This window comes from Psychrobacter okhotskensis, assembly GCF_965638355.1.
GTDB classification, from domain to species: domain Bacteria; phylum Pseudomonadota; class Gammaproteobacteria; order Pseudomonadales; family Moraxellaceae; genus Psychrobacter; species Psychrobacter okhotskensis.
In genome coordinates this window covers 2,076,173-2,306,858 of record NZ_OZ281822.1, presented here as the reverse complement: position 1 = coordinate 2,306,858, position 230,686 = coordinate 2,076,173, and the positions used below count along the sequence as shown (strand labels likewise).

Genomic DNA, 230,686 nt, shown 5'->3' with positions numbered 1-230,686 from the left:
CCAAAAAATAGACGGCTCCGGAGTGGTAGTCACCAATAAATGTAAAGCTGAAGACGGTTCAGATATTACCGCTGAGGGATTGGCAAAACCTGCCGACGATACGGGTAGCAAGCTAAAAGTGACGTTCTTGCCTTCATGGATTCGCTGGTTACCAGTCGGTCGTGCCGATTATTGGGTACTGGCGCGCGATGCTGATTATCAGACAGCGCTAGTTGGTACGCCAGACAAAGACTATTTATGGTTACTAGCACGTTCGCCCAATGTCAGTCAGGAAACCTATGCGAAATATCGCCAAATTGCCCAGCAACAAGGCTACGACTTGAAAGAATTTAAACTGACCGCACAAAGCAATCAAACAGTTACTTTAGTACCCTAATTGTTTAGTGACTTAATTGTTTAGTGCGCTAGTTGTTTATCGATTTAGTTGTTTAACAGCATCGTTGTTTAAGGCGTTCGAATTTAACAAAGGTAGCGTAATAGGCTGCCTTTATTTTTATAATCAAGTCAATATAGCCCCAAAATAGGTTATAAGTGCGCGCTGATATGTTATCACTGGCAAAATTGACCGTTTTAGGCTAAAATCTAGGCGATCTAAATACACTGATGAAAATGAAAAATGATTGGCATGGATGTTTTGCCCTCATCGTATTTGACCTCACCGTATTTGAATAGTCACTTAGACTAAATACAATCTCTCTGTTTGATACTTCTTCATACTTTACTGATCATACATTACTGACCATAAGGATGTTTCTCGTGAGCAACGCTGATACCTTACGCCACCTACATCAAGAGCACTTGAGCAATTATAACAACCAAGAGCAACAAGCGATTGAGCTCATGGGGTTTTTGAACAAGCTCTATAATGAGCAAGACGTCCAAGTGACTTTGTTCGGCGAAACGCTAGATACGACCTCAGTCGGTCGCATATTGGCACTACATCAAAAAGTAGCGATGCGTGATCAAGATGCAAAAGCCATCGCTATCGCTGATACGCTAGCAATGGTTAAAGTGCTAGCAGACAATAAGACTATCCAAGCTGCGCGTATCGATGTCGGTCAATTGATTGCTAATGACAGTGATGTACAAGCGGCTCTGCAATCTATTAGCAGTGACAACAATGCTATCAATGGTGCGACTGATGTCGTGCTATACGGTTTTGGTCGTATTGGTCGTATCTTAACGCGTCTATTGTTATCGCAAGCGTCAAGCGCGAAAGGCGTACAACTCAAAGCCATCGTCGTACGTCCGGCTGCTGCTGGTGATTTGGCCAAGCGTGCATCATTACTAGAGCGTGATTCGATTCATGGTAGCTTCGCTGGTGGCGTGGTGGTTGATGATGAAAATAACGGTCTGATTATCAATGGTCGCTTTGTGCAAGTTATTTATGCTAAAGACCCAAGCGAAATTGATTATACGGCTTATGGTATCAACGATGCATTGGTTATTGATAACACGGGCATTTGGAAAGACGAAGCCGGTCTTGGTAAGCATCTACAGTCTCAAGGCGTTAAAAAAGTATTGCTAACGGCTCCTGCTGGTGGCGAGATTAAAAACGTCGTTTATGGTGTGAACAATGATACGGTCGGTGATGATACGATTGTCAGCGCGGCGAGCTGTACGACCAACGCGATTACACCAACGCTAAAAGTACTGAACGATGAGTACGGTATCGAAAATGGTCACGTGGAAACGATTCATTCGTTCACCAACGATCAAAACCTAATCGATAACTATCATAAAGCTGATCGCCGTGGCCGCAGTGCAGTGTTGAACATGGTTATCACTAGTACTGGTGCGGCAAAAGCAGTTGGTAAAGCACTACCAGAGCTTAGCGGCAAATTAACCGGTAATGCTATTCGTGTCCCAACGCCGAATGTCAGCTTAGCAATTTTAAACTTAAACCTCAAAACTGCACCTGCCAGTGCTGATGCGTTAAATGAGTTTATGCGTAAAGTTTCTAATAGCAGCCAGTGGCAAACACAGATTGCTTATACGGACTCTACCGAAGCGGTCTCGACTGATTTCGTCGGTGATACGCACGTCGGTATCGTTGATGCACAAGCGACGATTCTCACGGACAATCATGCCATCGTTTATATCTGGTATGACAACGAAGTGGGCTACAGTACGCAAGTATTACGTTTGGCGACACAAATGGCCGGCATCAGCTATACTCAGATTCCAGCGTAAAAATTCTAAGTCTATAGCAGTGATACGCTAATGCATTAAGTTTCGTATAGAAGCCATGTTTTTTAGATGTGATACTCAAGCACCCGATAGTCCGATTGGTTATCGGGTGTTGTTGTCATACTTGTTGCTAAGTATTTTGGCACACTAGGGTCATAATTATTTTTAAACCAGTTTTTTACAAGCACTAATTTTTTATAAGCATTAAGTTTTTACAACTACACAAACACATAGCTATACCCTAAAATACAGTCGTTGGCTGTAACCAGTTTATAAACTGGATGGTAAATTAAGGAACGTAAGATGCGATTTATTGATGAAGCCGTCGTAACGGTAAAAGCAGGTGACGGTGGTAACGGAATCGCCAGTTTTCGCCGAGAAAAGTATGTCCCACGTGGTGGACCTGATGGTGGCGATGGTGGCAAGGGCGGAGATGTTTATGCCATTGCAGAAGATAATACCAACACTCTAGTTGACTATCGTTATACGCGTCGCTATGACGCCATGAGAGCTGAGAATGGTCACAGTAGAAACTGTTCGGGTAAGGGCTCTGACGATCTATTTTTGCCAGTGCCTATTGGTACTACGATAGTCGATACCGAAACCGATGAAGTATTGGGTGATTTGATTGAAATTGGTCAGACCTTGCTCATTGCCAAAGGCGGTGATGGTGGTTTGGGCAATACTCACTTCAAAAGCTCGACCAATCAAGCACCGCGCAAGGCTACTTCAGGCTTTGAAGGTGAGCTAAAAGTTCTTAAGTTTGAGCTAAAAGTTGTGGCTGATGTTGGCTTGATTGGTTTACCTAATGCGGGTAAATCGACCTTTATCCGCCAAGTCTCTGCTGCTAGACCAAAAGTTGCTGATTATCCGTTTACCACGTTGGTTCCAAATCTGGGCGTGGTCGATATTGGTCGTCATCGCTCGTTCGTCATGGCGGATATTCCGGGTTTAATCGAAGGTGCCTCAGAAGGTGCAGGACTTGGCATTCGCTTTTTAAAGCATGTTGCTCGTACGCGCCGTCTGTTACATGTGGTTGATGTAAAGCCAATTGATGGCAGCGATCCGGTAAAAAATGCTCGTGTTATCTTGAATGAGCTTGAACGTTTTTCGCCTGAATTATCCAACCTACCCCAAATTTTGGTATTAAACAAAATTGATCAGGTGCCTGAAGAAGAGTTAAATGAGCTCTGTACCCATATTGTCGCTGAGCTTGGTTGGACAGGAGATGTATTTCGCACGTCAACTCTAATGGGTGAAGGGACTGATGCTGTTAAATATCATTTGATGAATGAGATTGAACGTGAGCGCGAACGCGAAATAGAGGACCCCATCTTCGCTGAAGCACAAAGAACACGTTTTGAGCGCTTAGAAGTAGAAGTACGTCTGAATACTGAAGCCCAGCGTGAGGCTTATCGTGCGGCTCGAAAAGCGGCACGTGAAGGGTTGGACTTAAACGACGATGATGATTTAGATGATGACGATGAAGATGGCGTTGAAGTCGTTTATGTTCCTTAAATGATGGTGCTTAAACTGATATACTTGAATTTTTTAGATCAATCCCCGTAATTAATTGACATAAGACACAGGAGTTTATATGGCAGGTGACATAGAAAACACGACCGAAGAAGCAAGGTTTATTAAGCAAACTCGCAACTTTGATATTCAGCGCGTTATTGTCAAGATTGGCTCATCGTTATTAACCAATAACGGTCGAGGGCTAGATCGAACTGCCATTTACGAATGGGCAAAGCAAATTGCTAAGCTGCACAAGCAAGGCGTGGAAGTACTGCTCGTGTCGTCAGGGGCAGTTGCTGAAGGCGTGGTACGCATGAACCTAGAGGAGCGTCCCAAAAAATTAGCGGCGCTGCAAGCTTGTGCTTCTATTGGTCAAATGGGCTTGATTGAAACCTGGTGGTCAGCGTTGATTCAGCACGGTATTCAAAGCTCTCAGCTACTACTAACCCATGATGACTTGTCCAACCGTAGTCGTTATCTGAATACCACAGGCGCACTGACACAGTTATTAGAATGGAACGTGCTACCGGTCATTAATGAAAACGACACCATCACCATTGATGAGATCAAATTTGGCGACAACGATACGTTAGGTGCGATGGCAGCAGCGATGGTCAATGCTGATTTGTACATTATCTTAACGGATCAAGACGGCGTGTTCACTGATAATCCGCGTGATAACCCTGATGCCAAAATGATTCGTCAAGAGCGTGCCATGGCTGATTACTTGTTTGATATTGCAGGTGATGGTGGCAAACTCGGACGTGGTGGAATGCTAACCAAGATTCGTGCTGGTCGCCTTGCCGCCATGGGTGGTTGTCCTACCGTAATTGTGAGCGGCGCTATCGATGACGTTATTACCCGTGTGGTATCTGGTGAAGCGGTTGGTACGTTGCTAACGACTAATGACGAAGATAAAATCATTGCTCGTAAACAATGGCTAGCAGCGCATCTACGTATGTCAGGCTCTTTGATTGTTGATGCTGGTGCCGCAAAAGCCGTCGTTGAACATCATAAGAGCTTGCTACCAGTCGGCGTAGCAGAAGTACGCGGTGATTTTGATGAAGGTGATGTGGTCGAAATTGTGCACCAAGATACAGGCGAGCGTCTCGCCGTTGGCCAAGTCAACTTCTCCTCTCGTGACGCGCGCCGTGTGGCTCGTGAGCGTACTGAGCAATTCGATAGAATTCTTGGTAATAATGAAGAGCGCGTGGTCATGGTACATCGTGACAACCTAGCATTGACGATGTAGTAGTATCGATTTCCTATGCGCTTGATTCTCTATGTACAGGTATAAAGATGCCTTATTTATAAGTATAAATAAGGCATCAAATGACTTTTGTCAGTAGACTATTTTGGTCATGCCATTACTTATACTCATCAAGGTTGGAAATTTATCCGCGACTAAAAGCTTATCAACACGCCCTAATATTTAAAAGTAATTAGCACTCAAAAACTCGAAAACCAGTATTATTTTGTGATACTAGACGTTTTTGGCTTAAAACGCGATTTTGATCAAAACCCGTCTTTGTACAAAAACCTGATGGTTTAATGTGTGCCGCGTTCTATGTTCTTTATATTTAACTTATTTTATCCAGCACGGTATTCATTGTTATCATTATCAATGAATACCGTGCTGTTTTGGAGATTTGTACATGAGTGCTTCAGACAATAACAACTCGCTTCAGCATGAGTTTGCCCCTCTAAAAAACGACAGATTACTACGTGCCTTTCGTTTTGAGACGATCGACACCACACCCGTGTGGATGATGCGCCAAGCTGGTCGTTATTTACCAGAGTATAAAGCCACCCGTGCTGAAGCAGGTGATTTTATGAGCTTGTGCCGCGATACCGATCGCGCGACAGAAGTCACTTTACAGCCACTACGTCGTTATGATTTGGACGCAGCTATCCTATTTAGTGATATTTTGACCATTCCTGATGCCATGGGCTTGGGTTTGTATTTCGAGACGGGAGAAGGGCCGAAGTTCAAACACCCTATTCGTACGCAAGCTGATTTAGATAGACTGCCTGTGCTTGATGTCAATGACTCTCTGGATTACGTCATGCGTGCGGTGACCAGCATTCGTAAAGCATTAAATGGGCAAGTGCCCTTATTCGGTTTTTCTGGTAGTCCGTGGACACTAGCGACCTATATGATTGAAGGCGGCAGCTCAAAAGATTATCGTTATACCAAAGGCTTTTTATATAGTAACCCAGCTTTTTTACATCAATTATTAGATAAGCTTGCCACGTCTGTTATTGACTATTTAGATGCACAAGTCGTTGCTGGTGCTCAAGTATTGCAGATATTTGACAGCTGGGGCGGCGCGCTGGGTCATCGTCAGTTTATCGATTTTTCACACGCTTATAATAAGCGCATCGTCGCTGAGCTAAAAGTGCGTCACCCTGATATACCAGTGGTACTATTTACCAAGGGCGGCGGACTATGGCTAGATATCCAAGCGGATAGTGAGGCGGATGCCTTAGGTCTAGATTGGACGATGCCGCTTGATCGCGCGCGTCAAGCATTGACTGAGAGTCAGCGTCAGTTGACCAAACAGCATAAGAAGTTACAGAGCAGCAAAGCGCTTCAAGGTAATTTGGATCCAGCAACCCTTTACGGTTCTCCTGAAACCATCCGCTCAGAAGTAAAACTAATGCTAGATAGCGCGTATGCTAATGGCGAAAAAACTGGCTACGTGGCGAATTTGGGTCATGGTATTACGCAGTGGGTCAACCCTGACAATGCCAAAGTGTTTATCGATGCCGTGCATGATTACAAAATCTAGCCATTGTTTTATTTAATCACTGTGCTATTTAATCATTGTGGTATTTAGCCACTGAGATATTTAAATGCTATGATAAATTGGACTTATAAATTTAAAATCCAGTGGTAGCGATAGCTAGCAATTACATTACTGAGTAAAAGGGGATATCTTATGATTTCAGCAGCAATCGTCGGTGGCACAGGATATACAGGTATTGAGCTGATTCGCTTACTATCCGCTCATCCTGAGGTTTCTATTGATTTGCTAACGTCACGTAGTGAAGCGGGTACACGTGCTGATGAGATATTCCCAAGCTTACGCGGTATCTCGGATATTGTCTTTAGTGACTTGGGTGATGATACGCTTGCCACCTTACAAAAATGTGATGTGGTGTTTTTTGCCACGCCACATGGTGTCGCGATGAAACAAGCACAAGCGTTGACTCAAGCAGGTGTACGAGTCATCGATTTGGCGGCTGATTTTCGTCTCCAGTCATTGACGGAGTTTGAGCATTGGTATAAACAGTCGCATGCCTGTCCTGAGCTGCTGAAAACGGCTGTTTATGGCTTACCTGAAGTCAATCGCGATAAACTTGCAAACGCTTTGGTCGTAGGAAATCCTGGCTGTTATCCAACCACCGCTATTTTGGGTTTAAAACCCATTATTGACGCGCAAAATCAGCAAGCCACTCGATTGATCGATGCTCGTATTGTTATTGATGCGAAGTCTGGCGTTTCAGGGGCGGGACGTCAGGCGAGTCTGGCGCTTAATTATGCGGAAACAACGGACAATTTTAAAGCTTATAGCGTTACAGGTCATCGTCATCTGCCAGAGATTGAGCAGGGGGTGGCGCAGTTATTAGACAGTCAGTTTAGCCATCGTATTCGCTTTTTACCGCATCTAGTGCCAATGATTCGTGGCATGTTAAGCTCTATCCATATGGAGTTGACCGAAGAAGGCGCTGCCATCGATTGGCAACAAGCATTTGAACAATGCTATGCGTCAGAGTTGTTTATTGATGTCATGCCAAAAGGTATTTATCCTGATACGCGCAGTGTGCGAGCCAGCAACCGTCTGCGGATTTCGGTACATCAGGACAATGAGCGTGCCGAACTGACGGTTATTGTGGTACAAGACAATTTAGTAAAAGGCGCGGCTGGGCAGGCGGTACAGAATATGAATGTGATGTTTGGGTTTGATGAGTCACAGGGGTTGAATTTTGCGCCGATTGTCCCTTAATCTTACTATCCAACATTGTATTTTTACTGTTAAATCATTCATATTGATGGTGCTAGGTATTGATTATAAATTCCGCTATAATAACCTGCCCTTACTGTTAAGAGATACTGTCTAAATGCGTGTTAAGATTGTACTACGCTTTTGCTCACAGCCAGCACGTTTATCGTGCCAAGACTCTGTTCCATATCAAGTGGAGCGTAGACCGCATTCTTTACAAAGCAGTGACCGCTTTATCGACAACCATCACAATCTCATTGCTGGTCAAAAAGGGGCATCGACACTGGTGCTGGCACTCTTTGTTGTGGCCATATTAGTGACCGCTACTGTTGGATTGTTATTTGGTCATAAGCTTGGCTATCAGCGCGGCTTTCATTCGATGCAAACCGAGACCAAGCAAGCAATTATCAATAGCAATGAGGCAACCAAAGAGCTAAAAGACTTGCGGATTAGCAACAAAATAGCCACCAGTGAGGCTGCGACTGCCAAGCAAGAGCTGGCGATTAGTTTGGCAAACTTGAAAGAGTTACGCGAAACGCAAAAATCACTAACTGTTGAAAACAAACAAGTTGCCCAGCTTAATGAGCTCTATACTGAGGTGATTGCTGATAATGGTGGCATGCCACTACAGATAATTGGTGCTAATATTAAGCCGCTACCTGAGAATGCTTTTGAGTATGGTTTTGACATCGGTATGCTCAGTGAAGATGGTAATGCCAAGCGTTTAACACCAACGTTGACATTGCTTGATGATGATGACTTCGTGGAAGTGCCGCTAGATCCTGCCAGTTATTCGATTAAGGGTATTGTGCGTATTCGTGGCCGCTTTATGATGCCATCAGGCTTTAAGCCATTGCAGGCAAAACTGACTTTGAGAGCCGGTGGTCAGCAAAAAGAACAGCTTTATGACTGGAAGCTTGGCGATAGGGTCGACAATATGCCGCTATCGCTTTTAGATTTGCCAGAAGTAGATGAAAGTCCTATTGAGCCTTAATTAGCATTTAAAATCTAATAAGTACTTGAAATTTAGTGGTATGAACCAAAGTTAGTTAAGCACAATGGCTATTTATAACCACTAGCTTATAGCAACGATACTTTGTTATAACCATGGTACTTTATGCTATTTCTGACAGCCTCTCTGTATAATCTCTTTTTATTCTAAACTTACCCTTATACTTTGATTATGATAAAACCTATGACTCTACAAGCTAGGCCGACCGTTTTTGATTGGCACTTTCCTAATATACCTGCGCAACGCGCTCAAGATAGTGAGCCAGACGGTGAGACATCGCCGCAAGCAGACGTGCTCGTGGCCGAGCCAGAAGTGGCGAAGCCACCGATGTATGCGGTCGTGATGTATAATGATAATTATACGCCGATGGAGTTTGTCGTTTACGTTTTGCAGTCGGAGTTTCGCCACAGTGTTGATTCTGCTGTTGAAGTTATGTTGACGATTCACAACAGTAGTAAAGGTATTGCGGGTATTTATCCTAAAGATATCGCTGAAACCAAAGCCAAAAAGGTAAATAGTCTGGCTCATCGCGAAGGCTATCCTCTATTGACTCAAATAGAACCGCATCAAGGTGAGTAGATGTCATAACTGCTTCATTTTCTTGTGACTTTTCACTTTGTTGGATGCTTTTTAATCGGCAATATAATACTGCCACTTTTGAGCTTATATATTAGTAACACTTTTAAAAGCCTTTTATCAGGCAGCTCTACTATTACTCTCACAGTAAATTCGTTCTAACATCTCTCCTCATCTTAAGAACGCTCCTAAGTAGTCAGTCTTCTTTCTGTTTTGATCTTGATTTTTATCTTAAATAGCCTTATATAACAAATATAGCGTTGTATAGTAAATTGACGTTTTACGCTCAGTTTTTTAGTATTTCGCTATGTTTCTGAGACTATTGCGTAGACAACTATTACTCAATATCCTGATTATTTACGCCCTCACTTTTATATAATCTTTTTTATTCCCAACTTGTCATTCATATAATTCGTTATTTTGGTTTTTTTCTGACTTTCTTATCTCTAATATCACCTCATAGAGCGTACTTAGATACATTTTAGTATGCGTTAATAGATTGACTATGATTGAGTATCATGTTGAGATAAAGAAAAGCGAATATGAATTATCACAATCATTGCTAGATAGGTCGAAACATCGGCTAAATGATACGCGATACGCATCAATCATCATTTAGGCAGGTTTCTTAATAATACTAACATTGCCCTTGAACAATCCATCTATCGCCCTGATTTACTACCTAACTCATTCATAAAGCTATCAATTTATAAGATAGGTACAACCGTAGGAAGTCCTTATGTTAAGTCGTCATCTTGAAGTTTCTTTGCGTTTAGCAATGACACTTGCGCGTCAAAAATCGCATGAGTATCTCACTGTTGAACATTTATTGTTGGCACTGTTAGAAAACACTCATGCTGCCAATACATTAACGGCGTGTAATGCGAATGTTTCTACGCTGCGTACCGAGCTCGAGGCTTATATCAATAAGCATACGCCAACGGTAGACGCAGAAACGGAGCAATCACCACAGCCGACTCAAAGCTTTGATCGCATTCTACAACGCGCCATTTTTCATGTGCAGTCTATCGGTGGCGGTCGTTTGGTCGAAGGCTCAGATATTTTGGTATCTATGTTTTCTGAGCACGATACTTACGCGGTTTATTTGCTTAAAAAACAAGGCATCAGTCGCCTTGAGCTGACCCAGTATCTATCACACGGTCAGGACAAAGACGAGCCATCTGAGCCACGTGCTTCGATGACTGGTGAGCGCCGTAGTGCTTCTGAAAAGACCAGTAAAGATCCCTTGGTTGAGTTCGCTACTAACCTCAATCAGCGTGCCGCAGAAGGCAAAACGGATCCATTAATTGGCCGTGCTTCTGAGATTGAACGAGCGGCACAAGTACTTTGCCGTCGCCGCAAAAACAACCCATTGTTGGTTGGTGAGCCAGGGGTTGGTAAAACCTCTATTGCCGAAGGGCTAGCATGGTTAATTATCAATGATAAAGCACCTAAGCCACTCAATGGCTGTGTGATTTATAGCTTAGATATCGGCTCGCTCATCGCAGGCACTAAGTATCGTGGTGACTTTGAAAAACGTATGAAGTCACTGCTTGATGCCCTAAAGAATAAGCCCAACGCGATCTTGTTTATCGATGAGATTCACATGATTATTGGTGCAGGCTCTTCAATGAGTAGCAATATGGACGTGTCGAATTTAATCAAGCCAGCACTTGCTAACGGTGAGCTGCGTTGCATTGGTTCAACGACCTTTACTGAGTATCGTCAGGTCTTTGAAAAAGACCATGCGCTGTCACGTCGTTTCCAAAAGATCGATGTTAAAGAGCCAAGTGTCGATGACAGTATCGATATCTTACGCGGTCTAAAGCCGCGCTATGAAGAGTTTCATAACGTTGAATATACTGATGAAGCGTTGGTTACCGCTGTACAGTTATCTGCCAAGCACATTCACGAGCGCTTTTTACCTGATAAGGCAATCGACGTCATTGATGAAGCCGGTGCGTATAAGCGCCTAGGTGTGATTCCAGATGCCGACGACATTGAAGCAGAAGAGAGCTTCATTGCGGATTTAGAGCAGGACTTTGATGCTCAGATCGATGCCGATACTGAGGGTTTAGATGGCGACCTGAGCAGTGACGATGATAACGAGATGCAGGATGAAGCCAATACGGCAAAAGCCAATGATCGTGCTAAATCATCTGACGATTCAAAAGCGGTGAAAGCCAAGAAAAAACCACCGATGAAAATCGATGTGGCAGACATTGAAGCTATCGTGGCCAAGCTTGCGCGCATTCCGCCCAAGTCAGTATCAAGCGATGATAAGAGTATTCTTGAGCATTTAGATCGTGATCTTAAGCATTTAGTATTTGGGCAAGACGAAGCGATCGAGACGTTAGCAGATGCGATTAAACTGTCTCGTGCGGGTTTAAAAGCACCAGATAAGCCAATTGGTTCGTTTATGTTCGCCGGTCCTACAGGGGTTGGTAAAACAGAAGTATCGCATCAGTTGGCAAAATTATTAGGCGTAGAGTTGGTGCGCTTCGATATGTCAGAGTATATGGAAGCCCATACGGCCTCACGTCTGATAGGTGCGCCTCCAGGCTACGTCGGTTTTGATCAGGGTGGATTATTGACTGAAAAGATCAATCAGCATCCGCACTGCGTCTTATTGCTTGATGAGATTGAAAAAGCGCATCCTGATGTCTTTAACTTGCTGTTGCAAGTCATGGATCATGGTACTTTGACAGATAATAATGGTCGTGTTGCTATCTTTAAGCAGGTGATTGTTATTATGACGACCAACGTCGGTGCTGATAGTATTAGCCGCTCTTCGATGGGCTTTACTCAGCAAGATCATAGCCGTGATAATACAGAATCGCTCAAGCGCGTCTTTACCCCAGAGTTCCGCAACCGCTTGGATGCTATCATCCAGTTCAACCCATTAGATACCTCAGTGGTGGTTTCAGTGGTCGATAAGTTCTTGGTTGAGCTACAAGTGCAGCTTGATGATAAGCAAGTCACGCTAGAGATCGATGATGAAGTACGTGATTACTTGGCCAATAAAGGCTATGATCGTTTGATGGGTGCACGTCCGATGCAGCGTTTGATTCAGGACGAGATCAAAAAGCTATTGGCCAGTATGATCTTGTTTGGAGACTTGGTTAACGGTGGGGTTGTCCATCTAACCTTAGAGCCTGAAGCAGGTGATGAGAAAGATGACGCTACTGTGAAACTAGACAAAAATAGTAACAAGACTAGCAACAAGTCTTCTGATAAAGGCTCATCCGATAGTCGTATTATATTGACGGTCGTTGAGACCCATGAGCCGCATCCTGACTCTGAGTCACTAGCCAGCTAAGCGGTTTTACATTAGCTTTATAAAAACGGCTACCATATTTCTGTGGTAGCCGTTTTTTTTATTGCTATAATTTATTAACAAACCTCACAGCATTTTTTGTTACCATCAATCTTTAAACCGCGCTATAGTCAGTGAAAAGTAATATCGAACCATCACGCCCTGCTGATATCCATTTTTCTTGCTTGCTGTACCTGCGCAGACAGAGATTAAAAAAATTGATATTAGCAATACCATCGCGTTTCTAGGATATTGTAACTGTAGTTGCGAAGTAATTATTCATAACAAATATAATAAGGATGTATCATGGAATTGTTCGACGAGCAAGCGACGAAAACCCCAGAGCAAAGGCAGGCAATTTTAGATAATGTCCGTCTACCAGCAGATTGGAAAGCGGCCCTAGCAGAGGAATTAACCTCTGACAATATGGACAATCTACGAGCGTTTTTAAAGGAAGCGTATCAATCAGATGAGAGCATTTATCCACCGGCTCCTTTGATGTTTAATGCATTTAACCTAACCCCTTTATCAAAGGTTAAAGTCGTTATCTTAGGACAAGACCCTTATCATCGTCCAGGGCAGGCAATGGGCTTATCGTTTTCGGTGCCCAAAGCGATTCCCAAGCCACCATCACTCAATAATTTACTCAAAGAGATGGCCGATGACATTGGTAGCAGCTATTCTGCACATGGGGATTTGACCTATTGGGCGCAGCAAGGGGTTTTATTATTAAATAGCTCATTAACCGTGCGAGAAGGTGAGCCGAACAGTCATCAAAACAAAGGCTGGGAGCAGTTTACCGATGCAGTGATTGATGTGGTCAATGAACAAACGGAGCACACCGTATTTATATTGTGGGGCAGTAAGGCACAAAAGAAAGGCAAGTATATCGATACAGAAAAACATCTGATTTTAACGGCGGTGCATCCATCACCACTTGCTGCCAATCGTGGTGGGTTTTTTGGTTCCAAGCCATTTTCTAAAACCAATGATTACTTGGTACAGTATGGACAGACGCCCATTGACTGGCAATTACCACAATAAATGCCAAATAATTCGATGATAAATTTACAACTTCATCCGTTAACAGCTAACCAACTCGCCACTATTGAAGTAGACGCTTCATTCGCAAGCAGTACGTTTTGGTCGCTAGAAGACGTGAAATGGATGCAAGAAGCACTGCTGCTGGCTAAACAAGGGGCTGCGCTTGGAGAGGTGCCAGTAGGCGCTATATTGGTTCACAATCAGCAGATTATTGGCCAAGGGTTCAATCAGCCAATTGGGCGCCATGACGCAACTGCTCATGCTGAAATTGTTGCACTAAGGGATGCGTGCGCGCGTTTAGAGAACTACCGTCTGCCATTACAGACAACGCTATACGTGACTTTAGAGCCCTGTACGATGTGTATTGGCGCACTCATTCATGGGCGTGTGGAAAGACTGATCTATGCGGCGAGTGAGCCTAGAGCGGGGATGGTAGGCAGTCAAATGAACTTAGCTGCACAATCTTTTTATAATCATATTATCGAAGTACATAAAGGCTTATGCTGCGAGCATAGCAGTCAAATGTTAAAGCATTTTTTTCGTGAGCGTCGCCAAGCTGCGAAAAAGAACAAGCTCAGCGACCATACCATCATCAGTAACAAATAAAATAGACATTCAACAAGATATCAGTCTTGTGGCTAGTGATAGCGTGGTTTTTTTGCTATAATATCGCCCTATTTGGTTGCTAATAAGTTAGTAGTCTAACAAGCAGTTGATAATTAAGTAAATATTGCGTAGTTACTGTTGCATCAAGTCGCTTTTGTTTGATGAGGTTTTTAGTATAAAAGCCGCCACATACGCAGTGCCTACTATAAAGTGATAAGTGAATCCTATGACCGTCTCTACACCTGCTAATGATAATAGCCAAGCGCAGCCAATGCGTTATCCTGTTATCTGTATTGATGGGCCAAGTGGCGCAGGCAAGGGCACGGTAACTTGGCGTCTGGCACAAGCATTGAATTATCAGCTGTTAGATTCAGGCGCTTTATATCGTATCGTTGGTTTAAAGGCATTTGAAGCAGGATTGATTACTGCCGATGCCAGTCAGTCGATTGATGAGACGGCTGTATTACAGTTAACGCAAAGTTTAGAGATTGCCTTTGTACCTAACAATGAGTCAGGGCGTGTCGATATCATCGTGAATGGTGAGGCAGTGGGTGAGCAGGTGCGTAACGAAACGATTGGTGGTTATGCCTCACAAGTGGCTGTCTATCCGACAGTTCGTCACGCTTTACTAAAGCTACAACAAGATATGGCAACCCGCTCAGGACTGGTAGCTGATGGTCGTGATATGGGAACAGTTGTATTTCCAAATGCTGACGTTAAAGTGTTTTTGACTGCTAGCGCGGCAGCCCGTGCCAAGCGCCGTGTTACACAGCTAACAGAAGCAGGTCAAGCGGCAGATTTTGAGGCAATATTAACGACGATTAAAGCCCGTGATGATCGTGATGAAAATCGTACGACAGCACCGTCAAAGCCCGCAGAAGATGCTTTAGTATTAGACAGCTCAACGCTTGATGCTGATGCGGTTTATGAGCAGATAAAAAAACATTGCCAGAATCAGGGTATTTGCTTTAATAGTTAATAGAAACAACATATTAAGCACTAAAAAGTTTCCTATATCTTTGATTTTAGTATAAAATTATAGTGTGTAAGATAAGGAATGACTAAAACGACATTGCAGTTTTAGTATGAAAAGACAATTGTTGTTAATGAGTTTAGTAAACATTGAGTTTACCAATAATGGGCTTGTTAACAACAACCGTTTTTTATATGACTATATAGGATATAAAACCAGTATTCCGTTTTATATAGTCATAAATTTGATCCGTACTGTGCTGGACAGGATACGGCTATACAAAGGTAGACATAATGGAATCATTTGCTGAACTATTTGAAGCGAGCATCGAAGAAACAGGTCTGGATATCGAGCGTGGCTCGGTTATTACAGGTACTGTTGTAGCCATCGATAATGATTGGATTACAGTAGATACTGGTCTTAAATCTGAAGGTATCGTCGCTCGTGAAGAGTTTTTAAGCGAAGAAGGCGAACTTGAAGTTGAAGTTGGCGATAGTGTCGATGTTGTGGTTGAAGCGGTTGATAATGGTATGGGTCAAACCTTACTGTCACGTGAAAAAGCCAAACGCGTTGAGACTTGGAATTTCCTTGAGAAAATCTCTGACAACGATGAGATCGTTAAAGGTATTATTTCTAGCAAAGTTAAAGGCGGCTTTACCGTAGATATCGGTTCAGTACGCGCGTTTTTGCCAGGTTCATTGGTTGACGTTCGCCCTATCCGTGATACCACGCATCTTGAAGGCAAAGAGCTAGAATTCAAAGTCATCAAACTTGATCAAAAACGCAACAACGTTGTGGTTAGCCGTCGTGCAGTTATGGAAGCTGAAAACTCAGCTGAGCGCGAAGAGCTATTGAACAAGCTTGAAGAAGGTATCGAGATCGAAGGTATCGTTAAGAACCTTACTGATTACGGTGCATTCGTTGACCTAGGTGGTATCGATGGTCTATTGCACATCACTGACATGGCGTGGCGCCGTATCAAGCATCCATCTGAAGTCGTTGAAGTTGGTCAAGACCTAAAAGTTAAAGTATTGAAGTTTGACCGTGAGCGCAATCGCGTTAGCCTAGGTCTAAAACAACTTGGTACTGATCCTTGGGATAACGTTGGCGGCACTTACCCAGTGGGTAGTGTAGTAAAAGCACGTGTAACCAACTTGACTGATTATGGTTGTTTTGCTGAGATTTCTGAAGGTATTGAAGGTCTAGTACACGTATCAGAGATGGATCATACCAACAAAAACATCCACCCATCAAAAGTAGTTCAAGTGGGCGATGAAGTTGAAGTAATGATTCTTGATATCGATGAAGAGCGTCGCCGTATCAGCCTAGGTATCAAACAGACTCTAGCCAATCCATGGGATGAGTTTGATAAGAAACACGAGCGCGGTGATAAAATCACTGGTACGATCAAATCAATCACTGACTTCGGTATCTTTATCGGTCTAGATGGTGGTATTGATGGTTTAGTTCATCTATCTGATATCTCTTGGAACGAAACTGGTGAAGATGCTATCCGTAACTACAACAAAGGCGACACCGTTGAAGCAATGGTATTGTCTGTAGATGCAGAAGCCAATCGTATCAGCCTAGGCGTGAAGCAGTTAAGCTCTGATCCATTCAACGAATACCTAGTCAACAATGACCGCGGTGCTATCGTTAATGGTAAAGTAAAAGAAGTAGACGCTAAAGGTGCTACTATCGAGCTTGCTGACGAAGTTGAAGCGTACCTACGTGCCTCTGAGATCCAACGTGACCGCGTTGAAGATGCGACTAAGCATCTAACGGTTGGTGATGACGTTGAAGCGAAAATCATTAGTGTAGATCGTAAAACACGCAACATCAACTTGTCTATCAAAGCGAAAGACGAAGCTGAAGAGCGTCAAGCGATTAAAGATCTTGGTAGCACTAGCACGACTGCTGCTCCAGGTTCTGATGCACAGCCAAAAACCATTGGTGACTTGATTAAAGAACAAATGCAGTAAGCGACAAGCTATTAATATAGTAGTAACAAAAAAAAGCGACTCCGGTCGCTTTTTTTTATGATCAAATTTACCTAAGTAGTATGAATGATTGAGGTTTTTGCTAAAACAGGCAAACTCTTATTTCCATTTATCCCAATATCCGCTATCATTTGCAACATTGAGTAACAAGACACCAGTCAAATCAAGATTCAAGCGACATTACGGCTTTATGGCAACAGCGGTAAGTTTAAGTGTTTATGAGTTAACTCATTAGTTAGCCAAAAAATAAGCCATCGTAAAAACAGATTTTGACAGACAGTCATTTTATCCATTAATCAACAGGGCAAGCGTCATAATGCAGCAAGCGATTAACAAATCCGAATTTATTAGTAATTTGAGTGCGAATTGTGAAAATATAACTGATACAGTTGTAGATGATGCAGTACGTGAAATATTAAATTTGATGACCCATACTTTAGCCAATGACGGTCGGGTAGAGGTTCGTGGGTTTGGTAGTTTTTGTCTCCATCATCGCCGCGCCCGTATGGGGCGCAACCCAAAAACAGGTGAGAGCGTACCGGTACCCGCCAAAGCGATACCGCATTTTAAGCCTGGTAAAGCACTACGTGAAGCCGTCAATGATAAAGTAGCCAATAAATAGTACAGTAGCAGCTATGCTATAGATGTGTTTATTAATGACACACTTTAGACTGCTATCATTAAACTATGAACTCTATTCAAAACCGAGGTATACGTCTCATGCGCATCTTACTGCTGATATTACTGTTCTTAAGCTTTGCTTATTCGCTAGGTTTAGTATTAGCCAATAATACTGAGGTCGGTGTCAATTTATTGTTCTCACAAGCACCGACGATGAATTTAGGACTGCTACTGATACTTTGTTTGATACTCGGTATTATCATTGGTATTTTGTTAGCGTTGCTTATCTTCCGTGTGCTGCAAAATAAGTGGGAAATCTCACGCTTGCAAAAGGCCAATATACATCTACAAGAGCAATTGACGCAAGCCAATATCGCTATCGATCGTCAAGCGAATGCGCCTACGGTAGAAGCTGCAGTTTACGGGACAACTGAGACCCATGTACAAGACACAGCGGTTAATATAGATGAAGCCTCTACTTTGGCTAAGCATAGGCGAGATTAAATCGCTGAATGAGATGAATGATTAAGCTGCACCTATAGTGCTTTGAATACTCTGATATAAATATGGCAAAACCATGAATAATGTAATTAAGTCTCCCGTCATCGTCGCCTTAGATAATATGACCATGGTGGCATCTTTAGCGCTGGCTGATCAATTAGATCCAGCGTTATGTCGCTTAAAGGTAGGCAAAGAGTTATTTACCCGCTGCGGGCCTGATATCGTCAAGAACTTGCAGCAGCGCCAGTTTGATGTGTTTCTAGACTTAAAATTCCATGATATTCCTAATACCACAGCGCAAGCCGTACTGGCTGCCGCTGAGCTTGGTGTATGGATGGTCAACGTCCATGCCAGCGCTGGCCTCGAGGCGATGTCATTAGCAAAACAGCGCTTATTGGATAATAACCTTAATACCCTGCTAATCGCCGTCACCGTACTGACCTCTATGGATAATCAAGCATTGACGCAAACGGGTATTACTGATGGCCTGGATGTGCAAGTGAGTCGATTAGCACAGTTGACCAAACAAGCGGGGCTTGATGGTGTCGTTTGTTCAGCACAGGAGGCAAAAGTACTTAAAGCATTATGCGGTCAAGACTTTAAGCTAGTAACCCCTGGTATTCGCTTGTTAGATGATAATGCGGATGATCAAAAACGCATCTGTACCCCGAAACAAGCATTGAATGAGGGCTCTGATTATCTGGTCATAGGGCGCTCGATTACTCAAGCTAAAGATCCTGCTACTAAGCTACAGACGATACTTCAAAGTATTTGATCTTTTTATGGTAACAGAATAATAAAAAAAGGCGGCCTAAATGGCTGTCTTTTTTACTTTTTGCTGGTCAATGAAAAGGTGCTACACTAGTTAAATTTATACTGATACCTACTTAAACCTATGATTGGCAATTGCAAATTTGCATAGTCTATTAAGAGACAGCACGTGGCCTCTAGTTTTGCTTGCTGCTCAATTTTGAGAAATGGTATTATCAAATAATATTGGATAGTATGAAATTACAGATTTTAAGCGACTTACATATTGACAGCTATGCGCGTCAATCGCATCCCATGGGACATATTCCCAAAACCGACGCAGATGTGTTGTTAGTAGCGGGAGACACCGCTAACAGCGATAACGGCATGCCATGGTTGCAGGAGCAAGCAGCGCGTCTACAAATACCGCTACTTACTATTGCAGGCAACCACGAGTACTTTGATGAAGATGTGTTGCATTTTGATAAGAAGCTTGCCACTTGGGACAATTATAATGCCCACTTGCAGCAAGGCGTTCGGGTTTTACAATGCCAACATTTTGATATCGGCGAGGTACGAATCTTAGGCTGTACATTGTGGACGGATTATCAATATCAGGCCAATGAAGACACGATGGCCGCTGCCAGACGTTTTATGCGTGACTATAAGCAAATCTATGCTGGCAACGATCTTTTCTCTCCTGAGGTATCGATGCAAATCCATGCTGAGCAGCGGCAATGGCTAAAAAAAGCCTTAATAACCTCTAAAGGGTTGGGCAAAACAACTGTTGTCATGAGTCATCATAGTGTCAGCGCCTTATCGGTGTCTGAAAAGTACGCTAGCCTACCGAGTAATGCGGCATTCGTGAGTGATTTTTCTGGCTGGATGCATGAAGACTGGGCGCCGACGCTGTGGGTGCATGGGCATACGCATGAGGCATTTGATTATCGTATTGGTAATACTCGCGTGATCGTCAATCCGCGTGCTTATCCTAATGAAGTCAGTAGTACTGAGATAGCATTCGCATGGAATAAGGTCATTGATATTGGGTGAGTAGCGTGTCTCATAACAACCTTATGTCGCAAACAGCAGCAGGTTTGATTTTGCAATCATGATAATAATCTGTCTTAAACTCTAATCATTATTACTGCTTATATTGCAACTGGATTTATATTTTGTTCATTCCTGATAAAAAATCTGCTACGCTTGCTGGCATGAGTAAATATCCTATTGATACCCCGTCAAAACTATCCGCTGATAAGCTTGCGAGCCACACGCCGAGTGCCCCAGCACCGTCACACTTACCGGATAGCATGATCTCGTCGGTCCGCCTTTTGCCCGAAGATAAACGACTGATTTTATTTACCAGACACTCCTTGCGCGAGCGTTCTGATGGTAATGGTTTTGCCAGCTACCAGTTGCCACTGACACCAAAAGGCCGTGTACTGGCCAAATCTTGGGGGCGTTGGTTGGCAGGACATTTGCCATACTCGCTCGATGTCGATAGCATCTCAAGCCCGATTGGTCGCTGTATTGATACTGCGCAGCTGATGCAAGAAGGCGCGGGACTACAGCGCAATATCGCTCATCAGTCTTTGCTAGTAGAGCCTGGCAGCCTAGTCACTGAGCCTGAGATTGCCAACGTGGTATTTAAAGAGATTGGGGTGCTTAACTTTATCAATCGTTTCCTCCAAGGCAACCTCGAAGGCACTAAAAATGCCTATCAGGGTGGTCTCGATATCTTGTCGCTTTTTTATCAACATCAACCGCAGCACGGGCATTTAATGCTCGCTGTTAGTCACGATACTTTATTGTCTGCTTTTTTAGCGGTCATGCTTGATGTGACCGAAATCGATTGGAATGATTGGCCTAAGATGATGGAAGGGGTGTTTTTGTGGTTTGATGATAAGCCCTTTGAGCAAGCCAATGCTTATTTTGTTTGGCGCGGTGAGGTTTATATCCGCCCGATTAGCGCTTTATTAGAGGGCTACCGTGCTGCTGGTTTTCATCCGAATAAATTGCTATTGCCACCTGAAGTAAAGTGGACTTAATTGTTTTTTTTGCCAAATGATGAATAATTTCTCAACAGGCATAAAAAAACCTTGCTCCAGTATTAGAACTGGTAACAAGGTTTTAGTCATCACGCTATAAAGGCGAGATGCGGTCTAAACGCTAGCAATCTTAAGCTTGTAGACCTTTGATTGTTTTGTTTAGGCGGCTCTTACGACGAGCAGCTTTATTCTTATGAATAATACCTTTGTCAGCCATACGATCAAGAACCGGTACCGCTTTTTTGTAAGCTTCGGTAGCCGCGTCATAATCTTTAGCAGCGATTGCCGCATCAACACGTTTTAAGTAAGTACGAACCATAGAGCGTTGTGACGCAGAGTTCTGACGACGTTTGGTGTTTTGACGGGCGCGTTTACGAGCTTGTGCAGTATTAGCCACGCGTATCTCCTTGATAAAGACAGATAAAAATATGAATGTTGATTGCAATAATGGGTTTAACAATCATCGGTGACGAGCAGCCTCTCGCCAAACATGATGTCGATGTCTGATATTAAGACCTCTAATATCGATAGAACATCGCAAGCGCCAGAACTGTTTGGAATAATTAAACAGCGTTGACGTGTAAAGCCGGTTATCTTAGCAAATTATTGCGCTTAGGACAATATATTTGATAGTTAATGCACAAAGTAGTTAAACTATCTGCTAATATTTTGCTGTATTTGGCTATTAAGAGCAAAGTTGGTCGCCAAGCGATGCCTATTACTGACAAAATCTCTTACAATAAACTGTGTCTAACTGTGCCTAATAACCCTCAGTGATGCGTTAATTTAGGTATGATACATGAGCGATCTTTCTTTACGGATATGTCTTCTCATCATCATGGATTTTCTAACATTATACAAAATACAAATGGATAGGGTATGCAGCGAAAAGCAATTATGATTGGCGCGACAGGATTGGTAGGTCAACATCTTGTAAAGCAGCTTAGTGAGATTTATGATACGTTGATCGTGATTGCTCGGCGTCCACCACGCTATATCAATGCCAGTATGCGTTTTTATCAGGTCAATGATTTTGATAATTTAAGCGAAATCTTTGCCAGTGTTGGGGTTGATCGAACAACGGATGCCTTTAGTTGCCTTGGTACTACTAAGAAACAAGCGGGTAGTGATGAAGCTTTTCACAAAGTCGATCATGATTATAATGTCAATTTCGCTAAATTATGCCGCGATAAAGGTGTTGAAAACTTCTTTTTGCTGTCATCGATGAACGCTGATATCGGCAGTCGCTTTTTATACAATCGGGTCAAAGCGGAAACTGAGCAGTCGATTGTGGCCTTGGATTTTGCCCAGCTAGTGATTTTTCGCCCGTCTTTGTTACTTGGCAAACATAAAGGTCGTCCACTTGAAAGTATTGGCCAAAAAGCCTTTCAGCTTATATCACCGTTGGTGTCTGAATCGTTATCATTGCATCCTATTTCGGCCAAGCGTGTTGCTAGCGCTATGGCTATGAGCGCCCATGACATTTATCAGCGTAGCAAATACCGGACCGAACCGTTATTGGAGCACACGGATATCATTGAAAATAAGCAGATGCTGGCAATGACTAGAGTGAAAAAATAGCCTAAGCAGTACATAAAAAAATAGTTAAAATCAATTATAAGTAATTAAGGAGCCTCATCATGTCAAACACGATGCCAGAAGCAACCGCAATGAATAAAGAAAACTTTGTGACTTGCGATTTATTGGATGCCAACCCAGAGTCACAGGTGTGCTTGCCTAATATCGAAGGTAAGTCCTTTTATAGCTTTGGTGGTAAAGATAGGTTTTGCGGTGAAATCGTAACGGTCAAATGTTTTGAGGATAATAGCCGCGTAAAATCGTTATTAAATAGTGATGGCAAAGATAAAGACGGTAATGGCAAGGTATTGGTCGTCGATGGTGGTGGTTCTATGCGTTGCGCGCTGCTAGGCGATATGATTGCGCAGTCGGCGATTGATAATGGCTGGGCAGGGGTTGTGGTGTACGGCTGTGTGCGCGATGTTGATGATATGGCAGCAATGGATATCGGGGTCATGGCGCTCGGTTGTATCCCGCGTAAATCAACCCGCCGTGATGAAGGCCAAACTGACATCGAGATTAGCTTTGGTGATTTAACCCTAAATTCTGGTATGTTTGTTTATGCAGACAATAACGGCATTATCGCGAGCGACAAGCCATTAATTTAAAAACCGCTTATAATTTAAAAGCAGCTTAATGCATACAACTAAAAAACCTCAGCTTTGAACTGACCCCCATAAGTTGGACACAACTTCTGGGGGTTATTTTATGAAATACGACATAGACTTTAAGATCAAAGTCATAGCATACTATCGTCAAGGACATAGTAGCGGTGCGACAGGTGAGAAGTTTGGACTTGATAACAAAATGGTATCTAAGTGGGTTCAGCAGTATCAGCATAGTGGTATAGACGCCATCAAACCTAAGACTAATAAAACTAAATACAGTAGCGACTTTAAGTATAAAGTGATCGCTGTGATGTTAGCAGAAGGATTAAGCCAATCTGAAACTGCCCTTAGGTTTAATATCAGCTCACCTGCGCTTATTAGCCACTGGCATAAAGCTTACAGGCTCCATGGTATGTCTGGACTCACATCCAAATATAAAGGTAGTCATCCCATGACCTCTCCTATCACAGACAAACCCGATAATGAAAAGACACTAGCAGAGCTCAAACGTGAAAACGCATATCTACGAGCGGAGAATGCCTATCTAAAAAAGCTCGATGCCTTGCTTCGGGAAAGGGAACAAGCCGCGACAAAGCAAGGCTCATCGAAGGATTGAGACTAAAGCACACGTTATCTGACTTACTCAGCATAGCAAAGCTTGCGCGGAGTAGTTTCTACTACCGTAGGGCGAGTCTTAGTAGTCAAGATAAATACGCCGATCTTAAACAGCGTATTAGTGACATCTATCATCAGCATAAAGGTCGGTATGGCTACCGTCGAATCACCCAAACCCTTAAGAATGAGGGTCTCATTCATAACCACAAACTGATTGCACGGCTGATGGGACAGCTTAAGCTGACAGCGAGAATCAGACGACAAAGGTACCGATCCTATAAAGGAGCGTGCGGCGTCATTGCTAAGAATAGAGTCAAGCGCAAGTTTCGGGCGGGTGCGCCCAATCGCAGATGGCTGACAGACATTACTGAATTTAAAGTCGGCGATGACAAGCTGTACCTGTCACCGATACTTGACTGCTTTAATAATGAGATTGTCAGCTACCAGCTATCAAAACGACCGGTATATGACTTGGTCAAACAGATGCTTGATCGTGCGCTTAAGGGCATACCAACAAAGCGCACCGAGCAGCTCACGCTGCATTCAGATCAAGGATGGCATTATCAGATGAAAGCGTTTGCGAATACGCTTAAAGAGAATAACATTAAGCAAAGTATGAGCCGAAAAGGGAACTGTTTAGATAATGCATTGATGGAAAGCTTCTTTGGGTCTTTAAAGTGTGAGACGATTTATATTAAGAAGCCGAAAACCATTGAAGATTTAGAGAAACAGATTCATGAGTATATGCATTATTATAATCATGAGAGAATTCAGCTTAAACTAAAAGGACTGAGCCCTGTACAATACAGAGCTCAGTACTATCTTTAATTAAACCGTCCAAGTTTCGGGGGTCAGTTCACTTAACCGTTGAGGTTTTTACATTTACTCTGTCTTTATATACGAATATAATTTTTATCAACTATTTAGCTATTGGTTTTTTATTAAAAATGCTAAGTGACAAACCGTTACGGCATAAATTTTGGTAATTGCTGAAATATTCGTATAATAGCTTTCTGACTCTTAACGTTGATCCTATTCTTTATGCCTATCACTGCTTTGACTGACGCCTTTGACCCGATTAACCAGCAGTTATTCCCTATCCAGAATGCCCAGCGCCGTTGGCTGGCACCTGTGCATGGGGCAGTCAGTAGTTTGTGGCTGGCAAGTCTGGTGCAAACGCCGCTATGGAATGTTGCCGACCGTTTGAAAGTCGTGGTAACTCGTGACCAAAACCAGCTTAACCAGATAGAGACAGAGTTGGCATTCTGCGGCGTCGATGCTTATGTATTCCCTGATTGGGAGACATTGACCTATGATGAGCTGTCACCGCATCAAGATATCGTCAGCGAACGTATCAATCTATTAACCGATATGCCAGCGTCAGGCGTGCTGCTCATCTCGGTACAGGCGTTGATGCATCGGGTCGCACCGCCAAGCTGGCTGATAGGGCAGCATTTTGATTTGAGTGTGGGTGATAGATTCGACATCAACACCCAACGTGGCTTGTTGGCAAAGGCCGGTTATCGTGCGGTTGAGAACGTCTTTGAGCCGGGCGAATTTGCCGTACGCGGTAGTATTATTGATATCTTTGCCATGGGTCAGCCGTTTCCGCTACGTCTAGATTTATTCGACGATGAAATTGAAACCATTCGCTTCTTTAATCCGCAGACCCAGCGCACATTGACCGTTGATGACCTAAAAACGATGATGAGCGGCAACGATAGTAGCATGGGCAAAGAGTCGCTGTCGCTACTGCATAAACTGCCAGATATCTCAAAGCCTATTGAGCAATTTCAAATCTTACCCGCCAAAGAGTTTCCGCTTGATGAGGGGCGCGAGACCTTTCGCACTAACTTTGCTGCGATGTTTCCTAATACCAGTAGCCGTAAGTTTGAGCTGCATAAAGACGTCATGGCGGGTATCGCCAGTAGCGGACTTGAATACTATCAGCCACTATTTTTTGACTTAAAGGATTGGGAGGCTGAGAGTAGCTTATTTGCTTACCTACCAAGTGATGCGCTATTTATAACAGATGAGTTGATTAACGAAAAACAGGCAGATTATTGGTCACAGATTCAGCGCCGCTATGAAGAGCGCCGTCATGATATCGATAAGCCTATCGTCGCGCCTGAGTTGTTGTATTTATTATCAAATACTCTAAACGAGCACCTCAATCATTATCCACGCGTGATTCTCAGTGCCCGTAATGAACTCGCTACTATGACCGATGTCGCTGCGATTGATAGCAGTGATTCATTATTAAAAGATGCGTCATTGTTAGCAGACAAATCATTGCTGCAAGTTGAAGGGCAGTCAGATTCACAGTCACAACTGTCGCTTGTGCCGAGTAAGCAACAAGGTTTGGTGACGTTAAGCGCACAAGAGCCACCTCAATTGGCCGTGAACCATCAAAAAGCTGAGCCTCTTACCGAGCTGTTAGAGTTTTTAGCGCTGCAAGAACAAACGGCAACCCCAGTATTAGTAGTAGCAGAAACGGCTGGTCGTCGTGAGATTCTCATTGAGCTATTTAAAGGTAAAATTGATATCAAGGCTTATGATAGCTTTGAGGCATTTTTAGCAGCAGACAAATCAAAGAGCAATGGTAATAAGCTGCCGCAGGTTGGACTCACGGTTGCACCCATTGAGCGCGGGGTTTATGTTCCTGAACGTTTAGTGCTGATTAGTGAGACACAGTTATTTGGTCGGCAAGTACTACAAACGCGCCGCCGTCGTCAAAGCGGTGTGTCAGAAGAGTTTTTGGTTAAAAGTGTTACCGAGATAACCGAAGGTAGCCCAGTGGTGCATATCGAGCATGGTATCGGGCGTTACAATGGACTGATTACGCTAGATGTCGGCGATGGTGAACAAGAATTTATTCATTTGAAATATGCCGATGATGCCAGTATCTATGTACCGGTTGCCAATTTACAAATGATTAACCGTTATAGCGGCGGTGATCCTGCACTGGCGCCATTGCATAAAATTGGCAGCGGCAAATGGGATAAAGCCAAGCAAAAAGCGCTCGAGCAAATCCATGACGTGGCGGCTGAACTGCTTAATATGCAAGCACGGCGCGAAGCCAAAGTTGGTATTCATTTTAAAATAGATCCATCACAGTACGAGCTGTTTGCCAGTCAATTTGCTTTTGAAGAAACGCCCGATCAAGCCAATGCTATCCATGCGGTGATGGAAGACATGAGGCAAAACCAACCAATGGATCGCCTTATCTGCGGTGACGTAGGTTTTGGTAAGACTGAAGTGGCCATGCGCGCGGCGTTTATCGCGGTCAGCGCCGGTTATCAAGTGGCAGTATTGGTGCCGACAACCTTGCTAGCAGGCCAGCATGAAGACAATTTCCGCGACCGTTTTGCTGATTGGCCAGTGCGTATCGAAACGCTATCGCGCTTCGGTGGCAAAAAGCATCAAGAAACAGTGCTAACAGACCTTGCAGCTGGCAAGGTTGATATCGTTATCGGCACGCATAAACTATTACAACCCGATGTGAAATTCTCTAATTTAGGCTTGATGATTGTTGATGAAGAGCATCGCTTTGGCGTGCGTCATAAAGAGCGTATCAAGGCGATTCAGACTGATGTGGATAGTATGTCGATGACTGCGACTCCCATCCCTAGAACGCTTAATATGGCGCTCTCAGGTATGCGTGACATGTCGATTATTGCGACACCACCGGCACGTCGTTTGGCTATCAAAACCTTTGTCATGCAAAAAACTGATGCTCTAATGAAAGAGGCTATCTTGCGTGAGCTACTGCGTGGCGGGCAAGTTTATTTATTGCATAATGACGTGGCGAGTATTGAGCGTATGGCAGAAACCATACGTGAGCTGGTTCCTGAGGCGCGAGTAGGGGTCGCTCATGGACAAATGCAAGAGCGCCAACTTGAACAAGTCATGCAGCAGTTTTATCATAAAAAATTCAATGTGCTGATATGCTCGACCATTATCGAAACCGGCATTGATGTACCCAATGCCAATACGATTATCATTGAGCGCGCCGACAAGTTTGGTTTGGCGCAACTGCATCAGCTACGTGGTCGCGTTGGTCGTAGTCATCACCAAGCCTATTGTTATCTGCTAGTGCCTTCTATCAAAGGTCTTAAAGGTGATGCCAAGCGACGCTTACATGCGATTGAACGCGCCAATACCTTAGGTGCAGGCTTTATGCTGGCAAGCGAAGATCTAGAGATTCGCGGCGCGGGTGAGATACTTGGTAAACAGCAAAGCGGTAATATGCAAGCGATTGGTTTTAGCTTATATATGGACATGCTAGAGCGAGCGACGAAGGCGATTAAAGCAGGTAAAGAGCCTGATTTAAGCACACCATTGTCGCTGACCAGCGAGATTAACTTGCATAGCTCGGCGTTGATACCAGAAGAATATCTACACGATGTTCATCAACGTTTATTATTTTATAAGCGCATCAGTAATGCTGATGATAAAGAAGCTCTGACTGATATTCGTACTGAAATGATTGACCGTTTTGGCATATTACCTGAGCAAACCAAGCAGTTATTTGCCATTCACGGACTGCGTATACAAGCTGAGCCGCTAAAGATTAATAAGATTGATGCCAATAGTAATAGCATGACGTTAGAATTTGCACCTGATACACCGGTCGATGCCTTAGCGATTATTAAGTTGATTCAGAGCAATGGGCAGCGCTATCGTATGAATGGTGCCTCTGGCATTCGTTATCAGGATGCCGATAAACTGGCAACACCGCAGCAGCGCGTCAGTGCAATTCAAGAGCTATTACGCTATTTTAGTGAGCATATGGTGGCAGAGTCAGCTTAGCTTCATTGATTTATATTTTTAAACTGAACAGATTCGCTAAATAATTTAAATAAGGTGAATGTTGCATCCTAAGACAATCAGTCATAGCGCTATTTTATCGGTTGGATAACTGATAAAATAGCGACATCCTATATTTAGCTTATTATCCTTATAGCTTATTAATTTTTGAATTAATTCTAATTCCTTTTATTCAAGCGTCATAACAAGAGAACCGTCATTATGTTCCAACTTCATCATAAACTTGCTGCTGATAGTTTTTTAGTGGGTGATTTCCCATTATCGACCTGTCGTTTAATCAATGATTGCCAGTTTCCTTGGTTGATATTGGTGCCGCGGGTATCAGTTATCAAAGAGTTATATGAGCTGTCTGAGGCTGACCAAGCGCAGTTTTTGCGTGAATCGAGCTGGTTATCAAGCCAATTGGCCAAGACCTTCCAAGCTGATAAAATGAACGTGGCAGCACTCGGCAATCAAGTACCGCAGCTACATTTCCATCATATCGTTCGCTATCAAAACGACATGCAGTGGCCAAATCCAGTATGGGGTGTACCTGCTATACCGTATACCAACGAAGTATTGGCGCAGATGCAGCAGACATTAATGATGGCATTACGTGGTCATCATCAAATGCCGTTTGATTGGCAAATGTAATCAGGCATTAAATGATGAGTTGTCAGTTTTGCCTCAATGTTTTTATTAAAGTAGTTTTTATTTAAAAAAAGTCATAGTAAAGTTAGATTTAATGATAATTTCAGCTGAGTTAACATAAATCGTTTTACATTTGTCTGTTATTCATTATATTAGAGAGTGAGTTGGTTAAATGGATATAGCCAACTTATCTGCTCGTAGCCGTTTTTTGCGTATTAATCAGTATGATTTTTTTGCCGCATTGCAAACGCTTCGAGGTACTTAATCTTAGATTGGAAGCTTTCAGTCTAAGATTTCACTCTGTGTTAAGGATAACAGATGGCTACTTCCTCTATCGCACCTCCACTATTACGACCTTCTATGTTACTTATCTCTATTTGTACCGCGGCTCTCGGTTTGACTGCCTGTGAGACGGATTCAACTGAAGACTCCCCAGTAGATAGCTCTGTCACATTAAATTATAGTGCTTCTACGGCAGCGACATCTACAAGAGCAATGCCGACAACACAATATCTCGTTGGTAGCGGTAAGGCAGATATCACCGGTGCTGCTGCCGAGACGGGCATGTTTGGTTATGCTTCTGGACAGGTTGTGCAAGGTATTAATGACCGCTTATATTCTCATGCTTTTATTATCGGAGAGGATACGAATAGTCAAAATCAAGGTAAACGCGTCGTTTATGTCTCAGCAGATATGGGGGCGATGTTTACCGCGGTAAAGCTTGAGGTCATCAGGCGCTTAAAAGCAGATTATGGCGAATTATATAATGATGATAATGTCATGCTCACTGCTACTCACACCCATGTCGGCAATGCTGGCTACTCGCATCAACAGCTGTATCAAATTGCCAGTACTGATGATACCTTATCAGGCTATAGCAGCCAAAACTTCAATGCTATCGTTAATGGTATTGTCACCTCGATTAAGCGTGCTCACGATACCTTGGCTCCCGGGACGCTATCTTTGGCGCAAGGCGAGCTAAAAGGTGCAACGCTCAATCGCTCAGAATTTGCTTATGACAATAATGCCGATGCAAAAGACTTTGACAGTAATGTTAACGAGACCATGACTCAGCTGCGCCTGAATGCTGCCGATGGCACGCCAGTAGGTCTGATTAATTGGTTTGCACTGCATCCAACCAGTTTTAGTAATCAGTTTATGCATCTAAGCGCTGACAATAAAGGTTTTGCTCAGCGCGGCGCTGAAAAGATTTTTGGTAAAAATTCAGACAAGCCGTTTGTCGCCGCTTTTGCCAATGCTGATGAGGGTGATGTGCTGGCGGCAGGCGGCAATGCCAACTCAAAGCCAGGCTATCAAGGCAGTGATAATGAATGGGAAAATGTCAGGCGTGATGGGCAACTGCAGCTTGATAAGGCGGTTGAGCTTTGGAATCAAGGTGTGCCGGTTGCTGGACCAGTAGACGTACGTGCCCGTTGGGTCAATTTGAAGGGCTATCAAGTCGATGGTAAATTCACCAATGGCGCAGGCAATAAAGTCTTATGTATGCCAGCCCGCGGTTACTCGTTTGCTGCTGGCAGCGAGAATGGTCCATCGAACATACCGGGTATGTATGAGGGCATGACGCGAGAAAATTTCCGCATTAATGATGATATTAATAAAGTCGACCAGTCTTTCCTAGGTAGTTTGACGCGCGGCGCCTTTGGTATTGTTTCAACCGTCAGCCAAGATGATTGTCAGGCTGAAAAACAGGTGTTATTACCGACTGGCAGCTGGGGCTGGATTAATACTGAACAACCTGTTCAGCTGATGCGTATCGGTAATATCGCTCTCGTTGCTATTCCTGGTGAGCCGACCACCATGGTCGGACGACGGATGCGCGCGGCAGTACTTGCACAGCTAAAAGACTCAGGAGTTGATACCGTTATTATTAATGGCTTGGCCAATAACTATAGCGGCTATTTAAGTACGCGAGAAGAGTTTGCCACCCAGCATTATGAAGGGGCGTCTACTGAGTATGGCCCTTATCAAGCTGCTGCTTATGTCCAAGAATATACGCAACTGGCCGAAGCGCTACGGGATGGCATAGAGGTTTATGACAGCGCCACGCCGCCTGATCGCTCAGGCAAATCGTTTAATGAGCGTCCGGGGGTGGTGTTTGATGACAAGCCTTTAAGACAAAGTTGGGGACAAACCCTCACTCAGCCCAAAGCCAGTTATCAAAAAGGTCAGGTTGCCACTGCGGTATTCCGCGGCGCTCATCCTAAAAACAATCTACGTACCGAAGACAGTTTCTTAAAAGTACAGCGTTTTGAGAATGGTCAGTGGGTCGATTATTTGAGTGATAGCGACTTTGATACCACTTATACTTGGCAGCGTGAAGGCGCGGCTTATAGTAAGGCTATCGTTGATTGGCGAATCAGTAACGATACCCCAGCGGGTACTTATCGATTGACCCATCAAGGCGACTGGAAAAATGGTTGGACACGTAAAATTAAGCCTTATTCAGGCATTTCTAATACTTTTACTGTTCAACAGACCCTAGTATTTTCCATCTTTTGAATGCTAAAAAGCCAGATATTTAATATCTGGCTTTTTGATAATTGTTTTAAGTGATAACTGCCGTAAATTATTTTTATTTTGAGAGTCTTAAAAGTATTTGAAAGAAAAAGGAACGACCAAGGGTATTCTTTTGGTTACCAATGACATAGGTTGTATAAGCTTATTGTCGTATAATAAGCAATCACTATTATTATCCTCTTTTTTGTCATTGTCATCATGGCTACTATAGACATGCGCTGATGTATTTGTCATTGACTCTCATTAGTTTGTCTTGCTTAAGCGAACATTCCTTATGACCCTTTTAGATAAGTTAAGACCGAAAATCCTGTTGCAGGACGATAGGATTTATCGATTTGACTATCCAGAAGTCTTCGTTTTAATCCTGACCGTTGTACTGATGGCTGTGCATTTTGAGTTTAGCCCAATGTCAATGGCTTTGCTCGTTATCATCTCTCTGCCAAGCCTCATGATTCTTATTTACAACTATCGTCGCCAAACCAGCTTTTGGACGTCTAATATTGTCATTATTTTGTTGTCTGCAGTGATAGGTTCGCTACAGTTCTGCACCGTGATGTCCATTAGCTTAGCGGCGTTGATAGCTATTCGTATTATCATAAGTAGTCCTGAAAATCATTTAAAGCTGATAGCGGTATCGGTAGTAACCATCATTATTTTTTATTATGTCAGCGTTACTTTACATGGTACTGGGATGGACTGTTATGAAGGTTGGCTACCGGCCATCGTGCTGATTACGAGTATGACCGTCATTATTTTTCATTTTCGCTACATTTATCATCAATACATTGGCTACGAAGCCAGCGCGTTACAAGCAGGTGGGCGTTTAAATACTATGGTGTCTGTCATTAGTAAACTGACACGCTTTGTTCCTCCTCAAATCTGGGAGCCCATTGTAAAAGCAGATAGCCCTATTAGTGTCTCGAATAAACGGGCCAAGCTCACCATTATGTTCTCAGATATCGTTGGCTTTACTGAATTGTCTGATAGTCTAAGTGCTGATAATTTGGCCGATATTCTGAATACCTATATGCACTGTATGACCTTGATTGCGCATAAACACGGCGCAGTACTTGATAAGTTCATTGGTGATGGTATGGTGTGTTTTTTTGGTGAACCGGACAGTCGTGGCGCTCGGCAAGATGCCTTGGACTGTGTTGCCATGGCTATAGATATGCGCCGTGAAATGCGCACGTTACGACAAAAATGGCGACTCATGGGTTTTGATGGTTTATACATACGTATTGGTATTACCACCGGTTACTGCCATGTCGGTAATTTTGGTAGTAACAATCGCCTGAGTTATACGCTGATTGGCAAAGAAGCCAATCTAGCATCAAGGCTTGAAGCCAGTGCTGGGAAGGGTGAAATACTCGTTAGCGAAAGTACGCATGATTATATTTGTCACGATTATGAGTGTGATTATTCAGGTGCTTATCAATTAAAAGGCTTCGATGATAAGATTAAAGTATGGCAAGTACTTGATCCTGATGCCAATAAAGGTCGTTTATCAAAGTGGGTCGACCACACACTCCCTGGCTTTAATTTGCACCTCAACTTCAAAGATATGAAAGACAGTGATTATCAAGATGTGAGAAACCGCCTAAATCTTGCACTTGAACGTATTGAGCAAGAAGAGGCGGTGGCGCTTGAGGCTAATATAGTCGATACTAAATAAAATGGATACGTTATTTAATAACGCGAAACTGGTATAAGTTTTTCTGGCTTGCTGTGCCTACGCCGACAGAGGCTGCAAAACTCATATTAAAAACTAAGCATCCCAGTCCCGCTGTATCTTTTTCATATTGGACTGAATATAGCTTGAATAAGAGTAATAACAGTCGTCATTAGAAAAGCTTTAGATACGCTCTTTCTTTAAGTTTTTCCAAAAAAAAGGTCAGTTCATTGTTTTAACAATGAACTGACCTTTTTTACAATACCTAGATATTATAGGGAGCAAGAAGCTAATGCTGCGAGTGCTTAATGATTTTCTTTTGCATGGTTAAGCGTATATTTAGGAATCTCAATAGTTAAGTCATCATCATCAAGCATGACCTGACAAGACAGGCGTGAATCAGGCTCCAAGCCCCAAGCACGATCTAGTAAATCGGCTTCGATATCATCCATCTCATCTAAACTATTAAAGCCTTTGCGCACGACCACATGGCAGGTAGTACAGGCTTTTGACATCTCACAAGCGTGCTCAATCTTGATGCCTTTTTCTAATAGCGCCTTGCATAAATTGCTGCCAGCTTCTAGCTCGACTTCGGTGCCTTCAGGGCAAATTTCATGATGCGGTAGTACGGTAATCTTTGGCATAAATTGTCTGTCCGATGCTAATCAATTAAAAAAATAAAAATATAAGAGGTCAGCTTAGTAAAATTGCTAAGCTGTATTGGTTCGATATTTTTGCTACCAGTCTTTAGCACTCGTACCTGCCATGCTGGCTTTGACGCTTTGATTCATAATTCGAGCAGCAAAGGCATCGCTATGAGGCTTGAGTTTTGCTTGCTTTGCCTCGATAAGCGCCAAATCATCAGTACTGAGCGTGGTTTGTAATGCTTGTATTTGCTCAGCCAATAATTGCTGTTCATCAGATGTCAGTAAGGCAGCAAATTCGTTAAGTGCTGATTGCAGTGCTAAAACTTCACGTTCCGCTTCTACTTTGGTCTCAATTAAAGAGCGTGCATTTTTATCTTCTTCAGCATATTTAAAGCCCGCTACCAATAGTTGTTCTTTTTGTTCATCAGATAGCCCATAAGACGGCACGATTTCAATCTTGCTTTCTGTCTTAGTCGTGGTTTCTTGCGCACTGACGGTCAGCTGACCATTGGCATCAATACTAAAGGTCACTTCAATACGGGCAAAGCCAGCTTTCATTGGCGGGATACCGTATAGCTCGAAGCGGCCCAGTGAGCGGCAGTTATCTACTGTCTCACGCTCGCCTTGTACCACATGAATCACCATACCTGTTTGACCATCTTGATAGGTAGTGAATACTTGGCGTTTTTTGACAGGAATAGGTGTATTGCGTGGAATCAGTACCTCAACCAGACCACCCATGGTCTCAAGACCGAGCGATAGCGGCGTTACGTCTAATAGCAATAGATTGTTATCACTATCACCGTTGACCAATTGATGCGCCGTTTGGGCAGCGCCTAAAGCCACAACTTCATCTGGATTTAGACGGCAAAGCGGCTCTTTAGCAAAAAACTCAGTCACTACCTGCTGTACAGCTGGCATACGGGTAGAGCCACCGACTAAGATAACTTCATCTAAGTCTGAGGTAGATAGCTTGGCATCACGCAGTACTTGTTCACAGACACTTATCGTGCGGCGGCTAACGGGCTCTGCAATAGTTAGCAAGTCTTCACGGCGTAGCACACCTTGATAAGACTGCTCATTGACAGTGATATCGATATCGACCTGTTCAGCATCAGTTAGTGCTTGCTTATAAACTTTGGCTTGTTGCGCAAGTATTGACTTGTCATGCAAGCTTACGTCTTTGGGGTCGATATTTAATTGCTTAATCAGCCAATTGGTCAGTAAGCGGTCAATATCATCACCGCCAAGCGCACTATTGCCGCCTGTGGCCAATACTTCAAAAACGCCGTCATTTAGTTTTAAGATAGAAACGTCAAAAGTACCACCACCCAAATCATAAATTAAGTAATAACTTTCTTTATCACCTTCTTGATTAGGCTGATCGAGACCATAGGCAACGGCTGCGGCGGTCGGCTCATTTAATAGACGCAGTACATTGATACCAGCCGCTTGCGCCGCATCTTTGGTCGCTTGACGCTGCGCTTCATCAAAATAAGCAGGTACGGTAATGACAGCACCTGCAATACTATCTTCAGGTAATGCGCTTGCTGCACGTTGCTCAAGAGCGGCTAATATACGAGCTGACACCTCAACAGGAGATACTTCACCCTGAGCGGTGACAAAAGCTGGCATGTCATCTTTATTGCCACTTAATTCGTAAGGATGAGAGAATTTTATATCCGCTTGGCTGCGACCCATAAAGCGCTTAGCCGAGACGATCGTATTTTTTGGATCATCCGCTAAGTGGGCTAGGGCATCATACCCAACCAATGGCTTGCCAGTACTTGGATAATAGACCACAGAAGGTAGTAAAGTGTCGTTAGCTGCGCCTGCTTCTAATACTTGCGCCTTGCCTGAGCGCACCACAGCGACCAATGAGCGCGTGGTACCAAGGTCTATCCCTAGGCCAAAACGATGCTGATGGGGTTGGGCACTTTGATTGGGTTCGGCAATTTGCAATAAAGACATAAGATAACTCAAAGATAAAATGAATAAGTGAAATGGGGCAAATACAACATAGGCGCTATGACAGTTAACGGCTGCGATTCTTCTCTAACATAGAAGAGAGTAGCGTTTAATAGCGCTTAAAATATGGGATTATACGGTATCGTTGAGACTATTTTAACCACCGCTTTAGAATATTGCTTTAAATAAGAGCGATAAATTAGAAAAGCTTGCACATACTATCAATGATACAAGCTTTTGAGTATTCATTGTCTAAACGTATAAATCATCATCATCTGAATGCTCAGACGTTGCGACCTCATCAAGACCCGTTGTCACATCAGCATTTAACTTGACCAAGAATTTTAATTTTTGCGTCGCATCAATCGCGGTTTGCCAGTCTTTGCTTTGGTAAGCATTATTAAAACGCTGAGACTGTTTGGTCAAACGTTCTGTAATCTGCGGATGTAGCTGTTGTAACGTTGAGAGATTTTTATCTTCAATCGCCTCATCCAATTCGATACGCATCTGCATCGCATCTTCTAAAAAGTCTAAATCAGCGATTGAGTGTTCTAGGTTTTGTGCTTGTCCTGCCACATCTAACAGATAGCTTGCACGGCTATCAGGCGCACTCAGCGCTTGATAGGCTTGGTTAATCAATGCTGATGCTTGCTCAGACTGCTGTTGCGCTTGGGCGGCGTCTGTCAAGTTCTTGGCGACATTATCAGGATGATAGCGTTTTTGTAGCAGACGTAGATGCTGATCGAGACTTTCTTGATTGACGTCAAACTGTACCGGCTGCTCAAATAGGGCAAAGAAGTTATCAAACTGGGCTTCTTGAGTAATGTCTGTCATATCATACGCCTTGCTTTTTTTATTTATTTTTAAGGTTTTATCTAGCCAGTGGCTACTTTACTATTTGGTTGGCTGCACTGCTTACTGATTTAAGATTGGCTATTGCAGCACTTATTTACCATCGCCCGAATGTTAGGTCAAAAACCCTAAACTCAGAAAAATCAAATTATTTTATCATTAAACCGTAAAGGATTCGCCGCAACCACATTCGCCTTTCTGATTGGGGTTAGTGAACTTAAAGCCTTCGTTTAATCCTTCTTTTTCGTAGTCCATCAACAAGCCATCTAAATATACCAAGCTCTTAGGATCAATAAAAATACTGACGTCACGGCTTTCATAGCGCGTGTCATTTTCGTCAGGGGTATCTACGAACTCTAAAACGTAAGCTAAACCTGAGCAACCCGCTGTGCGGATACCCACTCGAATACCTTCGCCTTTACCGCGATTGTCCAAAAAGTCTCGAACATGCTGAGCGGCGCGTTCTGTCATTTCAATCATGCCAACTCCCATTGACTATCAATAATAGAGATAATAATTTAAGAAAACTGTAGATGATCTGACAACCAAAACAACGGGCTTGCCAAAATAACATCTGGATAACGATGAGTTAATAACTAAATTAATAATTAATAACTGCTAGAAAATAAAAGGTGACAATTACATAAGCGTCATTGTCACCTCTATAGCGTTAGTAGCGATGCTAAACACAACTACTAAAGTATTGCTATTATAATACTCAAAATACAATGCTTACGCTAATAGGCTTAGCTAGTCGCTTCTTCTGCCATAACAGCAGCTGCTGCGCCATGCTTACCTTTATAGTCGCTAATAGCGGCTTTAATGGCGTCTTCTGCAAGAACAGAGCAATGCACTTTTACGGGTGGTAATGCCAATTCTTCAGCAATGTGACTGTTCTTAATCTCACCAGCTTGATCCAAGCTTTTGCCTTTTAACCACTCAGTGACGAGCGAGCTTGAGGCAATTGCTGAACCGCAGCCGTAAGTCTTGAAGCGTGCATCTTCGATGATACCGTTATCATCGACTTGGATTTGTAGACGCATCACATCGCCACAAGCTGGGGCACCAACCATACCAGTACCAACGTTTTTGGCATTTTTATCAAGATTGCCGACGTTGCGTGGGTTTTCGTAATGATCAATAACTTGGTCACTATAGGCCATGGGGTTTTCTCCTAGTTAGATGATGAGCAGTGGCTTCTGAAAGTTGAAACACTACCCACTCATCGATAATTGGGGTCAAACATTTAGGTAATAAAAACGGTATTTATAAAATAAAATTCATAAAAACTATGTTTATAATTGTCTGATTCATCATTTAATAGCTATATCTAATAAGTACTTCATTGTTTCAGGTTTTAGTGTTCAGCCCACTCGACTGAATCTAAATCAACACCTTCTTGATACATATCCCAAAGTGGTGATAGGGCACGTAATTTATCAACCGCTTCGTGCATCTGCTTGATAATCGTATCGATGTTTTCTTCAGTAGTATAACGACCGAAACTAAAGCGAATTGAGCTGTGTGCCAATTCGTCTGGACGACCAATAGCGCGCAGTACATATGATGGCTCAAGGGTCGCTGATGTACAGGCTGATCCTGACGATACGGCTAAGTCTTTTAGCGACATCATCAACGACTCACCTTCAACGAAGTTAAAGCTGATGTTTACAATGTTAGGAACGCTGTGCTCTAAATCACCGTTTAGGTAGATCTCTTCGATATCTTGTAAACCATCCCACAGTTTTTGGCGCAGTTTTGCAGCATGGGCATGGTCTTCTTCGTAACGCTCATTGGCAAGGGCAAATGCCGCGCCAAGACCAACGATTTGATGCGTTGGCAACGTTCCTGAACGCATACCGCGCTCATGACCACCGCCATGTTGTTCTGCTTTTAGACGAATACGTGGCTTACGACTGACAAATAGCGCACCGATGCCTTTAGGACCATAAGCTTTGTGGCCTGAAAAGCTCATCAAATCGATTTTCATCTCTTCAAGATTAATGAGTATTTTACCGACTGACTGAGCACCATCCACATGGAAGACCACACCAGCTTCGCGAGTAATTTCGCCAATAGCAGCGACATCAGTAATCGTTCCAAGCTCGTTATTTACCATCATAAGTGATACTAAAATCGTATCGTCACGTAGCGCTTCTTTCACTTGCTCAGGTAAGATAAGACCGGTGCTTGGCTGTGGCTCAAGATATGTAATTTCAAAGCCTTCTTGCTCAAGCTCGCGGCAAGTATCTAATACAGCTTTATGTTCGATTTTACTGGTGATGATGTGCTTACCGCGAGACTGATAGAAATGTGCCGCCCCTTTGATCGCTAAGTTGTCAGACTCAGTCGCACCAGAGGTAAAGACGATTTCGCGTGGATCGGCGTTGATGACTTCTGCCACTTGTTGACGCGCCACTTCGACCGCTTCTTCTGCCTGCCAGCCGTAGCCATGCGAGCGCGAGGCGGGATTACCAAAGATGCCATCTACCGTCAGATATTCGCTCATCTTAGCTGCAACTGACTTAGCAACTGGGGTGGTGGCGGCATAATCTAAGTATATAAGGTTGTTATGTTGGCTCATGCTGGGTTTGCCTCGCTGGTCGATAGGGTAATAGTATTGATGTCTTTTATGGAAATATCTTTGGTAACGGTCTGCTGACGGTCTGAGACTGACTGCACGTTTTCCATGTCTAATAATTGCGCTAAAGTTATATTTTTCAAGTACTGTTCGATATGATTGGACAGTGCACACCATAAGTCATGGGTTAAACACATTGTACCACCTTGGCAGTCACCGCGTCCTTCGCACTGCATCGCGTTCACAGACTCATCGACAGCAGAAATAATGCTCATCACATCGATTTCGTGCAATGGCTTGGCTAAATGATAGCCACCTGCCGCACCGCGGATACTCGTGACTAAGCCACGTTTACGAAGTTTAGAAAATAACTGTTCGAGATAAGAGATAGATATGGATTGCCGCTTGGCAATATCGGATAACGATACCGCTGTCTCTTGTTGGCTGGTCTGTAACGCCAGATCTAGTAACGCAGTAACGGCATATCTGCCTCGAGTAGTCAAACGCATGTGTTATCTCCCAACTTCTCAGTTATAAGTGTATTTAACAACGATCTTAGTCAAGTAGTTTTGGTAAAAGCGAACTTTTGCCTCTGTTAATTGTCTATCAACTAAGTATGTCTTATCGCTATTAAACAACAGATGATGAACCCGATGTGTGCAACGATAGAGTAATTATACTTAATCCCGAGTAATTTAGTCAAGATTAAAGTGTGGTTGAATGGTTAATCCAATTGATTACTACGATTGATAAAAACAATGGTGGCTAAGGTAGGGTAAAAGCTGGCTTGTATAATAAAAGTTTTGTACCGATTTAAGCTTTTATATTTGTTTCAAGTTCACGGTTAGCAAATTAAAGCGATAAAAAAAGCGTTTGGTAGCTTATTGCAGCTATCAAACGCTTAATGGTCATTAAAGCAATCACCTAACAGGTGCATTATTATTTATCAATAAATATCACCATCATTAACGAAAACTAGTTCATCAATAGTGCTATGACTGAGCCAATCATAATTACAAGCGCCATAATAGTCACAATTATCAATGTCTTCTGTTTACTCTGCAATTCCTTTACGGTGGTTTCAAGCTCACGATTCTTAGTCGTTAATGTACTGATTTGCGTCTGCTGCTCTTTGATACGGAGCTTATAGCCATCTTTCTTTTCGGCCATTTCCGCGTCAGTCGGCTTAGATTTGCCTTTGCCGCCTTTGATTTTTTTGATCAAACCCTGAATCAAGCCACCAAGACCAAGCTGCATAATAAATTGCTTAACCAATTGTACTTGTACGGACTCACCGCGCATCTGTAGTTTTTCAGTCGTTTCGCTATCGTGGGTCGTGATGGCATTGATGACTTGGATACTATAAGCGTTGATGACCACGTCAGGCTCACTACGATCAATGGGTAACTGCGCATCTAATAACACGCCCTTGGTGCTAAAAGTGGCAAAAATCTCGACATGAGGCAAATACAAACGCAGCGCAACGACAGTGCCTTGCTTGGCAAGTGGATAAGCGGCTTTACGTAGCTCGGGATCTAAACGTAACAGTAGGGTCAGAGCCGACTCGACGAACACGAGAATAATATTAAGAAGAGAGGTGGACAACGTAGTACGCTTCATGTAAATAATCCGTTTTTTATTTGGCAAGTTAGAGGCAAAAAGACAAACAAGAGTCAAAGCCGACTCAAAACATATAGCAAGATTTTGCTTATAGTAACGTCTTTATAATAAAAAGTAACGTTGGTTTCTGTCACTTAGCAAATAATTGTCTTAAAATCATCTCACTAATGCTTAGCGTTATGTCACTAATCCCTAGAACTATATTGCTAATAATATATCGTTAACGAAACTGTTAGGATTTGCGCGTAGTAATGTCTATAGTGCTGTCATCAAAAGCTGAATAACTCGTAAAAGTAATAACTCGTAAAGGTATTGTTTAATGTATGAGTTAAAAAACAGTCAGATGTTCAGTTGCATATATTTTGCGTAACATTGGGTGTCAAATACGTAGTACAGTGCACAAAAATATGTAAAATTGCTTGCGCTCCTTATGCTGCCTTGATATAAAGACGTTAACAAAGCGAAACCTGTTTATGCGTGAGTCAGGTGGTTTTTATTGCTTAAGTGCTATGAGAGCGATACAATACCTGGCGTGAGCGTTTATTATCCCCCTTAAACTTGAAGGAAATTTTATGAATAAGTCAGAATTAATTGATAGCATCGCCGATAAAAGTGGTCTAAATAAAACTCAAGCTGGCGATGCATTGAATGCTGTTATGGAAAGCGTTGGCGAAGCTCTAGAAGCTGGCGAAAGCATTTCACTAGTTGGTTTTGGTACTTTTAGCGTAAAAGACCGTAAGGCTCGTACTGGCCGTAACCCTAAGACTGGTGAAGAGCTTAGCATTCCAGCAAGCAAAGTACCAAGCTTCAAAGCTGGTAAAAACTTAAAAGAGCGCTTGAACTAAGCCGATATAGTTAAGTCACTCTATTACAGACAAACCCTACATAATGACGTGTCATACGAATAAAAATAGCGTTTGTTGATAGTAAAATGATAGAGAATCGCTTATTGATTGGCTACAGCCTAAGTAATAAGTGAAACCGCAAAAAAAGCACCTAAATATTAGGTGCTTTTTTTACAGCCATCGTTTGTATCATATAACGTGAATATTTTGAGTCTAGCGTAAAAATCACGTATCATAGGCGCGCGATAGTGGGGTTGTTTAGACAAGCCTTATTTTGCCCTTATAACTTGCCCAGGTTTTTACCCTTGCCATTGCCTGCTTAGATAGCATTAAATGGTCTTTCATCAATATAGGTTAATAAAGCAGAGATAACTATGGATAAATTGCGCGATTTCTTAAAAAGCTGGCCAGGTCGCATTTTATTGATTTTATGCCTATCGCCGCTCGCTCTATTGGGTGTCGAAAGCTACTTTGGTGGCGGTGTCGATCCCAACCAAATTGCGCAAGTAGGTGAGGCAAGTGTTGGATTATCAGAATATCAGACTGCTGTTAATAATCGCCGTACTGAGACCTTAGAGCAAATTGATGATGCCAGTTTATTGAATGAAGATGTGCTGCATGAGCAAGTACTAAAAGGTCTGATTGATCGAACTTTGCTAGAGCAGCAAGCGGGTAAGCTGGGTATGACGGTCTCTGACGACACCATCAATCGTCTACTGCGTCAAGAAGAGATCTTTAAAGATGCGGATGGCAATTTTTCAAACGATCAGTTTTCAAACTTTTTGCGTCAGCGCGGTATGACCAAAGATCAGCTGTTTGCTGAGTTTCGTAACCAGTTAAGCCTCGATCAGCTGAATGCCAGTATCGTTGGTACGGCAGTGTATCCGATGCAAGCGGTTAGTCAGCTAATAGATCTACAGCTAGAGTCGCGTAATATTTGGTTGCATCGCTTTAATTGGCAGGATTACCAAGAACAAGTGAAGCTGAGTAAAAACGATATACAAGCCTACTATGATGCCAATAAAGACACGCTAAAAAGTGCGGCAATGGTCGACTTGGCTTACCTGCAATTGAGCCCGCAGACGGTCCAAATCACTGATGTCACGACAGAAGATTTGCAGCAGCAGTACGCCGCCTATAAGCAAGGACTGGCTGTAGTCGATGAGCGCAAAATCAGTCAAATATTGATAACGGGTAAGGATGCCAAGGCTCGAGCAGATAAAGTAAAAGCCCGTTTGGATAAAGGTGAGGCTTTTAGCAAGCTTGCTAAGACAGAATCTGACGATCCATCAGGAGAGACGGGTGGTGACATCGGTCGCTTCAATCCTTCTGTATTTGGCAATGACGCAGCAGCAGTTGAAAAAGCCTTGGAAGGCTTGAGCGTTGGCGATGTGAGTGCACCAGTTAAGACCAGCTTTGGTTATCAGATATTTACTGTAACCGAAGACAATGGTAGTAAAGTACCTAGCCTCGAGAGTATGCGTGAAGAGCTAACGGTTAAGGCCAAAGAGTATAAGCGTCAGGAAATGTATGCCGATAAAGTCACGGCAATTAACGATTTGGCAGCAGATGGTTTTAGTATCGAAGATATTGCTCAGCAAGAGGGCGTGACACTAAAGCGTATCAAAGATTATCGTAAAAAAGGCAACCAGTCAGCATTGTCGCAACCAGCAGTGATTAAGCAAGCTTTTGATGAGTTTACGATTCAAGACCAAGCGGTGACGGCAGGTATTGAAGTTGGTAATGGCACGGTATGGGTACAGCCAAGCAATTATCGTCCTACCAAGACGCTTACTCTGGCAGCGGCTACGCCAAGAATCACACAGATATTACGTCAGCAAAAAGCCACAGCATTGGCGTTAAAAGACGCTAAAAAACTGGCGGCTGGTATTAAAACAACGGCCGATATCGGTAAGCAACCGGTCAGATTTCAAGCCTTAGGCGAAGTCAATCGTCAAACCACACGATTGACAGAAAAAGAGCGCGGCTTGGCATTTAGTCAGCAAGCGGCCAATAATGGCGTTGTTGCCATTGCGAGTAAAACAGAGATGGGTGCGACGTTATTGGTTGGTGATCGTATCAAGACCGAACAACAATCACCACTGTCTGATATGCAACGTGCGCAAACGGCATCTATTATCCGTGATAATTTGGGTCAAGATCAGCTACAAGACTATCTAGAGTATCTACGTTTAGTGTATAAGGTTGAAATTAATGAGACTAATATGGCCAATGCGCAAGGACGTTAAGCCACTTATAAGGCATTTGTTAAACCCTTTGTCTGAATAAGCTTTATCAAATCTTAAGTATAAAAAAGCCACTATTGATAGTGGCTTTTTTTATGCAATACGATTTTGATTTATTCTTAAAAAATTTGTCTGAACAGCATTATCTTGACAGCAGATTAATGACGGAAATGACGCATACCAGTGAATACCATGGCGATACCATGCTCATTAGCCGCAGCAATCGTTTCGTTATCACGCATAGAACCACCCGGCTGGATAATCGCCGAGATGCCGACTTCAGCAGCGTTATCAATGCCATCACGGAACGGGAAGAAGGCATCTGAAGCCATAACAGCGCCTTCTGTCGCCAAGCCAGCATGTTCAGCTTTGATAGCAGCGATACGTGCTGAGTTGACGCGGCTCATTTGACCGGCGCCAACACCAATAGTGCGCTGACCTTTGGCATAAACGATGGCGTTAGATTTGACGTATTTTGCGACGTTCCAGCTGAACAGTAAATCAGCAATCTGCGCTTCCGTTGGTTGCACATCCGTGACGATTTTTAGGTCATTGGCAGTAATCAAACCCAGATCCTGCTCTTGTACGAGCAGCCCGCCGTTAACGCGCTTATAGTCGAGCTGGCTTTCGCGCTGCTCAGGGGTTGGTAGCTCACCGCATACCAAGACGCGCACGTTTTTCTTAGCAGCAGTCGCCTCAAGCACCCCATCTTCGATACTAGGTGCAATAATCACTTCTACAAATTGATTGTCGATAATTGCTTTTGCTGCCGCAACGGTCAATGGGCGGTTAAAGGCAATAATACCACCAAAAGAAGACTCAGGATCGGTGCTAAAAGCGGTGTTATAAGCAGCGACTTGGTCGGTATCGACCGCGACACCGCAAGGGTTGGCATGCTTAACGATGACGCAAGCAGGGGCGCTGAACGCTTTTACGCACTCAAGTGCTGCATCAGTATCAGCGATGTTGTTATAAGACAGTGCCTTACCTTGTAATTGCTTCGCCGTGGCAATAGAGGCTTGCTGGCTTTTTAGTGGATTATTTTCTGTATAAAATGCCGCGTTTTGATGTGGGTTTTCACCGTAACGTAGATCTTGTGCTTTTTCTAGCTGCACATTAAAGGTACGTGAAAAATTCTCTGGCTCTTGAGTCTCATTGACTCGGCTACCTAAGAAGTTGGCAATCATACCGTCGTATTGTGCAGTATGTTCAAAGGCTTTCACCGCTAAGTCGTAGCGTAGGGACGTGGTCAGTTTAGTGCCATCACCCAAGGCTTCAAGTACGCGCGTATAATCAGCAGGATCGGTTACGATACCAACGTGGGCATGATTTTTCGCCGCAGAACGTACCATCGTAGGACCACCGATATCGATGTTTTCGATGGCATCGTTCATGGTGACATCCGCACGAGCAATCGTCTCGGCAAATGGATAAAGATTTACCACGACCAAATCAATACGCTCAATTTGATGATCGCTCATAACAGTATCGTCAGTGCCACGGCGTCCTAAGATGCCACCATGAATTTTAGGGTGTAGCGTCTTTACACGACCGTCCATCATTTCAGGAAAACCGGTATAGTCTGACACTTCGGTCACCGCAACATTATGCTCTGTCAGCAGTCGATAAGTACCGCCAGTAGATAACAAAGCAAAGCCTGCTTTAATAAGGCCTTGAGCAAATTCGACGATATTGGATTTATCGGAGACCGACAGTAGGGCAAGTGGGGCTGTACTCATAAGAAATTTCCATAAAAAAAGCCTGACGTAAACGTCTGGCAAGGTGATAATGACAATCGCTGCCGACAGTATCACAGTGGATAAGGTCATAAACGATAAATTGCCATACATAATGAGGGTTAATGACGATCGGTAAGCTCATCTGGCCGAGGTTACATTAAGTTATAGGTTTTAAGTTTTTTGCGTAACGTACCACGATTGAGACCCAAGATTTGCGCGCATTTGGTCTGATTGCCGCGCGTTTGCTCAAGGACGACAGACAATAGCGGCTCTTCGATTTGTTTTAAGATAAGCTCATACAAATCGGTGGGTATCTCATCGCCTAACATCGCAAAATACTGACGCACCACTCGCTCTACGTTCACACGCAAAGGTTCAGGAGTATGCCCATTGTTCATAAGGCTATCTAGAGAAGGCTCTAAATCACGGATAGAATGCTGATAATCGTCTTTATTATAATCGGCAAGATGCTCAGAGCTTTGGGCAAAACGATTGGCATTATGCTGTGCATGAGTTGCCATAAGATAATGTCCTTGAGATTAAAAAGAGTCAAACCATAGGGGTTTAGACGGGTATTATAACAAATTAATATCGGTTAGCATTGACAGATTGGACGTTATCTCAGCGGCAATGCCATTCAACGAAGACTTTTCAATTCCAAACTATTTCGTTACTGCTATCTATTAAGGTCTCGCTTATTACTTCTATTTATTAAGGTCTGCTTCAATAAATAGGATTAATACGGACTTCACGGATTTGAGCATTGGCAACCGGTATCGTAAATAGCAGTTGTCTGCGACTGGCAGCCGCTATTTGGTTTTGGGTACTCAATAGATAATCATCTGGTGCTGCAATAAACTCTCCGAGTAGGGCATCTGTCCCGTAAACACTGACCTTAACATTAGGGTAAAGCTGGGCTTGTGGGCTTTGGTTGTTTAACGTTGCACTTACCTCACTAAAAGTCCCCGTTTTTTTAATTTGGCTAGGCTTGTGATTGAGCTCAGTGATCGTCAAGGCAGATAAGTCAGCGCTAGGAAGGCTGCAAGCCGCGATTGTGCAGATTGTCTGTAGGCGTTCTGCATGAGCGGGATTTTTTACCAAGGTTTCTAAATTAAAAATAACATACTGGGCAAAAAGTAGCAGCGCCAGTACCAAACAGCCTAGCGTCCACAGTAGAGAGGCAATTGAATGCCGCGCTGGTGTCGGCGCGAATTTCGCTTGCGCTTGCATTTTTTTGACCCGCTCTTCATGTGTTCGGTCTTCGTCTCTAAAGGGTACACCCATGCTAAGCAATAGCTGCGATAAATCCGTATCCTCTTGGATGCTATTGTCATTTTTATTTTGCTCTTTGAGCAGATCTTCGAGCCAAGCGTTGTCAGTCGTATCATCAATATTGGCATGGATGTTATTGGCCGCCGCTGAACTAAGTGCAACCTGAGCAGGTGAGGTAGACTGCGTTGCTGCCGACGCTGATTGCGCTGCTGACTTGGGCGTTTTATCAAGCTTATTACTGGCTATAGAATTAGTATGACTACTGTCGGTTGCATGGGTCAGCCAAGCGTCCATATTTTCTAACGAGTCATATTCCAAACTGCTTTCATCTGCTTCGTCGATATCCATGTCATCATAAATTAAACCATCATGAATTAAGCTGTCAGAAGATAAGACGGCTGAAGATTGCTTATTAGAAAGTTGTTTATGAATAGGCGGTTTGACATTACTTGTGTTATTTGGGTCGGTGGTGGTGCTATCTGCCATTTTTGGTGGCGTATCGGTGGTGACGATAAGGTGCTTATTGACCAAAAAACTCTGCTGACACTGATCACAGCAAACGGCGGTGTTTACTTTATTTAACTGGGTTTGTTGTAATTTAAAGCAAGCTTGGCAATGAGGGCACTGAGTTTTTATTGGCGTGGTCATAGGGTCGAATCCAAAAAAGTATGGTTATCAATACCGCGTAGCCACTCACCAATAGCTGCCTCTAATACTCAGGCTTCTACTTAGATACTCATCGTTAAATGCTTGATACATTTATGAGTGATAGACAAGGACAGAGTGGCGTCAAATACATAACATTTGACTGCCCCTCTATCGTAACAGATGTAATTAAATGTTGCTAGCCTGTAAATGTACCAGATAAACGCTGCCAATGTTGGTCCTCTTGCGCCGTAAAGGCGTGCTTCGGATCGAGCGCAAAATAAGGCTGATACGCAGCAGTCACTTCTTCAGTTTGTGACTCGATTAAGCCGGCTAACACGATACGACTTTTTGGTGCCATTAAGGTGACAAAGTAAGGTGCTAAGCCGATAAGGGGCTTCGCTAAAATGTTGGCGACCATCACTTCTACGGGTTTGACGTCGTTTTGTTTCCAGTAATCAGTAAAGTCTTCGGGTAAAAATGCTTGCAACCGATCATCGACATGATTGCGTACGGCATTTTGGTTGGTCGCCAGCACAGCTTGTGGATCGATATCAACGGCATAGACGTGACGTGCCCCTAACAATAATGCCGCAATACCTAAAATTCCTGAGCCACAACCATAATCAATCACCACTTTATCACTCAGATCTTGCTCTGTTAGCCAGTCGAGGCACAGGCGCGTGGTGGCATGATAACCAGTACCAAAGGCTAAGCCGGGGTCCATAATGATATTGGTCGCCTCAGGATTGGGCGGCGTTATCCAGTTAGGCACAATCCATAAGTTATTGGCGCATTCTATAGGATGATAATTGCTCATCCATTCACGTTCCCAATCTTTATCATCCACAGCACTTAGCCAAATACGACTGGCGTGTACCTGTGCGCCAATTTCGTGACTTAACTGTTCAACCGCATGACGGCTACCAGTGTCTGTGCTGGCATCGAACAATCCTGTCAGGATCACTTCATCCCATAAGGGTGACTCACCAGGCAATGGCTCAAACAAGGGTTGATCCCCTGCGTCATCTAAAGCGATTGATAGTGCACCTGCTTCTAGTAACAGCGCCTCAGCCAGATCGACGTTTGCTTTTTCACACTGTAAGTGCAGTTGTTGCCATGCCATAACGATAACCTTAATCTAAAATAAAAATGAGTGTTTTGGATAAATGATGCGTATGCACAATATAAAAAGTGAGTAGATAGCAAGTTATAGACTTAGTATTTACTCACTTCGGTATGTCTTGATACTAACGCAGTGCTTGCTTTGCTTCATTGATGACGCGTGAGTTACCCTGCGCTTGCCCTGATTGCAAAATAATTTGCCAGAGCGCGCGTCTGCGATTGGCATCTTGCGAGACGCTAAGACCACGGCGAGCCATGGCTTCTGCCTTGCGCGGTTGGTTCTTTTTGAGAGCGACTTGTGCCAGATAAAAATACACCGCTGAGGATTTGGGCGCGAGGCGCTGGGCGCGGGTAAAGCTGCTCTCAGCATTGGTCAGCTTGCCTGATTTTAACTGACCAATCCCTGTTTGCATAAGATTGCGAAATGCTGGCAGGTCACTGTTGTTAGTAGCCGCTTGTTGACTGCGTTGTTGCGAGTTTTGGCGCGCGCGCTCTAATAGGTCATTGTGCGACGGTATTGAAGGTTCAGAAATTATATAGTCATCACGGGACGGCGTAATGATTACGGCATCGGGCTGTGAAAACACAGGACTGGATGGGGAGTTAGGCGCTGTGTACACTGGAGTTTGTTGCGTTAATGGGTTTGTCGCTGAAGATGGGCCAGACGGCGCATCAGACTGGATAGGGTAGTCATTTTTTTCATCATTATCGTCGCCTTCTCCATAGCCCCTGTGATCAATAATCGGCGCTTGAGTCGCAGGTTTTACGTTGGTAACCGATGAAGGCGCTGCTGTCTCTTGACGTTGTGTTGCTGGCATCGTTTGAGCAGGTGTTGTTCTCGTCGCAGTAATGGGCGCCGTTTGACAGGCACTCAAGCTCATTATGCCAACGAGCGCACCAGCAGCAAGGACCGTATTCGCTAGGGTATTCTTTTTAGCCGTGCTAATAATGTCCTGCTTAACGGATACGCTTTGCTGTATAGATGACACCATGTTAAGCCCCTTTTTAAGTTTTTAAAAACAATGTTAGAACCATTCAACCGCACGGTCGTACCAAGTATCGGCACCGCCCTGCGCATCATTATCATCTTGGCTCTCGGTCTCAACCGCTTCGCCATTTGGAATGTCTAAGCCTTCGCGGCGGCGTTGCTGATTGATAGCGCCTTGCTCACTCTGTTCTTGAGCGCGATCTTGTTGATACAATCCGATGGCACAACTACTGGCTTCTTCGGGCAAATGTGCTGACATTACTGGCAAATAGCGCGCATCAGTACAGCGCTCATTTGATAGCTTACCAGAATTGTTTTCAAGCCATAACCACTCAATACCTTCCGGCTCAGGTAGTGATACTGGCGTCAATTTTAAGCGACTCATATAGTCGACCCAAACTGGTAATGCACCTGTGCCACCACTCAGACCGATTGGCTTATTATCATCACGACCGACCCAAACCACGCTGACATAGTTACCACTATAACCAGCAAACCAAGCGTCGCGATAGTCATTTGTGGTCCCTGTTTTACCAGCGAGATTCAGGTTGCTACCAAGCGACTGTGCTCGTTTAGCCGTTCCGCTGGCGACCACTTGCTGTAGCGCGTAATTGGTCAAAAAGTTGGTCTCAGGCGGGATACTACGCTGTGTATTGAGTCCAGTGCGCTGCAAGATACGACCGCGATCATCAATGACGCTACGAATACTATGAATGGGCGTGCGAAAGCCACCAGTAGCAAACACTTGATAGACGCCAAGCATATCCATTGGGCTAAGATTGACCGATCCTAATAATGCAGAAGGATAAGGCGATATTTTCTCTTTAATACCCATACGCTGTAGCTGCTTGGCAAAAGTATCGATCCCAAATTCCATGCCTAAGCGTACCGCTGCTTGGTTATAAGACTGAGACAGTGCAGTGGTAAAGGGGACATAACCATGATCACGCTTGTCATAGTTTTGTGGATTCCACTTCGTACCGTCATTTAGGTTGACGGTAACTGGTGAATCATCGACCGAACTTGCCAAATTATAGCGACCGCTTTCGAGCGCTGTCATATAAATGATCGGTTTTAATAAAGAGCCCACTTGACGCTTGGCATCGACGGCGCGGTTAAAGCCCGTAAATTCACTGCCGCTACCGACCACAGAGACCAGCTCACCAGTCTCTGGATTGGCACTGACCAAGGCACCTTGTAAATCTTTGGTTTTGCTGCTGCTACGACGGAGCTCGCCCAGTTTTTTATCGACTGCTTTATCGGCGGCTAATTGGGCAATAGGGTCGAGCGTACTAATAATCGTCAGACCTTCATTTTTTAAGTCATCAGAATAATAGACGGTATTCAATTCACGCTTGACGATATCGAGAAAGTCAGGAAATTGGCTTTTGCCTTCGACAGGCTTGTCAGCGATACCCAGTGATCTCTCTATGGCTTTATCATAGTCTGCTTGACTGAGCGTGCCCATCGCTAGCATGTTGCTAAGAACGACATTACGACGTGCTTTTGAATCGTTTGGATGGCGACGTGGATTATAGACACTCGGGCCTTTTGCCATACCAACGAGCAAGGCTTGCTGGTCTAAGCGCAGCTCGTTCAGCGGTTGATTAAAATAGAACTGCGCTGCCAAACCAAAGCCATTAATAGAGCGGTTGCCGTTTTGTCCTAGGTAAATCTCGTTCAGATACGTTTGTAGAATTTCATCTTTACTATAATGGAGCTCAAGTAACACAGCCATTAGGGCTTCATTGGCTTTGCGTTTTAGGGTGCGATCTGAATTCAGATAAAAGTTTTTAATCAGCTGCTGGGTGATGGTCGAACCACCTTGTCTAGAGCCGCCAGAGAAATTATTAATGACTGCACGGGCGATACCGCGTATCGATACGCCTTTATGCTCATAAAAGCCGCGATCTTCCGTGGCTATTAATGCATCAATCAATGGCTGTGGCACCTCATCTAAAGAGACGACCATACGATCTTCATTGCTGTCTGGGTAAATACCGCCAATACTAACCGGCTCAAGGCGAATAATGCCGCTCTTAGCCGGTAAAGTGCTTTGAATCGACTCAATCTTATTACCAGCAATCGTCATTTTGATGACTTGCTCAGTGTCTATATCGTTGGAGCTATAAGTAAAACCGCGCGTATGGATATAATAGGTATTGCCAGACTTACGATAGGTACCGGTGCGATCATAGGCTTTGTTGCTTTGATAATTAAGCAGCTCGAGCCATGTCTTAATCGTGCTGTTATCGACGCTGGCACCTTGGTAAAGCTCAAGTGGCTGCGAGTATACCTTGGCAGGAATATCCCAGCGCTTACCTTCGAACTTGTGGGTAATGGTGCGATCAAGCTTGATCAAATACAGCGCCAATAGCACCATGCCAGCGATAATGACAATTAATAAAATACTACTAAAGACCAAGCCGCGCTGCTGTGAGGGTAGCGTGCTGATAGCAGACGTAGATGACGAAGGAAGCTTGGAGATTGGTCGCTTAGAATTAGATTTTTGCACGGATGATGCACCATTTAGGGATAAAAAACTGCCTCATAATGACGCAAATTGACAAATTTTTCAATCTATCATCATCAACTCAGGCATTCAGTGGGATGACTCTGTGAGGGGTTATGCTGTTCACAGCACCGGCTTATAGTATAATCGATCTATTGACAGCGATGTTTATACGAAAACACAGCGCGCTTTTAATTTGCTTTATCAGTGCCATATAAGATAACAATTTACGATTATTCTAACGATGTTTTTTGTATGAATTAGCGGTTGATTCTCTATCTGTGCTAGCCGTGTCGAGCTTATTTAAAATAGCTGTTTTAAATAACATTAGGCATATTTGATGATAGCAAGTTTTCTCAAAGTGAATTGGGTTCGAGCAAACCTGTCTAAAGGAAGTAAGCGCGATTATGTCTAGTGCCCCCTCACCAATACCAACCTCCAGCCATTATTATGAAGACAACTCTATCACCGAAGGGTTGGTACTGCCCCTTGCTGGTCATTGCTTCCACTGTGGCGATCCAGTACCGCAGCCGCCGTTTTATGCCGATATATTGGGTAAATCCCGTGAGATGTGCTGCATGGGTTGTCAGTTGGCCTCGCAAAGTATCGTCGAGGCAGGGCTTGAGCAATATTATCTTGATCGTTCGGAAATCAACCGTACGGCAAGTTTGCCTACCCAACTGACGCGCCTCGAAGCCTATGATCATGATGAGATAAAATCACAGTTCGTCTACGCTCAAGATGGTCTGTCGGTGGCAGAATTGTCCGTTAACAACTTGCGCTGTGCTGCCTGTACGTGGCTTATCGAATCGCGTCTTTATGAGATTGATGGTATCAATAAGTGTCAGGTCAATTTGACCAATCAGCGTATGCGCGTCATTTGGGACGAGAGTAAGCTGCCTATCAGCCGTATTCTAGCTATTATCAATGAAATAGGCTACGAAGCTAAGCCTTACCGTCAAGATACCCATGAGGCAATGCTGGCTAAGCACAATAACAAGATGCTGCTACGCCTAGGAATCGCTGCACTTGGTGCGATGCAAGCAATGATGTATGCGGTCGCGCTATATTTTGGTGAATATAGTGGGATGTTGATATTACAGCGCGATTTTTTGCGTTGGGTGTCGTTATTCGTCAGTATTCCCGTGTTCTTTTATGCGGGCATACCGTTCTTTACGTCTGCATGGTCGGCAGTTCGCGCGCGCCAAGTCAATATGGATGTACCGGTCAGTATCGCCTTGATTGTTACATTTTTCGCCAGTTTGTACGCCACCATTACTGGAAACGGTCAGACCTATTATGATTCGGTCAGCATGTTTATTTTCTTCTTATTGGCAGGGCGTTATATCGAGTATAATGCTCGTCTAAAAGCGGCGACGATGGCCAATGACTTAGTAGTGGTAGAGCCAGTTTTAGTACAAAAAATTGCTGAAAACAAAGGAGACGCTGCGCTCATTTTGCAGCAGTTACAACAAAATGCCTTTGATAAAGTAGATACGAGTGCTATTAATCAGGCAGTTCATGAGACAGGTGCTGATAGTGCAATAAGTGCCGCAGTCAGCGCTCCAACGAAGTATACACCCAATTTTATGCAGAGTATGGATGCCAATGTTCATCAAATAACCAATCGTATAGCTCAAGACTGGCAACAAACCAGCCGTCAACCAGACCTATTAAAGCCAGATTTGTTAAAGCCAGTGTATGGTGCAGAACAAAAACAGATGGTGACCGCTCAAAGCTTGCAAGTGGGTGACATCATCATGGTTGAGGCTGGCTCTGAGATTATCAGCGATGGTATTTTGCTTAGTCCAACTGCGACCGTCTCCCAAAGTCTGCTGACGGGTGAGGGTGATTTAATCATCAAGTCTCAAGGCGACTATATCGTCGGCGGCGCACAAAACGACAGTCAGCCGTTTGAGATGCTGGTCACGGCACTGCCAGAAGACAGTCAGATTGGATTAATTGATCGGCTGATGAACCGTGCCATGAGTGAAAAGCCCAAACTGGCACAGCAAGCGGACAAGCTGGCTCGTTGGTTTGTGGCGCGGATTTTAGTATTGTCAGCATTGGTATTTATCGGCTGGTATTTTGTCGATCCAAGCCAAGCTATTTGGGCAACGGTTGCAGTCTTAGTGGCGACTTGTCCTTGCGCGCTGTCACTAGCCACACCGATTGCTTTGACTGTCTCTACCAATCGATTGGCCAGCTATGGCTTTTTGACCACGCGTGGTCATACGCTGCAAACCTTAGCAGAGATTACGCATGTGGCTTTTGATAAAACAGGGACATTGACTTATGGCAAGCCAAACTTACTGAACATTGAGCTAATAAAATCGTTCAGCCAAGATGAAAACGATGACTCAAGCGCGTTGCCTTTGCAAAAAGACCGTTTCTTAGCCATTGCTGCGGCCTTAGAAGTAGGCAGTCGTCACCCGATTGCTCATGCGCTACTGACCGCCGCTTATCAATTACATCTGCCGCCCACTCAAGCCTTGCTGCATTATCCAGCAGGCGGGGTAGAAGCCATGATTGATGGCGTTCTATATCGTATTGGTCATGTAGACTTTGCTTTGGATAAAGGTGCTACTGGTGCAAAGGCAGACAATGATTTAACGATCGATTTACTGAGCCAGCGTGCCAGCTCAGCGGTTGTGTTGTCTTGTCAAACAAGCTCCTCAACCACATGGCAAGCGCTGGCGTGCTTTTACTTTAGCGATAAAGTACGTGATAATGCCCGCTCAATGCTGGATACGCTCAAAGGCTTAGGTATTGAGTCTGTGATGCTGACGGGCGACCCCAGTCCGCAGGCGCTGGTCATGGCGGAGACTTTGGGCATGCAGGCGGCATATAATGGTCTGTCACCAACAGATAAGGTCAATCATATCCAGCAGCTGCAAGCACAAGGGTCAGTCGTGCTGATGGTTGGTGACGGTATTAATGATGCGCCCGTGTTGGCAGCAGCAGATGTGTCGACTTCGATTGCTGGCGCGGCAGATTTGGCGCAGGTGTCAAGCGATAGCATCATCCTTAATGGACAGATTGAAGCCATCACGGCCGCCAAGCGTATCGCGGATAAAACGGAACGCATTATCAAACAAAACTTCCGCTGGGCACTGGCTTATAACAGTATCGTATTATTACCTGCCGCGTTTGGTTATGTCCCACCTTGGCTTGCCGCCATTGGAATGTCGCTTAGCTCATTATTTGTGGTATTAAATGCGCTGCGTCTAAAACGTGCTTAGTTTCTTATACGTGGTATTTATCTGCATATAATACCTACTTTGGTTCAAATATAAAAAAACCGCCTTTAGCAAAAGACGGTTTTTATTTTAGGTATCATTATTATTAGCCAGTTATAGATTAGTCTTGTAGGTAGCTAAGCAGACGCATAAATTCGATATACATCCATACTAGCGTCGCAAGAATACCGATACTAAATAACCATTCGTAGTCTTCAGAAACACCAGCTGCTACGCCGCGATCAATGTTATCAAAATCAAGTAATAGCGTAAAAGAAGCGATAACAATCACAAATAAACTGAAGCCAATAGCGATAACGCCACCTTCAAATAAGAAAGGTAAGCTCGAACCGAACGCTAAAGAAAGAACCCACTGGGCGACATAAACGAGCATGATGGCTATAAGCGCTGAGGTGACGATAGAGCGGAATTTTTGCGTTACCTTAACGAGACCAGAGCGATATAGCCCTAGCATAACGGCTGCTGTCACAAAGGTCGCACACATTGCAGTCACTGGCACGCTTGGATACATTCTCATAAAAAACAGCGAGATGCCGCCTAAGAAGATACCTTCTAAGAGCGCATAAGGGACCGCGAAAGTTTTGGCTTTTTGTGGCTTAAAAGTGATAAAGATCGCGAGACCAAAAGCGGCAAACATACTACCAAAGGCCGCCATGGTAATAAAACCTTGCGATAAACCTGCCATCAGCGCATAAAAGAAAAAGCCGACACCAGTGATAGCAGATAAACCAAGCAACAAGCTGGTCTTTTGGATGACACCTTTGACGGTCATCGGCTGACCGCCGATCGCAAGCTCTGCGCGACTGACAATAGGATTGGCCATACATATGTCCTTAATTAAAAATGATATAAATTACTGCTACTTTAGCAAAAGCTTGGTTATTGTCAACTGTGTTTGCGTGACGGCTGTCAAGGATTGACGCAACCATCATCTGACTTATTATTTGGACTAGCTAGGGATGCTCAGTAGCGCGGTAAGCAGGCCATAAATGGGCGTGCAATGGTTGTTATATGGGGTTGATTACGACAGTTAACAACGATAATTGATAAAACATGCTAGTTTAAGCGCTCATTTATCGCTATCATTGCCCTGTATTTTACCGTTATTCCGAGTCGTTTTATGGAAAACTCCGCGCAGTCCGAAAGATTGCCACACTTACATGCATCAGAGCTGTTCCACGCCATCAAAAATCCAGCGTTTCGGCGTATTGGATTAATGGGGCGCGCAGGCAAGCGCAGCGTCACCCAAAGTCTGGTGCAGATTGCCCAAACGATCAATGAGATGAATCTCACCCTGATAATGGACATGCAAACTGCCCATCTACCAACCTTGGATCTTACTGAGATCGAAAAAGTCAAAATCGTTAAGCGTAGCTTAATTGGTGAGATTTGTGATTTGGTTATCGTCGTCGGTGGTGATGGCTCTATATTGCATGCTGCTGAAGCACTGGCTCGTTATCGCGTGCCAGTCTTGGGTGTCAACCGTGGTCGCCTTGGTTTTTTAGCTGATGTCAAACCTGATGAAGCTGCTTTTAAATTGCGTCAAGTATTGATGGGCGATTATCAGTTGGATCATCGGTTTCTCTTGACGATGGAAATACGAGAAGGGCGAAATATTATCCATGAAGATATGGCGCTCAATGACATCGTATTGCATGCTGGTAAGTCAGTACATATGATTGATTTTCAGATGAAAATTGATGGTCACGATGTCTATAGACAGCACAGCGATGGCTTGATTGTGGCGACGCCTACTGGTTCCACAGCCTATGCACTATCTGGTGGTGGCCCTATTATCCATCCGAGTATGGATGCAATATGTCTGGTGCCCATGCATCCGCATACCTTGTCCAGTCGTCCGATTGTAGTCAGTGGCAATAGCGAAGTTTGTATTCGCATCCATGAGGACAATCGCACGCAGCCGATGGTTAGTGCAGATGGCAAGCCCAGCATACCGCTCGACCAAGAGCAGCGGCTTTATATTCGTAAGCACCCTGATAAGCTAACGCTGCTACATCCTCCAGGATTTGATTTTTATGAGGCGTGCCGTACCAAACTACACTGGAACGTCCATGCCGAAGAATTCAGTCTTGATATCGATGATGATATTATGGATGATGAATAAAAGCAGTTGTCGTATAAAAAATAGTCGTGGAGAGTGAGATGGATAAGCAAACAATATTAGCAACGCTAACACCAGACGTGGTCGATAAATTCCGTATGGCCATTGAGCTTGGCAAATGGCCAGATGGCCGTAAATTAACCCCTGAGCAGCGCGACACTTGTATGCAAGCGGTAATGGTTTGGGAGCATGAGCATCTACCTGCGGCCGAGCGTACCGGTTATATTCATAAACCTGTAAAGGACGATGGCTCAATCGTCGGTGCTGAATGTGATGTCGAGCACGAACATCATTATCCCAATATGCCCAATACTAAGGGCGCTATCCAGCCAGTTAAGTTTCGTGATAAATAAGCAGAATGGTCGTGAATTAGAGTAGCCGTAGTTAACTACAATAAAAGCAGCTATAGTCAAAATACCCTAAAAACGCGACGGTATTGCTGATATCACTTTTTTGTCGCCTCTGTCTGCACAGGCATAGCAAGCAAGAAAATGGATATCAGCAGTGCGTCATGTATCGACAGTGCTTTTCACTTATATTAAAGATAAGATTGAAAGGCTCAATAAAAAAGCCACGCTATATTATATAGCGTGGCTTTTTTTTGTGCTTAAAAATGATTAAAGCGCAGTCGTATCAACACTTGGACGGACCGTCAATGGATTCTTTTGCATCAAAAACCCTTGCCAACCCCAATGCAAAAAATTGCGGATATTGGCATGATCAGTGCCTTTAGGCGTCTCTAGCACTTTGGTATAATGTTCACCAAATAGCTTTAGCGTGTCTAATTGATTGAGACCATGGTGTTTGGCAAAACCAAAAATTTTCGCACTGCCTTCGTTTTCGCCAGCGGCATTGTGCTGCATGCCATTAACGAAAGGGGCGGGCGCATAACGATAAAAATCATCAATAAAACTGATGACATCATTGAATCCAATGGCTTTTTTATTCAAACCATTAAGTAGAGCCGATACATCTGATTGGCGAATACTCATAAATAAATGACCTCAGAGCAGATTAAAAAGCAAAGTACGGTGCTTGGTGTGTGCTCAATGATTATTAGTGGTTAGGTGTTAAGACTCAGCTTAGCGATTAAAATAGTCTTCATCATCAAAGGAAGGCGCAAAACTGCCTTGCTCAAGATGCTGCATTTGTGATTGTACCGAACGCTCATGCTGTATGCGTTGGTAAATCTCTTCGCGGTGTACAGCAATGTCTTTTGGCGCATTAACACCGATACGCACTTGATTGCCTTTAACGCCTAGGACAGTCACACTGACCTCGTCACCAATCATTAATGTTTCGCCCACGCGGCGTGTCAAAATTAACATGCGTCACACTCCTTATGTCGCATCAACAGATTATTACTCATCAGATTACTTCTCAATTACAGGACATTACCGCCGCACTAAACACACCTTGTATTTAGCTTACAAGCTACTATGTCTAACGTTAGGCGAATAGCGGTAATGATAGGTAGATTCATTTAGCCCAAATGAAAGCCCCATTATAGGGGGCATAACAGATACTGTCACGGGTTTTCACAAAACTATTAGGTATATACCAATCAGAACAATAATAAAAATAAAAATAGGATCTAAAAAGACCCTATTTGGATAAACACATTATTGAAAGTAATTGATGCTGATGTAATCGATAACTGTTAATGCTATGTCTATATTTTTAATGGTTTTAATATAAATTATAGCCCAGCGATTTTGCTGTCGCCATCTTCACGATCAAGACCAAATGCCGTGTGCAGTGATTTAACTGCTTTTTCTAGATACTGCTCTTGGATAAGCACAGATACTTTGATTTCACTGGTCGATATCATTTGAATATTGATGTTGTTTTCTGCGAGGGTTTGGAACATGAGGCTAGCAACCCCAGCATGCGAGCGCATACCAACACCAACCAAAGAAACTTTGACGACTTCGCTGTTACCCAAGATTTCTTTGGCACCAATCTCGTCTTTGACTTCATCGTTTAACACTTTCATGGTTTTGTCCATGTCAGTACGATTGACCGTAAAGGTAAAGTCAGTGGTGCCATTGGTTGATAGGTTTTGCACGATCATGTCAATTTCGATATTGGCGCGACCAATAGGGCTCAAGATAGCAGAGGCGATGCCAGGGTGATCGGGCACACCGCGCACGACTATTTTTGCTTCGTCTCGATTAAAAGCGATACCTGAGATGATTGCCTGTTCCATATTGTCTCCTTCGTCTATCGTAATTAGGGTGCCGACATTGTTCTTAAAGTCGTCGTCAAAGCTACCATCGGTATTTTCATCAAAGCTAGAGAGGACGCGTAGCGGTACGCCATATTTACCCGCAAATTCTACTGAGCGAATTTGTAAGATTTTTGAGCCTAGGCTCGCCATCTCCAGCATTTCTTCAAAAGTAATTTTTTCAAGCTTTTTGGCTTTTGAGGTGACGCGTGGATCAGTGGTATAGACACCATCGACGTCGGTATAGATTTGGCATTCATCTGCGCCCAAGGCTGCGGCAATCGCAACACCTGTCGTATCAGAGCCGCCGCGACCTAACGTCGTTGCATTACCATCCTCATCGATACCTTGAAAACCAGCCACAATCACGATATTACCAGCATCTAATTGCTCACGAATGTTTTTATCATCGATGCTTTCGATACGGGCTTTATTATATGAGCTATCAGTTTTAATAGCGACCTGACGACCAGTGAATGAACGAGCACCAATACCAAGATCTTTGATGGCCATTGCAAGTAACGAGATAGAGACCTGCTCACCCGTTGAGACCATTTGATCGTATTCGCGAGGATCAGGCTGGGTGCTAATTTGGCGTGCCAGATCAATCAAACGGTTGGTTTCGCCGCTCATGGCAGAGACAACGACCACCACTTGATGACCATTATCATGCCAGCGCTTAACTCGTTTGGCGACGTTTTTGATGCGGTCGATACTGCCCATCGAGGTGCCGCCGTATTTCTGTACTATTAACGCCATAAAAATCTACCTATTATTCATTAATGGCCTTTTATTATCATCGATAAGCAGCAATGTATCTGTCAATCAATGCTTGCGTAGATAAAGCCGTATTATAAGAGTTGCGCCCTATGCCTTTTGTTTATCCAATGGTGCCTGCGTTAAACTGAATGAGCGATATGAATGGAATTAAGGATATGCCCAAACGTCGACCTTTATACCATACTCGGCTTGTAAGGTTAAGTGTCAGTACGGATTAGATATATGGCGATTGGTTATAAAGCGTATAACCAATCGTATCATTCCTGCTGCTCGCCCATACTAATGGCGTTTAACGCACTGAATGGCAGTCAGCTAAATGGCTTATTCACCAAGCTGGGTAGTTATCCAAGCGGGTAGCGCGTCAATGACTGCTTTACTGTTGCCAGACTTCGGTGCGCCGCCTTGGGCGTAATCGGGCTTGCCGCCGCCTTTACCGCCAAGCTCACTTGCCAAATGACGAATGATATCACCGGCTTTTACTTTAGCAGTGACAGACTTTGCGACACTTGCGGCTAAGGCTAGCTGATCGTCTTTATCACCAACCAATACAATCACGCTATCAGGCAGTTTGGATTTGATATCATCCATCAGCGTACGGATTGATTTGCCATCCACACCGCCTAAGGTGCTGATAAGAACTGGCGTACCGGCGATAGTCTGCACATCATCAAGCAAGTTAGCGGCTTGCGCACTGGCCATTTTCTGTTCTAAACGCTCTAACTGCTTCTCTAGGTCGCGCTGCTTATCCGCCATAGTACGGACACGCTGTGCCACTTCAGGGCGTTTTACTTTTAGCTGACTGGCAAGCTCGCTGAGTTGTTGCTCACTTTGCTGAATGTTTTTTATGGCATTCATACCTGTGACGGCTTCAATACGGCGGATACCTGCGGCAATACCTGATTCGCTAGTAATTTTAAAGACACCAATGTCGCCCGTACGCTGCACGTGAAGACCACCACACAGCTCAATAGAGAAGGGCTGACGCTGACCATCGACAATGCTGTCGGTGCCCATAGTAAGCACGCGAACGTCATTGCCATACTTCTCACCAAACAGTGCCATGGCACCTTGCTTCATCGCTTCATCGATAGACATATGCTCGATACGGGCTGGGGTATTGGCTTGGATTTGCTCATTAACGAGACGTTCTACACGTGTAATCTCGGCAGCAGTGACGGGCTTATCATAGGAGAAGTCAAAACGTAGCACGTCGCTTGAGACCAGCGAGCCTTTTTGTGTGACTTCATCACCCAATACCTCTCTTAATGCGGCATGCAATAAGTGAGTGGCCGAATGGTTTTTGGCACTAGCAGCACGGATACTAGATAAAACTTGGGCGTCAGCTGTTTGCTTAGTGCTGATATCACCCATGGTCACGACGCCATGATGAATAATGGCTTGCCCGGATTTTTTGGTATCTTGCACTTCAAAAACACCAGATGCGCTACGAATTTCACCCAACTCACCGACTTGACCACCACCTTCAGCATAAAACGGCGTACGGTCAAGGACGATAACGCCTTCCATACCTTCGCTTAAGCTATCGACAGGATTGCCATCTTGATAAAGGGCATTAACAGTCACGCCATTTTCTTCAAGTTGCTCATAGCCGATGAATGTCGTTGGGTTGTCTACTTGAATGACACTGCTATAATCAACATCGAATTTGCCAGCATCACGGGCGCGTTCACGTTGTGCTTGCATGTGCTCATCAAACTCCGCTTCGTCGATTACAATACCGCGTTCACGAGTGATATCGGCGGTCAAATCAAGCGGAAAGCCATAAGTATCATAAAGTTTAAAGGCGGCTTCGCCAGAGAGGGTATCGCCGTCTTGTAAGCCTTCAAGTTCGCTGGCAAGCAAGCGTAAACCCTGTGCCAATGTCTTGGCAAACTGCGCTTCTTCTTTTTGAATGGCGTTTTCGATGACGCTTTGTTTGTCTTTTAGCTCTGGATAGGCAGTGCCCATTTCAGCGACCAGTGGCGCGACCATCTTATAAAAGAAATCACTATCAGCGCCCAACTTATTACCATGACGTACGGCACGGCGAATGACGCGGCGCAGCACATAGCCACGACCCTCATTACTTGGCGTGACACCATCAGCAATCAAAAATGAAACAGCGCGAATATGATCAGCGATGACTTTTAGCGACGACTGCTGCTGATTTTCAATGTCTAAAATCTCAGCAGCGGCATCCATCAAGTGCACAAATAAATCGATTTCGTAGTTGCCATGCACACCTTGCATGATAGCGCTGATACGCTCAAGCCCCATGCCAGTATCGACACTAGGAGCAGGTAGTGGCAACATGGTGCCGTCTTTTTGACGGTTAAACTGCATAAAGACGCAGTTCCAAATCTCGATATAGCGGTCGCCATCTTCTTCGGGTGTACCGGGCAAACCGCCTTCAATGTCTGCGCCATGGTCATAAAACACTTCGGTACAAGGGCCACAAGGGCCAGTATCGCCCATCGTCCAAAAGTTATCTGATGCGTAAGGCGCGCCTTTATTATCACCAATACGGATAATACGCTCGCTAGGAATACCGATGTCTTTATGCCAAATATCAAAGGCTTCGTCGTCAGTCTCATAAATGGTCACATATAGACGATCTTTATCGATAGCCAACCATTCATCGGATGTCAAAAATTCCCAAATGTACTCGATACCCGCTTGCTTAAAATAATCGCCAAAGGAGAAGTTGCCCAGCATCTCAAAGAAGGTGTGATGACGCGCCGTATAGCCAACATTGTCCAAATCATTATGCTTGCCGCCCGCTCTTACGCATTTTTGCGAGGTTACTGCACGGGTATAATCACGCGGCTCCATGCCCAAAAACGTTTCTTTAAACTGATTCATACCGGCATTGGTAAATAGCAATGTCGGGTCATTGTGCGGAATTAGGCTAGATGAAGAAACAGGGGTATGCTGCTTGCTTATAAAAAAATCGATAAAAGCTTGACGAATATCGGCTGAGCGAAATGGCTGGCTCACAGCGGCTCCTTACTGACGGATAGAATTGAATAGATAAAGTAAAATAATTTTGCAAGCGATTTTAGCACAAACGCCCAAGCTCTTGGTACAAGAGTTACAACTGCTAGGTTATTCTGCGTCTCTAAATAGTCGATGGTTTTGGTAGCGCATAAAAGCTAATTGGTCAAAATCGCCGCATCGGTCTTGTCGAGTTTGTCTTGTATCAATGGATTGGACTCAATGACTTGTACTGGCAAGTAGCGCAGCTGTAGCTTAATGGGTAAATACTCAGGGAAATTCTCTGCCATATCTTGGGTAATGACAGTTTCGATTTGTCGTACATCGTATGAGGTAGGCGTCGTCTCTCCGCGAATGACCGCACGTACGACTTTATTTTCTTTCGAGGTATCAAACTGAGTATTGGTCAGTACGTTACCCTTATCAATAAAGTAGCTGTTGATGGCTTCTTTGACGCTGCTTTCAAAGACTTGCTGCTTGGCGTTGGTTTGTAGATTAATAGTTAAATAAGTGCCCAACCCTGCTAACAACAATAGGGTCACTGCATTACGTTGCAAAAAAGTCAGGTAGGTGTTTGATTTGTAGTCGTCCTTGACCAAACGACGAAAGCCTAAAAGCCATAATACAAGCGCATTGGTAAATTGGATGGCAATAATGTTGGTAACAGCTAACAGTAAGGCGCCAAAGCCTAGCTGAATCTCGCCATTGGCAAATAAAATACCACTGGCAGCCAGTGGTGGCACCAAAGCGGTTGCTACTGCTACGCCGACCACTGCCACTGATAGGTGCGGTGATACCATCGCATAAGCACCAGCAGTACCACCTGCTAAGGCAATCATCAAATCCATCGAGGTCGGCTGAGTGCGCGATAGTATCTCTGTCGTTAATGGCTGATCTTTGTGCAGCCAACCGACGACGAAGCCGACCAGTACGACCAATGATACGCCGACGATAACCGTAATCAGTGATTTACGTAGCAATGGCATACGATGATCAATAATCGCTAATGCTATGCCAGTAATGGGACCTAACATCATGGCAACCAACATGGCGCCAATGACCACGGCAGCTGAATTGGTTACCAACCCATAACTGGCGATGATGGCAGAAAGTATATTCATAATGAAATACATTTTGCTAGGCAGAGCGTTGGCCTCGATTCTGACTCGTACTTCTGGATAGTCTACCTTTTGGTTGCTGAATTGCTCGGCAACAAACTGCTTATAAGACTCCAGTTTGGCTTCTTTTTGTTCTTTGACTTCGTCCTCTTTCTCTTTCTCTTCTTCTTTGTCGTTATTCTCTGCCTCGTCGTTAGGCATTTTTTCTAGTGCATCATCTTTGCTTGACTCATTTTTAGATTCATTTTCAGTAGCAGTCAACGCTTTGGCATTGGGCTGCGTTTTTCCTTTGGAGGCTGGCGTGACTAGTGTTTCAGGTTCTACTGTATTTTCTGCACTTGTACCTTGTATGGACATACTTTCGTCTGTTTTGGGATCCGTCGCATCCGCCGTGGATTCATGGTCAATTGTTTTGCTAGCGTCGGTTAGCACCCTAGAATCGTCAGTAGCTTCTGCTTCAACGGTGGCTTCATCAACTAGGGTTTCCTGACTATCTTCAGTACCTTGCTTTTCTACATCATCAGCATTTGACGCGCCAACTTCTGTTTTTTCCATGTCGCCAGATGCTTGGGTTTCTGGCTCCGATGTTTCAACACTCGCCACTACCACATCGGGTCCAAGCGACTCCATCTTTACTTTAGCTTCAGGATGTTGAGCACCTAGATCATTTTCCTCAATGCCGTCTTGCTCAATGTCATTTTGCTCAATGTCGCTTTCAGTATTGCTTGGATTTTCATTGTTTAAGGTTTCATTATCCAAGGTTTTATGAGTCTGGATTTTATCATTTGGACACGACATTTCATCGACATTAGCTTCATCAGTTGCATTATTATTAGCAATAGACTCTGACACCTGCTGAGCATCAATCTGGTCTAAGGCATCTTTTGTCGTTGCTGACTCAACAGCTGACTGTTTATTAGATAAGGTCATAGTGAAAAACTTTCTTAGCGAATGACAGAAAGTCGCTATTGTAATGATAAATGTAGAAAACCGTAGGAGTTTTTTGCGACTAGGCAGGCGAGAAGTAAGCGGATGGAAAATCAACTAATACTGATAAAAGCATCATACTTTACGATTTTTTACGATAAATAATATTGCAGATAATTCCCTTATTATAACAAGGCTTTTATGCTGAGTCACCCGTTATAACTGGCTTAAAGGTTTGGATTAAATACTTACTTTCCTTGTGGATTTAGTGTATAAAGGGAGTATACCCACAACAAAAATGAGGAATAAATTATGAACTGGCCATTATTTTCTGTCATCTACTCCATAGCAGCAACCGTCACCATTGGCGTATTCATGATTGGCGCCTTGGTTACAGGGTTTAATCAGATTCCACATATCCAAATGGCAGTAGCCGCAGGTATCTTGATCTCTATTCCTGCAGGATTGTACTTTACCAAAAAAGTAGGCAGCATCACTGGTAATGAGGAAGGCTATAAAGTATAAGTCATAGGGCAGTGGGCAATTTTTACTTTACGGGTTATATTTTAAATTGATGTTCTAAGCGAGTGCTTTACATCGTTATTTTATACCGTTACTTTACATTGGCACGTTAAATACGGAAAGCTTACTTTGTAGAGTAAGCGTGGATGTATCATAAGAAAAGCGCCAATAAGACGCTGCTTTAGGAAGCTGTTTTGCTGCTCTCTGATAGTAAGTATCTAAAAATTGAGTGAAACTCAGTCATAAAAAAAGACCCTCTTAACAGGGTCTTTTTTTCATTGAGCATTTTGTTAAACTAAACTATTTTAGGACAACGGTTGCGCCATTCTCAATGTTGGCATACACCTCTAGTACATCCCAGTTAGTCAAACGTACACAACCTGCTGATGCTTGACGGCTGATACCTTCAGGTTTTGGCGAGCCATGCAAACCATAAGACGGTTTAGACAAGCCCATCCATACAACACCGACAGGGTTGTTCGGTCCTGGTGGCAGCATATGAACCTTTTTCTGAGCACCGTCACCGACAGTCGCTTTATACCAAGGCATTTTTACCTTGTTGATAATTTTGAAAGTACCCTGTGGAGACGGTGTGGCATCGCTACCAATAGTCGTTGGGTAGGTGGCGACCAATTTGTCATCATTGTAGGCGTACAATGTTTTGTCTGCTTTATTGGCGACAACGCGGTTGATGCGCTGATTCAGCGGTCCACGGGTGTTAAGGACTGTAATGGTTTCGCCAGCTTGGTAAGCTTTATTTTTATTTAGCTTATCTAAGTAGCGTACGTCCATGTGGAAGCGTTCGCCCAGCATCTCTTTGATATCTTGATAATACAAACCTTTCATTTTCGACTTCGCTTCTGAGCCAGCAGGGGTAGGCGCGAAGTTGGTTTTGAGATCATCTTCAGTCAGTGTGTAAGTCACTAACACGGGCTTATTGGCAGGAATGTTTTTGATTAAGGCATTCCATGTTTTTTGATCCATTTTGCCGGTTGCTGGCAAACCTTTCATGGTTTGAAAGTTGATCAAGGCTTTTTTACTGTTCATACCCCAGCCGCCATCGATAGGACCCGGTGAAGCATGGTTCCAATCGAGTAATGCCTGCATTTTAATAGTCATCGCTGAGTTGACCTTCATGCTTGGTGACCAGACGGCATCATTGACTTGTTTGGCATAGTTGGACAAGTTTAGCGTGGTGTATCTTTTACCATCTTTGTCTTCGATGTTTTTGATGGTAGGGTCATCGCTAAAATCTTGACGCTTTTCGCTTTCAGGTAACTCAAAAGACAAAGGGTCAGAGGAGTCAATAGATGAGACATCGCTAGGGGCGGCAACGGCTTGACCTTCACTAATATCATCAGTGCTGTCAGATTGCTCATCTTTACGAGTCAGCTCTTCTGCGCTCATATTATCAGCAGTGCTCGATTGAGCGGCTGCCATCGGCTTTTGGCCTTGCTTTGAATCAATCAATTGCGTCATGCGGTCAGCTGGCTTAGCAGTAGTGGCGGGAGCGCGACCATCGACTGAGCGGCTACGATTCTCTTGCACATCAAGGCTCACTTTCTTAGCGAGGCTAGGCATGGAGTCGGATGTGCGTACTGGCAATGAGCGAGTATTATCAGCGGTGGCGGCAAGCGCACTCACGCTGGCACTAACGACTACGATAGATATGGCGGTAATAAGAGGCTTTATTTTCATCATATTTAAGTTACTTGTGGTTGCTACTAATGCGGCTATTATGCGCATAATTGAGACGCTTCGCAAACTTTTGACACATATTTTTATACCTATATAGTACTAAACGTCAACTGCTGACGTATTCACTACAGTTGGGCAATAATTTAGCCATGGTGTGTATGGATTTTTGCTAGATTCTAGGGCGTGTTTTCAATCCAAGCGCTTGTGTTTAAATGGGCTAAAAATGGCTAAACTTTGCCAAACGTCGTCAAACAGCTGATTAATATCTCGATATTATTTGTGCTATTTTCCTCGTTTGACGGCAATTTATCTCATTTTTATGACCATTTTTAACATGAGAACATGGCCTAACTCAATACACTCAGTGTTTTTCTGTTTTTAGTAAACTAAAAAACACAGTGATTGGCGCAACCTAGTGTTTGCGTCTATAATGTAGGGCTAGATTATTATTTAATAAGTCGGCTTTTTATAGAGAGCGATTTAACCCATCCGCATGTAGTCAGTGAACATGTAATCAGCAAGGTGCGATATGTCAGAAGACCAAACAATGAGCGCAGAAGAGTTTCAAAACCAATACTTCAATGAGACTGAGCCTAAGGGCTTGGACGGTGAGATGGAGTACGATTTGAAGACAGGCCTTCTCGGTGAGCACGATGAATTTGCCAACTTGCATGCAGAGCTCGAAGAAGCGCGCGAGCAACTGGTTAGTATTCGTGATTTTATACGTTTTTCGGTCACTCAACTTCGTAACTATGATGTGGTCGTGGCTCAAGGCACGACAGATGAGTTTGCTGAAGCATCAGCGATTGTATTGCACTCGTTGTCGTTAGATTGGTCCGCGAATGAGCAGATTCTAGACTGCCGGCTGACCACGTCAGAGAAGCAATTGGTATTGAGCCTGTTAGAAGAGCGTATCGCTGAGCGTAAGCCTTTAAGCTACTTGATCAATTTATCCTACTTCTGTGATTTGCCTTTTTATGTTGATGAGCGCGTGCTCATTCCGCGCTCGCCTGTAGCAGAATTAATACGTCAACAGTTCCATCCGTATTTTGATGTCAATGAGCTGGCGAAGCCACTGGGTATGACGGTCAATGATAAGGCTACTGCCTTCTATGATCATGGTTTGGATGTCAAGCAGCTATCACAGCCTGAGCGTGTTTTAGACTTATGCACCGGCTCTGGCTGTATTGCTATTGCCTTGGCGACGCGCTTCGTCGATGCCTTGGTCGATGCTGTAGATATTGATAAAGGCGCGCTTGAAGTGGCGATGGTCAATGTCGATCATCATGATCTTGGCCATCAAGTGAATGTGATTGAGTCGGATCTGTTTGCCAAGATTCCTGCTGAAAATCAATACGAGCTGATCGTTACCAATCCGCCGTATGTCGATGCTGCTATCATGGCAGACTTGCCACCAGAGTTTTTATACGAGCCTGAGCATGCGCTAGCAGCTGGTCAAGATGGACTGGACTTGGTACACCGCATTCTTTTTGAAGCGCCAGACTATCTCAGTCCAGAAGGCTTACTGGTCTGTGAAGTGGGTGATAGTGAGTGGGCGTTAAAGCAAGCCTATCCTGAGATTCAGTTTGACTGGTTAAAGTTCGCTCATGGTGGTCATGGGGTGTTTGCGATTACTTATGATGAGCTAATGGCACATCGTCAGCTGTTCGCTCCTTTTGTGCAGATGTTAGACAGTCATAAATAAGTATAAATTAGCAGTCAAAAATTACAAACGATTGATCAAATAAGCATAAGTTACGTTTACTTGTTTAAGGATAAATATGGCAGGCAATAGTATCGGGCAAGTTTTTACGGTCACCACCTGCGGTGAGTCGCATGGTGCCGGTCTCATGGCAATCGTTGATGGCGTGCCACCGGGTTTAGCATTATCCGCAGAAGATTTGCAGATTGATTTGGATCGCCGAAAGCCGGGCACGTCTAAGTACTCGACCCAGCGCCGCGAGTCTGACGAAGTTGAGATCATCTCTGGTGTATTTGAAGGCAAAACCACAGGTACTTCTATTGGTCTGCTGATTCGTAATACCAATCAAAAATCCAAAGACTATAGCGAAATCAAAGACACCTTCCGTCCCGGTCATGCCGATTATACTTATAGTATGAAGTATGGTTTTCGTGATTATCGCGGTGGCGGTCGCTCTTCGGCGCGTGAGACTGCAATGCGCGTGGCGGCGGGCGCTATCGCTAAGAAGTATCTGCAAGATCGCTTGGGCGTACAAATTCATGGCCATGTGACGCAGATTGGTAATGAATATAGTCAGGTCACCAACCCCGAGCAAATCGATTGGGACTTTGTCAATAGCAACCCGTTCTTTTGTGCGGATGCTGATGCCGTCAGTCGTTTTGAAACCTTGATAGATAGCTTGCGCCGAGAAGGCACCAGCTGCGGCGCCCGTCTAGAGATTATTGCTAGCGGTGTTCCAGTCGGTTTAGGTGAGCCAGTATTTGATCGCCTCGATGCGGACATTGCTCATGCAATGATGAGTATTAATGCTGTCAAAGGCGTTGAGGTTGGTGATGGTATGGCGGTCGCAGGGCAGTTTGGTCATCGCTCTCGTGATGAGCTGACGCCGGACGGCTTTACTGCCAATCATGCTGGTGGTATTTTGGGCGGTATCTCATCGGGTCAAAATATTCGGGTCAGTATCGCGCTCAAGCCAACCTCTAGTATTACTACCGCTGGCAAGAGCATCAATACAGAGGGTGAAGCAATTGAGATGCTAACCAAAGGTCGCCACGACCCTTGCGTGGGTGTCCGTGCCACGCCGATTGCAGAAGCCATGTTAGCCATTGTCTTGCTAGATCACTATCTGCGCCATCGCGGTCAAAATGCGGATGTAAAGCCACCAGTAGAATCGATTACTTAGTGGTTTGATTTCGCTAATTATTCAAGAAAAGTCTTTTCCCTGTTGATGGATTTCATTGATAAGGTAAAAGACTTTTCTATTTTAGAACTTATAAGCTATTTAGTGATCTAACCGTAATGCACTTTACCACTCAGCTTTTATATCTTGAAGCTATTTACCCTTCTGTGACAATGATATTTTTAGCGGAATGTAAGAGTATTCTTCTATAACAAAAATTCTTGTTAGATCCTTTAGCTTCGGCGTATTGCTCATGAATAATGATGTCGTAGTCGCAAAAGCCATCTTCTGAAAATATGAAGGAGCTACCTTGACTGTCTATCATTGAGATACGGTCGCCATTATTATCATATACGCGCGTATCCCAACCTATTGAGATGTCTATTGGGTGATTTGCTGTTTGCGCGCTAAAACGAATTGAATACTGCTCCTCACTTTTAGGTGTGATAACTAACCTTTGTTGTTTATCTATCTCTTCTGAGCTTACGTCTGTGCTTTTAGAAAGATACTCGCCTTTTACTGAGTAAATATCATAGTTTGTTTTATTGATTAATTTAATATGAGTAGCAAAAAATTCGCTGTAAATAAACCATACTACAAGAAATAGTAGTAATACTTTTAGTGGTTTGTTTAGTGATGACATGTTAACCATATTGGGCACTTAGTGATTTAAGCAAGCAATGGATAATCATTAACCGCCACACATTGCTGATGACGAAACACCAGAAGTAATTGCTGACTAGGAATGGCTAGCCAATGCCCAAAATCAATACTATCAATACCTTCGCATGACAGCGCTTGTAGGCAAAAATGACGACTACCGCCTAAACAGTTTTCTAGAACTTGGGTTTGATTAATAAGGTTTTTCATAGTGTTTCTACTTTTACTGTTGATGACGAATTTGAATAACAGCATCATAAAATAAAGAGATAGAAAACCTGTGTAGGAATGATGGAAGTTTAATGAATTGTCATAAATTTTTATTCTTGAGCCAAGGGTAGGGTAATGCTGACCATAACCCCAGAACGTTGCTTGATACCCGCAAATTCTCCCTCACTATGCGTATGAATATTATTAATAGCGACCTGACCACCGTGATGCTCGATGACTTGTTTGACCAATGTTAACCCCAGTCCTGTGCCCTTTTTGGGTGTAGGCGCGGATGCGGTAGAGGAATCTGCTTCATTAGCGTTTTGGCCAACGCCATAAGTAGCATCGCTGTTATGTGGGTGGCTGTTATGTGAGTGATCGTGATGCACATGACCGTGATGAGACAAGCTAAAATAGCGGTCAAACGCTTTAGTCACCGCGTAATCTGGCAATAACTGACCATCGTTAAATATATCGATCTTGACGCTTTGTGCTGAGCGGTGAATATAAATGTTGATTGTGCTTTCAGCAAAATGAATGGCGTTGTCCAAGACGTTTTGCAGCACTTGTACCAACCAAAATTGATCGGCAAAAACGTTAATATGAGCGGATATATTTGCGTTTAAAGGTGATGATTCACTAACTACTTTATCATCTACATAGATATGAATAGGTGCTAGGTGCTGCTGTTGCAACTTCGCGGTATTGTCTTTTGCAAGGCTCTGCATCAACGGTAATAAGGGAGTAAGTTGTTGATTCAGTTTAAAGGTCGGTTGTTCAATCTTAGCGAGTAACAGTAGCCTATCGATTAATTGCTGCATTTTTATACTTTGTTCACCAACGGTTTGGATAAGTATCTGCCGATCGTCTTCATCCAAGCCGTCGTCTTCTAGCAGCTCGCTACTGGCACGAATGGCCGTCAACGGGCTTTTTAGCTCGTGGGTCAACGTATGCACATAGTCGTTGACATAGCCTCTATTCTCTAAGCGATGCTTCATGGTTTCAATGGTATCGGTCAAGCTATTGAGCTCATGACCTAAGTAAAAATAGGGCTTTTTGGTGTCTTCTGCCAGCGCCTTGGTATATTGGGTCACAAGGCTGATGCTTTGTTTAAGCCACCATGCCACGAGCCCAGCTAAAATAAGAGCGACAATACTAATGAGCAAGGCAGTAATCAGCATACGCCGACGAGTATTGTCCAAGTAAGGCAGCACGCTCGCGACTGGCTTACCGACGCTAACGACGCCAATTATATTGCTTGCCTCATCCTTGATTGGCTGCGCCACATACATGACCGTACCATCGCGCTGATTGTGATCTCGTGTCGTACTTCTCGCGCCGTATTGGCCTTTTAAGGTGAGATAGACATCATTCCAGCGGCTATAGTCCTGTCCTTCAGCATTGTCAGGCGTGCGGAATGAATCATAGATGACCGTGCCTTGCTTGTCTGTGACATAGACTCGAAAGCTACTATAGTTTTTTTCATCATACTTGATGTCTGGGCGGGTTATATTGTTGTTTGCTAAGGTATTAATAAATGCAGTATCAAGTTGGCTTTGATAATCCTCATCGTACAGCTCTTTTGATTGCAGTGGTTGCTGTAGGCTGGCTGCTAGTAGTTTACTGGTGTCTAAGAGCGTGTCCTCAATCACTTGCTGCACGGTCGGCTTGACGTAGCTAAAAAGCTGAGTAAACACGACGATGCCGCAAATAATCAGCACTAAAGCCACTGCCAACCAGATCCTAAAAAAGATACTTAAATTCAGCAGTTTTTTTGGGTCAGCCGTTTGTTGTGCCGTGCCAATGGGATGCAGTTTTGCATACCAATTACTTTGGCTGGTATTAGCACTATTATTGGTTTGATGAGTCATAGGTTTGATACTGCTATTAGTACTCGGTAAGGTCGCTTTGAGCGTATAAATATACTATTTAGCAGCGAATGAACATCAAAGCCTAAGCTGGACATAACGCATAGCCAAGACCACGATGGGTATGAATGACTTCAATGCTAGAATCGACGCTTGCCAGCTGCTTACGAATGGATTTGACATGACTGTCAATCGTCCGTGCCAAGCGATGGTCAGGATAATCACTGACAGCATTGAGTAGCTGTTCACGGCTAAATACTTGATTGGGCGCTTTTAATAAGGTCAATAAGATTTTGCGTTCAGTGTTACTCAGTTCAAGCTTTTGCTCTTGCCACAGTAGCGAGTAATTGAGCGGTTGATAATGCCAGATACCAGACTGACAATCAAACGTCAGCGCTTGCCCCGACATGTTATTAGAAGAGCCATTGCTTAGTGAAGTATTGTTAGATAAAGCGTGGTCGGCGCTATTATTTGCTGTTACTGTATGGTTGTTGGCAGCCTGCTCATAAAGTAATTGCTCACGTCGCCAAATCGCTTTTAGGCGGGCGACCAACTCTCTAGGGCTAAAGGGTTTGGCACAATAGTCATCACCGCCCATCTCTAAACCTAAGATACGATCGACCTCATCACTACGTGCAGTCAAAAATACCACAGGCACATCCTTGAGCGTTCCTACATCAGGCGCATGACGTATCTGCTGGCATAGGCTTAAACCATCACCGTCTGGCAACCCTACGTCTAAGATAATCGCTGATAAATCTTGCGCTTTTTCGCTACGTAGCAACGGTAGTACGCTGCTGGCATTATCTAACCAAGTGATTTGCCAGCCTTCACGCTTGCAAGTCACTTTAAGCGACATAGCAATAGCGGGATCATCTTCTACCAATAAAATATGAGTCATAAGCGTTATATCGTTTTATAAAAAAATTAAGCTAAAGTAGCGTCAATCACAGCTATATTTACAAAGATTGGAAAATGTTAATAAGGTGTCATACAGTAAGTATCAATCCATTAAATTATCGTAGCATAAAAGTAGTGCTACATTTTGCTAGCACTCATCAATCGCTGTGAAAAATTGATGGAAAAGCTGAAGTATGATAGTTAAATAGTACCGATACTATCAAAAAAAACTTCAAATATTTTAAATTATTCATTAAAAGCATTAATAAAAAAGACCAACTCAATCGATGCTAAGTTGATCTTTTAAATGCTAAGTTGGTCTTTTAAACGGGTAGTTTCTAACGACGTTTTTTGATTCAACGCATACTATTTTAAGCCTTTACAGTTGGCATAGTAGGTGACGGTTGCAGGCCAGTCCGAAAAAATACCTTTCACGCCAACCTCTTGCGCCAGCACATCAATATAGCTCATCATATCGCCATCATTATTAATGGCTTTGCCTAAGTCGCTGTAATACCAGTCGCCGCCTGCCGCTAACGGCCCTGAGCGTTCAATTGACCAAGTAATGATATTTAAGTTAAGCGCTTTGGCTTGTTTGGCATAGGCTGATGGTATCATTTTATCGTTAGCATCAGTAGTAACCAATATCCAAGGCGGTGGTGCGATGGTTTTTATACCACGTGCTTTTATGTTGGCCAGTGGATGCTTCCAAGTGGCGGGGTCGTTTTTATCAAAGGTTTTACCAATTGCTGTCTCATTGCTATCATCAATTAAATAAATAGCGTTAGCACCAAAAGCAGGGTCATTTTTGATCCAATAATCTATATCCTCAATATTAAATGACTGTGGATACACGTCACTGGCTACCACACCTGCACTTTTATAAGTGTCGATAAGTTGCTGACGATAAGCGTCTAAGCTATAGCCGTTGAACGGCATATTGACCACTGGAGACTTCAGCTCAGGCGTGTGCTTCACACCTAGTCTTTGTGCCAGTTTAATATGTTCTTTTAGCGTTAACACTTGACCATTTTGTGAGTATAAATCGGTTCGCCATGCAGCAGTTGCATTCATATAGCCACTGAGGGTGGTGGCTTCTTTATTGACTGCGTCCATTTTTCCCGTCAGGGTTTTAAAGTCGCTGCCACTAATGTCTGACGTTCGACATTCAATGCTGTCTGCATTGGTTAGTACACCGTTGGCATCTATGATGGGCGGCACAGTACATTGCTTGGCTAGCGGGGTGGTAAGAATATTGGTGGTGGTGTGCAAATCGTTTTGCGCGTGGCGGCATACCAGCTCACCGTCGTTAGTAAAAGCAACATCACACTCTAATATGCCTGCGCCCATTTGTGCTGAGGCAATATAGCTGTCATAAGTATGTTCTGGCAGTTGCAATGGCGCACCGCGATGCGCAATCGAGAAATCTGTCTTGCTAGGGGTTTGCGCACTGCAAGCCATGAGCTCATCTTTCAATGGTCCTGCATCCATATCATTGACCAAATATAATGGACGCACGCCATAAGTATAAGACTGAGGCTTAGTAGGCAAGTTTTTTGATGCCTGTTTTAGTGAGGGCTTAATAGTTTGAGTGGATGTTTGAGCCAATATGCCACTATGCATATCGTATGCGGCCGTCGATGGGGTGCAAATGATAGCCAGTGCCGTCGCTATACTGATCTGCTTGATTGTTTTAAATGGCGATTTTTTAAGTTGATTGAGCCTAGCCACTGAATTATCCGAAATTGTCATGTAAACTGTCTCCATAAAAAGTGCAAAATAATAAGAATAACTTTTATTGTCATTTAACTAGCACTCAAAGTACCGAGTTATGTTTAAGGAATGATGACAACCGAACCTATTTTGTAACTTTAACCCTATTTAAATTTTTGAATATTATTAAGGATAAATGATGAGTGAATATCTAGAGTGCGTTATCGTTGAGCATAACCCTGCCAAAAAAACGATAGATCGAGCCGTTATTTGGCTACATGGTTTGGGCGCGAGTGGTCATGATTTTGAGCCAGTGGTACCACAGCTCGGTTTAGCGGATGATATGGCAGTGCGTTTTATTTTTCCACATGCACCAAAGCGCCCAGTGACGGTGAATGGTGGTATGGTCATGCCAGCATGGTACGACATCTTAGAGATGAGCCTAGAGCGTAAAGTCGATGTCGCTCAGATTGAAGAGTCTGCGCAGCAAATCCGTGATTTGATCAGCCGTGAGATAGAGCGTGGTGTTAAGCCTGAACACATTGTAATCGCAGGATTTTCGCAAGGTGGAGCAGTGGCATATCATGTGGCACTTGGCTACCCGCAGCGTTTAGCTGGCTTGATGACACTCTCTACTTATCTAGCGACTAATGATAATATTAGCTATAGCGCTGCTAATAAAGATATGCCAGTATTGATTGAGCATGGCACACAAGACCCGGTCGTTCCTGTGGTTTTAGGCGAGCAAGCACAGCAATTATTATCCGCAAAAGGCTATAATGTTCAGTACAATACTTATCCGATGGCACATCAGGTCTGCATGCCGCAGATTCAAAATATCGGTAAATGGTTGAATACTGTTTTGGCCTAAAAATCTAAGCTGTAACATAATGTAATGCCAACTGTATATAGGTTGAAACAACAGGGGTAGTTACTATATAATGCACAGTCTTATTGGGGATGTTCTGGCTTCGACGCTGGTGATGAAACTCAATGATGCATGTCGAGAGTATATGTCCTCTCGTTAATCAAACATATATTGTTATAGTCGCAAACGACGAAAATTACGCTCTAGCAGCTTAAACCCTGTTTACATGGTTTAAACCTGTTTACTTAGTTGCTGATCACCTACAGTTGGTCAACTAAGTTGAAGCGTCCGCATGTAGGCTCGCCACAAGTGATTGTCTCAATCGCTTGGGTTCAAAAGTAGAGAATCGTCCAATCCATCCTGACTGTCGGATCGGTGCGGATTAAAACTAAAGACAGAAACTAAACATGTAGATTCATGAGCGTAATGCTGGCGGACGCGGGTTCAACTCCCGCCATCTCCACCAAATATTAAAAATCCGACCACTTAATGTGGTCGGATTTTTTTTGGTTTAATTTTAAATGTAGATAGTTGAAATAAAAGTTAAAAGGGACAATCAACTGATTCTTCATTAGCAAAAAAAGTTATTTCGTAATTATAAGTATTATTGACGCAAATCTGTGCATCATTAACAGCATCAAATTGCTCGGCTGTTAAAGTGATAGCCATTATAAAATCGATCACTTGCTGTGGCGATCTCAAATCTTTAGTTAAGTCATTAGCAGTAAAATGAATCTTAGCGATGTGGTTCTCAATTTTCACTGTAAAATTTTCATTGCCGAAATTACTAGACTCAAACCCTAGTTTTTTCTCTTCTGGTGTTAAACCGTTCAAGTATTCTTGAATAGTGTTTTTTAGTGGTGAATCTTTATCTACATGTCGAATAACATAGACATAGTCGTCTATATAGTCAATCCAGAATAAAATTAGTACAACCCATATCATGAAACAGCTTAGGTAAATTATTCTCCATCCACCCTTGTCGTAGAAACTTAGCCTGTGCCCATTTTTTTTCAATAGGGTTTAAATCAGGGCTGTAAGGCGGTAGAAATAACAAGCGATGACCATGCCTGTTGAGTAATCTCTGAACGCGTTTATGAAAGCTGGCGTTATCCATGACGATTACGCATTTTATTTTAAGACTTGGTATTAGCGTGTTTTTGCACCAGTTGTAGAATATGTCGCCATTGATATTCTTTTCGAAGTAATCAAGTGCAAATAACGCTTTTTCATATAAGGCACCAATAACATTGGTGCGTTTTTTACCTTGCCAGTTATAGCTATCGATGCAAGGGGTACCAATAGGTGCATAGCCATGAGAGCGGATGGTCCCAGCCTCGAAGCCACTCTCATCCATGTATACAATTGCATAGCCTTGAGCGATGTAGTCGCCCAGTTTACTTAGATATTTAGCTCTGTTTAATGGGCAAGCTTTTGGATGCTCTAAGGTCTTTTTTTTGACTGATACCAAGACGTTTTAAAGCGGCCTCGATGCCCGACTTACTACAGCCAAAACGCTGTGCTCTCTCGTACATGTAATCGTCTGGATGCTGTTCAACATCTTTTAATAAAGCTTCGTTAGGTATTTTACTGGGTGGTTTATTGCGAGTGAGTTTAATACTAGGATCTTTGAGCCAATTCTGTAGCGTGGCCTTACTAATGTCATAAAATGCACAAGCTTGTCTGATACTCATATCTTGTTGTTCGACACTTTTAATCACTTGAGCACGGAAGTCTGCTGAATAAGTCATAATCTTTTTACTTTTCATTTATTTTAAAACTACTGTACCACTTTTATAAAGGCTCTACTATATTTGGGTTTATAAAGTATACTTTGACCGCTAGTTTATCTTTAATTGACTGCTTGCTCATTTTATTAAGATAGCTTTTATAGTTTTTGGTATATATTTTTTCGATGAGAGTATCAGGTTCATTAGCAAGATGAGGTTCTGTAGCAGCTATATATTCATCCACGAACGGCCATAGAAAATAGGATGAACAAGCATCACTTTGACATATCAAGTTTAAATTATTATGATTTTTATCAATTAATTCAATTCTAGAATTAGGATAAATATTCGCTTCATATACCTTATCTTTGTATGTAATTTTAGTGGAAGCTGTAAATGCAAAATCAATAGGAGAAAAATCACGAATATTATTAATAGTGCCGTTATATTCTTTAAGGTTTTTTAAGTTTATGATACTGTCAAACTCATTAAAATTCTTCCAGTAGTCACATAATAAGAGTTGATCATTATTAAGTTCGAAATCATCACAGTTTAAGGTAATATTATATTGAACACTATTGGATTCTCGATTGATAGATGCTTCTGAATTTGCTGGATTTCTGCAGCCAGTTATTAATAATATGACTGTTGTGATAAATATTTTTTTATATAGAGAAACATCATTGTTCCTTAGGAAAGGCTCATTTATTCTGATTACTTACATTATCAACCCTTTGTAAATTGATTCTGATTCGTGAATTGAAGTATAATGTACTGTAGAGTCAATTGATATTTTCCCAGTTTTGGGATTGATATTATATTTTTCCCAAGATACGACATATAAGACACCTTCAAACATAATTGAATTAAGAATCCATAATTCAAAATCCTGATTCATATAAAAAATACGTTCATTATACGAATATTCATTAAATTCATATTCATAAATATTTATAGAGTCAATTTCTAACCCGTCAATATTTGTACTTAATTTAAGTGTCTTAGTAGTGTAATCACCATCATCATTCTTTGACCCTAAGAGCAGTCTAGTATCCAATATGACTTTACTTTTAGTATCTGAGAACCTATCAAGGTTTATACTATCAAAACTATAATTACTAACTTTGTCGTAGTATAAGCATTTTTCGGGGTAAGAAAGATTTTCAGCCGAACATGATTTTTCTAGTAGATGTATAAATTCTTTATCAGAAATTTGTTTGATACCTATACCTGTAGAGTGTAAATCTGTAGAACTAAGTTCTTTAGATAATGTTTCATTTAAAGGAGCCGAAGTTTTTGTTTCACTTGTATCTACACTACAGGAGCAAAGTATGACCATTACAAATATTAAGCTATATTTAAACATATTATTCTCTGATTATTTTTACGCGCTTTTCATCGAACATTGAATGCAAATGGCTATCATGATAGGCTGCTGGTGTAGTCCATTCATATTTAGGCTTGCTACGCCCCCTATACTGTGTATGGCAACCAAAATTTTTCATTGCTGTAATATATTTTTGTTCATTGTTTTGATTCGTTAAATAAATGGTATCTACACTTCTACCGTTATTATGTGAAGTACTTGGAAAACCAGTTCCTTCTTCAAAACAACTACCTGTAGATTGTATCGCTAAACCAGTAGTAGCTAATGCACCGATAAAACATGCTAAATGACCTGGACTAGTATATCTTCTCTGAGTATTTGAAAATGTGTATGATATTTTTACATTACTATTATTATACTTCAATGAGTCAGGCATCCTAACTAAAGTAATATCTCCAGATAAAGCCTTGAATAGCCTCCAAAAATATTCACCATTGTTAATTCCGTACTCTGCGATATCGCCATTTTCATATTTAACTCGTCTAGACGTCTGACCTTGATTAACTTTTTTATCATACAAAATAGATGCATGAGTTGGTTTACTACTACGTTTTTCTCCTTTACTCTTTTCTTTGGTAGTATTCCAATTAACAGTACAAATATTATGTTTTTTACCATTTTTTTCGTAATATATATACTTATATTTTTGTTTATTACTTGAAGATATGTTTTTAGGAATGTACTTAATAATTTGATGATCTTCATAGATATTGTAAGTAATTATACCTTTTTCGAATTCAGGCTTCTTAGCCTTATAAATGTAGACCTTATCTCTATCATTATTTACAATGAAGCTACCTTTTTTAACCTCTTTACCGTCCTCACTGACTATCACCGTTATCTCAACGCCAACCAATGATTCGTGTGGTCTACCTCTAGTACCGTCACTACCTGTTATCGAAGAATTCTTACCATATTTAGTAGATTTAGTTATATAGCTCAATCCAGATAGAGGTTTGTTATTTTTTTCATCAATGAACTTTATTGTTATTTCTGTTTGGTCAGATTCCACTTCAAGAGTTGGACCATCTTTAGTCTTTTTCTCAACTTCTTTGACCTTTGGCTTTTCAATCTTAGTCTGAGTTGCGTTTTCTTTTTCTGTTGATTTACTCTCTTGAACAACTGAAGAGGTTTCAGGAATTGTCTTTTCTTTACTCTTTGATACTTTGCTGACGTCTTCTTTCGAAATATTCTTATCAATTGTTATAGTCCATGATTTTGAACCATATGTAACTATAGCTGTTGTTGTTGCTCTTTCTTCCCCGTCGATAAGTTTTAAATGCTGCCCAGCAAGTGCTTTTATAATGGCTATACCTCTAACATTTGCTTTTTTAGTTTCAGAGGTCTGACCACGATAAACAGTTTTAAATTGATAATTAGGGATAGGTTTTTTACTCTTATCAACAAATTTCAATTGCAGCGTAACGACAGGAACTTTTAAAACTTTGGTTTGTCCATTTAAGTCTCCAGTAACAGGAAATGCCATGCTGTAAATAGATTGTTTCTTTTCATCGTCGTCATCAAGATAGACGCCAATAGATTGGCTGACATCTGCTTTTATACCTGAGTCGATACCTGAGTTATTCGTTTTATGGGGTTTGATATTGTTTTTGTAGTCAAGGTAATAGGTTGTGTTTGGTAAAGGCTTGCCTGTGTCTGCTTCTACCAGTTGTATGTTGAAAGTGACTTCATCAATTTTCTCATTATTATCGCTACCTTCACTGTGTTGATTTGATCCAATTGGTTCAACGCTATTGGTACTGCTATCGGTATCTTTACTTTCTTTAGTAGTTTGTAATTTTTCATGTTTTGATAGTTTGGAAGAATACTTGCTTTCACCTAGATATAATATCTCATAACCTTGTAGCTGATCTGCTTTTTGAATTATTGTTTCAACAAGATTGGCATCTATTTTTAACTGAATTTTTGCTTCTGGATGTCTGACTATTATGGGTAAATTACCATCTTTGTCTGTTTTATGAGTAACTACTATTTTACCCAAATTAAATGTACCCTTAAATTCAGAGCTGATTTCAACTTCTTTGTTAGGAATGCCAACTTTTTTAGCATCTACAATTTTCACGTATACTTTTCGTTTACAACAAGTTTGAAGGTTATAATGAGCAAATAGACTCATATACTTACCAACACTAGTGCCGTTGCCATCTACATCATTAATTTTTCCATTCGATTTTAAAAAATCTATTACTGCATCATCACCTTTTAAATGTCTAGCTGCAATGACTCCCGATTCTGTCACTTCAAAAGAAGCAAGATTTTTGGCTTCTGTAATAGTCTTACCATAAAATTCATTTGCATTTATATTCCTCATATAGCCACATAAGCGATCAATCCAATATTGGATTGCTTTCATCTGGATAGTACCGCTGCTTTTAAAGACGTTAAGTGAAGTAGCACCAAATTTACCAGTCCAATAGTTCCCAGTCCCTCCCCAATCTTGAGTTTTTAAATTTTTAGTTCCATCAAAGCGATAACAACCTACATCCTGTAATGCTACTTCAGAAAACTGAAACAGCCCCACATAATTCCAAGGATTTAATATGCTAACAGCGGTTGGATTATCAACTTTAATGCCTTCTTTGTTATCTCCAGTATAGGTATAAGAATAACGTAAATCAGATGTTGACTCCTGTCTAGAAACAGCTCCAATATATCCTATCCTATTAGGAGTATAAGTAACTCCTTTAACTGGCTTTATTAGTGAGCCCATATTATTTTTCCTTTACTATCGACGAGCGTTTTTACAAGCATTAGGAGCATAGCTATAATCTAGAGGGTTTTGTGCATCGACATATTTTTGTAATAGCTCTTTAGTACGTTGATCATTACCTGTCATATTATTTTTAACAAACAAACAACCGTCATAGAGCATACCTGTCATTTCATAGTTTTCGGGGTCAAAAATATAGAACACTTGACCTATAGCACATTTACTATCAAAGCAGATCTTGTTGAACACATACTTTTTATTAGTATTTATATCTTGTATGTACAGACCTTCTCGTTGTGTTCCCATTGCATAAAGCTCTTTGTAAGCCAAATCAATAGGACTAACAAGTTCAAAAATCATTTTTTGAAAGGCTTTATCGTATCTTTTATCATAATCAGGGTTACTACCCTCTATCGTTGGTAATACTTCATTAACTAGCTCAAATGGATAGGTGGTAAATTTTCCACTGCCGTATTCGTAGGTTAAATATCGAAAAGGAACATTATCCAATGCCAGCTTGATATTAAGCTTATCTGTATAGCTTAAAGAATCTGAGATATATGCTTGCTCTGAAGGTTCGTTCTCTTCATCTTGTGAAGGAGCGATTATTTTGAGCTGAACGCGTGGTATGCTATCTATATAGCTTTGATAATCTTCTTCGTTTGTGGTTTGAGCTACACTGACGAATGGTGTCGTGAAGAGGGGTATGAAAAACAAGTATAGATTTTTATTATTAAATAAGTACATAGGTTATCCTATCAATTTGCTCTATTAAGAGGTTTAACAGCCACAGCTATCGACATTGTCATCATCTAAAAACAAATCTTCTAAAGAAGTGTTACTGCACTTTATTTGATCTGATATGTCAGTCGCTTTAATTTCTCCTTTATGGTTCACGTTACCAATAAGCTCTAACTCAACCTTCTCAGCTTTATTTCCAAACATTCTTAAAGTCTGACCCTCTTCATCAAGCTTCCCTTCGATTTCTGTACCTCTTGTATGATTAATAAGCTTATAGCTAATACCTTGGTCAATTAAATCTTGAGGAATAAGTTTTTTTAAATCAAAAGCTTTACTGAATAACCCAGACTTAACTAAGGAAATCACTGGCGCGTTAACTTTACCTCCGCCTACCAAACTCTTCTTCACCGCCTGCACTTTAATCACCCCCGGACACACCAGCTTAATGCCGCTATCATCGATAGTAATTGACGCTCCTGCACTGGTTTGCAGCTTAATACGTTTGGGACTTGAGATATTCACCTGACCCGACTCACTACCGATGGTCATGCTAAGTTGGCTATGCAATTGCAGCTCACCGCCTTGGGCTTGTATCGCTACAGGTTTAGTGTTGGCACTGATATGTAGCCCTGACTGATCCGCTTGACCACCAACCCCAGAGAGCGAGTCAATCGTATTTGCCGTCAGCGTATAATTGCCTGCCACCACATCCGACTGGGTAGCGCCTGACTGTATGACTATTGTTTTCGCCGTCCATAGCGTATTATTTGCAGAGGCCAGAATGCTGTCTTTGCTGACCAGCATCACATCGGCTGCGCCTAACACTTCCGTATTCAAGGTTTCATCTATAATTTGTGCGCTGGTTTTAAAGGCTTCTATTGTTTGGTTGGCATTACTAAGTGCCTCGGTTGATTGCAAATGTGCCTGCTTTGCCTCTTTAAAGGTTTCGCTCAGCTCAGTGCCCATTTTTAACTGACGTTGTCCTGCATCATTGACCCAAGCTGACTCGTGCTCGCTTTGACTATGTCTGATATCAAAGGTGGAGAGTAGCACCCCCGTATCACCAGTGATTTGCAAGCCATGGTCGCTTGCCAGATTAATGCCTTGACCGCTATCGCTTGATTGATGATTGCTAAAGCGATGACGCAGTATGCCAAGCTCAAGCACGTGCTCATCAGGGGCAAAGGTGGCGCTAGAAGTGATGGTTGGTGTCTCAGCATTGACACGTGATCCTGTATTCACCGTCCATTGAAGACCGATTTTATTAGGCGTGTCATCAAAGCTCATGGTCACCTCAGAATCAGAAGTCAGCCCATATTGAGCAATACCAGAGATCCAACCACTGTGCCCATCATCTTCACTAATTTGCGAATGTCCGAGGCCACCACCATGCCATCTAGGGGACGCGCCGCCTTGTAAGTTATGTCTATTAGATAATCCAGCGTCACGAGTGGTAATGTCTTTCTCATTCACATCACCCATACCGATACCGTCGAACAGTGATCTGCTAATCACCGGACTGTCGATATCGCCATACCAATGGTTAAGCAGCACCGATTGTCCAAGCCGTGGGGCGAATTGCCAGCTATGGGTTGCGCCTGAGGAGAGTTGCAATGCGCGCAGGGGCGGGGTAGTGCCATCATCATGAGGGCTGATACCTGAGTAGACGGGAGTGGTGATGGTTTGCTGTAGGTTGTCATCGGTGACACTAGAGTCATAGCTGGGCGAGGCTAATAAACTGGTGTCACCAGTACGTGCTTGGGTGAGACCCGTGTAAGTGCTACTGGCAAAGGATAAAAAACTGGGATAAGGGCAATAAGGAATAGCTGCGTCAAGTAACGTGGCCGATACCCAAACCCCAGTATTGCGGGCGATGTCAAAGCCATGATCGGGGAGGAATATCCCGCTCTGTTGCGTCGTACGTTGTAACCACGCTTTGATAAATACTTGATGATGATAAGACACGCTGTCGCTGTCCGGCTCAATCCCAACCATCTGCGTACTGATACAGTAGCTAGTCAAACGACCGATAGTAGGTAAATTATGAATACTCACAGGACTACCGACCACCATGCCTCGCATCGCACCAGTCGCTTGGTAATGTTCACGCTGACAGCGATTGGCATTCACCCATTGCTGTGCCAACACCGTCGCTGCACTATCGCTATCGACGCGTGAGGGCGCGCCTAAAAGCACAGTCGTGTCATCTATTGCTAGTGCTGACTCATCAGCGGCTTGGCCTTCATAAATAGTATCCGCGCTTAAGCCATCTGCTTTTACTATTACCGTCTGACTACCCAGTTGCTGCGTGCTCATTTGTAGCTCATTAACCGTATCTTGTCCTGACTGGATAGAAGACTGGGCATAACGATAGTCTAATGGTAGTAACTCTGTCTCATCAAAACTGCTTAGTAGCATCAGATACCCTAAATTATCTAATGAATCACCCGATATCCATAGGGTACTGACACCACTATCAGCAAGTAGCCCGGTTATAAACTCCCAATCACTGACATCCGACTGGGTGCGCATAGGAAGCTGAGAAGACAAGCGCTCTGATGCCTGCAAAGTCTCAGATAACTGCCAATCAAATTCATAGTCGGCAAAGAGGGTAGTGACGATATCGAGCGTAGATTGATTGATGAAACTGCGAGTATGAATGCACTGGGTTAATTGCCAATCGGGGCTGACGATGTCTAACGTGTAAAAATGCAGTGCGCCATCTGACTGCTGGTAGTTGACGGCTTTAATAAGCCCAGTGCGATGACTGGGTTCACGGGAAACTGAAAGGGTATTTAAGCAGACAAATGTATTTATCAAAGATAAACAAGAGTTTGAATCTATAAAAGCATGTGAGTAGAACAACAGCTGACTAGTAGCTACTTTATCAATGGCGCTTGACCAAGAGAACGCAGCAGGATATAAGGTGGTAATGGGTGTATTATTGGTATCAACGGTAATTTGGTGTAGACGAGCGGTTTGCGAAGGCATAAGGGAGGTTCCCGTGACTGCAGATTTAAGGGTACAGTCGGTCGCTTAAAAGTAAGCACTGCTAAAATATATACTAAGAAAAGTATAGAGTTTATTGAAATATTGTCAAGTATCTGTATAATCGATTTGCAACAAGTTTTTCATTAAAGAACTTTAGTTCTAAATATATTCTATTATAACGTCATACTTTCTCTTATTCTTTTTGTTTTAATGATGATGATTTGCTTATGAACTCTATTGATTGTACTAAGCTGAAAGGGGTAGGTCTGCTATCTGTGATTTTCAGTGCCAGTGTGTTACTGACAGCGTGCGGTGGCGCCGCGAAGAAAAACACACAGCCCTTAACGGTTTCTAAGCCAACAGTGGCTAAGCAGTTGGATGAGCCTTCACCCTCTTATCTTTCTGATGCTATGAAAGTCGATGATGGGCGTGCAGTGACAGCCCAGCAATGGCTGACCATTGCTCAAAGCAACTATCAATCAAAAAAGTACGCCCGTTCATTAAGAGCGGCAACCGAAGCATTGAGTCTCGATGATCAGCTGGTAGGAGCGCGTCAACTTGCTATGCTCTCTGCGGTCAAAGTAACGGAGAGTAATATTGACGCTTATAGTGACAATGCGGTGATGAACGATAATGATAAAGCGAGATTCAAAGACACTTTAACCAATATGACGACCTTGGTTAGTACGGCTGATTAACCATTATCGAGTCAACAGATGCATACATCTCATATTAATAATAGCGAGCACCGATTTACGATGATAAGTATTAAAAACGCTATCAAAGTCACTAATAAAATACCTAAGACGATCTTGACCGGTCTACTTATTATGGGATCGGTTATGGGTACAGCTCATAGTGAGCTTTCGATACAAGAGCAAGATCCAGGGTCAAGCATCATCAACCAATATGCTGCCCTTAAAAATGCGGATGCAAAATCACCGCAGTTGCATCAATTGATTGCCGACTTAAATCAGAGGCTAACTCGTAATCCGAAGGATTCTTTGGCTTGGGAGCTGTTGGCTCAGATTTACGCCAACAATGGCTATCATGCTTATGCTGTCTACGCAGCGAGCGAAGCAATTGATTTAGGTCAAAGCACCACCACGCTCAAAAGCATCCTTATAAATAGCAGTGCTCTTGTCTCACAGAGCCAATTACAGTCAGATTACTTGACGGATGATATGGATACGGCATTTTTAACTGAGTATCAGCACGCGCTTAGCAAGATATATGGTGAAGTCTACGGTTTTAACTATGATGAGTCTTTGCCAAAACCACCTGCGCCTGTGGTGAAGGCTCGATCGACTAGAAGCAAAAGCGTGTCCAACGCGAAGCGCCGCGCAGCCGTCAAAAGACCAGCCGCCCCTGTTAAAAGAAAAGCAGCAGTGAAACAAAAGTCACGTCCAGTGCCAAAAGCGAAGCCTGTTCAGAGACCGGCTAAACCATCATCCCCTAGAAGTAGCAACACCAAATCTACTGATCCATTCAGTATATTACGTTGAAACCAGAAACTGCTGAGGTAACTTATTATGGCAAAGCAAGACAGTGTACAAAAGAAACTGGCAAAAGTACGTGCGCCTCGGGTGCATTTGACTTATGACGTTGAAGTGGGCGATGCGATCGAAACGAAAGAAATTCCGTTTGTCGTTGGGGTGTTGGGAGAGTTTTCAGGAGATTCTACTCTTGAGCAACCGCGCTTTAAAGACAAAAAGTTTGTCGAAGTAGATTTGGATACCTTTGATGAGGTGATGTCAGGTCTAGCACCGCGTGCGACGTTCCGAGTAAGCAATGACTTGAGTGATAAAGGCGGCGAGTTCGCAGTTGATTTGGCATTCAATAGTATCAACGATTTTCGTCCTGAAGCGGTTGCTGATCAAATTGAGCCATTAAAGCAACTGGTACAAGCACGAGATCGCTTGGCAGATTTACGCAACAAAATATCGGCCAACGAAAAACTTGAAGACCTATTAGATGACGTGCTTAAGAACACTGAGCAAGTCAAAAAAATGGCAGAACAAAATCAAACCGACGGTGAGGATTAAACGATGAATGCTCAAGCCCAGCAGCAGATAGCAACGGATCCATTGAATAGCGAGAGCTATGACTTACTCGAAGAAATCGTCAATAAAAGTAATGTTGCCAAGTCCGATGACGAAAAAAATCGCGCGAAGTCGCAAATTGCAGAGCTGGCCAATGAAGTCATGCAAGGCACGGTGACATTATCAGACAATTTAGCCGCATCGATTGACGCGCGTATTGCCCAAATTGACGCGTTGATCTCCAAGCAGCTGACCACCGTCATGCACGCGCCCGAGTTTCAAAAGCTAGAGTCTAGCTGGCGTGGGTTGCATTATTTATGTAGCCAGACTCCGTCGGAATCCATGCTAAAGATTCGTATGATGAATACTACGAAGCGCGAGCTTACCAAAGATTTTCAATCGTCAATTGATTTTGATCAAAGCACGCTGTTTAAGAAAATATACGAAGAAGAGTTCGGTAGCTTCGGTGGTGAACCTTATGCCGCTATCGTTGGCGATTTTGAATTTACTCGCCAAAACTCTGATATGTATCTGCTTGAGCAGTTGTCTCATGTTGCTGCTGCTTCCCATGCACCGTTTGTGTCGGCGGCTTCTGCTGAGATGTTCGGACTCGATTCCTTTACTGATATTGGCCGCCCACGCGATTTATCAAAGATATTCGAAACGGCTGAATACATACGCTGGCGCGCCTTTAGACAGTCAGAGGATGCTCGCTATGTGGCGCTGACAGTACCTAGTTTTTTAGGTCGTCTGCCTTATGATCCTAAAGATGGCACAGTGGTAGAGGGCTTTAACTTCACTGAAGAAGTCTCTGGTAATGATCACAATGATTATCTATGGGTGAATGCCGCTTATGCTTTTGCTTCGCGATTGACTTCTGCCTTTTCTGATTATCGTTGGTGTGCGGCTATTCGCGGTGTGGAAGGTGGCGGCTTGGTTGAGGGTTTACCTGTCCATACCTTTAAGACTGATGAAGGGGACTTGGCGCTTAAATGCCCAACTGAGATATCTATTACCGATCGCCGTGAGAAAGAGTTAAGTGACTTGGGTTTCATTCCATTAGTGCATTGCAAAAATACCAACTATGCCGCCTTTTTTGGGGCGCAGTCGGTACAAAAAGCCAAAACGTATCAAAACGATGATGCCAATGCCAATGCGGTGCTATCCACTCAGCTGCAATACATCATGGCAGTATCACGCATTGCTCATTACCTAAAAGCAATGATGCGCGACAAGGTTGGTAGTTTTTTAGCGCCTGGCAATGTCGAATCATTTTTGAATGACTGGATTTCGCGTTATGTTTTGCTAGACGACGGAGCCTCACAAGAAGCCAAAGCCCAGTACCCACTGCGCGAAGCTTCTGTACAAGTTGTAGAAGTGCCAGGCAAACCTGGTGTCTACAAGTCCGTGGTCTTTTTGAGACCACATTTTCAGCTTGACGAATTGTCTGTTTCTTTGCGTCTGGTCACTCAACTGCCGCAGTCTAGCAACAGCTGATCGTTTATTAAAACCCAACGTTAAACTTTAATTTTTTAAAAGGTGTGTGATATGAAAGATATTTATATTCAGTTCCGTGGTAAATACAAAATTGACGGTGAGTCTCGTGATAGCGAGCATAAAGGTTGGCTTGAAGTAAATACATGGGATCACCTGATCCGTCAGCCAAAATCAGCGACAGCAAGTAGCGTTGGTGGTCACACCTCTGAGCGCTGTGAACATGCCGATATGACCTTTATGAAAGATTTGGACTCGACCAGTCCCAAGCTATGGGAAGCGTGTTCAGCTGGCTATACTTTTGATGAAATTCAAATCGATTTTTATCGTGCCAATGGTGACAAACGTGTTAAATATCTTGAAGTGAAACTTAAGCATGCGCTCATTGCTAGCGTTGAACCAACGGTACGCTCAGAAGGCGTGCCAATTGAAAAAGTTGGTATCAAGTATGCGGCAGTTGAGTGGACTTACACCCAGCAAGATATCGATGGTACTGCCAAAGGTGCTGTGACGAAGAAATGGTCACTAGCCAACAACACTGCTACTTATACCGCTTAAGTCTGGGTAGTATAAAAAATAATGAGTACGTTACGATAAAAGAGAAAGGTTTACATTTGGACCTTTCTCTTTTCCGTTTTATAAGACAGGAATGCGATCAACAATGAACTATGCTGCCAAAGCTTCAAATAAGGAAGTCGGATTTCGACCAAATTTATTTGAGCAATTATTTGATGATGCCCCTCGTCATCTAGCACATGAGCTTGTGGTTCGCAGGCTTAATATCGATGAGTTAAAGTCTTCAGTAGCGCAAGATTTAGAGGCGCTATTAAACACACGTTGCGTGATATCAGAGCGCTTAGAAAGTTACCAGCATGTACGTTCATCGATACTGAATTTTGGCATATTGGACTTTGTAGGACTAAGTAGTGCCAATCCTGCAGACTGTGATTATATCTGCCGACAAATCGCGCAGACGGTCGAGCAGCAAGACAGTCGTCTGCAGAATGTCAGAGTATCGCTAGATATTGGCGCGGTAGATGTCAATCAGCTGTGTTTTTCTATCGAGGCTTTGCTCAAAGTTTATCCTGCCCAAGAGTTGGTGAGCTTTGATGCGTTCTTTGAGCCAAGCTCACAACGTTACCTAGTAAAATAATCGACAACATGGCTAAATCGGCAGAGTTAGCAGTGATAAATATATTGAGGCATCATGGACAGTCTACTTCCTTATTTTGAGCATGAGCTTAGTTTGTTTAATAAACAATCAAAAGAATTTGCCAAAAAGTATCCCAAAATTGCCAATCGGTTATTGATGGGTCACGATACGGTAGATGATCCGCATATTGAGCGCCTTATTCAGGCTTTTTCACTGATTAGTGCCCGCATCAATAAAAAGCTTGATGACTCATACGCAGACTTTACCGATTCTCTACTTGAAGTGGTCTATCCCGATTATCTTAAGCCTTTTCCTTCGGTGTCCATCGCTCAGTTTAATCTGGGGGTGCAGGGCAATGCGATGAGTGAGGCTACTTTAATCAATAAGGGTCATGGTTTTACCACCCAAAAAATTAATGGCACGGCTTGTCAATTTCAATCAACCCAAGACGTCACGTTATTACCGCTACAGATAGATAGCGTCGATTTTGAAACGCGCCAAGAAGTGTACGATAATCAGCATGGACTGCTTAACGGCTGCATTAACATTAAATTCAAAGGTCTTAATCCGAGCTTTGACTATCAGGCTTTATTCAATCATTCGTTAGATTTATATATAGATGAGGATGCTAGTCAAGGCACCAGCCTCTGGGATATCTTGTGCTGTGATGTCAAGCAGACCCACATCCAAGGTCAGCAAGTCAACAAGGTGACAGGCAGTCCATTTGAGGTTATAGGCTTCGATCCTGAGCAGCAACTTCTACCGAGTCACCGCGTGAGTAATGCTGCCTCTGCTTTATTAAAAGAGTATTTTTACTTTCCAGAAAAATTTAACTTTCTACGTCTCAATCTTGGTCGTACTTGTCCAAATTTAAAGATAGATAGCAGTGGTTTTGAGATTCGCTGTTATTTTAAGTTTGATAAAAAGAACACCATTCGCCTAAAAAACTTGCAGCAGTTGAGTAGCAGTAGTATCAAGTTATTCTGTACGCCAGTCATAAATCTATTCAAGGCCGCCGCCAAGCCCATTCAAGTCACTCATCGCTCTATTTATTATGATTTGGTACCTGATACTCGTGCGCTCTTTCAGCATGAGATTTATGAGGTCAATAAAGTCATAGAGTCCAAGCAAAGTAATAATCGTTTGATACAACGTGAGTATCATCCATTTTATGCGCTCAATCACTATGAGCAGCAAGATGACGGTCGTTATTATCATATCAAACGTGATAAAGATATGGCTGAATTTAAGCAGGGCTTCGAATATCAGATTATGTTTGTAGAAAAGCAGCGTGAGGATGTATCAGGTGCGGTCAGCATAAGTGCCGCTTTGCTATGCACCAATAGAGACTTACCCGCGCAAGTGGTATTCGGTCAAAGCCGAGGTGATTTGTTTAGTGAGGGAATGACGGGCTTTAGTAGTCTGTCATTATTAAAGCAGCCTACCAGAACGGCACGTTTTGAATACACCGGTGAGGAGCGTTGGCGCTTAATATCGCTGATCAGTTTGAACTTTTTATCACTTGCCGCCCAAGATGCTGAGCTGATGAAAGAGTATCTGTCGCTATATGATATTACTCAATCTGCCTCGAATAAACTGCTGGTAGAAGGCATCGTCTCTGTCACCACCAGTATCAAAGCTCAGCGGATTCAGCGCTTGCCGCAGCCTGGTTTTGTACGTGGTACGGTGATCGACATACATATTAACCAAAAGAGTTTTGCTGGGGTCAGTATCCGTCAGTTTGCCTATTTATTGGCCCATGTTTTTGGCTATCACGCCAGCTTAAATAGCTTCGTTGAAGTTGCCATCAGTGATGCCGTTACTAAAGAGGAGATATATAGATGTCAGCCACGCAGCGGTCTCAGTCCTCTTATTTAACGGATTTGACTGCCAAGCCGCAAGCCTACGAGCTATTGCAGGCATTACGTTTGGTTCGTCATGAAGCCAGTATGGGGCATGCACCTATCGAGGTGCGTTATCGTGCTTCCTTGTCATTGGCCTATCCGCAAGCCGAAATCGAGTCGATGGCGCTCATTGCCGAAGACAACATGAACGACAATGCTACTGTAATAAATACCAGTGAAATGAAGGTGAGGCAATTAGAGGTTTACCCAGCGGTTATTGGATTGACTGGCCCATTATCGGCCTTGCCAGCGATGTATACCGATCATTTGGCCTCGCGAGTACACCATGCAAAAGATAAAGCCGCACCGGCATTTTTAGACTTGTTTAATCATCGTTTGACGGATTTATATGTACAAGCCAGCTGGTTTTATAACCTGCCATTACAGTATGAATTAAACCATAAAAAAGACAGCTACCTACTGAGCTTGCGAGCACTGGCACGGCAGCCAAAGAAGCTAACGGCAATCGATAGCTTGATTGCCTATGCTGGCATGATTGCTCCAGGACGTCTGACCGCTGACCAATTGGCGCATGTATTGTCACATTTTTTAGATAGTACGGTCAGCGTTCAGCAGTTCGTGCCTGAGTGGTTTGATCTGCCCGCTAGCGAGCAGACCGCACTCGGTGGTCAGCATGCGGCACTTGGGGTGTCAGCGTTTTGTGGCGCACGGGCTGTACAGTTCGATAGCAAAATTAGAATCGTCTTTCATCAGTTGGATGCCAAACGCTATTTAAGACTGTTGCCTGCAGGGGATATGTATCGCCTCATTATCGATTTTATTCGTAAATGGTGCGGTGTGAGCTTGGCGGTCGAGATGCAGCTGGAATTAGATAAGCAATATATTAGCCCTTTGTCGTTATCTGAGGATGGCTTTGGTGGTTTAGGACGCGGCGGCTTTTTGGTATCGAAGCCTGCGACTCAGCATCATGATGACACCCGCTATGCGTTGCCTATTCAGTAAAGCTTTTATTGCTAATAGATAAATTGCTTGTTTACTAATAACGCTCAATAGTCACTCTAATTTTGATGCATCCGTTTAATAAACCAGTTTAATAAAAATAATGTTATACCATTCACAAAAATTAGAGTGGCAAGGAAAACGAGTGAAAGTACTACGCCTTGTAGGCTAAGCGAGTTTGACACAGCTAATCTTACTTTTTGGGTTTGGTATTAAGTCTAATAAGAATGCTAAAGGAAAAGATTTATGAGCCAGTTAAAAGCTGTAATTACCCGCTTAAGCCCAAGCTGTCGACAGTGTTTGCAGCAGGCAGCTAGGCTTTGTATCAATAACGGGCATCGCGAAGTTGATACGGTTCATCTGCTACATGAACTGATTGCCACGCCGCACAATGATGTGGCTCAAATTTTAAAAGTGAATAAAATTAATCAGCAATCATTAATAACAGACATAACCGATTTGCTTAATACCTTTGGTCAAGCAACAGGCTCGACCCCTGTTTTTAGTCAGGATTTGATGGCGTTGTTAGAGGATGCATGGGAGCTGGCAAGCAGCCAACATGGTCAGAGTATTGATAATAATAACGCCTTAGAGATCCGCTCTGGTCATATATTGCTCGTGCTATTGGCATATGAGCGTTATCAGTCGCTACTCAAAACCCTTCCTGAACAGCTACAGTATATTGATCGCTTCACGCTCAAAGATGATTATGAGCGTCAATGTCTCGGTAGTACTGAGGGCAGTGGATCAAGCAGTAATAAAGGCGTCAATAAGGGTGCTGATGATGGTGCGAATAGTGCAGACGATGATACTAACAATCAAGAATCTTTAGACACTAAGCAAACTGAAGCTAAGCCAACCCCTGCGTTGGATAAATATACTTATGATTTGACTGCTAAAGCCAGTGCAGAGCAAATAGATCCAGTGATAGGGCGTGAATTTGAGATTCATCAACTGATCGATATTTTGATTCGTCGTCGTCAGAACAATCCTATTTTGACTGGAGAGGCAGGTGTCGGTAAAACTGCAGTGGTTGAGGGACTGGCGCAAAAGATAGTTGTAGGTCAAGTACCTGACCAGCTCAAAGACGTGACGATACGCAGTCTCGATATGGGGCTATTGCAAGCAGGAGCGAGTGTCAAAGGGGAATTTGAAAACCGTCTCAAGCAAGTCATTGAAGAAGTACAAGCCTCGCTACAGCCAATTATTCTGTTTATCGATGAAGCGCATACTTTGATTGGTGCTGGCGGGCAGGCGGGTCAAAATGACGCGGCTAATTTACTCAAGCCTGCGCTAGCACGTGGTGAGCTTAGAACCATTGCGGCGACGACGTGGTCAGAATATAAGAAATACTTCGAAAAAGATGCAGCATTGTCACGTCGCTTTCAAGTGGTCAAAGTCGATGAGCCTGATATCGAGACAGCAGTAGCCATGATTCGTGGGTTGAGTGCCAAGATGCAAGATCATTTTGGCATATTAATAGACGACGATGCGCTACAAGCGGCGGTTGAGCTATCTGCACGTTATATCAGCGATAGGCAGCTGCCTGATAAAGCGGTCAGTGTGTTAGACACGGCGGCGGCACGGGTGAGCTTATCCAAGACTGCCATACCCAATCAGCTCGACAGATTAAAAGCCAAAGGTGTGCAATTAGAACAGCATATTAATAATCTCAGTCAACAACTTGAGCGTATCGGCGGTGTGGATGAAAAAGAGAAAGTCAGCCAAAAAATAGCGGTACTCGATGAGCAGCGTCAGTCGAATCAACAAAGCATTGCTGATATGACCAGTCGCTGGCACGAACAGCGCGAGCTTAACAACCAGCTTGATGCGCTTAATAAACAACTGAGTGGCAAGGCAGGTGGCGCTGATAGCCTTAGTGCAAAAGCGCGCTTAGACAAACAAGCTGAGTATCAAAGTATTGAGCAATCGTTAAAACAAGTACAAGAAACGCAGCGCCTTATTCATCCTGTATTAGATCGTCAGGTTATTAAGCAGATTATCTCAGATTGGACAGGGATTCCACTCAACGATATGGCGGGGAATGAAAAAGATCATATCTTAAGTTTGGCTGATACCTTGCAAGCGCGTGTCATTGGCCAAGATCATTCTGTGGCCGCTATCGTCAAGCGCATTCATACCGCCAAAGCCCGCCTAGATGATCCTAACCGTCCACAAGGTGTCTTTATGTTAGTAGGGCCAAGTGGTGTGGGTAAGACGGAAACGGCGTTGGCGCTATCCGAGATATTATATGGTGGTGAGCGTAACCTTATTACGATTAACCTATCAGAGTATCAAGAAGCCCATAGCGTTGCTTCATTAAAAGGCTCGCCGCCAGGTTATGTTGGCTATGGTGAAGGCGGAGTATTGACGGAAGCGGTCCGCCGTCGCCCTTATAGTGTATTGCTACTCGATGAAGTCGAAAAAGCCCATCCAGACGTATTGGATTTATTTTATCAGGTCTTTGATAAAGGGGTCATGGAAGACAGCGAAGGGCGTTTAATTGATTTTAAAAACACCCTTATTTTATTGACCAGTAATATTGGCTCATCGCAGATTATGCAGGCGTGTATCAATACTGATCCGAGTGTTACGGACTTTAGCCTGCCAGACAGTGATAGCTTAAAACAGGCTATTAATCCGCATCTGTACAAAGCCTTTAAACCCGCGTTTTTGGGTCGTCTAACAGTGATACCTTATTATCCGTTAACGGATAACGCGCTGGCAGAAATTATTCGTCTTAAGTTGGATAAAATTACTGGCCGTATTCGTGACAATTATGATGTGCCTTGTGTTATTGACGATGAGGTGATCGAGCTTATTTTATCGCGTTGTCACGAGGTCGATTCTGGTGCACGTAATGCCGATGCGATTATCAGTCATACCTTGCTACCGCAGCTGGCGGGTCAACTGCTGGCTCATGATGACAGTCAGAGTGTGTTAAAGAAGATTACAGTATTCGTCGATGAGGATGATAATTTTGCCTATCGTCTCGATACTGATGCTGTTGTAGCGCTCAATCACATAGCGCAGTACAGTGAGGTCGAAGGTGACGTGAGTAAAGCGCCTAGCAAACAAGTTGAAGCTAAGAAGCCAGCTACCAAAAAATCTTCTACTAAAAAAGAGCCTGCTAAAAAAGAGCCTGCCGTAAAAAAGCCATCAGTGAAAAAAACCATCAGTAAAAAATCTGTTAAGAAGGATTTATTATAATGAATATGGGCAATTCCTTACTAACCGATATTGACACCCTTATCGCGCCTATCGATGGCAGCCATCATGGGGTGGGAGAAGATCTTATCTTTGATCCACGTATCGATGCCATTGTGGCCGCTCGTCAAGAAGACGATCCGTTACTGGCACAAGGCAATTGGGTTACTGAACTAAAAGTGGCCGATTGGGACTTTGTCAAAAACCAATGTGCCGATTTGCTCAGCCATACCAGTAAAGATATGAAGCTGGCACTGTGGTACGTCGATGCACTGAGTCATACCAATCATCTAGCAGGCATCAGTCATGGATTGAGCGTACTGCAAGCATTTAATGACGAATATTGGCTCACCATGTATCCACCATTAGATGGTGAAGAAGACAGCATGGATATCAGGGCAGGGCTACTGTCATGGTTCGTCAAGGCGCTCACTGATGATATCAAACAGCTATCGCTCGCTGATAGTAAAGCAGGAAATTACAATTATAACTACTATCTAACCGCGCGCGATCATGATAAGCAGCGTCAGCAAAACCCCGATAGCGAAACGTCCAATCAATTAACACTAAGTGATTATAACCACGCTATAAAAACCAGTAATGAGGCATGGCAACAAGCACTGATGAGCAATCTTAATAAAGTTACTGAGCAGTGGCAAACACTGACCGACCAGCTCAATAATCTGATGGGTATGGATGCACCAGTATTCGCACCAGTCACGGACTTACTGGTTGCTCTGACCCAACATTTGCGTCCATTGATACCAGAGTATTCTGATGATAATAGTAATTCTGCTCAAGATAGCGTAGCCGATATTATGGACAGCATGGGTGATAGTGACAGTGTGATGTCGGATAGTAGTGGACAATCAGCTAGCGCAAAAAATATTAGCTCAACCAGTTTTAATCCTAGCAACCGTGATCATCAAAGCAATCGTCAGCAAGCGCTTAAGTTGCTGGGTCAAATTCAAGACTACTTTGCGACCAATGAGCCCCACAGTCCGGTGACGTTTTTACTCGGTCGGGCGATTGATTGGGCGGATATGCCGCTCGACCAATGGCTGACTCATATCATCAAAAACGAAGACCAGCTGGCGACACTGTCTGACATGATTGGCATTCAACCCAAGCGTGATTCATCTGACGATGGCTATTAATTGAATCAACGACAAATGAATACTTGGTTAACGGGCAATCTGCACGCAATTTATAATCTTGCAATATTAAACTTTTCACCTTTGGACTGATAGAGAAGGGCTTGTCATGGTATGGACTCAAACAAAGCGGCATGTGCAACTGAGTAGTGCCCATCCTGATATTGCCACCAGTATTATTCAGCAAGCTGACTTGGTTGAAAGCTTACTCGGGATGCCTTTGCCCGACAGTGTTTGGGATAAGCCTGCTCTTATGCCAACGCCTGACGCTTATCCAAGTCCGTATCATCAAGACCAACGGGCGCAGTCTTATCAGCAGCGCCAGCTCGCCCTCTATTGCGGCTACCGTATTAGCATTACTCTACTGCATCCACAAGCAGGACTGGATACCAAAGACTGGATAGGCCAAAGCCTGGCGATACAATGGAATACTGGCGATACAATGCTATCCAGCCAAATTCGCCACGGCATCATCACCGAAGTCATCGCCCTTGGTAGCAACAGCGGCATGGCCGCTTACCGCATCATCTGCGAACCTGCTCTTAGCCAACTACGCCTAAACAGTCATAACCGCCGTCACCACCATCTCAGTCTCAGTGAGCTCATCACTCAAATCATAAGCTCGTACGATATGAACGTTGAGATTGACGAGCGCTTAAGTAGCGCCAGCGATTACCATATACAGCATAGCGTCCAATACAACCAAACCGATCTGGCTTATCTAACCCAATACCTTGCTCTCTATGGCGTCACAGGCTATTACCGTCATGAGAGCGACAAGCACACTCTAGTCTTGTTACCTAGTGATGGCGAAATACTGCGCCCTGATGCCAATGACATTCAAAGCACCTTAAGTCAAAACCCTGCCAACCTTGCTGATAGACAAGACCGCATTACTGCCATTCGTCCGCGTATTGCTCAGCATACTCAGCAAAGTGACCTACATCGTTATGACAGTCGCTTGATGAGTACCTATACCGGCAGTAGCAGTAGCGAGCAACCTATCGACTCATCAAGCAGCACGCATCAGCGCTTTTTGCACAGTCATAGTTATTTAAACGATGATGGACTCACCGCACTTGCCACCCGCTATCAGCAGCACGCACAGCAGCTGGCCAATCTAGGCAGCTTAACCGGCAATATCCGTCATCTGAATCTGCCCAGTAGCCACTATATCGATGGCAACCCTTATTTGATTGATCCGCTCAGTCTGGTCTCCATACATCAACACATTAACAATCATATTCCCGCAGACTGGCTCGGCGCTGCGCCCTTTGATCCTATTACTTTACAGCCAAATACCGACCATGAAAATGATGATGACAACGATGACAACGTCCATCATATCAGCGCTTGCTACCTACCGTTTCCGCACCATTACCATATTCCTTATGGGGAACAGCTTGCTACACTTGGGCAACCGCATCCGAGTCTGACAGGTCTGATGAGTGCCAGTATTATTGATACAGACAGCAGCGCCATTACTCATGATCGTAATCATCGTGCGCATATTAGATATCACTGGCAAAGCGAAGGCGACGATAGTGCGCATTGGATACCCATTGCCAGTCACTTAGTCGCCGACCACATGGGACAAACCCATCCGCTACGTCATGGGCAACACGTCCTGATCGACTTCATCGGTGGTGACATCACCCGTCCCATCATTATTGGCAGCACCCACAACGGCCAAGGCAACGATAACGCCCAGCATAATAGCATCGCCAGTGACTCAGATAGCCTTGACGCCACCAGCCCGGCTTGGTTCATCAACCAAAGCCACGCTCATCCCATCGACGGCATCAAGACTCAAAGTATTGATAGCAGTCGAACTGGCGAGGCGACCAAAGACAGCCTTATTAACGGCTACAACCAACTCATGTTTGACGCTCATCCTGACAGTCCGCAAATCAATCTCTATAGCTCAAGCTTTCAGTCCAGCCTGACTATTGGACACCTATACCAGCACAGCGACCACACTCGCGGTCAAGCACGGGGCAAAGGCATCAGCATCGAGACTCAAGCCGCTGCCAATATCCAAGGCAGCACGGGCATTCATATCAGTAGCAGCCAGTCGGACCCCTCATCAAACCCTCATATGAGTCACAGCAGCCATGGCAAACTGCAAACCGCGGATCAGCACCAGCAGGCCTACAAGCAGCTGACTGAGGCTCATCAACCAGTCGGGATAGAGAGTACAAACAATAAGAAAAGCAACAAAGCAGGCAGTAATCAAAGCGGCAGTAACGAAGACAGCCAAACCCCATACGCCCAGTTTAGCAAAGATACCAATGACTCAGTCCTAAGTGAATCAGGTCAATGGCAACAGGCTAACCTGCTTATCGACTCCCAGCGCCATCTAGCGATGCTCAGCGGACAACACAGCCAACATACCAGTACCCAAAGCACCCATAGCCACGCCACAGATAACACCCATCATCATAGCCAAACCCAGATGAATCAGTTGGTGGCAGGCGATGTTCATTACTACTCAAACAAAGCGCAAACCCATACGGCAGCGCATGGTGATGTGACGATACAAGCGCATCAAAGTGAAATGCGACTCGATAGTGAGCAAGTACTGCGTATTCATAGCCGAGACAGTATTGAGATCATCGCGCCTGATACGCTAACGCTAAAAGCAGCAGGTAGTGGTATCGAGATATCGGGTGGTAATGTGACGTTTATCACGCCAAGTCAAGTGGGCTATAAGGCAAGTAAGGTGGATTGGGGCAGTGGGGGTGAAAGTAGTCCAACGATTACTATGCCGCAAGACGAGCTTGCCGACTGTGCTGCCAAGACTGGTAGTGCTGGCAATAAAGGTGGAGCGGTTTAGGTATGCTAATACCAAAAGTAGAGTTTCTCGATGATATTCAAGCGACTGACGATTATCAAAAGCAACTTAAGGCTTTATATCTAACAGTCTCTGACAATCAATATCAAACGCTGACAGTCCTTATTGATCTAAATATTTACGGTACAGCTGTCTTTGACTTATTAGACTGCGGCATAGATTTGCCATTTGAGCGCATCAAACGCATTCATCATAGCTTTAGCGATGATTTGGCACTTATTAAGATGTCACTTGATAGTAGTACAGGTCAACGGCTACTCGAGCAGCTACTGGCATTGGCACTATATGAAAACACCCATGATATATCTGGTTATCCGCATTCGCGTAGCGTCTGTCTATGGCTATTTGATCAACCAATCACAGAAACGCTTACACATAGTATATATCTGATAGGACAGGCATATGGAATAGGGACAAATAAGCGTCGCTATTTGCGCTACTGGGATCCTAGAGTGTTAGCGCTATTAACCTATATTTGGACAGCCCCACAAAAGCTGCAAATATATCAGTTGGGCTTATCTCACATTTATTATGTTGATTGGAATAATGAGATGACTGTATTGACTCTACCTACGCCAAATGAGGTATATCCAGCTGCTAATATTCAAAAAACGTTAGATCAGCTACAACCTTTACCTTTTCGGTTCAGTCTGCAGCAATGGCAGGTGCTCATACAGACAGAGTGGATGAATATGATACTGCGGCAGTTAAAGGGTCAAGTGGTAATCACTGATCGAGTTTATGACATTATCATCAGTCAAGCACTACTGATTGCTCAGCGTAAAATGTCGCAGCAGCAAGCCGTTAAGAATATTGTCAAAAGCTTAGAGCAAATAAAAAATAAAGGAATACAAGCATGAGTGAAAGTAGCGTTCCAGATTCTATAAAAAGTACTTCAAGAGTAAATGAGGAGACAATAGTAGGTACACCAGAAGGTAGTAGTGTGGTTGATGGCTCTACGCCTACTGCCACACTACCCACAATCACAGTAATAGCATGTCGTTATGGATGTGGACGTACAGGCATACCGATTTTACCTGTGGTATTTAGTCGAGATGATTATAGAGTAAGTCGCAAGGATAGGCGTTATTTTGGGGATAGGTTGTCTGCAAAATCAGCCAAACATGATGCTATCGCGAGCCTACCTACACACACCTACCTTTATTGTTTTTATGATTATATTGATAGTTATGGAGATGAACAAAAATCAGTTGAAGAGAGATTTACAGGTAAAGATGGTGCATTAAAAAGAGTTGCAACGTATAACAAATATGATTTTGAAGAAAAAGAAGCAGAAGATATTAATAAAATAGAGGTAACAAATATAGATGAGCCTGACGATGATGAACTCGATGAAATGGTACAGCCAGCTCTCTGTGAAAAAGACGAGCATAGTACGTTAGATAGTAAATATATTACCTTAGAGTCAGGTGAGGTAGTATGGCTCATGGTCAGTCATGCCAAGCTAAGTAAAGCAACTCTAAAAAAATACTTTTATGATACAGCATTACGCAATAAGCGTATGCAACAGTTCGTTGCTGATGAACTAACAGGTAATAATAATACTGATGGGATATCCTTCTTTTCACCTGAAATAGATTATATAAATAGCTTTCATCAACGAAAACAGCTAGAGCAGGGCGGTGCTATCGATGATAAAATCACAATATATGAAAAAGATGGAAAAGAAGGCGTTCAAGGTAGTTGGCGTTCTGCCCTTCAGCTATACAAAAGTATGGAAAGAAGCATTCATGATGAGATAAGCGGTATTGAAGAAAATATAAATGAGGGCTACGGGGATAGTGAGGAGGATAAGTTATGCGAAGAAGTTGAAAAACAACAGTTGAAGCTTCTCAAAAAAGTTAAACCCATGATGGTCGCCTTACCTGACCCTGTAGGAGAAGTATTAGCAGCCGCGGAGAAACGTAATTATTTGATTAGTCAACTCAGTGAGCTATCAGAAGATCGTGATCATATTCGTAAAACTATTAATGCTTTAATCATAAAAAATCTTGAAAAGGCAAGTATTAAGACAACGGAATTTAAAGACAAGAAAGTTTTTAACGCGGGTAAGAAAGACTATCTTGGTACTTTGTTAAATATAGTATTCTCAGATACTGACCCAGATGATTTGATATTTAAGCATATCGATAAGAGCAGTTATGAGTCCTACCTACAGTCTTCAAAAAAAATAATTTCTCTTAAAAAAGAAATTGTTAATGCTCGTAAAGAATTTATTAAAGCAATCACTAATGAAGAATTTAAATTTATTATAGAAACTGACTTTGATATTGAGCTTGTTCACGATGAACAGACTGCTAAAGATTTTGAGGCAATGATTGCTTCTTGTATTGCAGGCTGTGGTATTGATGATAGTAATATTGGTATTCCACAAAGCATGCTTGATGCTTTTGAATCTACTGCACCAAAAAGTGACACTGCTACTGAAGAGGAATTTAAAAATGTATTATTGCCTCAGATCAATAGTAGCATCAAAATCAATCAAAACTGGCTATTTAAAGCGCTTGGCGGTTTGGATAAGGAGCTGGTCGAGATTATTTATGACTTTAGCAAGAAAGATAGAGCTTCTGAAGCAGTAGGTACTGGAATAGGCTATACGGTAGAAGGGGTTAGTGCTGCGACATTAAATAAGATAACAGTCAACAGTAATCGAAGCGCTGCTATCAATAAAGATAAATTGATTCAGACACTGAGTCAAAATTTATTAGCATTGAGTTTTTATGATCCAAAAGCATTCAGAAATTTGTATAAAGCACTAGAGCTTAGTGTATATGGTCATTCAGGATTGACAGTTATCCGAAAAGAGGTAACTGCTACAGCAGACACGATTGTCAGTTTTGCAAACTTTGCTATGGGTGCAGTATTGCCGAAGTCATGGATCGATAGGATTAATAATAGCGCCAGACGAGCTAAAGATGGTGCTAAGAATGTCGTAGAAGCTGTCACTGACACTACAATTGTGCGTACGCCACAGATCGATAATCTACAGCAGGCTGAAAAGTGGGTCTTACCATATGTTGATAAAGCCCTTGCAACAGGTAAAGGTATAAGTGAGTTGAGCCAGCTCAATGATGGTCAAAAGCCTATTGATCTTGATCAGCTGGATGCTGATGCATTAGCTGCAAGGGGTATTGAGTGGCACAATAACATCAAGAATATAGCGACGGGTGCGACAGGAGGAGTATCGGCTTTCATTGCATATTTCCAGTTAAATGCAGTGATCGCCAGTGTACCAGCGATCGCCAGATTAAAATACGCAGGCGACCCGCTACGGCTAACGCAAGAGCAATTAGGTACTATCAGCTCTGGACTTGCACTAGTCACGGCGAGTATGGATGTGGCGGCATCGGGAGCTAGCGTGTTTGGCAGAACCAGTTTTGCAAACAGGCTTGTCTATCGAGCAGGGTGGCTAGGAGTGGTTGGCGCGACGTTTGAGGTGGGCAGTTTAGCCATTTATGGCTATCGTAAGTTTAATGATGGTAATAAGGATTCTGGCTTCTTTACAGTTGGAGCAGGTTTCTCTATCGCAGCATCAGCTTATGCTGGATTTAATCTAGGCTTATTAGCGATAGCATCGCCAGCCGCCGCATTACCTGCGCTACCACTATTAGCGATTATGTTTGTCGGTATGACTCTAAGCTATACTTTTCAGCGCCTAGCCTATAAGTTTGATGATAAAAACAATACATTAATAGAATACTGGTTAGACAACAGCGTGTTTGGTCATAAAGCCATGCGAGGACAAGACTATTATCTGATAAATCCGTTTCAGTCAAAGTCGCCTTTCAATAGTTTGGAGCAAGACATTAGTGGCTTTATCACGGCTTGTACCTTTTTCTTAGCTAATAATCGTTTGCAAACCTTTCAAGGTAATGTACCTGTGGAGCACGAAATAAGCACAAACAGTGAGATAAGACTTCCGCCAGTCCTTGAGATTGTAAAAGAGCATCTGACCTTATTTCAAAGTCAAATTCACATTGGGAATTGGGACAAAGCAAGTCAACTGACTATAGAGGTGGTTGCTGATAAAGGTGGCAGAGAGCAAAACCTATATAAAGCGACATTCTATAATTCTGCCAGTGATGAACCTGCTGCGGGTAATATCAAATCATCAGCTCTTGAGAGATTATTGCCTATAGTGACAAAAAAAGAGGCTGAAAAAGAATCGGAACCTCAGTTTATCATTGATACGCAGTTATTAAAGTTTGAACCGCAGAATATCAATAACGCAAAAGTGATTGTGACCTATACGCCCGATACCAGTCGCAATCCGCCATACCCTCTAAAAGACGTAAGCTATTTGGATAATAATAGCTACTAAAGAAAGGTTGCAAAAAAAATAATGATTTACAATCCTCCTAACAATACCCATCCCATCGAAAAGCTACTAAGTAAACCTTGGGAAGGGAGCATACCTGCGTATCGAGAAAAAATAGCCAGTATAGAGAAGCTGAGCCGTGATGTACACGAGATAAACCCAGATTACCTACTGTTTCATCCCATTATTAACTCGTATCAATTGGTTGGTTTTTTAATGGCTTATTGTTTTAGTTGGTTGTTTGGGCAGTCGTTCTTTTTGATGACAGCTATGGTTATGGCAGTTATTAAAGATGGGTCTATATTTTATTATTTCTTAGCTTTTTTTATTATTATTTTAAACTTTTTAATGTTTGGATTATTACCGTACATAGCATACAAGCAATTTAAAAATAAAAAGTCTTATTCAAACAAAGTCGTATTATTAAAACAGACCCAACAAATTGCTTACTACGAGCATAACCGTAAGCAAGACCCTATCTTTCATCTAATTAATTACAAAGACATTGTTGCCTCAGTCAGACACAATAAGGGCGTCGAATTTGAGGCTCTAAATCTACATGTAATTGACCCCAAGACAAATCAAAGCATCCAAAACATCAATCTCGAAGACATGCAACTTAGCCCTTACGACCAATGGACGTTCATCCGCACATATATGGAGCGTCCCGCAGACGAGCTACCGCTTGACCCACGATATGCCCACGCGTGTCCAACAGATATCAGCACATCGCTACTCGCCTGTGCCGATATTGCTCAAGAGAAAAAAGACAAGGGTCTGACTGGACTACAACATGAAGTGACCTTTATGGGTTGGTTGCGTGCTTGTACTGTCAGTTACTTAGACTTGGCCGAAGGCAATATCTATCAATCGAGTGCCAATCCTGCACTACATCCGGAAGTTCAGCGACGGCTTATGTGGGATGGTCAAAACAACCCGTATAACATTCTGCCTGTCACCGCAGAGCGCCAAGCAGCTTTTGCAAACCAAAATCAAGCCGTTAAGCGGAAATGGTATTCAGGAATGGCTATTAATGCGACTTGGTTTATTGGCTCTATATTGTATGTGATGCTGGTGATTGCTTAGATGAAAACTGGAATGTGTTAAATGCAACTACGCAACGATTTTGCCACCCATATTAGTGAGCTTAACAATCCTATTGAGCGTCCCTATACCACCAGTATAGACAAAAGCTTATTAGAGAGTACTAAAAAAGATGATATTGAACATCTAAATAAAGAAATTCACGACGTCAATCCTGATTACTTAACATTCCTACCTGCGTACTTTTGGGTGTTTTATTTTGCTATTGGTTGGGTTTACTTTTCTTCTTTTATGTTCCTCATTGTCTCCACTGATAGGCTGTTACATTTACAAGGTTCTAATATACCTCTATTGATTGTAGATATTTTTATAGCATTATTTATATTTATTCCATCTTGCACACCACTGATCCTACTTCTCTATCAATTCATTACCAAGAAACCGTTTCGCACCCAGTATTACTTCTTAAAAAAGCAGCAAAAAATAGCCTACTACTATCGCCCACTATGGAAATTTAGACAGCCTTACGAGCTAAAGGTAGTGGACTACAAAGACGTTATTCCTGATTTGCATCAAGATCCATACAATCGAGCTTATACACCGCTTAATCTCTACGTCGCTGATCCTGAGACCGGAGACATTACCCATCATTTAAAGCTTGAGGATTATCGAGTCAACCCGCGAGTGCAATGGGCATTTATTCGCACTTATATGGAAAGCCCAGCGGATGATCTGCCAATAGACAACGAAATCTGTCAAGCTTATCCAGCTGACACCAGTAAATCATTGTTTGCCTGCGCTGATATTATCTATCGCAAAAACGGCATACTGCCTAGCGATCATTCTGGCGATGGTCAGATTATGGTCTTTATAATAGGCTCAATAATAGCTTTAGGTAATCTATTTCAGGCTAATCATTACCAATGTACCAAGCGAGCCATCTTACATCTTGACTTTCAAAAGCTTTTAACCTGGGACGGACAAAACAACCCCTATCCGATACAGCCCGTAACCTATGAAGCCAAATTAGCCTTTGACGGTAGAAATTGGGAGGTTAATGTCAGATGGGTGTGTATCATACTCACTAACGTTGGCTTATTTGTATGGGCAGTGGTGGCTTATAATAGTTAGCAAGAATCAACAGATAAGTAAATAGCGCACAATTATGATATTACCAGTACCACAAAAACTCCCTATCGGTAAGATTATTGGACATCCTTATGAAGGAGACATTGCTAATTTCAAAGAGAAAGAATATAGCATTGATAGATTAAATTCGCTTATCCATGAGGTAAACCCGGATTATTTGCTGTTTCATCCTTCTATCAACTCTATTCAATCAGTAATTCTGTTAGCATCTTATGGGGCGGCGTGGTTATTTGGGCAAAGTTTCTTTATTTTTTTAGTAATTCTCTTTGATATTATGTTTAATAAGGGAATAGATTTTTTGTTTTTTATAGGCATAGTTATGCAGCTATTATTACTGTTAATGCTTGGCTTTGCCCCTTTTTTAACTTTTAAACAATTTAAAAATAAAAAATCCTACTATAATAAAATTGTATTGTTAAAGCAGACCCAGCAAGTTGCCTATTATGAGCATAATCGTAAGCAAGCGCCTGTTTTTCATTTAATTAATTATAAAGATATTGTCGCCTCAGTCAGACGTAACAACGGCGTGGTTTTTGAGGCCTTGAACCTGCATGCGATTGATCCGAAAACAAACCAAACCATTCAAAGTATTAATCTTGAAGACATGCAACTAAGTCCTTACGACCAGTGGGCGTTTATTCGCACCTATATGGAACGTCCTGGGGATGAGCTACCGCTTGACCCAAGATATGCTCATGCCTGTCCAACCGATGTTAGTACCTCTCTCTTTGCCTGTGCCGACATCGCGCAAGAAAAAAAGAACAAAGACTTAACAGGGCTACGTCATGAAGTGACGGTTATGGGCTGGTTGCGAGCTTGCACCGTCAGCTACTTAGATCTTGCCGAAGGCAATATCTATCAATCGAGTGCCAATCCTGCCTTACATCCTGAAGTGCAAAGACGGCTCATGTGGAATGGTCAGCACAATCCATATAACATCCTACCTGTCACCGCAGAGCGCCAAGCAGCTTTTGCAAACCAAAATCAAGCCGTTAAGCGGAAATGGTATTCAGGAATGGCTATTAATGCGACTTGGTTTATTGGCTCTATATTGTATGTGATGCTGGTGATTGCTTAGATGAAAACTGATTAGCCAACGTCGATTAGACAGTACGAGACCAATAAAAAATGAATAACTACATCATAAGACCGCAAGAGATTTACTTATTAGAGCGCTATAGCTCACCTGCTTACTTTAAAGAGATGCGCGATGCCTTTGCGAATATGTTAGAAGCTGCTGAATACGCATTAGAACTGTTCGTCAATGATTTGCCCTTTGATTACCGAACGCGTCCTATTAACAGACAACCTGATATCGTCTGGGGCGAGCGGGTATTGCCAAACCTGCGTGATACTCTAGACAGCTTAAATGTTGGCTATCAAGAGCTGTTAAATGGCGATTTAATAGCAATAAGATATGGTGGTAATGTTGAGAGTGATTTTCGCGCTATCAGTATGGATTATGATACCGACTGGATGCCAGAGCAGCAACAATTGGATTATGAGAAGTGGCGCCAAGAGGCGAGTTTGCGTGCTTTTAATATGGAAATAACCAGTTATTTTGGTTGGTGTATTGGTGATTTAATGGAAGATTATAGTACTGAATCGCGAGGACCGCTTAACCCACCCGAATCGTGGCCTATTTATCGCCTCAATCCTCAATATAGCGTTGAATTAGATGAAGTTGTCCCTGTTGCAGGTATTTATGTACCTAGTAGAGCAGATGCCAGTGCTCAAGTGTTATTGGATGGCATGTTGGCAAATGAAGCCTATGTCGGTTATGACCCAGAAACCATGCAAGCGGTCGGTATGGCGCCTGTTACTTGGATGTTGGTTGAGCGTATCGCGGATAGTGGTGGTGATAGCCATAATGTCGCACCAAAACGCTTACGCTGCGAGTCAGGTAAACCCTGTCCACAGACGGGTCACTGGTGGTCACCATCCAGTAAGGATGTTAAACACTTTGAAGCAGGTGACATCATGCCAAAGATGAAGCGACTTGAATGGAAAACCATTTGGTATTTTAACGAGACCAATCAGTTAAACGGTTAAGATAATTTACACCTTATCAATTAATAATAAAAGAGCTTTATATATGTTAAATCGTTCAGTTTCACAGGCTACATTTAGGGTATGGTTGTGGGTGTTTGTACTGTTTGCGCTAGGAGTTAGTCAGTCGCAACTCACTATTGCTGCTGATACTTCTTACACCGATAATACGTCTAAAAATGCAGAAGAACTCAGATTGGAGTATCTAGAAGAGCTTGCAAGGGAATACGATAAAATTTACAACTCTGAATTTGCTAGAAATCCTGATGACATTCCGATCAGTGAGTATGAAGGAGGGACAGATCGATACTTTGGCGATTTAAGAGTTGAAGGTGATAAGCTTATATTAGAAGTTTCAGGTGGTGAGCTACTTATTATCACCAGAAACGAACGTCAAGAACAACTTAGACAACAGCTCATAAAGTTCGTATCAGAGCATAGCGATGTGTCAGTTAAGGTTGGCATACAAGGTTTGATAAATGAAGATAGTGAGCCAACGACAGAGGACTTGGATGAATTGGTTCTTGTGAATTACAACGGCTTAGAAGCCAATGCCACTCATAATCTTTTTAAGATGCTTAGCACAATTAATGATAATGATGAGTGAGGTTATAAACAGATAAAGCAACATTTACAGGGTTCGATTTAAATTCAAGCTATATCGCAGGTAAGAATGATAATTACGTTATGAGTATAGCCTACGGAGGTTCAGCTGTAACCGGTCTTGCTTCAACCTACCTATTAGGTTTTACAGTATTTACAGGTGTGGGCGTCTTTGTTCTAATTGCATTCATTGGTATCAATCTATTTATCGGCTACTGGAAAAAGACAGGTATGGAGAATTGGCTCAAACATGGTATATGGGGTACAGATAGCAATAATTGGTCACTTAAGCATACGCTTGAGCAGTTTGACCGCGCTGTGGTTGGCGAAGATATTGACCTTGGGGATGATTAATTATGATTGACACTAACGGTAGAGATCCCTTCGCTAGATTTAAATACTCGGAAATAGGTAAAAAAGTAGACGGCACTTTTGGCACAGTGTTAGGTGGTCGAGTTCAAGAAATCAAAGATTTTAAATGGTTAGATAAAAAGCAAGGTTACGAAGTACCGCTTTATCCGCAGCGCACTGTCGTGCAGTTTAACTCAACCTATATGGAGTTAACAGGACGTCAAGATAGAATACGTGGTGATATAACTGCTTGGGCGCTATTTTTCCTAGTTATAGCTAGCTATATTTTTTATACAATTATTCAAACTTTTGCTATAACTATTGACAAAGAACCACCAATATTCTTCAGCGTATTTTTGATGTGTTGTGGTTTTCTAATGTTACTTTTACTCTTAATGTTAATCGCTCTACTCTCAACCGAATTATTTACCTATACCTATCTACCGATTCGTTTTAACCGTAAGACGCGCAAAGTCTATGTTCGCCAAGCCAATCGTAAAGTCGAAGTCTTTGATTGGGATGAACTTAAGTTTTACATGGCAACGACTTATAAAGTTGGTGGTGATGTACGTGGTATTACCCTTGCTGATGACGGTATGACGATTACTGGTATGTTTAGCCTGCCTTTCGTTAGTGATTTGACAGCTAAAGAAATACTGGGCGGCACACAACTAAAACAACATTTTGAATTTGTCCGTCGTTATATGGAAAGTGACGACAAACAAATTGTAGAAATCAAAAATTCTATTCGCTATATACATCCAGTTTATAAAAAAAGAGAAACGCCATTAGTATCTTTTAAGCGAGCTACACTAGCTGCTCTTGACTCAGATGAAAATATGGAATATCCAAAGGAGGCATTAAGATTAAACTGGACACATCTAGCAATTATCATACAACTTTGGCTACGCTACCTAGGGCGTCTACTCTCTATCAACACCAGCATCACCCCTAAGTTTAGCCCCGAGATTGAAGCTGAATGTCAGATAGATCCTAACGATCCGTATGACTTAAACAAAAACTTGCCCGAAGGCAATATTGAAGATACAAATCAACCCATTTGGAAAAAGCTGACACATAGTATCTTGCTTATTTTATTTGGTATCGTCATGTTATTCGTTTTTGCATTTTTTATTGATATGATAGGGGCAATTAAAGGCTACGACACAGGGCTAGCCTATAAGCTACTGCATTTGTTTCATTTAGTGTGATTAAATTTTTTACTATGCATATGATTGCTTAGAAAAATAAGAAGGCGGTAAATGCAATTACGCGACGATTTCGCTACACATATCAGTGAGCTTCACAATCCTATTGACCGTCCTTATACCGCTATCGTTTATGGCTGTAAATCTGGTTTTGTAATCCTCATGATATACCAGCTCATTCTTCAACACGCCCCATATTGCTCTGTACCGACAAGCTTGCCTTGATTGGCTTTGTTATGCCAGTTTGATAGCGTTTGCATGGCAATACCTAACTGCTTTACAGTAGCTGAGATATTGCCATTATTATCTGCTATCTTCTTAACGGCTTCGGCTTTGAATTCGTTACTGTAGGTTCTTACTTTCTTAGTCATGATAAACTCCGATTAATACGCTTAGTTTACCAAGTTTAGGTGTACGGTTTCTTCAGCATAGCTCAATTACGACTTAGTAGCTCTTCATAGTCACGCCAAATTTCACAGGCACGAGCAAACGATACGTTTGGATACACGCCAAGCGATATACGTTTGTTTTTTAAATGGGTAGGGGACAGGTAGCGATAAACCCAAGATTTAGTGCCATTAGGTCTAACCATGAGATACAGCATAGGATGGTTTTTGACAGAGACTAGGTATTCTTTGTCATCGGCTTTATGACTGCTGATGCTGCGGTCGGAGCTGATAGGTTTGCGTGCTTCCATAACTGACACCCCAATGTACATTTAAAAACCAGTGTACATAGTAGTGTACATCAGATGCATGGATTGGGATAGATAAAGCAGGACAGTATAGAACGCCAGATACAACAAAGCCCCTAGTAATAGGGGCTTTAGTTATTCTATAAGATAGTATAGAACTATGTAATGGTACCCGGAGCCGGAACGGTTAATTATTGTTAAGTATTTGATATATATGGATAAATATATAAGATTATAATTCGGTACACTTGTGAGTATACTTAAGATTTGTTTTTCAGTTTTATGGTAATTTGGTAACAGAGAACTGATAGCTTCAATCAGTACTGAGCTACCAGTTGGTTTTTTATGCTCTTCCAACCTTTTGCTTTATCAGCTTGGCATTTATCGAAAAAGGATCGTCATCAACTATTTTATCATCAATGTTGTGAAGATTCTCATCTGTAGCTAGATTACTTTCAGTAGCCTGTAGTTTCGTTAGTGGATCATTACCTTTCATTGTGGAGATATTTGTAGTTGCAATCATAATTTCATGACGATTAATTTCCTCACCAATTGAGTTTTCAGTAGCAGTATCGTCAACGTTATCCAAACTCACAGTTTTATCATCAGATTGGTTCTGTTGAGCATTTACGATTGGCTCGGCATTGTCAGTGCAAACAGAGTCTTCAATATCTGGTGGTAAGTCTAACGCCTTAACCTGAACGTTTACATTTATTATATCATTGCCCTCACAATCGACTAGTAGATGCTCAGGAGTATTATTTTTTACTTGTAAAGTTTGCTCAGTTTCAAAAAGACTAAGATGAGGTTTCTTATAGTATCTAAGCCAATTGTTATTTTTTTTATTATAAACTGTAGAGATAGCTTTAAATGATTGTTCTTTTAATGTATGTTTATTGATATATGCTATTTTTGAAGTTTTTGTAGTGGGTTTATTGAGCTTAGTATTAGAATCGATATCCTTTAGAGTCTTTAATCTTGATTTTTGTTTTTGCCATGTATTTTTCATGGTTCTTATAAATTTAGTTCTTGTTTCAAAGGTATAGTGATTTAAGGGTACGGGGCTAGAGATAGTAGTAGAGTTAAGGAAAATAAAAGCCATGTAATCAAACGAAGCTAAGATATGATTGTATCGACTAGCGGTTTCATCAATATCAAAATAAATATAATCACTTGCACCAAGATAAGTATTTAAAGTGTTGTCTTTACTTCTCTTATTCAGCATATATTCATACGCCCAATCAATTTGTTTCCTATCTTTTCTATCTAACCATTCAAGTTCATTATCTCTAATCTTACTTAGAATAAACATATCTCTAAGTGTATTCAGCACAGCTATTTTTTTATGAACTGTATACTCTAATTGGTAATCTTTAGGGTTTATTATTTTTCTAGAGAGATAGTAAATATTTTTTGAATAGATGATATCGTGATTGGCTGTCATTATCTCTTCACGAGTAGTTATATATTTTATTCTATAATCAGACGATCTTAATGCCATTATAAACCATAATGTTGCTCTATCTTTTCCATGAAGCCAGCTAATATGACTCTGTGGAATTATAATAGCAGACATCTCAGCTAGCAAATTATCGACTCTAGTAGGTGAGAAATTTCTTATCTCTAAAACAGTAATTAGTTTTTTCTTGCAATTCCTATCATCCTTTACTAGAAAAACTTTTTCTACCGGATTTATTTGATTTAAGTAATATAAACACCAGTATGATTCATGAGCCGTTAGTTGATTTACTTTGCTTGTTATGTATTCTTTATTAGAGATAATTTTATTTAATTTAGGTTCTTCCATAATAAAAATTACATCCATGATTAGAGTATATAAGGATCGAAATCTACCTAGTTCTGCGTAGTCAAAATCAATAAACAAGCTCTATTATATCGCAAAAAATGGTCATCATATACTGTATTTTTGGTCAGAATATTGTCAGAGGATATGATCGCTATACCTTGAGGTTATGGATACTGTACGGGGATTTCTATGCCAAATTACCTTCATTATGACTCTAACTCCATTCGAACCACTTCCTTATACTAAAGGGTAGCTTAGGATTGGATTTAGCTAAATACTCAGCTCTGCTTAGGATATAGTCTACTTTAATACCATGTTACAGATCGGGTATATATATTATTAACACACACACTAGATATGTTTTTCTAAACTGAGAGAGTAGCTCTCAGTAATTATAATTATAAAATTACTAAGTCTTATTAACTTATGAATACAAATTCATAAGGATGATAATCACGATGTATAACTCGGTCAATAACTCCAAAATAATATCAGATGTTGATATTCTCGTTAGAAAGATAATATATCAATGCATTTCGCTTAAGAATGTTAAAAGTGAATTGAATAGGCTGTATTATCCATTTATGACAATTTTAGATGATGAATTAGCGTACTCACAACCAATCAATGCATTTATAAGTACTACCAATGCTATTGTTGGTGATTCCTACCCATTCAACGTTTCATGGAATAATAGTTTGACTGAGAGTTTTATTCGGTTGCTGTTATCTTATAAAAGCCATATTAATTATGACTATAATAAGTGGTACTCACAAGGAATAAGTAATTCCAATAAGCTTGAAAATAGTATAAGAAAACTATTTATTAAAAGATCTAGACTGCTTTTTGTACGTGTTGACTTAAAGTATTTTCAGGAAGTTAGTGACCATATTACTATTTACGATTTCGATGCTCACATGCAGAAACTGCGGGATTTCATAGGTAATAAAAGAACTTGTTTTGGAGACTTGCTTTTAAATGCTTGGTCCTTAGAACAAGGAGAGGAAAACGGTAGTTTTCACTGTCATCTATTACTCGTTTATGATGGCTCAGAGCGTTATAGCGATACGTATTTGGCTATGAAAGTGGGGGAGAAATGGCAAGATATTACAGAAGGGTTAGGGTATTTCTTTAATTTACACACTCCTAATTATAAAAAGCGGTTTGAATATAAGAATACGCTTGGTATAGGCATGATTCATCGGAGTAATATTCAGGAAGTTGAGAATGCCGTCAACGCAGCATTATATTTAACCAGACCATTTAAATCAGATGATAGTTACCAACGTCTTAAAGTAAAGCTACCTGGTATGCGTACCTTTGGCAAAAGCATAAAAAAACAAACTACATAGTTTTTACAGTTCTAGCTTACTCTTGATTTTAGTGATACATCAAGTGATATAACCCATCATTTTAAAAAATAAATATTGTGTTCGCCAGAAAAATATTTATTGAGAAAAGTAATGTTGTTATAGGTTTTTCTTAAATTTAGTTTAATAAAACTAATTTTAAATAGATTAGCTATATCAAAGTAATCTTAGATATATAGTATTCCTATGAGATCAGTCAGGAAGCATCGCTCTCCTGACTGTTTAACCCCAATCCATCCTAATTAAAGGTCTGCTTAATCGCAGGCCTTTTTTTATGCGCAATCTAAAAAGGAGCTATTTATGAGACCCATTTGCCCACACTGTCATTCAGCGAACGTCAGAAGCACTACGGATACTGACAGTCCCTTTAATATCTTCGAGCAACTGTGCTCACAATCTGCTCTATCAGGTCTTGGTGTAAGCATCTGTAGGTATTACAAAATCAATTCAGCAATCGGTGTGGTGGTAGGTACTGCACTGGCTTCTGCGATTAGCTTGGCTAAAGACAAGCTACAACAGCCCCCTTTAATCGTTTTGGCAGCAAAGCCTAGTTACACCTGCAATACCTGCTCAAGAACTTTCAGCATTTAACCTATCTATATAACCCATAATTCTAATCAAATCTAAAAGGAAAAATCATAATGGCACATTTAATCGAATCAATGGCATACGTTGGCGAAACCCCTTGGCATGGCTTAGGTAATGAGCTGGCTCCCAAGCAGCCGTTAGAGGTCTGGGCAAAGCAAGCGGGTATGGATTGGCGTATTGAATCCTCAGACGTCAGCTACATGGCAAACAATGACAAAGGGCATAACCTGATTCTGCCCTTTGCAGAGCAGAAGGTATTATACCGTAGCGATAACTTCGAGCCGCTATCAGTGGTCAGTCAACGATATCAGGAAGTACAGCCGCGTGAGATTCTAGAGTTCTATCGTGATCTCACTGAGCAATCTGATTTTGAATTAGAGACCGCAGGCGTCTTAAAGGGCGGGCGTAAGCTATGGGCATTGGCTCGTACAGGCCAGTCAGCCACCCTTCGCGGCAAAGATGTCAGTAATGGCTACTTGCTTCTTGCAACCGCTTGTGATGGCACGCTAGCGACCACAGCCCAGTTCACATCGATCCGTGTGGTGTGTAATAACACGCTTGCTATTAGCTTAGCTAACGGAAGTGGTGGCGTAGTAAAAGTACCACATAGCACCTCGTTTGATGCGGACAAGGTCAAGCAGCAATTAGGCGTGTCAGTCAAACAATGGGATGAGCACAGCTATGAGATGAAGCAATTATCAGAGCGCCGTGTGACTCAGGCAGAAGCCGCCAATTATTTAAGCCGTGTATTTAACGATCAGGACAATGACATCATTCTGTTTAACAGTGCTAAGAAAGAGAAAGACGCCGTGCCCAATGCCAAGGCGATGAATCAGGTCATGAACATGTTCAACGGTCAAGGTCGCGGAGCCGATCTTGATGCTGCCAAGGACACTGCTTACGGTCTGCTATGTAGTATTACTGAATACGTCGATCACGAACGCAGAGCAATGTCGAGAGACCATCGATTAGACGGTGCTTGGTTTGGCTCTGGCGCTAAGCTTAAACAAAAGGGTTTAGAGGAATCGCTACTGATGCTGGCTTAACCCGCCACATTTAAAATCTAACAATATAATCAACCACGCCTTCGAGCGTGGTTTTTTATGCCGCTTATTTCATTTAATACCAATAATCAATTTATCGAAGGAGTTCGTTATGAACATGATCGCACTAAACAGCACGACTCAGCCAAGACCAGCCAAACGTGCAACCATTAGGCTTAAACCAGCGTTAGTGAAAACCAAGCAAAATGATACTGCTGATAAACCTGCCCAATCTAATACTTCAACGACTGCTAGGCGTTTGGTTAATACTAAAGACTTAAGCCGTGAGGACTGGCTACAATTTCGCAGACAAGGTATTGGCAGTAGTGATGCTGCGGCTGCTTGTGGTATCCATCCGTATCTATCCATGCTTGAGCTATGGATGATTAAGACCGGACGCATGGAATCAAGCATTGATGAAAGCGTAGAGGGCTATTCACCTTTATACTGGGGCAATACGCTTGAGGCGATGGTCGCTAAATATTACCAAGAACATACCGGCAATAAGGTACGCCGCGTCAATGCCATCTTGCAGCATCCTGATCCTGACAATTACTTTATGCTGGCTAATTTAGACTATGCCATTACTGGTAGTGGTGAGGTACAGATTTTAGAGTGCAAAACCGCTGGTGAACATGGTGCCAAGCTCTGGAAGCATGGTGTGCCCTTGTATGTGACGTGCCAAGTTCAGCATCAGCTGGCGGTCACTGGTAAAACTGCTGCGCACATCTGTGTGCTACTTTGTGGACATGAGGCTAAGATTTATAAGGTTGAGCGTGATGAGCGCTTGATTGAGTCCATCATGAAGCATGAGCGTCTGTTCTGGCACTACGTAGAAACGGACACCCCACCAACCCCTGATCATAGCGAGTCAGCTGCCAAAGCCTTAAAGCTGCTTTATCCAACGCCTAAGCCCTCAAGCAAGGTTGATTTGCGAGATGATGATGGTGCCAATAAGTTATTTGAGCAACTGCTGAGTTATCGTGATTACATGCAAGAGCTAGAGCAGCGTCATGATCAGGTAAAGCACCAGCTGCAAACACTGATTGCAGATAATGAGGTCGCTGTGTTTGAAAAAGGCGCTATTTCTTGGAAACGCTCCAAAGATAGTATCAGTTTGGACAGTAAGGCCGTTATCAAAGCGCATCCTGAGCTGTTGGCTAAATTTAGTAAAACCAAGCAAGGTAGTCGCCGCTTCGTCATCTTAAACGACTAAGCCGCTATTTATTCAATCAACACATAGACAAACCAAAACAAGCGCATAAATGCCCACCCTAATCGGTGGGCTTTTTTATGGCTAAACACATTTTATTAAATACATAAGGACTATCACCATGATTAAAGGTCTAACCATAACCCCACCAGTATTAGGTCGTATCAGCATTGGACGTGTCGTTCAAAAGGACGGCAAACGTCTACCTGCTAAAGACGATCAATTTACCATTACCAGCCAAGTTCAAAATAAGGATGGCTGGATCAATCATCCACTAGATGAAAAGCTACGCGCAAATAATGACGGCAAGCTGAGACAAATACCCGTGCGTATGCTATTTAACGACCCTGAGCTTAATTTGCGAGCCGAATATACCTTATTTGATCGTCAAACTGGACGCCCGCTATGCGTGGGTGACGGTGAGCAATGTCAGCGTCGAACCAGTAATGGCGTTGAGCAACTGCCATGTCCATCACCTGATCGCTGTCCATTGGCGCAAGGTGGAGCCTGTAAGCCGTATGGCAGACTTTACGCAAATCTGAGTGAAGACGACGAGTTAGGCACGTTTATCTTTCGCACCACAGGCTTTAACAGTATTCGCACGCTTGCCGCACGGCTGAGCTACTTTGCTGCGGTGTCAGGGAATAAGCTGTCGTGTTTGCCCCTGCAATTAACGCTAAGAGGTAAAAGCACGACGCAAAGCTACCGAACGCCGATTTACTTTGTTGATTTAACGCTACGTGATGGGGTGACACTAAAGCAAGCAGTGCAAGATGCGCAGACAATTGATGCGGAGCTTAGCGAACACGGATTTGATCAAGCAGCGCTAGAACAGGCTGCAAAACAGGGTTACGTCAATTCATCCTTTGAAGTTGATAACGATGGCTTACTTGATGTGGCTGAAGAATTTTATCCCATGGAGACAGATGACGTAAGCAATAGCCAACAGGGGAGTTATCAGAACGGGTTAGCCACTCATAACGTGACTAGCATAGAGCAAGGGCTACGGCAAAGCGTGACGGCGGTGAGCTAAAGTAATTGAGGAAGATATGCGGCGTAAATTAGTTAGGTTGAAACAAGCGATTTTAGGTCGCTTGTTTTATTTCTTATCGGTTTATTTTTAGTGGCTTAATACCTAGGTTAAGTCTTACAATGTGCTAGTTCTTCATAACGGCATATTAAAAACAGATTATTACTGTTTAACGTAAGGATAGCTAAAATGGATTTAGAAAAGACAATGGCATTAAGTAATTCAGTACAACTGTCTAAGAAAATATCTAAAAGAATTGCCAATCAGACTGAACGTTATTTACAGAGCTTTGGTGAAGATACGGTAACCACAAAACCTCTTAAAAATGTATGGGATGATATTTGCTATAAGTTCCAAACAGAAGAATTTTGCGGCAAGGTTTACGAGTCCATGGTTGTAGAATATGTTGGTTCACTGGTCGATGCTTTAGAAGACTATGAATTTAATGCCCTCTACCTTCAAATTGAAAGCCTGCGTACGATCCTAGCTGATTCAGCTAAGAGTACGCCATCAGATATAGATGAACACAGTCTTATCAGCATGCGTTTTTTCAAAGATCGAGTTATTTTATATCTCATTGAAGAGTATATTTATAAACGGGCTAAAGGCTACACAAACAAAAGGCTTAGGAAAGCTCTAAATAGTTAAGATAGTCGTGTATGTAACTTATTATTAAAAGTATTTTTAACACAGAAAAAGGAGCTGATGATTCAGCTCCTTTTTATTACTCTATGCATAAGGTCTATCGGACGATATAAGTCTCATAAAAAAATACAGGACTCCCTGACTGTATGAGAACAGATGTTCCCATACAATAATTCGGAGATAATCATGGAAAATTCAAACGCAGCACAGCCAGTAATTGAGCAATGTAATCACATACCACAGCTATTGAGTATTAAAGATGTTGGTAGCTATACTGGTCTTAGTCGTTCTACGATTTATGAGATGGTTAATGAAAATTCTGATCGTTATGATCCAACATTCCCTAAGAAGGTACAACTGACACAGGTAAGGGTGGTGTGGGTAGCAAGCGAGATTGCAGAATGGATTAATACGAAGATTGCAGAACGTTCAGTATAGATTTATCTGACCGTCCTAACTTTAAAAGTAGGGCGGTTTATTTTTTTTGTATTATGAGAGGTTTCTTAATCTAATACACTAAGTAATATACTTTAGGCAGAAGAAAAGGCCTCAGCCACTTTGTGTTTACAATCAAAGTTTTATCGCAATTAAAAGGCTATTTCATGCGCAAAATCTTGTTAGGAAAAAATTGTGTAGGGTGGTACTTGGCGTTCATAGAAATAGGCAAATAGTCTTTCGAATAAAAGACTATTTAAACAGGCTAAAAGACTATTTAAAGATTCTTTAAAGGCTATTTTTCACTATTAAACATATATAAAACAAGGGTTTAAGGGTCTCTATAGAGAAATGATAAAAATATTTATCTTGTTAATAATCATCTATCACTATCTTGATCAAAAGCAGCCGCTAGTAGGGCGCTGTAAGGGGTCGTCTCATTCTCATGCATATAGATTTAATAGGATGACGATGAATGGCTATATCTAAGCGTAGCAGGCTATCTGCCAGGTTACAGCTTAAACGTTTGAAAGTAGGGCAATATCAAGGATCGTGAGCTGTTAAATATGTCAGACAGAAGTATATCATTAGAAGGATATTTCAAGCTCGTATGGTAGACTACTTCGAATAATATAATCACAAAACAATAATCATCATGTATAAGTTAATCTTTAATAGAGAGTTTACGAATGAGCAAAAACCTTAGCGGTGCGGACTACCCTTTATCAAAAATATTTAGCTCAGATTTTGAATACGTTATTCCACCTTATCAAAGACCATATGCATGGACGATAGATCAGGCATCCGAGTTATTTGAAGATTTACATAGTTTCTATCAATATGAACCTGATGAGGAATATTTTCTTGGTAGTATTGTTCTGATTAAGGAGGAAAATAAGCCTCATTCTGAAGTAATTGATGGTCAGCAAAGATTGACCACTTTAACAATCCTACTAGCTGTGCTATCAAATAAACTACAGGGTGATGATAGGAAGGCACTACTGCAATACATACTAGAGCCAGGGAATAAATTTGAAGGATTAGAGAGTAAGCCACGATTGACTGTTCGCAGTCGAGATCGAGATTTTTTTGCATCTTACGTTCAAGGCCTAAAGTTTGATGAACTTTTCGCAATGGATGAAAAAGCGCTTGAGAATGAATCACGTCTAAATATCAAACGCAATAGTCAGCTTCTAGATAAGTACGTTTCAGAAAAGCTTGGTGATGATGTAGAGCAAATTGAGAGTTTTACAGCTTTCCTACTTCGAAAGTGTTATTTAGTAGCGGTATCAACCCCTAATCAAAAATCAGCCTTTAGAATATTTTCAGTAATGAATAGCCGAGGGTTAGACTTGCAGCCAACTGATATCATTAAGGCCGATACGATTGGCATGGTTGAATTAGAGGCCCAAAGAGAAAAATATAATGAACGTTGGGAAGAGATGGAGGTCGAGCTTGGACGGAGTCGTTTCAATGATTTGTTTTCTTATATTCGTATGATTCATGCTAAAGAAAAGGCAAAACGTTCGTTGCTAGAAGAGTTTAGAGAACACGTATTAAGTAAAGGTATTAGTCCTGAAGATCTAATTTCAGCAGTATTAGAGCCTTATGCAGAAGCATTGTTGATTGCAAAAAATAGTGATTATGTAGCGGTAGCCTATGCCGAAGAAGTTAACAGGTATTTAAAATGGTTAAATAGAATTGATAACTCTGATTGGGTGCCAACAGCAATCGAATTTATAAAGAATAATAAAGCTAAGCCTGAGTACATGGCTTGGTTTTTTGAAAGATTAGAGCGACTGGCAGCATTTATGCATATTTGTGCCTATAACATAAACCAACGCATCGAACGTTATAACAAGGTGCTTAGCGCACTTGAAAACAATCATTCTCTTACTAATCCTATAAACGAGGTAGAATTAACAGATGATGAAAAGCATAAAATGATTAAGGTGCTTGATAGTGATATTTACGATCTAACATCAAGAAGAAGAAACTACTTAATATTGCGATTAGATGCATTTATATCAGATGGGGGAGCAACTTATGATCCTACTATCTTAACTATTGAGCACGTTTTACCCCAGACAGTAGACAAGGAAAGTGAATGGGCCCAATGGTGGCCTGTAGCAGAAGAAAGAAAAATATGGGTACATAGATTAGCTAATTTAGTACCATTAAATAAGAGACGCAATTCAAGTGCTAGAAACTTCGATTTTGATAAAAAGAAAAATGCTTACTTTTTAGGTCGAAAAGGAGTTTCTTCGTATGCACTGACTACACAAGTCATTGGCTATGCTCAGTGGAAGCCAGAGGATTTGCCTAAACGTCAAATGGAGCTTATGGACATTCTAGCTGATAACTGGCGATTGAAGATCGACGCATAAAAATTCTATGTTGCGACTAATAATAAGATTTGAATTATGAATAAGGTAACCAACCACCAATTAAAGTATTTTGCTTGGGAAATTACTAAGCAGCGTAGTAGCTCCGACGACGCACGTATTGCGCAGTCGCTATTCGATGCTCAGGTTGACGTAAACCCACACCAGATTGAAGCGGCATTATTTGCGTTGAGTAATCCTTTAAGTCGAGGTGTTGTCTTAGCCGACGAAGTAGGTTTAGGTAAAACTATCGAAGCGGCTTTAGTACTTTGCCAATACTGGGCGGAGTATAGAAGAAACTTGCTAGTAATCTGCCCAGCGTCACTACGCAAACAGTGGGCATTAGAGCTGCAGGATAAATTTAACTTACCTGTACAAGTACTAGATTCGTTTACTTGGAAGAAATTACGTCAAGAAGGTGTCTACAATCCTTTTGAAAATAAAAAGATCACCGTTATATCCTATCCATTTGCAACCAGAATGGAGCATGAACTGGCTAAAATACCTTGGGATATGGTTGTTATTGATGAGGCACATCGGCTGCGTAATGCCCATCGTCCTAGCAACAAAACAGGCAATAGCTTTAAAAAGTCTTTAGTTGCTCGCAATAAACTGCTACTGACGGCCACTCCACTACAAAATTCATTAATGGAGCTATACGGGCTCAGCACCATTATCGATGAGCATTTATTTGGTGATGATAAAGCGTTCCGCCGTCAATATGTTAACGAAGATAACTTGCCAGCCCTTAAGCGCCGATTGGATCAGTTTATCCATCGTACGTTACGTAAGGATGTTCTAGAGTATATTCCATATACAAGACGCCATGCTTTGACGGTACCATTTACACCTAGCGATGTAGAACAACGTTTGTATGATCAAATCAATAGCTACTTACAAAGAGAGTTTAGCTATGCCTTTCCTGTACAGCAGCGCCACCTAATCACCATTGTTTTACGTAAGCTATTGGCGTCTTCCACTTCTGCTGTTATAGCAACATTAGAATCAATTCGTAATCGTCTCCAAGCTCTTTTAGACAACCAAACCATTGATGCAGAATGGATAGAGCACTTTATTGCTGATGAGGATATAGACGAAGAGCTTATCGAAGAGGACGAGGACGAGTATAGCGAATATGAAACTCGCGGCGTTGATGCAGATTTACTTAAATCTGAAATTAAAGAGGTCGATCAGTATCTTGCTTTAGCTCATGAAATTGATGAAGACCGCAAGTCCTACGCGCTGTTGACGGCGTTGGAGCGTGGGTTTGCCCGTATGTTTGAAATGGGCGCACCAAAGAAAGCAGTCATATTCACTGAGTCACGCCGTACGCAAACCTATCTTATAGAGTTTTTACAGTCTCATGGTTTTAATGGCAAGGTAGTCGCTTTTAATGGTAGTAATAATAGCCCAGTCAATACAGGTATCTATCACAGATGGTTAGCTAAGCACGTAGGTAGCGACAGAGTTACTGGCTCATCGTCAATAGATAGACGTACAGCGCTTATTGATTATTTCAGAGATGACGCTGAAATAATGATTGCTACCGAAGCTGCTGCTGAGGGTGTTAACTTACAGTTCTGCTCTTTAGTGGTTAACTATGATTTACCTTGGAATCCACAAAGAGTCGAACAGCGTATTGGACGCTGTCATCGTTATGGTCAAGCTTTTGATGTGGTTGTGGTCAACTTTATCAATGAGCGCAATGCTGCTGACCAAAGAGTGATGGAGCTACTTAGCGAAAAGTTTGATCTATTTGAAGGAGTATTTGGCGCATCGAACGAAATACTAGGATCGATAGAGAGCGGTATTAACTTTGAGAAACGTATTCTTGAGATTTACGATAAGTGCCGTACCAACCAAGAGATTGAAGCAAGCTTTAATAAGCTACAGTCCGAGCTTGAGGCTCAAATCAATCAAAAAATGCTACAAACTCGTGATTTGTTATTAAAGCATTTTGATGCAGATATTCACGAATTACTGAAGATTCATAAGCAGCGTGCTGAAGAGCAGCTTGATCGTATCAGTAATTTCTTTTGGACGATTAGCCGGGCACTACTAGCGCCCTATGCTGACTTTCATCCTAATCAGTTAAATTTTACGCTGCATAAGTCGCCTACAGTAGATATAAAGGTTGGTAGCTATCAGCTGATCAGAAAGGGCGAATCTGTACCTGATAATACCTACATATATCGTCTCACGCATCCACTTGGTGAGTATGTACTAAATACGGCAAAGCACCTACCCACTGAGACTGCGCAGATAAACTTTGATTACAGCAATTATGATAAAAAAGTATCCAGTCTTGAGCCATTAGTAGGGCAGTCAGGATGGTTGTCGCTTAGCTTACTGTCATTAGACTCTTTTGCTAAAGAAGAGCATTTAATACTTACGGGTATGACAGATGACAACGTATTATTGGATGCTGATATCTGTGAGCGTATTTTACGTTTAGAGGGCGTAGTGATTGAAGCTAAAATAACGACAGCTATTCCGAAACTATTCACCGATACAATCGAATTTCAGCATAAAAACAAATTGAGTGAGGCGCTTGATAGTAATCAGGTGTTTTTTAAGCGTGAGCAAGAAAAGATTGAAAGTTGGGCAGATGACCATATGGCATCAGCTGAGTCAGCGCTTGATGACATTAAGCTCAAAATACGTAGCCTAAAGCGAGAAGCTCGCCAAGCCAGTACTATCGATGAGCAAAAGCAAAAGCAAGAGCAGCTCAAAAAGGCAGAACGTGAACAGCGTAAACTTCGTCAAAATATCTTTGATGTGACTGATGAGATTGAGGAAAGGCGCGATACATTAATTGAAAACTTAGAACAGATGATGCATAAAAAAAGCCAGTTTGAAACGCTTTATCATATTCGTTGGCACGTAAAATGAGTTGATAAATTTTATAATGGAGCAAGCGTTTTTTAGCTATTGAAGCACTGATCTGATATAATGTTTGGCTGATTTTTTTCTATTTTAGAGCTAGGTTTGGTTTCATTAATTGAGACTAGCCTAGCTCGTTTTGTCATAAGCCTATGACAAAATGCTGCTATAAAAACCCTGTCGAAGGACTCACCATGAGCCAATATGCCAATCTTAATCAAAAACTAAAAAATATCTTTCAAATTGATCGTCCTGATCTAGATTTTGGTATTTATCGCATTTTGAACGCGCGTCGTAATGAAATTAGCGACTATCTAGATAATCGTCTCAGAGCCAAAGTAGAGACGTATCTGACGGACGCCAAAAGCGATGTTCATGACAGCCAGCTTGAGAGTATCACTAATCAAATTAAGGACGAGTTTGGTAAGCGTGCGTTCGATGAGGCAGGCAAATTAGTCAATGAAACCGCTATCGAAAGCTCACTTGGACAGCAGTACCAAGAGCTACGCGATCATGCTGATAGCAGCTTTGATCAAGCGCAAGTGTTTAGCCATTTGTACACCTTTTTTAGTCGCTATTATGATGAGGGCGACTTTATCAGTCAGCGCCGTTATAAAGGCGACACCTATGCCATTCCTTACTCTGGCGAAGAGGTGATGCTGCATTGGGCGAATAAAGACCAGTACTATACCAAGTCAGGTGAGATGTTTAGCAACTACCGTATTCGCTTCAATTCGATAGGTGAGTCAGACAAATCCGTCTTATTCCGTTTGTTATCTGCTGATACGGCGAAGGATAATCAAAAAGACAATGATAAAAATCGTCGCTTCGTTATTCTCTCTAAGCCAAAGACGGTAACTCGTACCGATGAAGAAGGCGAGGAATATGAAGAAACCGTACATCCTATAGAGCTTAATGACGCTGGCGATGAGCTGACGGTATGGTTTGAATACGCGGTAATGGACAGCAAGGCCAGACAAGATAAGCTCAATACAGAAGCTCATGACGATATATTGGCAAATACCACAGTCAGTACAGCATGGGCAACCTTACTCAAGCATCCAGCACCAACCGAAAAACAGGCTGATCGTGACTTACTGCGTAAGCATCTAGATACTTATACACAAAAAAACACAGCTGATTATTTCATCCATAAAGACTTAGGTAAATTCTTAAATAATGAGCTGGACTTCTATATCAAAAACGAAGTCATGCATTTAGACGATGTGGTTAATAGCTCAGGCTTTATAGAGATAGAGCGCCAGCTTGCGCTGATTAAATGCTTACGCAAAATTGGCCGTGAGTTAATTGACTTTTTAGCGTCGCTAGAAAACTTTCAAAAGAAGCTGTGGCTTAAAAAGAAGTTTGTGGTGTCGAGCCATTATTGTATTACGCTTGATCGTGTCGATGAAGCGCTGTATAGCGAAATTGCTGATAATGAGGCTCAGTGGCAGCAGTGGGAGAGCTTAGGGTTTAAAGTAACTGATGATAGCCTACCGCATTGGGGTAGCAGCCAGTATTTAGAAGCACATCCGTATCTCATGGTAGATACCAGCTTGTTTGAGTTGGGCTTTAAAGCTAAGCTATTAAATAGCATTGATGATTTGGATGAGCAGACGGATGGTCTCGTAATCAATGGTGATAATTTTCAGGCATTGAATTTAATGCAAGAGAAATACCAAGAAAAGATTAATTGTGTCTATATTGACCCTCCTTACAATACAGGTAGTGATACGGAAAACAATACTTTTTTGTATAAAGACAGCTATAAACATTCATCTTGGGCAACGATGCTTGAAAGCCGCTTGATTTTAAGTCGTGAGTTGATTAATGATTTCGGGGGTATTTGGGTTAGTACTGATGATGGTGAGTATGCTCGTCTAAACTTAATTTTAGAAGGTATGTTTGGGGCCGATAACTTTATTGCAGATGTAATCTGGAAAAGTCGTTCGTCTGTTTCAAGTGATACTATAATTTCTGGCTCGATTAACCATACAACTTTTTATTCAAAAAATAAGAGCTATCTCAATACTCACAAAGGTGATTTTAGACTCCCTGAATCTTTGGACGGTTTTATCAATCCAGATAATGACTCAAGAGGTCCATGGAAGCTAGATCCAATGGATGCTCCTGATATTCGTGAAAACTTGAGTTATGCTATAACTAACCCTGATACTGAAGAAGTTTTTTATCCTCCTGAAGGAAGACATTGGCGTTTTGAAGAAAAAGATGTCATTGATTTACTAAAGGAAGGCACAATCATATTCGGCAAGTCAGGTAAATCAAGACCTGCGTTTAAGCGCTTTTATAGCGATGCTCAAGGTAAAGGAAGAACAACAACTACGCTGTGGGATGATGTGAAAACAACTAGCCATGCAACTAAAGGCTTATACGATTTATTTAGCAATATATCTAAAGAAACATTAAACAGAATAAAGCCAAAACCAATTGAGCTAGTAAAAAGAATATTGGTACTGTATAGCAAAGTTCAAAAAGACACAATCAACTTAGATTACTTTGCAGGAAGTGGAACAACTGCACACGCAGCAATAAATTTAAATCGTGAAGATGGTGGTAATCGTAAATATATTCTAGTTGAGCAAGGTGAGTATTTTGATACTGTACTCAAGCCACGTATTCAAAAAGTAGTCTATAGCGAAGGTTGGAAAGGCGGTAAGCCTTTATTGCCTAAAAGTAAGAGTAGCGGAAGTACAGAAAACCCTTATAAAGGCATCAGTCATTGTCTAAAAGTCGTCAAGCTTGAAAGCTATGAAGACACTTTAAATAACCTGGAGCTTAACCGTAGTCCCGCTCAGAATGATTTGTTTTCTGACTTAACCCCTGCTCAGCAAGACGACTATCTCATGCACTACATGCTCGATATCGAGAGCAAAGACTCGCTACTTAATGTAGCTGACTTCGCAAACCCTTTTGATTATCAGCTCAAGATAACAGCCGACAGCGCTGGTGCTTATACGGTACAAAACATTGATCTTATCGATACCTTTAACTATCTCATAGGGCTAAAGGTTAGAAATATAGACTATCAGCTAGATCGAGGGTTTGTACAGGTTGATGGGCACTTGCGTACAGGTGAGCTAGTGACTATATTTTGGCGTGACTGTGAACAGATTGGTTATGATGAGCTGGACAAGACGCTACAAAAGCTGCGTATCAATGCCTTAGATAGCGAGTATCAGCAGATATACGTCAATGGTGATCATAACATCAACACCAAGCTTACCAGTACTGATGGTAATGAGAGACAACTAAAAGTCCGCTCAATAGAGCAGGTATTCCTTGAGCGCATGTTTGCAGAGTAAGTTATGGCTAATCCCAGTAAAAAGAAAAGCAAAAAGATAAACTTTCATGAGCAGCTGGTACTTACGCAGTGGCTATGGTCAAAGTTCAATCCTGATAATATTAAGGGCATGCATACGCTATTAGATTTGCCTGTCCATGAAGGTATTGAATACGAAGGTGAGGATGCCGGTCAAACCAAGTTTTTCACTGAGCTGACTAGAGACTTAGTCGGTAAGCAGACTTTAGATATCGATACCTTAAGACGCTATGATAGAAATATCGTGCGTTACTGGCTACAGATTAGTGAGGCTCGCAATGAGCAAGCTAATAGTGAGCTGAACTTAAAATACTTTCAGTATCTGTCATTATTATTTACGGAGTATTACTTAGATCAATACTTCAATCATTCTGAGCAGATGCTAGAGGAGCTCAACGCTACCGTAGATGCCTATAACGAGGACAAAAGCGATAGCGAGATATTACAACCGTATGTAGCCAACGACTTAAATAAGGTTGCGTATTGGAGCGCCACAGGTAGCGGCAAGACATTACTGATGCATATCAATATTTTGCAGTATCAGTACTACACTGAGCACGCCAGCCACAATGATAAAATCGAGCAGATAATTCTACTGACTCCTAATGATGGGCTAAGCAATCAGCATCTTGAAGAGTTCAAGATGTCTGGTATCGAAGCCATGATATTCCAAAAGAACAAATCCCGTGACCAGTTTTTGAAATATGTTCAAATTATTGATATCCATAAGCTGGCTGAAAGGGATGGCGATAAGACGATAGCGGTAGAGTCACTAGAAGGTCAAAACCTTGTACTTATTGATGAGGGCCATCGTGGCACAAGTAGTGCTGGTGTATGGATGAGCTATCGTGACACGCTGACAAAAGATGGCTTTAGCTTTGAATATTCAGCAACCTTTGGTCAAGCGATTAATAAATCCAACAACGTCATCAAGCAAGAAGAAGAAGAGATAAAAACCAAAGCAAAAATGCACTTTGGTACTAAAGCATTAACCAAACTAGACGATGCTCAGCTAAAGGCTCTAAGTTTAGATGAGCTGGAAAAGCAAAAAGCACGACGCGAAGCCTTGCGTGAAGTCTATGCAAAAAACATCTTGTTTGACTACTCGTACAAGTATTTTTATGATGATGGCTATGGTAAAGAAGTCAATATTCTCAATATGAAAAAAGGTGAGACACAGGATAATCAGCAGCTATATCTAACTGCCTGCTTATTGGCTTTTTACCAGCAGCAGCACCTTTATCAAAATAACGTCGGACGTCTTAAGCAATTCAAAGTTGAAAACCCCCTTTGGGTATTCGTCGGTAACAAAGTAAATGATGATGATTCAGATATTTTGACCATCATCAAATTTTTAGCTGACTTTTTAGACAGTCGTCATAAAGCAGAAACCATCAACTGGATTCATGACTTTATTACCAATAAGTCACGTTTAGTCGATAACAAAGGTAACAATATTTTTGTTAATCGTTTTGCTCCATTACACGGTAGAGACGCTGAAGCTATTTATCAAGATATACTCAGTCAGTTCTTCAATGCAGGAAGTAACCAGCGCTTAAACGTCATACGGATCACTCAAAACACAGGCGAGCTACGCCTACAAATTGGTGAGAATACACCGTTTGGCGTGATAAACGTAGGTGATGAAAAAGGCTTATTTGATCACTGTGAAAAGCTAAGTGATAGCCATTATCTAAATACGCGTACCGATGAATTCACCCCGACGCTATTTGATACCATCAACGACGATAATAGCAAAACCAATCTGCTCATTGGCTCACGTAAATTTACCGAAGGCTGGAGTAGTTGGCGAGTCTCGACTATGGGTCTATTGAATATGGGTTCTGGTGAAGGCTCACAAATCATTCAATTGTTCGGTCGAGGTGTACGTTTAAAAGGTGAGGGCTTCTCACTCAAACGAACGCCGCACAATATTTATAGTAAAGCTGAATATAAAGATCTGTATCTAGATTTGCTACAAACGATTAATATCTTTGGCTTACATGCTGACTATATGGAAAAATTCCGTGACTATCTAAACGATGAAGGTATCGTCCTTAACCAAGATTTAGTCACTTTAGATTTCAATACCAATCGTATAGCAGCACCTCATAGACTCAAGACTTTGACGCTTAAAGATGGTTACAAGGATAATCAGCCAAATGGCTTCAAGGCACAGGTTAAGCTGTCGCTATTTGAAATTCCTGATAAGTATCAGGGGAAAATTAAAAAGCCGTTTGTGATTTTAGACTTATACCCACGACTCCAAGCCTATCATACCGATAAGCGCAAGCGTAATAATGACTTAAAAGACAAGCGTCAAGAGCATGAAATATCGCCTGATATCATGCCCTTCTTTGATTTTGACAGTTTATATTTACAATTACAGCAGTATAAGATGCAACGTGGCTATACCAACATACGTCTTGGTATCGACGAGCTTAGAGCGTTCTGCTGTAAGCCAATTAAGAATACCCATGATGACTGGTATAGGCTATTGGTCGATAGCGAAAAGCTGACGAAAGATGTAGAGGGTATTCGCTTTCAGCAAAGCGTCTTATTAGAGCTGCTACAAGCGTACATGGACAGATTTTACAAAACCATGAAAAACGCATACGAAGGTCAGTACTATGAAGTGACAGAGTTTAATGTCGGTGACGATGATCTGCCTATTCACATGTGCGACAAATATGTATTTACATCAAAAGAAGGGTTTAATGGTGAGGCAGAAGAGTACTTTAAACGCCTTACCAAGTTACAAGATATAGTCAATGATGGAAAGCTAGAGAAGACAGTCAACTGGCAGGATGGTAGCTTACGTACAGTCGTATTTGACAAGCATCTGTATTATCCATTGTTCAGCAAAAATGATGATAGCTTGCCATTTACTTGGTCGCCTTCAGTATTTGATTATGACAGTAAGGGTGAGAGTAGCGAAGTTAAGTTCGTTGATGATCTACAGCGTTATATCAATTCTGATAAACAGATTGATGCGCTTAAAGATTACTATATATATTTACTTCGTAATCCCGATAACCGATACAAAGGATTAGGTTTTGCACTAGCAGGTAATTTTTATCCAGACTTTTTATTGTGGTTAGTACACAAAGAGACGGGTGAGCAGTACCTGACCTTGATTGATCCTAAGGGTATCCGCAACATGAATACTGATGATGCCAAAATTAATCTATATAAAGAAATAAAAACCCTTGAGAGTCGCTTAGAAGATAAGCTGATACTAAATAGCTTTATTTTGACCACGACGCCAATGAAAGAGTTGATAAACAATTCCTTAAGCGAAGATGAACTGAAAGAACGAAATGTGTTGTTTATGGTAGGTAATCAAACCGCTTATTTAAATGATATGTTTGAGGGGATTTTGAGCTGAGAGCCCATCCCAGATTCTGTGTAAGTATGGATCGGGGGTAAGCAGCAGTGACACAGAGTTTGGGAAACTCCCACGGCTTGGTATCAGCTCAAAACCCTGTTAATCAGTCAAGTGGTGCTTGGGTTAAAAGAGACTCTGAACGCTTTACCAAGCGTCCTATGCAAGAGTACTTAGACGATGAGCGCGCGCCTAGGTTTTAACAACCTCCCCCGCGAGACCTAACATTTACGGCATCTCCTCACCAAACCAAGGGAATGAAGTCAAAATGATTCTAATAACAACGAGAGGTAAGCATGAATAAGCAAGATATCATTAGCGAGTTGGCACCAAAATTAAATGTGAATCAAGATGAGGCAAGGGTTGTACTAAACTCAGTTTTGGATGTTTTAGCCGACTCTTTAGCTAACCTCGAAGAAAATGAAAGATTGAAGTTAGTAGGGTTTGCAAATTTCCAAAAGGTTAAGCGCAAGAGTCGTTTGGGTAGAAATCCTAAGACAGGTGAAGCAGTAGAGATACCTGAAAAGCTAGTCATCAAGACGACAATTAGTGAAAATCTAGTAGATAGCTTTCAGTAATTGCTCGAGGAGTTTTAACTTATCGGCGGTTCAATAACCTAAGTAATGGTATTGGCTTTTAGTATTGTATTGATAGTGTTGTTTACGCCACCCCTTGCTATAAGTAGTTCGCTAATATCAGTCTATTTTAGGTAGTCTGTTTATCGTTTAAACGGTCTGTTTGGATGGTTCCGTTGGGGTATGTCCTATATTAGCTAGTGTTTTTTTGGACAGGTACAATAATAAGAGAGTGAGTGTATGTATGATGCATATATTTCACATGCAGTCGAAAGACAAAAATATCTTATGTTTTATCTGAGACTGTTGTGCCACTACAAACTATCTGGAATCGGAAAAAACGATGATTCAAACCGTTATCCATTATTTTCTACACTTTGGCATGCCGTTGATGGTTGCCTATATATTTTTTCGTGACGACTATAAACGAGTATATTTGATTCTTTTAGCAACTATGCTAGTAGACTTAGATCATTTGCTAGCCACGCCTATTTTTTCGCCCAATCGCTGTAGTATTAACTTTCATCCGCTGCATACTTATTATGCAATGGCAGCATATGCGGCTATGCTATTTCTACCTAAGACCTATAAAATAATTGGTTTGGGGTTATTGTTACATATGCTAACTGATTTGAATGACTGCGTGATGACCTATCTGAATTGTCCGCAGTGCTTGAATAAGGCTTCTGCCCGTGAGTTGGTGAAATGGTTGGTCACAGCCACGAACGCTTGATGTAGCTGTGAGCACATCGTTTAGTATTTTTCCTAACAAGCATTTTTTTAATGCATTTTCAGCGGCTAACCTAATGTGTTTTGCTGCTAGGATTTATTTAGATTATTAGTGCACGTTTTTACATCGTTTTAATAGTGCTGTAATCGCCACGGGTACGTAAAACAACTTGAACATCTGAATCGCCACGATTTCGCCAGAACCAACCGTGATTACCTGTAAATGCGGCCTCTAAAACGCCTTCATCAGAAGCAACCCCGCGACCTTTCTCATAGCTAATGGCTTTACCCAAGGCATCACCGTGAGTATCAAAATTAACCTCACCGCCAGTGACTGCCCAAGAGTAATTTGCTTTATCACCTTCAGACATTTTCATTTTAATTTCTATTCCTTCACCTGGAGTCAGGGTGAAGGGAATCTCATCACGCCACTGTCCATCAGCAACGGTAGTATCAGTAGGCGTGGTATTTATTGTTTGTTCTGTCATATTGTCAATGTCTGAGGTTCCGGTTGCTACTAAACCAGCCGCATCTGCGGCAGCTTCTTCTGCCAATTGCTGCTTAATCTGTCCCATCTCTGTTAATCGAAGCAGTTTACCAACCCCAGTTGGATCAATACCATATTCTGCCGGTAGAACCACTGTAAATAAAATGACTATTGCTGCAATTGCAGCCAGAATAGTAGATTTTATGAGTTGATTTGAAGAGGGCAGCTCAGCTTGTGAAGGGGTGTCACTGTTATACATATTAGAAATCCTTGGGTTATTGAGACATTAAATAGCCAGTAAGCTGCATGCCCACTAAAATAAATCCTGCGCTCATCATGGCAACGTTGGCGGTATAAGCGTTACGGATGAAACTTGACGTGCGTCGCCAGTAGCTCATGCCAATCAATATGATTGCTAGAGCTAATAGTTGCCCAATCTCCACACCCACGTTAAATGCGAGTAAGTTAGGTAGCAGGCCGTCAGGAGACATATCGTATTCTAGAATCTTAGTTGACAACCCAAAGCCATGGAAAAGACCAAATATAAGTACCGCTATTTTTGTATTTGGTTGATATCCGAACCATCGCTGGAAAGCACCAATGTTGTCTAAAGCTTTATAAACAACAGAGAGGCCAATAATTGCATCAATCAGATAACTATTTATACCAATGTTGAAATACACACCTAAAATCATCGTGGTGGAATGACCTAATGCGAATAGGCTCACATAGACACCAATATGTTTCATACGGTAAAGAAAGAAGATGACCCCGAAGAGGAACAGTATATGGTCATATCCCGTTATCATGTGCTTAGCACCCAAGTACATAAAGGGTAAAATATTGACTCCTGAAATTTCCTGAATATAACCTTTATCACCCGCTGTAACAGCGTGAGCAAAAGCTTCGTTACTGCCAAAAATGACACAGGAAAGCAGTACCGAAAGTAACAGCAGACGGGTCTGCCAAGTCGCCCATGACGAGCTTGTTGACCTATTATGAGCATAGCTGTGCATTGAGAATCCTATGGTGTGAAATAATGGATACGCGGCCTAATGTAATACAATAAAAAATTTTGAACTCATTCAATAGAAAGTAATTATGACTGGCACCTCAAAGCACTTTCTTACAGATAGGGCACATAAAATACGAATTTTTTAAATGCAAACCGAGCAATTAAGGAGTAAGATATTATCCCCTAGGGGGGGATACTGTCAATAAAAAGACTTATATTTTTATCGGGTATAATCATGTTCCCTAGAGGAAGGGCACTATAACTATGAAAAAACCGCACATACATGCATCTCATCCAGCCGTGATTAAACGTCTTAAAAAAGCAAATGGTCATCTGAATAGTACGATAGAGATGTTAGTAGATGGACGAACTTGTCTTGATGTAGCGCAGCAGCTGCAAGCTGTAGAAAATGCCATTCATCAAGCTAAGAAAGTTCTAATTCAGGACCACTTGGATCATTGCCTTGAAGATTTACTAGGATCTGTCGACAAAGAACAGAAAGACTCTCTAGATGAGTTTAAGGAAATAACCCGTTATCTATAAGGTCCATCGGCTGAAATAAAGAGGCTCGGATGCTAAGTGTTTTTGTGAATCGAACTTATCGTCACTTGTTTGCTGCCCAAGTCATTGCTTTAATTGGAACTGGCCTCGCTACTGTGGCGCTAGGGTTATTAGCTTTTGATCTGGCAGGTAGTAATGCTGGTGTCGTTATGGGAACCGCATTGGCCATCAAGATGATTGCTTATGTTGGTATCGCCCCAATTGCAGCAGCCTTTGCCGAACGACTGCCCAAACGTACGATGTTGGTAACGCTAGATGTGATACGAGCAGGTGTCGCCCTGCTTTTGCCGTTTGTTTCGCAGATTTGGGAAGTTTACGTGCTGATCTTTGTATTGCAAGCTGCCTCAGCAGCATTCACGCCGACTTTTCAAGCCACTATTCCTGATGTTCTGCCTGACGAGCAGGATTACACTAAAGCCTTATCACTTTCACGCCTTGCGTACGATATGGAAAGTCTGATAAGTCCCATGTTAGCAGCAGCATTGCTGACAGTAATGAGCTTTCATAATCTGTTTACGGGGACAGTGCTGGGGTTTTTAGCCTCTGCCCTATTGGTCGTATCGGTGGTACTGCCCCCACATGCTATACCAGAGCGTCGTAGCATCTATGATAGAACTACGCGCGGTATTCGGATCTATTTAGCCACACCTCGATTGCGCGGATTGCTTGCAGTCAATGTTGCGGTCTCTGCCGCTGCGTCTATGGTTTTTGTGAATACAGTAGTGATCGTTCAGGGTGGCATGGGACTCACTCAGAGTGCAGTGGCATTAGCCTTAGCGAGCTTTGGCGCTGGCTCTATGATTGCTGCATTGGTTTTGCCAAGCCTACTAAGTAAGCTGACAGACCGTAGGGTCATGTTAAGCGGTGTTGGGCTGTTAGTGGTGGGTATGTTCGCTGGTACATTGATGATGGGACAAAACTCACTTATGGCCTTATGGTTCGTGTTAGGTTTGGGTTATTCTGCTGCTCAAACTCCCTCTGGCCGCTTGCTATGGCGATCCTCACATCAAGAAGATCGCCCAGCACTGTTTGCCGCTCAGTTTGCTTTATCTCATGTCAGTTGGTTGGTATTTTACCCCTTGGCAGGTTGGTTAGGTGCTCATTACAGTATGACTGTTGCTTTTGCAGTATTAGGCGGTGCTGCTGCACTAGCGGTATGGGCGGCTTTTAGAGTCTGGCCGTCTATTGATTTAACAGAGATTGAACATGAGCATTTCAATCTACCAGAGGGTCATATCCATGCTACTGGATCTCCTACACCCAACGGGATACGACATACCCATCCTTTCGTAGTCGATGACTATCATCCGCGTTGGCCGAGCTCAGGTCATTGATTTTGAATCTGTATACAAGAAGGGGGTTGCCATTGCGGAAGCATTAGTGTTTGAAAAGGGCACTACCAAGGACTTTTTCTCAAAAAAAATGATATACGGCGCTGATATTCTGAAGCTTACTATGCTACTGATTTATCAAGGCACTTTCCTAGATTCAAATAACCCTATTCAGGTTTTATTAACTTCAACAGACATATGAGACAGTTGAGGTAAAGATTCTAATAATATTTTTTTGTATTCTTCCGTACTTAAAGGGGATGGTGAGGATACTGAAAGGATGGCAGCTTGGTGGGTTGACGCAATTTTCCAGACATGAATATCGTTAATAATCGTATTTTTCTTATCGAGAGTCTGCGATATCTTCTCAAAAGTTGAAACATCAACAGATTTATCTAAAAGCACGGTACTCGATTCTTTGATCAATCCATAAGACCAGTGAAGAATCACTATTGCACCGACAATGCCCATGACAGGATCAATCCAGATGATGCCCATATATTTACCGGTTAATAACGCCACGATAGCAAGCACAGAAGTTAGGGCATCCGCTAAAACGTGTAAATAAGCCGCTTTCATATTGTGGTCATGGTCATGGTCATGGTGATGGTCATCTTTAAGTATAAATGCCGATACTATGTTTACGATTAGACCAATAACAGCAACGATAATGGCTTCGTTAAAATATATATTATTTGGCTCTATTATTCGTTGGACTGATTCTAAAATCATTAATAATGCGACAATGGCTAATGCAATGGCACTCGCAAAACCACCGAGATAATTTACCTTGCCCGTACCAAAACTAAATAATTTATTATTAGCGTTCTTTTTAGCATACGAATAAGCAAAGATAGCGATAAGAAATGCGGCTGAATGTGTGCCCATGTGCCACCCATCAGCAAGTAATGCCATAGAGCCAGACCATGTACCAGCAGCGATCTCTAAAACCATGATTATCGTCGTCAACCAAAATACAATCTTTACTTTAGATTTGTTTTGGGCACTATCGACACCGAAATTATGAGAGTGTTCCCACTGAATACTTGATTCTTTCACGTTTTAAATCCTTAGCTGTATATAAAAAGATGGCAATCTTATGTATTATAAACATCATTAATAAATATACTACCCCCCAGTATAATGTAAGGCAATAAAATAATGTCACACACTCAAAACAGTAAGAGCAAGCTACTAGGACGTATCAGACGTATCAAAGGTCAGTCAGTAGCAATAGAAGCGTCATTAGAAGGTAATCCTGAATGCATGGCTCTTTTGCAGCAAATAGCGGCATTAAAGGGCGCGGTGAATGGCCTTATGAAAGAAGTCTTGGAAGAGCATATAAGAGAACATTTAGGGGCAGAAGACATTACCCAACAACAACGACAACAAGAGATAGAAGATGTGTTATCTATCCTAAAAACTTACCTAAAGTAAAAAGATAAAAGTCTTTCAAAAAGAATGATTTTTTCATGTTGAAAGGTACACTGCTATGTACAATGAGCTGCTGTAAATAAGAGCCCATCCCAGATTCTGTGTAACTGCCATTTAGATTAAATGCCTGCTGATACGATCATCAAACATAATCATAAAGCGATTTAAAGCAGACGTCCAGTTACGAATGGGCATCGACCACTTTTTGGATGCCTGCTGGGTGGCTAAGTACACCACTTTAAATGCAGCTTGATCAGATGGGAACACCTTGCGCTTATTCACCGCTGTCCGAATGACACTGTTTAATGACTCGATGGCATTGGTGGTGTATATGACTTTTCTGATGTCTTTAGGGTAGCCAAAGAACACCGTTAAGCCCTCCCAATTACTCCGCCAAGACTTGATGACATGTGGGTACTTATCACCCCACACCTCATCAAAGTGCTCAAGGTTGGCCTCTGCTATCTCAAGCGTATCAGCGCCGTAGATGGCCTTTAAATCAGCTGCTACGGCCTTCTTATCCGTCCACGGTATGAACTTCATTGAGTAACGCACCATGTGTACGATACACAGCTGAACCTGAGCGTTGGGATAAACGGTGTTGATAGCATCAGGGAAGCCCTTTAGACCATCGACACAGGCAATGAGTATGTCTTGCACGCCACGGTTTTGAAGCTCGGTAAGAACACCCAGCCAGAACTTAGCGCCTTCATTCTCTGAGAGCCACATACCAAGCAGCTCTTTCTTACCGCTAAGATTGACGCCTAGGGCTAAGTAAATGGCTTTGTTGATGATCTGCTTGTCTTGACGTACTTTGACGACAATGCAGTCCAAATAGACGATAGGATAAACACTGCTCAGCGGTCTGTTCTGCCAAGCGGTAATGTCATCTAATATATTGTCAGTGACTCTTGAGACAAGAGAGCTTGAGATGTCGACGTCATAGAGCTCTTTAATGCTCTCTACGATCTCAGTGGTGGTTTGACCTTTGGCGTAAAGGAATATGATTTTATCATCGAGACCTGAGATACGGGTTTGATGCTTACTAACGAGTGTAGGTTCAAAGTCACCATGACGGTCTCTTGGGGTGGATATCTCAAGCTCGCCTGTGTCGCTACGGACGGTCTTTTTAGTGTGACCGTTGCGCTTATTAGATTTATCCGCCTTTTCATGTTTGGGGTAGCCGAGATGGTCTTCCATCTCAGCCTCTAAGGCAGTATCGATAAAAGATTGCATGAGCTGCTTTTGGAAGTCTTTGATGTCATCGAAGCTTTTCATGCTACCAGCCATTTGCTCGGCCAGTTTTTTAATGTCAGATTGAGTAGTCATTGCTTATTCTCCGGTTAGTGGATTATAAGCAGTTACACAGTTTTTAGGAAACTCCCGATATTACAGAATCGCCACCATTCATGCCGCCGAATTTAATCTTACCTGCCCCAGTTTTATTAGCTGAAGACTTTTTGTTCAAATTATCTATCATAATAAATTCTCTTAAATTATTGTTATGTGGTAGTTTTACACGCTATTTATAAACACTTATATTTATATACTACACATAAATAATCATGAGATACAAATCTGTCTAAAGGCTGTGTTACAAAAGCTTTTATAGCTAACAAAATAATTCATGAATTAAAAATGTTTCTATTAATAATATATATTTGACTAATGTTAATAATACAGCTGGCTTTACCTATATTCACATTACATCAGCTTGAAGTATCCTTAAAACCTTATCCTCTCCCAGCTGGTCAATCAACGCTTGCAGATGGGTAGTAGAATCAGACTTGTTTTGGGCATCTGCTCTAAATTCTGCCGTATCTCTACCTTCACGCAAAGCATCTAAATAGTCCGCCCACTTCTGCATCATATTACTACGATCATCAATGTATTCAAATCGACCATAGGCGGTTCCATTAGGATCTTTCGTCGTATGACCCAATGCCATCTCTACAAGCACAAGTGGATACTTTAACTGCTCTTGTAGGATGGTCTTCGCTGTCGCTCTAAAGCCATGAGCACAATGTATATCTTTATAGCCTAAATCCTTTAACCGCTTATTCGCTGTCGCATCAGAGATGATCTGATGCTTTTTTGCCGTCTGGCTAAAAAATACGTATTCAGTATGACCATTAATTTTTTGTTGTTCACTCAATATAGCTACGGCTTGACGAGGTAGGGGAACGACCATGTCTTTGACCATGTTTACCTTGCCTTGCCCCTTCAATGGCTTTAATCGCCATCTGCCAGTTTCTAGGTCTAGATCAGCCCAGCTCATACGTCTTAAATCACCATTGCGAACAAACAGAAGCGCTAATAGCCTAAGGGAATTTATGGTGTTTGGGTCACCTTCTATTGTTTCGATAGCTTTAAGTAATTTAGCCAAGTCCTTCGGTTTAGTAACCGCAGGACGATGACCGTAACTTGACTTAGCTAATTGGCTCTTAATGAGCGCCGCAGGATCACTCGTACAGAAACCTCGTGCCCCAGCATAGACAAACACATCACTGGCAATGCCAGCACAGCGTTCAGCCTTGTCTGTGGGCTTACCATCCTTGTTTAATGACTTAGCTTGGATGTCTAATAGCACTTCAAGCATTTTAGGTGAGGTGATATCGCTGATTGGCTCGTCACCAATATATTTGCATATAAGATCAAGACGACCTTTCTTACGAATGAGGGTGTTACTTTTCTGAGTCTGATCTAAGCTATCAAAATACTCCCAAGCAAAATGATTAAAAGAATTTTTAGTTTTACTAATAATAATTTTCTTTATTTCTTCACGATGAAATTTTGGGTCAATACCTTTGCTTAACAGGTCTTCATATTCACGCCAAACCTCACACGCACGTGCATACGAGATACTTGGATATATACCAATGGATATAATACTTTGCTTAGAATTTGAAGGAGGGTAGTAGCGGTACATCCATGACTTAGTCTCAGTAGGACGTACCATTAAGAATAGTTTGGGATGATTTTTGACAGCAACGAAGTACTTCTTATCTTCAGGCTTATGGCTGCTGATGCTTCTGTCTGAACTGATCGCTTTTCTTTCCATATCCTAGATCTCTATGAGTAGACTCAAAACTCGGTATACTTGACAGTATACTCAAAGTGCATGGATTAGGATAGATTCATAGGACAGTATAGAACGCCAGATACAACAAAGCCCCTGATATCAGGGGCTTTAGCTGTTCTATAAGATAGTATAGGACTATGTAATGGTACCCGGAGCCGGACTTGAACCGGCACGCTATTGCTAGCGAGGGATTTTAAATCCCTTGTGTCTACCAATTTCACCACCCGGGCAAAAATTGTTTTATCTTTAACATAAGCTAGCTGATAGACCGTCTAGTTACTAGATAAGTGCTCGCTATTATAAGCGGTTATGCTAATAATGCAAGCCAAAATTAACGTAAAGTTAATAAATAATTGGAGGCTGGAGTCGGAATCGAACCGGCGTTAACGGAGTTGCAGTCCGCTGCATGACCACTCTGCCATCCAGCCAATCAAGGTGGCCTATATTAGCAAAAATATAATAAATTACAAGTCATTTTTTTGATAAACGCTCGTTATTTATTAGATTAAGAGTATTTAAGCATTATTCATGTTTATTTGAACCATTTAATCAAGCATATGCGCGCCTCGACAAGCTATTGCTTAGCGAGGTGTGTATAAAAAATAATACAGTCTAAGCTGTTAAATAATGTCTTTATTATTACGTTGGGCTTTTTTGATGTCGCGATAGGTGGCGGTGCAAATCAATACCAGCACCCCCAAGGTAATCGCTGGCCAGACTAAAATATATAATCCGTAGATAAGCGTGCTATCCATGTTGTCTCCTTATAGTATTCATTGATAGGTAACACTTAGCAAGTGACTTGCTAGGTGTTACCAGATATCCGTCAGGGCTACTGTTATTTAGCTCTTTGTTATGGGTGCTACTTTGGGCTTTTTATCGTAGTCACCAACACGTTGTTTGATCAGATCAAAGTCGAAATGTTCATCACCCATGAGACTGACGACCACACAAACGATAGTACTGGCACCGTAAGCGGTCAGTGAAGCGAGTAGGATCATGTACTGGCGTAAGAATCCAGTCGCAAACATTAACATCAGCACCAAGGTAATAGCAGCCGCGCCCATGCCAATCTTACGACCTAAGAAACCAAATACCATCAGACCGATGACCACCGCGCCACCGACACTGGCTAAGATTTCAAAGAATAGGGCGGTGATGCCAACAATAGGTATCAACTCAAAACGCGCTACACAGAATAATAAAAGTCCGACAATCACTGCTGAGGTAAAGGCGACGTTGGTCACACGATTCCAGAATACACTGGCGATGACAGGGAAAACAATTGCACCCCATAAGGCACCAACAAATACCAGCATCACTAGAATATCAAGCTTGAAGCTGGCAAAGATGAGTCCCGCTGCCGTCGCGACAATCATCGTGCCACGACCGACGAGCATCATGGTTTTTGGCTTGATGCCACCTTTTTTGGCGATATTTTTGGCGTAGACATCGGCCATCATAATGGTTGATAGCGCAGACAAATCTGAGTCAGCCGTTGAAGATAATGAACCAATGACCAAAATAAAGAATAAGGCAATAAAGACCGGATGCAGGTACATACTGACCATTTGTGGAATCAAGTTGTTCATATTGCCATCAAGTGGTTCGATGCCAATGGTCAAAGCCATTAAGCCAATCATACCAAGCCCAATGACGATACCGGCATAACCGACTGTGGCGGTAACAAATGTCGCCTTAATTTTAGTTTTATCAATGGCAAATAAGCGCTGGGTAATGGTTTGATTACCGATAGCATAGGCCAATACTGCGACAAAATAGGGTGCACCTTGCTGAAAAAAGGCTTCAGAGGAAAAGAAATCCTGCTGCTCTAAGGTCAAATTCGATAGTCCGCTGACCATCACTGCAGGACCACCCATGGAGAATAGTACCGCTGGAATGATGATGACACCAATGGCCATCAAAGCGACCAATTGGGCAAAATCAGTAAAGACTGAAGCACGAAACCCTGAGGTTAAGGTATAGCTCAATACCCCGACACCCGCGATAATTACCCCTGTTTGGAATGATAATGGTGACAATACTGACACCAATGCCCCAGCAGCGGTAAAGTTGACCATCAAGCTAATTAAGCTGCCCATAAGGTTGGATATGGCTAAAATTAATTGGCTTGATGAGCCGTGGCGGGCGTGGATAAGCTCACCTAAAGTGTGACCGTTGGGAGCAAGCTCACGAAAGCGCATCCCAAAAGGGTAGATGAACAAAATCATCAGCGCGCCCCAAAAGCCGTAATGTATCGGCCCTGATACGCCGTATTTATAGCCAGAGGTGGCAGCGGCATAAAAGGAAGCGGCCCAAATCCAGGTGGCGGTCATACTTGCCGCGCCCATACCGAAGCCAACACCGTGACCTGCAACCATAAAACCAGTGGTAGATTCTTTGTCTTTTTTGATTAATAAAGATAAGAGATAGGTACCGCCGTAAAACGCGACCAATAATAAAATAATGGTGAGCGCCGAAAATTGGAACAATGACTCAGTTTTCAAATTCATACCTCGCAATTGTTTTAAATGAGTAAAAGTTAAGCGGTATTGATTACCCCTTAACGGTTAGAAATAGATTTGTGCCTACTGCAGTAGGTGTTATGACAATAGAACTTATAAAGCACATTAATAGAGCGCATACGATTCGCGCATATCAATAGCGATGACACAAATTGTCATGACAAATTAATAATAAAGTGAGGTGCAGCTGACTATGGTAGTGGGGGTTGTTGACCACACTAGTAATAAATAAAACAATAGCGGCAACTCTCAATATGCGTCTGTTAATGGCTTAGCCATTACGCTGTCAAGTATGCATACTCGATAGTAGCTGGATGCTAAAACAGACTCATATACCATGTCCGCTTAGCAAGATACAGATAAGCACGAGACCATAATATCTTGGCCTGAGCTAAATTTAGACAGCTTTATCAGCTGAAATAAGCAACGTTTTGGATAGCGTTTTATCCAATCATCGCATGTGACGCATTGTCCGTGTTCATCATCTCAAATAAAGTTATTCGTTATAATCAACGAAAATTACTTACTATTGATAAATAAAACTACAGCCATGTTAAATGTATGTAACATGTTCGTGCACTAAGAGTAACCTATTATTTACGTAATCTCAAATTTATCCATAGATAGACAGGCATTAGCCATCACTAAACGCTCATGCTCATAGAGGGAGAGAGAGGGCAAACAACTGATTTTAATGAAATATATAAGATAGGGTCGTGCTAAGGAAGAGATGAAATTAATAGGATGAAGTTTGTTAAATTGGGAGGATAGAGAACCGCCATGTTTTAAAAACCAGAGTAATAAGTCACTCTATTATCACGTAAAAATCCTGCCAACCCCAAGCCATAGCGCTCTGCGACACACACGGCAGTGCTAGTGGGTGCAGACATACCGACCAACCAAGGTATTTGGCTACGAATGGATTTTTGTACCAGCTCGATCGATAGGCGCGAGGTCATCACTACACAGTCGACATCTACTTTGTGTCGTAGTTGCCAGCCAATGAGCTTGTCGAGGGCATTGTGACGGCCGACATCTTCAAAGAGATGTAAGTGTTGCCCTTGCATGGTTGCCGCCGCATGGACAGCGCCTGTTAGTTGATGGGTATGTTGGGTGGCATCTACTTGTGCGCGTATTTGCAATAGGTAGTCAAAACTTGGCATCGCAGCTTTGTTTCTAACACTATTTTCGGGTTGATTTTGACTTTTATCATGAAATCCACTTGCCAGATTAGTTTCTAAGTCACTCTTTAAGTCTCTTTCTAAGTCTCTTTCTAAGTCTCTTTGAAAATGCTCTTGTGAATGGTTATTTGATTTATAGCCACTTAGGTCAGGCAACGCTTGGGTCAAACCTGTGATACCGCACATACCGCACCCTGTACGCCCTGCCAGCTGCCGCCGTTGGGCTTGGATGCGCTGATGACTGCGCTGATTTAAAGTCAATTCCACCACATAAATATCGTAATCCTGCAGCTGTGCTAAGGTTTGCTCAAAGGAACCAGCCGTATCATTTTCATCCATTGAGTCTTGAGTAAATCTTTGATAGCTTGCCATATCTGTCAGCTGGGTCACTTCCCAGTCTAATAAGTCATGGCTGTGTTGAATCAAACCTTCGCTGAACAAAAAGCCTATCGCTAGATATTCTAGCTGATAAGGGCTTGCCATCAATACTGCATAATGAATGCCGTTAATGATAATAGAAATCGCTGCTTCTACGACCAAATTTGCTGATTGATCTTCAATATACGCTTGCTGGCTACCACCTGATTCTGTAGGTGCATAGTAATATTTTTGTACCAAATGCGCGCGCGATAGTGGTGTCACAGTAGATTCTGCCGTCGCTTCAGACATATCGATGGCTGAAGCTTGAGTGTTTAATTTAGTCATTATAAGTGCTGACAGTCTTTTATCATTGTTGACATAACTCACCTTTCATCTTGCAAACTATCTTAGGCAGAAGCTGCCAACTCGCCTGCATTGACGCGCTCTAAGGCCACGGTAACAGACTTGTAGGCAGGGATATGAGAGTCTGGCGCATGCGTGTCCAAATCAAACAAGTCATTACATTCAGGATAGTAGGTAGCCACAGCGTTGGCGGCGATATCCATGTCGGTAAGTATCAAAGGTCCCAATGTGCGTTGCTCACCATGGCTGTCTTGACGCGACACCACAACATGATCGCCTTTTTGCCAACCCAATCGTGTCATTTCATCCGGATGCATAAACAAAACATCGCGGCGATTGGTCTGACGATAACGGTCTTGATAGCCAAATATCATGGTGTTAAATTGATCATGGCTCCGTACACTAGTCAACTGCCAGATCTTCTGCTCCGAGTGTTGACTGTCATCAGTATTTTGCGCATTTTGGGCATCAATTTTAGAGGTGGACGTTTTCTCTGCCATTTGGCTTGCGACATGAGTAATCGGGTATTTTGGTACTTCAAACTGCGCTTTGCCGCTATCGGTGTTCCACACGCGATGACGAGCCGCATGATATAAATGAAAGCCGCGCTCAGCCTCACGGATACGCACGTTGAAGTTCTCAAAGCCATCGATAGCTTGGGCGATATAATCACGAATCAAATCGAAGTCTTCTGCCATCGCTTGCCAAGGAATGGCTGAGTCAGAGCCAAACATCTGGGTTGCAATATCGGCGACTATCTGTGCTTCAGATTTTAGCGTATCGCTGATGGGCTTGAGGCTACCTTGAGTGGGTACTATCTGACACATTGAATCTTCAATTGTGGCAAACTGCTCACCTTTAGCCGTGATTAAGTGTTCGGTACGACCGACACAAGGTAGAATGAGGTTATTTTCACCCGGATACAGCATGGTTTCGTTTAGCTTGGTGCCAACAAAGACGTTAAGCTTATTTTTGGTCAATGCTCGTTGGATGTTATTTGAGTCAGGCGCTGCAACCGAGTAGTTGCCACCCATACTAAAGAAAGCCTTAATATCACCTTGTATCATCGCTTTTGCCCCTGCAACGACATCAAGACCGTTGTCTTGTGGCATTGGGTGCTCGAACACACGTTCTAGGCTATCAAGTAAGCTTTGCTTGGGACGCTCATGAATACCCATGGTGCGATCGCCTTGCACATTGGAGTGACCCCGCACAGGTGACGCACCCGCACCGTCAATACCTATCATACCCATCAACAGTAGCAAATTGGTAATCATAGCGACATTGTCATCGCCCTGCACATGCTGGGTTATGCCCATACCCCAAGTGCAAATAGTCGCTGGACTGGCGGCCACCAGCTTAGCAAGATTAATAATTTCTGCTTGAGAAATACCGCAACCAAGCTGAATATCTGCCCATGATTGTTCGGTCAACCACTGTTTCAATGGCTCAAAACCAGAGGTATGGGTTGTAATAAAGTCAGTATTAATTTTATCATTCTCAATCAGCCATTTAGCCAAACCCGTCAGTAGAGCCGCATCACCACCGATTTGAATTTGAACGACCTCATCGACCATGTCATCACTCTGTCCTGCCGCCATATGAGTTGGTTTTTGCGGGTTTCTAAACTTACTTAAGCCTTGTTCACGCATAGGATTTATCGAGATGATTCGACATCCTTGCTCGTGAGAGTGGGCAAGCATCTCAAGCATACGGGGATGGTTGGTTGCCGGGTTTTGTCCAAACATCAATATCAATTTGGCTAGCTCAAAATCCTCTAGTTTCACCGTCGCTTTACCGATGCCTAATTGCTTGCCAAGCATGACCGAGGTTGGTTCGTGACACATGTTAGAGCAGTCTGGTAGGTTGTTAGTACCAAAACAGCGGACGAATAACTGAAACATAAAGGCAGGCTCGTTAGTGACGCGACCTGAGGTATAGAACAGTGCTTCGTCAGGTGAATTAAGCTGTTCCAACTGCTCAGCGACATGCTCATAAGCGGCTTGCCAAGAGATGGGTAGATAATGATCTTGCGTGGCATCGTAGTATAGCGGTTCGGATAATCGACCGATATGTTCTAACTCATACCCTGACCAACCTTGTAGCTCTGTGACCGAGTGCTTGGCAAAAAACTGTGCATCTGCACGGGTAGACATGGTTTCACTTGCCAGCACCTTGATGCCTGTCTCACAGACATCTAGCGCTTTGTGTGACTTGTGATCTGGCCATGCGCAGCCTGGACAATCAAAGCCACCCTTGGGTTGATTGCTGTTTAATACGCTCAAGCTACCACGCAAAAAAGCCTTATAATCCATGAGTTTGCGAGTAGAGGCAATCAGAGCAGGCCAACCAGCAGCAGGATGAGTATAAACAGGGATTTTGCGCATGGCAGACCTCATAGATAAATAGCGATAAGAATAATAAGTAGGTTTTGATATAGGTATTGATATAGCAACTATATAATGACTGACCAAAACTTGGTAGGATCATTAACTATTGATAACAAAAAACGCCTGCTATTAAACAGGCGTTTTTATATTTAGCTCCAAAGTATCTGCTAGGGTCTGTTGAACATTCAAATATTAGGACTGCTGATCCCTAAAGTTGCCCCAAACCTTTTATCAAATCAGGCGTAAACCGACGATAATGTCGAGACCTTAGCTAGGTTTACAACAACGTTTGGGGTGATTTTAGTATCAGCCTTTCAGGGCAGGGCTATTTTTTGCCAATACATGGCGAAATTATCTAACCTAGAATGACTAGGCGTCAAGAGTTTCACTGCGTATTGTCTAAAAAATAGCCACTGCCAGTGCCACATTTGAATGTTCAACAGACCCTAAATTATTTAACTCAATATTAAGCTATCATCTTCAACTTTTTCGCCGCGTGTTTGCTCAAACATATCAAGTAAATCATGCACTGTCATATCTTTACGAATATCACCAGCGACATCTAGTACGACTTGCCCTTGGTGCAGCATGACGGTACGTGTGCCATGTGCCAATGCTTGCTGCATTGAGTGGGTGACCATCATGGTTGTGAGCTTATTGTCAGTCACAATCTTATCCGTTAACTCTAAAACAAAAGCAGCGGTTTTAGGGTCAAGGGCAGCAGTATGCTCATCTAGCAATAAAATCTTAGAAGGCTGTAAAGAGGCCATAAGCAGACTGACTGCTTGGCGCTGACCACCGGATAGTAGACCCATACGGTCGGTTAGACGGTTCTCTAAGCCCAATTTTAAAACAGCAAGTTTTTCGCGAAACAAATCACGGTTATTCTGATTTAGCGCAAAGCTCAGACCGCGTTTGCCACCACGTTTATAGGCCAATGCCATGTTTTCTTCAATGGTCAGAGCTTCACAAGTTCCAGCCATTGGGTCTTGAAAGACACGCGCGACCCAATGAGCGCGTTGATGGGCAGTTTTCTTAGTGACATCAATACCATTTAATAAAATTGACCCACTATCGACGCGCGTGGTGCCGCTTACAGCGTTCAAAAATGTCGATTTACCAGCACCATTGGTACCAATGACGGTCACAAATTCACCATCAGCGATGTTTAGATTAATACCACGCAGGGCAGGGTTTTCGATAGGCGTGCCCGGGTTAAAGGTCAACCGTAAATCAGTGGCTTGCATCATAATCGTTATTCCTTATTGTCTCTTCAAGCTTAATACGGTTATTTACCGTCTGTATTGGCTGTCATTGAACGCGAACTTTGCGCGATAAAAACTTGGTTTTCGCTTTTGGTAATACCAAAGCCAATACCACGAGTAGAGCGGTAATCAAGTTTAAATCTTGCGGGCCAAAACCAATACTACGCAGCGTGTCGCTCGATAGCGCGACCTGAATAAACAGCTTGTATAGTACCGCACCGACGATGACCGCAAAGGTAATGAGCCAGATACGTTTGGCAGGAATGATAGTCTCACCGATGATAACGGCTGCTAGACCAATGACAATAGTACCAATACCGATAGAGATATCTGCGCCACCTTGGGTCTGCACAAACAACGCCCCTGCAAGTGCAATTAGGCCGTTAGAGACGGCCATACCGATAATGGTCATCCAAGAGGTATTAATGCCTTGCGCTTGGGCCATACGGAGGTTTGAACCAGTTGCACGCATAGATAGGCCAGTTTCAGTGCTATAAAACCAATCTAAGAATAACTTGGCAAGCAGTATGACCACACCAATAATCAGACAGCGCATCCAATAGCCGTTGCCATCTGTCACTAAGGTACTAAATACCGTGGTTTCACCCAGTAGTGGCAAGTTCGGCGCACCCATGATGCGTAGGTTGACAGAATATAGAGCGACCATCACTAAGATACTGGCAAGTAGTTGCAGGATGCCAAGTTTGACGTGCAACCATGCAGTGACGATACCAGCGACTGAACCTGCTAGCATACCAAAAGCGCATGCCAACCATGGATTGACACCAGCGACGATAGAGATGCCCGCGACGGCACCGCCTAATGGAAAGCTACCATCAGCGGTCAAGTCAGGAAAGTCGAGGGTGCGGAATGAGATCAGCACACCAAGTGCCACTAGGCCATAAATCAGACCACTTTCAAGCGCACCAAAAAAAGCAATTAAAGACATAAGAGATCAATAAGTCATAACCAAGCGTTCAGCAATGCATGTTCTGATCATTAATTCATAAAATAAATAGCGTATAAACGCGCACTTATCTATAAATCTAACAGTCAGCTTTCGCTAAACGGCTAAGCGGTGAATTTAACAGATTAAGCAATCTGCGGTTAGGGTAAACCAAAACATATCACGATGAAAAACTATCATAAGCTACCTTGGTTCAAAGCTTTTATTCATAAATATTAGAGACTTAGATACTGCACAATGACTGTATAAGCAAACACGACCTTATAAGCAATGCCTTAAATAAAAAGCCATTAAGCAACAACCAGTCAAACCAGCACTGCTTAAACAAGAAGCCCAGCCTACTGACTCATAGCTGGGTTTCTTGTTTAAACATTTGGCATCATAGCCTGACGTTAAGCGATAAAATTTGATTATATTATATAGTCGAATTATCGTTTACCTAGCAGCTGCTAATAAAAGCCAAGTATAAAGGTGCGCTATTCTACCACTTCTTTTGCTTTATCGATAACTGCTTGTGGCAAAGTAACGCCTTGTTCTTTGGCATGATTTGGACTGACGTACAAATCAAGCATTTGCGGCGTATAGACAGGGATAGCGCCCGCTTTTTCACCATTTAGGATGCGCACCACGATTTTACCAGTTTCGCGGCCAAGATCGTAATAGTTTACGCCTAAGGCAGCAATCGCGCCGCGTTCAACCGAGCTGGTATCAGACGCAATCAGTGGGATTTTGCTTTCTTTAGCGACTTGATATAGTGACTCATAGGCCGATACGACATTGTTATCGGTTGAGGTATAGATCATATCGACCTTACCTTCGAGGCTACGAGCGGCCATGGCAATATCAGTACTACGCTGAGCAGGCGCTTCGAGGACATTGATACCTAGTGGTGTCAGTTTCTCTTTTAAGTTTTTTAAGATAATTGTTGAGTTAACTTCGCCCGGACTATAAACATAGCCGACGTTCTTTAAGCTAGGAATGATTTGACGCATCAATTCGATTTGTGGCTCATAAGGCAGTGCATCAGAGCCGCCAGTGACATTGGTACCAGAGCCATCTAGTTTTGTAACTAGTTTGGCTGCGATTGGGTCAGTGACTGCCGAAAATACTAAAGGAATGGTGCTAGTCGCCGCAGCTACTGACTGCGCTGATGGCGTACCAATCGCGATGATAACATCTGAATTGTCTGCGACGAATTGCTTGGCAATCTGTCCTGCAGTCGCTGTATTGCCTTGGGCGCTTTGGAAGTTCACCGTTAAGTTTTCACCGTCCTTAAAGCCGGCCTCATTAAGCTCATCGATGACGCCTTTGCGCACATCATCAAGTGCTGGATGCTCAACGATAGCAGTGATAGCCACCGTCTTCATTTCTGTGGCAGTATCGCCATTGGCAGCAGCATCAGTGCCGCTAGCATCTTGCGCTGGTTGATTACAGCCAGTCAAGATAGCGGTACAAACGCCGCCTAGTAGTAGCGCCTTACTAAAATTAAAACGTCCAAAATTTTGATACAACATAGGTCTCACTCCTGAAAATAATAATGTGTCCGTACATTATTTAATAATTAAAAATTAAGGGCAGCTGTCTATACAGATGGCTGACTGTTATTTGTCCGCACTCTGCGCTTTTTCGTCGACATTAATGGCATTTTTTAACAAGTCATCTGTCAAGCTCACCCCTTGCTCTGCCGCGTGTTTAGGGCTTGCGTACAAGGTTAAGGTATTCATCACTTCAGGCTTGATCGTATTGATCGCTTCGCCATTTAATACGCGATAGACCATTTTGCCCGTGGTACGGCCAAAGTCATAATCGTTGACACCTAGCGCCGCTGTCGCACCGCGTCTCACACTAAACTCGTCTGAGGCAATAACCGGAATATCAAGCTCATTGGCAGCACCAGCCATTGCTTCAAACCCTGACACAACGTTGTTATCTAATGAGGTATAAATGACATCGACGCGACCAGCAAGACTACGAGTCGCCATCGCAACGTCAGTTGGGCGATTGGCTGTCACATCTAAGATTTTCAGACCACGCGCTGGTGCGAGTTTTTTAAGCTGATTGAGCACCACTACAGAATTGATTTCACCTGGGCTATAGACGTAGCCAATGGTTTTTGCATTGGGTACAATCTTTAGAATGTTGTCTAACTGCGGCTCAATCGGTAACTCGCTTGATAGTCCTGTCACATTAGATTGGATAGGCACGTTGTTTTCATTAATGAGCTTCGCTGCGACAGGATCAGAGATAGCCGTATAAATAACCGGAACCGTTTTGGTTGAGGCCACAATTGATTGGGCAGAGGGCGTCGAGATTGCGACGATGGCATCGGGATTGTCTCCTGCAAACTGCTTGGCAATCTGTCCTGCTGTCGCTGTATTACCTTGGGCGCTTTGAAAGTTCACCGTTAGGTTTTGGCCTTCGACATAGCCATTATCAGCCAGCTCATCAATGATACCGCGGCGCATCTCATCTAATGAAGGATGCTCGACGATTTGCGTGATGGCCAGTGTCTTGGCGGGCTTATCCGTATCAGCGGCTGCACTCTCATTAGTAGAGGCAGTATCGGTGGGATTTGAGCAGCCAATTAGTCCAAGGGTGGCGCTGATAGCAGCACCATAGAGGCTTAAGCGTAAAGTAGAAGCAATAGTCATTATTATAGTAACTCATCGGTTATATCAATCATAAAAACCTCATCAACATTCTCAGATTCGTTAAAACTACTCGGGGTAGCGTTTGGATTCGTCTTCGCTGTGTTTGATTTTTACAGATAGTATTGGAAAATGCAGGTTAGCCGAGTCAATGCTATGTTGATGCCAAGATAGCAGGCTAACAATAAGGTAATCGTTCCGTCGATCATTATGTTCATATTATGACAGTAATGTAAGTTATCGCAATAAAAAATTAAAGCGTATTCGTCACCCGTATTATTCAGCCATATAAGGATGGTTTTACTGAGCAGCTTCTGCATCTTTATGCTAGGGTCTGTTGAGCATTCAAATATGGTACTGGTAATCGCTTGCACTTGGTTTGCTTGTATCGAAATTATTGCCATTCCACTATCTATATAAATGACATAAAAAAAGACGCTACTTAGGGCGTCTTTTTTTATGTTTAATCTATCGCTTAACTGTCAATCGAAGACCCGCCATAAACTACGAAATAGCCAGCCAATCACATAAAGAGGAATCTCTAGTATGTCGATAAAGTACAACCAATCCCAGATACTCGAAGGCTCTGAACGACGGTTACGCCGTGACTGTTTGACATCTGTGGTGATAATAAACAACAACGCGCTGATAACACCACTAGCAATGGCTATAAATAGTGCCGTTATATCTTCGGTAAAATACCAGTAAACCAGCAAGCCTACTGTTAAATAAAGGAGAATATCTGCTAACAGTCTCAGCAATACCACTATCATTCTCCAATATTTCGTGCATCAGCCATGTTAATTAAGCAAGCACATCACCAACGACGCAATCATCAGGCAAGGTAACGACTGTTAAGCCTGTCTTTGGATTGCCAGTCGATAACACCATGCCTTCTGAGAGTCCGAATTTCATCTTACGCGGCGCAAGATTGGTCACGCAAATGACCTTTTTATTCAGTAATTGCTCAGGCTCATAAAACTTACGGATACCGCTGAATACATTACGTGGCTTGTCTTCGCCAACGTCTAAGGTAAATTGTAGTAGCTTGTCCGCGCCTTCAACATGGTTACACTCTAAGACGTGCGCGACTTTCATCTCAACTTTGGCAAAGTCTTCGATACCGATATAGTCAGCCTGCTCATTATCACTACCAGTATTAGCCTCTTTCGCTGAGGGAGTGTTTTTCTTTGCTGACGTATTATCAGCATTAGCAACTGGAGTCGCAGTTTGAGCCAAAGATTCCTTTGACGCTTCAACCATCGCTGCGACGTCTTTTTCTTCGATACGCTGCATCAACGGTTTAAACTTATTGATTTTATGACCAAGCAACCATTGGTTACGGCTAGCAAAGCTTAGATCGTCAATGTTCAAAAACGCTTTAGCGTTGGCGGTTAGCTCAGGCAATACTGGCGCAAGATAAACCATTAATTGACGGAAGATATTAATCGCGACCGAGCAAACATCTTGAACTTCTTGCTCTGCGCCTTCGACCTTAGCAAGCGCCCATGGTTTTTTCTCATCGATATATTCATTGGCTTTATCAGCACATTGCATAATCAAACGCATGGCACGCGAGAACTCACGGTTTTCGTACGCGGCGGCAATTTCATCACCCGTTTTGGTGATGTCTTCTAATAAGTCTGACTCTACGCAAACCTCCGACAGCATACCGTCGTATTTTTTCACTAAGAATCCAGCACTACGACTGGCAATATTGACCACTTTACCAACTAGATCAGAGTTAACCTTTTGCATGAAATCTTCTAAATCAAGGTTGATATCCTCGACTTTATCAGACAATTTACTAGCAAAATAATAACGCAAGTACTCAGGATGTAAGTGATCAGCATACGTTTCGGCTTTAATGAAAGTACCGCGCGACTTACTCATTTTTTCGCCATTGACCATCAAGAAGCCATGGGCAAAGACGCCGGTCGGCGTACGCAGCTCGCTACCCGCTAGCATCGCTGGCCAAAATAGCGCATGGAAGTAAACGATGTCTTTACCGATGAAATGATAAACCTCGGTCTTATGCTCGTTTTCTTGCATCCAATAACGATCAAAATCTAATTCGTTTTCAGTACCTTTGCGCTTATCACACAAGTTTTGAAAGCTCGCCATGTAACCGACCGGTGCATCGAGCCAAACATAGAAGTACTTGTCTGGCTCATCGCTTGGGGTATCTGGAATTTGGAAACCGAAATAAGGTGCATCACGTGAGATATCCCAGCTGGTCAGGCCAGCGTCAAACCATTCTTGCAATTTATTAGCGACCGATGTTTGCAAGCGATTGTCACTGCGCGTCCAATCTTTTAAGAATTGCTCAAATTCTGGCAAATCAAAGAAGTAATGTTTAGAGGTTTTTAGAATGGGTGTGGCATCAGACAACGTCGAGTACGGATCTTTCAGATCTGTCGCATCATAAGTGGTACCGCACACTTCACAGTTATCGCCATATTGATCCAGCGCACCGCATTCAGGGCAAGTACCTTTGACAAAACGATCCGCTAAAAACAACTGCTTTTCAGGATCAAATAATTGCTCAACGTCTTTAGTACTGATATGTCCAGCACTACTAAGACGACGATAAATCAGCTCAGAAAAATGCTTGTTTTCTTCTGAATGGGTGGTGTGATAATTGTCGAAGTCAATCAAAAACTTAGCAAAGTCCGCTTCATGCGAAGCTTTAACCGAGGCGATTTGCTCTTCGGGTGTTACACCATTGGCTTCTGCTTTGAGCATGATAGCCGTACCGTGTGCATCATCCGCGCAGACATAAGTGACCTGATGGCCTTGCGCTTTCATCGCACGCGCCCAAATGTCGGTCTGAATATATTCTACAAGATGCCCCAAATGGATATAGCCATTGGCGTAGGGCAGCGCACTGGTTACTAGAATCTCACGCACTTTTGTCACCTATATTTTTATATAAACGGGTTGGTTATCAAACGTCTTGAGCGCTTTATGGCGAGCGGACGCGATATTGTCAATACTAAAGCTTTTAAAATTTCTAAAAAAGGAAAAACCAAAAAAGTGTGCCTATGATACCGTAATTCGGCCAAATTTGTGACATTCCTCAGTAATTAATACGTTAATCAATATAATCATTGGCTCTATTATGCCGATAGATTTCTATGCATTTATCAGGTGTCAATAACCTATTTTATTTAAAGAACATAGTCGTAAAGCGGCGATAAAAAACCCACCAAGCAATCTGCCAAGTGGGTTTTGAGTTTGCACATTAAAACTCATCGATATTCAAAGCTCAAGAAATTGCTTGAAGCTTAAACGGTTTCTAAAATGAGCCAAACATCGTCCCTAGAATAATAACCGCGACTACCGCAATTAATGGAATAATCATCGTGACCATCGCAAGATTCAAGTAGGATTGCTTATGGGTCAAGCCACAAATCGCGAGTAGGGTGATGACCGCACCACTATGAGGGAGCGTATCCAAACCACCCGCTGCCATGACAGCAACACGGTGCATCAGTTCTGGATCAATACCAGCGGCAACCGCCATTCTTAAATAATCTTCACCCAACGTCGATAGGGCAATACTCAAACCACCAGAAGATGAGCCAGTAATACCAGCAAGGGTGGTCATCGCGACCGCTTCTGAGATAAGTGGGTTATCAGGCGTTAGGTTTAAGATGCTGTCACGAATAATAAGAAAGCCTGCCAATGAAGCAATGACCGCGCCGTAACCCACTTCTGAGGCGGTGTTAAAGATGGGCAACATCGAATCATAAGTACCACGGTTGATGGTTTTTTGTAGATTATTCCAATGACCGATACGCATGACTATCAATACGATAATAGCCACTACCAATGAGATAATAATAGACCACAGCCCCAGCGAACCGGCGATATTTAAATCCGGGAACTGAGCTTGTAAGCCGCTAAAGTCTAGTGAAGGGAACACTGCATAAGTTAATAAAGCGTTTAAGGCGATAACCAATACCAGCGGAATCATCGCAACGGTAAATGAGGTGTGATGCGTATCTAGCACTTCGTTTTGTTTTTTTACTGCACCAACGCCGCCTACATCCTCTTCGTCATGCTGACCATAGCCTTCACCTGCTGCGTTGGCTTTTCTGGCCCGTGACTGTAACCATAACCAACCACAGATAAACATGATCGTACCGCCAATAATACCCAAAATAGGCGCAGCAAAGACGTTGGTATTATAATAAGGAATCGGAATGGCGTTCTGAATGGCTGGTGTGCCGGGTAATGCCGTCATGGTAAAGGTAAATGACCCTAAGGCAATCGCTGCTGGAATTAAGCGCTTAGGAATGTCCGCCGCCTTAAACAAGTCTTTGGCGATTGGATAGATAGCAAATGCTACGACAAATAAAGAGACGCCGCCGTAGGTTAAAATAGCGCAAACTAAGATAACGGCTAAAATAGCTTTGCTGGCCCCAAGCTTTTCTACCACGGTTTTGGCAATCGCTGTTGCTGCGCCAGAATCTGCCATCAAACGCCCAAACAGCGCGCCTAGTAAGAAGATAGGGAAAAACTTGAGTAAAAACCCACTCAATGCACCCATAAAGATATCGGTGTAGGCAGGGATACTACTTAAGAAATCACCAGATAGGAATACCGCCAATATCGCCATAATTGGTGCTAAAATCAGCACGGAATAACCGCGATACGCAAAGAACATCAATAGTAATAAAGTAATGACAATAGCAAAGGTACTAAACATGATCGCCCTCCTTGGCAAAATTAAGGCAGCGAGTATGTAGGGCATATTAATATCGGTCAATAAAATGAATCAAAATAGATATTATTTAATAATTTATCAAATATAAGTCTGTCTTAAGACGACATTGTCCTACCATCTATGCCGCTACTGCGCTGGCCTGTATGTTCTTGTTGTTATTCTCTTCTCGCTAAGAGAATAATATGTTAACTTAGCATAAGAATCTTATAGATGATATATCGATAGAAATTGTATTAATATAGATATTGAAATATTGAGTAAAGTAACCCATTCATAATCATTGATGATAGAAGTTAATAACAAAAAATAGACTTGCAAGGAGATAAGCATGAGTCATTCTAAAGTATATAGCAGTGCTGAAGAAGCACTAAAAGGTATCGTCAACGATGGACAAACCCTCGCTATTGGTGGTTTTGGTCTGTGCGGTATTCCTGAAGCATTAATCGAAGCATTACGTGATAGTGGGGTAAAGGATTTAACTTGTATCAGCAATAACGCTGGTGTCGACGGCTTTGGTTTAGGCTTGCTATTACAAACGCGCCAAATTAAAAAAATGATTTCATCCTATGTCGGTGAAAACAAAGAGTTTGAGCGTCAATACTTGGCAGGCGAGTTAGATGTTGAATTAACGCCGCAAGGTACTTTAGCGGAAAAACTACGTTCAGGCGGTGCTGGTATTCCTGCTTTCTATACCGCAACTGGCGTTGGCACACTGGTCGCTGAAGGCAAAGAAACCCGTGATTTCGATGGACGTACTTATGTGCTCGAACATTCATTACGTGCTGATGTGTCATTAATCAAAGCGCAAAAAGCAGATAAAGCAGGTAATTTAATATTCAATAAAACGGCTCGTAACTTCAATCCAGACTGTGCAATGGCAGGCAAAATCACCATTGTCGAAGTTGAAGAAATCGTAGAAACGGGCACACTTAACCCTGATGAGATTCATCTACCGGGTATTTTTGTACAGCGTATTGTATTAAATAGCAATCCTGAAAAGCGTATCGAAAAAACCACGACCAAAGCAGTCGAAGGCGCTTAGAAGCAGAGTTTGTCAAAACCTTTTAAAAGATGACATTAATAATAGAGTATTGTAATACTATTCCTAAAAATTTGAGTGGCAAGAAAAACGAGTGAAAGTGCTACATTTAGTAGACTAAGCGAATTTGACACCATTAATCATATTTGTTGGGGTGGTCATAAAAATAAGGAAATTACCATGGCATGGACAAGAGAACAGATGGCACAGCGGGCTGCACAAGAATTAGAAGATGGCTATTATGTCAATTTAGGTATCGGTCTACCAACGCTAGTCGCCAATTATATCCCTGAAGACGTGGATGTTTGGTTGCAGTCAGAAAATGGTCTATTAGGTATTGGCGAATTTCCAACGGCAGAAAACGTCGATGCAGATTTGATCAATGCGGGTAAGCAAACCGTGACCGCAGAGGCGGGTGCTAGTTATTTTGGTAGTTCAGAATCCTTTGCGATGATTCGCGGCGGGCATGTTAATCTGGCTATATTGGGCGCGATGGAAGTGTCAGAAAAAGGCGATTTGGCCAACTGGATGATTCCCAAAAAGATGGTCAAAGGCATGGGCGGTGCGATGGACTTAGTCGCAGGTGTACAACGCGTGATTGTATTGATGGAACAGGTCAATAAACACGGCGATCCAAAAATTCTTGCCAATTGTGAGCTACCATTGACAGGCAAAGGGGTGGTTGATCGTATTATCACCGAGCTTGCAGTATTAGATGTCACCGACAATGGTCTAAAACTGGTCGAGCTAGCAGAGGGTGTCACTTTTGAAGAACTACAAGAAAAAACGCCAGTGAGCATTATTCAATAGCATTGCTCAATAGTTTTGATGTTATAACGACTGTTTACTGCTTTATTTAATAGCCACTATATTCTAGTGGCTTATTTACTGGTTGACCTCATCACTTCCCATCACTACCTATTATTAAGGACAATATATGGCGACCCAATTACAACAGGATTTGACGGGCAAAGTGGCCTTGGTCACAGGTGCTGCCAGCGGTATCGGACGTGATATCGCTGAAACTTATGCCAAAGCAGGCGCAGCGGTAGGTATTGCAGATATCAATATTGAAATGGCTCAGAAAACCGTTGATGCTATTGAAGCGGCAGGTGGACGCGCACTTGCCATTGCCATGGATGTAACGTCTGAGGCTGCCGTAAATAATGGTGTACAAAAGCTAGTAGATACCTTTGGCGGTATTGATATCTTAGTCTCTAATGCCGGTATTCAGATCATTGATCCGATTAACAAAATGTCGTTTGATGACTGGAAAAAAATGCTCGCTATTCATTTGGATGGGGCATTTTTAACCACCAAAGCGGCTGTACAGCATATGTATAAAGAGGATAAAGGTGGCACCGTCATCTATATGGGTTCTGTGCACTCGCATGAGGCATCAATGTTTAAGGCACCTTACGTCACTGCCAAGCATGGTCTACTTGGGCTGTGTCGTGTATTAGCAAAAGAAGGCGCTGAGCATAATGTACGGTCGCATGTGATTTGCCCAGGGTTTGTCAAAACGCCGTTGGTCGAAAAGCAAATTCCGCAACAAGCGGCTGAAAAGGGCATCAGCGAAGAATCTGTAGTCAATGATATTATGCTGGTGAATACGGTAGATAAAGAATTCACGACGGTAGACGATATTGCCCAATTGGCGCTATTTTTGGCAGCCTTCCCAAGCAATGTATTCACTGGTCAATCTATCGTTGCCAGTCATGGTTGGTTTATGAACTAGGACGTGTCCTCAATTCCAGCGATTGTATCTAAATGGGCTAAAAATGGCTAAATTTTGCCAAACATCGTCAAATAGCTGATTAATATCCCGATATTATTTCCGCTATTTTCCTCACTTGACTGCAATTTATCTCATTTTTATGAGCATTTTTAAAATGAGAACACGCCTTAGCTGAATGACGGATTAATAGGTTTGTTCGGGCGCTTTGATTGGTTTAAGAATCATTGGCTTGCTAATAAAAGCCCATTGCCTTAGCATCTTGTTTATATTAATTGGAGCCAATTAGATTGGCTCTTTTTTGTGAGTATTTGCTGCACCGTTTTGGGTTGCACGGAGTAACATGATGAATAATAAAGACCTTGCAGAGACTTTTGCAACCAAACTAAGCCGTGCCATCGAGCAGCAGCAATTCGAGCAAGCGATTAATCAAGTGCAAGAGTTGCGCCCCATTGATATCGCGGATGTGCTTACGCTCATGGCATCTAAACTTGCTTGGCAGCTGCTAGAACGTTTGCCCAATCGTTCTACGGTATTTGCTTATTTAGAGCCTAATATTCAAGTCGCTATGGCGCATGAGTTTCCTCGCGAAAGTATGGCAATACTAGTGGGCGAGATGCCCGCAGATGAACGCACTGATTTATACAAACATCTAAATCAGGATCAGCGTGATGCCTTATTGCCAGCATTAGCACAGGCGCAGCGTGAAGATATTCGCAGGCTTTCTGCCTATGAAGAACGTACTGCTGGGGCGTTGATGACATCTGACTATGCAACGTTAGCGGCGCATATGACCGTCACTGAAGCATTAGCGGCGCTACGATTAGAAGCACCTGATGCCGAGACCATTTATCATACTTATGTAATTGATGATGAGCGTAAGTTGTCAGGGGTAGTGTCATTACGAGCATTAATACTAGCCGCTCCTGAACAATTAATTAATGACATTATGCTGAGCACTGTGGTCTCTTGCAATGTCAATGACGATCAAGAAGATGTCGCCAAAGTTGTGGCTCGTTATGACTTGATTGCCCTGCCTATTACCGATGATAGGGGTGCTTTGGTCGGTATCGTTACCCACGATGATGCGATGGATGTGGCGAGTGATGAGGCAACCGATGACTTTCACAAGTCAGGTGGTGTCACGACGATGGTTGGCAGGCTTAAAGATGTCAGCATTAGCGTGCTATATCGTAAGCGCGTATTCTGGCTAGTGTTTTTGGTATTTGGAAACTTGCTCTCTGGCTTTAGTATTGCTAACTTTGAGGAGGTAATTGCAGCCAACCTCGTGCTGGTATTTTTCTTACCGTTATTGGTAGATAGTGGCGGTAATGCGGGCTCTCAGTCTGCTACGTTGATGGTGCGTGCGCTAGCGACAGGCGATGTCGTCATGCGTGACTGGCTCTCTCTATTAGGACGAGAAGCCATCGTCGCCCTGATGCTGGGTGCGACAATGGCCGTCGCTATCTCTCTCATTGGTTATGTGCGCGGCGATGCTATTGTGTCACTGGTGCTCGCGCTTAGTATGATGTCCGTAGTCATGATTGGCTGCGTGATTGGCATGAGCTTGCCTTTTGTACTGAACAAAATAGGACTTGACCCTGCCACTGCCAGTGCACCACTGATTACCTCGGTGTGTGATGCCTCAGGCGTGCTGATTTATCTGTTTATTGCTTCGCAGTTTTTGTCCATAGGATAGCGTACGGTAAGCGGTAGCAATAGCGCAAATAGTAACACCTGATACCAAGCTCGGTCTTACTGGCGTTGTGGTTTTTTTATACTTGTAATTCAGCTACACTGTCACGATAAAAGGTTTGGCCAAAAAGCTTATGGGCTATAATATTTATCCTATGCGCTACAGTATTCACTGAGTTGTTTGACCATACCCACCCACTTGTATAGGCAGTAACGGTAGCTATGTTTAACTTTATGAAGAAAAAAACCACTCACAATGAAACCCCGCAGCAAAAAGCAGAACGCGATAGTGCCGTGGACAAGGTACTGCTCGGCTATGAAGTAGGCACTATCAGCATTGCCACTATGGTCACGGGTCTTGAGCGCGACGGCGATCAGCTCACTTTAGATTTGCGTCTACCTGTAAATAGTAATCCTGAAGCCATTCAACAAGAGCTTGGAAAGCTGCTCTATCCGCACGGTATCAAAGCGATCCATATGAACGTCCGTCTGCCAGCACCAGCGAAAGGGACAGGGTCAAGCTTACCGAAGGCCATGCCCAAGACCACCAATGCAATGGACGCCCAGAATCAGTCAGCATCAAAGCCTGATAGTGGCACTAAAACTGATACTGCTGCCGAACCGCCGATTACCAAAGCCGCGCCGACACAAGCATCATTGACAGCGCATCCGCGTATTCGCCATATTATCGTGGTGGCGTCGGGTAAAGGTGGTGTTGGTAAATCAACGACTACCGTGAATATCGCTTTGGCATTACAAAAGCTAGGCAACCGTGTTGGCGTGCTCGATGCTGATATTTATGGTCCTAGTATGCCAACCATGCTGGGCGTAGATAATGTCAGACCTGAGCTAGAAAATGAGCAGTTTATTCCTATCAATGCGCATGGCATGGCGATGTTATCGATTGGTAGCTTACTCGATGGTGACAATACGCCTGTCGCGTGGCGTGGACCAAAGGCTACTGGGGCGTTGATGCAGCTCTATAATCAAACCAATTGGCCGCAGTTAGATTACTTGGTCATTGATATGCCACCGGGTACCGGTGATATTCAGCTCACGCTAGCCCAGCGTATCCCCGTGACTGGTGCGGTGATTGTCACGACGCCGCAGCATATCGCCTTACTTGATGCGCAAAAAGGCATTGAGATGTTTAACAAGACTAATATTCCGGTACTTGGTGTGGTTGAAAACATGGCGCTGCATACCTGTAGTAATTGTAATCATACCGAAGCCATCTTTGGTACAGGTGGCGGTGAAAAAATCGCTGAGCAATACCATGTGCCGCTATTGGGACAACTGCCGCTTGCCAGTGGTATTCGTGCACAAGTAGATAAAGGTGAACCAAGTGTTTTGGCAGATGATGAGTTTGCGCCGTACTATCTAAACATTGCTAAAAATATCGAAGCCAATATTAGTAAGTTTGCAAAGCCTGTCGATGATAAGCGTATTTTTTAATGGTTTTCTAATGGCTCTTAATAGTGCTAATGGCTTTTATTAATAGCAAAATAGCCTAAGCATATAAAGTTTGAAAGGCTTGAATTTTAAACGGGGAATAGTATGAGCTTATTGATTTATCAACGTCATTTAGATGATACTCCAAAGCAATACAGGCTCTTAAAATTATTCCGCCCGCCGATATACGTGATTGAGCTCTCGAACAATCAAGCGAGTGCCGTTTGCTACTATAAAGATGGCAGTAGCAAACGCTATGAAGTCCATGCGGATTTTAGCAATCGCCGACTGGTGATTGCTGATTTTTTTAAAGCGGTACAAGCGATGACTGATCTACTGCTTAAATTTCCCAAACATCCATTTGGCATCAGTGCTTTTGCCATAGAAAATGTGACTGAGGAGCTGGCAGATGGATTGACATTCATAGAGATTAAAGCCATTAGAGAAACAGTTTGGGCAGCATCAGGACAGGCAAAAAGAAGGATTATAGGTACCACCGTCAGCTACCAAGGACAGGTAGTCTCTCAATGAACCATGGCTAGGATGCCTCAATCATGAATCAAAGTCGCAACGACCAAAACCAACAAGACTCATCAGCCAGCTCAAAACCAATGATACTTGATCAATTGATCCAAAACGGTCAGCCTATTTTTGGCATCTTTGCTCAAGTCAAAAGCATCAATTATCTGGATTATCACAGTTATCTTATTTCGCAAAAGTCCTTATCCAATTGGCGCAAAGAACTAAAAGCCAATCAATTCTGCTTTATTCAAACTTAGATTAACACACCAAGTGCAACGCTAATTAATATTATAGAACGCCTGCATAGGCGTTTTAAACCCTAAGCGTTTTCTTGGTCTGTTATTTAGTTTGTTCTCAATGTCCTGCATCTCATCATCAGAGACTTGTCTAAAGTCACAGCCTTTAGGCAGATACTCTCTGATCAAGCCGTTGGTATTTTCGTTGGTTCCTCGCTGCCATGACGCATAAGCATCGGCAAAGAAGAAAGAGCTAAAGAGCTTTTGTTTCACCTTTTTATGCTGAGCAAACTCTTTACCATTGTCAGAGGTAATGGTCTTAACCTGCAACCTCACTGGCGCTAAGAGTTCTATCATTGCCTCTGATACTTGCTGTGCTGTTTTATGACCCACACGCTTCATCTTCAGCAGCCCCGTTTTACGTTCAACGAGCGTGACAATCGCTTGCTTGTGATGCTGACCGATAACGGTATCCGCTTCCCAGTCACCAATTCGCGTACGTTCTTCAACAATACAAGGGCGCTCATGAATCGAGACTCTGTCATTGATACGGCCTCGAGTCTCAGCGGTTAGACGCTGCCGGTATGGTTTGGCTTTACGTCTGAGACACTGCCACAATGTGCCGCCCTGCCTCTTATCACGCCAAATATAGCGATAAATGCTCATATGACTGAGTCCAGCATGAACGCCAGATATTTGCTCAGGACTCCAGTTCTCTTTAAGCTTGTCTGTGACCCAGTCCCATACGTCAGCGATGATGCTGAGCGCATTGTTTGATCGTCTTGCACAAGCTTTCTTATGAGCGTTATTAACTCGGTAACCGCGTAGGCTTTTATTGCGTCTAAGCTCTCTTGATATGGTACTGGGACTTCTGTTTAACTCTCGAGCTATGAAATTAATACTATGTTTTGCCCCTATAAGGGCATAAATCTGGTATCGTTCCCCTAGGCTTAGATGCGTATAGCTCATGGTTGCAATCTCACTTTGGTCGGTGGATAAAAACTTTGATGCTAGCGCATCTAGGTCTTTTTTTCACCTCACATTTGGTATTGCACTTCATGTGTTAATCTAAGAAATTATTCAGCCGCCGTATCGAGTCTGTTTAGCAGTAGCGACCATTAAGCTGGCGACCAGTGCCTTTGTATACCTTTATAACGATGAGACTGGTGAGCTGGAGGTATGTGAAGCCTTGCAACCTTTGACTCGCCATACGCAACTACAAGGTGATTGCTATCAAGGGCAAATGGTATTTACCCATGCCAAACTGACCGTTACTTTAGATTTTATGCCTGCACAAGTTAAAGTAGTGCTGGACAGCCAATACCTTGCACTCCATGCAACATTAGCACGGCAATCACAGCCACTTGCTATCTGTACACCAACGGGCAGACGCGGCTGGACGTTTACCCAAAAAGAGCCATTAACCGCTGTATCTGGACATATACTCGTTAAGGGCAATTCAAAATTTAATGCTGATGCTGTTGGTGCTTCCGACACTCAGGCTCAGCAAATAGACTTTACTGACACCACTATAGCCAATCTAGATTGGACACTTGGCTATATGCGCCACGAGACCAATTGGTTTTGGAGCTGTATTAATAGCTATTTGCCAGACCGTCGTCATTTTGCCCTAAATCTAGCAATGGGCGTCAATGAAACAGGGGTTAGCGAAAATGCGTGCTGGCTGGATGGGCATATTTATTATTTACCGTCTGTGATGTTTGTCCGTGATGGTTTAAATTTGCCAGCTAATGAGCAAGATGATAATGCTAAAACCATAGATAATACGCGACAGCCTTGGCGTATTTATCATCAAAACCTCGGTTGGAGTAATGTAGATATTGATTTAACCTTTACACCGATTAGCGTCTATAAGAAAACCGATAACTTTGGTATGCTTGCCAGTATCTTCGAGCAATGGCTAGGCTTTTATAGCGGTGAGATTCGCATCAAAGATGAGGTGATTAAGATTGATAAGGTAATGGGGTTAGCGGAAGACCATTTTGCTAAATGGTAGATTGTAAAATATAAGGTGAGGATCATTAGGTTATGGAACGTATTCATTTTAAAGTCGCCATTGCTCTATAAATTGAGCCTTCAATTCCGTATAATCGTCGCTATCAAAATACGATTCATATCATAAATTTTATTTTATAGCTGCTAAGGAACAACAATGTCTATCAAGTCTGACCGCTGGATTCGTAAAATGGCTGAAGAACACGGCATGATTGAGCCGTTTGAAGCGGGTCAAGTACGTTTTAATGATGCAGGCGAACGTTTGGTTAGCTACGGCACCTCAAGCTATGGTTATGATGTACGCTGCGCGCCTGAATTTAAAGTTTTTACCAATGTTCATTCAGTGATTGTAGATCCAAAAAACTTTGATGAAAAAAGCTTTATTGATGTCATTGGTGACGAGTGTATTATTCCACCGAACTCGTTTGCGCTAGCACGCACCATGGAGTATTTTCGTATTCCGCGCGATGTATTGACCATTTGCCTTGGTAAATCAACGTATGCGCGCTGCGGTATCATTGTGAATGTGACGCCGCTTGAGCCTGAGTGGGAAGGGCACGTGACTTTAGAGTTTAGTAATACTACCAATTTGCCAGCGCGTATTTATGCGGGTGAAGGCGTGGCACAGATGTTATTTTTTCAAAGCGATGCCGATGATGTTTGTGAGACCAGCTATAAAGATCGCGGTGGTAAATACCAAGGTCAACGCGGTGTGACACTGCCAAGAACATAATCGCCAAGAGCTAATTGCCAAGAGCTAATCGTTTGAAAGCTATTAATCTTTTAGACTGACAATAAAAAAGCTGGACGTATTCAATACGACCAGCTTTTTTATGCGTTACGGTTTATTCACTGCATCTTTATTTTAAGACTTTTAAGCCCGCTTTATTATCACGCTTTGGCTTGGGTGCGGCTGTTGGACTTTTCTTAGCAGCAGCAGTCGAATCTTCTTCAGGCTGATAGTTGTCATATTCATTCGGATCAAAAAACATCCCTTGCGAGTTCTCTTTGGCATAGATACCGAGCACCGCTGTCAGTGGTACCCAGATCTCTTGTGACACACCGCCAAAACGCGCACTGAAATGTATATAGTCATTTTCCATACTCATATTACCAGTGGCGCGGCTGGCGATATTTAAGACGATACGACCGTCTTGCACGTGTTCGGTTGGGATTTGCACATTTTCAGCTGTCGCATCGACCATCAGATAGGGCGTCAGAGCATTGTCTTCTATCCATTGGTATAGCGCGCGTACCATGTAGGGACGGGTTGGCGTAATAGAGGTGGTTTCGCTCATCTGATGATTTCCTATACTAATGATTTTTTATAATTAAAAAATAGTTATTTCAGCAATTTATCAGAGGATAAATGCTACTGAATGTCTGTTTCACTGGTACCAATTTTAGGACAGTTTTTTAGACTTGTCTAATTAACGCACGCTTTTTTTAAAACTCTCACGCTCAAAGACACGCGTTTGATAGTCAAACAACGGACGACTGATAGCGCGCGGCAGTTCGATATCCATCTCCTCAAGCCGCCATAATAAAGGAGCGAGCAGCACATCACACCAGCCAAACTCATCCGCCATAAAGTACGGCTTATGAGCAAACAGTGGGGATAAGGTAATCAATGAATCAGCCAATTGTTTTTTTGCCAATGCGGCTTGTGCTTTGTTAAAGCTGTCTGGATGCGTAAGCAGTCGCTTACCGAGGACCAGCCAATCGCGCTGAATACGCCAGGCCAGCTGTCGAAACTGTGCTCGCTCTTGCGGGGTGTCAGGTAGCAGTTTGTTGGCATGATAACGTTCTTCAAGGTATTCAAAAATAACGTTAATCTCATAGAGTGCAATCTCACGCTGTTGCAGGACAGGCAAGGTATGATAAGGGTTGAGCTCGGTCAGATCTTCAGGACGCTCAGAATGCAAACGTGATAAATAATAAGCGAGCTTCTTTTCTTCAAGCAATAGGCGCACCACATGACTGTCGTAGCCGTCATCAGCATATAAAATCAGCTGACTACTTGGAATGTCATTCGCATCAATCATGAAAGCCTAATGTTAATAGTGAAGGCTGTCATCGTAAACAAAGTCGCTGTGTTTATCAAGGCAACTCGCGTAAATGTTGCTGTTGAGCGCCTTATTTGTCTGCTTTCTTGAGGTTTTATTAGGATAGTAAAACAGTAGTGCATAAAAAAGCACTACCGAAGTAGTGCTTTATATCATGCTCAATTTTTATACCATCAACTTCTATTTATTTTACGTCTTTCCAGAACTCTTTATTGAGCAAGTAAACTGGGATGAGTAGGACCAATAAGAAGATAATGACGAAGAAACCAATCACTTGACGGTCGTGACGAGCAGGTTCGCCCATCCACGCCATAAAGTTAACCAAATCGCCAACCTCAGACTCAAACTCTTCTTGACTCAATGTCTCTTGCATATTATGCAAGACGTGAGGCATAGCAGCGTTTGCGAGTACTAGGTTATTAGCACCCCAAGGACGACTTGGATCTTCATAAAACGACAATAGGTAAGTGTAAACCCAATCATCACCACGCAGTCTAGTCTCTAGAGACAAGTCTGGTGGTGCGGCACCAAACCATGAAGCTTGAATCTCAGGGTCAATCTCAGCAGTGATATGATCACCGATTTGATCGGTTGTCACCATCAAGTATTTTTCGACCAACTCAGGTGGAATCTCTAAATCTTTAGCGATACGAGAGTGGCGGACATACTGTGCTGAGTGACAACCTGCACAGTAATTCATAAATATCTTGGCACCGTTTTGTAGCGAGCCTTTATTGGTAAAGTCGATAGGGGCTTCACTACACAGCAGGTGTTCTTCAACCCCTTCAGCGTTAGTGAAAGTCCCACAACCACCACCTGCTGCCATTGCGTTACCAGCAAATAGGGTTAATGCCGCGCCTAAGCCTAAACCGGTTAAGGATTTAATTAGCGTGTTCATTAGTGACCTCCGGTGACGCGTTCTGGTGGCTGTTTACACTTCTCAATAGCAGTGTAAAACGGCATCAATAAGAAAAACAAGAAATACAACACAGTGAATATACGCGCCATAATGGTTGCTGTTGGTGAGGCCGGTGTTGCACCCAAATAACCCAATACCACGAAGCTAATAGCAAATACAGTCAACGCAATTTTAGACAAAATGCCTTTATAACGTATCGAGCGTACTGGAGATCTATCGAGCCATGGTATTAAGAACAGTACAGCAATAGCACCACCCATCGCGATGACACCGCCAAGCTTGTTAGGAACCGCACGTAAGATGGCATAGAAAGGTGTGTAATACCATACTGGTGCAATATGCGCAGGTGTTTTTAGTGAGTTCGCTGTCTCAAAGTTTGGTGGCTCAAGGAAGAAACCGCCGCCCTCTGGAAAGAAGAACACCACTGCAAAGAACAAGATAAAGAACACCACAATACCGACCATATCATGAACGGTGTAGTACGGATGGAACTCAATACCGTCTAATGGCACGCCATTTTTATCTTTTAGCTTTTTAATATCGATGCCATCAGGGTTGTTCGAACCCACATGATGCAGTGCCACTAAATGCATAAAGACCAAGCCCACGAGCACTAAAGGAATAGCGACAACGTGTAAGGCAAAGAAGCGGTTTAGGGTGATACCGGAGATAATATAATCACCACGTACCCATTCGGCAAGACCATCACCAATCACAGGTAGAGCAGCAGGTAAGTTCAAGATAACCTGTGCACCCCAGAATGACATGTTGCCCCAAGGTAGCAAGTATCCGAAGAAACCTTCTGCCATTAGCGCTAGATAGATACCCATACCGATGAGCCAAATAAGCTCACGAGGTTTTTGGTATGAACCGTATAGCAATGCGCGGAACATATGCAAATATACGACAACGAAGAACGCAGAGGCCCCCGTCGAGTGCATATAGCGAATGAGCCAACCGCCTTTGACATCACGCATGATGTATTCAACCGACGCAAATGCCCCTTCGGCACTTGGGTTGTACATCATGGTTAGCCAGATACCCGTCACCAATTGGTTGACCAGTACGACCATAGATAACACGCCGAAGAAGTACCAAAAGTTGAAGTTTTTTGGTGCGTAGTACTTGGACATGTGGTATTCATAGGTTTCGGTCGCAGGAAAGCGCGCGTCCACCCAGTGCATGATTTTTTTACCCATACTCATATTAAGCCTCCCCAACCGTCAAGATGGTACCATCCATGTTATATTCTGGGATAGGTAAGTTAAGCGGTGCTGGAACGCCACTAAAGACGCGACCTGCTAAATCATACTTAGATCCGTGGCAAGGGCAGAAAAATCCGCCATACCAGTCATTACCGCCTAAATCAGCAGCACCAACATCAGGGCGATAGTTCGGCGCACAGCCCAAATGCGTACACACGCCTTCAACAACCAACACAGCTGGTTCTAAAGAGCGCGTAGGATTCGCACAGTATTCAGGTTGTAATGATGCACTAGAGTCAGGGTCAGACAGCATTGGCTTGACTGACTCTAATCCTGCGATCATCTCTTCGGTGCGCTTAACCACATAAATAGGTTTACCACGATATTTGATGACAATCATTTGTCCATCTTCGATAGAACCGATATCTTGGGTAACAGCCGCCCCTGCAGCTTCAGCTTTTGCGCTTGGCGTCCAAGAACGGACAAAAGGTGTCGCCACTGCAGCTACCCCAGCTGCACCAATCGCGGCAGTCGAGGCAATAAGAACTCTACGGCGTTGTACATTAACGCCTTCGGCATGGCTCATTAATACTTCCTCCAGGTGAATGAAATGGGATTATCCCACACTGGGTTTGTGGCTTAGAGAATATTGGCTTAAAAATATAGATACAATATCAAGCCACTTTAGCTGTGCCTAATTTTGCTAATTGTTGCTATTCTAAGCTATTTTGGTCATAAAATAAATTATTGCGTTAAAAATAAAGCAACCTTGATAGGGCATACTATGCGGTTGAAGCGGATGATTCGTGCCAGATGGCGTGAATATCGACGTGTCATTACCGTTTTTATACCAGCAAGGTGAGTCAGTGTGATGACCTTATAATTAATAAGGGTATTCAACAATAGCGAATGATACTTGAAATTGAGGTAATGTTCACTAACTTTCAGTCCCTAATCTCTATGTAAGTAGTCGTAAAGCAATTATCACCACACTATTAATAGCATGTAATAGCATGATGATAATTTTTGTTCCCTTAAAGACCAACGTCACAATGAAAATTTAATCTCTCTATCCATTGCGTGTGTTTATTAAAGCATCTATTAAAGGTAGGCTTTAGCGATTCACATTAGCCTTCAAGTGTGCTCCAACGCTCAAGCTTACTCATCATCTCATCTTCAATCACCAGTAAACGCTCACTAGCCGCTGTTGCCGCATCGAAGTCTTTAGTAAACCACGAGCCATCAGCCAATTTTTCTTGTAGCGCATTTTGTTCAGCTTCAAGCGCCGCAATCTCTTTTGGCAAATTGTCCAACTCACGTTGTTCATTATAGTTGAGCTTTTTAGCAGCTGTATTGGGTTTGGCAGCTTGAGTAGGCTTATTAGCAGGTTTATTGTTCGTGGCACTGTTATTTGGCGACCTAGCAGCACGTGTGGCTTCTTCACGGTTTTTTTGTACCAGATACTCTTGATAACCACCGACGTACTCTTTGACGATGCCTTTGCCTTCTTCATCAGTATCGAACACCCAGGTAGAGGTGACGACATTGTCCATGAACGAGCGGTCATGGCTAATCAGCAAGATAGTACCGTTAAAGCTGCTAACCGATTCTTCTAAGAGCTCAAGGGTGGCCATATCCAAGTCGTTGGTTGGCTCATCGAGTACCAAAATATTGGCAGGCTTTAGCAACTGCTTGGCAAGTAGGACGCGGTTACGCTCACCACCCGACAATGCTTTGACTGGCGTACGTGCACGCTCTGGGGCAAACAAGAAGTCTTGTAAGTAGCTCATGATGTGAGTTTTGCGGCCACCCACTTCGACGAAGTCAGAACCTTCAGAGACGTTTTGCGCGACACTGGCTTCTAGATCTAACTGATCACGTAGCTGATCGAAGAAGGCGATTTTTAGGTTAGTGCCTAGCTCAACGCTACCTGTTTTGGTCACTTCATCGTCAGACATATCGAGTAGGGCTTTAATCAACGTGGTTTTACCAGCACCGTTGGGACCAACGATACCAATCTTGTCACCACGCATAATCATGGTACTAAAGTTATCAACCAGTACGTTGCCATCATATTCCAGATGCAAGTTTTTAACCTTACAAACCAGCTTGCCACTTTTTTCGCCTTCACCCATAGTGATGTTAACGTTACCGACTTGCTCACGGCGACCGCTACGCTCTTCACGCAGTGCTTTTAGCTCACGTACACGGCCTTCGTTACGGGTGCGACGGGCTTTGATGCCTTGGCGAATCCAAACTTCTTCTTGGGCCAGTTTTTTATCAAAGTTGGCATTGTTTTTTTCTTCAGCGAGTAACTGTAGCTCTTTTAGTTCTTGATAGCGGGCATAACCTTTAGCACCTTGAGTGACGTCATAGCTTGTCAGCTGACCACGGTCAAGCTCAACAATACGCGTCGCGAGCTTATTGACGAATGCTCTATCATGGGTCACGAATAACAAGGTCAATCCTTGCCAATCTAACAAGAAGCGCTCTAGCCATTCGATACTTTCGACGTCCAAATGGTTGGTCGGCTCATCTAGTAGCAAGACATCAGGCTTGGTAACCAGTGAGCGCGCGAGTAGCACACGGCGCTTACGACCACCAGATAGCGACGATAAATCATCTTCTGGATCAAGTCCCATGGTCGTAATCAGTCGCGTGGCATCACGCTCTAGATCCCAGCCATGTACTGCATCGATATCATGCTGCAAGTTCGCCATATGCTCACAAGCATCCATATCGCCATCGGCACACATATCGACCTGCTTATTATAGTCAATCAGCAGATCCGCGGTGCGACGGCTACCACCCATGACGATATCTAATATACGGCCACTGGTTTCGGGGACGTCTTGTTCTAGCATAGCGACACGCATACTACTGTTGGTAATAATCTCACCGCTGTCAGGCTGCAACGAGCCATTGATTAACTTAAACAGCGTGGATTTGCCTTCGCCATTGCGACCAATCAAACACACGCGCTCGCCAGCATCGATTGCAAAATCAATACCATCGAGGACGGGAGCGACGCCAAATGCGAGGTGAATATCTTTTAGATGTATCAGTGCCATAAAATATCTTAAGCTTATATAATAGTGAGGTAGGGGTTGTTGCAAAATTGGCAGCAGTATAACATGCCACCACCGGACTGTAGTGCGAGTAAATGGTTTATCAGTACTATTTTATCGCTTTTATCAATAGCAAATAGGCCATCAATGTTATCGCTATTTAACGGCTACTATTTAACGGTCATCAATCACTAATATATATTCCTTCAAACACCTCACATAAATACAATTACTTAGAGAAAAATATGGATCAATCTGTACCACCAATGAAACCGTTACTCGACTCTCAAGGCGATACATCTGCTGACCAAAGCGAGCTACATGCTCAAGTGATCGAATTACAGATGAATATGTCTCATTTGGAGCTGACGGTAGAGCGGCTCGATGAAGTAGTCGCTCGGCAAGATAAGCATATCCAGACCCTGCAACGTCAGCTGCAGCTTATATATAAACAAGTTGAAAGCCAAGATACTGAAGGGGGGATTGCGCCGTTTGATGTGATGGCTGATAGACCACCTCATTATTAAATACCTATGAGCCTTTAAAGGCCACTAATTATATCTGTATATTTCAAGCTAAAATTATATCCACATTTTTAGATACAGTTACTAGTCGATGACTGTCTAGTCATAATTCGGTAATAATGTATTTTTACAGTTGTCTTAAGGTGAAAAAGCCATTAGTATCCTTCCCCTTAGCTGCTGCCTACTTATCAATCCCTCGGTATGGCGGTAAAACAATGCGGATGTTTGGAGATACACAATGCGGGCCACTTTTCACCTAAAAACCCTTACGGTAGCTGTTGCTGCTCTTTCTGTTGCTAGCGTCGCTAGTGCTGCTGGTCTTGATCGTTCAGGTCAGGATATCACCGCATTCTTACAAGATGGAACCTATGCCGAAACCGTTTATACTTATATCGATGCCGATGTGAGTGGCAAGGATTCATCAGGCAATAAAATTGATGACATCGCAGAAGATTATGACTTTTTTCGTTATGGCGTAAAAGCAGATATCAATGATACATTCAGTGTTGGTATCTTATACGACGAGCCTTTCGGTGCTGCTGCTGATTATAGCGGCGACAACAATTTTATAGATGCAAATGGTGAAGGTACCAATGTAGAAGTGCGTACAGAAAGCATTACTGGTATTCTTGGTGCAAAATTTGGCGAAAATAAAAGCTTTCAAGTCTATGGTGGTCCAGTAGCCCAACGTGTAAAAGCTGACGTAAAATTACGTGGTACTGCTTATAGTGCTGCTAACGGTTATACCACTCACATTAGTGCCGATCAGGACTATGGTTATCTTGCAGGTTTTGCTTACAGCAAGCCTGAAATTGCATTGAAAGCCGCCTTAACCTACCGTTCAGAAATCGAACATAATGCACAATCAGCAGAAATTTATCCTGTTGTCGGTTCTGGTCTTATCCCAGCTCCTGTTGTAACTGCATTGGGTCTTTCAACAACTAGAAGCGAAAGTATTGAAATTACCACACCTGAATCAGTCAACTTTGATTTTCAAACGGGTATTAATCCAACGACACTAGCAACGGCTAAAGTGCGCTGGGTACCTTGGAGTGACTTTGCTATCGTACCCTCGTTATACAACGATGTGAGTAAAGTTTCTACACAAGACGATAAAGGTTTGGCATTAGTTAGTTATGATGAAGACCAGTGGCAGGTTGAGTTAGGTCTTGCTAAGCGTCTAGCCCCACAGTTTGCAATTAGCGGTACGGTTGGTTGGGATAGTGGTGCAGGTAATCCTGTCACTTCACTTGGCCCAATTGAAGGCTATTACAGTGTCGGTCTAGGTGGTAAATATGACATCACTGAAAACTGGGCAGTGTCTGCTGGTGGTAAATATCTGTGGTTCGGTGATGCTGAAGGCCAAATCCCAACTAAGCAAGTTGTCAGCAAGTTTGAAGACAACGACGGTTTTGCACTTGGTGTAAAAGTATCTTATCAAGCGAAGTAATAGCAAACTGAGCATTATATAGTTTGGCTATTTATTTGGTAATTTAACAACGATAAAAAAGCGATCCTGAATGGGTCGTTTTTTTATGTTTGTAATAAAGAAAAATACAATAATCAATATCTTTTAATTTAAGAATAAAAACCTATGTTTTTCCATTTAAGTTCGCCAATAGTGTTAATTAGGAATTAATGATTGTATATTTAGCAAACTATTGTTTATTAAATTAATTTAATTTTTTGTACCGCTCAGTCATTAACAAGAAATAAAGCGTTTTAATTGTTGTTTTAATGTCAGAAAGTCATTACTATTCATTTTAGGACATCGTTTACATAATCATATATTTTGCGTAACAATGCTAAATGTTGATTATTACAACGATTAAACAACGAGGATGTTTGGAGATATACAATGCGCGCTACTTTTCATTTAAAAACTCTTGCTGTAGCGATAGCTACTCTTTCTGTAGCCAGTATGACTAACGCTGCAGGTCTTGATCGTTCAGGTCAAGATATCACTGCATTCTTACAAGATGGCACTTATGCCGAAGCTGTATATACCTATATCGACGCTGATGTTAGCGGTTATGATAATCAACGTGTTGCCACTGATGATGCCGGTTATGTCCAAGGTAGGAGTACGGGTGAAGTTGCTGAATCTTATGATTTTTTCCGTTATGGTGTAAAAACTGATATCAATGATACGTTTAGTGTCGGTGTTCTATACGATGAGCCGTTTGGTGCTGCTGCTGCTTATAGTGGAGATAATAACTTTACGGGTGCTCCAACTGCAGCAATAGATGGGCTTATTTCGCAGCAAAAGATACCAGGTATTACTAATGCTGGAAGTTTAAATGCTTATGTAGAGTCTATTCAAGATGATCTCGCCGCAGGAAGAGAAGAAGTTAGACAAGGTGAAGCGGCAATTGCAGCAAATCCTGCGCTAGAACCAGTTTTGCGTCCTCAGATTGAGGCTGGTAAAGCGCAAATTGCTGCTGGTGAAAAATTAGGAGCGCTAAATGATTATGCTATTGAGCAGCTTGCTAATACCGAAGGTACGAATGTTGAAGTGCGCTCTGAGAGTCTGACAGCTATTTTAGGAGCTAAGTTCGGTGCTAATAAAGAGTTCCAAATTTATGGCGGCCCAGTCGCTCAGCGTATTAAGGCAGATGTAAGATTGCGTGGTAGTGCATATGGTCCTGCGACAAATTATACTTCTCATGTTAGTCCTGATCAGGATTATGGTTGGTTGGCAGGTGTATCGTATAGTAAACCAGAAATTGCCCTAAAAGCTGCTTTGACATATAGATCTGAAATTGACCATAGTATGAATATTTATGAAAGCTATCCTATTGCTCCTATTGCAAGTGGTGGCAAGCTTCCTTCGACTCAAACTACTAACATGGAGATTACTACTCCAAAATCAGTAAACTTTGATTTCCAAACTGGTATTAACCCAACGATGTTAGCCACTGCAAAAGTACGTTGGGTACCGTGGGGTGATTTTAAAATTACGCCGCCTTTATATAATGAAGTCAGTAAAGGAAGCTACGGTCCTGACGGTTTAAACTTAGTCGATTATGACGATGACCAATGGCAAGTAGAGCTTGGTCTTGCCAAACGTTTAGCACCAGCCTTAGCGGTTAGCGGAACCGTTGGTTGGGATAGTGGTTCAGGTGATCCAACAACGTCATTAGGACCAATCGATGGCTATTATAGCGTCGGTCTTGGCGCTAAATACAACGTTACTCCTGAGTGGGCGATATCAGCAGGCGGTAAATACTTATGGTTCGGCGATGCTAAAGGACAATTACCTACTAAGCAGATCGTAGGTGACTTCCAAGACAATGACGGCTATATCCTTGGTATGAAATTGTCTTATCAAGGAAAATAAGAATTTATTGTAAGTCATTAAAGCATTAACAGAAAAGCGATCCAGTTGGGTCGCTTTTTTTATTGTCTCCAAAGAAACCTTTGAGGATGACAGCAATTCAAACCGTGAAACAGATGGTCAGTTCTTAGGCTTAAATGCTTTTTATATTAAAGACGCGAAAGAGTACTTTTATGGCGGTGTAGGCACTTATCAGAACGATGTTCCTAAATCGAATATCATTAGCTACGATCGTAGTTCAGTAAATGTTGGTTGGAGCCGTGAGTGGAAACGCGGTCTTTCCACACTTGCGACAGTAGGCTATGGTATAAAAAAATATGATGATCCTGCCGATGCATATCCCGCAGGAAGCGGCGCATGGAAAGGCTATTATAATGCCGTAGGCGGCGTGCCCGGCTCGACCAGAGAAGACAAAACTGCCTCATTGGGCTTGCAAGTATGGAAGCGAGATTTTACGTTACTAGGACTCACGCCACGTTTGGTGTTTGATTATGAAACCACATCGAGCAATTTTGCTTACTATGATGACCGAGATGAAAAATCAGCGACAGTATTACTAACCAAAACTTTCTAATAAGATATAAAACGTTGATACTAAAAGACCTCGCTACGATTAGCGAGGTCTTTTTATTAACAGCATTATTAACAGAACCGTAAACAATAATGGCTTATTTATCTAAGTTCATTTCCATCTCTTTATACTTAGCAGATACTGACGGTCTTGGACCACCAGTCATGATACTGACAGCAAAGATAGCGATGGTACTTAAGATAAAGCCTGGAACGATAGCGTATAACCAATTGTTTAGTGCGACGCCATTCATCTCGAACGGGCCATAGACCCACAGGATAACAGTCAATGCACCAACTACCATGCCAGCGACAGCGCCATTGCGGTTCATGCCGCGCCATGTCAGACTGAAAATAACCAAAGGCCCGAATGCGGCACCAAATCCTGCCCAAGCATTAGAAACTAAGTTCAATACTGAGCTGTCGGGGTCAGAGGCGAGCAAGATAGATACGATAGCTACGGCTACAACCGAGATACGACCGACCAATACTTGGCGGGCTTCAGGAGCATCTCTATCAAAGAATAGCTTATAGACATCTTTAGTCAGCGAGCTTGATACCACCAATAGTTGCGAGGAGATGGTACTCATGATCGCGGCTAAAATAGCGGCTAATAAGAACCCTGAAACCAACGGTGTAAATAAAAACTGTGTAAAGACTAAGAAAATAGTCTCAGGATCATCCAAGGTCATTGCGGTTTTTTGTACATAAGCACGACCAGCAAAACCCGTCATTAAAGAACCAATTAAGCTGATAACCATCCAGCTCATACCGATGTTACGTGCCGTTGGGACGTCTTTGACCGAACGTATCGCCATAAAACGAACAATGATATGCGGCTGACCGAAATAACCTAAGCCCCACGCCAGTAATGAGATAATACCAAAGATAGTCATGCCACTAGTGACATTTAATAAACTTGGATCAATGTTTCTAACGGCTTCAGTCGTTGCTGATATACCGCCAAGATCGGTGAAGGCTACGACAGGTACGATCACCATTGCAAATAACATGATGACACCTTGTACAAAGTCAGTCATCGATACCGCTAAGAAACCACCAAATAAGGTATAGGCAACGACGACACCAGCAGTCACCCAAAGACCCGTACTATATGATAAGTTGAGCGAGCTTTCGAAGAGTTTACCACCACCTACTAGACTTGCGGCGGTATAAACGGTAAAAAATAAGATGATAACGATTGCTGATATGACCCGCAGCATGTGCGACTTATCTTCAAAGCGGTTGGCGAAATAGTCCGGTAAGGTAATGGCGTTGTCAGCGACTTCGGTATAAACGCGAAGGCGCGGTGCCACAATGATATAGTTCAGTAAGGCACCGAGTGTCAAACCAAGTGCGATCCACATACTTACGACGCCATCGGCATACATATAGCCTGGTAGGCCAAGGAGCAACCAACCTGACATGTCCGACGCCCCTGCTGATAATGCAGTGACTGCGGGACCTAAATTACGTCCTCCTAACATATAGCCTTCGGTATCATTGGCTTGCTTAAAATAAGCGTAAACGCCAATCCCAATCATCACTAAGAAGTAGGCGCCCAACGATATCAGCACGCCACTAGAAATCCCATTCATATAAACTGTCCTTAACCAACGTTGTTGGCTGTAATTATTTTTAACTATATAAGATTAAGTCTCACAAGATGATGTTTGCAAACAATATCGAAAGACAAAAAAAGCCATTAAGTAGGACATAATGGCTTTCGACTTTTAGTCAGTATTTTCTGTTAGTTTTATATGATTGATACTGTTTTAAGAATAATATTCATAAAATAGTGATTAGAGGACAACAAGTATTGCTTCGTCGAAATCTTGTCTATAGCCCTTATCTGCTAATTTTTCACAAATGCTACTCACTTATAAAATCAATCATTTAAAACCATTAAACCTACTGTTTACCATCATATATTACTCTAAGCCTTCAATATATGACTATCAGTGCTATTATGGTAAATTTATGTTATAAAAAAGCCACACGTATTATAACGTATGGCTGTTTAAAATGCGAACGGCTGACCTAGAGTTATAAATTAATGACCTTTATAAAGCCCGCTAATTTTAGAAATAACTATTCAACATCTATAAAAAATTATTTAATCAATAGGAGCAAGCAAGTCTAACAATGCGGTTACGCTGCTTGATTGGGTAAGCTTTGGATTAATAACCACCCCCAAATAACGCTGCAATTCAATATTATCCGCCATATCTATACGTTCTAAATCTTGACTGACCATCGTTTGCGGCAGTACTGACCAGCCAAGTCCCACAGAGACCAACATCCGGATAGATTCTAGCGGGTTGGTACTCATCGTCGCGTATGGTTTTAGATTGTGCTTGGCAAATTCCGCTAAGGTGATCTGACTGGTAAAAGTATTGGCAGAGGGCAAGATAGCAGGGTAGCGCGCCAATTGCTCGAGCGTCACATTAGATTTGGTCGCTAAAGGCGATAAAGTGCCGGTCATAAAATAGAGCGGATCTGACCATAAGGTATGATAGGTCAAACGCTTATCGTAGACGGGCGGCAAGGTTAAAAATGCGAGTGATAAATCGCCATCGAGCACGGCCTTATGCGCGGTTTCTGAATCGACAAAATGCACTTCTAGTTGTACCGCAGGATAGGCTTGAATAAAATGCTTGAGCACAGGAGCAAGGTGGTGCAAGCCGATATGGTGGCTGGTGCCAATAACGAGTTTACCCGACACAATATGCTTTGAATGCTGGAGGTTTATTTTAAAGTTTTCATAATCTTCAAGCCAACGTTTGGCGTGCGGCAACATTTCACTGGCGGCTTGAGTTGGTACAATACCGCGCCCGACTGTATCAAATAAGGTGATGTTAAATTCATCTTCTAAGTTTTTGATGCGCTTACTGACCGCAGGCTGAGTGATAAACAGCTTTTCTGCTGCGCCTGAGATGCTGCCTGTGTGCATAACAGTGACGAATGTCGTCAAATTCGTGGTATTCAAACCGATTTCCTTAGCTACGTAACGAGCTATAAATAAAAGTTGGCTAGCCTAATCATAATGAATTAGAAATAAAAGTTTGTGACTATGCAAAAATCATCAATTATTATTATAGGATTAGCCTGCTATAATCACAAGACATCAAGACGTATTATGACATATTTATTATATTAACTTGGTAATTGACCGTATAACGCCTATATTGATGACCAATTTTATTGATTTACCCAAAAACCCCTCAAGTAGTATTGATATAGTTGCGTGAGGGACCAATTTAATAGACAGTGCTTTTTAATGGCTTTCCATAAAAAGTGCCTTTGAAGAACAGGTTTGATAAATAGTCTTGATAAACAGTAAATTGAATTTAAAAGACGGCGGTAATACAATGCCACGTTATCGATAGAGTGATTGATTAGACAAGTATGACAATTAGATAAAAGCCTCTAAAACCTAGCTCGCTGTGGTGTGAGCAGGCGCATAGAGTCAGTAATTAGCAACTAATAAAGGATAGCAACATGGCCGGTCAAACGTTATATGACAAACTTTGGAATGCTCACGAAGTCACCAAGCGTGATGACGGTTCGAGCCTGATTTATATCGACCGCCATTTGCTACACGAAGTGACGAGTCCGCAAGCATTTGAAGGTCTGGAGCTGGCCAATAGAGCGCCATGGCGTCTGTCGGCTAACATCGCTAGTCCCGATCATAATGTACCAACGGTGACCAAAGAGCGTTTAGAAGGCGTGCCTGGTATTAAGGATAAGGTGTCGCGCTTACAAGTACTCACCTTGGATGACAATTGCGCGAAGTTTGATATCGCTGAGTTTACTATCAATGATGCGCGTCAAGGTATCTTGCACGTGGTCGGTCCTGAACAGGGTTTGGTATTGCCGGGTATGACGGTGGTTTGTGGTGATTCACATACTGCCACCCATGGCGCACTTGGCTGCTTGGCACACGGTATCGGTACCTCAGAAGTTGAGCATGTATTGGCGACTCAGTGCTTGATTCAAAAGAAATCCAAAAACATGCAGATTCGAGTCACTGGCAAATTGGGTGCTGGCGTGACATCAAAAGATGTGGTACTTGCTATTATCGCCAAAATTGGCACCGCTGGCGGCACGGGGCATGCCATTGAATTTGCTGGACAAGTCTTTGAAGACATGAGCATGGAAGGTCGCATGACCGTCTGTAACATGGCCATCGAAGCAGGTGCACGCGTGGGTATGGTCGCAGTTGATGATACGACTATCGATTACGTCAAAGGTCGTCCTTATGCGCCAACCGCTGAGCAGTGGGAGCAAGCGGAAGCTTATTGGCGCACTTTATACTCAGATGCTGATGCCGTATTTGATACTATTATTGAGATTGATGGTGGCGAGATTGCGCCTCAGGTTTCTTGGGGTACGTCACCTGAAATGGTCGTCGATATCACGCAGTCGGTACCGACACCTGAGCAAGCCGTGGATGAAGCGCAAGAAGAAGGCTGGTTGCGCGCTTATACCTATATGGGTCTAACAGCAGGGCAAAAAATCACTGATATCCAATTGGATCGTATCTTCATTGGTTCGTGTACCAACTCGCGTATCGAAGATTTGCGTGATGCCGCCGCTGTTATCAAGGGTCGTAAGGTGGCGGACAATATTAAAGAAGCCATTGTCGTGGCGGGTTCTGGGCAAGTGAAGTTGCAGGCTGAAGCAGAAGGCTTAGATGCTTTGTTCACGGAAGCGGGTTTTGAGTGGCGCGAGCCGGGCTGCTCGATGTGTTTGGCGATGAATGCAGATAAGCTTGAGCCGCAAGAGCATTGTGCCTCGACGTCTAATCGTAACTTTGAGGGTCGTCAGGGTAATGGCGGTCGTACGCATTTGGTCAGTCCAGCAATGGCAGCAGCGGCAGCATTAGCGGGTCACTTTGTAGATGTACGGACGTTTTAATTTAGAACGGCTGAGAGAACAGAGATGAAAATACTGCTCTTTTTATTTTGCATACTGGGTAGCTCTCAGCTAGCGATGGCTCGTGATTACTGTAATGGAAGATTTGCCTATTGTGTCGATGTGCCAAATCAATTGCAATGGTTGCCTGAAGCAGATAATGGTGACGGTCGTCATTTTAAGTTGCCCAACTCCAATGCCGATATTTTGGTCTTTGGCAGTAATACACCAAGTGTCTTCTTTTATACAGATAGTGATTATCTGAAAGAAAAGCAGCATCGATATAAAACAGGCATGACAGTTACTTATGAGCGGTTAAAAGATAAAACCTATACAGTAAGTGGTTATAGAGAGGATGGTCAAGTTTTCTATCATGTTATTAAGGTTAATAATGGTCAGGAAGTAGTATTACATCTGAACTATCCTGAGAGTGAAAAAACTAAAATGACAAGTATTGTTAAACAAATGGCACGCTCTTTTAAGCTTCATTAAGCAGCTAGAAAATTTACGTTAGTAATCGATATTTTAAGGAAAAACCATGCAAGCTTATAACACCCAAACCGGTATCGTTTGCCCACTCGATCGCGCGAACGTCGATACCGACCAAATTATCGCCAAACAATTTTTAAAATCCATTAAACGTACGGGCTTTGGCGTCAATTTATTTGATGATTGGCGTTATCTCGACGAAGGTTATCCGGGTCAAGATAACAGCACTCGTGTAATTAACCCAGATTTTGTCTTAAATAAGCCCCGTTATCAAGGCGCTACTATATTGCTGGCACGCAGAAACTTTGGTTGTGGCTCGAGCCGTGAGCATGCACCTTGGGCACTTTCAGAATATGGCTTTCGTACTATCATTGCCCCAAGCTTTGCCGATATCTTTTATAATAACTGCTTTAAAAATGGCATGCTACCAATCGTCTTGGATGAAGCCATTGTTGATACCTTGATGAAAGCAACGCTTGCCAATGAAGGCTATGAGTTGACCGCCGACCTCGAGCGTCAAGTGGTTATTACCTCAAGCGGTGAAGAGTATGCTTTTGAGGTCGATGAGTTTCGTAAGCATTGCTTGCTAAATGGTCTTGATGATATCGGTCTTACTTTGCAGCAAAGCGATGCGATTAAAGACTATGAGCATAAAATGATGCAAAAAACGCCTTGGATATTTAATGACGTTAGAGCATAGAGCGTGACTGATAGACCAGTGGCTATAAAAAACCGATGAACAATAGTAATGCAGCGTTGAGTTATGCTGATGAACTGGCTAGAATGAAGGGTAACTTATCTTCCATATTAAATAGTAGCCGTCATTATGAATAAACAACGTTATGCTGTCTGGACAAGTATGGCTGTCGCTGCAAGTTTATTGTTAACAGGCTGTCAATCATTGACGGGCTATAAACAAATAGACAAAGCAGATAGTGCTAAGGTGCGTGCAGGGAACATCCAACCTGTTGCGGGTGAGGTGAATATTTCTTGCCTAGGTACTTATCATTGTGAAATTGTGCAGATTGACAAAACTTTAGTCATTGCTCCGGATACCCACGAGCCGGTCAGTCCTGACATGCTGGTTACCATGCCCGTTATCGAAGGCGATAAGTCGGCACAAGAACAGATGAGTATTGATATGGCACCGCTGCTGAATAATAATGCGGTCAAAATCGTTCCACTGTCTAAATCTGGTATGCCAGGATTGACCAATTACTACGCACGGGTCAAACCTGCAAAACGCGAAGTACAGGTTAATTTCTATCCAGAAAATAACGTCGGCTATGTTGAGCGTTTTGCGATTATTCATGATTTCGTCGAACCAGGCACTTATCAGTTGCGAGCTTATCAAAAAAAATCTAGTGACAATTCAGGCAGTCTGTTAGACACAGCATCACCCGAGCCTTTATGCATCGAGCTGTCGCAAGATAAAAGTTTGCAGCGTCGGTTCTGTAAGCAGTTGGGCGCTGAGCATCAAGGAGAGTTTGTAGAGACCAGCATTGTTGAGCAAAAATCTACGCAAGCAAAAACGGTGGCTTGATAGTGATGGCTAGCCTCTCGATTTGATTATTTTGCAACATTTAGCTAAATAAGAAACAACGACCTCTTGAGTACTGACTACCATTGATAATGGTGGTCTATTATTGCATTTGTCGCTAGAGGTCGTTTTTTATAAAGCGGCAATACAGCTTTAGCACTACCAATCAATAAAAAACTATTTACCCAAAAGGATCTGTATGGCAACGATTTTAACATTAGCGGGCGATGGTATCGGCCCTGAAATCATGACTCAAGCCGTTGATGTGCTTAAGGCTGTCAATAATAAGTTTGAATTAGGCTTAACCCTTGAATCTGGATTAATTGGTGGTGTGGCGTTTGATGCCACGGGTGAACCATTGCCAGAAGAAACGCTACAACGTGCGCGTGCAGCAGATGCGGTGTTATTGGGTGCGGTGGGTGGTCCTAAGTGGGATGGTATTGAGCGTAGCAAACGTCCTGAGCGTGGTTTACTTAAAATTCGTAGTGAGCTGGGTTTATTTGCCAATCTGCGCGTAGCCAAACTTTATCCGCAGCTTGTTAATGCCTCAAGTATCAAGCCTGAGATTATCTCAGGTCTGGATCTACTGATTGTCCGTGAATTGACGGGCGGTATTTATTTCGGTGAGCCACGCGGTATCCGAACCTTAGAGAACGGCGAGCAACAAGGCTATAACACCATGGTGTATAGCACCAGTGAGATTCAGCGTATCGGTAAGGTTGCTTTTGAATTGGCAAAAACACGCGCACAGGCTGCAGGTACGCCAGCCAAGGTTTGCTCAATCGATAAAGCCAATGTCTTAGAAGTCACTGAGCTGTGGAAGCAGACGATGATTGAGATGCAGCAAGCGGATTATAATGACGTAGCGTTATCGCATATGTATGCTGACAATGCTTGTATGCAGCTGATTAAAGATCCTAAGCAGTTTGATGTCATGGTGACGGGCAACATGTTCGGCGATATCTTGTCTGATGAAGCCGCTATGTTAACGGGCTCTATCGGTATGCTACCGTCTGCCAGTCTTGATGCTGCCGGTAAGGGTATGTATGAGCCGTGTCATGGTTCAGCGCCCGATATTGCTGGCCAAGACAAAGCCAATCCCTTGGCAACGATATTGTCTGTGGCGATGATGCTACGCTATACCTTTAAACAAGAACAAGCTGCACAAGCGATTGAGCAAGCGGTCAGTGAAGTGCTCGATGATGGCTTACGTACCCTTGATATCTTGGACAGCACTGAGGCAGGCTTGAAGCAAGTAGGCTGTCAAGAAATGGGTCAAGCGGTATTGGCTAAACTGGTATAAATAAACTGCGCTAATAGCTCCTTTACAATATATTTTAATCGTCTGATTTTTCTACTAAAACCCATAAATTGCTCAGCAGTTTATGGGTTTTTTATGCGCCGACGATTCGACATTACTGATGAGAACAATTCAGTCGTAAAATTCAGGATGCGGCACTTACAATACTGATCAGGCAGGCGTTGCATTAACACAGACACCGTAGGATAAGGCGTTTAGTAACACAAAGCCGTTATATGCTCACAACGGAATATGGCAATATTGGTAACTTCCAAATAAGCAGTAATAATGTTATTCCTCCAAAGACTGCTCATTAGCAATGTAAACGATAGATGTAAATAGTGGGTAAGAATAATAAGTACTAATAACGAAATTTCTAGAGCGTGTCCTCATTTTTAGCCTATTTATTTCAGATTGAGGACACGCTTTAATAAAACAAAAAATAATTTTAGGAGCATTACATGTATCAATTGACAAAAATAAGCACTGCGTTATTGGCGATTGGTTTATCAACCACTGTTTTCATAGGTCAAAGCGTAGCAGCAACCACTGAAAATATGACAGCGACCGATGAAAGCACGGCAGTAACCCCTGAAGATACGCAGGCAACCAATGAGACTACGACGACGAATACTGCTAATGTCCCTAACCAAGTCGCCACCAACAGAGATATCATCAACGGAGCTATTCCCAACAAACCTAACCCGAACATGCTTGGTAAGGCCGTGAGAGATGATGCTACTGATATGAGTCCAGTGACCAATGGGGTTAGCCAAAAGCTGACGGGCAACAGTAAGACCGCCGTATCGCTGAATAAATTTTTACCCACGATTAAGTACAGTACAGAAAATCTGCCAGCGACTGCTCAAAAAGTGAATGCAGCCAATTGGCAGGCGGGGGCAGATATCGATCGTAATACGGGCACAAAGTTGCAAGCATTATTAAATTGGCAGCACAGCGGCGTTGGTCCTGTGGATGGCTATTGGGGTAAAAACACCCGTAAAGCCATGCAAGCGTTCCAAAAAGCCAAGGGCTTGACGGTCACAGAGACATTAAATAACGAAACGTGGCAAGCATTAACCAAAAACGACAAACTGCTGGCGCAACCCGTATTGGTCAGCTATCAGTTGAGCGAGGCGGATGTCAATATCAAAACCACGACCATTCCAGCAGCAGCAAAAGAAAAAGCAAAGCTCGAGGGGATGTATTACGAAAGCGTGATAGAAGGACTGGCGGAAAAATTCCATATCAGTGAAAAGTATCTTAAAGCGCTTAATCCCAATGCCAGTTTTAGTGCTGGCGAAACCATCATCGTCTACAATCCGGGTAATCCGAACACCAAGGCTGTCAGCCGCGTGGTCGCTGATAGAACGACTGAAACGCTCTACGCTTACGATGCGCAAGACAATTTGGTCGCCAGCTATCCAACCACCGTAGGCAGCACGGCAACGCCATCGCCCACAGGCACGCACACCGTAGCAGTCAAGGTGCATGAGCCTAATTATACTTATACTGCTGATGATGGTAGTAAGGCGATTATTCCACCTGGCCCTAACAACCCTGTAGGAATGGTATGGATTGGACTAAGCAAGCCCTCGTATGGTATCCACGGTTCGCCAGACCCTGCTCGTATCAGTCGCCAAGCCTCGGCAGGTTGCGTACGTTTGACCAACTGGGACGCGTTAGCGCTGCTAGGCGTCATTCAAAATGGGGCAACCGTAACATTTAAATAACGGTTCAGTATTAGGGCGTGTCTTCAATTCAAGCGCTTGTATCTATATGGGCTAAAAATGGCTAAATTTTGCCAAACATCGTCAAATAGCTGATTAATATCCCAATATTATTTGCGCTATTTTCCTCGTTTGACGGCAATTTATCTCATTTTTATGAGCATTTTTAAAATGAGGACACGTCCTAGTAAATCTTAAAAGCCGGACAAAAAAATACCGCTGTTGAATAGCGGTATTTTTTTATGATAAAAACCAATAACTAGCATATGATAGGCAATAATGAGTAGGTTAGCAATATCATTATTATTATCCGTTAAACCACTCAAGAATTTATATCAGTGCAAACCGTTTATTAATAAAACGTCTCGATACAAATGCCGTTATAACCATTCTAGGAAATAATAATTTAGTTTTTGCCACGATAAGTGATACGACCTTTAGATAAATCATAAGGTGTCATTTCGACCTTCACTTTATCACCCGTCAAGATACGAATGTAATGCTTGCGCATCTTACCTGAGATGTGTGCAATGATTTCGTGTCCGTTTTCTAAACGAACTTTAAACAATGTATTTGGAAGGGTGTCAATGACTTCGCCTTCAAATTCAATAATCTCGTCTTTTGCCATAATTTGTATCAATCAATTAAAAATAAGCCGATATTATACGTAAGTTTGCTGATTAAAGCAATACAGCCCTAGGTTTTTACTTGACAGTCTGTAACTGTTATGTATGTCCATTGAAGTTCATTCAGTCGGGCAAATTTAGCCAAATGGGCGTTAAAGGGGCGTTAGGTAATAGCTGCTGAAAGCGTTCAGGATAGTAGGCGTTAATAAAATACAAGCCATCACCAGAGGCGGTAGGCGGTGCAATGGTACGGTCTTTTTTGGCTAAAATATTTAAAAAATCGCTTGGCTCTAAGTCATGTCTCCCAATAGCATATAATGTGCCCATCAAGTTACGCACCATGTGATGCAAAAAACCATCTGCTTGGATATCAAAAACAATAAACTGACCATGAGCAAATAACCTAGCATGGCTAACGGTACGTACCGGCTGATTAGACTGACAAGCCGCCGCGCGGTAGCTGCTAAAATCGTGAGTACCGACGATATCGGCAGCCGCCAATTGCATCGCCGCCAAGTCGAGTGGCTCATAGATATGCGTTACTTGATGATTTAAAATAGCAGGGCGCTGTGCTTGATTGAGGGTGATATAACGATAACGGCGGGCAATGGCACCGAAACGCGCATGGAAGTCCGCTGGCATCGGTTGAATCCAGCGCAGGGCGATGTCATCAGGCAACAAGCTATTGACGCCGCGCAACCAGTTTTGCGTAGGCCGATAAGCATGGGTAGTAAAATGGGCAATCATATTGCTGGCATGCACACTGGCATCGGTACGACCAGCGGCGATCACTTCTACCGGTTCATTGGCGACCTTACTGATGGCAGTCTCTAGCGCTTGTTGGACACCGAGCACTTCTCGTTGACGTTGCCAGCCATGGTAATGAGTACCCAAAAACTCAACTGCAATCGCTAAGGTATAAATGGGTGAATCGTCAGACGCTATATGCTTAATCTCAGTCATGGTGTGTTCAAAATATATACAGTTGAGTAGGAGGTAGTGGTCTGTTAGCGTTTTTTAATGGTTGTACCAGCTTGGGTGACATTATTCAGCCAGCGCTGTCGACGCCTTGCAGGACTGTCATAGCGCAGCAGCAGCCATAATAAGCGAGCATAAATAGCGGGGATCGTTAAGCGCCCGCCGGCTATTACATGATAATCATACTGCCAACTACCAGCAGCGTAACTATCGCTCACCCCGCCAAAGGGCGATTGGCTGGCACAGATCACCATGTGGCCGCGCTCATAAGCCAGTTGTAGAGCAGCTGCCAGCGCGTCCGAATAGGGGACATTGCCTGCGCCAAATCCTAGTAGCATAATGCCAGAGGGTGGCTGCGACAATAATGCTTGTAGCTGATTGCTCATCACCTCGGTGTCATTAGGCAAACAGTATAAAGCATGGATGCGCACCTGCTCAGCGCGACCTTGAATAGCATCAATTATATCGTATTGGTCATCAAGCCAATGCTGTCGCCGCGTGTCTGGTAATGCTCTTATATAACTATTGGCAGGATAAGCGGCTCGAGAATGTCCGGTAAATGCCATTAGATCATGACTGTGTATCTTTTGCACCGTTTGTGCTGGCCATGACTCACCACCAAAGCAAATTTTAATGCCTGATTCGCCAGCCGCTGCGAGTTTTAAGGCGTCAGTCAGATTGTCCCATGCGTCACTATTGGCATCGACACTATAGTCATGCAACACTTCACTGTCTAGTAACGGGCGCATACTGCCAGTCACAACGATACTAATATCGCTACCGGCGAACGCTTCTGCTAAAAACGCCCCTAAATAACTTAAGGTGTCAGTACCAGTGATTAAGACAAAGCGTCTGTTACCTTGTGCATAGGCGCTTAATAGGAGTGTATAAAAATGTACAAAGTTGCTAGGAGTCAATTGGCTGCTGTCTTTAATTAATGCATTGTCAAGCCATGAAATCTTAGGTAGATGGCTCGCATTATCTTGCTTAGCCAACAGTTGTTGCAATGTAGGCAAAAATATTTCAGCAGATAAAGGTGCTAAGGGTCGTCCGTAGCTACCAAAAGTACCACCAGCATAAATGAGGTGAATAGGGTCGGATAAGTTTTTTGTCATAACAGAGGATGGCATAGTATGGACGCAGTCAATGAATGTGAAAAAAAGAGAGGAAAGCTTAGGAATGATAGGTAGTATGATAATAGATATTATAAAGGTTAAATGCAAAAAAAATCAGCAAGTATTTATTCTAAATGATATAGAAAATACTTGCTGATACGAGAAGAGGTTATTGACTATGCGGTGCGGTCGAGTAGCACTTGAGCTTGCTGCTGCTGTTCGCTAGTACCTTGAGTGATGACTTCATTTAGCAAACGTTTGGCACTATCATATTCACCCAACTGTAAGTATTGACCAGCTAGATCTAAAGTGACTTGATTGCTATCCAAGGTTTTAACAAAGTCAAAGTCTGCGGCGAAACGTGAAGAGAAGTCTTCAGTTATTTCGACCTGATTGTCAGTAACAATCTCACTGTCTAGCGCGCTTAAGTCAGGTTCAGCTTCAACGGGTGTCGCTGCCGTTGGTGCATCTGCTAGCGAGTCAAAGTCAAAATCATCACCTATCAAAGTATTGTCATCGAACATCAATGGCATAGTAGGTGTAATGCTAGACTCTTCACGAGTATTTTCTACGTTATTATCATCGAGCTGAAACTCTTCAGAACTATTGTCTTCAAAGATGCTGTCTTCAAAGCTGTCACTTTCAAGGTCATTGTCTTTAAAGTTGTTCTCTTCAAGGACAAAATCACCAAGATCATTCTCTTCCACAAGAGCAGGTTGTTCACTCTCTAAGACATCATCGGTAGGCAGTGATTCATCGATGTCATCTAACGATAAGGTAAGGTCATCTTCGCTATTTTGAGGTGCATCTATAGTGGCTTCATTAGTCGCTTGCTCAGCATCAGCATCCACAGCAGTCTCTAAGTCTGCAAAATCTAAGACAAAGTCTTCATCTTCTAGCGTGATGTCTTCAGACGCGCTATCAATAACAGCGGCATTGACAGAAGGCTCGGTATTATTATCGGTTTGTGCAGGCACATCAAGGCCAAAGTCGAAGTCGCTGATATCATCGTCTTGAATAGTAGGCGTAGCATTGCTAGCATCTAGAGCCAGATTTTCTTCTTCAGCGATATCGACCTGACTGACCGGCATAATACTAGTAGCAGTTGGTTCGTCAACATCATCTTCTAAGTCACTAAGTGTTAGCTCAAAGGTGTCATCGACGTTTTCAGTGGTAGCGCTGACATCATTAAAATCATCAGATACTGCGGGTTTTTCAGTAGGCGTATCAAGTAAAGAAATCGCACTATCTTCGGCAGAAACGGTATCTTGGACAGTAGGTGTCTTATTGACTTGGCTGGCAGGTAAGTCAAAATCTAAACTTTCAAAGTCAGTATTTTGAGTATCTTGCGCCGCGACTGCATGTTGTGCTACTTGATTCTGCTCTTCAACCAGCAAGGCTTTTAGTTCGTCAGCTTGTGCAATGCTTTTTGCATCACTATGACTTTTGATACCGTCATAAACTCTATAAAAGTCATCTGTTTGATTGATGGTCGCGTATATACCCAGCAGCTTAAGTGATAGCTGGCTGTCATTGGGTTTTTCTATGAGACCACGATTGAGGGTTTCGATGGCTTTGTCGTAGCGCTGTTGATCGATAAAACGCTGAGCAACCGACAGATTATCAAACTTGCCTTCGTTACTCGCGTTTTGCTGCGTAGGACGATGCTGATTGGCTCCAGAAGTGGTTACTGGGGCATTGGCTGCCAAGTTTTTACCAGCCTGTATAGGCGCGCGTGCCGATGGTTTTTGCGCTTTATTTTTGCGCATTACCAAGACAGCTATTAGTAAAATAAGCACCAGTCCGGCGATGATATATAGCATATTGTCCATAGTTACTCCCACGCCTACGATCACTGTTTGCAGTACACTGCGCTGATCAGTCAGGCAATTATTGATTGCGTAATTTTTTGAGACGAGCTTGAAGCTCCGCCAGTTTTTGGTTTTGTAATTGCAGTTTTCTAGTATAGCTGTCGAGTGTACTGTTGGTTTTTGACAGGCGCTGCGCTTGTGATGCCGCTTTCTGCCTAGAGGCTTTGAGCGTCGCTAAAGTTTCTGTACTGAGACCATTACCCGTGGTGGTTGCTGCTTTGGCTTGAGTCCCATCGGCGTTGCCATTTTTATTGGCATCGTGACCGGGCGCGAGTACAGAAAAGCGCGCTGTTGGCAATGTCTGAGTATTAGTAATGGCTGGCTTCTCAGGATTTTTGGCTGCTTGAGTTGTCTTAGATGGTTGCTCAGGCGCTGTCTTAGGCATTATTTTTGCCGCTGGTTTTGCTGCCGCTATTTCCTTACCGCTAGGGGTGTTTGCGCTCATTCGATATCGTCTTTGAGCATCAATAGCCGCTTCTAGATTTTGCTGTGATGGCACAACCTCATAGTCGGGTAAGCTCAGCTTAGCGTCTGCTTTGAGTTGATCTGCGTCTTTATTGATAAAAGCATTCGGGTTTTGGGCCTGAATCTGTTTCATGACCGTTTGAACGTCTAGATTGTTTTTCTGAGCAACCTGCTGGGCAATGACCCACAAACTATCGTTACGCTGTACTTGATAGTCAACTGGCGTGCTACTAGCGTTGTTAGTTCCTGTACCATTTGTAGCTGCGACATTGCTATTTACTGTTGGCGTAGCTGAAGCAATCTCGCTAGAGGGGATATGGCTTGGCGCTGTAGTAATAGCGTTGCTAGTATTTGCCGCGGGTATAGCTGCAGCGTTTGCAGCATTGTTACTTGGTAGCGGCGATGTAGACGAGTTGACCATGATGCCATTATTGCTCTTATTACTAGGCTGTATCTGTCTTGTGATTTGAATATTCAGAATATCGAACTGTTTGTCAGTGATTTCAGCCGTCGTCTCATTATTTACCGCGACATTGTTAGCCATTACTTTATTAGCCATTACTTTATTAGCGATTACTTTGTTTTCGGTAGAATTGTTAGCTGCCTTGACTATAGCGCTGGTATCGTTACCACTAGCAGCCGTTGTCATAACGCTGTTGTCAGTATTTGCACGACCATTGTCCAAATGACTGACCGACTCACGGCTATTATCATTAGCGCCAACCAAAGCAACGCTATCATTGATACTAAAACTGCCATTCAAACGGCCATTATCCAAGCGGCTAGGGGCATAAACAGGGCTATTGCTTTGTAGCGTAGACGCAGTATTTTCCGGCAAGTTTGGCGTAACGGTTGGGGCTTGAATAGAGGTTTGAGCAGTGCGCACAGGCATTTTAGCCGCTGACAATGTTGTTGCAGTTGCTTTTGTTAATTCTGTTGCTTTAGGTGTTGATATCAGTGGTGGCGGCGCACCTCTTCTAACCGTCAACGGTTTGGCATTGGTGGCTGACACGACAGGTAAATTAGGTTTTTTTGCCCCTGTCACGATGTTTTTGGCGGCTTTAATCGGTACGCTCTCATCAAGAGGCATGAGTAATGTCTTAGGAATGACATTACGTTGACCCCCGTCATTAATGGCTAAGACCACATCGGCAAAAGGCTTAGAGACGGGCTGCGTGGTATTGATCAAAACCTGACCGCTGGTCGCTGATGTTGGTCTAAAGCTAACCGTCATCGAATCTGTTGGCGTCAGCCCCATTTGTTGATAAATAACAGGATTGGCCAAGCTGGCTGAAAAGTCGGCGGCTTTAATATCAGTGACCACAATGCTGGCAGTCAAGGGTTCGTGCTGTGCAGAGGTGACAACAGTCTTACCGATCGTTGCTGCTTGCGCGCTAGAAGATATAGCCACATAGCCTATGGAATAAAGTAACGCCATCGACACCGCACAATTTACAGTAGTCAAGCGATGAGATAAATGACAAGACATGTGCAGCCCTTAGAATGTGAGTTACCTGTGCTGTTATAACAAAATACGGTTTAGTTTACCAGTTTATTTCATAGACGTTGTTTTTTAGTAGCTACTGTACAGTAATGCTGACTGATAATATTTTAAGTAAAGAATATTATTTCACTTTTTTATCAAGGAGCATCGCATCGCCATAGCTAAAAAAGCGATATTCAGCTTGGATAGCATGTTGATACGCTTGTTCGATAGCGCCCTTACCTGAAAATGCTGATACAAGCATCAATAGTGTGGACTTGGGCAAGTGAAAATTCGTCAGCAGTCGGTCTATGACGCCAAACTTAAAGCCAGGATATATAAAAATATCGGTGTCGCCTGACCAGCTAGAAAGCGCGTTGCCGTCAACTGCCGTTTTTTGATACGCAGTTTCAAGGACACGCGTCACCGTTGTACCAATAGCGATGACTTGCTTGCCATTCGCATGGGTTTGATTAATAAGATCGGCGGTTGGTTGTGGCAGATGTGCGTATTCGCTGTGCATGGTGTGGTTGAGTAAGTTATCCGTTTTAACAGGAGCAAAAGTACCCGCGCCAACGTGCAAGGTAACAAACGCTGTATGAATGCCTTTTGCCGAAAGCCTATTTAATACTGTCTCATCAAAATGTAGGCTGGCTGTGGGTGCGGCGACGCTGGCAAGCTTGGCTGGATCATGAAAGACCGTTTGATAACGCGTATTGTCTGTGTCATCAGCATGACGCTCAAAGTAGGGCGGAATGGGCAACTCACCATAAAGCTCTAAATGAGGCAGAATAGACGCATCAAAGGCTAAAATAAACAAATTGTCTTGGCGACCAATCATCACGCAGCCCATGTGACCATCAGCGAGCGCTAATCGCTGCCCCAGTTTTGGCGCTTTACTGGCTTTGACATGGCAAAGGGCCACATGCTCTCTAATAACTGGTTGCTCGTCCGTCGTCACTAAGTGCAGAGTCGCTATATCCAAATCCGAGAGTTCAATCAAACGCTCAATCAATACCTCCACCTTGCCGCCGGTATCCTTTTGACCAAACAAGCGCGCTTTCATGACTTTGGTATCGTTAAATACGATCAAATCGCCCGCATTTAACAAATCAGGTAATTGCGCAAATAAACGATCCTCTACTGGACTGACCTTATCATTACTGTCGGCAGGCAGGTATAACAATTTTGAGGCTGAACGCTCTGACAACGGGTAACGAGCAATCAAGCTATCTGGCAGCTCATAATCGTAATCATCTACGCTCAAATAGTTTAAGCTATCATTGTTTCCATCAATATGAATGGCAGTATTACTATCGGCAACTACAGGGTGAGAATTGGTCATAATCAGTCTTTGAAAGGATAGAATTTTGGCGTAATTGTAGCAGAAATCAGAATATGAAAGGATAATTACTAAGGCATGTCCTCAATCTAAACGTAAGCAACTAAATGTTTAACACACACTACCATTCATCTCATTTTTATCAGTATTTTTAAAATGAGGATACGCTCTAAAGGGTGATTTCGCGTAAAAGCTATTTTGGTTACCCAAATAGCCTAAGCATTTTTATCAATCATAATTAATCCTATAGTTGTTCCACCAAAGAAATATTAGGGTCTGTTGAACATTCAAATGTGGCACTGGCAGTGGCTATTTTTTAGACAATACGCAGTGAAATTTTTGACGCCTAGTCATTCTAGGTTAGATAATTTCGCCATGTATTGGCAAAAAATAGCCCTGCCCTGAAAGGCTGATACTAAAATCACCCCAAACGTTGTTGTAAACCTAGCTAAGGTCTCGACATTATCGTCGGTTTACGCCTGATTTGATAAAAGGTTTGGGACGATTTTAGCAATCAGTAGTCCTAATATTTGAATGTTCAACAGACCCTAGGTTATTCAAATAAATTTAACTGTGGTAATAATTGTGTGGCAGGGGTCAATGAAGAATAAGTCACCCCAACCAGCCTAATAGGCAGCTCGCGTGGAATGTCTAAAAAAAGCTTATCTAACCAGTAGTGAGCATCTATAGCATTCACAAATGCAGTCGATAAGGTGTGTGAGCGCGTAATTTGAGTAAAGTCTGCGTATTTAATCTTCAGTGTAATGGTATAAGCAATCAATTGCTTCTTTTGCATTTGTCTAAATGCATCGTCATTTTGCTCGTAGATTTGTGCTTTTAGTTCGTCGTTATTGTTTAGATTGTCTCTAAATGTGGTCTCAGAGCCTACCGATTTATGCGTGCGCTCAGATTTGACAGGGCGCTCATCACGACCATGAGCAATGTCATGATAAAACTGGCCACGCTTACCAAACTCCTGCACCAATATAGCGGCTGGCGTGCGTCGAAGGTCGGCGCCATTGCTCACACCCATCGCATGGAGGCGCTTGGCAGTTGCTTTGCCAATACCATGAAAGCGCTCGATAGGTAGTGTACTAATAAAAGCATCAGCATCAGCTGGGGTGATAATCGCTGTACCGTTAGGCTTATTAATATCAGAAGCAATTTTGGCTAGCATCTTATTAAACGACACGCCTGCAGAGGCTGTTAATCCAGTTTGTTCTAAGATTTGCGCCCGTAACCAATTGGCCATCAAAGTCGCAGAACCTTGCTGGGCTTGCAAACCCGTGACATCGAGATAAGCTTCATCCAAAGATAACGGCTCAATATGCGGTGTCAAGCGGTGCATGATACTGCGGATATCGCTACTGACCGCACGGTAGACATCAAAGCGTGGTCGCACAAATACTACTTCAGGACAGCGTTTGCGCGCCTCGTAACAGGACATCGCCGAGCGCACACCAAATTTACGGACTTCGTAGCTAGCTGCAGCTACCACGCCGCGACCATTTGGGTCACCACCAACTACTAATGGCTTGCCACGTAGCTCAGGAAAATCACGCTGTTCGACACTGGCATAAAAAGCATCCATGTCGATGTGAATAATCTTACGCAAGCTTGGTTTGATAGAAGCAGTCATGACAACTATTTTACCTGATTTGGTGATTATTTTGGTATTGATTGTAGGAGGTGGGAACGAGCTACGATGATATGCTTGAATGAACAGATCTAAGAAAGTAACAGACATAAATAGCTCTGATTTAAACTTCTAGTGAGTTAGTGTGCCTCTATTAATAGGCTTATCTTTATCATCGCATGAAATTTTTCTTAACAATTATTCTAATAATTGTGCGATGACTATCTGGTCATCGATAAATTAATACCGTTTATCATAAATAAATGCTTTTTATATTACAGTTTTCCTTCTGAAGTTTTACACTAGAATTTCAACAGAAGTAAACGACTGTTGAAAGGACAAAAAATGCCTTATCCGCTTAGTTACTAAAATAATGATAGGTGTTGTTTATAGCTCAGGCCATGCTTTTAGAGCAAGTAATGGCACAAGTCATCATCGTAAAAAGATGTCTTTTTAATGATGATGCAAGACAATTAAGGAGCTGCTGATGAATAACGAATTAAAAGGGAGCGATTTGACAAGAGCAATGCTGACACGTGGTGATAAAGAGATATGGTGTGCAGTTTGTGATAACAGCGATGAGCAAGCAATGATGGATCATTATGGTAATGATTTTACCGCTTATATTGTCTCATACTATGACGGATATTTTTATTGTAGCAGCGGAACACCTTGGGGTTACGCAGTACCAATCAAAATAAGTGCCGTCATGCAATATGAGGTAGGAATATAAACATAATGACCAATCATGCTGGCACAAAAAAACCTCCAAAATAGGAGGCTTTATTGTTAATAAATAATGGTACCAGTGGTCGGACTCGAACCGACACGCTTTATAGGCAACGGATTTTGAATCCGTCATGTCTACCAATTCCATCACACTGGCATGTTAGGTGATAAAGTCTATTGTGCCAAACCTTATCGAATTGGGCTACAGTGTTCTCTGTATAGGCTGCGTATTATAGCAGCCTATTTTTTAGCGTCAAGAATTATTTATAATAATTGTGCTTTTAATCACATTAATCTTAACCGACAAAGGCGCGCTCAACCGCATAGTCCGCTTGCACGCCCATGCGTGGCGACACAGTGAGACCAAAACCATCTAAAATCTCAGAGACTTCCGCATTGAATGGCATGCTGCCACAGATCATGACACGGTCATCGTCTTTATTCATCGGTGGCAAACCAATATCTTCAAAAAGTTTGCCTGATTTCATTAAGTCGGTTACACGGCCTTGATTTCTAAATTCTTCGCGAGTAACCGTTGGATAGTAGATAAACTTCTCGCGGAACCATTCGCCAAAGATTTCATCGTTGGGCAGCTCATTTTCGAACATGTTACGATACGCCAAATCATCTGCATAACGAACGCCATGCACCAAGATGATTTTATCAAAGCGCTCATAAACCTCAGGGTCACGTGCCAAGGCCAAAAATGGCGCAAGCCCCGTACCAGTGGACAACATATAAAGGTGTTTACCGGGTAGTAGATCGTCTAAGACTAGCGTGCCGGTGGGCTTTTTGCTGACCAATAGCTCATCGCCGACTTTGATATGTTGTAGGCGTGAGGTCAAAGGGCCGTCTTGAACCTTGATAGAAAAGAACTCTAGATGGTCTTCATAGTTAGGGCTAGCAATCGAATAAGCGCGTAGCAGTGGTCTGCCATCGACAGCGAGACCAATCATCGCAAACTCGCCATTGCGAAAGCGTAAGCCATCGTCACGTGTGGTTTTGATGCTAAATAAGGCATCATTCCAATGATGAACCTCTGTAACCGTTTCGGTGCGAAGTTTTGACATAAAGTCCTCGTTAATAAGTCGCTATTTTTATCGTTAAGTGTAAATGAGTATGAAATTAGAATTTTCAATGATAGCTGTTGGACGCTAATCATATATAAGCGGGTAATTATTATTAAAATATTAAAATGACTATAAATGCTCATGCTTTGAAATATTTTTTAGCCAAAAACCAATAATATTGTGAATGTATGAAGCAAGTTACAAAGCATTTTTTTCACATTTATACAAGGAATCGTAGGCTAGTCATAAGGTTTTTGTCCTCATAAGCACTATAGGTATTGTATGAATGCAAGCCATTCTCAATAAATTTCAAGCTCATAATACCAAACTTTAAAATAAAAATCTGTCTAGCAGCCACGATGTACCATGATAAAATGGAATATCGTTAGTGAGTAATTTTGTATGCTTGAGCCAATTGGCTCGATAAAGACCGTTTGTTATCAGTGGAGTGACCATATGTCTGGCGATAATGCCTTGTTGAATGACCAGCATCGAGCACCAATCATTGGCTACCATCGTGCGCCGCTCTCACAGAAGTTTGGTGCGCCAAGACAACCGAATTTGGTGGCGCTGACTAGTGTAATTGAGATGCTAGCGCCTTACGATACGCCAGCGGCATTCATTGGCTTAGACACTTTTAGCCATATTTGGATCAGCTGGCAGTTTCATCACAACTATTTATATAAAGACAATCAGAATCACAAAAACGAACAGAAACATCAAAACGACCAACTTGATACCACAGGTAGCGGTTTTCGACCACAAGTTCGACCGCCAAGGCTTGGTGGTAATCAAAAAATAGGCGTGTTTGCCAGTCGTAGTATGTATCGACCATCCGCTTTGGGATTGTCTGTGGTGAAACTTGAGCGTATTGAGGTGATACAAGGTCGGGTATTAATTATCATCAGCGGTGCTGATATGATAGATGGTACGCCCATTATCGATATCAAACCTTATGTGGCTTATAGTGATGCATTGAGTCATGCAAAAAGTGGTTTTGCGCAAACTGCGCCGCACTTGTTGGATGTGACGATTATCGAGCTGGCTTATGAGCAGTTTTTGCAAATTGTCGCCAATCAAAGTGCGCAAAATGCAGCGGTAGAAAATGCTCAAAATAAGCAATCATCAGTTAAAGCAGTCATTGATAAAACTCAAAAACAGTTAATAATGGCTGATCTAGACACTATCAAAGCCTTAATCGCCCAAGATCCACGTCCTGCCTATCGGCGCACCGAGTTAAATAAGCGTTTTACCATGCGCTATAAGTCTGTTGATGTCAGCTTTCAGCTGATAGAATCGGGACAGTTGCAAATAACGGCCGTTGTAGCAGTGACTCCTTAGCATGAAATTGGCGCACTGTATTTATGCTTTATCAAAGCCATGAAAGTGAAAGCTATAAACTGCTGATTTGTGAAATATTTATTGACCAATAAAAGAAGAAAAATATGTCTGCTCAAAAATATTCGATCGTGATTGATTTACGTTGGTGTCTTGATGAATTACTAGCAGATAGAGTAATTGATCAGCGCGGCTATAATCTGGTGATAACCAGTCGCCGTGATAAGGCGCAGCATCCGCTTCTGACGATTAGTGAGTTTGGGTTGCCTAATGGTCATGCGCTTGATGATCATGCGCTTGATGGTCATGCTGAGAGTAAATTAACGATAGCATGGCTCAATCAATGGCTAGCGGCCAAAGCAGACATGCCACTTGTGCGTATTGATCCACTGAAAGTTGATGTGCCAGCCGTCACGCAGCTGATGTCGTTCGAATATGCGCGCTCGCAGCATATTTTGCCGATTGAGGTCACGTTAAATGAAGTGGTCATCGGTACCGATCAGCCGTTTTATACAGACTGGCACTCTAATATAGAAAAGTTAATTAAGTCCAAAAGCTATCGTACGGTCTATATCAATCCTGAACAGATCAATCGCTATCGACAGGAGTTTTATCAAGTCACGCAAGCGATTGCTGGGGCAAACTCTCTACATAAGCGTGCGGCGGCTGATGTCACCAATGTCGAGGCGTTGTTACAGCTTGGCGACAATACCAATCCCGATGCCAATGACCAACACATCGTCAGGGTTGTCGATTGGTTGTTGCAGTATGCCTTTGAGCAACGCGCCAGTGATATTCATTTGGAGCCACGTCGCGAGACCGGAAAAGTGCGCTTTCGTATTGATGGCGTATTACACACCGTTTATGAGATGCCGCTGGCGATTATCGTCGCGGTGACAGCACGGATTAAAATCTTGGGCCGTTTAAATGTCGCAGAGAAGCGCAAACCGCAAGACGGCCGGCTAAAAACCCGTACACCAAAAGGGTTAGAGACTGAACTACGTCTCTCTACCATGCCGACGGCTTTTGGTGAAAAGCTGGTCATGCGGGTATTTGACCCCGAAGTGTTGGTGCGCTCGTTTGCCCAGCTTGGTCTGTCTGGCAAGCAGCTTGAAACATGGCACGAGTTGACCGCGCATCCAAACGGCATTATTTTAGTCACCGGCCCGACCGGTTCAGGTAAGACGACCACTTTATACAGTACGCTTAAGCAGCTCGCCACAGAACAAGTCAACGTCTGTACCATTGAAGATCCTATTGAGATGATTGAGCCCGCTTTTAACCAAATGCAGGTTAATCCGGGCGTTGATTTGCACTTCGCTGACGGCATTCGCTCTTTGATGCGCCAAGACCCAGACATTATTATGGTCGGTGAGATTCGTGATGCTGAGACTGCTAATATGGCCGTGCAAGCATCGCTGACGGGACATTTGGTGCTCTCGACGTTGCATACCAATGATGCACCCAGTTCACTCACTCGCTTGCATGATTTGGGCATTCAGCCGTTTTTGACCTCAGCGACGATATTAGGCGTAATGGCGCAGCGCTTGCTACGTACGTTATGTCCGCATTGTAAAAAAGCAGTCGATGTTACGCCAGACAGTGAAATTGCGATACAGTGGCAAGAGCTGGTACAGCCTTGGCGCGCTGCTGTACCAGCACAAATTTATATAGCGCAGGGTTGTGAGCACTGTCGCCATACCGGCTATCAAGGTCGCGTTGGTCTATATGAGATTATGCCGTTATCGAATGAGCTAAAAAAACTGGTGGCAGCTGATGCCAATTTGGATGTATTGAAACAACAAGCCTACCGTGAAGGCGTACAGCCGCTACGCTTATCGGGTGCGAAGCGTATCAGTGAAGGGGTGACGACCTTAGAAGAGGTGATGCGTGTGGTGCCGTTACATTAATTTTAAATAGCAAAGTTTGGCATGGTAAAACTAGCCTTATACCCTGAGTCTTTAACGCTCCCCGCGTACATTTTGGCGAATGATTTTTGCAGGCGCGCCCGCCACCATACAATTTGGTGTGGTCACTGGTTTATTGACAAATGCACCGGCTGCAATGATACAACCGCTAGCGATAGTAACGTTTTTAGAGACAGTTACATTGGCAGCAATCCAAATATGATCGCCCAAAATGACGTTAGAGTGAGCAGGATTTAACCTCTTATTAGAGTCTATATCGTAAACCTTGTGGACGTCAGTCGCTCGAATTTCAATACCGCGCGATATCATGCAAGATTTACCAATAGTCACACTTTTATCACGTGCCAGAATATAGCAGTCGATGGCGGTAGTATGCTCACCGATATAAATATGCAAATGGTTGCCAACGATCAATAATTGCCCTGAGAACTTAACTTTTTCTCCAATCGTGACTTGATTGTGACTGCCGTTAATGTCGATTTTTAACTGATTAAATTTGCCGCCCTTACCGATAGTGATGTGATTGCCATGACCTTTACGAATGGTAATGGCTGAATTGCCAATGATGCGTACGTCTTTAGCAATCTTGATATGATTGTTGTGCCCTTTGTCTTGTAACAAAAACCGCTTTTTGTATAGTTGTTTGGGTAATAGGGTTTTTATGATGGGGGAGAGGCTGATGGTTTTTTTATGGTTCATAATAAAGGGCTTATGAAGAGTGAGTAGATGACGCAATGTTTTTGCTAACAAACCGCTTTTATGATTTATTAACTATCTGATAGTGTATCGTTAAACCTTACTTGAAAACAGCTCGCTTTAGAGCAATAAATAACCCTATTCATTTAACGTTTCAAACCTAATTTTTCTATTTTATTAACGAGATTGTTTATGTTTACTGATAGCCACTGCCATCTTAACCGTTTGGATTTGACCAAGTACGATGGTCAATTATCCGGCGCGATTGCTGCCATGAAAGAAGCCAATGTCACCCGAGCGATGGCCATTATGTGTGATTTTGCTGAATATGATGAAATTGCTAAAATCGTCAGCACTTATGGTGATGAAACGTTAAATCTCGGCATGAGCGTCGGTATCCACCCTTGTGAAGATATCAGCGTATTACAATCAGCGACGGTCGAACGTCTGATAGAAACTGCCGATGCCGAGCATGTGTGGGCCATAGGGGAGACGGGGTTAGATTATTATTGGTCGACGGAGAACAAAAAAGAGCAGCAAGCCAGCCTTGCGCGCCATATTCATGCCAGCCAAAGCTTGAAAAAACCACTGGTCATACACATGCGTGATGCCAAAGAAGATACCATTGATATCCTAAAGGCGGAAGGGGCGGAACACGGCATCATTCATTGCTTTACCGAAGATTGGGAGACCGCGAAGCAGGCGCTAGACTTAGGGTTTTATATCTCATTCTCGGGTATTGTTAGCTTTAAAAGCGCGCAAAATATCAAAGATGCAGCAAAAAATATGCCTAGAGACCGATTGCTTATCGAAACCGACAGTCCTTATTTAGCGCCTGTTCCTAAACGTGGTAGACCTAATGAGCCCGCTTATGTACCTTACGTTGCGAGTTGTCTGGCGGAGATGTATGGCTGTAGTAGCGATGACGTTGGTGCAATGACTGCAAAAAACTTTGAAAATTTACTGGCACAGTATCATTAAAATGGTTATGCTATGACCACTCAGTCATTTATTAGATAGTGTTATTGCTTTACGTTATTTTTAGTTGTTATCTCAAACGTAAGCATATGATTATCAATGACTATTTAGCAAACATAAGCATATTCCCCTTGGTAGTCTTCGAGCAGACTTTGTATAGCCTCATACTCTTGTTGCCGACGCACTAATCTATACGATGGTCATATGCTTAATCTTGTCAGGTTTTAGGAGAGATTATGAGTCGTCAGCATCAGTTCAAGGCACGAGAAGAGAATATCTTAGCGATGGCAGAGCAACTGTTACTTGAGTCAGGCGATGGTGATATCACTTTAGACAGTTTGGCAGACCAGCTTGATTTGGCTAAAGGCACCTTATATAAGCATTTCTCCAGTAAAGATGAGCTTTACTTGCGTATTATTATTCGTTATGAAGAGCAGCTGTTTGAGATCAATCGAATTGATGACTGCCCATCGGCTGGTGTGGCCCGTATGATTTTTCAGCAATTATTCAATCCACAAAAAGCCATGCTCCTCAATCAAATCGAAGAGCGTTTGGCGGCATCAGTGACAGGTCTCAATCGCTTGTTTGGTGAGTTGTACGATATTCGCCGTCAGCGTATGAAGCGTTTGATTGATATTATCAGTGCGTATTTACAGGAGCAGCACAGCAATTTAAGTACGCGTGATTACTTGTCCTCGATTTGGGCGATGGGTCAGGGCGGCGCAGGATTATTGAACTCAAGTTTTTATCAGCGCTACTTGGGTCGCCGTGATACCTTGCGTTATGCTTTCGTTCAGCAAATGCTCGAGTTGCCTAGCCATTATCCTGCTGACGATGATGAGGTGATGGATGAGGATATGCAAGAGCTGGTGGAGCAGATCGATACTGAGTCCGAAGAGCATCGTAATACCAATTACTAGCTTGTTATTATGTTTTGAACATAAGCAGCTATTCTTTTATAAAAATCCGTGTTGTTATATTCTGTATGGCAGCACGTTAAATTTATTTTTTAATATGTGTACAGATTTATAGTTTTTATAACTCGTCACGTCTTTCGTCTTGTTTATACCATTCAATATAGCGTTATTTTTTAGTAGGATGACGCCATTCTAGATGACTTCTGTATGTCAAAACCGACTTCCTCGATATCTTCAATACCAGCTCTTCACGCGCCTAGGCATATCGGGCAAGCGGGCTTTACCCTTGTCGAAATTGTAGTGGTTGTGGTCATTCTGTCTATTTTTGCTGGCATGATGAGCTTATCAGTTGGTAGTAGTGAGTCTCGAAAAAACCGTGCCTTTTATGAACACCTTACCGATTCGCTGAGCTACGTTAGGCTATTATCCGCTGAGCGTATGCAGCCGATGGGCTTAAGCTTACAAGCGGATAAACAAGGTCAAGTAAACCCCGTTATTGTCACTTTATCAAATCCTTATATTGCCTATCAAACGGCTGAAGCCGCTTCAGATCGTACGGACAGTCGTGCTAAAAATGCCATGGAGTTGTCTACCGATTTGTCTGGGATGTCAGGTGTGAATGGGGACGTAGCAACGCCAAGTTGGGAGATTGAACCCGAAGTTACCTTACCTGAACTGCCTGCTGGAGTGAGTTTGAGTGTGCAAAGCTTAGATGCTGGTAACGCTGCTGCAAATGCTGGGCAGACTCAAACGCTACAACCTTGGTTTACCGATCAAACGGTACCGCAAATATTATGGTTTGGTACTGGGCAAGCGACACCGGTAACGATTGAAGTGCGTCATGAATCGCGCTTGGTGGGTGAGGTGATTACCATCATGCCTGATGGTAGTATGTCGCTAGGACAAGGACTGTAATGGATGATTAAATTACCTAATTCGCCTGTTAGTTCTGTTAATAAAGCCAGCAAAGCCATTTCATCTGAATCATCAGAAAAGTCATCGTTGAAATCGATACGCGAAAGCGGTTTTACCCTGATTGAAGTGATGGTCGCCTTAGCGATTTTAGCCGTCGTCGCTGTCGCTGCTAGCCGTGCCAGCAGTGCGTATCTCAGCTCGGTTGATGTGTTGCGTACCCGTACGCTGGCTCATTTCGTTGCCCAAAACGCGGCTGCCGATTTACAAATCCAAGAGACATGGCTAACCGCCAATCGCAGCCAAACGCTTAATGCGCAAGGTCGGGATTGGCAGGTGATGATGACAGTCGGCGATACCATTAGCCCCGCCTTAAAGCAGGTGACTATCGCTGTCGCACCTATTATCGATGGACAGACAGGCAGCACAGTGACCGATATTAAGGTGGTCTTGAGTAATCCAGAACAGGATATGGGTAGCCTTGATTTGGCGAGCCCAAATTCAAGTGGAGGCAGCCTGTGAGGCAGCAGCGTGGCTTTACCCTACTTGAGCTGATGGTCGCCATGGCAATATTTGCGATGCTGGCAGTGGCGGGTTGGCAAGTGTTTGATAGCGTGAACCGCGCCCGTGAGCGTGCGCAATTTCATGCTGATAATTTGGCTGTCTTGCAATATACCTATCTACAACTACAGCAAGACATAGGACAAATCATTCCTTACCAAGCACCCAGTACGCGAGATATCAGTGTCTCAACGAACACTACTAACAGTGACAGCACTCAAGCCAATATTATAGAGTCTGAGCCTTTTATGAGCTTAGATGGCGAGCATATTAGATTTGTACGCTTCGCAGATCCTGATCCACGCTACCAAAGTAGTGCCAGTGTGCAGCACATTGAATATATTTTTGCCGATGAGCGCTTAATTCGCCGTCAATATACCAGTCTTGCCGCTGGAGATGATAGCGTTAGCTTGGATAGCGTACTGCTAGAAGGGGTGACCGCAGCACGCTGGCAGGCCTATTTACCAGAAATTGCGACCAAATTTCCTGACGAAAACAGCAGTAGCAATAACAACAATACGACTAGAGCCTTTGGGCAGACGGCTGATACAGCGAATAGCCAAGCTGAGGTGCAATTATTGCCAAAAGGTATTGCCGTTAGCTTTACGTATCAAGATATGCCTATCACGTGGCAGTGGGCACTTGCCCCGCAGCCGTCTCCACGTGGTAGTATGCAAAATGCACCAAATAGCAAGAGCGATAACAGCAACGATAATGGCAGTAATGAGGGCAACAGTAATAATACTAATGGTAGCGATACTGCGAACGCTGGTGTGGGAAATGCTAATTTACAAGGTATTGACAATGTGCCATTGGCTCAATAATAGAGGCCGTTTATGTCCATGACAGCGCATTCTCAGCGCGGGGTAGCACTGCTGACTATCCTGCTATTGGTGGTCAGTATTACGGTGGTCGCCGGGGCAATGCTTGCCAGTCAAAAGATTGCCATCAGGCGTAGTGGCTTGTTGTTTGATCAAAATCAATTACTACAAGACATTAATGCTGGTCAGCAATTGGCAGTGACTTTGATTCGCGCTGATAATAAGCTAAACGATACGGACAGCGAGCAAGATATTTGGGCGCAGCCGATACCACCTTATGCTCTAGATAATCACAGCATCAGCATCGAATTGCGCGACGAAGCCAGTCGTTTTAATATTAATAACTTATATCAAAATGGTGCGGTTAATACCGCTGCGTTAATGGTCTTTCAAAGACTCTTAACACAATTAAATCTAGAGCCCGATATCGCCATTGCGGTACTGGACTATCAAGATGCAGATGGTGAGGTCTATCAAGATGGCGGTGATGAGAGCGTGGTTTATTCGCAGCAGCGCAGCGGGGCAGTAGATAGGACATTACCGAACCAGCCATTTATTAGCGTCGAGCAGTTACAAGACGTTCGAGGAGTAAGTGCTGAAGTGTTAGCAGCACTGCGCCCTTATCTTAGCGCCGTTCCTTATTATGTGCCTATCAATGTCAATACTGCCAGTCCTGAACTGCTGGCGTCTCTGATGGACGGTGTGACTAGCGAGCAGATGCGTGGGTTGACCGAAATGAGGCGCAAGCAAGTATTGCCATCTATCGATGAATTGTGGCAATTGCCAATATTGGGCGGTTTGAATGAAGAGCAGCGGGCAGCACTAACGCCACTATTAGCCGTTGACAGTCAGGCTTTTACGGCGCTTATCACGGCAACAGATAGTGCCAATACAGGTCAAACAAGGCAACGTTTTGCCACCGTCTTGATTAGCAAAACCGCCACTGATGATGGTGAGGCTGACAAAAGTAGCGATGATGCCAACAGTACGGGCAATGACAATAAGAGCAAAAAAGCGAAGTCCATTAAGGTTATTACGCAGCGTCTGTGGGCATTTCGGCCGAGCTTTTAACTAGGGCGTGTTTTCAATTTACTCGATAGTCATCTAAATAGGCTAAGAATGGCTAAGTCTTGCCAAACAGGGTCAAATAGTTGGTTAATATCCCGATGCTATCGATGCTATCGATGCTATCGATGCTATCGATGCTATTCTTCTTGTTTGACGGCAATTTATCTCATTTTTATCGCCATTTTTGAAATGACGGCACGCCCTAGCACTCAAAGGTTGCATAGATTGCTTAATCGTCGCTCAAACGAGTTTCTTCGGTAGACTTCCAATTGTATGCGCCATAAAACAACATTTGTGCTTGGCGAGTACAGTTATGCAGCATCAGATGTTTCTTTTTTTCAATCTCAGCCAAGTCAGCCTCATCATCATGATCTTCAGAATAGGTCAGTTCTAGCCAATCAATAATCCAAGAGAAGAACATATTGACCCCCGCTTCAGCCAGCAAGCGTCTATCGTAGGCGTTAATGTGCGTAAATGCTGGCTGTAAAGCCAAATCTTCTGCTAAGCTTTGACCATGCTTTTTAATTAATTCATTGATTGCTTTGCGCACAGCTTCTGAACCACCATAGCGTTCACTGACCAAAAACTGCCAATAGCAAGGCTGCTCGCTGACCATATATAAAAACAGCTGAATACTCTTAGCGATTTGCCGATCAAAACTTCGCTTACGGCCAATTTGCAGGCTTTCGCTTAAGGTGGCGAGCGTCCCGCCCAACTCTTCAACCACCAAGGCCCGTCCAAGCGATTCCATATCATCGAAATGCCGATAAAATGCCGTCGGTACGACACCAACCTCGCGTGTCACCTGCCTGAGACTGATGGAGCTAAAAGACTGCCCTGTCATACAGAGATCGAGCACCGCATTAAAAAAGGCGTGCCGAGTTTGAAGTTTCTTTTGTTCGCGACTACTCATAATATTTCAAAATTATCCAATAGAGGTTTATCATACTCATTTCAGCGCAAGAATACGACTGAAATAGGCAATGAGTGTAAATTTACTAGACCTGCACTGGTCTTTTAAACCCTTAGTCTAAACCCTTAGTCTAAACCATTGTGCCCCAGTGACCTTGTAGTTCCTGCGCCAATCTATACGCCTCATGGTCATTCATGCCAGTAATAAAGTCCAATATATTTAAAATATTGTGATAGATATTATCGGATAGTACCCGTCGATGCTCGTCGAGATACGGTTGTAGCAGTTTTTGTAGGCGCTGCTGCTCAAAGGATATTGGCGCAGTTTTTGCGTTTGTCCAAGCCAATGGTATAAAGGCATCTAATAGGCGATGTAAGCATTGGTTCGCCATCAATTCCATTCGCACTTTGCTTGGGTGATTGAATATTTGCTCACGGGCCAATTGTTTGGCTTGATTAATACCATTTTGCACATTTGCATCACAATGTGCAAATAGGCTGCCTTGCAGTGTACCAGCCAGCAAGGCCTCGCTATTAGCGACAAAAGCGTCGGTGACAGTGTTGACCAAGCGCATCATAGCACGTGCTCGCAATGATGCTAGGCTTTGCCTGACAGACATATGCGCTGGCAAGCTCACGCTACTAGGACGCTCACCAATCAACTCATAAAATATCGTGGCGACCTCGCTATAGGTTAGCATATTCAGATTGATACCATCCTCCAAATCTATCAGCGCGTAGCAGATATCATCTGCAGCCTCCAATAAATAGGCGAGGGGATGGCGCGCAAAACCATCATGTTGCTGCGACCGTGGTAGGCTCAGACACGCTGCCAATTCTTCTAACTGAGAGGCTTCACTATAAAAGCAGCCAAATTTTTGTACATTGGTGAGCGAATTACTTGGGGAAGTGCTTTCAGAGAAATGATTGCTGTGTGTTGCTAGCCAAGGGTATTTCATAAAAGCACCCAACGTCGCACAAGTTAAGCGCATACCGCCCTTATCGGGATGATGCTCATTGCGGGCGAGTAGCCGAAATCCTTGTGCATTGCCTTCGTATGCCAATAAGTCTAATTGCTCATTATTACTGAGGTTTTGCAAAATAGCCTGACGGTCAGGATGCATAAACCAATCACGAATGGCGTATTCTCCTGCATGCCCAAAAGGCGGATTACCAATATCGTGAGCGAGGCAAGCTGCTTGAACAATGACACCGACATCGGCTGGTAACACGCCTGCTGGTAGACCATTGGCTAGTTTGTCATGCAGTTTTTCTGCTGCCATCATTCCTAATGAGCGTCCAATACAAGAGACCTCAAGCGAATGGGTTAGACGCGTATGAATACCGAGCTGATTGGTTAATGGATGGACTTGAGTTTTTTGATTGAGCTGCCGAAATGAGTGCGAAAACACCAGTCGGTCATAGTCTTTGTGAAAAGAGGAGCGCACGCTGTCTTGTGCAGGTGCTTTTTTATGGCTGCCCAGCCGCTGCGCACTAAATAATTTTGCCCAATGTGTACTAGGATTAAGCGGTTGTTTAACATAAGCCGTCATAATTTATAGTCCGTTATTTTTATCATTATTTTTAAATGCTTTCAGCGGATTTGCTGCTTTTTGCAGATAACAGACGTTATTATAATAAAAAAAGCCAGCACAAAGGCTGACTTTTGGTTGTTCTGTACTAAGACTGTGTAAACACGCCATTTGCTTTATTGAACTTTGAAAGTTAGACGTTAAAACGGAAATGCATCACATCGCCATCTTGCACGATGTAGGTTTTGCCTTCCAAGCGCGACTTACCAGCCGCCGCGGCACCTTTTTCACCGCCATACTCGATAAAGTCGTCATACGCAATCACTTCAGCGCGGATAAAGCCACGTTCAAAGTCGGTATGAATCACACCAGCGGCTTGTGGCGCGGTTGCACCAACAGCGACTGTCCAAGCGCGAACTTCTTTGACGCCCGCAGTGAAGTAAGTCTGCATATCGAGCAGGTCATAACCGCCACGAATGACTTGGTCAAGGCCAGCTTCTTCCATGTCCATCTCAGCTAGGAAGTCTTTTTTATCATCTTCATCAAGCTGGGCAATTTCAGATTCGATTTGGTTGCATAGCGCAATAACGATGGAATCTTCGCCAGTCGCGTAGTTGCGTACTGCATCTAGATAAGGATTGTTTTCAAAACCATCCTCAGAGACGTTAGCGATATACATGGTTGGTTTTAGGGTAATTAAACCATAGCTTCTGATGAGTTTTTTCTCATCCGCGTCAAGATTGGCCGCGCGAGCCGCTTTCCCTTCTGCTAGCAAAGGTTCAACCTTTTTGAATATATCAAGTAGGGCCTGCGCATCTTTATCACCGCCTTTAGCCTTTTTAGTCTGGTTGTGAATGGCACGTTCCACTGCTTCTAAATCCGCCAAAGCTAATTCAGTATTGATGGTTTCGATGTCATCAATAGGGCTGACGCGACCATCGACGTGGACGACGTTGTCATCATCAAAGCAGCGTACTACGTGCGCAATCGCATCGGTCTCACGAATGTTGGCTAGGAACTGGTTACCCATGCCTTCGCCTTTTGACGCGCCTGCAACTAGACCCGCGATATCCACAAACTCCATCGTCGTCGGTAGTACGCGTTCAGGATTGACGATGTCAGCCAATTTCTTTAGGCGTGGGTCTGGTACTGGCACGATACCCGTGTTGGGATCTTTGGTACAAAACGGAAAGTTTTCAGCGGCGATACCCGCTTTGGTCAAGGCGTTAAACAAGGTAGATTTACCCACGTTTGGTAGGCCGACGATGCCGCAATTAAAACCCATAACATGCTCTCAATATATGAATAAAATCAGTTGGTATAAAGTTTGGTTAAATGATAAATCAAAATTGGGCATATTGTAGCAAATTTACCGGAATAGGGGTGAGGTTGTTGTGCGGTATACTGAGATTTTGTCCGAGTCTTTCAGAGTCATCGCCAGCAATTTTGCTGTTTTATCAATTATGGTAAGCTGTACTATAAAATAATAATTTAGCTGACAAGCGCATTGAAGGTGAGTACCTATAACTCGCTAAACTTTACTAACAATCTTAACTATTAACACTAAAATCCCTTAGCTACATCTCTGAACTGCTGCGTATTAGGTGCTTTATACAGATAAAAGCGGCTAACATAAAATGAAAGGCAAATTCCTATAATGACATCCACTATTTTTGACACGCACCGCTATCACTATCCGCAGAACTTTATGGAGATTAAGCCTAAACTTGCGCGTCTTGAAAAAGCGATTAAAAAGCTAGAGGCAAATCTAATCGACGCCGACGATGCTGCCAATGTTGCGCTGCTGAAGCAAAGGTTAAATAGTGATTTAGGCTTAAAAGTAGATTACGCCAGTGAGCTGAATCCGGATCAATTGTTAGCAGCCACTACTATCGATGGCAAGGTATTGGTCATCGCCGGTGCTGGCTCTGGTAAGACCAAAACATTGACGTATCGTACCAGCTATTTACTAGAAAACGGAGTGACACCCAAAAGCATTTTGCTACTGACCTTTACTCGTAAAGCGGCGAATGAGATTAAGAGTCGAGCTAAGACACTGCTAAATAATACTTTGTCTGATGATGAATTATCAGAAGATATACTACCGACCAGCAAAGCGCTAAACGACATCACTAGTGGTACCTTTCACTCATTCTGCAATATGCTATTGCGTCAGTATTCAGGGCTGCTCGGTATCAACCCACGATTTACTATCTTGGATACAGGCGATAGCGAGGATGCGATCGATTTAATTCATAAAGAAAAAAAGTATCCTGCGCAAACCAAAAGCCAAGCTTTTCCACGCAAGAAGACCTTACAAAATATCTTTTCAACCTCTAGAAATCGGCGCATTCCTATTCGTAATTTGATCGAAGATAATTATCCTGATATCGCTATTCATATTCCCATTATCGAGCAGTTGGCTGTCGACTTTCACGAGTATAAACGCGCCAATCATCTCTATGATTTTGATGACATCATTAGCCAAGTCGTGCGCCATTTAAAGACCAATGACACATTTAGACAATTACTACAAAACCAATATCGCTACATCATGGTCGATGAATATCAAGATACTAATATCCCGCAAAAGCAGCTGATAGATTTGATTTGTGAGCCTAAGTCAGTATCGCTGATGGTGGTCGGGGATGACAACCAAAGTATTTATGCTTTTCGCGGCGCAAATTACGAAAATATTCTACTGTTCGGTGAGACCTATCCTGAGGCGAGTCTCATTAAGCTGGAGCAAAACTATCGCAGTACACCTGCTGTTTTAAATTATATCAATGCCTTGTCCGCACAAATCACCTTGGGGTATCAAAAACAGCTCTATTCAAACGCTACTATAACGGGCGAAAAACCGATATTTAGCCGCCTGAGTGATGAAACGAAAGAAGCTAAGTTTATTGCTGATAAGATTATCGAGTTAAAGCCAGATCAGGATTACAATGATTTTGCGGTACTGTGCCGTACGTCTTTTCAGTCCAATTATGTACAGTTAGAATTTATGGAGCGTCATATTCCATTTATCGTGGTAGGGGGTATTAAGTTCGTTGAGCGCCGCCATATCAAGGATGTCTTAGCTTTTATAAAAATTCTTTATAACCCCAATGATACGATTGCATGGCACCGAATTTTGACCTTGTTCCAAGGAGTTGGGGCAGTCACTGCGACGCGTTTGACTCAAGCGATTAATGCTGATAATAATTCTTTTGAACCATTGCTGACGGCAAAGTTTGCCAAAAAAAGTGAGCAACTTGAGCCTTTGTATCATACTCTGACTAAGGCAAGTCAGGAAGAATCAGTCGAGACTATTATTGAGCGTATTTTAGAGTTTTATATTCCTGTCTTAAAAACGATTGAAGAGAACTGGCGTGAGCGTAGCGAGGATTTTCGTGTGCTTAAAAACTTAGCAACAGAGTACAGCAGTCTTGATAATTTCTTAGAAAATCTGGCGCTCGATCCGCCCAATGACTCAGTGGCAACGACCAGTCAGCCTGAGGAAAACGATAAAGACAAAGTGACGATTTCGACCATTCATAGTGCTAAAGGGCTAGAGTGGCCAGTGGTGTTTGTCAATTCACTCGTTGATGGCATCACGCCGCATCATCGCTCTTTAGATGACTTTGAGGAGTTAGAAGAGGAACGAAAATTATTTTATGTCGCCTGTAGTCGTGCCAAGACCAGACTGTATCTGACTGCGCCTGATTACTTCGCCAGTTATTCAGGGTATTTTGACAAGCCATCAAGATTTATCGCGGAGCTGTCTGCCGATGAAGTCACCGTCGAAGCTTCTAAACAGGTGAGAGAGGAGAATGATGATCCAGTGTGGTGGTAGTGTTCGATTAAATTCACGGTAATAGTATTTCGAGGTATTAGGTTTTGTATAAGCAAATAGCTAAAGCTTTATTAGTCCCAATTATTGCTTCAATAAGTAGTTTGCCTGCTTTAGCTGCTGAGGACTGTATGCCGCCGAAGAGTAACTATAGAAATATTCAATGTACTGATAATACGCATCTATTTGTTGCCTATGATGACAATTATCGCCCACAAGCGTTACTCAATATAAAAGGTAAAGTAACAGCTAGTCTCAAAGATTTTGATAAAGTTGAGGCGTGGTTGTACAGCGATGGATTTTTTCCTGTTTTAAAAAACGATCAAGTCGGCTATATCAACGAACAAGGTAAACTGGTCGTACCTACTATTTACGACAACTTAATAGATCCTAATGATAAATATAATGAGGTTTGGGCAAACCCTGTTTATCAAGGTAAAATTGTCGTTGTAAAAGATGATGCATATGGTGTCATCGATACTAACAATAAAGTTATTCTCAGTTTTGAAAATAACTACGCCATGATGGATTCTTTTAGCAATGATAGGGCTCCTGTTTATGACTTTAATACGGAGTTATGGGGTCTTATAGACACTAACGGTAAAGAAGTTGTTGCCCCGCAATACGACGGTCTGGATGGTCATTTGGGTGGGCACTATGGTTTTCATGAAGGTCTGCTCGGTGTAATTAAAGATGATAAATGGGGATTTGTTACCAAGACGGGAGCTGTTGCTGTCCCTTTCATTTATGATGAAATAAGACCTTTTAGTGAGCAGCTCGCTGGCGTGCGTAAAGGTAATCGTTGGGGCTTCATAGATGGTGCCAATAGAACTGTCATTCCTTTCAAGTTCTCGGACGATAAAGTACAGAGGATGAGCGTTACTTCTTTTGGTGCAACGTATTTCAATTTTAATAATGGTACAGCGCAGATAGAAGAGAAAAGTGATGGTACGTCTGTCTGTATTAATAAGCTAGGTAAAATAGTGGCTTGTAGTGAATGGTGATTCTTTAAGTTTAAGTATAGTTAAGAACAGAAAAATCCGTGCTTTGATAAAAGACGGATTTTTCTTAAGATAATTATGATAGTCGCTATGAACTGAGTATCTAGCAGGCTATAAATGTTTAGGTCTCAGCTTCAATATCGAGTATGGGTTCTTCAACCGTATTGACGATTCTAGATTCGACATACGAGCTGCTATGTGCCGTGTCGGTAGTGATTGGATAAATCTCTAAGCGTTCCAATTCTGCTAATAAATCTTGGATGACTTCTTTTTTACGAGTGACAAAAGTGGACGCAAAGCAGCGCCAGAATTTCCAGCCAGCACGTTCAAGAATACGCTGGCGCTGCATATCACTATCCCATTTATCAGGCCCATGATATCTATCACCATCACATTCGATAGCTAAGCTATTGTCCTCTTCACCTTCAACAACCATATCAATTCGATAGGCGCCAGCTTTAACCTGCGGAATAACTCGATAGCCTCTCTCAATGAGAATGTCAAAGACCTCTGTTTCAAAAGGCGACTCACACTTATCGCGCAAATCAGCGACCTGTTCTTCATCTTGCATGAATGGTGCTTGAAAATGTTTGATAAGCTCCGCTCGATAATGATCAGCTTGGCTAAGCTCATCCAACTCAATACTACGTACCAAATACATTCTATCGCGCGCCCTCGATGCAGCAACATTCATCCGCTGGGCGAAAGTGTCTCTCGTTTGTGCATGGGCAGCTCCGGGTGCCACTACCAACGACAAAAACATGATATCGCGCTCTTTACCCTGAAAGGTTCTAGCGTCACCGCAGGCAATATCAAAAGCGGTCATTAGCGCCTCATCTAATTCTTTATTGAGTATCTCCATAATACTATGCGCTTGCTTATTGCCTAATAATGAGACAACACCGATGGTTTTACCTTTGCAAGTTGGGTCAGAAACGATGGTTTTGATTTCATCGACAATAAATCTGACTTCTGAAGGGTTGATATTAGAGCTTTCAATGCGATAGCCGTCGGTAACGTATACATCAATCAGTGGTGGATCTAAGCGCTCTGAAGGTTTGGCTTTGCGCAGCGGTATCAGCTCATGATTATAAAATTCACGCTTTGAGAACTCAATAATAGCCGCAACACTACGAAAGTGCTCTTTTAGCATGACGCTGCTATCAGCAAAAACGACTTTAAATAAATCATATATTGAACGATCAGGTGACATCTGTGAGCGATAGACAGGCACTTGATTGCTCAAATACTGTGCCATTAAATTACGAATTTTTTCGATATCGAGACCAACACCTTCTGGTGACACTTGCTTATCGTCACCAACGATTAGAACTTTCTTTGCTCTCATGATTGCTGGTAACGCTGTTAAATCAGACTGAGACGCTTCATCAATGATAACCAAGTCAAAACTTCCGAACTCTGCTGGCAAGGATTCAGAAATACGATAATGCGGCATAATCCAACAAGGGATAGCCGCACTTGCTCCCGCAGAGGCTTCACGCGCTTCACGGCGATAATAATGTGCGCCTTTGCCTGTCCCTTTACCAATACGCATGATGGCAGAGCGGTATTTCTCTAAAGACGCCCTAACGTTTGGCGTCGCATTCTCAGCGACTTTTAGCCATGCTCTTTTGGTGATTGCTTCTTGATAGAGTCTTGCCAAATCTGACTCTAAGTGGCTACGAGTTTTGGTTAAATCAACCAACTCTTTGCGACCATCTATACTGTCTATAAAGCCCATCAATCGGCTAAGACGCCAAATCTGCTGCCAATTATCAGGAAGTAGTTCATCAGATGACAATGACTCTTGAGAATTAAGACAAGGCTCATGGCGTAATTGATTTGCCCAGAGTGGCGCACCACTGTCTTCGATAAGCTGAGTAACGGCAGTGACCGTCTGTAAGTCTGTTGCAAGATTATTTACTCGCTGTAGCTCATTGAGTAGCTCTTCCCACTCCGTACTTAATGCCTCATCTAACAACGACAAATTACCGATTCTCTGATTTAAAAAGAGCGTTATTTGTCCACTAATGACGCCATTACAGTTAGTAAGCTTATTCAGTAAATTTTCTTTTAGCGTGAGACTTTCTGCCAATTTATGTCTCTTTAAGTGTTTTTTAAGAACGCCCTCAATCTCAACTAAAACATCTTTATTATAAGGTGCAGTAGAAATGATATCCCAGCCCAAGAAAATAGCATGTAACGCTTGTTTAATAATGTGTTGTAGGTTGTTGCTACCGACAATGTCTTCATATAAATGAACGGCTGAATTCAAATTAGATAAGTTATCAGGTGCTATGTCGAATATTGGTAAAGACAAGTCATTTGATAATGCATTCCAACGAATAATTAGCGCCTGAGATTTTTTTCTAAAGTCTATATAGCTAGATATATATTGCCAGTCTTCTACAGTTGAGGGTTGCGAAGAGACAATCGTGATAGCTTCAAGGATTTTCTTCTCAGCAGACTTACCAAAAATCCCAGCGATACCAAATGGTTTCTTGCCTTCGGATAAGTTTTTGACCGCGTCAACAAGCTCTGGATTTTTATCAAAACCATCAGCCATCGTGATAGGTTTGGTTAAATAAATGGTTCTCTCATTAAAAAGCGACTTAATCTCATCGTTGAGTACAGTTAGATGAGCGATGATGTCTTGCTTAGTCTCATCAGCTAAGCTCTGCTGAATATGAGTCGTCCAATCCTGCCCAGCCACTGCAATCTTTTGAAGAAGATCAATTAAACGAGAGGTATTAGAAGCAGCATCGTGAGCCATGCTGATAGTGCTATCGTTTTCGTTTGCTAAGCTTGGTAGCGCTCCTTGCTTTTCAGCCTCCTGCGACTCATTGAGATAACTCAAATCCTTGTGCAGTTGTTTTATGGTATTGATAGAAGGGAAGTCTGCAACAGCAGGTATTTCTTTATCAAGATAATCCAAATCGCTTCCGAGCTTTATTCTTATTTTTCCTAGTTCAGTCATATCGGCATGAGTAAATTTAGGCTTAAATGTCTCTTCTATGCCTAATGTATCTAGAAAGCTTTCGATAAGCTGCCTGTTTTGAGCAACCTCAGTCGCTGCATCTATGGGCTTGATGGTTTCGCTATCTATAACGATATCATCAAGATTTAACCGCGCCCAAGCCGTAATCTTATTGTCAGTACTGGCCAGTTGCGCATGAATGGTATCGATTTGGTTATCAAGCATGACGATATCTTTTTTGTAGGCATCTTGATTGATACTAGATACTTCACTTGATATTTTTTTAATCGTATATTCGAACTGTTTTAAACCTTCGTTTTCACTGGTCAGTAGACTAACCGCTAGCGGGCGAATGGATTCAGGCAGTTTTTCTTGCAGCACCTTTAATGCAGGATCTTTCATCGACGTGACTAACACGCGTTTACCCAGCGCTAAATAATGACAAATAACGTTGGCAATAGTATGCGTCTTGCCTGTACCAGGAGGGCCTTGAACGACAACGCCGTCATGGACATTTAGTTGCTGTACGATTTGTACTTGTTCATCATTGAATGCTTTAGGAAAATATAGCTCAGCTGGCGTGCCTGTATAATTTTCACTGCCGCTGACCATAGATAGACCACGATAAGCGGGTAGTATGATTTCTTTATTTTCTGTAGCAGGCTCGGTCAACATTGCTATAAGAGCATTTGGTAAAGGAAGGTCATCGCTATTTTCAAGCTGAATGGCGAATTTATCTAAATCTTGCAAAAATATATTATTGCTTCTAGGGCGCGCCATAATGACCCATGTATCAGTGACGATAAGGTGATTTTGCGCCTTAGGTATTTTTCGTTCATCTGTAATGGTATGGTCAGGCCAATAAACGCCGGAAGCATCAAGCAAGGTCACTGCTGATTTTAAAATAGGCTCATAGCTACTTGGCAAGAACGGATTTAATAAAACATCCTCTGATTCATAAAACGCTTTACTGTCTTTTAATAGATTGGCCAAACCTTGATTCTCATCTATGGAGAAGGGTTCAGTCTCAAGCGTAGAAGGAGAGGGGTTGGGCTTTATAAGTAGAGCCATTGTCTTTTGATCTAAGTCGATTTCTACAGATTGTGTTAGTAATGGATACTTGATTTGCTCGCTATTCTGTCCATTATCAGTATTTTTTCTTACAGCAACACCGACACCCCAAACCAGCTCAAGCGATTCATCAGCTAGGTTGCCTTGTAGCATTTGATTGAGCTTAAATAACTTTGCATATAGAGCAATACTTTGGCGTACAAGCTTCTCTTGCACTAGCCAAGGCTTCCAAATGTTTTTGAGATAATCATTAAATTCATCTTGTAAAGATTCTCTTTCAGAAAAATCTTTTAAATGAACTTCTTTTTCTGATAATTCTACTTCTACTTCTAATTCTAATGTCTCATCCTGATAGTTGTCCTCGACTTCAAACGGGGTGAATGCTTCTTCATAAGCGATAACACCATCATCTATTAAGTTTTTTACATAGATTTTTTCTTTCAATAAAGGCTGATCGCCAAATTTTATTGGAAATGTTAACCAATGTGCTAATAGTGAGCTGTTGGGTTTAGGTGCTGAGTTTTCACGCAATCGCTCTAAACGAAGCCAAACGTCATCGGAGGTATCGTCGGTGATGTTCAGATTGATACCTGGCAAGCCTATCGTTTGTTCTTCAGTACAAGTGAAATCACTGTGTTTAGCAAAATCTTGAGTAGGCGCTTTTTTCATTAAAGCACATTGTTTAATGAATTCAATTTGAGAGGCCAGTCTTTGTGCGTAAATACTCATTTATTAAATCTTCCAAATCATCAAAAATATTAGCGATTACTTCACTGAAAACACAAAGACCAAACTATAGCATAGAAATTAAAATCAAACTTTTATGTCCTAATAAGTGTATCAATAGTTACTAATACTTGACAATATTTCAATAAACCCTATACTTTTTTCATAGGATAGTCTAGTAACTTTTGTTGGTAATCTATCGGTTTTGCTTTTAATGTCGTAATGATGAGAATCCCTTTTATGCCCTCACAAACTGCCCGTCTACACCAACTCAGCGTTGGCAGTGACATTTTAGCAACTACCTTCCTTTATCCAAGTGCCTTTTTCTGGACAAGTAGCCTCAATCAAAGCTCCTTTAGTCACATACTAATGTTCAGTTATGGTTTTTTAGATATCGACGCATGTCTATCTTTAATCAGCACAACTGTCTGTTTAACCACACTATCTGCAGATCGGATGCCTACTTGTCGGACAGGCGTCATTCAGGCAATTCGTTATCAACATTCTGATGGGGCCATGCACTTTTACACCCTTGATGTTGTCACTCCTAACTGGCAATTGACCCAGTCCATCCATACTCGCAGCTTTACCCATCAATCCACCCTAGATATCATCACCAGCATCCTTAGCGATTACGACTTTAACTGGCAGCTCTCAGAGCAACTACTCTCATCAGAGCCACTAACCACACAGCTCGCTATGCGTATGCAGTCTGATGTCAGCGATTATGACTTTATTACCGGCTTGCTTGCCGATATTGGGGTCACCACCTATTGGGTATCAGGTGACTCAGTGGATGAGCTTGGCTATTGGTCTTTAGTCAGTGCGCTAGACGAGAATGAGTTATCACCACTTGACTATAGCTACGAGAAGTCTTCAGTACAGTCTGGTACAGACTCTGTTGACGAGCTACTGTAGTGGCATAATAAAATTGGACAGCTTCTAAGAGGTTATAATAACCCAAAGAAGGAAACTAGTATGACCAACAATCGCAATCAATATACCCGAGAATTCAAGCTTGAAGCCATCAGCTTAGTGACTGAGCATAAGCGTAAAATACCTGATGTAGCAAGCTCACTTGGCATTGGCAAATCCACCCTGCAGAAATGGCTGAGTCAGTATCGACAAGAAACGAATGGCCAAGCACCTAAAGTCGGCAACGCTTTAACGGATGAACAGCGCGAGCTACAAGAATTGCGTAAGCAGGTTAAGCGACTCACTATGGAGCGCGACATATTAAAAAAGGCTTCTGCTCTGCTGGCCTTGGACAGCCTGAACGGCTATCGCTGATAAGCAAGCTTGCAGAGCAAGACAAAAGCGTCAGTAAACGCCGACTATGTGACTTATTTGGCATCATTAAAAGCAGCTACTACTATGGCACACAGACTAAGCCTATCGATATTGAACGTGTCAAACTCAAAGCCTTGATACGTCAAATATTCAATGACTCCAAACAATCAGCTGGGGCTCGCACCATTGTCGCCATCCTGTGGAATGAGCACAGTATTAGGCTAACGCGTTACTTAGCTGCCAAGATTATGAAGCAAATGAAACTGGTCAGTTGCCAGCTCAAGACCCACAAATACAAGCACGCTGATCAGGAACATAAAACCCATGACAACCTTTTAAAACGCAGATTTAGCCCAACGGCGCCCAACCAAGTCTGGACGGGCGATGTCACTTATATTCGCATTAAAGGCGGCTGGTGTTACCTAGCCGTTGTTTTAGACCTGTACGCCCGTCGTGTGGTGGGCTTTAGTGTCTCAGACTCACCCGATAGTATTCTGACAGGTAACGCTCTGAAAATGGCGTATCAGACGAGACTCAAACCAAGTGGTGTGTTATTTCACTCAGATCAGGGCACGCATTACACCAGTAAGAAATTTGCTGAATCAATCGATGATTGCGACGGTATGACACAGAGTATGAGCCGTCGTGGAAATTGTTGGGATAACGCCCCAACTGAGCGCTTCTTTAGAAGCTTCAAAACAGAGTGGATGCCAAAGGGCGGTTATGAGAATATCGCTGAGGCTAAAAGTGCCATTAGTGATTATATCTGGGGCTACTATCAAACCGTGAGACCGCACACTTTCAACAATTATTTAACACCAGCTGAAACAGAAAGACGTTACTTTAATCAAAACCTCTTATCAGGTGTCCTAAATTAGTTGACCACTACACCCCAACTGAGCGCTTCTTTAGAAGCTTCAAAACAGAGTGGATGCCAAAGGGCGGTTATGAGAATATCGCTGAGGCTAAAAGTGCCATTAGTGATTATATCTGGGGCTACTATCAAACCGTGAGACCGCACACTTTCAACAATTATTTAACACCAGCTGAAACAGAAAGACGTTACTTTAATCAAAACCTCTTATCAGGTGTCCTAAATTAGTTGACCACTACAATTCTGACCTCAGCCAGCAACACCCTAACCACCGCAAAGACCATCGTCCGCCAATCAGGCAGCACGCAGTCGGATGTAGTCGCAGGAAACTATACGCTCACCGCAGATAGTATTGAGTCATTAGCAGGGGTGGGTGGTCAAGCTCAGTTATCGGGTTTACATATCAGTGCCAACACAAAGCCACTAGCGATACAAGCACAGGGCGGTGAGCTGCAACTGCACAGCCAGCAATCCATGACCATCGGTAGCGAGTCAGGACAGGTGAACATCGCAAGCCCCAAACGCATTCAGTTTCAGACCAGCGCCGGGGCGTCCTTAACGATTGATGAGAGCGGGATTAAGCTGGTGTGTCCGGGGGAGATTAAGGTTCAGGCGGTGAAGAAGAGTTTGGTAATGGGTGGTAAGGTTAATGCGCCAGTAATTGCTTTGCCGACTTCGGGGTTGTTTAGTAAAGCATTTGATCTTAAAAAATTACTGCCACAAGATTTAATAGACCAAGGCATCAGTTACAAGCTAATTAATCACTCTAAAGGAACAGAGTTTGAGGGTAAACTTGATGAAGAGGGTCAGACATTAAGAGTATTTGGAGATAAAGCTGAGAAGGTTGAGCTAGAGATTCTTGGCAACGTGAACCATAAAGGAGAGATTAAGGTCACTGATGTATCAGATCAGATGGAGTGCAATAATTGCTCTATTGAAGACCTATTTGAAGATTGTGGCGATAATCATGCACATGATGAAGACGACTTTGGCTGTTAGACCTCTTACAGAGTAAATTTATAGGATAACCTATGTACTTATTAAGCAATAAAAATCTATGCTTCTTTTCGATATTCCTCTTTACTATACCATTCATCAGTGTAGCTCAAACCACAAACGAAGAAGATTATCAAAATTATTTAGATAGCATACCACGCGTTCAGCTTAAGATGATTCCTAATCCAAAAGAAGAAGTAAACGAATCTTTCAACCAAACCAATGAACCAGATTCAGTGAGCTATATCGATAAACTAAATAAAGAACTGGCAATCGATGAAGTTCCTTTTCGGTATGTAGATTATGAGTATAGCGATGGGAAATTCACTACTTATCCATTTGAACTGGTGAATGAGAAATTGCCAACGATAGAAGGTAGTAATCCTAATTATGATAAAAGATACGACAAAGCCTTTCAAAAAATGATTTCCAAACTCGTCAACCCTATAGATCTTGCTAAAAAAGAACTTTATGCACTGGGTTCTCAAAATGCAGGAGTATATATACAAGATATAAGCACTAATAAAAAGTATGTATTCAACGAGATTTGCTTCGATAATAAGTGTGCTATAGGGCAAGTATTCTATATCTTTAATCCAACCAATTATAATATGACAGGTATGCTATACGATGGTTGTTCATTTATCAAAGATAATATAACGGGTAATGAGCAGCGTACTAAAGAGCTATTACGAAAATATATTGATAAACAAGATCCTCTAAATCATAGCTACGCTCCTAATGCTTGTAAAAAACAGTTATCAATAACGGGGGAAAAGTAATATGAGCTCACTAGTAAAACCAGTTAAAGATGTTACTTATACTCCTGATAGAGTCGGCTACATTAGAGCGGTTTCTAGACAAGAATCATCCTCAGATCTACGCTATTCTTATACTTATAAGGGTAAAAACAAAGAAGGCGGGTATGTAGACAATCCAGCATCTGTTAGAAGGCTGAACCCTTGGGACTATGTAGGGCTATTCCAATTTTCTGAGATAGCACTAGAAGATGTAGGTTGTTATAAAAAAGACAAAACTAGAAATGGTGAACATCAGGATTGGGGAAACAAAAAAGATAAATATTGGACTAATAAGTACGGTGCTTCATCATTTGATGTCTTTAGAAATAGTGGTGAAATACAATTGAAAGCAATCCAATATTGGATTGACCGCTTATGCAACTATATGAGAAATATAAATGCAAATGAATTTTATGGTAAAACTATTACAGAAGCGAAAGATCTTGATCCTTTTGAAGTAACAGAATCGGGAGTCATTGCAGCTAGACACCTAAAAGGTGATGATGCTGTAGTAGATTTTCTGACATCAAATGGAAAAATTAACAAAGTTGACGGTAATAAAACCAGTGTTGGTAAATATATGAGTCTATTTGCTCATTATAACCTTCAAACTTGTTGTAAACGAAAAGTATACGTGAAAATTGTAGATGCTAAAAAAGTTGGCATTCCTAACAAAGAAGTTGAAATCAGCTCTGAATTTAAGGGTACATTTAATTTGGGTAAAATAGTAGTTACTCATAAAACAGACAAAGATGGTAATTTACCCATAATAGTCAGACATCCAGAAGCAAAAATTCAGTTAAAAATAGATGCCAATCTTGTTGAAACAATAATTCAAAAAGCAGATCAGCTACAAGGTTATGAGATATTATATCTAGGTGAAAGCAAGTATTCTTCCAAACTATCAAAACATGAAAAATTACAAACTACTAAAGAAAGTAAAGATACCGATAGCAGTACCAATAGCGTTGAACCAATTGGATCAAATCAACACAGTGAAGGTAGCGATAATAATGAGAAAATTGATGAAGTCACCTTTAACATAAAACTAGTAGAAGCAGACACGGGCAAACCATTGCCAAAAGCAACCTACCACCTTGAGTATAAAAACAATATCAAACCGCATCGAACTGACAGCTCAGGTATTGAGTCAGGTATAAAAGCTGATATTAGCCAATCTATCAGTGTTTATCTTGATGATGACGGCGGTAAAAAGCAATCAATCTACAGCATGGCATTTCCAGTGACAGGAGACTTGAACGGACAGACCAAAGTACTTAAAGTTCCTGTCGTAACCCTACAACTTATATTCATTGATAAAAACAAAAAGCCTGTACCTAATTACGAGTTTAAAACCGTCTACCGTGGGCGTACCTCTGAGATTAGAAAAGCCAATGCAAGAGGCATAGCCACTGTTAAAGCACTGGCGGGACAGCAACTAAAAGTCATTCATGTAGCCGCAAATAAATTTACCAGTAATATTGTCACTGATGGCTCAACTGAATGGACATACAGCACTGATAAACTGATTGAAAATAATAGCAGTTCAACAGGCTCTGCTTCCACTAGTAATGCGCCCTCAACTACGCCGCCCTCTCAAAAGCCCAGCTCTACAAAACCTAGTACTTCAAGTGAAGTTAATAAAGGCACTGTCATACGCGATGACAAAGTAACACAACAAGGCCCAACACATGAAGTTAGGACGAAACAAGCAAAGATCACGATTAAGTTTTTAGATGAAGCAACAGATAAGCCTTTATCAGGATTAACTTATTGGACTCAATCTACTAAGTATGGCAAAAATGCTTCTACTACTGGTAGTGATGGCACAAGAGGTCGTACGCATGATTCAGATGTGGGTATCAGCATTGCGGTGATAGTTAACGAGAATGGTAAGGAAATTAAGAAAGGTACTATCATCGCTAATAGTGATAAAAACGGTGTTGCTTATGTTTATAAGGCTAAAAAGCCTAAGTTAGATCCAAGTGGTGCACATTGGCATAGCAGGTTTAAAGCAAGTACAAGTTTAGATGATTTATCAGAACCGTTTAAATCTAATGCTAAGAAATTTATTAGTGCATTGAAAGCTGCTAACATCTCAGTTCGTATTTCTACTACATATCGTCCTGATGCAAGATCTTATCTAATGTACTATTCAACTAATATAAAAAGAGGCAAAATTAGTCCAGAAAAAGTTCCTCCATGGCCTGGTGTCAATATTGATTGGACTCATGGTGGAAATAAGAGTAAAGCTGTTGAAGCTGCTAGAGCTATGCATGCTTCTTATGGTATTGGAGGCAACCCTGTTGGAAAACCATCTAATTCTAACCATAATGTAGGCCTTGCAGTAGATATGACAGTCACTAACTATTCAGGTAAGACAATTAGTTTAAATGGTAACAAATATAAGATAAATGAATTTAATGATTTAGTTGCTGCTGGGAAGAAAGTATCCGTTATTTGGTATGGAAGTAAAGACAAGCCGCATTGGTCACAAACTGGAAGATAATATGAAGCTTAAATATGTAGTAGTTAAATTATTGTTATTAAGTCTAATAATAGGTTGCACACAGTTAGAAGAAGTAGATAAGGAAACTATTACACTAGAAGCAGTAGATAAGGAGTCAGATTTATTGTTAAAAGAAGAAGTAAATGAAGAAACTGCTGTATTACCAGAAAACTTGAATAAGGAAACTATTGTACTTAAAGATAGTGAAAGCTATGCAATTGGTGGGAGCTTCAATACTATAGGAATAGAAGAGAATGATAAAACGCTTGCTTGCATTAACTATCCTGAAAATATAAAAAAAGGATTTTTTCTAGATTTAGATACATCAGAAGTGCCTATAATCAAACTTCAAAGTATTGAAGTTAATCCAGATCAGATAAATTTATGTAATGAATATTTTAATACTCAAGAATACACGCATACAGCGGTATTTTCAGAGAATTTTCAATATACGGTAAACGGTTATGTGTTTAAAAATGAAGATATCAAGATTTTTACTGAAAACGGCAAAATGATTGGATTAGATCTAAATTCTGATAACAAATCTGATTATTTAAATACTTGTTCAAGCATAGAGTCTGAGCATCTAAGTATTTGGGATAATGAGTTAAAGCAGGCTAGATTAGCTTATGCGTATCGACGCATAGATGCAGATCTTATCGAAACATGTGAAGATATTGATTATCTTGATATAGAGTGATTTTTTATTAAAATTAGTACTATGCCTATTATAAGTAAGCATAGGGCTTCGTTTTAAAGCCTTGGAAGATTATATTGGATAGAAATTTATATTTTATGAAAAAAATACTAGTTATATTGGCTCTACAAGCTTGTAGCGATCCTACTGTTCAACTTCCTGTAACTGATGTCCATAATGGCAATGACATAAACTCAAAGTTAGGGACGAATACTACTCAATCATCGTTAAAAGCAGATACAGATATAGTCAATCCATAATAAAAGGAACTGACTTTATGACTATGAGAGTTATCCTTTTATTAGGTTTCATGTTGTTAATATCTTTCACTTACGATATCGTTAGCTCTTCAATCGAGAATATAAAAAAGTCGGATCCTACCAATCGATCGTACGAAAATGCCTACTTTGAAGTAAATTCTGATGTTACAGAAAGTGTAGAGCTTAGATTAATTAATATATAGTCAATCCCACCTAAAAGTGTTATAAACTAATTATCAAATTCAATTGTTATTATAAAGACCATGACTTACTCGCTAGATTTTCGCAAACAAGTACTAAAAAGCTTAGACGAGGGTATGACCTTTGCCGAGGCAGCTGAGTTTTATAATCTGAGCCCAACCACCATACAAAACTGGAAGCGGCGTGTTCATAGTAAAACAACCAGGCAAACCAAACCCTATAAAATACCAGATGATGTGCTACTTAATGATGTCAAAGAACATCCTGATGATTACCAGTATGAGCGAGCACGTCGTCTAAACTGTAGTAAAACAGGCATTCATCATGCCCTAAAGCGTCTAGGCATCAGTCAAAAAAAAGACTTTAGAACATCCAAAAGCCTGTCCGATCAAAAGAGCGATATATCAGAATAAGCTTGAGCACTTTAAGCAGCAAGGCTACCCCATTGTCTATATATACGCGCGCGGCTTTGAGCACGAGACCATTCGCTCTCATGGCTATGCACCGATTGGTGAGCCTTGTATCGATAGCTACAACTGGCAAGGTAAAAGGCGAACCAACGTTATCGGTGCTCTATATGAAAAGATGCTGTTTGCCCTAGATTACTTTAAGCACAACATCAACAGCATCGTCTTCTATCACTGGTGCAAACACAAGCTAATCCCAAGTCTTAAAACCAAATGCGTGATTGTGATGGATAATGCCAGATTTCATAAGAGTAAGCGTATTCAAAAGCTACTGAATAGGCATGGTCATCGTATTCTATGGCTGCCGCCGTACAGCCCTGATTTGAACCCTATTGAGAAGAAATGGGCTCAGGTGAAGTTTCTACGCCAAGGCTGGATGGAAAACGACTTATCCAAATTGTTTTATGATGTTTGTCCTAACCATAACAATTTTATTTTGAGCTGACTATATACGCTACTATAGTTAATAACGATCAGAATTTACAACCTTACGTTAGCGTGAAAGATGTTAACCTAAGAAACACAATGTTTAATAAATATTTAGAATGGTCGACTAAGGTTGGGCAAGGTGTCAAAGATGATGTCATTTCAGTTGGTATACCTAGAATTAATCCAGAAACTAACCAATTTTATCGTGAAGTCATTGATGGTTAATTTTCACAACTA

At 42.6% G+C, this 230,686-nt stretch carries 185 protein-coding genes, 3 tRNA genes, 1 other RNA gene and 2 pseudogenes (1 of these 191 only partly in view); 112 read left to right on the top strand and 79 right to left on the bottom strand.

What is annotated here, in order from left to right; all coding sequences use genetic code 11:
- From ACSUPM_RS09585 to ACSUPM_RS09500, 18 genes are all read left to right on the top strand, one after another.
- On the top strand, positions 1–376 hold the final stretch of the coding sequence (locus ACSUPM_RS09585) for a lipocalin family protein (protein WP_201578004.1). 884 nt of this gene lie to the left of the window's left edge; the window shows 376 of its 1,260 coding nt (coding positions 885–1,260); its start codon lies off the left edge, out of view; its stop codon occupies positions 374–376.
- Positions 377–747: 371 nt separating this feature from the next.
- Entirely contained in the window at positions 748–2,193 is a 1,446-nt protein-coding gene (locus ACSUPM_RS09580) for a glyceraldehyde-3-phosphate dehydrogenase (RefSeq protein ID WP_436879886.1), read from the top strand.
- A 300-nt stretch (positions 2,194–2,493) separates the two neighbouring features.
- A complete protein-coding gene (gene cgtA, locus ACSUPM_RS09575; RefSeq protein ID WP_025650501.1) occupies positions 2,494–3,708 on the top strand; it encodes an Obg family GTPase CgtA in 1,215 nt (404 codons plus the stop codon).
- Positions 3,709–3,787: 79 nt separating this feature from the next.
- A complete protein-coding gene (gene proB / locus ACSUPM_RS09570; RefSeq protein WP_025650500.1) occupies positions 3,788–4,960 on the top strand; it encodes a glutamate 5-kinase in 1,173 nt (390 codons plus the stop codon).
- A gap of 403 nt (positions 4,961–5,363) precedes the next feature.
- Positions 5,364–6,500, top strand: a complete 1,137-nt coding sequence (gene hemE / locus ACSUPM_RS09565; RefSeq protein ID WP_173238926.1) for a uroporphyrinogen decarboxylase — start codon at positions 5,364–5,366, stop codon at positions 6,498–6,500.
- 150 nt (positions 6,501–6,650) lie between these two features.
- On the top strand, positions 6,651–7,718 hold the full coding sequence (gene argC, locus ACSUPM_RS09560; RefSeq protein WP_201576845.1) for an N-acetyl-gamma-glutamyl-phosphate reductase: 1,068 nt from the start codon (positions 6,651–6,653) through the stop codon (positions 7,716–7,718).
- Between the two features lie 115 nt (positions 7,719–7,833).
- On the top strand, positions 7,834–8,709 hold the full coding sequence (locus tag ACSUPM_RS09555) for a hypothetical protein (protein ID WP_025650497.1): 876 nt from the start codon (positions 7,834–7,836) through the stop codon (positions 8,707–8,709).
- 201 nt (positions 8,710–8,910) lie between these two features.
- Positions 8,911–9,306, top strand: a complete 396-nt coding sequence (locus ACSUPM_RS09550) for an ATP-dependent Clp protease adaptor ClpS (protein WP_201576842.1) — start codon at positions 8,911–8,913, stop codon at positions 9,304–9,306.
- 736 nt (positions 9,307–10,042) lie between these two features.
- Positions 10,043–12,622 (top strand): ATP-dependent Clp protease ATP-binding subunit ClpA, encoded by a 2,580-nt coding sequence (gene clpA, locus ACSUPM_RS09545; protein WP_436879885.1) that lies wholly within the window; start codon positions 10,043–10,045, stop codon positions 12,620–12,622.
- A 303-nt stretch (positions 12,623–12,925) separates the two neighbouring features.
- The gene (locus ACSUPM_RS09540; RefSeq protein WP_101211711.1) at positions 12,926–13,663 is read left to right on the top strand and encodes a uracil-DNA glycosylase; all 738 of its coding nucleotides are present in this window, start codon (positions 12,926–12,928) and stop codon (positions 13,661–13,663) included.
- A gap of 15 nt (positions 13,664–13,678) precedes the next feature.
- Positions 13,679–14,269: a tRNA adenosine(34) deaminase TadA gene (gene tadA, locus ACSUPM_RS09535; RefSeq protein ID WP_101211752.1), complete on the top strand. Its 591-nt coding sequence runs from the start codon at positions 13,679–13,681 to the stop codon at positions 14,267–14,269.
- Positions 14,270–14,495: 226 nt separating this feature from the next.
- Entirely contained in the window at positions 14,496–15,248 is a 753-nt protein-coding gene (gene cmk / locus ACSUPM_RS09530; RefSeq protein WP_025653007.1) for a (d)CMP kinase, read from the top strand.
- A 287-nt stretch (positions 15,249–15,535) separates the two neighbouring features.
- Positions 15,536–17,224, top strand: a complete 1,689-nt coding sequence (rpsA, locus tag ACSUPM_RS09525) for a 30S ribosomal protein S1 (RefSeq protein ID WP_025653006.1) — start codon at positions 15,536–15,538, stop codon at positions 17,222–17,224.
- Positions 17,225–17,558: 334 nt separating this feature from the next.
- Positions 17,559–17,864 carry an integration host factor subunit beta gene (locus tag ACSUPM_RS09520; protein ID WP_025653005.1) on the top strand — a complete coding sequence of 102 codons (306 nt, stop codon included), beginning with the start codon at positions 17,559–17,561 and terminating at the stop codon, positions 17,862–17,864.
- A gap of 98 nt (positions 17,865–17,962) precedes the next feature.
- Positions 17,963–18,367: a lipopolysaccharide assembly protein LapA domain-containing protein gene (locus ACSUPM_RS09515; protein ID WP_025653004.1), complete on the top strand. Its 405-nt coding sequence runs from the start codon at positions 17,963–17,965 to the stop codon at positions 18,365–18,367.
- Positions 18,368–18,440: 73 nt separating this feature from the next.
- Positions 18,441–19,139 (top strand): orotidine-5'-phosphate decarboxylase, encoded by a 699-nt coding sequence (gene pyrF / locus ACSUPM_RS09510; RefSeq protein ID WP_025653003.1) that lies wholly within the window; start codon positions 18,441–18,443, stop codon positions 19,137–19,139.
- 230 nt (positions 19,140–19,369) lie between these two features.
- Complete coding sequence (locus tag ACSUPM_RS09505; protein WP_037026311.1) at positions 19,370–20,167, top strand: metallophosphoesterase; 798 nt, start codon at positions 19,370–19,372, stop codon at positions 20,165–20,167.
- A 161-nt stretch (positions 20,168–20,328) separates the two neighbouring features.
- Positions 20,329–21,165 (top strand): histidine phosphatase family protein, encoded by an 837-nt coding sequence (locus tag ACSUPM_RS09500; protein ID WP_025653001.1) that lies wholly within the window; start codon positions 20,329–20,331, stop codon positions 21,163–21,165.
- Between the two features lie 130 nt (positions 21,166–21,295).
- Here ACSUPM_RS09500 and rpsT read toward each other — a convergent pair whose 3' ends face one another.
- Positions 21,296–21,562: a 30S ribosomal protein S20 gene (gene rpsT / locus ACSUPM_RS09495; RefSeq protein ID WP_010200097.1), complete on the bottom strand. Its 267-nt coding sequence runs from the start codon at positions 21,560–21,562 to the stop codon at positions 21,296–21,298.
- Between the two features lie 482 nt (positions 21,563–22,044).
- On the opposite strand from rpsT, the gene ACSUPM_RS09490 reads away from it, so the two are divergent.
- The 7 genes from ACSUPM_RS09490 to ACSUPM_RS09460 all read left to right on the top strand — a co-directional run bounded on the left by ACSUPM_RS09490 (position 22,045) and on the right by ACSUPM_RS09460 (position 31,946).
- Positions 22,045–22,746, top strand: a complete 702-nt coding sequence (locus ACSUPM_RS09490; protein ID WP_025652999.1) for an NAD-dependent epimerase/dehydratase family protein — start codon at positions 22,045–22,047, stop codon at positions 22,744–22,746.
- An 89-nt stretch (positions 22,747–22,835) separates the two neighbouring features.
- On the top strand, positions 22,836–23,351 hold the full coding sequence (gene rraA / locus ACSUPM_RS09485) for a ribonuclease E activity regulator RraA (protein WP_025652998.1): 516 nt from the start codon (positions 22,836–22,838) through the stop codon (positions 23,349–23,351).
- Between the two features lie 100 nt (positions 23,352–23,451).
- Positions 23,452–23,967, top strand: a complete 516-nt coding sequence (locus ACSUPM_RS09480; RefSeq protein ID WP_201577444.1) for a helix-turn-helix domain-containing protein — start codon at positions 23,452–23,454, stop codon at positions 23,965–23,967.
- The gene (locus ACSUPM_RS09475) at positions 23,871–24,794 is read left to right on the top strand and encodes an IS3 family transposase (RefSeq protein WP_201584213.1); all 924 of its coding nucleotides are present in this window, start codon (positions 23,871–23,873) and stop codon (positions 24,792–24,794) included. The genes ACSUPM_RS09480 and ACSUPM_RS09475 overlap by 97 nt, the downstream gene beginning before the upstream one ends.
- Positions 24,795–25,007: 213 nt before the next feature.
- Positions 25,008–28,778 carry a transcription-repair coupling factor gene (gene mfd, locus ACSUPM_RS09470; RefSeq protein ID WP_025653012.1) on the top strand — a complete coding sequence of 1,257 codons (3,771 nt, stop codon included), beginning with the start codon at positions 25,008–25,010 and terminating at the stop codon, positions 28,776–28,778.
- Positions 28,779–28,997: 219 nt separating this feature from the next.
- Positions 28,998–29,429: an HIT domain-containing protein gene (locus ACSUPM_RS09465; RefSeq protein ID WP_025653013.1), complete on the top strand. Its 432-nt coding sequence runs from the start codon at positions 28,998–29,000 to the stop codon at positions 29,427–29,429.
- A gap of 315 nt (positions 29,430–29,744) precedes the next feature.
- Positions 29,745–31,946 (top strand): neutral/alkaline non-lysosomal ceramidase N-terminal domain-containing protein, encoded by a 2,202-nt coding sequence (locus tag ACSUPM_RS09460; protein WP_025653014.1) that lies wholly within the window; start codon positions 29,745–29,747, stop codon positions 31,944–31,946.
- A gap of 87 nt (positions 31,947–32,033) precedes the next feature.
- Here the strand turns inward: ACSUPM_RS09460 and ACSUPM_RS09455 are convergent, their stop codons facing one another.
- Positions 32,034–32,198 carry a hypothetical protein gene (locus ACSUPM_RS09455; RefSeq protein WP_156915669.1) on the bottom strand — a complete coding sequence of 55 codons (165 nt, stop codon included), beginning with the start codon at positions 32,196–32,198 and terminating at the stop codon, positions 32,034–32,036.
- Positions 32,199–32,238: 40 nt separating this feature from the next.
- Between ACSUPM_RS09455 and ACSUPM_RS09450 the strand changes: the two genes are divergently transcribed.
- Positions 32,239–33,639: an adenylate/guanylate cyclase domain-containing protein gene (locus ACSUPM_RS09450; RefSeq protein ID WP_025653015.1), complete on the top strand. Its 1,401-nt coding sequence runs from the start codon at positions 32,239–32,241 to the stop codon at positions 33,637–33,639.
- A 302-nt stretch (positions 33,640–33,941) separates the two neighbouring features.
- Here the strand turns inward: ACSUPM_RS09450 and fdx are convergent, their stop codons facing one another.
- From fdx to ACSUPM_RS09410, 8 genes are all read right to left on the bottom strand, one after another.
- Entirely contained in the window at positions 33,942–34,280 is a 339-nt protein-coding gene (gene fdx, locus ACSUPM_RS09445; RefSeq protein ID WP_025653016.1) for an ISC system 2Fe-2S type ferredoxin, read from the bottom strand.
- Positions 34,281–34,373: 93 nt separating this feature from the next.
- Complete coding sequence (gene hscA / locus ACSUPM_RS09440; protein ID WP_201577928.1) at positions 34,374–36,254, bottom strand: Fe-S protein assembly chaperone HscA; 1,881 nt, start codon at positions 36,252–36,254, stop codon at positions 34,374–34,376.
- Between the two features lie 249 nt (positions 36,255–36,503).
- On the bottom strand, positions 36,504–37,085 hold the full coding sequence (gene hscB / locus ACSUPM_RS09435; RefSeq protein ID WP_025653018.1) for a Fe-S protein assembly co-chaperone HscB: 582 nt from the start codon (positions 37,083–37,085) through the stop codon (positions 36,504–36,506).
- Positions 37,086–37,262: 177 nt separating this feature from the next.
- Positions 37,263–37,583, bottom strand: a complete 321-nt coding sequence (gene iscA, locus ACSUPM_RS09430) for an iron-sulfur cluster assembly protein IscA (protein WP_025653020.1) — start codon at positions 37,581–37,583, stop codon at positions 37,263–37,265.
- 266 nt (positions 37,584–37,849) lie between these two features.
- Positions 37,850–38,266 carry a Fe-S cluster assembly scaffold IscU gene (gene iscU / locus ACSUPM_RS09425; protein WP_025653021.1) on the bottom strand — a complete coding sequence of 139 codons (417 nt, stop codon included), beginning with the start codon at positions 38,264–38,266 and terminating at the stop codon, positions 37,850–37,852.
- A gap of 194 nt (positions 38,267–38,460) precedes the next feature.
- Positions 38,461–39,687: an IscS subfamily cysteine desulfurase gene (locus tag ACSUPM_RS09420; RefSeq protein ID WP_025653022.1), complete on the bottom strand. Its 1,227-nt coding sequence runs from the start codon at positions 39,685–39,687 to the stop codon at positions 38,461–38,463.
- Positions 39,684–40,193, bottom strand: a complete 510-nt coding sequence (locus tag ACSUPM_RS09415) for an Rrf2 family transcriptional regulator (RefSeq protein ID WP_010199379.1) — start codon at positions 40,191–40,193, stop codon at positions 39,684–39,686. The genes ACSUPM_RS09420 and ACSUPM_RS09415 overlap by 4 nt, the downstream gene beginning before the upstream one ends.
- A 466-nt stretch (positions 40,194–40,659) precedes the next feature.
- Entirely contained in the window at positions 40,660–41,304 is a 645-nt protein-coding gene (locus ACSUPM_RS09410) for a hypothetical protein (RefSeq protein WP_025653023.1), read from the bottom strand.
- 572 nt (positions 41,305–41,876) lie between these two features.
- On the opposite strand from ACSUPM_RS09410, the gene ACSUPM_RS09405 reads away from it, so the two are divergent.
- Positions 41,877–42,149: an HU family DNA-binding protein gene (locus ACSUPM_RS09405; RefSeq protein ID WP_025653024.1), complete on the top strand. Its 273-nt coding sequence runs from the start codon at positions 41,877–41,879 to the stop codon at positions 42,147–42,149.
- 374 nt (positions 42,150–42,523) lie between these two features.
- The gene (locus tag ACSUPM_RS09400) at positions 42,524–44,398 is read left to right on the top strand and encodes a SurA N-terminal domain-containing protein (RefSeq protein ID WP_025653025.1); all 1,875 of its coding nucleotides are present in this window, start codon (positions 42,524–42,526) and stop codon (positions 44,396–44,398) included.
- A 155-nt stretch (positions 44,399–44,553) separates the two neighbouring features.
- Here the strand turns inward: ACSUPM_RS09400 and purH are convergent, their stop codons facing one another.
- From purH to mrcB, 6 genes are all read right to left on the bottom strand, one after another.
- Complete coding sequence (gene purH / locus ACSUPM_RS09395) at positions 44,554–46,134, bottom strand: bifunctional phosphoribosylaminoimidazolecarboxamide formyltransferase/IMP cyclohydrolase (protein WP_436879884.1); 1,581 nt, start codon at positions 46,132–46,134, stop codon at positions 44,554–44,556.
- 152 nt (positions 46,135–46,286) lie between these two features.
- Positions 46,287–46,532 carry a helix-turn-helix domain-containing protein gene (locus tag ACSUPM_RS09390; protein WP_037026284.1) on the bottom strand — a complete coding sequence of 82 codons (246 nt, stop codon included), beginning with the start codon at positions 46,530–46,532 and terminating at the stop codon, positions 46,287–46,289.
- Positions 46,533–46,857: 325 nt separating this feature from the next.
- The gene (locus ACSUPM_RS09385) at positions 46,858–48,054 is read right to left on the bottom strand and encodes a DUF3426 domain-containing protein (protein ID WP_025653028.1); all 1,197 of its coding nucleotides are present in this window, start codon (positions 48,052–48,054) and stop codon (positions 46,858–46,860) included.
- 196 nt (positions 48,055–48,250) lie between these two features.
- Positions 48,251–49,177 (bottom strand): 50S ribosomal protein L11 methyltransferase, encoded by a 927-nt coding sequence (gene prmA, locus ACSUPM_RS09380; protein ID WP_201565689.1) that lies wholly within the window; start codon positions 49,175–49,177, stop codon positions 48,251–48,253.
- Positions 49,178–49,301: 124 nt separating this feature from the next.
- On the bottom strand, positions 49,302–50,168 hold the full coding sequence (locus ACSUPM_RS09375) for a tetratricopeptide repeat protein (protein WP_025653030.1): 867 nt from the start codon (positions 50,166–50,168) through the stop codon (positions 49,302–49,304).
- Between the two features lie 33 nt (positions 50,169–50,201).
- Positions 50,202–52,679 (bottom strand): penicillin-binding protein 1B, encoded by a 2,478-nt coding sequence (gene mrcB / locus ACSUPM_RS09370; protein WP_025653031.1) that lies wholly within the window; start codon positions 52,677–52,679, stop codon positions 50,202–50,204.
- A 404-nt stretch (positions 52,680–53,083) separates the two neighbouring features.
- Here mrcB and ACSUPM_RS09365 point away from each other — a divergent pair, with 404 nt between their 5' ends.
- Positions 53,084–55,918 carry a heavy metal translocating P-type ATPase gene (locus ACSUPM_RS09365; RefSeq protein ID WP_025653032.1) on the top strand — a complete coding sequence of 945 codons (2,835 nt, stop codon included), beginning with the start codon at positions 53,084–53,086 and terminating at the stop codon, positions 55,916–55,918.
- A 118-nt stretch (positions 55,919–56,036) separates the two neighbouring features.
- Here ACSUPM_RS09365 and ACSUPM_RS09360 read toward each other — a convergent pair whose 3' ends face one another.
- Positions 56,037–56,759 (bottom strand): Bax inhibitor-1/YccA family protein, encoded by a 723-nt coding sequence (locus tag ACSUPM_RS09360; RefSeq protein WP_025653033.1) that lies wholly within the window; start codon positions 56,757–56,759, stop codon positions 56,037–56,039.
- A gap of 393 nt (positions 56,760–57,152) precedes the next feature.
- On the opposite strand from ACSUPM_RS09360, the gene ACSUPM_RS09355 reads away from it, so the two are divergent.
- Both ACSUPM_RS09355 and ACSUPM_RS09350 read left to right on the top strand, forming a co-directional pair.
- Complete coding sequence (locus ACSUPM_RS09355) at positions 57,153–58,061, top strand: NAD(+) kinase (protein WP_051395167.1); 909 nt, start codon at positions 57,153–57,155, stop codon at positions 58,059–58,061.
- A gap of 38 nt (positions 58,062–58,099) precedes the next feature.
- A complete protein-coding gene (locus tag ACSUPM_RS09350; RefSeq protein WP_101211730.1) occupies positions 58,100–58,411 on the top strand; it encodes a YeaC family protein in 312 nt (103 codons plus the stop codon).
- 264 nt (positions 58,412–58,675) lie between these two features.
- Here ACSUPM_RS09350 and ACSUPM_RS09345 read toward each other — a convergent pair whose 3' ends face one another.
- The 5 genes and pseudogenes from ACSUPM_RS09345 to ACSUPM_RS09325 form a co-directional block, all read right to left on the bottom strand.
- On the bottom strand, positions 58,676–59,050 hold the full coding sequence (locus tag ACSUPM_RS09345) for a HopJ type III effector protein (protein WP_037026278.1): 375 nt from the start codon (positions 59,048–59,050) through the stop codon (positions 58,676–58,678).
- A 168-nt stretch (positions 59,051–59,218) separates the two neighbouring features.
- Positions 59,219–59,386 (bottom strand): annotated as a pseudogene (csrA, locus tag ACSUPM_RS09340) (carbon storage regulator CsrA); the annotation flags it as partial.
- A 371-nt stretch (positions 59,387–59,757) separates the two neighbouring features.
- Complete coding sequence (locus ACSUPM_RS09335; protein WP_101211731.1) at positions 59,758–61,044, bottom strand: aspartate kinase; 1,287 nt, start codon at positions 61,042–61,044, stop codon at positions 59,758–59,760.
- A 342-nt stretch (positions 61,045–61,386) separates the two neighbouring features.
- Positions 61,387–64,062, bottom strand: coding sequence for an alanine--tRNA ligase (alaS, locus tag ACSUPM_RS09330; RefSeq protein WP_025653038.1), 2,676 nt, complete (start codon positions 64,060–64,062; stop codon positions 61,387–61,389).
- Positions 64,063–64,217: 155 nt separating this feature from the next.
- Positions 64,218–66,107 (bottom strand): DUF389 domain-containing protein, encoded by a 1,890-nt coding sequence (locus tag ACSUPM_RS09325; RefSeq protein ID WP_101211732.1) that lies wholly within the window; start codon positions 66,105–66,107, stop codon positions 64,218–64,220.
- A gap of 309 nt (positions 66,108–66,416) precedes the next feature.
- Between ACSUPM_RS09325 and ACSUPM_RS09320 the strand changes: the two genes are divergently transcribed.
- Positions 66,417–66,629, top strand: coding sequence for a hypothetical protein (locus ACSUPM_RS09320; protein WP_025653040.1), 213 nt, complete (start codon positions 66,417–66,419; stop codon positions 66,627–66,629).
- 297 nt (positions 66,630–66,926) lie between these two features.
- On the opposite strand, the gene ACSUPM_RS09315 is transcribed toward ACSUPM_RS09320, so the two are convergent.
- A complete protein-coding gene (locus ACSUPM_RS09315; protein ID WP_037026291.1) occupies positions 66,927–68,327 on the bottom strand; it encodes a L,D-transpeptidase family protein in 1,401 nt (466 codons plus the stop codon).
- A gap of 526 nt (positions 68,328–68,853) precedes the next feature.
- Here ACSUPM_RS09315 and prmB point away from each other — a divergent pair.
- Complete coding sequence (prmB, locus tag ACSUPM_RS09310) at positions 68,854–70,029, top strand: 50S ribosomal protein L3 N(5)-glutamine methyltransferase (protein WP_025653041.1); 1,176 nt, start codon at positions 68,854–68,856, stop codon at positions 70,027–70,029.
- A gap of 76 nt (positions 70,030–70,105) precedes the next feature.
- Positions 70,106–71,209, top strand: coding sequence for a chorismate synthase (aroC, locus tag ACSUPM_RS09305; RefSeq protein ID WP_025653042.1), 1,104 nt, complete (start codon positions 70,106–70,108; stop codon positions 71,207–71,209).
- A gap of 154 nt (positions 71,210–71,363) precedes the next feature.
- Here the strand turns inward: aroC and ACSUPM_RS09300 are convergent, their stop codons facing one another.
- The 5 genes from ACSUPM_RS09300 to ACSUPM_RS09280 all read right to left on the bottom strand — a co-directional run bounded on the left by ACSUPM_RS09300 (position 71,364) and on the right by ACSUPM_RS09280 (position 76,596).
- A complete protein-coding gene (locus ACSUPM_RS09300) occupies positions 71,364–71,849 on the bottom strand; it encodes a hypothetical protein (protein ID WP_352288074.1) in 486 nt (161 codons plus the stop codon).
- A gap of 26 nt (positions 71,850–71,875) precedes the next feature.
- Positions 71,876–72,076 (bottom strand): hypothetical protein, encoded by a 201-nt coding sequence (locus ACSUPM_RS09295; RefSeq protein ID WP_101211734.1) that lies wholly within the window; start codon positions 72,074–72,076, stop codon positions 71,876–71,878.
- A gap of 110 nt (positions 72,077–72,186) precedes the next feature.
- Positions 72,187–73,947: a two-component system sensor histidine kinase CreC gene (gene creC / locus ACSUPM_RS09290; RefSeq protein ID WP_436879883.1), complete on the bottom strand. Its 1,761-nt coding sequence runs from the start codon at positions 73,945–73,947 to the stop codon at positions 72,187–72,189.
- Positions 73,948–74,029: 82 nt separating this feature from the next.
- Positions 74,030–74,845: a response regulator gene (locus ACSUPM_RS09285; protein WP_352288080.1), complete on the bottom strand. Its 816-nt coding sequence runs from the start codon at positions 74,843–74,845 to the stop codon at positions 74,030–74,032.
- 365 nt (positions 74,846–75,210) lie between these two features.
- Positions 75,211–76,596, bottom strand: a complete 1,386-nt coding sequence (locus ACSUPM_RS09280) for a glycerophosphodiester phosphodiesterase family protein (protein WP_201575999.1) — start codon at positions 76,594–76,596, stop codon at positions 75,211–75,213.
- A gap of 160 nt (positions 76,597–76,756) precedes the next feature.
- Between ACSUPM_RS09280 and ACSUPM_RS09275 the strand changes: the two genes are divergently transcribed.
- Together ACSUPM_RS09275 and ssrA are read left to right on the top strand one after the other, a co-directional pair.
- The gene (locus ACSUPM_RS09275) at positions 76,757–77,428 is read left to right on the top strand and encodes an alpha/beta hydrolase (RefSeq protein ID WP_201575997.1); all 672 of its coding nucleotides are present in this window, start codon (positions 76,757–76,759) and stop codon (positions 77,426–77,428) included.
- An 85-nt stretch (positions 77,429–77,513) separates the two neighbouring features.
- Positions 77,514–77,891, top strand: a transfer-messenger RNA (tmRNA) gene (gene ssrA, locus ACSUPM_RS09270).
- A 77-nt stretch (positions 77,892–77,968) separates the two neighbouring features.
- On the opposite strand, the gene ACSUPM_RS09265 is transcribed toward ssrA, so the two are convergent.
- From ACSUPM_RS09265 to ACSUPM_RS09235, 7 genes are all read right to left on the bottom strand, one after another.
- Positions 77,969–78,370 (bottom strand): hypothetical protein, encoded by a 402-nt coding sequence (locus tag ACSUPM_RS09265; RefSeq protein WP_201565669.1) that lies wholly within the window; start codon positions 78,368–78,370, stop codon positions 77,969–77,971.
- Entirely contained in the window at positions 78,336–78,896 is a 561-nt protein-coding gene (locus ACSUPM_RS09260; RefSeq protein WP_201567901.1) for an IS630 family transposase, read from the bottom strand. The genes ACSUPM_RS09265 and ACSUPM_RS09260 overlap by 35 nt, the downstream gene beginning before the upstream one ends.
- The gene (locus ACSUPM_RS09255) at positions 78,835–79,176 is read right to left on the bottom strand and encodes an IS630 transposase-related protein (RefSeq protein ID WP_037026110.1); all 342 of its coding nucleotides are present in this window, start codon (positions 79,174–79,176) and stop codon (positions 78,835–78,837) included. The genes ACSUPM_RS09260 and ACSUPM_RS09255 overlap by 62 nt, the downstream gene beginning before the upstream one ends.
- Positions 79,177–79,873: 697 nt before the next feature.
- On the bottom strand, positions 79,874–80,521 hold the full coding sequence (locus ACSUPM_RS09250; protein WP_025651840.1) for a hypothetical protein: 648 nt from the start codon (positions 80,519–80,521) through the stop codon (positions 79,874–79,876).
- 1 nt (position 80,522) lies between these two features.
- Positions 80,523–83,273, bottom strand: a complete 2,751-nt coding sequence (locus ACSUPM_RS09245; protein WP_025651839.1) for a hypothetical protein — start codon at positions 83,271–83,273, stop codon at positions 80,523–80,525.
- A gap of 15 nt (positions 83,274–83,288) precedes the next feature.
- A complete protein-coding gene (locus ACSUPM_RS09240) occupies positions 83,289–84,020 on the bottom strand; it encodes a hypothetical protein (RefSeq protein ID WP_025651838.1) in 732 nt (243 codons plus the stop codon).
- 33 nt (positions 84,021–84,053) lie between these two features.
- Positions 84,054–87,005 carry a contractile injection system protein, VgrG/Pvc8 family gene (locus tag ACSUPM_RS09235; protein WP_436879881.1) on the bottom strand — a complete coding sequence of 984 codons (2,952 nt, stop codon included), beginning with the start codon at positions 87,003–87,005 and terminating at the stop codon, positions 84,054–84,056.
- A gap of 227 nt (positions 87,006–87,232) precedes the next feature.
- Here ACSUPM_RS09235 and ACSUPM_RS09230 point away from each other — a divergent pair, with 227 nt between their 5' ends.
- The 20 genes from ACSUPM_RS09230 to ACSUPM_RS09135 all read left to right on the top strand — a co-directional run bounded on the left by ACSUPM_RS09230 (position 87,233) and on the right by ACSUPM_RS09135 (position 112,519).
- The gene (locus ACSUPM_RS09230) at positions 87,233–87,703 is read left to right on the top strand and encodes a hypothetical protein (protein WP_025651836.1); all 471 of its coding nucleotides are present in this window, start codon (positions 87,233–87,235) and stop codon (positions 87,701–87,703) included.
- 144 nt (positions 87,704–87,847) lie between these two features.
- On the top strand, positions 87,848–88,510 hold the full coding sequence (locus tag ACSUPM_RS09225; protein ID WP_156915646.1) for a hypothetical protein: 663 nt from the start codon (positions 87,848–87,850) through the stop codon (positions 88,508–88,510).
- A 27-nt stretch (positions 88,511–88,537) separates the two neighbouring features.
- Entirely contained in the window at positions 88,538–89,050 is a 513-nt protein-coding gene (tssB, locus tag ACSUPM_RS09220) for a type VI secretion system contractile sheath small subunit (protein ID WP_045448203.1), read from the top strand.
- 3 nt (positions 89,051–89,053) lie between these two features.
- On the top strand, positions 89,054–90,544 hold the full coding sequence (gene tssC / locus ACSUPM_RS09215) for a type VI secretion system contractile sheath large subunit (RefSeq protein ID WP_101211385.1): 1,491 nt from the start codon (positions 89,054–89,056) through the stop codon (positions 90,542–90,544).
- A gap of 51 nt (positions 90,545–90,595) precedes the next feature.
- Positions 90,596–91,099, top strand: coding sequence for an Hcp family type VI secretion system effector (locus tag ACSUPM_RS09210; protein ID WP_025651832.1), 504 nt, complete (start codon positions 90,596–90,598; stop codon positions 91,097–91,099).
- Between the two features lie 103 nt (positions 91,100–91,202).
- Entirely contained in the window at positions 91,203–91,694 is a 492-nt protein-coding gene (tssE, locus tag ACSUPM_RS09205) for a type VI secretion system baseplate subunit TssE (protein ID WP_051395138.1), read from the top strand.
- Between the two features lie 54 nt (positions 91,695–91,748).
- A complete protein-coding gene (gene tssF / locus ACSUPM_RS09200; RefSeq protein ID WP_025651831.1) occupies positions 91,749–93,572 on the top strand; it encodes a type VI secretion system baseplate subunit TssF in 1,824 nt (607 codons plus the stop codon).
- A complete protein-coding gene (gene tssG / locus ACSUPM_RS09195; RefSeq protein WP_025651830.1) occupies positions 93,536–94,561 on the top strand; it encodes a type VI secretion system baseplate subunit TssG in 1,026 nt (341 codons plus the stop codon). Before tssF ends, tssG begins: the two co-directional genes overlap by 37 nt.
- 243 nt (positions 94,562–94,804) lie before the next feature.
- Complete coding sequence (tssH, locus tag ACSUPM_RS09190; protein ID WP_436879880.1) at positions 94,805–97,768, top strand: type VI secretion system ATPase TssH; 2,964 nt, start codon at positions 94,805–94,807, stop codon at positions 97,766–97,768.
- Positions 97,768–98,922: a type VI secretion system protein TssA gene (gene tssA, locus ACSUPM_RS09185; RefSeq protein ID WP_025651828.1), complete on the top strand. Its 1,155-nt coding sequence runs from the start codon at positions 97,768–97,770 to the stop codon at positions 98,920–98,922. The genes tssH and tssA overlap by 1 nt, the downstream gene beginning before the upstream one ends.
- A gap of 106 nt (positions 98,923–99,028) precedes the next feature.
- Complete coding sequence (locus tag ACSUPM_RS09180; RefSeq protein WP_201566568.1) at positions 99,029–101,755, top strand: contractile injection system protein, VgrG/Pvc8 family; 2,727 nt, start codon at positions 99,029–99,031, stop codon at positions 101,753–101,755.
- A 2-nt stretch (positions 101,756–101,757) separates the two neighbouring features.
- Positions 101,758–102,633, top strand: a complete 876-nt coding sequence (locus tag ACSUPM_RS09175) for a hypothetical protein (protein WP_201566566.1) — start codon at positions 101,758–101,760, stop codon at positions 102,631–102,633.
- A complete protein-coding gene (locus tag ACSUPM_RS09170; RefSeq protein ID WP_201566564.1) occupies positions 102,630–106,115 on the top strand; it encodes a toxin VasX in 3,486 nt (1,161 codons plus the stop codon). The genes ACSUPM_RS09175 and ACSUPM_RS09170 overlap by 4 nt, the downstream gene beginning before the upstream one ends.
- A gap of 21 nt (positions 106,116–106,136) precedes the next feature.
- Positions 106,137–107,198, top strand: coding sequence for a hypothetical protein (locus ACSUPM_RS09165; protein WP_201566562.1), 1,062 nt, complete (start codon positions 106,137–106,139; stop codon positions 107,196–107,198).
- 21 nt (positions 107,199–107,219) lie between these two features.
- Entirely contained in the window at positions 107,220–108,287 is a 1,068-nt protein-coding gene (locus tag ACSUPM_RS09160) for a hypothetical protein (RefSeq protein ID WP_436879879.1), read from the top strand.
- Between the two features lie 34 nt (positions 108,288–108,321).
- Positions 108,322–109,383, top strand: coding sequence for a hypothetical protein (locus tag ACSUPM_RS09155; RefSeq protein WP_436879878.1), 1,062 nt, complete (start codon positions 108,322–108,324; stop codon positions 109,381–109,383).
- Between the two features lie 50 nt (positions 109,384–109,433).
- Complete coding sequence (locus tag ACSUPM_RS09150; protein ID WP_436879877.1) at positions 109,434–110,357, top strand: hypothetical protein; 924 nt, start codon at positions 109,434–109,436, stop codon at positions 110,355–110,357.
- A 43-nt stretch (positions 110,358–110,400) separates the two neighbouring features.
- Positions 110,401–110,961: a hypothetical protein gene (locus tag ACSUPM_RS09145; protein WP_436879876.1), complete on the top strand. Its 561-nt coding sequence runs from the start codon at positions 110,401–110,403 to the stop codon at positions 110,959–110,961.
- Positions 110,962–111,041: 80 nt separating this feature from the next.
- The gene (locus ACSUPM_RS09140; RefSeq protein WP_436879875.1) at positions 111,042–111,311 is read left to right on the top strand and encodes a hypothetical protein; all 270 of its coding nucleotides are present in this window, start codon (positions 111,042–111,044) and stop codon (positions 111,309–111,311) included.
- 2 nt (positions 111,312–111,313) lie between these two features.
- The gene (locus tag ACSUPM_RS09135; RefSeq protein WP_436879874.1) at positions 111,314–112,519 is read left to right on the top strand and encodes a DUF6708 domain-containing protein; all 1,206 of its coding nucleotides are present in this window, start codon (positions 111,314–111,316) and stop codon (positions 112,517–112,519) included.
- Between the two features lie 191 nt (positions 112,520–112,710).
- On the opposite strand, the pseudogene ACSUPM_RS09130 reads toward ACSUPM_RS09135, so the two are convergent.
- The 3 genes and pseudogenes from ACSUPM_RS09130 to ACSUPM_RS09120 all read right to left on the bottom strand — a co-directional run.
- Positions 112,711–112,887 (bottom strand): annotated as a pseudogene (locus tag ACSUPM_RS09130) (transposase); the annotation flags it as partial.
- Between the two features lie 62 nt (positions 112,888–112,949).
- On the bottom strand, positions 112,950–113,213 hold the full coding sequence (locus tag ACSUPM_RS09125; protein WP_025651472.1) for an Arm DNA-binding domain-containing protein: 264 nt from the start codon (positions 113,211–113,213) through the stop codon (positions 112,950–112,952).
- Positions 113,214–113,553: 340 nt separating this feature from the next.
- Positions 113,554–115,017 (bottom strand): hypothetical protein, encoded by a 1,464-nt coding sequence (locus ACSUPM_RS09120; RefSeq protein ID WP_436879872.1) that lies wholly within the window; start codon positions 115,015–115,017, stop codon positions 113,554–113,556.
- Between the two features lie 584 nt (positions 115,018–115,601).
- On the opposite strand from ACSUPM_RS09120, the gene ACSUPM_RS09115 reads away from it, so the two are divergent.
- The 14 genes from ACSUPM_RS09115 (at position 115,602) to ACSUPM_RS09050 (ending at position 134,641) form a co-directional block, all read left to right on the top strand.
- Positions 115,602–116,369, top strand: a complete 768-nt coding sequence (locus ACSUPM_RS09115) for a YagK/YfjJ domain-containing protein (RefSeq protein ID WP_436879871.1) — start codon at positions 115,602–115,604, stop codon at positions 116,367–116,369.
- A gap of 318 nt (positions 116,370–116,687) precedes the next feature.
- Complete coding sequence (locus ACSUPM_RS09110; protein WP_436879870.1) at positions 116,688–116,978, top strand: hypothetical protein; 291 nt, start codon at positions 116,688–116,690, stop codon at positions 116,976–116,978.
- Between the two features lie 50 nt (positions 116,979–117,028).
- A complete protein-coding gene (locus tag ACSUPM_RS09105) occupies positions 117,029–118,021 on the top strand; it encodes a DUF932 domain-containing protein (protein WP_075107034.1) in 993 nt (330 codons plus the stop codon).
- Positions 118,022–118,130: 109 nt separating this feature from the next.
- Positions 118,131–119,234 (top strand): YqaJ viral recombinase family protein, encoded by a 1,104-nt coding sequence (locus ACSUPM_RS09100; protein ID WP_201603646.1) that lies wholly within the window; start codon positions 118,131–118,133, stop codon positions 119,232–119,234.
- Between the two features lie 118 nt (positions 119,235–119,352).
- Entirely contained in the window at positions 119,353–120,264 is a 912-nt protein-coding gene (locus ACSUPM_RS09095) for a recombination directionality factor (RefSeq protein ID WP_436879869.1), read from the top strand.
- A 186-nt stretch (positions 120,265–120,450) separates the two neighbouring features.
- On the top strand, positions 120,451–120,909 hold the full coding sequence (locus tag ACSUPM_RS09090; RefSeq protein WP_068326698.1) for a hypothetical protein: 459 nt from the start codon (positions 120,451–120,453) through the stop codon (positions 120,907–120,909).
- A gap of 183 nt (positions 120,910–121,092) precedes the next feature.
- Positions 121,093–121,344, top strand: coding sequence for a helix-turn-helix transcriptional regulator (locus ACSUPM_RS09085; RefSeq protein WP_068326701.1), 252 nt, complete (start codon positions 121,093–121,095; stop codon positions 121,342–121,344).
- 686 nt (positions 121,345–122,030) lie between these two features.
- Positions 122,031–123,728 carry a DUF262 domain-containing protein gene (locus ACSUPM_RS09080; protein ID WP_068326704.1) on the top strand — a complete coding sequence of 566 codons (1,698 nt, stop codon included), beginning with the start codon at positions 122,031–122,033 and terminating at the stop codon, positions 123,726–123,728.
- Positions 123,729–123,764: 36 nt separating this feature from the next.
- A complete protein-coding gene (locus ACSUPM_RS09075; RefSeq protein WP_436879867.1) occupies positions 123,765–126,617 on the top strand; it encodes an SNF2-related protein in 2,853 nt (950 codons plus the stop codon).
- 185 nt (positions 126,618–126,802) lie between these two features.
- Positions 126,803–129,931 carry a site-specific DNA-methyltransferase gene (locus ACSUPM_RS09070; RefSeq protein ID WP_436879866.1) on the top strand — a complete coding sequence of 1,043 codons (3,129 nt, stop codon included), beginning with the start codon at positions 126,803–126,805 and terminating at the stop codon, positions 129,929–129,931.
- 3 nt (positions 129,932–129,934) lie between these two features.
- A complete protein-coding gene (locus ACSUPM_RS09065; protein WP_436879865.1) occupies positions 129,935–133,336 on the top strand; it encodes a DEAD/DEAH box helicase family protein in 3,402 nt (1,133 codons plus the stop codon).
- A 59-nt stretch (positions 133,337–133,395) separates the two neighbouring features.
- Positions 133,396–133,536: a hypothetical protein gene (locus ACSUPM_RS09060; protein ID WP_436879864.1), complete on the top strand. Its 141-nt coding sequence runs from the start codon at positions 133,396–133,398 to the stop codon at positions 133,534–133,536.
- Positions 133,537–133,629: 93 nt separating this feature from the next.
- Positions 133,630–133,911 carry an HU family DNA-binding protein gene (locus ACSUPM_RS09055; protein ID WP_192529667.1) on the top strand — a complete coding sequence of 94 codons (282 nt, stop codon included), beginning with the start codon at positions 133,630–133,632 and terminating at the stop codon, positions 133,909–133,911.
- Positions 133,912–134,251: 340 nt separating this feature from the next.
- Positions 134,252–134,641 (top strand): DUF6122 family protein, encoded by a 390-nt coding sequence (locus ACSUPM_RS09050; protein ID WP_036592946.1) that lies wholly within the window; start codon positions 134,252–134,254, stop codon positions 134,639–134,641.
- A 118-nt stretch (positions 134,642–134,759) separates the two neighbouring features.
- Here ACSUPM_RS09050 and ACSUPM_RS09045 read toward each other — a convergent pair whose 3' ends face one another.
- Entirely contained in the window at positions 134,760–135,383 is a 624-nt protein-coding gene (locus tag ACSUPM_RS09045) for a transmembrane anchor protein (RefSeq protein WP_298977980.1), read from the bottom strand.
- Between the two features lie 16 nt (positions 135,384–135,399).
- Positions 135,400–136,140, bottom strand: coding sequence for a HupE/UreJ family protein (locus ACSUPM_RS09040; RefSeq protein ID WP_101204369.1), 741 nt, complete (start codon positions 136,138–136,140; stop codon positions 135,400–135,402).
- Positions 136,141–136,403: 263 nt separating this feature from the next.
- Between ACSUPM_RS09040 and ACSUPM_RS09035 the strand changes: the two genes are divergently transcribed.
- Positions 136,404–136,682, top strand: coding sequence for a metal-sensing transcriptional repressor (locus ACSUPM_RS09035; protein WP_289047977.1), 279 nt, complete (start codon positions 136,404–136,406; stop codon positions 136,680–136,682).
- Positions 136,683–136,711: 29 nt separating this feature from the next.
- Positions 136,712–138,034, top strand: a complete 1,323-nt coding sequence (locus ACSUPM_RS09030; protein ID WP_436879863.1) for an MFS transporter — start codon at positions 136,712–136,714, stop codon at positions 138,032–138,034.
- 168 nt (positions 138,035–138,202) lie between these two features.
- On the opposite strand, the gene ACSUPM_RS09025 is transcribed toward ACSUPM_RS09030, so the two are convergent.
- Positions 138,203–139,090: a cation diffusion facilitator family transporter gene (locus ACSUPM_RS09025; RefSeq protein ID WP_436879862.1), complete on the bottom strand. Its 888-nt coding sequence runs from the start codon at positions 139,088–139,090 to the stop codon at positions 138,203–138,205.
- Positions 139,091–139,192: 102 nt separating this feature from the next.
- Between ACSUPM_RS09025 and ACSUPM_RS09020 the strand changes: the two genes are divergently transcribed.
- Positions 139,193–139,468 carry a metal/formaldehyde-sensitive transcriptional repressor gene (locus ACSUPM_RS09020; RefSeq protein ID WP_101204373.1) on the top strand — a complete coding sequence of 92 codons (276 nt, stop codon included), beginning with the start codon at positions 139,193–139,195 and terminating at the stop codon, positions 139,466–139,468.
- Positions 139,469–139,579: 111 nt separating this feature from the next.
- Here the strand turns inward: ACSUPM_RS09020 and ACSUPM_RS09015 are convergent, their stop codons facing one another.
- The 15 genes from ACSUPM_RS09015 to ACSUPM_RS08945 all read right to left on the bottom strand — a co-directional run bounded on the left by ACSUPM_RS09015 (position 139,580) and on the right by ACSUPM_RS08945 (position 158,960).
- Positions 139,580–140,794 (bottom strand): IS256 family transposase, encoded by a 1,215-nt coding sequence (locus ACSUPM_RS09015; RefSeq protein WP_436879861.1) that lies wholly within the window; start codon positions 140,792–140,794, stop codon positions 139,580–139,582.
- Between the two features lie 370 nt (positions 140,795–141,164).
- The gene (locus tag ACSUPM_RS09010) at positions 141,165–142,526 is read right to left on the bottom strand and encodes a tyrosine-type recombinase/integrase (RefSeq protein ID WP_340050303.1); all 1,362 of its coding nucleotides are present in this window, start codon (positions 142,524–142,526) and stop codon (positions 141,165–141,167) included.
- Positions 142,527–142,690: 164 nt separating this feature from the next.
- Positions 142,691–142,777: transfer RNA gene (locus ACSUPM_RS09005), tRNA-Leu, on the bottom strand.
- 124 nt (positions 142,778–142,901) lie between these two features.
- Positions 142,902–142,975 (bottom strand) — tRNA-Cys (locus tag ACSUPM_RS09000).
- A gap of 192 nt (positions 142,976–143,167) precedes the next feature.
- Complete coding sequence (locus tag ACSUPM_RS08995; RefSeq protein ID WP_217271599.1) at positions 143,168–143,302, bottom strand: putative transporter small subunit; 135 nt, start codon at positions 143,300–143,302, stop codon at positions 143,168–143,170.
- A gap of 87 nt (positions 143,303–143,389) precedes the next feature.
- Positions 143,390–145,039: a sodium:solute symporter family protein gene (locus tag ACSUPM_RS08990; protein ID WP_198015420.1), complete on the bottom strand. Its 1,650-nt coding sequence runs from the start codon at positions 145,037–145,039 to the stop codon at positions 143,390–143,392.
- Between the two features lie 818 nt (positions 145,040–145,857).
- A complete protein-coding gene (locus ACSUPM_RS08985) occupies positions 145,858–146,958 on the bottom strand; it encodes a formate dehydrogenase accessory sulfurtransferase FdhD (protein ID WP_201576389.1) in 1,101 nt (366 codons plus the stop codon).
- A 62-nt stretch (positions 146,959–147,020) separates the two neighbouring features.
- Positions 147,021–149,363 carry an FdhF/YdeP family oxidoreductase gene (locus tag ACSUPM_RS08980; protein ID WP_201576392.1) on the bottom strand — a complete coding sequence of 781 codons (2,343 nt, stop codon included), beginning with the start codon at positions 149,361–149,363 and terminating at the stop codon, positions 147,021–147,023.
- A 458-nt stretch (positions 149,364–149,821) separates the two neighbouring features.
- A complete protein-coding gene (locus ACSUPM_RS08975; protein ID WP_025651418.1) occupies positions 149,822–150,616 on the bottom strand; it encodes an ABC transporter ATP-binding protein in 795 nt (264 codons plus the stop codon).
- Between the two features lie 61 nt (positions 150,617–150,677).
- Positions 150,678–151,580: an ABC transporter permease gene (locus tag ACSUPM_RS08970; protein ID WP_025651417.1), complete on the bottom strand. Its 903-nt coding sequence runs from the start codon at positions 151,578–151,580 to the stop codon at positions 150,678–150,680.
- A 494-nt stretch (positions 151,581–152,074) separates the two neighbouring features.
- Positions 152,075–153,112, bottom strand: coding sequence for an ABC transporter substrate-binding protein (locus tag ACSUPM_RS08965; protein ID WP_173240394.1), 1,038 nt, complete (start codon positions 153,110–153,112; stop codon positions 152,075–152,077).
- Between the two features lie 87 nt (positions 153,113–153,199).
- The gene (locus ACSUPM_RS08960) at positions 153,200–154,249 is read right to left on the bottom strand and encodes an ABC transporter substrate-binding protein (RefSeq protein ID WP_436879860.1); all 1,050 of its coding nucleotides are present in this window, start codon (positions 154,247–154,249) and stop codon (positions 153,200–153,202) included.
- A gap of 479 nt (positions 154,250–154,728) precedes the next feature.
- Positions 154,729–155,013 (bottom strand): hypothetical protein, encoded by a 285-nt coding sequence (locus tag ACSUPM_RS08955; RefSeq protein ID WP_436879859.1) that lies wholly within the window; start codon positions 155,011–155,013, stop codon positions 154,729–154,731.
- Positions 155,014–155,050: 37 nt separating this feature from the next.
- On the bottom strand, positions 155,051–157,156 hold the full coding sequence (metG, locus tag ACSUPM_RS08950; protein ID WP_436879858.1) for a methionine--tRNA ligase: 2,106 nt from the start codon (positions 157,154–157,156) through the stop codon (positions 155,051–155,053).
- Positions 157,157–157,544: 388 nt separating this feature from the next.
- Positions 157,545–158,960, bottom strand: a complete 1,416-nt coding sequence (locus tag ACSUPM_RS08945) for a GntP family permease (protein WP_350588287.1) — start codon at positions 158,958–158,960, stop codon at positions 157,545–157,547.
- A gap of 346 nt (positions 158,961–159,306) precedes the next feature.
- On the opposite strand from ACSUPM_RS08945, the gene ACSUPM_RS08940 reads away from it, so the two are divergent.
- The 7 genes from ACSUPM_RS08940 (at position 159,307) to ACSUPM_RS08910 (ending at position 165,678) form a co-directional block, all read left to right on the top strand.
- Positions 159,307–160,020, top strand: a complete 714-nt coding sequence (locus ACSUPM_RS08940; RefSeq protein ID WP_201576410.1) for a CoA transferase subunit A — start codon at positions 159,307–159,309, stop codon at positions 160,018–160,020.
- A 177-nt stretch (positions 160,021–160,197) separates the two neighbouring features.
- A complete protein-coding gene (locus ACSUPM_RS08935; protein WP_201576412.1) occupies positions 160,198–160,827 on the top strand; it encodes a CoA transferase subunit B in 630 nt (209 codons plus the stop codon).
- A 127-nt stretch (positions 160,828–160,954) separates the two neighbouring features.
- On the top strand, positions 160,955–161,755 hold the full coding sequence (locus tag ACSUPM_RS08930) for a 3-hydroxybutyrate dehydrogenase (RefSeq protein ID WP_201566531.1): 801 nt from the start codon (positions 160,955–160,957) through the stop codon (positions 161,753–161,755).
- Between the two features lie 343 nt (positions 161,756–162,098).
- Positions 162,099–163,451 (top strand): magnesium transporter, encoded by a 1,353-nt coding sequence (gene mgtE, locus ACSUPM_RS08925; protein WP_436880327.1) that lies wholly within the window; start codon positions 162,099–162,101, stop codon positions 163,449–163,451.
- 218 nt (positions 163,452–163,669) lie between these two features.
- Positions 163,670–164,902 (top strand): iron-sulfur cluster carrier protein ApbC, encoded by a 1,233-nt coding sequence (gene apbC / locus ACSUPM_RS08920; RefSeq protein WP_025651406.1) that lies wholly within the window; start codon positions 163,670–163,672, stop codon positions 164,900–164,902.
- A gap of 102 nt (positions 164,903–165,004) precedes the next feature.
- Positions 165,005–165,430 carry a hypothetical protein gene (locus ACSUPM_RS08915; RefSeq protein WP_025651405.1) on the top strand — a complete coding sequence of 142 codons (426 nt, stop codon included), beginning with the start codon at positions 165,005–165,007 and terminating at the stop codon, positions 165,428–165,430.
- A gap of 23 nt (positions 165,431–165,453) precedes the next feature.
- Positions 165,454–165,678 carry a hypothetical protein gene (locus ACSUPM_RS08910; RefSeq protein ID WP_436879857.1) on the top strand — a complete coding sequence of 75 codons (225 nt, stop codon included), beginning with the start codon at positions 165,454–165,456 and terminating at the stop codon, positions 165,676–165,678.
- Positions 165,679–165,699: 21 nt separating this feature from the next.
- Here the strand turns inward: ACSUPM_RS08910 and ACSUPM_RS08905 are convergent, their stop codons facing one another.
- Entirely contained in the window at positions 165,700–166,626 is a 927-nt protein-coding gene (locus tag ACSUPM_RS08905; RefSeq protein ID WP_436879856.1) for an IS30 family transposase, read from the bottom strand.
- A gap of 106 nt (positions 166,627–166,732) precedes the next feature.
- Between ACSUPM_RS08905 and ACSUPM_RS08900 the strand changes: the two genes are divergently transcribed.
- Positions 166,733–167,674, top strand: coding sequence for a DUF2804 domain-containing protein (locus ACSUPM_RS08900; protein ID WP_436880326.1), 942 nt, complete (start codon positions 166,733–166,735; stop codon positions 167,672–167,674).
- 156 nt (positions 167,675–167,830) lie between these two features.
- Entirely contained in the window at positions 167,831–168,406 is a 576-nt protein-coding gene (gene dcd / locus ACSUPM_RS08895) for a dCTP deaminase (protein WP_011513914.1), read from the top strand.
- 127 nt (positions 168,407–168,533) lie between these two features.
- Here the strand turns inward: dcd and ACSUPM_RS08890 are convergent, their stop codons facing one another.
- The 6 genes from ACSUPM_RS08890 to ACSUPM_RS08865 form a co-directional block, all read right to left on the bottom strand.
- Complete coding sequence (locus ACSUPM_RS08890) at positions 168,534–168,971, bottom strand: ClpXP protease specificity-enhancing factor (RefSeq protein WP_025651403.1); 438 nt, start codon at positions 168,969–168,971, stop codon at positions 168,534–168,536.
- 132 nt (positions 168,972–169,103) lie between these two features.
- Entirely contained in the window at positions 169,104–169,718 is a 615-nt protein-coding gene (locus ACSUPM_RS08885; protein ID WP_025651402.1) for a glutathione S-transferase N-terminal domain-containing protein, read from the bottom strand.
- 205 nt (positions 169,719–169,923) lie between these two features.
- Complete coding sequence (locus ACSUPM_RS08880) at positions 169,924–170,637, bottom strand: cytochrome c1 (protein WP_101211312.1); 714 nt, start codon at positions 170,635–170,637, stop codon at positions 169,924–169,926.
- The gene (locus ACSUPM_RS08875) at positions 170,637–171,842 is read right to left on the bottom strand and encodes a cytochrome b (protein WP_173240441.1); all 1,206 of its coding nucleotides are present in this window, start codon (positions 171,840–171,842) and stop codon (positions 170,637–170,639) included. Before ACSUPM_RS08875 ends, ACSUPM_RS08880 begins: the two co-directional genes overlap by 1 nt.
- 22 nt (positions 171,843–171,864) lie before the next feature.
- Positions 171,865–172,449, bottom strand: coding sequence for a ubiquinol-cytochrome c reductase iron-sulfur subunit (gene petA, locus ACSUPM_RS08870; RefSeq protein WP_025651399.1), 585 nt, complete (start codon positions 172,447–172,449; stop codon positions 171,865–171,867).
- Between the two features lie 541 nt (positions 172,450–172,990).
- Complete coding sequence (locus ACSUPM_RS08865) at positions 172,991–174,934, bottom strand: ATP-binding cassette domain-containing protein (protein ID WP_025651398.1); 1,944 nt, start codon at positions 174,932–174,934, stop codon at positions 172,991–172,993.
- A 242-nt stretch (positions 174,935–175,176) separates the two neighbouring features.
- Between ACSUPM_RS08865 and ACSUPM_RS08860 the strand changes: the two genes are divergently transcribed.
- From ACSUPM_RS08860 to ACSUPM_RS08845, 4 genes are all read left to right on the top strand, one after another.
- The gene (locus tag ACSUPM_RS08860) at positions 175,177–175,458 is read left to right on the top strand and encodes a SlyX family protein (protein WP_201566518.1); all 282 of its coding nucleotides are present in this window, start codon (positions 175,177–175,179) and stop codon (positions 175,456–175,458) included.
- 235 nt (positions 175,459–175,693) lie between these two features.
- Positions 175,694–176,905 (top strand): OmpP1/FadL family transporter, encoded by a 1,212-nt coding sequence (locus tag ACSUPM_RS08855; RefSeq protein ID WP_436879855.1) that lies wholly within the window; start codon positions 175,694–175,696, stop codon positions 176,903–176,905.
- A 408-nt stretch (positions 176,906–177,313) separates the two neighbouring features.
- On the top strand, positions 177,314–178,795 hold the full coding sequence (locus ACSUPM_RS08850; RefSeq protein WP_025651395.1) for an outer membrane protein transport protein: 1,482 nt from the start codon (positions 177,314–177,316) through the stop codon (positions 178,793–178,795).
- A gap of 16 nt (positions 178,796–178,811) precedes the next feature.
- Positions 178,812–179,366 carry a surface lipoprotein assembly modifier gene (locus ACSUPM_RS08845; RefSeq protein ID WP_319802576.1) on the top strand — a complete coding sequence of 185 codons (555 nt, stop codon included), beginning with the start codon at positions 178,812–178,814 and terminating at the stop codon, positions 179,364–179,366.
- 94 nt (positions 179,367–179,460) lie between these two features.
- Here ACSUPM_RS08845 and putP read toward each other — a convergent pair whose 3' ends face one another.
- Entirely contained in the window at positions 179,461–180,960 is a 1,500-nt protein-coding gene (putP, locus tag ACSUPM_RS08840; protein ID WP_025651393.1) for a sodium/proline symporter PutP, read from the bottom strand.
- A 518-nt stretch (positions 180,961–181,478) separates the two neighbouring features.
- Complete coding sequence (locus ACSUPM_RS08835) at positions 181,479–182,351, bottom strand: LysR family transcriptional regulator (protein ID WP_025651392.1); 873 nt, start codon at positions 182,349–182,351, stop codon at positions 181,479–181,481.
- Positions 182,352–182,863: 512 nt separating this feature from the next.
- Between ACSUPM_RS08835 and leuC the strand changes: the two genes are divergently transcribed.
- The 6 genes from leuC to ACSUPM_RS08805 all read left to right on the top strand — a co-directional run bounded on the left by leuC (position 182,864) and on the right by ACSUPM_RS08805 (position 189,341).
- A complete protein-coding gene (gene leuC / locus ACSUPM_RS08830; protein ID WP_201567785.1) occupies positions 182,864–184,282 on the top strand; it encodes a 3-isopropylmalate dehydratase large subunit in 1,419 nt (472 codons plus the stop codon).
- Positions 184,283–184,306: 24 nt separating this feature from the next.
- Complete coding sequence (locus tag ACSUPM_RS08825; protein WP_201567787.1) at positions 184,307–184,771, top strand: hypothetical protein; 465 nt, start codon at positions 184,307–184,309, stop codon at positions 184,769–184,771.
- A 46-nt stretch (positions 184,772–184,817) separates the two neighbouring features.
- The gene (leuD, locus tag ACSUPM_RS08820) at positions 184,818–185,468 is read left to right on the top strand and encodes a 3-isopropylmalate dehydratase small subunit (protein WP_201567789.1); all 651 of its coding nucleotides are present in this window, start codon (positions 184,818–184,820) and stop codon (positions 185,466–185,468) included.
- A gap of 126 nt (positions 185,469–185,594) precedes the next feature.
- Complete coding sequence (locus ACSUPM_RS08815) at positions 185,595–186,311, top strand: hypothetical protein (RefSeq protein WP_025651389.1); 717 nt, start codon at positions 185,595–185,597, stop codon at positions 186,309–186,311.
- Between the two features lie 196 nt (positions 186,312–186,507).
- Positions 186,508–187,611 carry a 3-isopropylmalate dehydrogenase gene (gene leuB / locus ACSUPM_RS08810; protein WP_101210887.1) on the top strand — a complete coding sequence of 368 codons (1,104 nt, stop codon included), beginning with the start codon at positions 186,508–186,510 and terminating at the stop codon, positions 187,609–187,611.
- 458 nt (positions 187,612–188,069) lie between these two features.
- Positions 188,070–189,341: a L,D-transpeptidase family protein gene (locus ACSUPM_RS08805; RefSeq protein ID WP_436879854.1), complete on the top strand. Its 1,272-nt coding sequence runs from the start codon at positions 188,070–188,072 to the stop codon at positions 189,339–189,341.
- A 403-nt stretch (positions 189,342–189,744) separates the two neighbouring features.
- Here ACSUPM_RS08805 and infA read toward each other — a convergent pair whose 3' ends face one another.
- The 7 genes from infA to dinB form a co-directional block, all read right to left on the bottom strand.
- Positions 189,745–189,966, bottom strand: coding sequence for a translation initiation factor IF-1 (gene infA, locus ACSUPM_RS08800; RefSeq protein WP_010199824.1), 222 nt, complete (start codon positions 189,964–189,966; stop codon positions 189,745–189,747).
- Between the two features lie 121 nt (positions 189,967–190,087).
- Positions 190,088–190,927: a tRNA pseudouridine(38-40) synthase TruA gene (gene truA / locus ACSUPM_RS08795; protein WP_037025074.1), complete on the bottom strand. Its 840-nt coding sequence runs from the start codon at positions 190,925–190,927 to the stop codon at positions 190,088–190,090.
- 44 nt (positions 190,928–190,971) lie between these two features.
- Positions 190,972–192,057, bottom strand: coding sequence for an asparaginase (locus ACSUPM_RS08790; protein ID WP_025651385.1), 1,086 nt, complete (start codon positions 192,055–192,057; stop codon positions 190,972–190,974).
- 176 nt (positions 192,058–192,233) lie between these two features.
- The gene (locus ACSUPM_RS08785; protein WP_436879853.1) at positions 192,234–193,889 is read right to left on the bottom strand and encodes a FimV/HubP family polar landmark protein; all 1,656 of its coding nucleotides are present in this window, start codon (positions 193,887–193,889) and stop codon (positions 192,234–192,236) included.
- Between the two features lie 58 nt (positions 193,890–193,947).
- Positions 193,948–195,882, bottom strand: a complete 1,935-nt coding sequence (locus tag ACSUPM_RS08780) for a type IV pilus assembly protein FimV (protein ID WP_025651383.1) — start codon at positions 195,880–195,882, stop codon at positions 193,948–193,950.
- Positions 195,883–196,018: 136 nt separating this feature from the next.
- Positions 196,019–197,221: a tRNA preQ1(34) S-adenosylmethionine ribosyltransferase-isomerase QueA gene (gene queA / locus ACSUPM_RS08775; protein WP_025651382.1), complete on the bottom strand. Its 1,203-nt coding sequence runs from the start codon at positions 197,219–197,221 to the stop codon at positions 196,019–196,021.
- 550 nt (positions 197,222–197,771) lie between these two features.
- A complete protein-coding gene (gene dinB, locus ACSUPM_RS08770; protein ID WP_101210894.1) occupies positions 197,772–198,857 on the bottom strand; it encodes a DNA polymerase IV in 1,086 nt (361 codons plus the stop codon).
- 484 nt (positions 198,858–199,341) lie between these two features.
- Between dinB and ACSUPM_RS08765 the strand changes: the two genes are divergently transcribed.
- Positions 199,342–199,587, top strand: a complete 246-nt coding sequence (locus ACSUPM_RS08765; protein ID WP_201567755.1) for a hypothetical protein — start codon at positions 199,342–199,344, stop codon at positions 199,585–199,587.
- A 67-nt stretch (positions 199,588–199,654) separates the two neighbouring features.
- Here ACSUPM_RS08765 and ACSUPM_RS08760 read toward each other — a convergent pair.
- Together ACSUPM_RS08760 and ACSUPM_RS08755 are read right to left on the bottom strand one after the other, a co-directional pair.
- Positions 199,655–199,740 (bottom strand) — tRNA-Leu (locus ACSUPM_RS08760).
- 139 nt (positions 199,741–199,879) lie between these two features.
- Positions 199,880–200,653, bottom strand: coding sequence for a ferredoxin--NADP reductase (locus ACSUPM_RS08755; RefSeq protein WP_201567614.1), 774 nt, complete (start codon positions 200,651–200,653; stop codon positions 199,880–199,882).
- A gap of 456 nt (positions 200,654–201,109) precedes the next feature.
- Between ACSUPM_RS08755 and ACSUPM_RS08750 the strand changes: the two genes are divergently transcribed.
- On the top strand, positions 201,110–201,994 hold the full coding sequence (locus ACSUPM_RS08750) for an SAM-dependent methyltransferase (RefSeq protein ID WP_201567628.1): 885 nt from the start codon (positions 201,110–201,112) through the stop codon (positions 201,992–201,994).
- A 104-nt stretch (positions 201,995–202,098) separates the two neighbouring features.
- Positions 202,099–203,901, top strand: a complete 1,803-nt coding sequence (locus tag ACSUPM_RS08745; protein WP_025650826.1) for a GspE/PulE family protein — start codon at positions 202,099–202,101, stop codon at positions 203,899–203,901.
- Between the two features lie 51 nt (positions 203,902–203,952).
- Here ACSUPM_RS08745 and ACSUPM_RS08740 read toward each other — a convergent pair whose 3' ends face one another.
- Positions 203,953–204,618 carry an acyltransferase gene (locus ACSUPM_RS08740; protein WP_436879852.1) on the bottom strand — a complete coding sequence of 222 codons (666 nt, stop codon included), beginning with the start codon at positions 204,616–204,618 and terminating at the stop codon, positions 203,953–203,955.
- A 189-nt stretch (positions 204,619–204,807) separates the two neighbouring features.
- Between ACSUPM_RS08740 and ACSUPM_RS08735 the strand changes: the two genes are divergently transcribed.
- The 6 genes from ACSUPM_RS08735 (at position 204,808) to gspK (ending at position 209,875) form a co-directional block, all read left to right on the top strand.
- Entirely contained in the window at positions 204,808–205,596 is a 789-nt protein-coding gene (locus tag ACSUPM_RS08735; RefSeq protein WP_025650824.1) for a TatD family hydrolase, read from the top strand.
- Between the two features lie 233 nt (positions 205,597–205,829).
- Positions 205,830–206,513, top strand: a complete 684-nt coding sequence (locus ACSUPM_RS08730; RefSeq protein WP_025650823.1) for a TetR/AcrR family transcriptional regulator — start codon at positions 205,830–205,832, stop codon at positions 206,511–206,513.
- Positions 206,514–206,717: 204 nt separating this feature from the next.
- Positions 206,718–207,425 carry a prepilin-type N-terminal cleavage/methylation domain-containing protein gene (locus ACSUPM_RS08725; RefSeq protein ID WP_101210876.1) on the top strand — a complete coding sequence of 236 codons (708 nt, stop codon included), beginning with the start codon at positions 206,718–206,720 and terminating at the stop codon, positions 207,423–207,425.
- Positions 207,426–207,428: 3 nt separating this feature from the next.
- The gene (gene gspI / locus ACSUPM_RS08720) at positions 207,429–207,944 is read left to right on the top strand and encodes a type II secretion system minor pseudopilin GspI (protein ID WP_101210875.1); all 516 of its coding nucleotides are present in this window, start codon (positions 207,429–207,431) and stop codon (positions 207,942–207,944) included.
- A complete protein-coding gene (gene gspJ, locus ACSUPM_RS08715) occupies positions 207,941–208,807 on the top strand; it encodes a type II secretion system minor pseudopilin GspJ (protein ID WP_201567604.1) in 867 nt (288 codons plus the stop codon). Before gspI ends, gspJ begins: the two co-directional genes overlap by 4 nt.
- Positions 208,808–208,825: 18 nt before the next feature.
- Complete coding sequence (gspK, locus tag ACSUPM_RS08710; RefSeq protein WP_201567619.1) at positions 208,826–209,875, top strand: type II secretion system minor pseudopilin GspK; 1,050 nt, start codon at positions 208,826–208,828, stop codon at positions 209,873–209,875.
- A 226-nt stretch (positions 209,876–210,101) separates the two neighbouring features.
- On the opposite strand, the gene ACSUPM_RS08705 is transcribed toward gspK, so the two are convergent.
- The 3 genes from ACSUPM_RS08705 to ychF all read right to left on the bottom strand — a co-directional run bounded on the left by ACSUPM_RS08705 (position 210,102) and on the right by ychF (position 213,601).
- Entirely contained in the window at positions 210,102–210,785 is a 684-nt protein-coding gene (locus ACSUPM_RS08705) for a TetR family transcriptional regulator (RefSeq protein WP_025650818.1), read from the bottom strand.
- 130 nt (positions 210,786–210,915) lie between these two features.
- A complete protein-coding gene (locus ACSUPM_RS08700) occupies positions 210,916–212,337 on the bottom strand; it encodes a deoxyguanosinetriphosphate triphosphohydrolase (RefSeq protein WP_352288617.1) in 1,422 nt (473 codons plus the stop codon).
- Between the two features lie 172 nt (positions 212,338–212,509).
- Positions 212,510–213,601 carry a redox-regulated ATPase YchF gene (gene ychF, locus ACSUPM_RS08695; protein WP_101210872.1) on the bottom strand — a complete coding sequence of 364 codons (1,092 nt, stop codon included), beginning with the start codon at positions 213,599–213,601 and terminating at the stop codon, positions 212,510–212,512.
- A 372-nt stretch (positions 213,602–213,973) separates the two neighbouring features.
- Between ychF and ACSUPM_RS08690 the strand changes: the two genes are divergently transcribed.
- Together ACSUPM_RS08690 and ACSUPM_RS08685 are read left to right on the top strand one after the other, a co-directional pair.
- Complete coding sequence (locus tag ACSUPM_RS08690; protein ID WP_350588260.1) at positions 213,974–216,154, top strand: ATP-dependent helicase; 2,181 nt, start codon at positions 213,974–213,976, stop codon at positions 216,152–216,154.
- Positions 216,155–216,198: 44 nt separating this feature from the next.
- Entirely contained in the window at positions 216,199–217,155 is a 957-nt protein-coding gene (locus ACSUPM_RS08685; protein ID WP_025650814.1) for a WG repeat-containing protein, read from the top strand.
- 118 nt (positions 217,156–217,273) lie between these two features.
- Here ACSUPM_RS08685 and ACSUPM_RS08680 read toward each other — a convergent pair whose 3' ends face one another.
- Positions 217,274–221,929, bottom strand: coding sequence for an AAA domain-containing protein (locus ACSUPM_RS08680; protein WP_201567817.1), 4,656 nt, complete (start codon positions 221,927–221,929; stop codon positions 217,274–217,276).
- A 453-nt stretch (positions 221,930–222,382) separates the two neighbouring features.
- On the opposite strand from ACSUPM_RS08680, the gene ACSUPM_RS08675 reads away from it, so the two are divergent.
- The 9 genes from ACSUPM_RS08675 to ACSUPM_RS08635 all read left to right on the top strand — a co-directional run bounded on the left by ACSUPM_RS08675 (position 222,383) and on the right by ACSUPM_RS08635 (position 230,465).
- The gene (locus ACSUPM_RS08675) at positions 222,383–222,844 is read left to right on the top strand and encodes a contractile injection system protein, VgrG/Pvc8 family (protein WP_436879851.1); all 462 of its coding nucleotides are present in this window, start codon (positions 222,383–222,385) and stop codon (positions 222,842–222,844) included.
- 60 nt (positions 222,845–222,904) lie between these two features.
- A protein-coding gene (locus ACSUPM_RS08670) for an IS3 family transposase (RefSeq protein ID WP_101210725.1) occupies positions 222,905–224,094 on the top strand; the annotation gives its coding sequence in 2 pieces (ribosomal slippage) (positions 222,905–223,163 and positions 223,163–224,094; 1,191 coding nt in all).
- A 53-nt stretch (positions 224,095–224,147) separates the two neighbouring features.
- Positions 224,148–224,318: a hypothetical protein gene (locus ACSUPM_RS08665; RefSeq protein WP_436879850.1), complete on the top strand. Its 171-nt coding sequence runs from the start codon at positions 224,148–224,150 to the stop codon at positions 224,316–224,318.
- On the top strand, positions 224,319–225,089 hold the full coding sequence (locus tag ACSUPM_RS08660; protein ID WP_201584470.1) for a DUF2345 domain-containing protein: 771 nt from the start codon (positions 224,319–224,321) through the stop codon (positions 225,087–225,089).
- Positions 225,090–225,121: 32 nt separating this feature from the next.
- Entirely contained in the window at positions 225,122–225,868 is a 747-nt protein-coding gene (locus tag ACSUPM_RS08655) for a hypothetical protein (protein WP_025653316.1), read from the top strand.
- A 1-nt stretch (position 225,869) separates the two neighbouring features.
- Positions 225,870–228,395: a hypothetical protein gene (locus ACSUPM_RS08650; protein WP_025653317.1), complete on the top strand. Its 2,526-nt coding sequence runs from the start codon at positions 225,870–225,872 to the stop codon at positions 228,393–228,395.
- Positions 228,352–229,095, top strand: coding sequence for a hypothetical protein (locus ACSUPM_RS08645; protein ID WP_156915677.1), 744 nt, complete (start codon positions 228,352–228,354; stop codon positions 229,093–229,095). The genes ACSUPM_RS08650 and ACSUPM_RS08645 overlap by 44 nt, the downstream gene beginning before the upstream one ends.
- Positions 229,096–229,615: 520 nt before the next feature.
- Complete coding sequence (locus ACSUPM_RS08640) at positions 229,616–229,966, top strand: IS630 transposase-related protein (RefSeq protein ID WP_025653320.1); 351 nt, start codon at positions 229,616–229,618, stop codon at positions 229,964–229,966.
- On the top strand, positions 229,941–230,465 hold the full coding sequence (locus ACSUPM_RS08635; protein ID WP_198015461.1) for a transposase: 525 nt from the start codon (positions 229,941–229,943) through the stop codon (positions 230,463–230,465). Before ACSUPM_RS08640 ends, ACSUPM_RS08635 begins: the two co-directional genes overlap by 26 nt.
- Positions 230,466–230,686 lie beyond the last annotated feature (221 nt).

Excerpts from the sequence above, each read along its gene's own strand:
- pyrF (WP_025653003.1), top strand. The coding sequence starts at position 18,441 with ATGAATAATGTAATTAAGTCTCCCGTCATCGTCGCCTTAGATAATATG.
- ACSUPM_RS08980 (WP_201576392.1), bottom strand. The coding sequence starts at position 149,363 with ATGCGCAAAATCCCTGTTTATACTCATCCTGCTGCTGGTTGGCCTGCT.
- ACSUPM_RS09105 (WP_075107034.1), top strand. The coding sequence starts at position 117,029 with ATGGCACATTTAATCGAATCAATGGCATACGTTGGCGAAACCCCTTGG.
- ACSUPM_RS08785 (WP_436879853.1), bottom strand. The coding sequence starts at position 193,889 with ATGGACAATATGCTATATATCATCGCCGGACTGGTGCTTATTTTACTA.
- infA (WP_010199824.1), bottom strand. The coding sequence starts at position 189,966 with ATGGCAAAAGACGAGATTATTGAATTTGAAGGCGAAGTCATTGACACC.
- ACSUPM_RS08985 (WP_201576389.1), bottom strand. The coding sequence starts at position 146,958 with ATGACTAAATTAAACACTCAAGCTTCAGCCATCGATATGTCTGAAGCG.
- ACSUPM_RS08650 (WP_025653317.1), top strand. The coding sequence starts at position 225,870 with ATGAGCTCACTAGTAAAACCAGTTAAAGATGTTACTTATACTCCTGAT.
- ACSUPM_RS08745 (WP_025650826.1), top strand. The coding sequence starts at position 202,099 with ATGTCTGCTCAAAAATATTCGATCGTGATTGATTTACGTTGGTGTCTT.
- ACSUPM_RS08675 (WP_436879851.1), top strand. The coding sequence starts at position 222,383 with ATGCCTACTTGTCGGACAGGCGTCATTCAGGCAATTCGTTATCAACAT.
- ACSUPM_RS09145 (WP_436879876.1), top strand. The coding sequence starts at position 110,401 with ATGTTAAATCGTTCAGTTTCACAGGCTACATTTAGGGTATGGTTGTGG.
- ACSUPM_RS09295 (WP_101211734.1), bottom strand. The coding sequence starts at position 72,076 with ATGAAAAACCTTATTAATCAAACCCAAGTTCTAGAAAACTGTTTAGGC.
- ACSUPM_RS08975 (WP_025651418.1), bottom strand. The coding sequence starts at position 150,616 with ATGATGCAAGCCACTGATTTACGGTTGACCTTTAACCCGGGCACGCCT.
- ACSUPM_RS09125 (WP_025651472.1), bottom strand. The coding sequence starts at position 113,213 with ATGGAAGCACGCAAACCTATCAGCTCCGACCGCAGCATCAGCAGTCAT.
- ACSUPM_RS09505 (WP_037026311.1), top strand. The coding sequence starts at position 19,370 with ATGAAATTACAGATTTTAAGCGACTTACATATTGACAGCTATGCGCGT.
- ACSUPM_RS09275 (WP_201575997.1), top strand. The coding sequence starts at position 76,757 with ATGAGTGAATATCTAGAGTGCGTTATCGTTGAGCATAACCCTGCCAAA.
- clpA (WP_436879885.1), top strand. The coding sequence starts at position 10,043 with ATGTTAAGTCGTCATCTTGAAGTTTCTTTGCGTTTAGCAATGACACTT.
- ACSUPM_RS08755 (WP_201567614.1), bottom strand. The coding sequence starts at position 200,653 with ATGTCAAAACTTCGCACCGAAACGGTTACAGAGGTTCATCATTGGAAT.
- ACSUPM_RS08960 (WP_436879860.1), bottom strand. The coding sequence starts at position 154,249 with ATGACTATTGCTTCTACTTTACGCTTAAGCCTCTATGGTGCTGCTATC.
- leuB (WP_101210887.1), top strand. The coding sequence starts at position 186,508 with ATGGCAACGATTTTAACATTAGCGGGCGATGGTATCGGCCCTGAAATC.
- ACSUPM_RS09080 (WP_068326704.1), top strand. The coding sequence starts at position 122,031 with ATGAGCAAAAACCTTAGCGGTGCGGACTACCCTTTATCAAAAATATTT.
- ACSUPM_RS09020 (WP_101204373.1), top strand. The coding sequence starts at position 139,193 with ATGTCACACACTCAAAACAGTAAGAGCAAGCTACTAGGACGTATCAGA.
- ACSUPM_RS09335 (WP_101211731.1), bottom strand. The coding sequence starts at position 61,044 with ATGGCGTTAATAGTACAGAAATACGGCGGCACCTCGATGGGCAGTATC.
- ACSUPM_RS09225 (WP_156915646.1), top strand. The coding sequence starts at position 87,848 with ATGGGTACAGCTCATAGTGAGCTTTCGATACAAGAGCAAGATCCAGGG.
- gspK (WP_201567619.1), top strand. The coding sequence starts at position 208,826 with ATGACAGCGCATTCTCAGCGCGGGGTAGCACTGCTGACTATCCTGCTA.
- ACSUPM_RS09360 (WP_025653033.1), bottom strand. The coding sequence starts at position 56,759 with ATGGCCAATCCTATTGTCAGTCGCGCAGAGCTTGCGATCGGCGGTCAG.
- ACSUPM_RS09265 (WP_201565669.1), bottom strand. The coding sequence starts at position 78,370 with ATGATATGGGTTGTACTAATTTTATTCTGGATTGACTATATAGACGAC.
- ACSUPM_RS08825 (WP_201567787.1), top strand. The coding sequence starts at position 184,307 with ATGAAAATACTGCTCTTTTTATTTTGCATACTGGGTAGCTCTCAGCTA.
- ACSUPM_RS08995 (WP_217271599.1), bottom strand. The coding sequence starts at position 143,302 with ATGGATAGCACGCTTATCTACGGATTATATATTTTAGTCTGGCCAGCG.
- ACSUPM_RS09230 (WP_025651836.1), top strand. The coding sequence starts at position 87,233 with ATGAACTCTATTGATTGTACTAAGCTGAAAGGGGTAGGTCTGCTATCT.
- ACSUPM_RS09455 (WP_156915669.1), bottom strand. The coding sequence starts at position 32,198 with ATGACAAATACATCAGCGCATGTCTATAGTAGCCATGATGACAATGAC.
- queA (WP_025651382.1), bottom strand. The coding sequence starts at position 197,221 with ATGACCAATTCTCACCCTGTAGTTGCCGATAGTAATACTGCCATTCAT.
- ACSUPM_RS09580 (WP_436879886.1), top strand. The coding sequence starts at position 748 with ATGTTTCTCGTGAGCAACGCTGATACCTTACGCCACCTACATCAAGAG.
- ACSUPM_RS09140 (WP_436879875.1), top strand. The coding sequence starts at position 111,042 with ATGAGTATAGCCTACGGAGGTTCAGCTGTAACCGGTCTTGCTTCAACC.
- ACSUPM_RS08700 (WP_352288617.1), bottom strand. The coding sequence starts at position 212,337 with ATGACGGCTTATGTTAAACAACCGCTTAATCCTAGTACACATTGGGCA.
- ACSUPM_RS08850 (WP_025651395.1), top strand. The coding sequence starts at position 177,314 with ATGCGCGCTACTTTTCATTTAAAAACTCTTGCTGTAGCGATAGCTACT.
- ACSUPM_RS09280 (WP_201575999.1), bottom strand. The coding sequence starts at position 76,596 with ATGACAATTTCGGATAATTCAGTGGCTAGGCTCAATCAACTTAAAAAA.
- leuD (WP_201567789.1), top strand. The coding sequence starts at position 184,818 with ATGCAAGCTTATAACACCCAAACCGGTATCGTTTGCCCACTCGATCGC.
- ychF (WP_101210872.1), bottom strand. The coding sequence starts at position 213,601 with ATGGGTTTTAATTGCGGCATCGTCGGCCTACCAAACGTGGGTAAATCT.
- ACSUPM_RS09465 (WP_025653013.1), top strand. The coding sequence starts at position 28,998 with ATGTTCCAACTTCATCATAAACTTGCTGCTGATAGTTTTTTAGTGGGT.
- ACSUPM_RS09250 (WP_025651840.1), bottom strand. The coding sequence starts at position 80,521 with ATGTTTAAATATAGCTTAATATTTGTAATGGTCATACTTTGCTCCTGT.
- ACSUPM_RS08655 (WP_025653316.1), top strand. The coding sequence starts at position 225,122 with ATGTACTTATTAAGCAATAAAAATCTATGCTTCTTTTCGATATTCCTC.
- ACSUPM_RS08945 (WP_350588287.1), bottom strand. The coding sequence starts at position 158,960 with ATGTTTAGTACCTTTGCTATTGTCATTACTTTATTACTATTGATGTTC.
- ACSUPM_RS09540 (WP_101211711.1), top strand. The coding sequence starts at position 12,926 with ATGGAATTGTTCGACGAGCAAGCGACGAAAACCCCAGAGCAAAGGCAG.
- ACSUPM_RS09300 (WP_352288074.1), bottom strand. The coding sequence starts at position 71,849 with ATGTCATCACTAAACAAACCACTAAAAGTATTACTACTATTTCTTGTA.
- mgtE (WP_436880327.1), top strand. The coding sequence starts at position 162,099 with ATGAATAATAAAGACCTTGCAGAGACTTTTGCAACCAAACTAAGCCGT.
- ACSUPM_RS09345 (WP_037026278.1), bottom strand. The coding sequence starts at position 59,050 with ATGAGTATTCGCCAATCAGATGTATCGGCTCTACTTAATGGTTTGAAT.
- ACSUPM_RS09155 (WP_436879878.1), top strand. The coding sequence starts at position 108,322 with ATGATATTACCAGTACCACAAAAACTCCCTATCGGTAAGATTATTGGA.
- ACSUPM_RS08730 (WP_025650823.1), top strand. The coding sequence starts at position 205,830 with ATGAGTCGTCAGCATCAGTTCAAGGCACGAGAAGAGAATATCTTAGCG.
- ACSUPM_RS09550 (WP_201576842.1), top strand. The coding sequence starts at position 8,911 with ATGACTCTACAAGCTAGGCCGACCGTTTTTGATTGGCACTTTCCTAAT.
- prmA (WP_201565689.1), bottom strand. The coding sequence starts at position 49,177 with ATGGCATGGCAACAACTGCACTTACAGTGTGAAAAAGCAAACGTCGAT.
- petA (WP_025651399.1), bottom strand. The coding sequence starts at position 172,449 with ATGAGCCATGCCGAAGGCGTTAATGTACAACGCCGTAGAGTTCTTATT.
- ACSUPM_RS08860 (WP_201566518.1), top strand. The coding sequence starts at position 175,177 with ATGGATCAATCTGTACCACCAATGAAACCGTTACTCGACTCTCAAGGC.
- ACSUPM_RS09520 (WP_025653005.1), top strand. The coding sequence starts at position 17,559 with ATGCAGCAAGCGATTAACAAATCCGAATTTATTAGTAATTTGAGTGCG.
- ACSUPM_RS09095 (WP_436879869.1), top strand. The coding sequence starts at position 119,353 with ATGATTAAAGGTCTAACCATAACCCCACCAGTATTAGGTCGTATCAGC.
- tssC (WP_101211385.1), top strand. The coding sequence starts at position 89,054 with ATGAATGCTCAAGCCCAGCAGCAGATAGCAACGGATCCATTGAATAGC.
- tssG (WP_025651830.1), top strand. The coding sequence starts at position 93,536 with ATGTCAGCCACGCAGCGGTCTCAGTCCTCTTATTTAACGGATTTGACT.
- ACSUPM_RS08910 (WP_436879857.1), top strand. The coding sequence starts at position 165,454 with ATGAATCAAAGTCGCAACGACCAAAACCAACAAGACTCATCAGCCAGC.
- ACSUPM_RS09045 (WP_298977980.1), bottom strand. The coding sequence starts at position 135,383 with ATGTATAACAGTGACACCCCTTCACAAGCTGAGCTGCCCTCTTCAAAT.
- ACSUPM_RS08885 (WP_025651402.1), bottom strand. The coding sequence starts at position 169,718 with ATGATTGATGCGAATGACATTCCAAGTAGTCAGCTGATTTTATATGCT.
- ACSUPM_RS08970 (WP_025651417.1), bottom strand. The coding sequence starts at position 151,580 with ATGTCTTTAATTGCTTTTTTTGGTGCGCTTGAAAGTGGTCTGATTTAT.
- ACSUPM_RS09365 (WP_025653032.1), top strand. The coding sequence starts at position 53,084 with ATGTCTAGTGCCCCCTCACCAATACCAACCTCCAGCCATTATTATGAA.
- ACSUPM_RS09040 (WP_101204369.1), bottom strand. The coding sequence starts at position 136,140 with ATGCACAGCTATGCTCATAATAGGTCAACAAGCTCGTCATGGGCGACT.
- ACSUPM_RS08940 (WP_201576410.1), top strand. The coding sequence starts at position 159,307 with ATGAGTCATTCTAAAGTATATAGCAGTGCTGAAGAAGCACTAAAAGGT.
- ACSUPM_RS08725 (WP_101210876.1), top strand. The coding sequence starts at position 206,718 with ATGTCAAAACCGACTTCCTCGATATCTTCAATACCAGCTCTTCACGCG.
- hscB (WP_025653018.1), bottom strand. The coding sequence starts at position 37,085 with ATGACAGACATTACTCAAGAAGCCCAGTTTGATAACTTCTTTGCCCTA.
- ACSUPM_RS09210 (WP_025651832.1), top strand. The coding sequence starts at position 90,596 with ATGAAAGATATTTATATTCAGTTCCGTGGTAAATACAAAATTGACGGT.
- ACSUPM_RS09450 (WP_025653015.1), top strand. The coding sequence starts at position 32,239 with ATGACCCTTTTAGATAAGTTAAGACCGAAAATCCTGTTGCAGGACGAT.
- ACSUPM_RS08780 (WP_025651383.1), bottom strand. The coding sequence starts at position 195,882 with ATGTCTTGTCATTTATCTCATCGCTTGACTACTGTAAATTGTGCGGTG.
- ACSUPM_RS09350 (WP_101211730.1), top strand. The coding sequence starts at position 58,100 with ATGGATAAGCAAACAATATTAGCAACGCTAACACCAGACGTGGTCGAT.
- ACSUPM_RS09050 (WP_036592946.1), top strand. The coding sequence starts at position 134,252 with ATGATTCAAACCGTTATCCATTATTTTCTACACTTTGGCATGCCGTTG.
- ACSUPM_RS09320 (WP_025653040.1), top strand. The coding sequence starts at position 66,417 with ATGAACTGGCCATTATTTTCTGTCATCTACTCCATAGCAGCAACCGTC.
- ACSUPM_RS09065 (WP_436879865.1), top strand. The coding sequence starts at position 129,935 with ATGGCTAATCCCAGTAAAAAGAAAAGCAAAAAGATAAACTTTCATGAG.
- ACSUPM_RS09120 (WP_436879872.1), bottom strand. The coding sequence starts at position 115,017 with ATGGAAGAACCTAAATTAAATAAAATTATCTCTAATAAAGAATACATA.
- rpsA (WP_025653006.1), top strand. The coding sequence starts at position 15,536 with ATGGAATCATTTGCTGAACTATTTGAAGCGAGCATCGAAGAAACAGGT.
- leuC (WP_201567785.1), top strand. The coding sequence starts at position 182,864 with ATGGCCGGTCAAACGTTATATGACAAACTTTGGAATGCTCACGAAGTC.
- ACSUPM_RS09235 (WP_436879881.1), bottom strand. The coding sequence starts at position 87,005 with ATGCCTTCGCAAACCGCTCGTCTACACCAAATTACCGTTGATACCAAT.
- ACSUPM_RS09015 (WP_436879861.1), bottom strand. The coding sequence starts at position 140,794 with ATGACTACTCAATCTGACATTAAAAAACTGGCCGAGCAAATGGCTGGT.
- ACSUPM_RS09030 (WP_436879863.1), top strand. The coding sequence starts at position 136,712 with ATGCTAAGTGTTTTTGTGAATCGAACTTATCGTCACTTGTTTGCTGCC.
- dcd (WP_011513914.1), top strand. The coding sequence starts at position 167,831 with ATGTCTATCAAGTCTGACCGCTGGATTCGTAAAATGGCTGAAGAACAC.
- ACSUPM_RS09460 (WP_025653014.1), top strand. The coding sequence starts at position 29,745 with ATGGCTACTTCCTCTATCGCACCTCCACTATTACGACCTTCTATGTTA.
- ACSUPM_RS08690 (WP_350588260.1), top strand. The coding sequence starts at position 213,974 with ATGACATCCACTATTTTTGACACGCACCGCTATCACTATCCGCAGAAC.
- ACSUPM_RS08750 (WP_201567628.1), top strand. The coding sequence starts at position 201,110 with ATGTCTGGCGATAATGCCTTGTTGAATGACCAGCATCGAGCACCAATC.
- ACSUPM_RS09090 (WP_068326698.1), top strand. The coding sequence starts at position 120,451 with ATGGATTTAGAAAAGACAATGGCATTAAGTAATTCAGTACAACTGTCT.
- ACSUPM_RS09110 (WP_436879870.1), top strand. The coding sequence starts at position 116,688 with ATGAGACCCATTTGCCCACACTGTCATTCAGCGAACGTCAGAAGCACT.
- rraA (WP_025652998.1), top strand. The coding sequence starts at position 22,836 with ATGAATAAAGAAAACTTTGTGACTTGCGATTTATTGGATGCCAACCCA.
- argC (WP_201576845.1), top strand. The coding sequence starts at position 6,651 with ATGATTTCAGCAGCAATCGTCGGTGGCACAGGATATACAGGTATTGAG.
- ACSUPM_RS09325 (WP_101211732.1), bottom strand. The coding sequence starts at position 66,107 with ATGACCTTATCTAATAAACAGTCAGCTGTTGAGTCAGCAACGACAAAA.
- cgtA (WP_025650501.1), top strand. The coding sequence starts at position 2,494 with ATGCGATTTATTGATGAAGCCGTCGTAACGGTAAAAGCAGGTGACGGT.
- ACSUPM_RS08790 (WP_025651385.1), bottom strand. The coding sequence starts at position 192,057 with ATGACAAAAAACTTATCCGACCCTATTCACCTCATTTATGCTGGTGGT.
- ACSUPM_RS09385 (WP_025653028.1), bottom strand. The coding sequence starts at position 48,054 with ATGACCACGCCAATAAAAACTCAGTGCCCTCATTGCCAAGCTTGCTTT.
- ACSUPM_RS09245 (WP_025651839.1), bottom strand. The coding sequence starts at position 83,273 with ATGGGCTCACTAATAAAGCCAGTTAAAGGAGTTACTTATACTCCTAAT.
- ACSUPM_RS09355 (WP_051395167.1), top strand. The coding sequence starts at position 57,153 with ATGGGGCGCGCAGGCAAGCGCAGCGTCACCCAAAGTCTGGTGCAGATT.
- ACSUPM_RS08855 (WP_436879855.1), top strand. The coding sequence starts at position 175,694 with ATGCGGGCCACTTTTCACCTAAAAACCCTTACGGTAGCTGTTGCTGCT.
- gspI (WP_101210875.1), top strand. The coding sequence starts at position 207,429 with ATGATTAAATTACCTAATTCGCCTGTTAGTTCTGTTAATAAAGCCAGC.
- ACSUPM_RS09285 (WP_352288080.1), bottom strand. The coding sequence starts at position 74,845 with ATGACTCATATTTTATTGGTAGAAGATGATCCCGCTATTGCTATGTCG.
- ACSUPM_RS08645 (WP_156915677.1), top strand. The coding sequence starts at position 228,352 with ATGGAAGTAAAGACAAGCCGCATTGGTCACAAACTGGAAGATAATATG.
- iscA (WP_025653020.1), bottom strand. The coding sequence starts at position 37,583 with ATGATTGAAATGACAGAACGCGCCGCTCAGCATGTTCGAGACTTTTTG.
- aroC (WP_025653042.1), top strand. The coding sequence starts at position 70,106 with ATGGCAGGCAATAGTATCGGGCAAGTTTTTACGGTCACCACCTGCGGT.
- ACSUPM_RS09100 (WP_201603646.1), top strand. The coding sequence starts at position 118,131 with ATGAACATGATCGCACTAAACAGCACGACTCAGCCAAGACCAGCCAAA.
- ACSUPM_RS08965 (WP_173240394.1), bottom strand. The coding sequence starts at position 153,112 with ATGTTGTATCAAAATTTTGGACGTTTTAATTTTAGTAAGGCGCTACTA.
- ACSUPM_RS09480 (WP_201577444.1), top strand. The coding sequence starts at position 23,452 with ATGAAATACGACATAGACTTTAAGATCAAAGTCATAGCATACTATCGT.
- ACSUPM_RS09010 (WP_340050303.1), bottom strand. The coding sequence starts at position 142,526 with ATGGAAAGAAAAGCGATCAGTTCAGACAGAAGCATCAGCAGCCATAAG.
- ACSUPM_RS08765 (WP_201567755.1), top strand. The coding sequence starts at position 199,342 with ATGAATAACGAATTAAAAGGGAGCGATTTGACAAGAGCAATGCTGACA.
- ACSUPM_RS09555 (WP_025650497.1), top strand. The coding sequence starts at position 7,834 with ATGCGTGTTAAGATTGTACTACGCTTTTGCTCACAGCCAGCACGTTTA.
- ACSUPM_RS09255 (WP_037026110.1), bottom strand. The coding sequence starts at position 79,176 with ATGACTTATTCAGCAGACTTCCGTGCTCAAGTGATTAAAAGTGTCGAA.
- ACSUPM_RS09135 (WP_436879874.1), top strand. The coding sequence starts at position 111,314 with ATGATTGACACTAACGGTAGAGATCCCTTCGCTAGATTTAAATACTCG.
- ACSUPM_RS08815 (WP_025651389.1), top strand. The coding sequence starts at position 185,595 with ATGAATAAACAACGTTATGCTGTCTGGACAAGTATGGCTGTCGCTGCA.
- dinB (WP_101210894.1), bottom strand. The coding sequence starts at position 198,857 with ATGACTGCTTCTATCAAACCAAGCTTGCGTAAGATTATTCACATCGAC.
- tssB (WP_045448203.1), top strand. The coding sequence starts at position 88,538 with ATGGCAAAGCAAGACAGTGTACAAAAGAAACTGGCAAAAGTACGTGCG.
- ACSUPM_RS09170 (WP_201566564.1), top strand. The coding sequence starts at position 102,630 with ATGAGTGAAAGTAGCGTTCCAGATTCTATAAAAAGTACTTCAAGAGTA.
- ACSUPM_RS08905 (WP_436879856.1), bottom strand. The coding sequence starts at position 166,626 with ATGAGCTATACGCATCTAAGCCTAGGGGAACGATACCAGATTTATGCC.
- ACSUPM_RS08930 (WP_201566531.1), top strand. The coding sequence starts at position 160,955 with ATGGCGACCCAATTACAACAGGATTTGACGGGCAAAGTGGCCTTGGTC.
- ACSUPM_RS08640 (WP_025653320.1), top strand. The coding sequence starts at position 229,616 with ATGACTTACTCGCTAGATTTTCGCAAACAAGTACTAAAAAGCTTAGAC.
- ACSUPM_RS09410 (WP_025653023.1), bottom strand. The coding sequence starts at position 41,304 with ATGAAGCGTACTACGTTGTCCACCTCTCTTCTTAATATTATTCTCGTG.
- apbC (WP_025651406.1), top strand. The coding sequence starts at position 163,670 with ATGTTTAACTTTATGAAGAAAAAAACCACTCACAATGAAACCCCGCAG.
- tssF (WP_025651831.1), top strand. The coding sequence starts at position 91,749 with ATGGACAGTCTACTTCCTTATTTTGAGCATGAGCTTAGTTTGTTTAAT.
- putP (WP_025651393.1), bottom strand. The coding sequence starts at position 180,960 with ATGAATGGGATTTCTAGTGGCGTGCTGATATCGTTGGGCGCCTACTTC.
- ACSUPM_RS09115 (WP_436879871.1), top strand. The coding sequence starts at position 115,602 with ATGACAATTTTAGATGATGAATTAGCGTACTCACAACCAATCAATGCA.
- cmk (WP_025653007.1), top strand. The coding sequence starts at position 14,496 with ATGACCGTCTCTACACCTGCTAATGATAATAGCCAAGCGCAGCCAATG.
- ACSUPM_RS09390 (WP_037026284.1), bottom strand. The coding sequence starts at position 46,532 with ATGAACAATGGGCATACTCCTGAACCTTTGCGTGTGAACGTAGAGCGA.
- ACSUPM_RS09070 (WP_436879866.1), top strand. The coding sequence starts at position 126,803 with ATGAGCCAATATGCCAATCTTAATCAAAAACTAAAAAATATCTTTCAA.
- ACSUPM_RS09180 (WP_201566568.1), top strand. The coding sequence starts at position 99,029 with ATGGTATGGACTCAAACAAAGCGGCATGTGCAACTGAGTAGTGCCCAT.
- ACSUPM_RS08865 (WP_025651398.1), bottom strand. The coding sequence starts at position 174,934 with ATGGCACTGATACATCTAAAAGATATTCACCTCGCATTTGGCGTCGCT.
- ACSUPM_RS09035 (WP_289047977.1), top strand. The coding sequence starts at position 136,404 with ATGAAAAAACCGCACATACATGCATCTCATCCAGCCGTGATTAAACGT.
- prmB (WP_025653041.1), top strand. The coding sequence starts at position 68,854 with ATGTCAGAAGACCAAACAATGAGCGCAGAAGAGTTTCAAAACCAATAC.
- ACSUPM_RS09420 (WP_025653022.1), bottom strand. The coding sequence starts at position 39,687 with ATGAGCCAACATAACAACCTTATATACTTAGATTATGCCGCCACCACC.
- truA (WP_037025074.1), bottom strand. The coding sequence starts at position 190,927 with ATGACTGAGATTAAGCATATAGCGTCTGACGATTCACCCATTTATACC.
- ACSUPM_RS09085 (WP_068326701.1), top strand. The coding sequence starts at position 121,093 with ATGGAAAATTCAAACGCAGCACAGCCAGTAATTGAGCAATGTAATCAC.
- ACSUPM_RS08880 (WP_101211312.1), bottom strand. The coding sequence starts at position 170,637 with ATGAACACGCTAATTAAATCCTTAACCGGTTTAGGCTTAGGCGCGGCA.
- ACSUPM_RS09500 (WP_025653001.1), top strand. The coding sequence starts at position 20,329 with ATGAGTAAATATCCTATTGATACCCCGTCAAAACTATCCGCTGATAAG.
- proB (WP_025650500.1), top strand. The coding sequence starts at position 3,788 with ATGGCAGGTGACATAGAAAACACGACCGAAGAAGCAAGGTTTATTAAG.
- tadA (WP_101211752.1), top strand. The coding sequence starts at position 13,679 with ATGATAAATTTACAACTTCATCCGTTAACAGCTAACCAACTCGCCACT.
- iscU (WP_025653021.1), bottom strand. The coding sequence starts at position 38,266 with ATGGCCTATAGTGACCAAGTTATTGATCATTACGAAAACCCACGCAAC.
- ACSUPM_RS09405 (WP_025653024.1), top strand. The coding sequence starts at position 41,877 with ATGAATAAGTCAGAATTAATTGATAGCATCGCCGATAAAAGTGGTCTA.
- ACSUPM_RS08805 (WP_436879854.1), top strand. The coding sequence starts at position 188,070 with ATGTATCAATTGACAAAAATAAGCACTGCGTTATTGGCGATTGGTTTA.
- ACSUPM_RS08890 (WP_025651403.1), bottom strand. The coding sequence starts at position 168,971 with ATGAGCGAAACCACCTCTATTACGCCAACCCGTCCCTACATGGTACGC.
- ACSUPM_RS08680 (WP_201567817.1), bottom strand. The coding sequence starts at position 221,929 with ATGAGTATTTACGCACAAAGACTGGCCTCTCAAATTGAATTCATTAAA.
- ACSUPM_RS08665 (WP_436879850.1), top strand. The coding sequence starts at position 224,148 with ATGCCAAAGGGCGGTTATGAGAATATCGCTGAGGCTAAAAGTGCCATT.
- ACSUPM_RS09315 (WP_037026291.1), bottom strand. The coding sequence starts at position 68,327 with ATGATGAAAATAAAGCCTCTTATTACCGCCATATCTATCGTAGTCGTT.
- ACSUPM_RS08915 (WP_025651405.1), top strand. The coding sequence starts at position 165,005 with ATGAGCTTATTGATTTATCAACGTCATTTAGATGATACTCCAAAGCAA.
- ACSUPM_RS08875 (WP_173240441.1), bottom strand. The coding sequence starts at position 171,842 with ATGCACTGGGTGGACGCGCGCTTTCCTGCGACCGAAACCTATGAATAC.
- hscA (WP_201577928.1), bottom strand. The coding sequence starts at position 36,254 with ATGTCTTTATTGCAAATTGCCGAACCCAATCAAAGTGCCCAACCCCAT.
- ACSUPM_RS08740 (WP_436879852.1), bottom strand. The coding sequence starts at position 204,618 with ATGAACCATAAAAAAACCATCAGCCTCTCCCCCATCATAAAAACCCTA.
- ACSUPM_RS09240 (WP_025651838.1), bottom strand. The coding sequence starts at position 84,020 with ATGTACTTATTTAATAATAAAAATCTATACTTGTTTTTCATACCCCTC.
- fdx (WP_025653016.1), bottom strand. The coding sequence starts at position 34,280 with ATGCCAAAGATTACCGTACTACCGCATCATGAAATTTGCCCTGAAGGC.
- ACSUPM_RS08935 (WP_201576412.1), top strand. The coding sequence starts at position 160,198 with ATGGCATGGACAAGAGAACAGATGGCACAGCGGGCTGCACAAGAATTA.
- ACSUPM_RS08735 (WP_025650824.1), top strand. The coding sequence starts at position 204,808 with ATGTTTACTGATAGCCACTGCCATCTTAACCGTTTGGATTTGACCAAG.
- purH (WP_436879884.1), bottom strand. The coding sequence starts at position 46,134 with ATGAGTACAGCCCCACTTGCCCTACTGTCGGTCTCCGATAAATCCAAT.
- ACSUPM_RS09165 (WP_201566562.1), top strand. The coding sequence starts at position 106,137 with ATGATTTACAATCCTCCTAACAATACCCATCCCATCGAAAAGCTACTA.
- tssA (WP_025651828.1), top strand. The coding sequence starts at position 97,768 with ATGAATATGGGCAATTCCTTACTAACCGATATTGACACCCTTATCGCG.
- ACSUPM_RS09075 (WP_436879867.1), top strand. The coding sequence starts at position 123,765 with ATGAATAAGGTAACCAACCACCAATTAAAGTATTTTGCTTGGGAAATT.
- creC (WP_436879883.1), bottom strand. The coding sequence starts at position 73,947 with ATGACTCATCAAACCAATAATAGTGCTAATACCAGCCAAAGTAATTGG.
- mfd (WP_025653012.1), top strand. The coding sequence starts at position 25,008 with ATGCCTATCACTGCTTTGACTGACGCCTTTGACCCGATTAACCAGCAG.
- ACSUPM_RS09160 (WP_436879879.1), top strand. The coding sequence starts at position 107,220 with ATGCAACTACGCAACGATTTTGCCACCCATATTAGTGAGCTTAACAAT.
- ACSUPM_RS09415 (WP_010199379.1), bottom strand. The coding sequence starts at position 40,193 with ATGCGTTTGACTACTCGAGGCAGATATGCCGTTACTGCGTTACTAGAT.
- ACSUPM_RS09375 (WP_025653030.1), bottom strand. The coding sequence starts at position 50,168 with ATGGTGTCATCTATACAGCAAAGCGTATCCGTTAAGCAGGACATTATT.
- tssE (WP_051395138.1), top strand. The coding sequence starts at position 91,203 with ATGAACTATGCTGCCAAAGCTTCAAATAAGGAAGTCGGATTTCGACCA.
- tssH (WP_436879880.1), top strand. The coding sequence starts at position 94,805 with ATGAGCCAGTTAAAAGCTGTAATTACCCGCTTAAGCCCAAGCTGTCGA.
- hemE (WP_173238926.1), top strand. The coding sequence starts at position 5,364 with ATGAGTGCTTCAGACAATAACAACTCGCTTCAGCATGAGTTTGCCCCT.
- ACSUPM_RS09150 (WP_436879877.1), top strand. The coding sequence starts at position 109,434 with ATGAATAACTACATCATAAGACCGCAAGAGATTTACTTATTAGAGCGC.
- ACSUPM_RS09515 (WP_025653004.1), top strand. The coding sequence starts at position 17,963 with ATGCGCATCTTACTGCTGATATTACTGTTCTTAAGCTTTGCTTATTCG.
- ACSUPM_RS08705 (WP_025650818.1), bottom strand. The coding sequence starts at position 210,785 with ATGAGTAGTCGCGAACAAAAGAAACTTCAAACTCGGCACGCCTTTTTT.
- ACSUPM_RS09055 (WP_192529667.1), top strand. The coding sequence starts at position 133,630 with ATGAATAAGCAAGATATCATTAGCGAGTTGGCACCAAAATTAAATGTG.
- ACSUPM_RS09490 (WP_025652999.1), top strand. The coding sequence starts at position 22,045 with ATGCAGCGAAAAGCAATTATGATTGGCGCGACAGGATTGGTAGGTCAA.
- ACSUPM_RS09400 (WP_025653025.1), top strand. The coding sequence starts at position 42,524 with ATGGATAAATTGCGCGATTTCTTAAAAAGCTGGCCAGGTCGCATTTTA.
- ACSUPM_RS09175 (WP_201566566.1), top strand. The coding sequence starts at position 101,758 with ATGCTAATACCAAAAGTAGAGTTTCTCGATGATATTCAAGCGACTGAC.